A 227,171-nucleotide genomic window follows, 5' to 3' on the forward strand; every position below is an offset into this window, starting at 1 on the left:
ACACCATCCACGGCTCCATCGGCCCTGATTGCTTTGGCTACCGCACCCCGCTGGATGCTTATTCGCTTTCCTACCACAACTACTTTGGCGCGCTCATGGGCGCGCTGCCGAATGGCCGCAAAGCCGGTGTCGCTCTCACAGACGGCAGCGTTTCGGCCACCCCGGGCACAGACCATGAAGGCATCACGGCGCTTATCAAGGCTGGCGCACAGGCTATCGACACCGTGCGGTATGGCGCAAACCACTTCAACGTCAAGCTCACGCCTGCTGCTCTGGCTGGCCCCGCCGGCGAAAGGCTGCTGGTTTCACTTATAAAAACCTATTGCGACTTTGATGGTTCGCACATCCAGTTCAACTGCGTTTCCTCCGAAACGCTTAAAGACGCGCAGAAAAAGCCGGAGGATTACCGCAACCTGGTGGTTCGCGTGGCTGGCTTCAGCGCGTATTTCACCCGGCTGGACAAGGGCGTTCAGAACGAAATCGTCAAGCGCACGGAATATAATAACTTTTAATCTCTCCTCCATACGAGGCCGGGGGGATGTTGCCGCCCCCCGGCCTCCCGCTGTGTGGAAGTTCAGGTACAACCATGAGCCAAGGAATGATTTATAACATCCAGCGTATGTCCATTCAGGACGGGCCGGGGATACGCACCACCGTTTTTCTCAAAGGGTGCCCGCTACGATGTTTATGGTGCAGCAATCCTGAATCTCAGCAGGTTGCCCCGCAGCTTCTGGTTTTCAGCGACCTTTGCACAGGATGCGGCGCCTGCCTGGCCGCCTGCCCCAGTGGTGCGGCAATGCGCCAGGAAGACGGAAAATGCGGAAAAATCGCTGAAAAATGCACATCTTGTGGTGCCTGTGCGGCAGTTTGCCCCAACAGGGCCAGAGAAATCAGCGGCAAGACAATGACCGTTGATGAGGTAATGGAGATTGTCCACAGGGATTCAGCTTTTTATGCAAATTCCGGCGGCGGAGTCACCTTTGGCGGTGGTGAGCCAACAATGGGCGGAGATTTTTTCATTGATCTGTTGCAGACAGCCCACGATGACGCACTGCATACCGCAGTGGACACCTGCGGGTTCTGTCCTGAAGACCGCTTTGAAAAAACCCTGAAGCTTGCCGACCTGCTGCTGTTTGACTGCAAGCACATGGACCCGGTGCAGCACAAAGAACTTACAGGGCAGGACAACGCTCTTATTCTGAAAAATCTGCAATCTGCACTTCTCTCGGGTATTGAGGTGCGAATCCGTATGCCACTTATGCCGGGCTTAAATGACAGCGATGAGAATTTTGCTGCCATGTCCAGCTTTTTGAACAAATTCGGGCAACAAAACATAGAAATCATGCCTTGCCACATGTTTGGTACCAGCAAATACAGGGCGTTAAACAAGCCATTGCCGCCTGTGAGCCAATATACACCAGATTCGCTTGAAAAAACGCTGATCAGGATGAAAAGGCATGGTTTGAAGTATACTATCATATAGGAGGTAAAATGTTCTCAGTGGCGATTGATGAAGCAATGCTGCAAAAACTCAGCGGCATGCTTCAGGACGAAGATGAAGGAACCAGCGTCAGGCTCAGGGAATATAAAGTCGGCGGAGGCTGACATTCAAAAATCGTACTCGGTCTGGGTATGGACGAGCCAGATGAAGATGAAGACGAGCAGATTTCTGTAGGCAATGTGCCGTTTACGGCAGAAAAAGATTTTCTGCTCAAACACGGCAGGGCCTTCACACTTTCTTATGTTGAAGGTCAAGGGGTAGTCGTGGCTCCGGCGTAATAATGCTCTGGGGCATCCTCCCGTGCCGATACGCAACGCTCTCATATACGAAATAAAATCCGACACTGCGGAGGTTTCACATGTTTAAAGTTACAATAGATGATGCAATGCTGCAAAAGCTGCGCACAATGCTGGAAGAAGAAGACGAAGGCACTTGCGTACGGCTTCGTGAATACAAGGTCGGCGGCGGATGCCATTCCCAAATTACTCTTGGTCTTGGGATGGATGCACCAGACGCTGAAGAGGACGAGCAGACCCAGATTCACGGCGTTCCTTTCGTGGCAGAAAAAGACTTTCTGCTGAAGCACGGCAACGCATTTTCCCTTTCATTCAGTGGGGATAAGGGCGTAGTTGTTACGGCAACAGCGGAATAGTGTTTCCGCCATTACGCCGTGTACGCCAAAAGCCCCGCTCCGTTACTGGAGCGGGGCTTTTGGCGTACATTCGCCCGCACATCGATTGCATATTCCTGAAAAGTTGCAACCTCTTGGATGTGCAATCAATCCAATACTGATCGCCTGCCATCACAGGGTGACTTGTGTGACGACGCAATCAAAAAAATCATGCTAATCAAAATACAAGATAATCCCAGCAGAGTTTGTTGAGTGCATGGTTCGTCAAGCACCATAAAACCAAGCACGGCTGCCCCGATAGGTTCGGCAAGCCCCAACGTGGAAGTCACAGCCGCAGAAGTGGTTTTCATGCCGTAGAGCACCAGGGTAAATGAGAGGCTGGTTGTCAAGGTGGCAAGATCTGCGGCGACCAACGCCCCACGCGGCGTCAAGAGCCATCCAAGCGGCTGCGTACAGAGCAGGGGCGCAAGACTCAGCCCCCCGATCAGAAAGATGACCGTCATGATCTGCGATGGGTCATGCCGTTGCAGCATCGGCTTGATGGTCACAAGAAATACAGCGTAGCTGCATGCCGCAAGCACAGCCAGCCCCAGCCCCGGCATACTGAACTGCCCTTGGCTGCCTGCACCCAGCGTCAGCACCGCAAGGCCGCACAAGGCCAAGGCCGTGCCAGCATACCAGACTCTGGCAGGTTTCTCTTTCAAAAAAAACCATCCAAGAATTCCCACGACTATGGGGCAACCGCCAATAGCAACCATTGTGCATACGGCCACCCCAATCTGCTTGCAGGCTTCAAAAAAAAAGAGCTGATAGCCAGTCAGCCCTGCGGCAGAAATAACGATATACAATTTCGGCCAGCCAGCCGGTCGGGGGGTGTTGCGTGAAATCAGCCCCCACAGCAAAAGCACCAGCCCCCCGCCCAGAAGGCGGATGGCGCCGACGGCAAGGGGCGTAACACCTTCCGGCGCAAGGGCCTGTGCCGTGCCGGAAGTGCTTGCGCAAAACGCGCCGCACAAAATAGCCAACGGCGCTTTAAGAGAATATAAAGACATGACGGTGTCTCCATATTGAAAGCAATGTACCCCTTGTCTGATTCGGCAAGGGGTACATTTTACTTTTTTGAAGGGATTATCCGACAGGTTTAATCCTGTGGCAGGTTGCAGGCCTAAGAGGTGAAGTACACAGCAATATCTTTACTGCCCAGAATATTTTCCCTGACTTCAACTTCCGGAAGGGAAACCCAGTTTTTCTTACTGGTACTGTAGAAAATAAATCCGAGCACTATCCAGATGCCAAGGCAGGCAAAGGGTGCACCGCCGATAAGGGCCGGAGAGCCGGGGATAAGCAGGAGCACAATGCACAGTACGGCGGTGATGGTTCCGATAGCGCAGCAAAGCAGCTTGAAGGCCTTGTTGGGAACATTAACACCACCATTGATGACGCGGCGGGCGGCCAGGCAGGTAAAGAGATAGCCGATGCCCGTACCAACGGAGCTCATATCAACCGTCCAGGCGATAGCCGAACGACCAGCGAATGGTGTCAGAAGCGTGATGATGACGATAAAGAGCACCGCGTTGTAAGGCGTGTGGTACTTGGGATGGATTTTGCCAAACCATTCGGGAAGGATCCGGCTGCGGGACATGCTGAGCAGCAAACGGCTGGCCGCGATAAAGAACCCGTTGATGCCTGTAAGGACTGCACCAAATACGGCGCATGCAAGAACAACACTGCCGAACCGGCCAAAGGCCATGGTTGCCACTTCGCCAGCGCCCCAGGCGGCACCGCCGGTTGCGCGCTGCGCATCCAGTTTTGCCAGCATTTCCGGATAGGATATAGCCATACCCACTGCAAGCATTACCATGGCGTACAGGATAACGCCTACGACAATGGCAATTATCATGATGTTTCTTGCCCGGGCGGGGTCAAAGGAAAACTCTTCTGCCGCCTGGGGAACGGTATCAAATCCGACGAAAAGGAAGGGGGAAATGGCAAAAATCAGGAGCACGCAAGACAGAGGCGTACCATTCTCTGAAAAACCGGGAGTAAGATTACTCAATTGACTCGAATCCAGAGCAACCACACCAGCAAACAGCGCGACAATGCCAATTGTCAGCATAAAAGCCAAAACAAGCTGAATTTTGCCTGCTATGCCAATGCCCCGGTAGTTGATCCAGCCAAAAATCAGGGTTCCGGCCGTCATCAACAGCACTTCTCCTGTGTATACCTGCCATCCGGCTATGGCATACAACGGGCCGAATTCAAAAATACCTGGGAACAGAAACCGAAAGATCACCGACAGCGCGGCGATATCAATGGCCACAATGGCTATGTAACCGATTACAAGCGCCCATCCGCAGACAAACGCGGCTGTGGGGCCAAAACCGATATAAGCATAAGCAAATGCGCCGCCTGCCACAGGCGCGTACTTGATCATATAGCTAAGACACACTGCAACAAAACAAATAAGGAACGCACCGATCATGAAGCCGTAAAGCGTTCCAAGCGGCCCGGCCTTGGGCAGAAACATATCCCCCGGCAACACAAAGCAACCCCAGCCGACAATGGAGCCCAGCGCCAATGCGCAAACCTGCATTGGCGATAGTGTTTTTTCAAGCTGAACCTGTTCCGACATAATAGTACTCCCAGCACTAAAGAGTGGGCCAGAGAATCTGCTTCGACAATTGCATCGTGCACCCCGGGGGATGTCGAAACAAAATTCACTGGCTGTTGCACCTGTCCACTGGTTATTCCCTCATGTAGCTGCCGGCTGGGAATAACTGTCTTCGTGACTGTTGAGCAAAGGCTGTGCCAAATAGTGAAAAAAATCTCCAGAACAGTCTGACTACCGCAATATGTAGGCATATTGGTCTATTAGTATGAAAAATCATTAGCTTCCATAAACTATTTTTTATATTTCGATGAATTTTTTCCTTTTTGCAAAAATTTTTTTCTCATTTTGAAATACTACAATTTATTGGCGGCGTTCAACGACTTGCAAAAGCCACTAATCGCTCTGGCACTGTATTTGCTTAACGACATCATGTGAATTTGGTTACAAATTCCGAAGCAACAATTCATTTCAACCTTTTTAAGACATGGAGCAAAAATGACTAACAGCAACGACGCATCCATCATCAGTGAAATAATCGCTTTGGAGCTGAAAATGTTCCAGGCAGTTAATAATCTAGGTGGCAAGGCGGACTGCCAAAATCAGCCTGAAGCTTTCTGCACCATGCGTCAGATTGTATATGAAGTTCTCTCACCACAGGTTCTTGCGGCATGGCTGAGTGATCTGAGAGATGCTGAACGCGCAGGCCGAAACGTAATGACGGAAAAATACGCGTTGATGTGTGGAAGTATTGAAATGCCCGAAATCTCCCAAGCCATAAAGAGCATAATTTCTTGCGAACTGGCATGGCTTCAGACTGCGGTGAAGAAACATCCCGATTATTTTGGCGGCAATGATGCAGATTTTTGTCGGTATCTGCTGTGCGAATTGCTGATGTATTCAGAAACAACTCTGAACGCATATGCGCAATGCATTGACGATGCTCAATCCACAGGGCGGAACCTTGTTCTGGAACGGATTGAAAATATAAAAAAACTTTTATGTTCCAATGCTATACACGCACCATCAGTACACTGACGCAGATTGCTTTGGATCATTTGAAACAAAAGGAATAAAAATGTTATGGAGTTAGAAGTAATTGTGGTCGTCTGCGCATGGTTCATGGGAGGATTTATTTCTGGAGTCAGCGGAATAGGCGGCGCCATGTTTGCAGTTCCGATTGCGGCGATGTTCATTCCCATACAGCAGGTTATTGTCCTCAGCTGTATTCTCAACCTTGCCATGGACGGCACGCTGACGGCTCTGCATTTTCGTTTTTGCCGAGTTGGTGCGTTGGGGCCGCTCCTGGCAGGGACAATACCAGGGTCGGTGGCAGGCCTGTTCATCTTGCAGATGGTTCCAGGACAAATCTTGCAGGGAATTGTTGGTGTACTGCTGCTGGTATTTCTGCTCTGGCAACAAGTTTTTCGTATTCGTGAAAAAGGAACAGAATCATGGCTGGTAGGCGGGCTTGCAGGCTGCGCAGCCGGAGTACTTGGAACGGCAATCTCTTTTGATGGGCCACCTGTTGGCGCTTACGGCTTATACGCAGGCTGGCAGCCGAGGATTTTTCTGGGAACGCTGGGTGTGTTTTTCATACTCAGGGGGACACTCACTTGCGCATTACAGGCATATTCCGGCCTTTATTCACCAGAAGTAATTCAATATGCGCTATACGGCTTTCCAGCCACCATACTGGGAACATTCTGCGCATTTCCTGTTGCCAAATGGATTAACCCTGATGCATTTCGCAACATACTCAAGGTTATTATCGCTACGGCCGCAATTGTTTGCGTTTACCGTGCATTACTTTAACAGGGAAAACTTGCACGGCCAGTCAAAGGCTACCGCATTACTACCGTTGCGGGGTTTGGTGCAAGATGGTGCGGAAAAACCAACGGAAAAAGGGCCTGCATCACTGCAAGCCCTTGATTTAACTTGGTACCGGGAGCGAGTGCCATTTATTAAATATAACACACCTAAATATAAATATAAAAGCAATTCAATAAAAAAAGTTGCCCCTAAAGTTGCCCCCTTTTTTATTCGGCACCCTACTGGCGAAGGTATTGCAGATTGAGTAGGTGAGAGTACAAGAATACCTATGGTTAACCATGCCACTACCTGCTCTTTCTTATATCACCAGCTCAAATTCTGGCAGGTTAACTTCATGCTTGCACCACAAATAAAATACAATTCGACACAAATGATGTTTGCCTAAGGAGAAATCAATGCCGACAATTAAGGATGTGCTTACTCTCGCTAATATCCGTAAAGATTTGAGATTTTTTCTTCATAGATTAGCAATAGGTGTAATTATTTTGGGGTTTGCACCTGATGAAGTTTTGCGTCCAATGCATGACCCTTGGGGATTTCTATCGAAGAATTTGTATTTAGTGTTTTTTTTGCTTGCCCTCATTATAATAATGACCATTTTTTCCTTATGTAAACCTCAAATCGCACATTTTAAAAAAGTACAATATGAGTTTGTTGAATTAAGTAAAACTACATTTTCGATTTTTAGGGGGGTAATGATTGTGTGCATTCCTGCCTATCTAGTGTGGACTATTAAAGATAACAGTTGTTTATATTTATTTAGCATGATTGCATTTATTTTTTTTATAGAATTTTATACATCTTTATCCTTTGGCCTTAAAGATTACAATGACAGTTTTTAACGATTATTATTACGGAGCTAAATTTTTTTAAAAAGGCCATGGAATTCCTCCAGAAGCACTAATCACAAAGTCGCTGTAATTTAGAGCTAGTCCATAAAAAACCCCAAATCCCGGCCCATGTACTGAGTCGGGATTTTTATTTAGGCTGTCAAGCTGTTACTGTGGGGCATCCTCTGGTGCGTCAAGCTCCGCGTGGACTTTCCCGGCTGCGAGGGCAATCAGGCTTAATCCCGCAGACAGAGTGCACCATCTGTCACCATCCACATTAAAAACCGTTTCTTCCAGAACTTTCATCATGCCTTGCGCCTGCCACTGGATAGCTTCCACGGCCTCCTTGATCTCGACCTTATTCATGGCTTGCCCCCTTTGCCGGGCTTCTGTGCTGCCATGGCCCGCTCAAGCTCATCCTGGCACTGTTCCACATAATCGCCCAAGGTGTGCGCCGCGTGGGCCATGAGATTCAACCCGGCAAGCAATGACTGCTCGGCGGTTTCGTCACCGGACTTTAAGCCGTGGTCGAGGTAGGTTTCCCGCAGCCCTCGCGCCATGAGTTCGATGGATTCAGACAGCATGATTGCGTTGCCGTGGTCGCGTATGGTCAGGGGGGTGCTATTCATTGTCCATTCCCCACTTGCAGCAAGAACCACCGGGGATAATATCAATGGCCTTTACTGTCAGGTCTGCGCAATGATCTAAGAGCCTTTCCAGGCCTAATAGCCCATCATTGCTTAACGTGACTTCAATCTCGCTGTCATTTGCTACACCGCAAAAATCTCTAAGCATGGCTTGAATGTAGTAAGCGTCCCACAACATACTGCTTAAAGCGCCCGCATATTCCTTGGGTGTTTTCGCACCGTCGAACATGCCAGTTGAACTTGTCAGTTTACTCATGTTCAGCCGCCCTTTCTTCAAGAGCATTGAGAAAATCAGTGTCACCGTCTGCCGCCATGACAAGCAAGTAGCTCATATGGTCTGCGTGGCGTTCAATGGTTTTTGCCTGCCAGCCGCAAGTGGTTACCATGTCACGGAGCATCGTTGCCGTGTTACTGAAAATATCTTTCCATACACGTTCATTGCTAGCAGCGGGAATATTTTGCATTTCGGTGTCGAGATCGTTTGCAGCCCGCCTCACTTCCTCTAATGCATCATTCAACGCTTTACGCTTTTCGTACAACGGGGCGATGTAGAGCTTGAATGCTGCTGTCCGACGTGCTGTGGCGGCGTAAAAAAAGCTCTGCCGCAGACATTTGTTCCCATATTTTCCGCTAACTGTTTTTCATATCCGCAACAAGCCGACTGAGATTTTTCGCCTGGCTGACCATGTCAGCCACTGCCTTGGCGGCCTCGCCCATGGCTGCGGCTGTTTGCCCTGCCATGGTGTTGACCTCAAGGATTGACTGGTTGATCTCTTCGCTGGCGGCAGACTGCTGCTCACTGGCGGTGGCAATGGCCCGCACCTGATCGGCTGTGGCATCGGCATCGCTAACAATCAGCCGCAGGGCTTCGCCGGACATATTTGCAAAATTCGTGGCAGTTTCCACCTCAGCCAAAGCATTATCCATACTCTTAACGCTCTTGGCTGTGCTGGCCTGAATGGCCGAAATAGCGTCGCCCACATCATGGGTTGAGGCCATGGTTTTTTCCGCCAGTTTGCGCACTTCATCGGCCACAACAGCAAATCCACGTCCGGCATCCCCGGCACGAGCGGCCTCGATGGCGGCATTGAGTGCCAGCAGATTGGTTTGGTCTGCGATATCAGAAATAACGCTCATGATGCGTGAAATGGCATACGCATGATCATTAAGTTGAGTCATGTCGTCTTTAAGCGCCAAAGAAACCGTGTGCAGCGTGCCTATACTCTGCAATGACTGCTGCATAATACGCTGGCCGCTCTGGGCATTGCCCTTGGTCTGGTCAGACATGCCAGAGGCCGAAGAAGCATTGCTGGCAACCTCCTGCACGGTCGCATTCATTTCGTTCATGGCCGTGGCCGCTTCGCTGAGCCGCTGCGAAGAATTGGTTGCTATGCGGTCAGACTGCTCTATTTGCGCAGAAAGCTGGCTGGATGCGGCAGAAATCACCGCCACAACTTCTTCGAGCTGACCAGCGGCGGCAAGCATGCCTTCCTTTTTGGCATTTTCGGCGGCAAGGCGGGCCGATTCGGCCTGCTGGGTTGCGGTATGGGCAAGCCGCGTCTGCTCTTCTGCCTCTGCTGTTTTGCTGGTGGCTGTTTCAATCATGCCCTTGAGCTTTTCCACCATTGCAGACAAAGAATGGCCCAGTTTGCCCAGTTCATCATTGCGGTTAACGTACAGAGTCTGACCAAGGTCACCTGCCGCCACTGTTCCGGCAAAATCCACGCACTTGCGCAGGGCGGCAAGGATGGGATTAACAACAAACAGCATTGCCACGCAGGCCAGCACAAGACCTGCCGCGCCAAATATAAGGCTGGATCTGGTAACGGAATCAGTGGCCCTGTTTATATCGCCATCGTTGACGACAGCGCCAACAACCCAGTCCGCAGCTGCAAGCCTTTTGAAGGTCATGACCTTCTGATGTCCGTCAAACGTGTAGGATACGGTACCGCTGTCCCTCGACAGCATTTCCCGGCCCCAGTCAAACTGGCTCACGTCCAGCTTCATGATGTGCTTTTTTTCAGGATGGCTGATCATCTTGCCCTTGCCATCCATAAGATAGACGTAGCCCTCCCGCCCTATCCTGATCGGCGTGATCATGCTCTCCGAAAACTTGGAAAGATCAAGCCCCACAATCAGAACGCCAAGAATCTTGCCTTCACGCCTGACAGGAGCCGCAATGACTGAAACCGGCTCGTTGTTGGTACGGCTCAAAACAGGCTCGCTGATGCAGACCTCGCCCGTGATGGCTCTTTTGAAGTATGCTCGGTCCTTGATGGAAACGTTGGTCGGCCCCTTGTTGTTGGTAATGCAGGTTCCGGAGAGGTCATACAGCGTCACGGCTTCAATAAAACCGCTGGTGTCCACGATGCGTTGCAGAGCCAGCTTTGCGTCTTCCAACGCTTTGCCTGTCGCGCCGCCGGGAAGCATCAAGGGGTCGAATTTTTCGTTTTCACTTTCCAGCGCCGCAACACCGCGCATGTAGCCAAGAAGATCATCAAGACTCTTGCTCACAGACTGCGTGGCAATTGTACCCATGCCCAGCAGACCACGCCGAACTTCTTCCTTGGCTTCACGGGCAGAAAAATAGCTTGATATCCCAATGCTGAACATAAGCGTCATCATTGTTGGTATCAACAACTTTGCTCTTACGCTGCCGATCATTTTTTTCTCCAGGTATGTTCTATGGCAATAAACCCTTCATTGATAAACATTATCAACCAAAGTGACGCCGTATAAACCACTATCTATCAAATGCCGGTCTCTGCTGTACCGGCTTGCGCGCAATCGTGCGGGCTATACACGCCCGCCCAAAAGCCTCCACGTGGGCAGCAAGGCTGTTTTCCCTCAAGGGAATACGCTGCCTAGGCCACGGAACTGCTGCGCAGTTTTTCCGCTATCCACTGGCGCAACAACGTCTTACGTACCTTGCCGGATGGGGTGCGTGGCATTTCGTCCAGAATCTCCAGGTGCTCGGGGAATTTCTGTTTTGCGATGTCCTGGGTGAGAAAAAAGTCGAAAACTTCCTGAAAGGTCAGCGATTCCACATTGTCGTGCAGCACCACAAAAGCGCATATGCGCTCTTGCAGGCGCTCATCGGGCATGCCCACCACGGCGGCATCCTTGACCTTGGGGTGTTGCAACAGCACGTTTTCCACAGCAAGGCTGCTGATATTTTCGCCGCCCCGCACAATGATGTCCTTGAGACGCCCGGTGATGGAATAGGTTCCATCGGCATTGCGGCGGCACAGGTCGCCGCTGTGGACCCAGCCATCCGCCTGAAGCACCTTTGCGGTCAGTTCCGGCTCCCGCAGGTAGCCCATGAAAACGGCGGGACTGTATGAAACTTCCTCGCCCTCCTCGCCTTCAGGCACATCCCTGCCCTGCCTGTCCACCACACGCACCCGAATGCCGGGCATGGGGCAAAGCGCCAGACTGTGCATATGGTCAGAAACCGGCGTCAACGGCGTACCCATGTGCGGCACGCTTTCTGTTGAGCCATAGACGTTCAACACGCGCAGACCTATTTGCTCCGCAGTCTGACTGAGGGGAACATTGGGCGGACTGCCACCGCACAAAAAAAAGCGCAGGGAGGAGTAGTCGTGCTCACCCCCCAGCTGAATTGTCTGCACAATATCGTACAGAAAGGGCGTGGCGGCCATGGTGACGGTGCACCGATGCGCCTTTATAAGCTCAAGGGCGCTGGCAGCGGTAAACACGTCGAGCAGAACCGAAGTCGCCCCCATGATGAAGGGCATGCTGACGCCGTGGTGAAAACCCGTGGCGTGCGCCACAGGGGCGGGCATAAACATGGTGTCTGCCGCATCTATCTGGAAAAATGAGGCAAAACTTGTTTCGGCAAAAATAATATTGCGGTGCGAAAGCATTACGCCCTTGGGCTGGCCCTCAGAACCGGACGTGAACACCAGTGCCGCCAGGCTGTCGGGGGTTATCTGCCCGGCACGCGCCACTGCGTCCGATTCTGCCTGCGACATCGGCGTGGCCACGTCTTCTTCCACCATGTCCCTGAAGGTGGGCAACACAGACCCCTCGCCCTTCTTGTCCACGGCAATGACCACACGTAACGAATCAACTACCTTGCGCAAACGCACTGCCAATTCGCAATATTGCATTTTGCGGAATCTGCGCGGCACAAAAAACACCTTGGAATTGCAGGCAGACAGAATATGCTTCAGCTCATTATAGCGCAGATTGGGCGGGATGGGATTGATGACTGCCCCAAGCTTGAGGCAGGCCACGTAGATGGGCAAAAATTCGACCCAGCCGGGCAGCTGGCATGAAACCACATCCAGTGTATTGATGCCGCAATCTGCCAGATACCGGGCAATACGGGCTGCCAGCAGGTCTACCTCGGCGTAGCTCAACGCCATGCCCTGAGCATCAATGACCGCTGTTTTTTCCGGGTTTGCCGCCAGGCTCGCATGCCAACAATCCCGCAGCGTCATGTCTGCCATAGGCGCGTAGACCGTATTTTTCTGGCTGTTCCCTTCCGCAACCATAATCCACCATCCCTGTTATGCCCGCGAGGTTGCGCGGGCAGATGTTTGCACTTCGGCGTAGGTCACGCTTCCCGTAGCATCTTCCAAGCGCTGCAACCTGCCGAGCATGGCCAGATGATCAAGGTGGGCCACGGCCTCGCCCACGGCAAAACACTGCTGCTGCACCTTGTAGCTCTCCCATGTGCCCCGCAGGGCCCAGTGCATACGCGCGGCCACGGCAAAGGCCTGTGTGCGGCCCAGCCGCTCAACAATGGCGAGCACCTCGCTCAGCCTTCTTTCGTGGTGGTTGTGCAGTTGCCGCACGCGCACGTGGGTATCGGGGATGATGACGCGGTGACCCGGGTAGGACTGCTGCACGGGCAGGCGCAAAATTTTGTCGAGGCTGCGCAGGTAGTCTCCCAGGGAATCTGCCACACCGTTCCAGGCCGTGATATTGGGAGTGATGGAACCAAGCACGTGGTCACCGCAGATCAAAAAGTGCTGATCCGGCTCAAAAAGCGCCACATGGCCAGGTGTATGGCCGGGTACGGCAATGACCATAAATTTGTAGCCACCATAAGCGACAGCTTGCCCATCGCTCACTGGTGTGAAAGGCAACGGTTCCGGCGAGGCATAGATTTTACCCGGGTGTGAGCGCAGTAGCTCGTCCAGCGCACTATCTGGAAAACCGTGCCTGCCCAGACCGCGCATCATGCTTAACCAAGCGTGCTCGTCTTCAATAAATCTGTTGATGTGATTGCCGTCTTCTTCGCTACAGTAAATGCGCGAGTCAGGCGTGCGCAGCACGGAAGTGAGCCCGTTGTGGTCGCTGTGCAGATGGGTAAGGAAAAAATCCAGTTTTTCCAGTGGGGTATCCATCTCTTGCAGAGCATGGCGCAAGGATTGCTCGCACTCGGCCATGTTGAAGCCGTTATCCACAAGCAGGTGACGATCCTCACCCCGGATCAGGTACGCATTGAGCTGCTTGAGGGGATTGCCGGGCAAGGGCACTTCGATGCGGAACAGATTGGGCAATTCTTCAAAAACCATGTCTCACCGCCTGCGCTATTGGGGAAAATGTCGTTGCTCGCCGTGTGGTTCCAGTTGCGTCCTGCGGCGGCTTTTGGCGAAACCGCCGCAGGACAGTTCCATGGCATTACGCTGACGGCCCTAGCCGTAGCGGAACTCGACCCCCATGGTTCCTTGCGGGTATTCCCACTTGGAAAGCACCGTGTCGCCAGCCACTATGCGGCATGTACCGCATTCAAGGCAGCCAGCGTAGTCAAAACGAAAACCGCCGTTGTCGTCGCGTTTGTACAGGTCCGCAGGACAGGCCTTTTCAAGCTTGGCGAACTCTCTGGGATCGGGATTGTCCACAAGGGTGATGTGGGCATTGCCCTCATCCACAAAGAACTTGTCCACGCCCAGCTTCATATCAACATTGACTGTGCTCATAGCGACCTCATGACGTTGATGCCATCTTTCAGCAGGTTGAGCAGGCCCACATTTTTGGCCCGTGCCCACAATTTGTTGCGTAACGGCGCAGAGGGGCCGTTGACGTTGAACATGTCCGCCATTATTCCGGCCGCCATATCTGGATACGCGGAGAAAATGCGATTGTTGTCTAGGGTATGGGGAAGATTGCGGTAGAGCTTCAACTCCTTGAGCACAAAGCTGTCTTCCAGGGCCTGCTTGTAGCCGCCAAGGCCAGCAGCGCTGAAGTCGTCGTGCTGTTTGGCAGTAATAACGGCCTGAGCCGCAGCCTCGCCCGAAGCAATAGCCAGATCCATGCCGCGCACGGTGTAGCCCACATTCAGGCACAAGCCAGCAGCATCGCCCGCCAGCAGCACGCCATCGCGCACAAGATCGGGCACCATGGCATAACCGCCCTCTGGCACAACATGGGCCGAGTATTCGACCAGCTTGCCGCCCTCAAGCAGCGGAGCCACAGCCGGGTGACTGCGAAAGTCTTCCAGCATCTGCGGTACGGATTTGCCCACCTTGTCCATATTGTGCAGGCCAAACACCACACCAAGCGAAACGGTGGTGGCATTGGTGTACAAAAAGCCGCCGCCCATGTAGCCGTCAGAAGGCATGCCAGCAAAAAGCCACGCTGTGCCCTCGTTACCGGTGCAGGCAAAGCGGTCAGCCATCTGCTGGGGGGTGAACTCCAGCACTTCCTTGACGCCCACCGCGCAGGTATGGGTGTTGACGGCCTTGACCATGCCCAGCTGCGCCCCCAGCAATGAATTGACGCCGTCTGCCAGAATGACAGATCGGGCCTCCAGCGTTTCGTCGCCAGCGCGCACGCCGCAAACCTTGCCGTCACGTACCAGCAGTTCGTCCACGCGTACGCCAGGCACAAGCTGCGCACCGGCTTCTTCGGCCTTGCCGCACAGCCACTGGTCAAATGACGTGCGCAATACCGTATACGAACGCGAGGCGGCGTCCTGCGCCTTGGGGGCCGCATATTCCACCGTAACCGCGTCGGTTTCGTTCAGCATGGAGATGCGCTCGCGGGTAACTACCCTTTCCACGGGCGCTTCTTCTGCAAAACCGGGCAATAGCTTTTCGAGGCTGTGCGCGTACAGCCGCCCACCGGTCATGTTCTTGGCGCCCGCAAAATTACCGCGCTCGATGAGCAGCGTGTCCAATCCGGCACGGGCTGCCACCAGCGCCGCCGTGCTGCCCGCCGGGCCTGCGCCTACTACGATGAGGTCAACTTGATCTTCAGACATATTCTACCTGCTTGTCTTGACCGATGTCTGCGCACAGGCGCAGGGGGGCGAGCCCCGGTCAGTTTTTCAGTGCCTTGGTCAGAGCGGGAAGGACCTTGTACAGGTCGCCAACAATGCCGTAGTCGGCAAACTTGAAGATGGCGGCGTTTTTGTCCTTGTTGACAGCCACGATGGTTTTGCAGTCGCGCGCGCCCACCATGTGCTGAATCTGCCCGGAAATGCCCACGGCAAGGTACACATCGGCCTTGACCATGGCACCAGAAACGCCCACGTAGCGTTCGCGCTCCATCCACAGCTCGCCTTCGGCAATGGGGCGGGAGCAGGCAAGCTCGGCGTCCATGGCGGAAGCCAGGCTTTTTGCCAAAGCCAGATCTTCCTGCCGCGCAAAACCTCGGCCCACGGCAACAATACGGCGGGCCTTGGCGATATCCACGCTGGCGCAGGCCTTGGGCTTCACTTCAACTAGGGTTATGCGGGCAACGGGCTCCACAAAGCCAAGCTCCACAGTTTCGCCCTGTCCGCCGGTGGCTGTGGCAGGCTCAAAAACACCACCGCCCACGGTCATGATAGTCACGTCAGACAGGCTCTGCCGCCTGCCCACGGCCAAACCGCCGTAAACCATGTGGGAGAGGCTGTCGTCTTCTTCCACGCCCATGACATCGTTGACAACGGCAGCTTTGAGCAGGGCTCCAAGCTTGGCGGCCATGGCCTTGCCGCGCCGGTCATTGGGCAGCAGCACAACGCTCTTGCCCGCAGCCTTGATGGCGGCCGCTATGGAAGGCGCATAATCTTCAAATATATAGCCCGGCTTGGCGGGCAGCAGGCAAAGACGGCCCGCGCCCAGGCCAAAAACATCTCCGGCCTCGGCAGCGCTGCCAACAAACACAGCGGAAACCTTGTCGCCAAAACTTGCCGCACCGGGGATAAGGTCTGCAAAACGGGCGGTTTTGGCGCAGATCACAAATGCATTGGGAGCCTTGTTCATGAAATTGCCTCCTAAATGGCTGGCATATTTGCGGGGGATTGCCGCACTGCGGCAACTGAACCCCAACCGGTTTTAGTGCGGCGCGTCGCGGTGCACCGCCTGGCTGCCCCAAAATAAAGCAGACCAGTTTCCGGATACTGTACTTATCGCTGAAGGGCCTTGCGCACGTTTTCCACAAAGGCGGCAACCTGCTCTTCTGCATCACCTTCAATGACATTGTGCAGTCGGTCGGCCTGTTCGGGAGCAAGCACCGACAACATGCTGTCCACACCATGCAGATCAGCGCCAAGGTCTGCGCACGAGACAGCATTGGCGGGCTTTTTGCCAGCGGCCAGAATGGCCTTCATGGTGGGAATTTTGGGCACGTTGATGTCGCTGGTAAGGCTGAGCACAGCAGGCAGGGGCATGCGCAGCACTTCGGTTTCGTCCTCAAGGGCGCGCTCGACCAGCAGGGTTCCGTCTTCACGGGCAATGGACTGCACAACGTTGATATTGGCCACGCCCAGCTTTTCACCCAGCAATATGCCCACCTGCTGTGCGTACAGGTCGCCAGAACCTTCGCCACACAGCACCAGATCAAAACCGATTTTCTGGATAGCGGCGGCCAGGGCCTGAGCGGTTACATCGGGCAGGGCTTTGGCCAGGCTGTCGTCAGACACCAGTTCCAGACGGGCGGGGCCGCGAGAAAGAATGTCCTTGCAGATTTTTGAGTTGGAAAGGTACTTGGTCGGCCCGGCGCTCAGGGCCACAACTTCGTCGCCCTCGCCAGCAAGGCACATGGCGGCTTCGATGGCATTGAGATCATACTGGCTGATCTTTAGCGCGGCCTTACCCGTGTCCACAGACCTGTCGGCGTTGACGACTATATCCTGTTCCTCAGGCACAATTTTGCAGCAAACGATAATTTTCATGGTGTGCTCTCTTGGGTTCGGGGGATACGGCGCAGTACAGCAGATTGCTTTGTCATGCGCGGCTTTTGGGCAACGGCGGGCGGCAGCGCTGGCGACCGCCCTGCGTTTAGTTACAAAACGCCCTAGCCCTCATATTCTTTCAGAATCTGCCGTGCGGCGATGTAGACCATGACCTCGTCCGTGCCGCCAGCCATGCGGGTGATGCGCACATCGCGCCAGAGGCGGGAGATACGCACGTCTTCGGTGTAGCCCACCCCGCCCATGACCTGCATGGCGGCGTCGATAACTTCGCCTGCGGCTTTGGCGCAATAGCGCTTGCACAGGGCAGAGGTAACGCGCAGGGATTCGTTGTTGTCGTTCTGCCAGGCCACCTTGCAGATGAAGTTGTGCATATTTTCAATCTGTATGGCCATATCCACGATCTTTTCCTGAATCATCTGGAACTGGCCGATTGACTGACCAAACTGTTGCCGCTGGTTGGCGTAACGCACGGCGTCTTCATAAGCGCAGCGAGCCATGCCGCAGGCGTAGGCTGCAATGACCAGGCGCTCGATTTCAAAATTCTTCATCAGGTGGATGAAGCCGTAGCCTTCCTTGCCGACCATGGCGCTTTCTTCAAGCTCCACATTGTCAAAATACACTTCGCAGTTGCTGATCTGGTGCCAGCCGATCTTGACCAGATCCTGAATCTTTACGCCCGGGGCCTGGGGATCTACCCACCACATGGTAAAGCAGCGCTTGGGGTCTTTGGGCTCGGCGTCGCGGGCCAGTACCAGCATGTAGGGAAAATCGCGCGCGCCGGTGATAAAGGTCTTTTGCCCGTTGAGGTACACCTTGCCGTTGCTGCGCGTGGCCGTGGTGGCAAGCAGGTTGTTGTCCGAACCGGCCTGAGGTTCGGTAAACAGCAGCGAATAGGCGGGAATACCCTTCTGGGCGCTCTCCACTGTTTTTTCCAGCTGATCCCTGCTGCCCCAGCTCACCATGTTGTGCACGCACAGGGCATTGGTCAGCAGGTAGCCGGTTCCGCCCATGCGGGCCAGCTCTTCAATAATCAGTATCTGGGTCAGCATGTCTGCCGGTACACCGTCAAATTCGTCGGGTACGCCCAGCAGCGAAATGCCGTTTTCGGCCATGGCTGTCATGAATTCCACAGGAAAGCGACGGTCAAGATCACACTTGCGAAAATACTCGTCGGGAAAGTCGCGCTGCATCATTTCGCGCACGCTGGCGAGCAACAGTTCCTGTTCTTCTGTAAGCCTGAAATCCATCTCAAACTCCTTTTCTGACGGGCCGCACGTATTACCGTGCGGCCCTTGTTAACCTGAATTACGCGGTGCGCTTACGGGCAACGGCCTCACCAAAGGGGGCCACCCGCACAAAGACGAGCATCAGTGCGCCAAGAACGGCAGTACCCGCGCCAAAGCTGAGGGCAAAGTCGTAACCGTACTTGTCCACCAGCACACCCGTGACCGTGGGGGCAAGAATGCCACCAACCGAAGCAAAGGTGGCCCAGAGGCCCACAAGTTTGCCCGCATGACGCTTGGAAAACACGATGGGGATGGAATAGAATCCGCCCATGGTCAGGCAGAGAAAACCGTTTGAGGCGGAAACCAGCGCCGTGGCGGCCATGGTGCTGGAAGCAGTGGTGGCCAGGTACAGCAGCACAGCAGAGGCAATGAGGCCCACGCAGGGTAGAATTTTGCGGCCAATGTTGTCGCCAAAGTAAACTGCGCACTTGTCAGCCAGCAGACCGCCAATGGGGTAGGTAAACATGGCGGCCACATAGGGCAGCATGGACGAAACAGCGCTACCCGTAACGGAAAGACCACGCCCGTCGGCAAAGTACGTGGGCAGCCAGGTCATGAAGAGGTAGAACAGAAAGTGCGTGCACAGGAAGGATATGGCGCCAAACCACACGGCGGGCTGGGCATAGGCTTCCTTGGCGGTAAGCATCTGGTCGGGGTCATCGGCAGATACAGAGGCAGCCTGCGCAGCCGAAGCGGCGGCCGCGCCACGGATATAATTAAGCTCGGATGTGGAAATATTGGGGTCTTCAGCCGGGGACTGGTAGCCAAACTTGATCCAGATCAGCACCCAGATGGGGCCAAGAATCGAGAAGGCATAAAAGACCTTCTGCCAGCCCCAGGTATTGATGACCCAGGCTGCCAGAGGCATGGTTACGGCAAGACCCGCCGCCACGCCAATAAGAGAAACGCCCTGGGCAACCCCCGATTCCTTTTTAGGAACCCACTTGGCTATCATGCTGGTCATGGAAGGCAGGGCCACGCCCTGAGCCATACCGCAACCAGCGCGCACCACAATCATCAATACCAGCGGTACGCCAAGCGGCAGCGGCGTGATGAAAACAAACACCGACCACAGCACCGCAGCAACGCACAGCACCCTGCCGCCTCCAAACTTGTCGGCCAGAACCCCACCCAGCACCATGGTGCTGGCATAACCAAGAAAAAAGGCCGTGGAAACAAGGCCAAATTCAGTTTTTGACCAGCCGTAAAAGGAAATCATGGAAGGCCCGGCCATGGAAACGCTGGCTCTGGCCATATAGAGCACGGTGTAACACAGAAAGAACAGGCCCAGTGTCCACCATCTTCTGTTACCGATTGCATCTGGCATATTTTTATCCTTCGGCGTAAGCCGCTGTGGCTGTTTGGATACAGGTCTTTGCCCATGCACCCAACATTCTTGCAAAAAACAGTATCAACCCGACTGGCGAGGAGTTTTACGTTCGCCAGAGCCATCCCTCCGCCATAAAACTAGCCGCAGATAATGGCTTTATCCTGCTGCATCTTGTCGATGGCCGCCTCGGGGTAGCCGCAAGACTTGAGCACAGAGGCGGTATCCGCACCAAGACCACGTGCAATGACGGCATCGGGGTCGCCCATGCTTTCAAAGCGCACGGGCGTGGTGGTGATGACGCGTTCGTTGCCGCTGGGGTAGGTGACCTTGCGCAGGCCGTCGATGGCCCAGGCCTGGGGATCATCAAGAATTTCGCTAGGAAGCGCGCCCTTTTCGCAGGGAACGTCGTTTTCCTTAAAAATTTTCAGCCATTCGGCCAGGGTCTTTTTGCTCATGGATTCGCCAATGATGCCGATGGCCTTGGACTGGGTTTTGCGGGCCAGCACATTGCCGATGGTGCTGATGTCTTCATCGTCAAAAACATCCTCGCGCCCAAAAAGACCCATCATCTTGCGGAAATACACGTCGTAGTCAGGAACGCAGATGATCAGCCAACGGTCGTCGCTGGTGCGGTAGGTATTGTTGAAGGGGTTTGCCACTTCCATGCGCGACTTGGGGTACGTGTTTCCGTACTGCGAGGACATGATGGGCACAGACATGGCCCAGAGCGCCTGATGGAACAGCGAGGTAACCACACGGTCGCCCTTGCCGGTTTTTTCGCGGGCATACAGGGCTGCGCAAATACCAGAAGCCAGGGTAAGGGCCACCTGATAATCGCCAAAGGCATTGGGCTCGTTGATGGGCGAGGTGCCACGTTCGTGAAAAGATCCAAGGATACCGCCACGTGCCACGTAGCAGGTCACGTCATAGCCGGCGGTATCTTTTTCGGGGCCTTTATCGCCATAGCCAAACATCTGGGCCATGACCAGACGGGGGTACTTTTCTTTCAGGGCGTCGTAGCTGAGGCCCAGCTTGTCCAAGGCCTTCTGCCGGAAGCTGGTCACCAGCACATCGGCATTTTCCAGCATGCTGTGCAGGGCTTTCATGCCCTCAGCGTTCTTAAGATTGAGCGCCACAAATTTTTTGTTGAGGCTCGTCATATCAAAGGAAAGGTTTTCGTCTTCCATCAGGGGAATGTTAAAAACCGGGGCCTGACGGCGGTAGGGATCGCCGTCAAACGACTCTACCTTCCACACTTCAGCCCCCCAGTCGGCCAGTACGCGCAGCGCGGCAGGCGCCGCCGCATAGGTAGCCAACTCCACAACCCTGACGCCCTCCAACGGTTTGTGCCTTGTCATTGAATTCTCCATGTCTGCATTTAAATTTATTTCAAAACAAGCAATACACAGTTCAACACCTGTCAAAGATTGCTTACATTAACTGTATTTAAGTAAAAAAAGTCAAATTTATAATCTTCAACAACATAGTAACGAATTTTTTGATATACGATCAGACTTTTTGCCAGAGTAATAAATTTTAATTAATTATTTAGCAATATTATAAAAATACAGCTGGCCAAGAGGCCAGCTGTATATCAATTGGTTTCAACAAATAATCAGTTACTTTGATCAAAAAACAGGACTATGTGATTTTTTTATCAAACAACGCACGAATCAAGCCTTTCCTACGCATATTTTTTTGAAACCTACCCACAATAGCTCATAATAAATCTTATAATAGACTGTAATTTTACACTATATTTTCAAAAATATCCAAAGACCCACAAAAATGGACTTCGCTACCCTTCACCTCAAACCAACGCCACTACATTAATATAGTCCTGGTTCTGAGCACATGACTGAGCGGCTTATAGGTTGTGTAATCAAACAAAAAAGCCCCAAAATGGACCTGCTGAACATTTTTTTCACGAGATGGCGAATCAAAGGCTGCTATTTATCCCCCAAAACTGCCTTTTGTGAAATTTATTTCAATAAAACCACTTTTCGCGGCAATAATTTTGATAATCACCTTTCAAATCGCGCAACAGTAATCCCGCATAAAAACACATAACACACCAAAATATAAGAATAATAACAAAAAAATACCCGTCTTTACCGTGCCTACGACCACACCTCTATAAAAATATTCAATATTAATCTGCCGTCCATAATCAATTTGACCAGAAAAGATATTTTACTGATTATGTATTTCAGAAAAGTAAAGGAAAATATACACGACTGCACACAGCAACAATGTATATTTTATTTCTAATCAACTGCAACATTATGTTAAGGAGAAATGAGATGGGCAAGTTGAGCAAGGCTGAATTTGACGCGTACCTGAAGCAGATTCGCGAGCTGTCAGAAGGCCCCTTTGAAGAATTGCAGAAGGAAATCGAGGTAACCAACGTTTTCCCGAAGGAATTTTACGAACTGGGCATCAAGAATGACCTGTACCGCTGCTCTGTGCCCGTCGAATTTGGCGGATGGGGCCTCTCAGAAGCCGAAATTCTGCGCGTTCAGGAAGAATTCAGCCGTGGCCCCGGCGGCATCCGCATGCACCTGCACTATGCCATGGACCTGAACTGGCGTCCCCTTTACGACTACGGCACTGAAGAGCTGAAGAAAGAACTCATGCCCGGCTTCCAGGACCGCAGCGTGTTCACCAGCTGGGCCGTTACCGAAGAAAAGGGCGGCACGGGCGCCGACATTCAGTCCTTTGCCGTGCGCGATGGAGATGACTACGTCATCAATGGCGAAAAGTACCTTATCTCCCACACCGACTGCTGCAACTACTCCTACGTCACCGTTGTCACCAACCCCGAGGCCGACAAGGATCACCGCCTGTCCACCTTCATGGTGCCTTGCGACACCCCCGGCTACGAACTGACGCCCATGCCCCACATGATGGGCTGCCGTGGCGCTGGCCACACCGGCCAGAAGTTCACCAACATGCGCGTGAACAAAAAATACCTGCTGGGCAAAGAAGGCCAGGGACTTGAAATTGCCATCCACTCGCTTTCGGTTTCGCGCGTGCACATTGCCGCCAGTAACCTTGGCATGGCGCAGCGCATGCTCGAACTGGCCCTGAAGCGCGCCCACGACCGCGTGACCTTTGGCAAGCCCATCATCGAACGTCAGGCTATCCGCATGAAGGTTGCCGACATGGCCACCCATGTGCACGCCCTGCGCACCATGGTGTACGACTTTGCCAAGGATTACGAAAACAATCCCAAGGGCGAATACATCGAAGAAAAGGCCGCCATGTGCAAGCTGTTCAGCATTTGGACCACCAAGGTGGTCTCTGACGAAATGCTCGAAATCTTCGGTGGCATTGGCTACTTCGAAGATTGCGAATACGGCCCCGTGGAACGTCTGTACCGCGACTGCCGCGCCATGTGGCTGGAAGAAGGCACTCCCACCGTACAGCGCATCACCATCTCCCGGCAGGCAATCAAGCACGGCGGCGTTTTGGGCTATTCTGACTTCGACGCCTAGCAAATACTCCTCCAACACGCCCTTGCCAGGCGTGCTTCCACTAAAAGGCCATCGGCTCTGGCCGATGGCCTTTTGCGCAAAACCTGCAAACCCTGGAACCGGAATACAAACCATGTCTCAGCCGCCCTTCAGCCCCCTGCGCTGTAAACTGCCGCGCAAGCCCTGGATAAAGCATGCGGTGCTGCAATTCTGGCACTGCAAAAGCTGCGCACGCCTGCTGCACGAGTACCTGAGCGAGGATCACCCCGCAGATTCGCGCGCCGCGTCATCACTTGCGCCAGTTTGCTGCGGGCAGCCCATGCAGCCTTTGCTGCCCCAAACGCCTCAAGGCGCAGCAAACCTGCTGGACATTGATTATGAAATTGTTGGTGGGCTTAACAACAATGCCGTGAGAGTACGCTGGAACAAAGCCGCCGCTACGCCCCCCATGTGGATAGCTTTGCAAACCTATACAGGCGTTTACCTCAAACACATCAGCCCCCAAAAAATGCCGCCCGTTGTCTTTCCTCTCTCCGACGAAGATGCCTACGCATACTGCGACAAGGATATTTGCGAGCAGTGTCTTTATTGCTGCAAAAAAGGCTGTACGATTTATGTCTACGCAGGTGAAAACGGCATGATCGTTCTCAATATGGACAAAATATCTCAATATTTTTTACAAAAACTGCCAATATAATAAAAATAAATCATTATTACATCTCTTAATGCAATTTAAATAGCTTCTCAATAATTATAACAGGTGACCATACGCCACATATAAACAGGCTGGATTAATTCACAGGCATTATAATGTGGATCACGACTGTGGCAGCAGTACAACCAGTCTTTCGGATTTGAATTTGCCCAAAAAGAGAATGCCGCAAGGTAAACGCTGCGGCATGCAACCCAAACGACAAAGGAGACTGTTCAATGAGGAAGATTCTGGTTTTACTGTGCGCTGCAGGCATGCTTTTGGGGGCCAGCACCGGGGCTCAGGCAATTGACTTCAAGGCCAAGGGCCAGTGGGTTTTTGGCTTTGATTACGGCCAGCACGGCAACTTCACCTCTGGCTCGTCAAAAAATACCGGCTACAACTCGCGCACAGACGAATTCAGCCCTTCACAGCGAGTTCGTCTGCAAATGGATGCCGTGGCTTCCGAATGCCTTTCTGGTACTGTATATTTTGAAATAGGTGACCAGACCTGGGGCAAGGCCTCGCAGGGTGCGGCCCTGGGAGCGGATGGCACAGTGGTGGAACTCAAAAATGCCTACCTCGATTGGGTTGTTCCGCAGACAGACGCAAAAGTCCGCATGGGTATCCAGAACTTTACCCTGCCCAGCTTCACCACCACTTCGCAGATCATTTCCGCAGACGTGGCAGCCATTATCGGCAGCTACCAGTTCAACGACAATGTTGGTCTTACTGCCGTGTGGGCGCGCCCCTATAACGATAACTACAGCGGCTACCCCAATGGTTACAGGGCAAACTACATGGATAATGTAGATCTATTCGCCCTCACGATGCCGCTGAGCTTTGACGGCGTAAAGGTTACCCCCTGGGCAATGTACGGCATGTTCGGCCCCAATGCCTTCCGCACCAGCGCCACAAGCTACATTCCTGCCCAGACCAGCAACTATTACCTGGCTGGCCTTTATCCGCTTTATGGCAGCACCCACAACCAGAAGCTCACAGGCTACGGCAATGCGGTGTGGGCTGGCTTTACCGGCGACATAACGGCCTTTTCGCCCCTGCGCCTGGCGTGGGATTTCAACTACGGTTCAATCACGCGTGACGACCCGTCCTCCAACCGCTCTGGCTGGCTGGCCGATGCCCTTGCAGAATATGCGTTAGATTGGGGTATTCCCGGTATCCATGCATGGTACTCTTCTGGCGACGATGACAATCCCGGCAACGGTTCCGAACGTCTGCCCTATACCGACCTCGATGAAGGCGGCGCTGGCTCCTTCGGCACATACGCCTTTAACGGTGGCCGCCCCAATACCTTCCGCGACAGCACCATTGCCCACAACATGGGCGGCACCTGGGGTGTCGGCCTGTATACCAGAAATATCAGCTTTGTGGACAAGCTCACCCACACAGTGCGTGTTAACTACATTGGCGGCACAAACGATCCGGCCCTGCTGAAAAAGCTTGCGGCTAGAACCGGCGAATGGATGGCCCCCAATGCCACGGCCTTGGGCAAGGAAGGGCTGTACATGACGCGCAACGATGGTGCCATAGAATTTAACCTGAACAACGAATACAAAATGTACGACAACCTCACCGTATGCTTTGACATCGCCTATATCAGGCTGATGATGGACCAGAGCCGCACCGTGTGGGGACAGAGCAAAATGAACAACAAAAGCGATGCCATGTACGACGCATGGAACGTGAACGTGAACTTCATCTATTCCTTCTAGTCTGCCAGGGGCCGTTCCCTCCTTGACGGCTGGCAGTCACAACACGGCAGAGCCAGAGCACACGCTTGCACAAGCATGCGCTCTGGCTCATTTTTTTCGGCATCATTTCAGCATGGCGATTACGATTTGCCGCAGGTCAACGCCACAAAATGCAGCAGGGGCATTGCGCGCAACATGTACGCCCAATGCCCCTGCCCGCATGGCAAGATGAGTTATCCAGCTATCAGTGCAGGGCAACCTCTGCATCTTCAATGGTTTCTATGTTTGAGTCCTGCTTGTCGTCAGCAATTTCAAACTGCTGCTTCATGAAATTCAAAAAAGCCTTAACCTGTGGATACTGGTACGCGCCCGACTGCGACAGCACCATGTAATACTGCCGGGGGCGGAAAAACCGCGAAAGCGACACTGCCTGAATTTTTTGCGCAAAAAGGGCATCTTCGAGAACAAAGCGGTCTAGCATGCTCACACCAAGCCCCTGCGAAACGCAACGCACAAGGCAATCCTGATGCGTGATTATGTGCCGGGGGTTCAGCTTTACACCATAGCGCTGCGCCTGACGAAGAATATTTTGCCACAGGCTCGAATGGACAGAAGGCGCGACGATGGTCATTTGCGCTATATCTGTCAGATCCAGCATATTTTCAGGCGGCAGCTTTGCCTGCGGCGATGCAAAAAGCGTGATGTCTGTTTTGAACAAGGGGATGACCAAAAAATCGTCAGGAATTCTCTCTGAAGCCAAAATGCCAACATCCACCTTGTTGGAAGAAATGTCTTCGAAAAGCTTGCTCTCCAGCATCTCGGGAATAAGCCTGAAGCTCACTTCAGGATACTGCTGCGAAAAAACGTGCACCAGATCCGGCAAGATATGATTGTAAAACGAAAACATGCAACTGATGCTTAGAGGGCCTTTTACTGTTGCTGGCAGATGCTCCAGCTGCCCACGCAGGGCATCAATCTGAGAAAAAAGCAACACTGCCTTGCTGAGCAAAAATTTTCCCTCTTCTGTCAGAACACGGTTTGTCTTGGAACCGCTAAAAAGCTTAACACCAAACTCTTGCTCAAGGCTGCGAATCTGATACGTGAGCGCAGATTGGTTACGGTTCATCTTTTTCATTGCAGCCGTCATGCTGCCACATGTTGCTGTATAATAAAAACCTCGCAACCATTGAATAAAATCGCCGCTGAACTCAGGAAGCATAAAACCCTCCCTTGACGGAAACGAAAGGTGTTGTTCAAAATACCGAAAATAATATGGTCAAACAATGTATGTTGACCAGAACAACACCTCGTTTCAAAATATGCTGCATATTGTGATTTTATTCTCACTCAAAGTACATACATGGTCAAGTATACAAACAACAAAATAATCTTACAAGCCAGCGTCTTTGCACCATGCGCTTCATTGTGTGACGGATAGTTCACATTCAACACTATTTTAAAAAAACCGTGCTTGCCACGGCTAAAATCGCCACACACCTTCCGTCAACGCCCTAACAATCATGCCACACCGTGGGCGCATCATAGGAAGGAGTGGGATCTTCTTCCTATGCTAAAGGGCTATTCGTCCCAATTGTCCTTGATGGCATGTAGCACAGCTATGACAACTGATATCGAGCTCACGTAGTTCATTTGTCTTCCTTGCGTTTAGCAGTGCGGGACGCGCCGCTTTTTGTTAAGCGTAAGGGAACGAAATATTCCCGTTCGGTACCAAGGTCTGAAATTGAGGGGCACCATCATACAGCACCGCCATTGAGCAAGGCGACTGGCAGCAGGGCAAACATGGCAAGGCACCAGATCGGGCAAATCGTTGACCACCCGGCTGGTTTGCGGCAACAGGTGCGTTATGTGTTCATCCCGAATGCCAAGGCCGTAAACTTCAAAGCCGATTTTATGGGGCACCCTAACGGCATTGTTTGCGGCCAGATGGTTGTCTGGCATGCCAATAACCTGAATCATCTTTCGCTGCTCTTTGATCGGCAGCATGGCCTGCAAAAACCACCACAAAGTCCCAGCCAACGGTGTTCCTCCAGAAGCCCGAATGTCGAACAAGTCTGGCACCGCCTGCCCGTGCCGCATGATGGGGAATACGGAATTGGTCGCCGTAGCAGCAGGGAAGGCCGTTACCGCCGGGTCTACTCCACTGAGATGCCTCAGTGCGGCTGCCACTGCAAAGCAGGCTCCTTTGGCGAGGTTAATTGGTGCGCCAGCCATGCCGCCACTTACCTCCAGCAGGACATGGACAGCGGCGTTAAGCCCTTGTAGTTCAGTCTCTTTTGGGGGGAAATGAGCATTGCAAACTTGCAGACTGTGTAGTGAGTTGGCATGCAGTGTCCCTATGCGCAGGGCAAGACGGGCCGCATCAAGCGCGTGTACCCCCCGTCAGCCTATTGGGAAGAGGCCAAGTTGAGCTACCAAGAAGATTCGGCAGCCGGGATACCTTGGGTTTGCCTCAGGCGCGGGCGCAAAGTGTTGGACTACAATACGGCATGGCGCACTGCGGTAAAAGTCGCAGGCATGTAGGGGCGTGGAATCAGGCCGTATGATATACGGCACATCGCGGCCTCAGAAATGTTGGCACGCGGGGCAGACCTTGCCGCCGTGGCTGCACAGCTCGGGCATAGTAATGTTGCCACAACAGGCGGGACATATTCGCACGTCACAGCAGGGAGCCAAGCCGCAGCGGTTGCACTTATGCCCGGCCTAGATGATGGTGATACGGTGGTGATACAAAAAGACGTAAAAAAGGGTTAGGTTTTTACACCTAACCCTTTGATTTAACTTGGTACCGGGAGCGAGACTTGAACTCGCAAGAGGTTGCCCTCGGCGGATTTTGAGTCCGCTGCGTCTACCAATTCCACCATCCCGGCAGACTAGCCAAGGCACATGGGCAATGCCGCATATGCATGGCGTGAGTGGCTTTGTAGCCCAAGGTACGCCGATTCGTCAAGCCCTCAGCAGTGTTGCCTCTCTGATTAGGCCAAAAGCAGCTCGACACCGCACCATGCGGCTCCCACTCCCAGCCTGCCGTCTTTGATTTGGAGCCAATGTAACAGACTGCGCTTCGGTAAATCAGAATCACGGCTTTGTTATGCACGCTCCTGTCAGGCTCACCAATCAGGCTATGTAATTTTACTGAGCGGATTCACGATGAAGTCACCTGTGGATGAAGTCACCTGTGGCGGTATTGCCATGCCGCGCAGGCCAAAAAACTTTCCTTTGAGTTCACAACGTGAAATTTCCCCGCCCAGAGCTGAATTCCACCGATTCTGCCGCATTGACATTTACAGGTAATGGCCTGACTCGAAAAATAATTTTACAAAAAAATTCGCATCTGCTTGACACTTGCCCCCCATTTGCGTAAACACCTCTTCACGCAATGCGGGTCATTAGCTCAATTGGTAGAGCAGCTGACTCTTAATCAGTTGGTTCGGGGTTCGAGTCCCTGATGGCCCACCAGAAAATCCAGGTTCGCGGTTACACCGCGAACCTTTTTTCTTTTGTTCTATCAGCAGTTACAAAAAAACCGGCCAGTGGCCGGTTTTTTTGATCTTCAATGCTCTGATTTCTTATGCTCTGCTTCCGCTGTCATGCACCCAAGCAGCGCACAGGCCGAGCGCTTACAGAATATACTGGCTCAAGTCCTGATCGTCGCGCACATCCTGCAAATGCTCTTCCACATAGGCCTTGTTGACCACCACCTGCGCACCGGGCATTTCAGGCGCGTCAAAGGATATGTCAGCCAGAATTTTTTCCATGATGGTATAGAGCCGCCGCGCGCCGATATTTTCCGTGCGGGTATTGGTGTCCTCGGCAAAGGCCGCGATTTCTTCCAGCCCGTCATCCGTAAAGCTCAGGCGAATCTGCTCCGTACCCAGCAATGCTTCGTACTGCTTGGTCAGGGCATTGTCCGGCTCCTTGAGGATGCGCAAAAACTCTTCCCTGCCCAGAGGCTGCAATTCCACCCGCAAGGGAAAACGTCCCTGCAATTCGGGTATCATGTCCGATGGCTTGCTGAAATGGAAAGCGCCCGCCGCAATAAACAGGATGTGATCCGTGCGGATCATGCCATACTTGGTGTTGACCGCACTGCCTTCCACAATGGGCAGCAGGTCGCGCTGCACGCCCTCGCGCGAAATGTCTGACGTGCGGTTTTGCGAGGAGCTGGCGATCTTGTCGATTTCGTCAATAAAGATGATGCCCGTCTGCTCTACCCTTTCGCGGGCCTTGTCCACCAGGGCTTCCTGATCCACAAGCCTGCCAGATTCTTCCTGCACAAGTACGGCAAAGGCATTGCGCACCTTCATTTTGCGGCGGCTGTGCTTGGGCGGAAAGGCCTTGCTGAACATGTCCTTAACCTGTCCGCCCATCTGCTCCATACCGGGGATGGCAAACAGATCAACACTGCCGCCGCCCTGCTCGGTCACTTCCACTTCCACTTCCCGGTCATCCAGAAAGCCAAGGCGGAATTGCTGCAAAAGCTTTTCGCGCGTGGAGGCGCGCTCTTCCGACCCAAAAGAACTGGGCAACAGCAAATCCATAAGGCGTGATTCAGCAGCAGCCTCGGCAGCCTTGCGCACACGGGCATTTTCCTCATCGCGCACAAGGTTGATGCCTATTTCCATGAGGTCGCGCACCATGGATTCCACATCGCGCCCCACATAGCCCACTTCCGTGAACTTGGTGGCTTCAACCTTTACAAAGGGCGCTCCTGAGAGCTTGGCCAGGCGGCGGGCAATTTCCGTCTTGCCTACGCCCGTGGGGCCCATCATAATGATATTCTTGGGCGAAACCTCATCACGCAACTCCGGCGCAAGGTGCTGCCGCCGCCAGCGGTTGCGCACCGCCACGGCAACCATGCGCTTGGCCTGTTCCTGTCCCACCACAAATTTATCAAGCTCGGCAACTATGCCGCGAGGTGTCAAAGTACTCATCAAATTCTCCTGCTGTAGGCACATTCTTATGTAAATATAGGCATTGCCGCGCACATGGCAATGGAGGCACACAAGGTTTTCTCCACCGCAGCAGCGTACCTGCGCGTACTGCCCTTGCGAACACTTTCCTGCAACGATACACTGAAAAAGTGAGAGCGAGAAATCTGGAAATCCGATCTCGCTAACAATAATCATTGACAATAAAGCCTTGATAGCACAGAATCCAAGAACCCTGAAACAATAAGGAGTTTCCTATGGATACAGTTACGTTCAAAGGCAATGTCATGCATCTTGAAGGCACCCAGCCCGCCGTTGGCGGCAAGGCTCCCGACTTCACGCTGACCGCCAACGATATGAGCCCCCGCAGCCTGAAAGACTACGCTGGCAAGGTGCTTGTGCTTGTATGCGTTCCCTCGCTGGATACTCCCGTATGCGATATGGAAGTTCGCCGCTTCAATACCGAAGCCGCCGCGTTGTCCGACAAGGTGCGTATTGTGGCCGTGAGCCGCGACCTGCCCTTTGCGCAGGCCCGCTGGTGCGGAGCTGCTGGCGTAACCGCTGTTGAAGCCCTCTCCGACTACCGCGCTGGCGCCTTTGGCAAGGCCTATGGCATTCTGATCAAGGAGCTGGATCTGCTGGCCCGCTCGGTCTTTGTGGTCGCCCCCGACGGCACCCTGGCTTACAGCCAGCTTGTGGGCGAAGTTACCCACGAGCCTGACTACGCAGCCGCTCTGGAAGCGGTCAAAAAACTGGCCTAGCTCATACAAGCTACCCAAAAGCCAAAACGCCTTCCCCAACTGAAAGGGGAAGGCGTTTTTTTGTGGTGTCGCGCAGAGAGCGCCAGACCAAACGCAGAGATGTACAGCGGCCTTGCCGTCAGGAACGTCTGCGACCCGTAGCCTGAGCGGCAAACAGACTCACAGCAAACCAGCAGCAGGCCACAAGAATAATGGTGGCCCCGCTGGCCGTAGCAAGCCATTCCTGAGCCGAAAGGGTCAGCCCTGCGAATGCGGATGACGTACCCACCAAAAGCGCCCACCAGAACATGCCCCCGGCAGAACGGGCAAAATTGCGGGCCGTGGCGGCGGGCACAATGAGCATGGCCGTCACGAGCAGTACGCCCACCGCCCATACAGAAAACATCACCACCAGTGCCAGCAGTCCGGCAAAGGCATATTGCCACACGGCCACGCGTACACCGTGAACCCGCGCCATAACCGGATTCAGGGCAATATACATCAGCCTGTTGTAGCCTACGGCCTGAAACAGAAGCAGGGCAACAAAGAGCAGGGCCAGAAAGCCAATTTCACCATCGGTGATGGTAAGGATATCGCCGTACAAAAAGCGCTGCATGTCCCTACCTATGCCCTCGGCACGGCTCACCACGGCAAGACCAAAGGCCACCACGGCAGAAAACACAATGCCGATGACTGTGTCGGACGAAAGGTCGCTCTTGCGCCGCACAGCCATGATGCCAAGCCCCACCAGTATGCCAAACAGGGGCATGGCAAGACGCGGCGGCACAGCCAGTATCAACCCCAGCGCAACCCCGGCAAAGGCCGAGTGCCCGATGGCGTCTGAAAAAAAGGCCATGCGAAAATTGATAACTTCCACCCCGAGCACAGAGGCCATGGGGGCCAGCAGCAGCACTCCGAGCAAGGCCTGCTGCATGAAGCGCATTTGCAGGCAATCAAGCGGAATCATGGAGATAAGCGCATATACGGGGCTGAGATCAGGCACGGGAACCTCCCTGATCCGGCGCTTTTTCACCGCAGGGTTCACTTTGTGAGGCGCTCAGGCGGGCAGACAGGCGCGCGTTCAGGCGGGCGGCCTCGCGCCGCTCAATGGCCGCATAGTTAGGCAGCAGGCCCTCGGCTTCGCTCACCACGCCGCACTGCGGGCAGCCGGGGTCTTCAGGGTCGCACTGGTCCGGATACAGGTGGATAGGTACGCCAAAAAGTTCCATGAGGGTGGAAGATGTCAGCGTGGCGCGTGGCGCGCCTGTGGCGCATACTGTTTTGTTGAGGCAGATCACGTGGGTTGCGTAGTGCGCCACCAGCGGCAGATTGTGGCTGACCATGATCTGCGTAAAGCCGCGCTCGTGCCGGGCGGCATCCAGCAATTCCCAAAAGAGCCTCTCGCCGCGCACGTCTACGCCTGCCGCAGGCTCGTCCAGCACCAGCAGTTCCGGATTGCGGCCAAGAGCCGCAGCCAGCAGCACACGGCGCAGTTCGCCGCCAGAAAGGTCGCCCATGCGGCTCTGCTCCAGATGCTCGGCTTTGACCATCTGCAAAAGCTGCCGCCCCTCGCTGCGCGCCCAAGGGCGCAGGCCCAGCCACAAGGGCTGGCGCTGGCGGCTCAGGGCCAAAAATTCGCACACGCGCAGGGGCAGGCTGCGATCCATAATCAGATGCTGCGGCACATAGGCCATGCGGGGCTGATGCTCTAAACCAGCGAACTGGATACGCCCTGTATAGGCCATTTCGCCAATAAGGCAGAGCAGCAGCGTGGTCTTGCCTGCCCCGTTGGGCCCCACAAGAACCGTGCTGCCGCCAGCGGGCGCAGTGGCGCAGATATTGTTCAGAATACTATTGCCCCCTCGGCTGAGGCATACATTTTCAAAGCAGACCGAGGGGGCAAGCAAGCTGTTATTTGCCAAAATATTTCTCTAATGTGTCCAGATTTTTGGACATGACGGTTTCGTAATAATCAAGGGGCGCGTCAGACGGCCCCGAGGCCAGAGGGTCAAGCTGCACTGCCGGAACACCCGTTTCCGCCGCAAGGGCGAGCACGGGCTTGTCCGAATACTGCGGCTCGCCAATGAGCACAACCGGCTTGGATTCTTTTATTTTTTTCACCAGATCAAGCAGGCGCGCCGCAGAGGGTTGAGCCTCTTCATCTTCCTGAATCACATCCACAAGGTTCAGCCCGGCATCGCGCACAAGGTAGGCCATGCCATCGTGCAGGGCCACCACATTCTTGTTGGCGGCATTGGCCCCTACTGCGGCAAGGCGCTGGCCCAGAGCCTCAAGCCTGGCGGCATAGGCATCCGCCGCCTGCGGGCAATTTTTTGCGGCAACCGGAGCAGCCGCAGCAAGGCCACGGCCAATATTGCGCGCCATCACAGCAGCTTGCAGCGGGCTGGAAAAAGCATGCGGATTCAGGCCGCCGTGGTCGTGCCCATGGTCATGGCCGTGACCATGTTCGTGATCATGCCCTTTTGCCGCTGCCACAGGGTTGTGGTCGTCCTTATGGGCGGCGTCCGCCTTGCCGTGATCGGCATCGTGGTCTTCGTCATGTTCTTCAACAATGGCGTTAATGCCCTTGCTGCTGTCGATGACGGCTATCTTCTTGCCTGCGGCGGCAAGCGGTTTTTCCAGAAAGGACTCCATACCCAGGCCGTTGATGATCACAACATTGGCCCTGGAGAGTTTTTGCATGTCCTTGGGGGTCAGCGCGTAGTCGTGCGGGCAGCCTGTCTGGGCGGGAATGAGCAGATCAACCTGCACATCCGGGCTTGTCTGGGCAACAGCGCGGGTCAACAGATATACGGGATAGGTGGTGGCAAGAACGCGCACCTTGGGCTCGGCGGCAAAAGCGCCAGTAACCGCAAAAGCGGCTACGAGCAGCGTGCATAAAAGCGCCAGGCCGTGATGTTTGCCCTTGCGAAACAAGACAGAAATACAATTGCTCATGGTACTTACTCCTGTTTCCAAAGCAAAATGGTCAGATAAGACCCCGCAGCAGCCGTGTCAAGCCGGATATTTTCAATCCGTCAACGGCTAATTCTGTGCAGACGGAAGCCAGTGTTTGATAAATCTGCCTTCTTCAATTTCAAAATACGCCTGCATCAGCTCTTCATCTGTATTCATGACAATGGGGCCACCCCAGGCGACCGGCTCCCGCAGGGGCGCGCCGGAAACCAGCACAAAGCGGCATTCTTCTTCGCCACCTTCAAAAGCGACGGTATCCCCCTCGCCCAGCAGGTAGGAGTGGCGGGCCAGCATTGGCTCCCTGCCCTCCATCAAGAAGCAGTCGCCAGCATACAGATAGGCAAAAACCGTGTGGGCGGGGTTGGTCTCCACCTGCCAGCGCGCGCCGGGCTTAAGGCGCACGTCAAGAAAACGCACATCCACATAGTCGCCCTTCGCGGCGCCTTCGACGCCCTTGTATTCACCCGCGACCACGGCCACGTAAGCGGCCTCTTCCTCAACGCACGGCACCATATCAATGGTGATGTCGCGGTACTTGGGATCAGTCATCTTGTGGGCGGCCGGCAGATTGATCCAGAGTTGCAGGCCGAGCATGCGCGGCGAGGCAAGGGGCATTTCCTGATGCAGAATACCGCTCCCGGCGGTCATCCACTGGCAGCCGCCATCGCGGATAACGCCAGCATTGCCCAGGCTGTCCTTGTGTTCGATGACGCCATTCACAAGATAGGTGAAGGTTTCAATACCCCGGTGAGGATGCATGGGAAAACCCTTTACGTAATCCTCCGGATTTACGGAATCAAAGGCATCAAGCATAAGAAAGGGATCAAATGTTTTGACTGTGGGCGAACCAAGCACGCGCACAAGGCGCACACCTGCGCCATCAATGGTGGGACGCCCCGTGACGTCTCCGGTGATGGATCGTAACTGCATGTGCTGCCTCCTTGTGCCGGGCTTTCGCCGTATGTGCATAAGCCTGGCTTGCATTTTTTACAGTGCTCCGTATGCTGCCGACCTGTTCGCGCTCAAAACGCAGCTACAGACGGGGAGAATACGTGTCGAAATTTCTAAGCAGACTCGCGCTTGCCGCCCTCTGCATAGCCCTTGGCTGCCCGCCCACGGAACTTGTTGCCGAGGGCGCATCGGTCGCGCCCGTTGCCGACACCGCAAAACCTGCCACGGAACTTGCTGCGGAACCAGAAGCCGGACAAACAGACGCGCAAAAAACATCTGCCAGCAGCCAGTATACAGAGCCTGAATCTTCGCCAGCAATGCCGAAACCCACCCAGTCAAAAACCGCCCAGAATACCGAGACCAACCGCGCCTTGCCGCCATTGCGCGAGCTGATCACATCCCCCTTTGGCAACCGCCGCATGCCCGGTTGGCTCAGCAGGCGCGGCGTGGTCATGCGCGATCATGGGGGTATAGATATCCGCGCGCACATGGGTTGGCCTGTCACGGCCTTCAAGCCCGGCACAGTCATCCGCGCCGGAGAAAACGGCCCACTGGGCATCTCCGTTGATGTCCGGCAAGAAGACGGCATGACGGCGCGCTACGGGCACATGTCAAACACTCTCGTAAAAACCGGGCAGCGCGTCACCTCCGGCGAAGCCCTAGGGCTTGTGGGGTGTACTGGTAGAACCACCGGGGCCCACCTGCACTTTGGCCTGCTGGACGCTTCAGGCAAGGCCGTTGACCCCTTGCCCTACCTGCATTCTGCGGATGAAGTGCTGCGTCCCGACCCGGCGAGCATACCGCCCGTCATTGAAGCGCAGTCTTGCGGGCCAGTGCTGCGCGGCCCCAACGGACGCCCCATTCGCATGGGCAATACGCGCATGGGCACTACGCTGAAAGATCTCGATAACTATACCCCGCCGCCCATCCCCACCTGGGATCAGCGCCAATAGCAGGAACAGCCTGCCTTCGCATTGCACAAAATTCCGGGCTGAGTTCCGGGCAGATTCCACCCCGATCAGGGGAAACACCCGCAAAGCAATGACCTGACTCTAGGCCGAACGACGGTTTCTCGGGCCTTCCGCCCTGCGGGACTTTTTGCGCCCTTTGGGCCACAGGGCCGCCATAAGCACAAGCTGTCCAACCACCAGTACCGGGTCGCGGTCAAACAGCCCCGCGCCGAGCACAAGGCCCGCTCCAAGCAGAGCTGCGCCACGGCTGGCGTAAAACCTGCCCGCAAGCTGCAAGATCACACCAAGCCCGACCACTATGGCAAAGAGCAGTGCCGGGGCAGTTTCCGGCGCAAGAACAATGGGCAAACCGGGCAACGCAGACGAAATATCCGCCTGCGCCGCCGCAGTTGCCAAAGCAAATACCGTCAATGCTAATCCCAGACCAGCGCGCACCACTCGCCGTCAATAACGCGGCGGGGCTTGGGCAGGCACTGGGCCATGTAGGCTTCTTCCACGCTGTCGGCCTGGATTTCAAGCAGGCCGGAGAGCACCAGGCATGCGCCGGGCTTGCAGGCCCACACGATGCGCTGGGCAAGATCAATCAGCGGGCGGGCCAGAATATTTGCCAACACCAGATCATAGGTGCGGCCTTCGAGCGCGTCTATGCTGCCAAGGCCCACTTCAAAACCCTCGATTCCGTTGATTTGCCTGTTTTCAATGGCATTTTCCACGGCCAGCATGTCGATGTCGTAGCCTTCGCCGGTCAGGCCGCTCTTGCAGCAGCCAATACCAAGCACGCCCGAGCCAGTGCCGAGATCCAGAAAATGCTGGCCCGGCTTGACGCGTCCGGCTTCCACAAGCTCGCTCAATACAGTGAGGCACAGGGCCGTAGTGGCATGGTGTCCCGTGCCAAACGCGCTCTTGGGTTCAATAACAATCTTTTCCCGACCGGGAAAATCATTGCTGTCGGCAAGCCAGGGGGGCAGCACCACAAAACGGTTGCCGCACGGCACAGGCGTAAAAAACTGCCGCCATGCTGCCAGCCAATCCTGATCCTCAAGCGTGGTCAGGGTGTATTCCGCTGCGGGAATGCGGGCCTGAAGGTCGCTTTGCAGGTTGTTGATGAATTCGGGGTTTTCGCAATGCACGCGAAAGCGGGTTTCACCCGTGGGCAGGGTTTCTTCTTCCCAGCCAAAGGGCACACCCAAGGTCAGCAAGCCGGTGGCGCGGTCTGCATCTTCTTCGGCCACAACCATTTCCAAACGAAAAATCTGCTTCATAATCCTCTCGCTCAGTGTTTGCGGCGGGGCCACTGGCACACCAGCCGACCGGCCAACAATGCCAGACTTCCCCTGCCGGGTCGAGTCCCTTTGGCGGGCCGAACCTCTTTGGCAGTGTGCTGGCCCTCCGCAATACCTACTTAATTAATAAGGATTGCCATACGCCTCAAATGCGGGTATAGTAGCTGACTTATCAAAGTCTTTGTATTCCCCTTTGCAAGGAACATCCATGTCTGACTCCCAGTGCTCGCCTCTGTCGCCCGAGGAAACATCAACCAGTCTTTCCCCGGCCCATGCCGCCGAACTTGAGACCCTGCTGGAGCGCATCCGCACCGATTTTGATGTGGAATTCGAACCGCTGCATGTGGACGAAAATCCCCTTCAGGTGCTCTCCATACAGAACATGAGCGCCCATCTGGACAAGCTGCTGCAACGCAAGGCCATCCACGATCCGCTCAAGGATCTGCCCCTGTGGGCAAAACTGTGGCCCGGTTCGTTTGTGCTGGGCCGCCTGCTGCGCAAATATGAACCGCAGGGCAAAAGCCTGCTGGAGCTTGGCGCTGGCTGCGGCGCGCTGAGCCTTGTGGCTGCCCGCTACGGATTTGCGCGTGTGGTGCTGAGCGATGTGGTGGAGCAGGCCCTGCGTTTTGCCAGGGCCAACGTACTGTGCAACGGCCTGGGCGACCAGATAGAGGTCACCCATGTGGACGTGACTGCGCCGGGGCGCGACCCGCGCTTTGCCAGCGGCTTTGACATTATCGCCGCCTCGGAAATCCTCTATCTGGACGACCTGCACAGGCCGTTGGTCAAGTTTGTGGATCGCCACCTCGCGCCCGGCGGCAAGGCCTTTTTCTGCACCGACGTGGCCCGCGCCAAACCCCATTTTGGCAAAATCGCGGCCAAGACCTTCAAGATTACCGAAGGCCGCATCGGCGTTAAATCCCATGATGAAAACGGCGAAGAACAGCGCCGTCTGTACAGTATTCTGATTCTGGAGCGGCCATGAACGAGCAGTTGCCCACCATAACCCTGGCCCCCTGCCCCAAGGGCTACACGCGCGATCTGGACAAAACCATGAGTCCCGCGCAGACCATCGCCCGCGTGCGGGAACGGCTGGATTCCTCCCGCCTCGACATTTTGTCAAAAACGCGCCGCGTGGACGTGGGCAGGCTTGGCATCCCCGTGTTTTTGAGCGTGTGCGGGGCTGATGCCCGGCGTATCATGCCTACCCGCAAGCAGATGGGCAAAGGTTCCTCCGCCGAACAGGCCGAGGCTTCGGCCCTCATGGAACTGATGGAGCGTTTTGCCTTTTTCAGCTTTTGGGAAGAGCGCCCCCACATGGTCAGCGCCACATGGAGCGAGGCCGAGGCCCGTTTTGGCAGTGATCTGCTGCCCATTGAGGCCATGCTGCGCTCGGTGGACGACCCCCTTTCGCCGCAGGATGCACGCCGTGTGCTCGACCTCACGCGCTGGCAGTTCTACCCCGCCACCCGCCTGCTGGACGGCAAAACTGTGTGGCTCCCGCTGGACTGGTTCAAGCTGCTTGGCGAATTTAACGGCACCTCGGCTGGCAACAGTCGCGAAGAATCGCTGCTGCAAGGCCTGAGCGAACTGATCGAGCGCCACGTGTGCTGCCGCGTTGACCGCAACCTGCCCACCACGCCCACCATCGACCCGGCGTCCTGCGCCTTTGACCCGGTGCTGGCCGAACTGCTGGCGGCATTTGAGCGCGAAGGCGTGCATATTGTGCTGAAAGATTTTTCGCAGGGAATGCCCCTGCCCACGGTTGCCGCCGTGGCCTGGGATCCCAAAACCTTTCCCGACAGCTCTGAAATCGTCTACACCGCCGGCACAGCGGCTTCCCCTGCCAAGGCGGCCATCCGCGCGGTTACGGAAGTTGCCCAGCTTGCAGGCGATTTCTGCACACGCGCCTGCTACGAGGCCTCAGGCCTTTCCAAGTACACGGCCCTTGAGCAGATCAACTGGCTTATCGAAGGCCCAACCGTCTCCCTTGCCAGCCTGCCCACCGTGGAGGACGCCGATATTCGTGAAGAACTGCTCACAGCTCTGCGCGGCCTTGCCCCGCTGGAGCTTTACGCGGTTGAAACCACGCATCCGCGCCTCGGCATCCCCACCCACTACAGCATTGTGCCTGGCCTGCATTTTCGCGAGCGCGACCGCAACCAGAGCCTTGGCCTCTTTGTGGGCCGCAAGCTCGTGGAAGAAGCCGATGCGGAAACTGTACTGCATGGCCTGAAAGTGCTGAAATCATGCTATCCTGGCGCGCATTTTCTGCCATTCTTTGAAGGCATGCTGGCCCTGCGCGCGGAAGACTTCAACACTGCCCGCAGCGCCTTTGCCGCAGCCGTGCCCCTGCAACCGGACGCCGATTCTCAGGCCCTGGCCTCCTTTTACCTTGGCTATACAGATACCCTTGAATGCCGCTGGCAGGAGGCGCTGCCCGCGCTGGCAGCCGCTGCCAAGCTCTGCCCGGACATGAAGGAATACGGCAATCTGCTTGGTGTGGCCCACTTCAAAACTGGCGACTATGCCAAGGCGGCTGAGGCCTTTAAGGCTGTGCTGCGGGTGGACAAAGGCTCTGCAATGGACCTCGCCAACCTCGGCCTGTGTGAAAAATTCATGGGCAATGCCGAACAGGCCCGCGAATATCTAAGCGCCGCGCTGGAGCTTGACGCCAGCCTGGATTTTGCCCGCAACCATCTGGCGGAGCTGGAAGGATCGGCTAACTGAACTGGCTCCATCCCCCAACCGGGAATTGGCTTGCCTGTCAGGCCTGATGGCGCAAATACGATTTTGCCGCGCTGAATGCGTCAGCGCCGGGGTTTTGATGCTACCGTGCAGGAGTACGGACGCGCAAAATCCCGGCGCTTGTTTTTCAAAAGCAGCAAATCATTTACCAGGACGCTGCCAACACCCCACTGATATTCTTGATAAAATACATATTTTGCCTCAACATGGCTCTGAGGGTATAAGAATACGCGCTTCACGCAGTAGGATTGCGGCTGCCTGCCTGTTGCGTAAAAGCGAGTGCACGGCAACTGTGCGGTGAAACAGGAGAAATATAGTGAGCTTTGCAGTCAAGGAAATTTTTTATACGTTGCAGGGGGAAGGGTTCCACGCAGGCCGCCCCGCAGTTTTCTGCCGTTTTTCCGGCTGCAACCTGTGGTCAGGACGAGAAGAAGATCGCAAATTTGCCAAATGCCCATTTTGCGATACAGACTTTCTCGGGGCCGAGAAATCGGGCGGAGAATTCAAAAACGCCGCTACGCTGGCCCAGGCGATCTGCTCTTTTTTCCCCAGCTATACGCATCCGGGCTATCGGCCTTACGTGGTCTTTACAGGGGGGGAACCTGCCCTGCAACTTACCGAAGAATTGTTGCAGGAATTGGGCCGCTGCGGTGTGGAGACGGGAATAGAAACCAACGGGACGCTCGCCCTGCCCAAAGGCTTGGACTGGGTTACTGTCAGCCCAAAGGCGGGAACAAAACTGGTTGTTACATCCGGGAGCGAGCTAAAGCTTGTCTGGCCTCAAGAGGGCATCTCCGTACAGGATTTTGAGCAACTGGATTTCAAACATTTTTTTCTGCAACCGCGCGACTATGCAGGTCAGTCACAGGCAACAGAAAATGCTGTCAGAATCTGCCAGGATCGCCCGTTGTGGAAGCTCAGCCTTCAGACACACAAGTTTATCGGGATTTCGTAGGAGAACATATGGATATTTACGTTACTTTGACCTTTGACGCAGCGCACCGGTTGCCCGCTGTTCCGGCAGGCCACAAATGCGGCAATCTGCATGGGCATACTTTTGTTGTTGAAGTTTATGTGCAGGGCGAAGTGTCTGAAACCAATGGCTGGGTTGTTGATTTTGGCGACATTAAATCGATTGCGAAGTCGTATGTTGACCATCTGGATCACACGTATCTGAATGATATTGAAGGGCTTGAAAATCCCACCAGCGAAAATATCGCCATCTGGCTCTGGGGCAAGCTGAATTCCCAGATCAAGGGGCTTTCAAAAATCGTGGTTAAGGAGAGCCCCACCTCTGGCGCCGTGTACACCGGGAAGTAAGGAAAGTTGGGGAAAAGATAGCAACGGACACATATGAGGGGTTGGGTGAGCCTGTCAGGCTGATTTACGCAAACCAAGCTTTCACGCACTGAACGCGTCAGCGCCCCACAGGCGTCCTAAACTCCGCCAGAGGACGGAATCCTGTGCCCACAGGGCAGAAAATTTCAGAAATTTCAGTTAGCCGCCCGCCCCGCAAGCCCCCCAACCGTCCCCTCTAATTCCAGAAAACCCTTGTCATAACCTCGCACTTCCCCAGCATGCCGGGTTCAAACTGCTTGCCCTCGCCATCGCTGATGGTTATGCGCACAGGCACGTAAACTTCCGGGCGGGCCGCAGTTTCCCTGGCATCCTTGTTGTCCGCGATGGCATTGGGCGGCAGGGGCTGGGGGTCGAGCCTGTCATAGACGCGCCCTTCAAGCTTGGTGTCGTTTTTCAGGGTTATGGCGCATTTCTGGCCCGGCTTGAGGGCATTGGCGGCATCCTGCGTAAAAAAGGCCAACAGCCAGAAGGATTTTTGCGCTTCCTTGCCCTCGGGCAGCAGCAGGACCACGGGTTCGCCGCGTTGCACAGACTGCCCCGGCATGGCAATACCGCGCAGAATGCGCCCATCTTGCGGGGCGTAGAGATTGCCGTCCACAGCATTTTGCGGCACGGCATTCATGGCAGCGCCCAGGGCGCCTGCCACGTACTTGGGCGTATAGCGGTTGCTTGAGGCCAACTGTTTGTAACGCAGCGCTTCCGCGCGCACTCGGGCAAGCTCCTGATCGATTGCAGCGCGCACAAGGCTGACCTGTTCAAATTCCACAATGGCCCGCTCCTTGGCAAGGCGGGTCTGAGCTTCCGCCTGCTTGACGGCTGCGTAGCGCGCGCTGCCCACGGCGCGTTCACCGCCCTGGCTATCAAGTGTGCGCAAGGCCAGTTGGGCGCGCACATGCTCTGCCACGCGTTCTTCGCGCGCTTTCTGTTTGAGGTCTTCATCGTGCCGCGCCAGTGCGATACGGCGCACCATCTCCTGTTCGGAATCCTGCGCCTGCTTGAGACGCGCTGTCGTTTCTTCAATGCTCGGCGGGCCAGCCATAACGCGCAGAGCGGCAGCTTCGCGCCCGGCCTCGCCCACACGGCCAGCGTATGCTTTGGCGTCCAGCCGGGCCAGCACCTGCCCTTTTTTGACGCGGTCGCCCTCGCGAACAGCTACGGATTCAACTTTGGCGGGGAATTCGGACGAAACCGCGTACACCATGCCATCGAGCATGGCCCAGGTGCTTGTTACGCGGCCAGATTCAATCCACCACCACCCGGCGGCAACCAGACAGCCCATCACCCACAGGGGCAGCAGGCGCAAAAACATACGGCCGTGCTTTTTCAGTCTTGGTTCGGGCATTTGCAAGTATATTGGTTCGGGCATGTCGTGTCCTGTGGGGTTGGAGCATTTTCATGACATTATCATAAAAACATGCAGATACCGTACCACATTGCCTGCAATGCTCTTTACAAGCCGCTCGCAGACGCTTACAAAAGCTGCATTCACGGAGAAGCGGCTTTTTGCCGTCAAATCTCCGCCAGGGGAGTCGACACATATCATGGTCTTATCGCGAATCTGCGCCCTGCTTTGCCTGGGCTGTCTGCTTGCTGGCTGCGGTACCACCCGCCCTGTAGTTGTGGTGGAAAAAGACGAATTCATGAAAATGGCGCATAACATGCCCAAGGAACTCCAGGCCCGTGACCTGCTGGACAAGGACGGCTCCTACACGGCCCCCATGTCTTTCAAGGGCTTGAAAGACTACGGCGACATACTTTTCACCCGCCTTTCGCCCTCATTTATGCTGCAAAATGATACGGCGCACGATGTGTATCTTGGCGAAACATTTTCCGCCACCATCCTGCCCGACAGCCGCGTGCAGCGTTTCCCCAACGGTTTCAGCATCAATCATGCCACGCAGAAGCTTAAAGTCAATATGGTCGGCATTGCGGACTGGAACGGGGACGGACAGGATGAATGGATAGTTTCCTGCTTTGTGGAACCCAAGAGGGGTGGGCGCACCCGCATTTATTATGTGCTGGTCCCGCCGCCGCTCAATGATCAGGAAAAACTCAAAGGCACCGTTGCTGCGGTATACGAGTGCTTTGGCCTTTCCTGCACGCTGTATGTGCGCGACAGCAAGGTTATTCAGCGCGATGCCGCCGATCCGCTCTTGCCGCCTACAGAAGTGCATGACGTGGTGCCCGGCTTGCAGCCTGTCACCACCCCGCCCAACAAGGCCAAGCAAAAGAGCGGCGAAGGTCTGGAAGAGCGCAGCCTGTAGGCCACACACTCGCCAACCACTGTAGTATAAAAAACAAAGGCTGTCGGTTCACACAGAACTGGCAGCCTTTTTTGCGTCCGAGCGCAAGCAGCATCGTCCAGCCCTTCACCTGAATTTGCACAGTAACATGAATGCGCTGGGGTCAACTGCCTGTCCCGAGTCCCCCCCCCCCGAATTTGCCGCGTCTTACGCATTCTTGCCTGACCTCGCGCGAGGATAACGATCTGCAAAAACGGAACTGCGTGCGCAAGGGAGCCACTGTTGGGCAGCCCGCCGCAACCGCACAAATCGCCTGCCTACACGGCACGATTATGACGCTGCCTCACCCAACGAAGGCAGCCTCTGCCGCTCAAAAGAACGCCAAGGGCTGCCGCACAATAAAGAACCCCGCCGGGGCAGGGGTTCGGTTCGCAAGAACCTGCTTCCCTGCCCCGGCGGGGCAAAACATTTCAAGCTAAGCTAAAGCTTATTTGAAAGCCTTTTCAAAGTTGGGCACGACCTGCTTTTTGCGGCTCATCACGCCGGGCAGCCACACGGATTCGCCTTCGGCCTTCACGCCAAAAGCTTTTTCCACCACGGAAGGATCGTCAGAAACGATCAGCATTTCAGAGCCTTCCTTCATGATGTCGGTGAGCAGCAGGAACACGCTGTGACGGCCTTCGCCCTTCACGCGGGCGATTTCGGCCTGAAGGCCAGCCTTGACGGGTTCCAGGATGGAAAGGTCGACCACTTCGAGCTGGCCGATGCCAACTTTCTTACCGCCCATGTCGAAGTCCTTGTAGTCACGGAAGACCAGGTCCTTCATGGAGGTGCCTTCAACGGCGCTCTTGACCTTGAACATTTCCATGCCCAGAGCCATCACGTCGCTCACGCCCGCGATCTTGGCCAGTTCTTCAACGGCCTTCTTGTCGGCGGGGGTGCAGGTGGGGGACTTGAAGATAACGGTATCGGAGAGGATGGCGCACAGCATGCCGCCAGCGATGCCCTTGGAAATTTCCACGCCGTAGAAGTCAAACATGTTCTTCAGCACGGTGCAGGTGCAGCCCACGGGCCAGATCCAGGCTTCCAGGGGCGCGGAGGTGGTCACATCACCAAGCTTGTGGTGATCAGCGATACCGAGCACACAGGCGGAATCCATTCCCTTGGGGGCCTGAGCCAGATCGGAATAGTCCACCAAGTACAGATTCTTGCCAGCCACGTCGGCAACAACCTGGGGAGCGGTGAGACCGAACTTCTTGAGCACGAATTCGGTTTCAGGAGTGGGCGCGCCCTGAGCGGCAGGGGTAACGTCCAGACCGCGCTTGCTGTACAGGTCGGCGGCGGCAATGGCAGAAATGATGCTGTCGGTATCAGGATTCATGTGACCAATAACTAATGCGGACATGACAGTCTCTCCTTCCGGTATTGTTCGGGTATGCGGTTCAGTGCGACCGCTTTGTTCTCTTTAGCACAAAGTCCTGTCCATGCCAAGGTCTTCGCACAAAAAAACCCGAAACAGATTAGTGGACACTCTACCCCACAAAACACATCTATCTGAAAATAAACAATATTTTTAACTTAGTGATTTTTTTATTTTTTCGTCGCCTTGGGATGGGCCTTGTCATAGGCTTCCATCAAATGCTCAAGGCTTACCTGCGTGTAGCGCTGTGTGGTGGTCAATCTGCGGTGCCCCAGCAGCTCCTGCACACTGCGCAGGTCGGCCCCTGCCGAAAGCAGGTGCGTGGCAAACGAATGGCGCAGGCTGTGCGGCGACACTGTAAAGTCCAGCCCGGCCCGGCGGCACAGGCGCTCCACAATGCGCGCGGCCTCCCTGCGGTTCAGGCGCGAACCGCGCGAACCCACAAACAGGGCCTGCTCTTCGGGCAGGGCCAGGAGCGGACGCTCGTCAAGCCATGCCCTGAGGCTCTCGCACGATGTGTCGGAAAGCGGTGCAAGCCGTTCCCGCGAGCCTTTGCCCATAACGCGCAACACGCGCGATGAAAGCTGCACATCATCAATATTGAGGCCAAGCGCCTCTGAAATTCGCAGGCCAGAACCGTAGAGCAGTTCCGCCAAGGCAAGATCGCGACACAGCAGGCGCGCGGATTCGGCGCTCTCTGCTCCGGCCTGCCCATGCTCCGCATCCAGCAAGGCAAAGGTTTCGTCCACATTCAGAGCGCGGGGGTGGCGTTTTTCCTGCCGGGGATTGCGCACCTGCGCGGCCACATTTTCTGTTACCACACCCTTGCGCTGTTGAAAACGAAAGAATGAACGCACAGCCGCCAGTTTTCTGGCCATGGAGCTTTTGGCCTCGCCCTGACGGAACAGCCAGGCCAGATAGGCCTGCACGTGACGCCGGGTGACGGTTTCGGGCCTTCCGAGGTCAGCATCCTGCCCGCGCAGAAATTCGATGAGTTGCGCAAGGTCGCTGCCGTAGGCTTTGAGAGTGGCGGGCGAAGCGCCCTTCTGCACTTCCATCCAGGCCAGAAAGGCATCAACAAAGAGCTTTGTCCGGTCGGGGCCGGGTTTGCGTTGCCCGCCAGCGGCCTGTTCCTGCGTGTTTGGCGTGGCTGCCTCGGTCAACGAGCCTTGCGTTTGCTTGCCCGCAGTTTTTTTGCGCGCTGTCGTTTTGGCAGCAGCACCGCTCCCGGCCTTTGGGCTGGCGGGCGCGCCGACCGGGCCTTTTTGCCCGCCCTGTGCCCTGCTCATGCCGTCACCTCATAGCGCGCGCCGGGCAAACGGCGCACCTTGCCCAGCATCTCAAGCCCCACAAGAGCGGCATTGGCCGCCGCAGCGCTCAGCCCTGCGGCATCAGCCAGAACATCTGCATGGGTGGGGCCGTGCTGGCGCAGATACGCAAGCAGGCCAGCGTTGCCATCAGCGGCAGCGACGTTTTCCGCAGCTGCGCGCTCGCCCGCGTTGAGGGGCTGCACGGTGCCCGCCTTGCTGCTGGCATCATCTATAATGGATACGTTTTCGCTGGCATGCTCCCCGGTTGGGGCATCCTGCCCATTGGCCTTGGCCCTGCCGGGTTTCCCCGCCGTCGCGTCCCGGCCTGCGGCACTGGATTCTGATGCCTTTAGCGCGCCTTCCGCCTTGGATGATTCCGGCGCGGGCACATCCTCCAGCAGGCCTTCCTCTTCACCGGGGACACTGCCCTCGCTGATGCCAAAGGGCCGCAACTGCTCCGCCAGATCGCGCAACACATCCTCGGCGCTGAATACGGCATGCGCGCCCTGACGCACCAAATCCTGACATCCAAGGCAATGGGCATCCAGTGCAGGCCCGGGCACGGCGTACACTTCGCGGTTTTGCTCCAGCGCCAGCTGCGCCGTGATAAGGCTGCCCGAACGCTGGGCGGCCTCCACCACCAGCACGCCCAGCGAAAGCCCGCTGATGATGCGGTTGCGGATGGGGAAATTGCCCGCATGTGGCAACGTACCGGGCGCAAATTCAGAGATCAGCAGGCCCCGGCGCTCCATTTCTTCAAAAACAGTCATGTTGCCAATAGGATAGAGCATATCAATACCCGTTCCCAATACGCCGATGCTGCGCCCAATGCGCGCAAGGGCGGCCTCATGGGCAACCCTGTCTATGCCCAGCGCCATGCCGGAAATAATGGCAATGCCGCAGGCCGAAAGGCAGCGCGCCATGTATTCGGCCACAGACCTGCCATGTTTGGTGGCCTTGCGCGAGCCAACCACCGCAAAGCCCGGCGATTGCAGCAGGGAAAGATCACCCCGGCAATAGAGCAGCAGGGGCGCGTCAATAACCGGGCGCAGCAGCACAGGATATTCAGGGTCTGTCCACAGAACTATGGACGCGGCAAGATCGCGGGCGCGATCCCATTCTTCCCTGGCAGTGACACGCCACGAACCCGTAGCCAGTTCGGCAGCCTGCCCCTTGTTGACGCCCGCCTCATGCCAGAGTTCGCGCGCCTGCACGGCGGCGTAGGCCGAGCCAAAGTGCCGCGCCAGACGTGCGGCAGAACGCGCGCCCAGCCCACGACAATGCCGCAGGGCAAGGCTGGCCCAGTATTCCTTGCGGGCGGCCTCGTCCATTACAGCCAGAGTTTTACACGGCTGGCTCATGCCGCCACCGCTGTATGGCCCAAGGCCGCTGCAAAACCCATTTTACCGGGCCAGACCTCGCGACCGGGCAAGCCCCGCCGCTTCAGAGTTGGGAAACTGCGACAGCAGCTTTTTGTAGGCCTGTGCGGCGCCTTCCTTGTCACCCATACGGCTCAAGGTCATGCCGGTTTTCAGCAGGGCATCGGCGTTTTTATGATGGCGCGGCCACTGGCTGTTGACCTTTTCAAACTGCGCCAGCGCATCCTTGTATTTCCCCTGGGCGTAGTAGCCCTCGCCAATCCAGTATTCCGCATTGGCGGCAAAGCGGCCCTGAGGATATTCCTGCAAAAAGGTCTGAAAGCGGCCAATGCTGTCTGCGGCCCGGCCAGACATGGCAGGCTGCAAGGCAGCCTTGTATGCGGCCTCCTCGCCCTTGCCGCTCTTGGGCAAGGCTGCGGGCTGGGCTTGCGCCGTAACAGCAGGCGTGGCGGCAGCGCTTGCCGCCGGAGCAGGTGTTGGGGCAGGAGCAGATGCAGGTGCGGCAGCGGCTTTGGCAGCCTTGCCCTTTGCGCCGTTCTTGGCGGCGGCATCACCAGGCAGGGGCGGCAGGCCCAACCCCGGATGCTCGGGCGGCAGAGCAAGATCAGAGACCGGCACGGAAGGCACGGGAACATCAGGATTGCCCCCGGCTGCGGCAACGGGCGGCAGCATGGGCTGAACCGCCCCTTTCCCGGCAGCGGATGCCGCAGGAGGAGACGCCGACTCGGGCGGCAGAGCGAAAGACGCAGTGGATGAAGCAGACGCAGAACCCGTCGCGCCCTTGGCGGCGGCTTGCGGCTTTTCTGCTGGGCTTTGCGGAGCAGTAGTCTTTGCCGCAGGAGTTTTGGGCATTGCCTCGGCTTCGACCTTGGCTGCCTCACGCGGGGTGGCAGCGGGAATGGGCCTGATTGTGGCGGCAGGATCAATGGCGCGGGCGTTGGGCGTTGCGGAATTTGTCGATGCCGTATTCGCAGGATTCACTGGGGGCTGGCTTGCGGGATGCTCGGAGCTAGTTGCAACCGGGCCGTGCGCGGTAAGCTGGGCGCTTTCCGGCTGGGCAGACGCAACCACGGCGCTTTTATGGGGCTGCGGCGGAATAATGGGCACCACTGTCATGCCGGTTTTTTGTCCGCCACGGGTGCGCACTTCGTAAACCCTGTTATTGAGCTGGGCAACCTGAGTATCAAGTGTGTTTACGCTATGCTCCAGCGTGCGCAACCGCTGGTCGGTCTCGCGCAGCAGCTTCTGGTTGGTTTCGCTGGTCGATTCCACCTGACGCATTTTGTCAGAAGAAGCGCACCCGGCAACCAGCGCAACGCAGGCCAACGGCACAACAATCAGTGTTTTCATCCCGGTCTCCAGCACAAGAGCATTCTTGCGTTGAAATATCGCTCAATGCATCAAAAGCCCGCAACAGACGCCCATCAAAAAAAATTCGGCCCTGCCTTGCCGCTTGCCCGGCTGCTATAGCTGCCAGAACTGCAAACGCACAAGCCCATCAACCTGCCAACCTTTCTTGTGCCTCAACCCCGGCCATATTTCAAGAACTCTTGCAGCGGCAGCGTTTTTCAGGCAAGAACAGGCTTGCTCACGCTCGTACAGCATAACAGATAAGGACAACCGAAGCGTCGCAACATCCATAGGGCTGTTTCACGGCCTGTTGATGTGCCTTGCTCCCCGGTTGCAAAACGGGATTTTGCCTTCATCCGCACGTACACAGGGGATTACCCGAAACACGGCAGGCGAAGGACGGCAATAATCCGCATGAACAGTTCCTATCCGGCATCAAGCCAGACCGGAGGCGAAGCCAGATGAATTTTTTCCAGGAAATGGCAGCGGCCCTGACAACTTGGATGGACGCGTTGCGGCATCTTGGACAGTCCTTTCCCATGGCGCGCATGGGCCTTGACGCCCTGAGCATTGCCCTGCCGCTCGCGGCCCTGCTGGCCTTTGCGGGCCTGGGTTTCATGTCTGCCGCCGCACGGGCGCTGGCAGTTACGCGCAAGCGCGCTTCTTATGAAAAGTGCGCGCGCCAGCTGGCCTTGCTCTCATTGCTGCTTGGCTGGACGCTGCTCATCTGTGGCAGGGTCTGGCTTTTCTTTACGCAAAGCTCCTATACGCCCGACTCCATCTCCGACTTCATGGTTGAAATGAGCTGGATCATGCTCGGGCTGGCCGTGCTTATCAACAGCATGTATTTCGCCTTGTGGAAATTCTTGCTTAAGCTGCCCATGCTGCATGTGGGCATGGGCGTGGTCAGCGGCATTCAGGGCATCATCGCCACCGTGGCGTCCCTAGCTGCGGCCCGCCTGATCACGGCGCTGGCCCGCCCCGATGCGGACATGCTGACCCTGGGGCATATTTATGTTCCCGGTTTTGGCACACCCTTCTGGTGCGCCCTTTTCTGGTCGCTGCCCCTGATGCTGGCCGTGGCTGGCGGCATGGGCGCTTTCTGGCTTGTGCTGCGCCGCAAATATGACGACTTTGGCCGCGACCACTACAATACCATGCTCCCCTGGTGCGCCACATGGGCGCGCAACGCCTGGGCTGTTTTCTGGGTTGTTCTGCTGGCATCCTCGGTGTTTGACGTTCAGAACGCCTGGCAAAACGACACCTTTACCGCCACTGACGCCATTATGGAAAGCGCAGAGCTGCTGCTCTGGCTTGTTCCGGCCCTGCTCTGGACATTCGTGGCCCGCAGCGCCACCCCCATGCGCCACAAGATCACCTTGCTGGCTGCACTTGTGTTGGCGGTTGCCATCATGCTGCCCTTCTACCTCAACATGACGGAAATCACCTTGCCCCCGTCCATGGCCGATATTGTGCAATAAGGGCAGATTGCCGCATGGATATGACGTAAAAACCCCGCCTCCACGGCGGGGTTTTTCGTATGCGCGCTACTGGCAAAAAAGGGCGTGGTGCGCAAAGGATTTTTCAGCAATATCAGTGTATTATTTTTTGCCGTACTGCCTGCGCCATTCATCCAGAAACAGCAGGGCAGCCTCGGTTTCCGTCAATACGCCGCTACGGGCGCGCAAGGCATTGATGACATCGTCAAATCCGGCATTGGGGCCAAGGCCAAGCCCCTGCAACATCGCCGCCATGTCCCTGCGAATCTCTGGCGAAAGCACGGCCTCAACATCGGGCGGCATACCGCCGGAAGACTCCATTTCCAGCGGCCATGGGCCAAGGCGCTGCTCCACAAAACCAAGCAGGGCGGCCATGCGCTGCTCATACGTATGATCGCGCAGCACCCGCTCCCGTGCGCGGGCCGCAAAGGCATGGCGCTCGTCAGGATGGGCCAGAAAATACTCAATGCCCGCGTAAAATTCTTCCAGCGTGCCAAAGGTTGCCAGTTCATCCTGCGCGAACAGCTCGGGCATGAGCGCCCGCCTGTCCACAAGCTGAAAGGCCCCCATGCATGCCAGTTCAAAAGTGCGCGGATTGACAAAATCACCCTTGCTCACAAGCTCCGCAGTGCCAAGGCTCGAGTGCAGATTCAGGTTGACGCGCGTGGCATTGTAGATTTTGACGCTCTCATCCGCATCAATGCGCGCGCCGCCGCGCTGCACGTGGGGCGCAAGCAGGCTCTCGCCGTCCCAATCCGACCCCCAGATTTTAAAATCACGCCCCACAAGCTGACGAAAAGCCAGCCGACGGTTGGGGTAACCCGCGCCAAGAAAGCCGATATCGGCCCCGTATTCGCGCTTTTCCTGCTCGGTCAGTTCCAGAGGCTTGTGAAAATCCGGCTGGGCCGCCAGCGGCAGATACAGGGCGTTGCTTTGCCCGATGCCCGAGAGCATGGATAAAAAAGGCTCTTTCTGGATAACGGCAAAAACATCGTACAGTGGCGCGTAGGCCTTCCAGTAATCAAAAACCTCGTGGTCTTCCACAAACCACATGGCCGTGCGCACGCCCGACCTGTGCAAACGCTGCAACAGGCTGCGCCCTATGGGAGCCTGCGCCAGGGCCAGCACCAGATGCGGCTCCTGCGCCTGCACCTGCGCCCACACGGCCTGCGAAACCACCTGCAAAAAAGAATTTTCCAGTTGGGCAGTCTGCGTCGGGGCCAGTCCAAGGCCGCGCAGCCCGGTAAAGGCCGGATGCAGCAAGGGAGCCTCAAACACGCGCACGCTGTGCCCCAGCCCGCTGAGAGCGCTGGCACAGTAACGGCCGATGGGCAGCGAACCGCCGTACATGGGCAGCACCACAAGAATTCGCAGAGGAGCGACGGGCATCAGCAGTATCTCCCTGGCGGCAACATCCAGTCCGCATCGTTGTAAAGCCATTCGTCAAGATTCGGCGCTTGCGGGGCAAGGACGGCGCTTTCGTCCGTCATGGACAGATGCAGGCGCGCAGCCAGAAAATCGCGCACATACCCGCGTTCCCGTGCATGCGGGTCACTGCCCGCGAGCAGGTAAGGCAACGTGCCCAAGGCGTCCATGCCCGTGCGCCACAACTGCAAATCCGCTGGCAAGGGCGGCCACGATTCCGCCTGTGCGGCGGCAAAGGGCGCGCCCGATTTTAGGCGGGCAAGTACGGCGGCAACGGAACGCAAAAGTTCCACCTGCGCCAAGGGCCGGCCACAGGCCACATCGTAGGGGCAAGGGGCTGTTTCAAGGCACGGCCCGCAGGTGCGCGCCGTCTGCCACACATGATGGCCCTCGCCGTATGGCCCGGTTTCGTGCAGCCAGGCCGAAGAAAGGAAAAAACCAAGCACAGGCACGCCAAGGTGCGCGCCAAGGTGCATGATGCCCGTATCCGGCGTGATCAGCGCGTCCAGCTCGTCTACGGCGTCCACAAGGGAGGGCCAGTCTGTTTTGCCGCTGCAATCATCCACCCTGTCGAGCATCTTGCCGGGCAACTGCCGCATGAGCTGACGGGCAGCGGGCTGCTCCGCCCTTGAACCCAGCAACAGAATGCGCGGGCCGCCCAATGCCCCAAAGGCCGTGCGCACAACCTCGGCCAGCACGGGCACGGGCAACGAGCGGCGAGATTCCCGCCCTGCCAGCACCACGCCAAGCCCTCGCCCGCCGGGGGTCGCCACAGGGTTGACCCTGCGGGACTCAATAGGATCTGGTGCAAAATGCGCCCAAAAATCCACAAGGTTCATAGTTGCCAGCGCGCGCCGCTCACTGAGGCGGAAGCCAAGCCGCGCCCAGGGCGAGCGCGAAATTCCTCCGGCCTCGGGTCGATACCCCTGAACCTGCTCTGCCTCAAAAACTCGGCACAATGCCGCAGTAGTGCCGGAAAAATTGCAGTTGTACACGGCTTCAAAGGGCAAGCCCAGCCAACGGTCCAGCACAGCGGTGTTGCGCGCCAGCGCCTCTGCCTCGGGCCTGCCGTGCACCGACAGGGCGTGCAGCTCGGCAAAGGGATAGAGCACCCTGGCCAGCGGAACCAGACTGGCATCCACGGCGAGATGAACCTCGCCGCGCAAGGCCAGGCTCAACAACAGGCGCTTGGTCTGCACCAGATCGCCAAAGCGTGCCGCTTGTATGACCAAAAATTTGGGCATGTCGTTCCGTATGGTTGTTGCTGGCAGTAGTCAGTTAATGGCCGAAACATGCGTAAAACTGCCAATTGCCCACAATCTAAGGCAATCTGCCCACCGAGGCAAGCAATGTGGGGCGCAACAATTGAAGCTGCGCAAAGACGGCAACGCGCTGGCCCTTTGCAAAATATTTCGCGCTGCTGTATGCTCACCTTCAAGCTTCTTTCACCATCTGGATCACACATGCGCGCACAACAGCCCTCCGCCCCGCTCTACCCCATATTTATCTCGCTTTCGGGCATCCGCTGCCTGGTGGTCGGCCTTGGTCAGGTGGGGCAACGCAAACTTTCCGGCCTGCTGGCCTGCAATCCGGCATCCGTGCTGGTGCTCGACCTTGCCGGACCTGCACCGGAAGCAGCGGAACTGCTGCGCGACTCAAGGGTACGCTTTGAACGCCGCGCCTGCGAGGCTGCCGACCTCAATGGCTGCGGGCTGGTATTTGCCGCCACGGGCAGCGCTGCGGAAAACAGCCGCATTGCCGCCCTGTGCGCCGCTGCGGGTATTTTGTGCAACAGCGCGAGCAATCCGGATGAAGGCTGTTTTCAGGTGCCTGCCGTGGCCCGAAGCACCCCGCTTGCGGCGGCGCTTTCCACTGGCGGGGCAAGCCCCGCGCTGGCCCGCCGCTGGAAGGGCGAACTTGAGCACTGGCTTGAACCGCGTTCGCGCATGGCAACCCTGATGGGTCGGCTGCGGCCTCTGGTTCTTGCCTTGGGGCACGATACAGGGCAGAATACCGGATTGTTCCGCAAGCTGGCAGAATCACCTCTGCAACAGTGGCTGGAAGAACACGACCATGAAAACTGTACGCGTTATTTGCAGGCGGCGCTTCCGCCCGCACTGCACGCCAATATAGCGGAGTTGCTCCATGATCTCCCCTGAATTTTCCACCGCCGTAACCCTGCTGCTCTATGGCTCCGCCAGTGTTGCAGGGCTTGCGGGCGTTGCCGCGCGCAGCGCCCTGTGGCGCAAGATAGGCTGTAGCGTGGCGCTGGCGGGCTTTGCCTGTCAGACGCTCATGCTCTTTCTGGGCTTTCACAAGGCCCTGCCCGGCGGCCTGAGCGCTGGCGCGTACTTTCAGCTCATGGCCTGGTTTGTGGTGCTCTGCGGCATTGCCGCCTGGGCCAAGCTGCGGCAGGAGATTCCGCTGGTATTCGCCACGCCGCTCGGGCTTATGCTCTTTGCCATGTCGGCCCCGTATCTGGCCTCAGTGGTGCAGGTTCCGCCCTCTCTCAACACCTCGTTTTACGCCCTGCACATCGGTTCGCTCTTTTTGAGCCTTGCCCTGCTGGCGCTGGCCTTTGCCGCCGGGGCGCTGTTTCTGTTCATGGAGGGGCGCATCAAGAGCAAGCTGACCATGAAGGGCTTTTGGCTCGACATGCCCGCCCTCTCCATGCTTGATAAAATCAACGCCATCACGACCATGATCGGCTTTCCCATGTACACTCTGGGCATCGTTTCCGGGCTTATCTGGGCCAAGCCGGTATTTGGCGGCACGGTGACGGGCGACCCCAAGGAAGTTATCAGCATTGTGATCTGGCTGTTCTACTCCGTGCTTTTCCACAACCGCCTCACCAAGGGCTGGAAGGGCCGCAAGCCTGCGCAACTGGCTGTTTTTGTATTTATTCTCTGCCTCTTTTCAATCATTGTGGTGAATACCTTCATGGAAACACACCACGCATTCATCCGGCGCTGACCGGGCTATCATCATGGACTGTGATATCTTTCTTGTCGGCCTGAATCATCGCACTGCCAGCGTGGACGTGCGCGAACGCTTTGCCCTGGTCAACCACTGCGATGAAGAGCATTGGGCCGTGCCGTGTGTTGGCGCGGTGAGCGAAAGTGTGATCCTTTCCACCTGCAACCGCGTGGAGCTGCTGGCCGCCGGCAACGGCGACGTGGCCGGACAGGTGCTTGAAAACTGGGCCGTTGCGCGTGGCGCAAAGCCCGAGGAGCTCAAGCCCTACGTCTACGTGCACAAAAATCTGGAAGCGGTGCGCCATCTGTTTTCTGTGGCGTCCAGCCTTGATTCCATGGTGCTGGGCGAACCGCAGATTCTGGGCCAGCTCAAAACCGCCTACCGCAAGGCCGTCAAATGCCACGCCACGGGCGTCATACTTAACAGGCTGGTGCACAAGGCTTTTTCCGTAGCAAAAAGGGTACGCACAGAAACTGCGGTGGCCTCCAGCGCGGTTTCCATCAGCTATGCCGCCGTGGAACTTGCCAAACGCATTTTTGGCGACATGAAGACCCACAAGGCCATGCTGGTGGGCGCGGGTGAAATGGCCGAACTTGCCGCCATGCACCTTTTGCAGTCGGGCATTGATGAAATTCTGGTTGCCAACCGCACTCTTGAACGCGGGCAGGAGCTGGCAAAGCAGTTCAAAGGCCGGGCTATCCCCTTTGAAGACATGGCAGAGCACCTGACCGAGGTGGACATCATCATCACCTCCACCGGCTCGCAGGAACCCATCATCCGCGCGCGCGACATTCGCGCCGTGCTCAAGGCCCGCAAAAACAGGCCCATGTTCTTTATCGACATTGCCGTGCCGCGCGACATCGACCCGGACGTCAACGGCCTCGACAACGTCTATCTGTACGACATTGACGATCTCAAGGAAGTGGTGGAAGAAAACCTCGCCACCCGCCGTGACGAAGCCGCCAAGGCCGCCGATATCGTCAATGAGGAAGTGCTGCTGTTCTCCCGCTGGCTTTCAAGCCTCGACGTGCAGCCCACCATCGTTGACCTCATCCAGCGCGGCGAACGCATGGGGCAGGAAGAACTGGCCAAGACCCTCAAAAGGCTCGGCCCGGTAAACGATGAAACCCGCGATGCCCTTGAGGCTCTGGTGGGTGCGCTGGTGCGCAAGCTCAACCATGATCCCATCATGTTTCTCAAGCGCGGCAGCATGTCCCAGGAGGGCAACGGCCCGCGCATCAGCATTGCGCGCCGTATTTTCAATCTGGATAAAACTGGCTGCCCTTATTCGGAGGAACACTGATGCGCTGGTACGGAATTGACGACATTACAGAAGAAGATACCGCAAAACTGAGTGCCACCCTCACCGAGATGGAGCTTACCTCGGGTATGGACGGCCTATTCTGGCTGCCCGTTCCCGCCGACATGCTCTCGCCTGTGCAGCAGGAGCATGAAGAAAGCTGCGGCCCCCACGTTATGGGCCTTGAAATTGAAGAAAATTTTGTGCGCCTTGAACTGCTGGTGCGCGCGCGTGGCCGCATGCGCTGCGAATGTGTGCACTATGCCTCGCCCGAACTGCGCGACCGCATGATCGTATGGCTTGAGAACCTGCTGGTTGAACTGGGCATCAATCCGGCCTAGGCGCTGTTTTTCGACATGGCTTTTTGGGGGCGGCGCCTGCTGCTCCCAAAAGTCCTTTCAACGCTAGTTATTCCAGCCTCGCAGGCTCAAATCTCTCAGGGCCGATCTTCTGCCCATACATCCTTGCCGCAGGCATGCCATGATCAAATCTGCGCCTACGCTGCAAAACATCCCGCCCGCTACGGCCCGTCTTTGCCTTGAGGTGGAGCGCTTCTGCCTGACGCAGCTTGGGCTTGCAAAAGGTTCGCGGCTGTTGCTGGCCCTCTCTGGCGGAGCCGATTCCACGGCGCTGGCCTTTGTACTACGCCTGCTGGCCCCACGGCTGGGGCTGAGCGTCCACGCCTTGAGCGTTGACCACGGCTTGCGGAAAGAATCTGCGCAAGACGCTGTATTTACACTCCAGTTATGCAATATTCTGAACATCCCCTGCACAGTGCGGCAAGCCGATGTGCGCAAGCTTGCCGAAAACAGCGGCTTTGGCATTGAAGATGCCGCCCGGCGCTTGCGCTATGCCCTGCTTGAGCAGGAACGCGTTGCCGTGAGGGCCGACTTTATCGCCCTGGGGCACCACGCAGGCGATGTGAGCGAGGACGTATTGCTGCGCCTCACGCGCGGCACAGGCTGGCCCGCCCTTGGCGGCATGGCCGCCCGCGATGACGAGCGCCATCTGCTCCGCCCGCTGCTGGCAACGGACGCGCAATCGCTGAGAGCTTTGCTGGTCGAATGCGGCATTGACTGGCGCGAGGATGCCAGCAACCAGAGCCGCCAATACAAGCGCAACAGGCTGCGGCTGGATGTGCTGCCCCTGCTGCGCGAAGAGAACCCATCCCTTGACCGCACCCTGCACGATCTCTGGCAAATGGCGCGCATGGATGAGGATTACTGGAATACCGCGTTGGATGCGGCTCTGGCTGAGCATCCGTGGATTGTGGGGGGGAGTGAAGCGGAGCTTTCAGCAAAGAAAAATATTGCTGAAGGCCCCAGCCTGACATTGCCCGCAAAGTTGCTGGCAAGTCTGCACCCTGCGGCCCGCTTGCGCCTGTATGTGCGGGCTGTGCGTTTTTTGTGCCGCCCTGCGGTGGGGTGTGGTGGTGAGGATTCTGACAGCTCGGGGCAGATTCACGGTCAGGCAAGGGCACGCACCCTGCTGGCTTTGGATGATGCCCTTGCCAAGGGGCGGGGGAATACGCGGTTTCAGTTGCCCGGCGGGTTGGAAGCGTATTTGAAAGGTGGGAGTGTTGTTTTTCGCCGCTGCGCGGCTGGCAGATAACTGGATTTTGCCGCCTTCGGGCACGGGGTTTCGCCCTCTGGCCACAATGATTTGGTTTGCTGCCCTGCGGGCACTTGGTTTCGCCTTTCGGCGAAGGTTATGCGCCTCCCCGGCGCGGGGCAAAGGGGGCCTGTTAGGGGCTGCGCCCCCTTCATCCTGATGCCAAATCCCGTTTTACGGGCTTTGGGCCGCCATCGGCGTCTACGCCGCCGGGCGGTAAGGCACGAAAATCTGTCGCTTACGGCGCGGCAAAGCCGCGACCTACTCCTGATTTCCGGTCGTGTTGACGTTGCCAACACTCCGTCGGGGCTGCGCCCCTTTTGCCCCCTTGCATCCCCCCCCGAAGCGCCCCCAAGAAAACTTTCAACTTACGCAAAACGGCGAGGGCACGCGGCTTACGCTGCGGGAGCTTCCTTCCCTCGCTCCGCTCGCTCAGGCGATCTCCCTCTGCGCCGCGTAAATGCCAGAGTACGCTTTCGCTTCGAGCGGAAGTCCGCTTCAGCCAAATACCTTTGATACAGTTAGTACTTTAGGTAATTGCTTCGCTGCCATTTCTGTCGCTTCAGGACTTTTCATCATTGCGAGGCGTTCAAAAAACTCCAAATTGCAATACTAGGCATAACCTTTTGCTACTTTGCCTGCACTAATGTTGAATTCAATTCGCTCATAAGTGGGCCGACAACTTCCGTATTAATAAAATTTCGCCATCAGGAGCTGGTCGCGGAGTCGCCTTCCTTATACTCGCCGGAGCGAAAGCGGAGGCGATGGCTGGTGTTGGGCTAATTTGCAAAATACGCGTTTTGCGGGCTGAAAAGAAAGCGCCGGGATTTTGAGCGCAGCGTACTCAAGTACGTGAGCATCAAAATCCCGGCGCTGACGCATTCAAGCCACAAAAGTCGGGTTTGCGTAAATCAGCCTGACAGGCTCACCCCAAACCGCAAGGCAACCATTTGCATGGAGGGGTTCATTCCTGGCGCAAGATGGATTTTGTTCTCAGGCAAGGAAGACAAGGCGGCTTTGAGGGAGTGTGCTTTTGGCACTCGACCGAAAAAGCCGCCGCAGTCTGACGCAGCCTGAGGACAAAAGACGCTTGCGCCCTAGTGGGCGGAGCCCCAATCACGCCCCTGCCCCCAATCCACAACCAGCGGCACAGACAAAGCCACGCCGCCCGGCATAACCCCGCCCATAAGCGCCGCCACCCGTTCACCCGCAGCAGCCGCAGCCTCCGTGGGTACTTCCAGCAAAAGCTCGTCATGCACCTGCAAAAGCAACCGGGCATCCAGACGCTTCAACTCCGCATCATGGGCCACAGCCAGCATGGCAAGCTTGATGATATCCGCCGCTGACCCCTGAATCACGGTATTGATAGCCTGTCGCCGCGCCAGCGCGTAGTTCTGCCCGTTGGCGGAATGGATATCGGGCAACAAGCGCCGCCGACCACCAAGGGTGGTCACATAGCCCTGCCGCTTGGCAACAGCCTCCACCTCTTCATAAAACTGCTTCAGGCCTGTAAGCCGCTCAAAATAGCGGGCAATGAATTCCTTGGCCTCGTTGGTCGTGATTTTCAGTTCCTGAGCCAGCTTTTGCGCGCCCATGCCGTAAATAAGACCAAAGTTGATGGTCTTGGCGTTGCGCCGCTGGTCGGGGCTGACCTCGCTGGACGGCAGATCATACACCAGCGCAGCCGTGCGGGCGTGGATGTCCTCGCCGTTGCGGAAGGCCTCAATCAGGGCAGTATCCTGTGACATGTGGGCCAGTACGCGCAGTTCAACCTGCGAATAGTCGGCGGAAACAAGGGCATGATCGGGCCCGGCGATAAAGCACGAGCGCATGCGCTTGCCCAGCGGCCCGCGCACGGGGATGTTCTGAAGATTGGGATTGCTGGACGAAAGCCGCCCCGTGGCCGTGGCCTTCTGGTTAAAGGTCGTATGGATGCGCCCGCGCGGGTCCACAAGACGCGGCAGGGGGTCCAGATAGGTGGAGCGCATTTTTTCCAGTTTGCGGAACTGGAGGATGCTCTCCACCACGGGATGCTGCCCGGCTAGTTTTTCCAGCGTTTCCTGATTGGTGGATGCCTGCCCGCCACGGGTTTTGCGCGGCGAGGGCAGCTTGAGCGTGTTGAACAATACCTCGCCAAGCTGCTGGGCCGAGCGGATGTTGAACGTGGTTCCCGCTGCGGTAAAAACCTCCTGCGTGAGCCTGTCGATCTCGCCCTGCACATCTGAAAGAAAGGACTGAAAGGCCGCTGCGTCAATGGCGACCCCGCGCGCCTCCATCTGGGCCAGCACGGGCGTGAGCGGCAGTTCAAGCGTGCGATACAGCTCGAGCAGGCCGTCAGCCTCCAGCCGTTGCTCCATGGAAGCGGCCATGCGCTGGGCCATGCTGGCAGGGCCATTGCCGCCCTGCCCTTCGCGCAGGGGTATGCCCCAGCGCACAGCCAGACGGGGCCAGCCATAATCGCTTTCCTCGGGATTAATGAGGTAGGCGGCAAGGCCAAGATCAAAGAAGAACGGAGGATTGGCCTCGGACGGCAGCTTGCGCCAGCACGCGGCGGCAATCAGCTGGGCCTTGAGGTCAGACGTAACCAGCCTTTGCGCCCCGGCAAGCCACGTGCAGAGGTCTTCCACACTGCCGCCCCAGCGAAAATCATCACCGCCAGCCACCGCCACGTGGGGCGGCTTGCCCATACCACCGGGCCAGATGATTGCGGCCTCCAGCCCTGCGCAGGGGGGCAACTGCCCTACTTCGCTCAGCAGCGGAGCCTCGGGTTCATCGGCCACATCCAGCAGGCTCATCTGCGGGCCAGCCCCAGCTGCGGGGCGGGGCTTTGAAGAAGATTTTTCGGCGGCAGCCATCAGCGAACCCTGGGCAGCGGAGCGGGGAGCGCCAGCATCCGCACCAGTATTTGAGCCAGCATTTGATGCTGCCCCCTCAGATGTAATGACAGAAGGGGCCGGGAACGGAGACACTGCCGAACCTGTGGGGGCGCTGCGCTGCAAACGAGCCAGAGTTGCCATGTCGCGGCGCAGGGCGTGCAGTTCAAATTCGTCCGCCATGCTGGCGCACAGGGCTTCATTCAGCGGATTGACGGTCATGTCGTCAATGGTCAGCCCGGTGCACACATCCAGCGAAAGGGACGTGAGCTGCCGCCACAAAAACATATTTTCAAGGTGGTCACGCAGCTTGTCCTGAATCTTGGGCCCAAGCAGAGCAAAATGATCGCGTATGTCTTCAAGCGTCGGGCATATTTCAAAAATTTTCTGCGCCGTCTTGGGGCCAATGCCCGGTACGCCGGGGATATTATCGCTCGTGTCGCCCACAAGGGCCTGCACATCGGCCCACTGGTCGGGCCTGAGGCCGCTTTCTGCCGTAAAATCTGCGGCAGAAAGCAGCTTTTCTTCCTTGGATGCAGGGTCCCACATGTACACGTTGGGGCCGAGGCACTGCTTGAGGTCTTTATCGCCGCTCACAATAATCACGGGCCGCTGGGCGGAGAAACGCGCCGCCAGCGAGGCAATGCAGTCGTCAGCCTCGCAGCCGTCAGAAATCTCGACTGGAATGCCAAGAGCTTTGACCATGCGCACGATGGGATCCATCTGCCGCACCAGATCTTCGGGGGTAGCGTCACGGTTGGCCTTGTACAGCGGGTACAGATCGTGACGGAAGTTCTTGCCCTTGCCATCCTTGACGAAGAGAAAATGGGCGGGCCGCTCATCACGCAGGATGCGCAGCAATACACGCGTTACCACCACCAGCGCGTTGGTGGGAAAGCCGTCGGAGCGCTGCATGTTCTTGTTGGCAAAAAAACCGCGATATATAAAGGCAGAGCCGTCCATAAGAAAGACAGGCTCGGCAGAAAGATTGAGGCGTTGTTTCAGCGACATGACAGCCCGGTGGTTTGGGGTTTCAAAAAGATTTCAAAACGGTTCGCAGGCCAGGACGCTTGCGAAGATGTTGTGCTACGCGTATAGTATAGTGATGGAAACAAGTCCGCAAGTGACCGTATCTGTTCAGGGGCCGCTGCTGCGCGTGAGCGTTGGCGGGCGCTGGAATTTGGACGAACCATGGCCTCTGGAGGCCATGGCCGCCCTGAGCCAGATAGCCGACCAGCGCATCCGCGAGGTGTGCCTTGAAAGCGCCGCCCTTGGACAGTGGGACAGCACCCTGCTGGTTTTTCTGGTGCAGATGGTCAAGGCGGCGCGCGCCCGTGATCTGCCGGTGCATACGGAACTGCCCGAAGGCCTTGAGCGCCTTATCAAACTGGCCTTTGCTGTTCCTGCCAAGGCAGGCTCCGAACGCAGCAAAACCGATGCGGGCTTTGTGACCCGCGTGGGCGAATGCGTGCTGGCTCTGCGGCCCAAGCTCGAGGACTTTCTTAATTTTCTTGGCGAGATTGTACTTTCCATCTGGCGGCTGTTTCTTGGCAGGGCCAAGATGCGCCCTATGGACCTGTTTGCCGCCATGCACGAATGCGGCGTGGCCGCATTGCCCATCATTTCGCTCACGAGCCTGCTGTTTGGCCTGATTCTGGCCTTTGTGGGCGCGGTGCAGCTCACCCAGTTTGGCGCGCAGATTTATGTTGCGGGCCTTGTGGGTATCGGCATGCTGCGGGTCATGGGGGCCATCATGGTGGGTGTGGTCATGGCGGGCCGGGTGGGCGCTGCCTACGCCGCCCTTATCGGCACCATGCAGGTCAACGAAGAGGTGGACGCGCTCTCCACCCTTGGCATTTCTCCCCACGACTTTCTTGTGCTGCCGCGCGTGCTGGCCCTCATGGCCATGATCCCCCTGCTGACCCTGTATGCCGACCTCATGGGCGTTATCGGCGGTTTTCTGGTGGGCACCACCATGTTGCGCCTGAACCCGATGGAATACATCAACGCTACCATACAGATGGTGCCCTTCAAGCATATGATTATCGGCCTTGTGTACGGCACGGTTTTTGGGGCCATTGTGGCCGTGGCAGGGTGCTATCAGGGCATACGTTGCGGACGCAGCGCCCAGGCTGTGGGCCAGGCCACCACCACGGCAGTGGTGCAGGCCATTGTGGGCATTATTGTGGCTACCGCCATCATCACCGTTATCTGCAACGTGCTGGAGGTGTAACATGCCTGACGCCGACCAGCCCTCCATTATCCTGCCAAATACGGACGCGACCAGCGCTGCTCCGTCCTGCCCGGCCTCTGCCGTGCCGGATGAAGACGTGCGCATCAGGGTACGTGATCTTACGGTGGCCTTCGGTTCCTTTGTGCTCATGCGCAATGTGTCGTTTGACGTGCGCGTGGGCGATATTTTCATGGTCATGGGCGGTTCCGGCTGCGGCAAAAGTACACTCTTGCGCGTGCTCATGGGCCTCAAGGAGCCGCAGCAAGGACAGATATGCTATAACGGCGAAGATTTCTGGGCTGGCACGGAAGAAAGCCGCAGCCGCATCATGCGCAACACAGGCGTGCTCTTTCAGGGCGGCGCGCTGTGGAGTTCCATGACGCTGGCGGAAAATGTGGGGCTGCCCCTGCAACAGTATACTGACCTCACCGATGATGAAATCAGGGAACAGGCTTCGCTCAAACTGGCTCTTGCGGGTCTGGCAGGATTTGAGGATTATTATCCCTCGGAGATCAGCGGCGGCATGCGCAAACGCGCGGGGCTTGCCCGGGCGCTGGCGCTTGATCCGCAGATTCTCTTTCTGGACGAGCCTTCCGCAGGGCTTGACCCTGTCAGCTCCCGGCTGCTGGACGACCTGATACTGGAGCTGCGCGACAGCCTGGGTACAACGTTTGTCATTGTTTCTCACGAGTTGCCGAGTATCTTCACCATAGCCAGAAACAGCATCTTTCTGGATGCGCAGAGCAGAACGGTCACTGCCAGCGGTAATCCCAGCGAGTTGGTGAAAGATCCCAATACAGACCAAAGCGCAAAGCTCTTTCTGACCAGAGGCGGCAGGCGCGACCAGAATGAGGACGCAGGCGAAAACGCCCCAGCGGCAACTTCGCGCGCTGCAACTTCGCACAAGGAACAATCCCGATGAACTCGCAGTCATACAAAACAACTGTCGGCGCTTTTGTGCTGGGGGGCCTGGCCCTACTGGTGCTTGGCATCATGCTGCTCGGCGGTGGCCGCCTTTTCAGCAATGATCTTGAATACGTGATGTACTTTGATGGCTCTGTCAGCGGGCTCTCCACGGGCGCGCCGGTTGTGTTCAGGGGCGTGCCCATGGGCAGCGTCACGCGCATCAATCTGGTTGCCAACGCGCGCGATTCCAACGTGACCATCCCCGTCTATATCCGCATTGACGAACGCAGCTTTGTACGCGCCAGCGGCGCTGCCGCGCCCTCCGAATCTTTCCAGCAGGAAATCATACGCCGCATGGTGCAGCGCGGCCTGCGCGGGCGGCTGCAACTGCAAAGCCTTATCACCGGGCAATACCGCGTGGAGCTTGATTTTTATCCCGCAACGGCGGCCAACTTCCGCTCCGCTACGCCGGATATGGAAATCCCCACCATTCCTTCACCCATTGATACGCTGCAAAGCACGCTCTCGCAGATGCCACTGGAGCAGATGGTAAATTCTTTCAGCGCCGTGCTGCAAAACCTTGCCCTCGGCCTCAGCGACGACAAGCTGGGCAAGGCGCTTACGGCATTCACCAACACCTTTCAGGAAGCCCACAGCATTTTGCACGAGGGCGCCATACGCACCAATACGGAACAGGTTCTCAAAAGCCTGAGCACGGCCAGCGTCTCAGTTGAAAAGGAACTGCCAGCCACGCTGGTTTCCTTCCGCGAAGCCATGCAGAGCATGGCGGTTGCGGCAGATCAGTTGCGTGTGGTCACAGCTTCGGCCCAGGGCATTCTGGGGCGTGATTCGCCCACCATGAACGATCTGCGCCGCCTTCTCAAAGAGAGCACCGATACCATGCGCTCCATGCGCGCCCTGGCCGAAATGCTTGAACGTAATCCCGAAGCTCTGCTGCGGGGCAAGCAAGGAACACGCTGATGCAACGCAAAATCCTTCTTCTTTCGCTGGTGCTGCTCACACTTTTGAGCGGCTGCGCGCGCAGCACCCCCACGCGCTATTATCTGCTTGAAAGCGCCCTTGACCCGGTCAAGGCCGACACGCTGCCCACCAAAAACCTGCGTGTGGCGCAGGTTACCGTGCCGGATTATCTTGACCGCAACAGCATTGTCAGCCGTGTGAACGGCGAAACAGAGCTTGTTGTTTCGCAATTTCACGCCTGGGCGGAGCCCGTTGGGCATGGCGTGCGCCGCGTGGTGCAGGAAGTGCTGACCCCGCCCTTGCTGGCCGTGGGGCTGAACGTGCTTGCGCCGGGCGACGACACCCGCGCCGACTATGTGCTGCTTGTGGATTTGCAGAGACTGGACGGCAATTTCGACTCCAAGGCCGTGCTTGAGGCGCGCTGGACACTGAAAAATCGCCACGATGAAGTCATCGCCCGGGGAATTTATGCCGATGCAGAGCCTGTGGCGGGCAAAACCTATGACGTGCTCACAGCGGCAGAAAGCCGCATGGTACGCCGCATGGGCGAACATCTAGCCGCCCGCCTGCCCGTGCTCACACGGGGCAAGTCATGAACTGGGCAGAAGAAACCGCCGATCCATCCCAGGTACACAGGCGCAACATCATCCTGCTTGTGGATGACGCGCCTGAAAACCTGCGCATTCTCAGTGAATGCCTGCGCGACAAATACACAATCATGTTTGCCAAAAACGGTACAGACGCCTTGCGTCTGGCCCTGCGGCAGCCCCCTCCAGACCTGATCCTGCTTGACGTCATCATGCCCGGCATGGACGGGTACGAAGTATGCAAGCGCCTGCGCAGCGATGCGCAGACACGCGACATCCCGGTTATGTTCATTACGGCGCAGAATGAAGAAACCGATGAGGCCAAGGGCCTCTCGCTGGGCGCGCAGGATTACATAACCAAACCTTTCCGCTCCTCGCTGGTGCGCAACCGCGTAGCCAACCAGCTCAAGTTCAAACTCTACCGCGACCATCTGAACGATCTGGTGCTTGCCCGCACACGCCAGCTTGCCCTCACGCAGGAAGCCACCATTCACGCCATGGCAAGCCTTGCGGAATGGCGCGATACGGAAACCGGCGCGCACATCAAACGCACGCAGAACTACGTGAAGGCGCTGGCCGTCTATATTTCGCAACTGCCAGAGTACAGGGACGAACTGGATGCCGATGCCATTTCGTGGCTCTACCTTTCTGCACCGCTGCATGATGTGGGCAAGGTCGCCATTGCAGACACAGTGCTGCACAAGCCCGGCCCCCTCACCGATGAGGAATACGAGGCCATGAAGGAACACACCACGCTCGGGCGCGCAGTGCTGGCCTCGGCGGACAAGTTTCTGGGGGAAAATTCCTTTCTCCGCATCGCAAGCGACATTGCCTACTGCCACCACGAACGCTGGGACGGCAAGGGCTACCCCCGCGGCATTGCAGGCAAGGACATTCCGCTCTCCGCCCGCCTTATGAGCGTGGCCGACGTGTACGACGCCCTGCGCAGCAAGCGCGTCTACAAACCCGCCATGCCGCACGAAACAGCCATGCGCATTATTGTGGAAGGACGCAGCACCCAGTTTGACCCCGAAGTGGTGGACGCCTTTTTGGCCATGCAGGAGCAGTTCCGCAGTATTGCCGCGAAATATTCAGACATGTAGCCCCCTGAACTTTGCCGCGTAATGGCGATCTTCTGCTTCTGCCCGACATTTCTCCCTGTTCTGACGCAGCGGCTGCCAACAGCAACCGCCGCACCAGCCTACACTTTCTGCCCAGCCTGCCCGTCAAAAACATCCCTGGCGGCAAACAGGCCGTTCAGCGCGGCGGGAAACCCAGCGTACACGGCCATCTGCATAATGACTTCCAGTATTTCCTGACGGGTGCAGCCCACATGCAGGGCAGCCGCAATATGTACGCGCAGTTGCGGAACCGCGTTGCCCATTGCTGTCAGGGCCGCCACAACGGCAATCTCCCGCTTTTTCAAATCCAGCCCTGGCCTTGAATAGATATCCCCGAACGGAAATTCCACAAGGTATTGCGCAAAATCTGGGCAAATGGCCCGCACGCTTTCCAGCACTTCTTCCCCGCCGCGTCCGTCAACCTGTTCCAGCATGGCAAGCCCTGTGGCATAACGATCAGTCTGCATGACATTCTCCTGTGTAATGGCCTGGCTCAATGCTGTGGCCCTGATCAGACTTTTATGCCCATGCCCGCGCTTTGCCTCTTGCCTTTTTGGTGATACCTTTAAAGCATGGCTAACGATCTTTTTGACATCCCCGATTGGCGGCTGCTGCGCTATTTTTCTGTAGTTGCAGAAGAAGGCAGCCTTCGCCGCGCAGCTGACAAGCTGTATATGACCCAGCCGCCCCTGAGCCGCCATATGCGGCATCTGGAAGAAATGCTGGGCATCACGCTGTTTGAGCGCCACAGCCGAGGGCTGACACTCACAAAGGCAGGGCTGGAAGTGCTGCGCATTGCCCGCCCGGTACTGGAAGCACAGGACGCCGCAAGGCTGCTTTTGCGGAGGCTCGGACATGGCGGGAATGGATCAGAAGCGCCCTTGTCAATCGGTCTGACAACAGCTTTTGAACAGGGCATTTTTTCAGGCTTCATGAAAAAGCTTGATACTCTCAGAGATAATCCGCTGCGCTATGTACGCCAGCCCTCGCCCCAACTGGCGCGCGGTATTAGCCGGGGCAGACTGAATGCGGCACTGGTGGCCCTGCCGCTTGAGGTTCCGGGAGTGCGCGTAAGCCCGCTGCCGTATGCAGAGCCTCTGCTGGCAGCTTTGCCCGCAGCATGGCTTGCAGGCCTGCATCATGACAGTCAGGAGCCGATACGCCTGCAAAATCTGAACGGCAGACCTCTTTTCTGGTTTCGACGAGAGAACAACCCCGCGTACTTTGACCATATGCGCGGTATTTTCACCCATATGGGCTTTGCACCTGTTTATCTGGAAGAACCAGAAGAGCATGATGTGCTGCTGGCCCGCATTGCCCAAGGGGATGGTATGGGGATGCTGCCTCGTTCATTTTCCGCCATTGGGCGAAGAGGTGTTGTCTTTTGCCCGCTGGCGGAAGGGGAACTGCTGGAACTACGCTTGGGCCTGGCGCTGCAAATGGGTGGTGATTACGGCCCGGAAGACAGTGCCCAGGAGGATGACGAACCCAAAACGGCATCACAATTACGCCAGATCATTGCTGAAGCCGCTCATTTTCTGGGCACGGCATAACCAGCGCAAAAAACAGAAAAGCCCGGCAGCCGAAGCCGCCGGGCCCAAAAGACGCGCACAAAAAATTTACTGCTTTACCATCACCTTGGCGGGGCGGAGCAAGCGTTCGCCCAGTTTGAAACCCCGTTGCAACACACGTGCAACAGAGTTGGGGGCAAAATCGGGGCGGTCTTCAAAACCCACTGCTTCATGCACGTTGGGATCAAATTCCTCGCCTTCCTCGCCCAGGGGCTTGAGGCCGTGTTTTTCCACCGCATCAAGCAACAGCTTGTGGGTCATGGCCACGCCCTGCAACATGTCCTTGCAGGCTTCGCTCTTGCTGCCGTAACGCAGGGCCAGATCAAGGTTGTCGAGCGTAGGCAGCAGATCACCCAAGACCTTTTCAGCAGCGTAGCGCATCTGCTCTTCATGCTCGCGCGTGAGGCGCTTCTTGAAATTGTCCATTTCTGCGGCATTGCGCAGGCGCATTTCTGTCAGCTCCGCCTTGCAACGTTCTTCAAGGCTTTCGGCTGAAGCCGCCTTGTCTGACGGGGCAGTATCAGCCTCCTGCGCGGAATCGGCAGCGGGATTTTTACCCGCATTTTGACCGAACAGAACACCTTCTTCTTCAAGAAAACCATCTTCCGGTCTTTCGGGCTGGCATTCTGCCCGGTTATCCGCCTGGCCGCCCTGCTGACTGCCCTGCTGTCCGAATGAGTGGTTCATTTTATGACGCTGCATGCTTCCTCCTGAATCGACCCCGGCGGGGTCACGATGCTTTCCGTTAAGTAAGTATGCTTGTCCACCCTGTCAAGGCGCTGCCGTCACTGCAAAAAGTTTTGTTCCGCCCTCTACGGCTCCAGCACTTGCACCCGTTGGCAGACATCTGCGCCTCGACATTCTGCGGCGGCTTCTGTATATTGCGCGAACCAGAAGAGGAACAGCACTATGACATGCCGAATTTTGACGCTGCAACATGAACAGGAATGGCCCGCGCTGGCCCAGTGGCTGCAAGGGCGGCACAACCCTGGCAACGGGGTGGAAAGCGCCGTAACCGACATTATCAACGCTGTGCGGCAAAAGGGCGACGACGCCCTTGTGGAGTACACGCGCAATTTTGACTGCCCTGACTTTGCCCCGCCCCTACGCGTGAGCGAGCAGGAAATCGCCAAGGCGGCAGCCTCCGTCACCATTGAAAGCCGCGAAATCATCGGCGAGGCTGCGTCCAATATACGTTCTTTCCACGAAGCGCAGGTTGAGAAATCGTGGTTTCTCACCCGCCCGGACGGCAGCATTCTCGGCCAGCAGGTTACATCTGTTGACGCGGGCGGCCTGTATGTTCCCGGCGGCCAGGGCGGCAATACGCCCCTTGTTTCCAGCCTGCTCATGAGCGCCATACCCGCCCAGGTGGCCGGCGTGCCGCGTCTGGCGGTATTTACGCCGCCCCGCAAGGATGGCACGGTTAATCCCCACATTCTTGCCGCTGCGCATCTACTTGATATTGATGAAGTTTACCGCGTTGGCGGGGCATGGTCCATTGCGGCCATGGCCTACGGCACACAAACCATTAAGCCTGTGGATGTTATTGCCGGGCCGGGCAATATTTTTGTCACCACTGCCAAGCGCTTTGTGCAGGGCACTGTGGGCATTGATATGATCGCCGGGCCAAGCGAAGTGCTCGTGCTGGCCGATTCTTCCGCCAATCCCGCATGGCTTGCAGCGGATATGCTTTCGCAGGCGGAGCACGATGCTTTGGCCTCGGCTATCTGCATCACGGACGATGCCCGCCTGGCCGATGCCCTCCAGCAGGAGCTGAAAAAGCAGTGCGCCGCCCTGCCCAGAGCCACCACCGCCGCCCGCGCGCTGGAAGACTGGAGCGCCATTGTGGTTACGCCCAATCTTTCCGTAGCTGTGGCGGTTGCCAACATGGTAGCCCCGGAGCACCTTGAACTGTGCACCCGCGACCCCTGGGCCGTATTGCCCTTTATTCGCCATGCCGGGGCCGTGTTCATGGGTCAGCACAGCCCTGAACCTGTGGGCGACTATTTTGCCGGGCCCAACCATGTGCTCCCCACACTGGGAACGGCGCGTTTTTCATCGGCCCTTTCGGTGCAGACCTTCTGCAAAAAGACCAGCATCGTGGCCGCTTCTTCAACCTTTTTACAGCAGAACATGCAGTCCATAGCCGCCCTTGCCCGGCTGGAAGGCCTGGAAGCCCACGCCCGCTCCGTTGAAGTGCGCGGGAAGAAATAGCAAGAGCCAGAGGAATCAGGAGCCATCATGAAAGTCGTGGTAAAAACCGAGATCAGCGCCTATCCCCTTCTTTCTCGCGGGAAAGTGCGCGACATCTATGATGTGGACGAAAAAACACTACTCATTGTCACCACTGACCGCATGTCGGCCTTTGACGTGATCATGAACGAACCCATCCCCTACAAAGGCGTGATTCTTAACCAGATCACCCTGTTCTGGATGGAAAAGTTCAAGGACATCATCCCCAATCACTTGATTGAAAGCGATGTGAACCGCTTCCCCGCCGCTCTGGCACCCTGGAAGGACGAACTTGAAGGCCGCGCCGTCATCGTGCGCAAGGCCAAGCCCCTGCCTGTGGAATGCATTGTGCGCGGCTACATCACCGGCTCCGGCTGGAAAGATTACAAGGCCACCGGCACCCTGTGCGGCTACAAGCTGCCCGCCAACCTGCGCGAATCAGACAAGCTGGAACCTGCGCTGTTTACGCCCTCCACCAAGGCCGAACTGGGCCAGCACGATGAAAACATCAGCGTGGCCCAGGCTGCGGAACTGCTCGGCGCGGAAACCGCCGCCCAGGTTGAACGCACCACGCTTGCCATTTACGAGGCCGGGCGTACCTATGCCGCCGGGCGCGGCATCATCGTGGCCGACACCAAGTTTGAATTCGGCTTTATTGACGGCAAGCTGCACCTCATTGACGAAGTGCTCACGCCCGATTCTTCCCGCTTCTGGCCCGCTGACCAGTATCAGCCCGGTCAGGGTCAGCCCAGCTTTGACAAGCAGTACCTGCGCGACTGGCTGGAAAAACAGCCCTGGAACAAGCAGCCCCCGCCGCCCGCCCTGCCGGAAGAAATCATCAAGGCCACGGCGAATCGCTACCAGGAAGCTTACGACATCCTTACAAAGTAAAAAAATTGAGCGCGTCCGGTACAACAGTGCCGGGCGCGCCTTTGGCGTGGCAGCCTAGGCATTTTTTTCACAAAAGCGCCGACGCTGTACCATCGACCTGCCGTCCACTGTCCGACAGCGCCGCGTATATTGTGCGGCTTTTTTCGCCCAGGCGCGCGCTGCCGCTGTTTTGATACACTTTAGTGCTGACTCGTTCGGCTTGCATTGTTTTTTCAGGAGGATCCATGCTGCTGCAAGGAAAGAAAGCTCTTATACTGGGTTTGGCCAATAATAGAAGTATCGCTTATGGCATTGCCAATGCCCTTAAGGAACAAGGCGCCCGACTGGCGTTCAACTATGTGGGCGATGCCATCAAAAAACGAGTTGATCCCCTGAGCGAAGAGCTTGGCGGTGAATTCACCTTCCAGTGTGATGTATGCGATGACGCGCAGATTCAGGCCGCCGCCGACCTTGTCAAAGAGAAGTGGGGCGATCTGGACATTCTTGTGCATTCTGTGGCCTTTGCAAATCGTGAAGATCTGGGTGGCCGCTTTGTGGACACCTCCCGCGAGGGCTTCCGCCTTGCCCTGGACGTTTCTGCCTACTCGCTCACCGGTGTCTGCCGTGCATTTGAACCCCTGCTGCACGAGGGTTCTTCCGTCATGACCATGACCTATCACGGTTCCACCAAGGTCATCCCCGGCTACAACGTCATGGGTGTTGCCAAGGCAGCTCTTGAAGCCTCCGTGCGCTACCTTGCCTGCGACTTCGGCACCAAGGGCATCCGCGTCAACGCCATCAGCGCTGGCCCAATCAAGACCCTTGCCGCTTCTGCTGTTTCCAGCATGAAGGATCTGTGCAACATTGTTGACCGCAACGCCCCGCTGCACCGCAACGTCACCACAGGCGACGTGGGCGGCACGGCCCTGTACCTCGCATCTGATCTTGCCCACGCTGTGACGGGCCAGGTCATCTATGTGGACAGCGGCTTCAGCACCATAGGTGTCATGGGCTAACCCCCTGCGGGCAAGACCACAACTGAACGCGCGCTTGCGCAATGGCGCGGCCTCAGCAGTCTGATGCCGTCAGAAGGATCAGATAATGGACATCCTGACACTCAACGCTGTGGGCATTACCGTTATGGCGATGTTTGGCCTGTGGGCTTTTTATCGCGCCGCGCAGATCACCAAGAAAAAGCGCAAAGATGACGAGACAAAAAACAAGGACCGCAAAGACGATTAGCCAAGGCCAATCGGCAAGCAGCCCTGTTTGATATATCATGCAAGGCCCACCTGGGATTCCGGGTGGGCCTTGCCTCTTTGGGGGGGCTGTGGGACTTTGGTCTGTGGCCTTTGCTCTGGGGCTTGGCTGTGCTGTGGCCTTGTCAGAACAGACGCCGTGTGGCGACATAGGAAGGGGCACCGCATTGGGCCGATTGCTGCCTCACGGCAACTTTTTTTGCAACAAACTGCCCTGATTCAATTTTTTCTCTTGCAATTCCTAAATGCCTGCTATATAGGTATTCGGCTTTGAGCGGTGCACAACACCGAATGGAGAGGTGTCCGAGCTGGTCTAAGGAGCACGATTGGAAATCGTGTGTACGTTAACAGCGTACCGGGAGTTCGAATCTCCCCCTCTCCGCCAGATTTCAAGGGGTTACTGAAAAACAGTAACCCCTTTTTCTTTTGGCGAGCCATAAGTCTCCGCGATTCTATTTGTGACCGATTCGAAAATTGCTCCCCCTGCCCCAGAAGCTCCTCTGTCTGCTCTCTTTCAGCGATGACCGAACAACTCATGTCTAGGGCAAGCTGCACAACCTGCAAGTCCTTGCCAAAGACAGATGCCAGCCACTCAACGAGCGCCAGTAAACAGGCGCGCTCGCATCCGGAATGCCATCCCTGCGCCCCCTCGCACACAAAAAATGGCCGCCACACAGGACGGCCACAGGAAGGGAGGTAGTCATGAAGTAATGTGCTTAAAATGTGTAGCGCAGGCCGAGGCTGAACTCGTTGGCATAAGGAGCCATGCCAAGCTTCTGCTTTTCGCCCAGAATGGTCTTTTCAGTTTCCGAGTACCCCAGGCCCACAAAGCGATAGGCAAGATCAGCAGAAATGTTGTCGGTAAAAGCGTAGGAAACGCCAGCGCCGGCATTCCATGCGAAAACCGTGTTCAGATTGGTGGTGCTTTCGCTTCCCACGCCGGGGATTTCAATCTCGTACTTGCTCTTGAGAAAGCCCATGCCAAGGCCCGCGCCAACATAGGGTGTGAAGGCCGTGCTATTGTGGAAATCCCAATACGCGTTAAGGAAGAGGGTCTGAAGACCCCAGGTGCCTTTGAGGTCAGCAGCATTGCCACCATTTTTGAGTTCCCAGCTGGTGGTCGAGTTGGTGCGAATATCGTATTCAATTTCCGCGCGCAAGGGAACCTGATTGAGGGAATAAAAGTCATAGCCAGCATATATGCCGCCGCCCACAGTGTTTTGCGAGTAGTTCTTGACGTCAAAGGCGTTAACAACTGCACCGCTTCTGGACATGGAACCAGTGCTCTGGATGGAGTCAAGGAACTTCAAGCCCACATAAAATCCAGAATTTTCCGCCAGAGCAGGAACCGAAAGTGCCAGAGTCAGGGCAACAGCAAGAGCAATCCGCTTAAACATATTTCCTCCAAAAATTTATTTCTCATAACCTTCCCTTGCACATAGCATTAAGACATATTCAATTATAGATCAATTAACATTTAGTCTATACTTTTAAATTTCAATCGGCAGTCCCCCAAAGCCATCGTGTGCGCCATACCTCTGTGGCAAGCTCTGCTCAAGACAACTTCAGCACCTGAACGTAAAAAACTGGCTATACCTTAAGAGGCAGGGCCAGTTTTTTACCACAAAAGAAGCGTAATAAAAAATTGAATTACACTATCTGCACCTTGGCAATTTTCAGCAGCAGATCACCTGCGGCGTTGGCCGCAGCCCTCATACAGGGAAAGAATCTTGAATATATCGTCATGATTCTCTGAGGACTCCTCAGACTCACTTTGTGCCCGCTGCTTGAGTATTTTTTCCGCCCTTTTCAAAAAAGCATCGGCACCTTTAGTCTTGTACGTCTCAGCTTCACCCAGGGTGATATTCACTGTCTTACCATCGCCCACGGGTTCGATGGACATTCTCTGCCCATCATGAAATGTAAAAACTTTTTCTTCCTTGCTTGTAAGAACATTTGCGACAAGCCGTAATTTATAATTCATACATACTCCAATTTTTCAATATCAATCAACTATCATATCAACATAAAATCATGGTGTCTAAATGAATAATGAAAAATATTTTTTTCATTGGTATCCCACTGTTCGGCCTGATAATAGTTCTATAAAATTTGTAATTTTCTATCGTCACGGTACTTATTTTAAAATAACATTGATTGACATTTTCTGCACCCCGCCCTATGTTGCCACATCACTGATTGGGTATAGTAAATTTTTCGCCAGAGACTTTACATGGGTAAGGCTTCAAGCAGAAAGTCTACCTCCCCTTAACCCCTTGGAGTCTCACATGGCTACTTCTATTTATGTCGGTAATTTGTCTTGGTCTGCTACCCAGGACGGCGTTGAAGCTCTCTTCAAGCCCTATGGCGATGTTCTTTCCGTCAACCTGATTTCTGATCGCGAAACCGGCCGCGCCCGTGGCTTCGGTTTTGTCGAAATGGACGAAAGCAGCGCCATCAACGCCATTTCCGCTCTTGACGGCAAAGAAGTTGACGGTCGCGCCCTGCGCGTGAACAAGGCTGAGCCCAAAAAGCCCGCCGCCCGCCGCTGGTAAGCCCAGCAAGCATTTAAAATGCAGGAAGGCCGTGATTTTCACGGCCTTCTTTTTTTGCCAACCTGCGACTATCTGCCCAGCAATGCCGCCAGACCTTGCAAAATTTGCAGAACGCTGCCCCCGGCTTCCATTTGCTGGGCAGGCATCCATGGTTAATCCCTTTTGACTACTGGCAATAAGAAGATTATGTTGCCCGCATGAACAAAGAAAACCTTCCTGTCATTCATCCCTGTATCAAATGTGGAAAGGCCCCAAAGGTCGAAGTATCCAGACCCGAAGGCAGAATCAACGACATATATCGGCTTGTCTGCGAATGCGGAAACTGCCCCTTGCAGTGGTCTGTCAGCGAATCTGCTGCTATCAGGCTGTGGAATTCATACGTTGCATCCTGATAATCTGTGGTGCTCCCATTTTGGGGGAGTCTGCAAAAAACAGACAATAAACTGAATCATGCATGACACACTGCATGCCTTGCGTTATTATGTATTTATTGTATTAATGCAGACTTATTAATAAATTGCGAGAGTGTGCAGTAGTTTTTGGCAGATCAGACACATTTTCTGTGGATGCTATCAGTGTTGCGCTGCCAGCAGTTTCAAGATTGATGCCAGGTAAGGCGGTACAGCCAATTAGCCCTAAACAGGCAAGGAGGAGGAACACAACTCCTCCTTTTTTTATGCGCAAAGCTACTAGCAACCACAAATAATCCGCCACACACGCCCCCCCTCACCGCCTCCAACGCAACCTGCCCCTCTTCAACGGGCACCGCCGCATCTCTGCGCCTTCCGAATTTCAAAGGGGACTCCCCTCCTTTTGTTGCCCACAGTAAATATCTTTATAAAAGTTATTTTAATTTAGCTAGTTAGTAAGCAGCACCAAGAAATGCAACCAAGCAGAATTTCTGATATTTTTCATTAATTGTAACGTTTTACAAATAACATCTCATTATAATTGACACTATTTGGATTTCAGACTACTTAGCTAAGTCAAAAGAAATTCAATTTCATTTCCAGATACCAACGTTCATTACTCCAAGCACTCAAACATGGGGATTTGAAGACATGCCCATATTTTTGACCGAATCAATCCTTGCATTGTGCATGATCTTAACAGCTTTAACTTCCACATCATTTGCAAAAAATTCCCTTGCAAGCGGCCCCAAGGAAGCGTTCTGGTATGACGGCAAATGGGCGCACGAGCATTCTGATCTGCCACCAGACCCTGCCATCACCTTTGGGCGGCTGCCCAACGGATTCCGTTATGCGGTCATCCCTAATGCCAAGCCAGATGGTCGCGTTTCCATGTATCTGAATGTTCAGGCCGGTTCGCTGATGGAAACGCCCAGTGAGTTAGGATATGCCCACTACATTGAGCATATGGCGTTTAACGGAACGCGCAATTTTGCGCCCGGCTCGCTCATTCCCTTTTTCCAGCGCCACGGCATGAGTTTTGGCGGCGACACCAATGCCCATACAGCATGGGCAGAAACCGTCTTCAAGCTCAACCTCACATCCTGCGACACCAGCACGCTTGCCATGGGGATGAAAATTCTGCGCGACTTTGCGGATGGCATCCAGTTTGCCCCGCAAGAAGTCGCCAAGGAGCTGGGCGTTATTTTGGCAGAAAAAAATGTGCGCGACAGCGAAGCCATGGCAAGCAAACGCCAGCGCACGGCCCAGCTCTATGCGGGCACAGCCTTTGTGAACCAGCCCATCGGCACGGAAGACTGCATCCGGGGGGCAACCTCCGAGCGCCTGAAGGCCTTTTACCGCAAATGGTACCACCCGGAACGCATGATTCTGGTCATTGCGGGTTCCGTCACTGCCGCTCAAGTCAGCCAGCTTGTGAAAAACAGCTTTGCAGATATGGTGAACCCCGGCCCGGCGCCGCTTCCCCCGTTCTGGGGCGAGGCGCGGCTTGGCGGCATCCAGGCGCAAGGGGAGCAACGAGCAATCAGCGGCGAGGAAATTTCCGTAATTATGCGCTTTCCGCGCATGCACCAACGTGATACGCGCCAGAATCAGCAAAACCAGCTTGTGGATTCTGTGCTTGGCTACTGCATGCAACGTCGCCTGCTGGAGCGCGACCAGCGCGACAATCTCTGGAACAACGCGCGCTTTGCCGCCAACTGGCGGCAGGGCCTTACTCCTTCTGCCGCCATCGGCCTGACAACGCACTCCGGCGGCTGGCAACAGGCGCTGCCTGCCCTGGCGCAAGAGCTGAAGCGGGCGGCAACGCACGGGTTCACCCGGCAGGAAATATCTCAGGCACTTGATTTTGCAGAAAAAAGAATTTCACGCTTCAAGGAACAGCGCCCGGGCATGAGCAATGCCGATGTGGCAGATCAGTTTGTGCGCACCGCCAATGCGGACTACGTCCAAACCGCGCCCGCCTTTGATCTGGACCTCTTCCGCCAGTTGCGGCCCTCCATCACGGAAGATACGGTTAATGCTGCGCTCCGCTCCATGCTGGCAATGGAAGATGTCTTCCTTGCCGTAGGCAGCGCCACGCCACCCGATGCAGCCGTCATCCTCGCCGCATGGCAAGAGGGCCTTGCTGCGCAGCAAGCGCCCACAGCGCCGACAAAATCCATTGCATTCCCCTACCTTGAACTTCCGCCGGCGGCATCGGCAACTGCGGCCCCCACAGTTGCGCCCATAGCCAGCCGCGATCTCTCCCTGCCGGGCAACCCAGCCGTAACCCTCCTCCAGACTCGCCTGAGCGATGCCGTTGAGTGCTACGTACTGCCGCTGAATTTTGAACCCAACAAGGCCTCGGTGCAGCTTCTCTTTGGCAAGGGATACGCCAACTTGCCCGACAGCGTCATCACCCTTGCCCAAACAGCCAACGCAACTCTGGCAGAAAGCGGCCTTGGCGCGCTCTCGCGCCTTGAAACGCAAAAGCTGGCAGAGCGCATGGGCGGCAGGGTCGGCGAGGTGCACGGCCCCAACAACGCAATCATCAGCGTTGAAGGTGACTCCCGGCAGCTTGAGCTGCTGGTGCAGGCGGTATGGACGCAATTCAGTGATCCGCAGCCTGAGACTGACGGCCTCCAGCGCGCCCTGCGCAAGCTTGAGGCTCAAAACCGCAAACAGACTGAAACAGTTGAAGAAGTTTCAAAAATAGCAGGGCAGGCCTTTTTTTACGGCAATGCGCGCAGATATCAGCCCCTCAGGCCCGAGGAAGCGGCCAGCCTTGGCATTGACGATGTGCGCGGTTTTATCGCCGCCAGCCGCAAAAAAGAGCCTGTGCGTGTAATCATCAGCGGTGATATCGACCCCAACACATCTATTTCACTAGCAAAACGCTACTTCAGCCACATCACAACCCAGCCTGCGGCTGTAGAAGAAAACCCCGCCCCGCTGGAATTTCCTGCTGGTAAATCCGCGAGCATTCAGGTTCCGGATTCTGTAGATCAGGCAGTTGTCCGCAAGGCATGGCGTCTTGATTTCGCACCGCAGGGCAACAGGGAGGTTCTGGCTGCCCGGCAGCTTGCGTCAGCGCTGCTGCGCGACAAACTGCGCCGCGATCTGCGGGAGCGCATGGGCGCAAGCTACAGCCCCAGCGCCTTTTACCGCACCATGCCCAATGAGGGCGGCTATTCCCTGCTCCAGATCGATGTACACACCAACCGGGAACAGATGGGGCAGGTTACGGAATATCTTGGAACTCTCGCCCCCTGGAAGGTAAGCCAGCAGGAACTGGACAGACTGCGCCTGCCCATGCTCACCCAGGTTCAGACCAGCCGCAGCAGCACCCAGTACTGGCAACGCATGCTGCTGACGGAACTGGCTACAGGCTACCCCTATCTTGAATGGAGCAAAACAACAGAGAGCAACCTGCAAAACTGCACAAAAGAAGCGGTAGCAGAAGCCCTGAAAGACCTTCTTGCAGCTCCCTCCGCCATGTGGACAGTTGCAGCGCATCCCCAAACCAGCGTCGACCAGAGCAATACCGCCAAGGAGAGCAAGTGATGGATGAACTCATTTCATGCAAGGCTCTTCGCCACAGCTACCACGGCACAGAGGTGTTGCACGGTGTGGACTTCAGCGTGTCACGTGGCGAGATTGTGGGCTTGCTGGGTAAAAACGGCGCGGGAAAAAGCACCAGCATCAACATCCTGATGGGCTTCATGCAGCCGGATTCAGGCCGGTGCATGGTCATGGGGCACCCAAGCCACGCCATACCACCGCAGGTGCGCGCACGTATCGGCCTGCTGCACGAAGGTTTCATCCAGTATAATTTCATGACCATCGGCGAAATTGAACGCTTCTATTCCTGCTTTTATCCACAGTGGGACAAGGGCATCTATTATGATGTGGTAGGCCGCATGGACATCCCCTTTACCCGGCGCATCACAAGGCTTTCCTGCGGGCAGCGCTCGCAGGTCACGCTGGGCCTCATTTTGGCGCAACGGGCCGAACTGATGATTCTTGACGACTATTCCCTTGGCCTTGATGTGGGCTACCGCCGGCTGTTTCTCGACTTTTTGCGGGATCATGTGCGCCGATACGGCACCACGGTCTTACTGACCTCGCACGTGGTGCAGGAACTGGAAAACCTGCTTGATTCGCTGGTGGTTATCCACAAGGGAACAGTTCTGGCCAAAGAACGTCAGGCGGATTTCATGCGTTCATTTTTGCGCTATGACCTGCCGCTTTGCACTGCCGCAGACGAGTTGCGCAATAACGATGGTCCTTTGCTGCGGGTCGAGCGTTGCGCAGACAGGCTGATGCTGTTCAGCCGTGCCCAGCCGGATGAAATGCGCGGTTTTCTTGAAGCACGCGGGGTGGCCTGTCATGATGGCGCGCCCCAGCCTGTTCCCATGACCTTTGAAGACGCTTTTGTGGGTCTTACGGGCAGATACTAGGCATTTCCAACAGCAATCTGCCCTGAACGGCGCAGCAATACGGCATACAGCAAAGCAGGAAGGACATGATCAAGGCACTGTTTTTTAAGGAATGGATCAAACTGCGCTATTTCTGGTGCATCCCCTTTATTTTCGCTGGCGCGGCCCTTGCGGATTACCATCTGACGTTCAAGGGCGTGCTTTCCATGCATGGGGCCGTGGACACTTGGAACGGGCTGATATTCAAGGAGAGCATCTATTTTGGCTCTCTCCAGTGGGCCTTCATTCTTGGCGGCATCTGGCTTGCCTCGGTGCAGATGGCCCCTGAATGCGTGGGTAAAAGACTGCGCCTGCTCTTCCACCTTCCGGTCAACGCCATTCCGGCTCTTGCTGTTCAGGCCGTCACCGGTCTGGGCCTGATGACGCTTGTATTCTGCGCCGCGTCCGCAGGCTTTGCCCTTATAAATAATCACCACGGCCTGCCGCCGGAGCTTTCCGTACCCATGTTCAAAACCCTTTTGCCCTGGGGGCTGGCTGGCCTCACAAGCTGGTGCGCCACTGCCGCCGCCATTGCCGACCCTTCGTTCAAACGCAAGATATGCTTTGCTCTGGCGGGATTCGCCTATGTAACCATGCTGACAGGGGGGCGAGGCTTTGCGCCCATGAGCAACAGCATATGGCTTTACGCCGCCGCCTGTCTGCCCTGGATTCCGGCTGTGGCCGCTGCCGCCCTGCGGGTTAAGGAGGGAGAATAATGCGTATTTACTGGCTTCGCCTTGCCCCAGTGTTTCTGGGTATTTTTGTTCTGGCATGGTTTGTTCCGCAACTGTACCTGCGGGCCACACGGGCGGATTATCTTCAGCTAAGCGCTGTATACAGTTCGGTAAAAAACGACTTTATCATTTTTGAAACCGGGCCTTCGGTGTTCCAGTTCAGGGACGAGGAAGGAAACCGCATCAGCCAGCGCGATGGCCGCATGGCACTGCCCTACATGTTTTCGCGCGATGTGGAAAAATGGGGAGGGTTCCCCATGAGCATCAACGGGCGCGCCATCGCCTTCAGTGATGCGCAGGAAGGCGTGCGCCTGCGGGCGACCCCGCGCGAGGTCATGCTTCCGCAGTCACGCGTTCTTGTGCTTATGGAATCCGCGCCTGAAACCGCGTCCTTTTCCCTGCCGCCAGACATCCTGCTGCTGGACGACACCCGCCTGCGCTTTGTGAACTGCGCCGACGGCAAGGAAAACACCGCCAAGGGAGCCGCCTTTACCGCCGCCGTGCTCGCCGCCGGAGCGCAGTTTCCCCTTCAGGCAGCAGGCAGCAATGCCGACCCCTTCAAAAGTCTGGATGAAGGCCTCTTCCTTGTGGATGCAAAGGGCACGCTCCTTCAATTGCTTATGGTGCGCGGCAAGCCCGAATGTCGCAACACAGGGCACGTCATCCCCGGCAAAACGCTGCGCGTGGATGTGCGCGAAAACAAATACAGCGACCTGCTGGGCACCATCGCCACAGAAACCGGTCTGTACATAAACAGGCGCGGTCAGGCCCCAATGCGTCTGCCCTTGCAGTATCAGCCTGATGTGCAGAATGTTTCGGTGTGGGCCACCCCGCTGGACGCTACCTTTAACGTGAACACTCTTGGCTCGCGCCTGGCGCAGGATGTGCTTGTGATCGCTGCAGACGGCGACCTTAAAATCATCCGCAACCTGCTGCTCAGCCCGCCTGCGACAGTCGTAGAACGGCAGATAAACCAGCAGCGCTGGCTTTCATTCCTCTGCCCGCTGACTATAGTGCAGTTTGAACCGCATATTGCCGGAACCAGTTTGAAGATCGCCCTGCCGGAATATCCGCTCTGGGCTGCGGGCGGAAACCTGCTGGGCCTGCTCCTGTTCCTTGCTGCACGGAGTCGGCAGAGCCACAGACGCATGGAATCCGGCACACTGCTGCGCACCTGCGCCCCCGAAATTCTGCTTGTACTCGTTTTTGGTCTGCCTGCCCTGCTGACGCTTCTGGTTGCAGGCCCTCTGGCACGAATGCTGCCCCAGCGCTGTCATTGCGGCAGCGCCGCTTAACATACACGGGTTGATGCTGCGCTCACGCGCGCGAAAGGCAGTGCGCCAGCATTAAGGGCGCACGGGCTTTCGGTTTGTCTGTCACAGGAAGAAAGGTAGCCTTAAAGATGAAAAGGAAATTGCATTCTTTTTTTAAGAAAAAAGCGCTCTGTGTGCAGCTCATGCTGCTGGCTGCGGCACCGTTGGCGCAACTCCCCTCAGCACGCATGGCGCTTGCTGTTGAATCGGAATCACCAGATGACGCAGCCATTGAGGAGGCTTTGCGCAGCAATGGCGCACCCGCCCAAGCTCAGCAGGGCAAATCGGCAGAAGGCCCAGCTGCGGACGAACCAGCCGGGAAAGTGCACCGGCTGGAAGGGGTACAGGTTCGCGGCCAAACAGAACAGCCCGGCGAAATTTTGATCGACCGCCGCACCATGGACATGACCCCATCGGCGACCAACAGCATCAATGACCTGTTGCGCGGGCAATCCAACGTGCAGTTTGATTCGTCCTCACGTAGCGGCATGCTCGGCGGCGAGATCACACCGCCCAAAATTTCCATTCGTGGCGCAAAACACTACGAAAACAACTTCATCATCAACGGTCTGGGCAACAACAATCTCATTAACCCCGGCGGGTATGAACACACCGCCAATAGCGGCATCCCATCCGGCGATTCGCAGTCCATCATGCTCAGCACCGACATGCTGGACACCGTAAAGGTTTACACGGAAAACGTGCCCGCCAAGTACGGCGACTTTCTTGGCGGCGTGATTGACGCCAAGCTGCGCGACGCCGCTTCGGACAGATGGCGCGGCATGGCGGCCTTTCGCTATACGGACAGCAACCTGACGCAATTTCACTACACCAACAGTGACAGCAACGCTCAACCCCTTGCAGGCAACAATTACCAACCGGAATTTTACAAGTATTATCCTTCGCTGCGGCTGGAAGGTCCCCTGTGGCAAAACGGCCCTGGCGTCATGATGGCCTACACCAACACAACATCCATCATCCCGCTCAAGCTCAAGGCTGGCAATGGCTCCGTGACCGAACGCCGACTGAATGAAAACTACCTCTTCAAGATCAACACGCCGGAGACCAGCCCGCTGTATCTGAGCCTCACCACCATTTACGCGCCCTACAAGGCAACCCTGTTCAACGCCAACTTCAAGGACGGCGGCGAATACAGCGTAAACGGCGGCGGCGTTGATATGATGCTCAACAGCCACTACGACTTCCCCATCGGACGCTGGAGCAACGATATCACCTACAGCAAAAACAATCTCGACCGCAAAAACAGCAAAGATGTCAATTACGTCTGGCTAATAACCCCTTCCACCAAAAGCTGGGCCTATAACAACAATCTGGCAACGGAAGGCGGCTACGGCAACTACACCCAGCAGCAGACTACCCTGAGCTGGGCCAGCAGCATGGACTTCAAGGCCGTTGGCCCCAAGTACTTCACCCATCAGCTGGAAACCGGCTTTGAACTCAAAAAAATCATGCTGGAGAGCGAACGCGGCGGGTACACGGTTTTTACCAGCGCCAAAAAGGACGCCAGAGCATCCGGCTCCTACGACAACGGCGTCATAACGGGCGAGCAGTTTGCCAGGACAAAGCAGGTTTACAACGACCTCGAGCGCCGCGAGAGCGTGTTTGCTCCGGCATTTTATTTACAGGACACCATCAAGGTTGAGCGGCTTACTATCCGCCCTGGTGCGCGCGTTTCCTACGATTCGCTGACCGAAAACACCGATGTGGCTCCGCGCTTTTTTGTCAATATCGACCTGCTTAACGACAACCGGTTTAATGTTTTCGGCGGGTATAACCGTTATTACGGCACTCAGGTCATGGAAAAAGCCTTGCACGGCAGCTCATTCTTGCAGACCTTCACACGTGCGAACTGGAACTCCCCCTGGGTTGCAGGCCCAAAAGCGCCCCCAGGAGCGTTCCGTCTTGGGTCCCTCAAAACGCCGTACAACGATGAATACACTTTGGGCGCCTCGGCTGACGTGTGGGATACCCTGTTCAAGGCCACCTACGTCAAACGCGACTACCGCAATCAGCTCAAGGGTGCACTGGTAACGGAAAACGGCATCGGCTACTCCCAGTATTCCAACGACGGCAAGACCGACTACAAGGGCATCACGCTTTCTGCCGAGCGCACCTTTGATTTTGGCGACTGGGGCAAGCACACGGGCGAGCTTTCCGCCACATGGTCCAAAACAGAAGGCAACTATACGGACTGGACAAACGATTCCTACAATGAAACGGATTCCACTATCCGCGATCCAAACTTTGTGCTGCTCAACGGCGTGGTCACGCCAAAGGGCGACATGCCTGCCAGCAACTTCAACTCTCCCTGGGTTATTGCCTACACCCACAGCGCCCAGTTCTGGGAAGACCGCCTGCGCCTCATGGGCCAGTTGCGCTGGGAACAGGGCGGTAAACGCCTTTACAACGATTCCGGCTCCACCAGTGTGGTCGGGCCTTCCGGCCTTCTCCTCTCGTCCTACAGAACGGCCTATCAGGAAGACAGCCTCAACGTGGACGCCAAGCTGAGCTTTGACGCCATCAAGTACAAGGATCAGACCCTTACGCTGGAAGTGGAAGCGCTCAATCTGCTGGACAGAAAAAACCTGTCCAACCTCAGCACCACCGCCACATCGCAGGGCACCTACGCCCTGGGCCGCCAGTTTTACTTTGGCGTAAAATACACCTTCTAACGCATCTGGAGCCACCACGTCATGCATGCTGAAACGGCAGCGGCAGCCGCCATTCCACGTCACCCAGCCATGAATCGCCCGCCTTACAGGCCGTTGCGCGGCATTCTTGCTGCGCTCAGGGCTGGCGTGCGCGCGGCGCTGCTGGCCGCCGTCACAGTTTCGCCCGCCCTGGGCGCGCCCCATGAGGTTCTGGGTCTGTGGGAGGATGCGCAGCAAAGCGACTCTCTCCCGCCATTTGCCCACGTCACCCCGGACGCGCCCAAGGGCGGGAGGCTCCGCCTGAGCGCCATTGGCACATTCGACAGCTTCAATCCCTTCAGCCCCCGTGGCGTCAGCGCGGCGCAGCTTGGCCTGACTTACGAAACCCTTGGCGTGAGCCAGCGCGGTACGCAGGAATTCATCATGCGCGGGCTGCTGGCCGAAAGCTTTGACCTCTCGCCTGACCGCTCAACCCTGCGTGTGCGCCTGCGTCCGCAAGCCCGGTTTTCTGACGGCGTCCCTGTTACAGCGCAGGATGTGGCCTTTACCTTCACAGCCCTCATCAAGCAGGCCTCGCCCGTCTACCGCTCTTATTACGAACAGGTGCAAGGAGTGGAAATTACGGGTGAACATGAGGTCATCTTCAAGCTTGCCTCCGGCACCAACCGCGAACTGCCGCTCATTGTCTGCCAGATGCCCGTATTGCCCGCCCACTGGTGGCAAGGCCGCAATATGGGCGACCCGCAGACGGACATCATGCCCGGCAGCGGCCCCTACCGCCTCACAGGCAGCGTTATGGGCTCGCGCCTCATTTACGAGCGCCGCAATGACTGGTGGGGGCAAAACCTGCCCGTCAATCAGGGCCGCTACAATTTTGATACGGTTCAGGTGGATTATTACCGTGATGTTTCCGTTGCGCGCGAAGCCTTTTTTGCCGGAGAAGCGGATTTTTACAGCGAAAGCAATATCAAGGACTGGACCAATGCCTACAATGTGCCCGCCGTGCGCGATGGACGCATTACACGACAGCTTCAGGAGTATGCCAGCCCCATGGGCATGGGCGGCATTTTCATGAACACCCGCCGCCCGGCACTGGCGGACAGGCGCGTGCGTCAGGCGCTGAACCTGCTGTTTGATTTTGACTGGATGAACAGCGCCTTCTTTTACAATGCCTACACGCGCTACAGCAATTTTTTCACTGGCTCCCCCTTTGCGGCGCAGCCCCTGCCTTCCGCCGGGGAGCTTGAACTCATGGAGCGCTGGCGCGACAGACTTGATCCCGCAGTTTTCGGCCCGCTGCCCGCGCAGCCCGCTGGCGGGCGCGATACCGAGCGCCAAAGAATGCGCGCCGCCCTGCATCTGCTGGAACAAGCCGGCTGGCACATACAAAACGGCGAGATGCTCAACGCTCAGGGCCAATCCTTCAGCCTGACCATCCTGACCAGTTCGCCCTCCATGCAGCGCGTGTACACGCCCTTTCGCAATACGCTCAAAAGGCTTGGCATCACGCTCAACGTACGGCTGGTGGATCAGACCCAGTACGTCAGCCGCGTGCGGGCATTCGACTTTGACCTTATTCAGGCCACGGTGCGGCAGTCGTCCAATCCCGGCAACGAGCAGCGCAACTACTGGTCTTCAGCGGCTGCCGGGGCGCGGGGTTCGCGCAATTATGCGGGCATACGCGATACTGTGATCGATTCGCTGGTGGACGAACTGGTGGCGGCCCCCACCCGCGAGGATCTGCACACCCGCGCCGCACTGCTGGACAGGCTGCTGCAACACGGCTGCTACGTCATCCCCGCATGGTACAGCGGCAGCATGCGCATTGCATGGTGGAAAGACCGCATCACCCCGCCAGCAGAGCAAGACAATGAAGGCGTGGACATCATGGCGTGGCATGTTCCGGCAACCGGGGCTACGCCGCCCCCGCAGGCTGTGCCCGCCGCCGCTGTGCAAACCTACAGGGAGGCGCGCTGATGCTGCGTTACACTCTTCGCCGTCTGTTGCTGATATTCCCGACTCTGCTGGGCATTCTGACCATCAACTTTTTTATCGTGCAGACTGCGCCCGGCGGGCCCGTGGAGCAGTTCATCGCCATGCTGGAAGGCAGCGGCAGCGCTTATATGGAACGGGTGGGCAGCGCCGGAGCCGACCTGCCCGCAGCAGGCATGGCAGATACTGCTGAAAGTGCCTATTCCGGCGCGCGCGGGCTTAACCCGCAAACGCTGGACGCCATCCGCAAGCTCTATGGCTTCGACAAGCCCATCCTCACCCGCTATGTGGAAATGCTGCGCGACTTTGCCATGTTTGATTTCGGCAAAAGTCTGTTCAAGGCAGACAGCGTAGCTGGGCTGCTTGTAAACGCCTTGCCTGTTTCCATAAGCATCGGCGTGTGGAGCACCCTGTTCATCTACCTTGTGTCCATACCCGTCGGCATAGCCCGGGCCGTGCGCCGGGGCAGCACCTTTGACTTCGCCACCGGGGCCGTCATGGTGGCGGCCAGCGCCATCCCCGGTTTTCTGTTTGCCGTGCTGCTGATCGTGCTGTTTGCGGGCGGCTCCTACTGGCAGATATTCCCGTTGCGGGGCCTGCACACCCTTGGTTACGAGAGCCTGCCCTTCTGGCGGCAGGTGCTGGACTATATGCACCACATGGCCCTGCCCGTGCTTTCCATGACCATCGGCGGTTTTGCCGGGCTCACCATGCTGACCCGCAATTCCTTTCTGGACGAACTGAGCAAGCAGTATGTTGAAACAGCGCGCGCCAAGGGCCTGAGCGAAAGAACCGTGCTGTACGGGCATGTGTTTCGCAACGCCATGCTGATCATCATTGCCGGGCTGCCCGGCGCGTTTGTGCGTATGTTTTTTGCCGGGTCGCTGTTGATAGAGACCATATTCTCGCTCAACGGGCTGGGGCTGCTGGGATTTGAGGCCGCCATGCAGCGGGATTATCCCGTCATGTTCGCCACGCTCTACATTTTCACGCTCATCGGCCTTGTGACGTCCATCATTGGAGATCTGACCATGACAAAGGTTGATCCCCGCATCGATTTCAGCGGGAGGAGCAAGGCATGAACCCCATCACACGCCGCAGATGGCAGACGTTCCGCAGCAACCGCCGGGCATTCGTCAGCCTGTGCCTGTTCTGCCTGTGCTTTACCGCCAGCCTGTGCTCCGAGTTTGTGGCCAATGACCGTCCTCTGGTGGTGAGCTATGAAAACCGGCTCTACTTTCCCATGTTTCACACTCTTGACGAGCGCGTCTTTGGGGGCGACCTGCCCATTGCCGCCGACTTTGCAGACCCATTCATCCAGACCGCCATTGCGGAGCGCGGCTGGGCCTTGTGGCCCCCGGTGCGCTATTCTTTCAACACCATTTCGCGGCAGGAAGGCACGACCTTTCCCGCGCCGCCAGGGCACGGCAACTGGCTGGGCACGGATGATCAGGGGCGGGACATACTGGCGCGGCTGCTTTATGGATTCCGCATTTCCGTACTGTTCGGTCTGTGCCTCTCTTTTTTCGGCTGCGCTGTGGGAATGACCGCAGGGGTTGCCCAGGGCTATTACGGCGGGCTGCCAGACCTGCTGTTTCAGCGCTTCATGGAGGTGTGGGGCGGAATTCCCGTGCTGTACCTCATCATCATCATTTCCAGCGTCATGACCATGGGATTCTGGGCGCTGCTTGCCCTCATGCTGGCCTTCAGCTGGATGCGCGTGGTGGGCGTGGTGCGGGCCGAGAGCCTGCGGGCGCGCAACATGGAATACGTGCGGGCGGCCCGCGCGCTGGGCGTGCCGGATAAAAGCATCATGCTGCACCATGTGTTGCCCAACGCTGTTGTGGCCCTGATCTCCATTCTGCCCTTCCTGGTCAATGCTTCCATCGTCACCCTGACATCACTGGACTTTCTGGGTTTTGGCCTGCCGCCGGAATACCCCTCGCTGGGCGAACTGGTGGTGCAGGGCAAAAACAACCTCTTTGCCCCGTGGATAGGCCTTGCCGCCTTTTTTACCCTTGCGGGCATGCTGACCTGCCTCGTTTTCATTGGCGAGGGCCTGCGCGATGCCTTTGACCCCGGCGTGTTTTTGAGCGGCGGAACGGCAGACGCAAAGAACACGCAAAACACATGGAGGGAGCAGGCATGAGCCTTCTTGACGTTCAAAACCTGCATGTGGCCTTTGCCAGAGCTGATGCAAGAGGCAATGCGCAAAATGGAAATGGCGTATCCGCCCCGGTAGGCCTTAGCGCAGCTAGAGGCACAGCGGTACGCGATGTTTCGTTCAGTGTGGAGAAAGGCCAGTGCGTTGCCCTTGTGGGCGAGAGCGGCGCGGGCAAAACCCTCACCTCCCGTTCCATCGTGCGTCTGCTCCCCGGCGGGGCGCACGTAACCCAGGGGCGCATTCTGTTTAAGGGCGAGGACGTGCTCAGCCTGCCGGACAAGGCCGTCATGGCCCTGCGCGGACGCAAAATCGGCATGGTTTTTCAGGATCCGCTGGCCGCGCTCAATCCCCTGCACCGCGTGGGCGATCAGGTGGCCGAATGCCTGCGCGCGCACGAAAGCCTGAGCGAAGAACAGGTGCGCTCGCGAGTGCTGGATCTCTTTGACCTTGTGCGGCTCGACCATGCTGTGGAACGCTACGGGGCCTACCCGCACCAGCTTTCCGGCGGGCAAAGGCAGCGCATCATGCTTGCCCTGTCTGTGGCCAACAAGCCCGACCTGCTTATTGCGGATGAACCCACAACGGCTCTGGACGCCACCGTGCAACAGGCCATTCTGGAGCTTTTGCGCGACATGCGCGCGGAACTGGGCATGAGCCTGCTGCTTGTGAGCCATGATCTGGGCATGGTGCGGCGCTTTGCGGATACGGTTCACGTGATGCGCCACGGCGAAATTGTGGAGTCGTCCTCCTCGCTCTTTGCAGACCCACAGCACGAATACACCCGCGCCCTGCTCCACACAGGCAGCCGTCAGTGGGCCGAGGACGTCCCCCGGCATGGCGGCAGCCCCATTCTGGAGGCGCAGGGTCTGAGCGTGGATTTTTGCCGCCCGAAAACGCGGCTTTTCCAGCGTGCGCAGCCGCCCTATACAGCGCTGGACAACGTAAGCTTTGCCCTGCATCAGGGCGAATGCCTGGGTATTGTGGGCGAGAGCGGGTCAGGCAAATCAAGTCTGGCCCTGGCAGTGCTGCGGCTTGTGACCAGCCGTGGCGGAATTCTCCTTATGGGCAAAGAAATCCAGAACCTGACCCATGCGCAAATGGCGCCCCTGCGCGCCAGCATCCAGGTGGTCTTTCAAAATCCTTATCTTTCGCTCAATCCGCGTATGTGCGTGCATGACCTCGTTGAGGAAGGTCTGCGTGTGCACGCCCCGCGAGTGCAGGACAGGCCGCAGCGCGTCCTTGAGGCCTTGCGGGATGTGGGGCTTTCCCCGGCATATGCCAGCCGTTTTCCGCACGAACTTTCCGGCGGTGAACGCCAGCGCGTAGCCATTGCGCGCGCCCTTGTGCTGCGCCCCCGCGTACTGCTGCTGGACGAGCCCACCTCATCATTGGACAGGGCGCTGCAATTTCAGATCATTGAACTGCTGCGCGGCTTGCAGCAACGCTTTGGCATGTCGCTGATCTTTATCAGCCATGATCTCACACTGGTGAAAGGCTTTTGCCAGCGGGTGCTCGTGCTGGACAAGGGCAAATGCGTGGAACAGGGGCCAGTGCGTGAGGTCTTTTGCCAGCCGCAGTCGGCCAAATTGCGCGAACTGCTCAAAGCTTCCGCCCAGAGCGAAGACCAGCATCTGCCCCCCGCTGGCCCTGTGGCGGCGCGCCCCACCCTGCGGCGCATCAATCCGCAAAAACTGGGCGCTGCTTCTGCCGCATCCCGGAAAACGCACAAAAGAGGCATGCTGTTCTCGCTGGGCGTACACGCCGCGCTATTTATATGTCTGTGGGGCATTCCCTTGCAGGCCTCTGGCGGCGGAGAATCGTCCATGCGGGTTTCCCTTGTGGGCATGGGCATGGGCACTGCCACGCAAGGTGCAAGCAAAGCCTCGGCCACCAAAGGCACTGATCCCACCGCCACAGCCAGGGAGGAGCGCAACGCCCCGGTTGAGGAAAAAGAACGGCCCAAGGACAAAAAAACGCCGCAGGCCGAGCAGCCAGTTGAACAGCCGGATCTGATACTCAAAAAAAAGTGCGAGCCAAAGCGTCCGCCCAAAAAGGAGCATCAGCAAAAACGGCTCACGGCCAAAACAGAAGACCGCCCCCCCATGGAAACACCGCCGCCCTCACTGGGCAGTGAAGCCCGGCAGGGGCCGGATAGTGAGTCCGGAGGCAGCGCCGCCGAAGCTCAGGGCAGCGGCAGAAACGATGGAGGACAGGGCGGCGGCAGCGGCGGCGGGCTTGGCATGCATCAGGGGCGTGGTCAGGGCGCTGGCTCGGTATACGGCTTCAACCAGTGGGATCAGTCGCCAGTGCCCATCCACCGGGTAAAACCCAACTACCCGCCTGCGGCTAAACGCATTGGCAAGGAAGGCACCGTCATTGTGCGGGCCGTCATTGACGCCCAGGGCAAGGTGGTGCGCGCCGTGGTTCTGCCGGGCAAGGAAACGCAGCACTTCAAGGAAGAAACCCTTGAAGCCGTACAGCGCTGGCGCTTTGCCCCCGGCAAGGTGGGCGGCAAACCTGTGATGTGCGTGGTGGAATTTCCCGTCGATTTCAGCATCAGCAGATAACATGTTAAACATTATACAGTTTTGCTTGAGTTTATCGCTGTCATGTTGACAAAGCTTGCGCAGCGTACTACCACACTATAGCTTTGAATTTCAATTTCATATTCTTTTGGGGGATATAATGGATTCCATGATTCAGGCGGTGTTGCAGGCAACATTTGTTTCCAAGTGCGTGCTGGCGCTGCTCTTGTGCATGTCTGTGGCAAGCTGGGCCTATATGTGCAGCAAATGGATGTTGCTGCGCACCGCCCAGCAACGCACGCAGGCGGGGCTGGCGGCGTTTGACGAGGCCGGGGAACTGAGCCGGGCGCTGCCAGTGCTGGCAAATGACAAACACTCTCCCCTTTTTGGCATTGCGCGCCGCGCCATCCGCGAATTCAACCGTATTTCCCGCACGGGCGACGTTGACCGCCTGTTGAACGACAATGTGCGCAGGGCCTTGCACTTTGCCGTGGCGGAAGAAATCGCCGTTCTCAAATCTTCTCTGGCTCTGCTTGCCACCGCAGCCAACACTGCCCCCTTTATCGGCCTGTTCGGCACGGTGTGGGGCATCATGCATTCCTTCACCGCCATTGCCCAGATGAAGAGCGTTTCGCTGGCAACAGTCGCGCCCGGCATTGCCGAAGCGCTCATCGCCACCGCTGTGGGCCTGTTTGTGGCCATCCCCGCCGTGTGCGGCTACAACGTGTTCCGCGCCAAGCTGGCCCATATTGAGGGCGTATGCATCAACTTTGCAGGCCAGATGCTCAATCGCCTGCAACACGAAGCACCGCAACACGCTGACGGCATAGCCTTTTCAGAGGAGCGCTAATCATGGCCGCATCTTCCGCCGACGACGATTTTGTTGCCGACATCAACGTCACGCCCTTTGTGGACGTGATGCTGGTCTTGCTGATCATCTTTATGGTCACAGCCCCCATGATGACCGAAGGGCTTGATGTTGCCCTACCCAAGGTGGAGACCTCCGAAGTGCTGCCCACGGATGACGACCACGTTATCCTGACGGTCAAAAATGGCGGCGCGCTGTTTCTCAACGAGCAGGAAACAGACATGGACAATCTGCCGGATGCTCTGGGCGCGCGGGTTAAGGACAGCGGGCGGCAGCTCTTTGTTCGGGCCGACAAGGATGTTCCCTACGGCATGGTTATGAGCGTGATGGATAGGGTGCGCGGCGCTGGCATCAAGGATGTGGGCCTTGTGACCACCTCCGTTCCGGATGGTGGAGCTGAAGATAAAGGCAAATGATCAGCGATCAGACCAATCGCAGATCGCAGACCGGATACCCGCACAATTCCCGCAACAACAATTTCCACAGCAATTTTCCACAAGAGTACCCGGGGGCAAGGTCGTTCTGCCCTGCCCCCCGCACACGGTCACTTACTGCCATTTCCAGCATGCCCAGCCATTCTCTGTAATCTCCTGTAACCCCCTTGCCATGTCATAAAAAAATGAAAGGCCTGTTCCTGCCCGGCAATAGGCAAAGAACAGGCCCGGTACTGCCAGATTTACATCCGGCGCGTGTCCGTGGGGGAGGAGCTACTTCCAGCTGGGAATGGGCAGCTGAACCTGCTTCAGGAACTTGTCGGTATTGATCTGGGCGTCCTTGAACTTCTTGATTTCAGCAGGCGAGAAGCGCTTGATGCTGCCAAAGAAGTCGGCCACAGAATTCTGCCACTTGTCGGCCTGCGATTCGCCCTTGGATCTGTCGAGCAGAGCCATGGTTTCTTCATAAGACCAGCGGGGGTGAATCTGGATGTCGAGCTTGGCTTCTTCGTCTGTCATGCGGATACCGGCGAATTCGTTCATGTACTGGCGGTATTCCTTGATGATGCGGGGGCTGGGGCCTTCTTCGCGCAGCATGTTGGAACCGCGCAGGTACACGCGCAGGAACTTGGCAACCAGTTCGGGGTTTTCATCGCACCATTTTTTGTCGCCCACGAGCGAAGACACAGTGATGCAGTCCATATCGGTCATGGAGCCAGCGCGCTGCCACTTGCGGGAATCAGCCACAAAGGTAAAGGGCGCCCACAGGCACACGGCGTCGCCAATGCCCTTTTCAAAAGCAGGCACGGCAGAGGGCTGTTCCATGTTCACTAGGGTCACGTCGGCTTCGGTAAGGCCAAGGATGCTCAGCCACTTGCCGATCATATAGTGAACGGTGGTCTGGGAGGTGTACAGAATCTTCATGCCCTTGACGGTTTCAGGGCTGCCGTACACGTTGGGATACTTGGGGTTGTAGCCCTTGACCTTGGCGGCGGGGCTGTCGGGGCGCAGGTAAAGCACGTGCACTTCGCCTTCGCTGATGATGGGGGCCACGGAGTAGATATTGTAACGGATGCCGCCGATCAGCTGACCGCCAACGCCCGTGGAACCGAGCACCCATTCCTTGGCGGGCAGGGCTTCCATCTGGGCAGGGCCGCTGTTGAACAGCAACATCTTGATGTCCAGGCCTTCTTCCTTGTCCCAACCCATTTTCTTGGCGTACCAGATGTTGAAGCCCGGGGATTCGTCCATCCAGCAGGTGGAAATTTCAACGGGCTTGTCGGCTGCCAGAGTGGCGACGGGGCCGCCGCAGATGACAGCGCCCATGCAAAGCAGAAGCGCGACCAGAAGCAGTTTTCTCATGCATGACTCCTAATTGGTTAGTGGACAGATCCGCTTTTACAAAAAACCTTTCAACTGCTTAAACCTTCAAACAAACCACTTGGGCAACCTCGGCAAGTGCATACAGGTTTGCCGAGAAATCCATGCTCTCGCATGCGCGGCAAGGGCCGTACCGCTGGCAGGCGCACCCATGTACGGCGCGGCCCTTGCTGCTGTGCGCAGTGCTAGAGCGTAAGCTTCTGTTCTTCCGTAATTCTGGCCCGCAGTTCAAGGAACGCGGGATCCATGGTGTCGCGCGGGCGCGGCAGGGGCACATCATACGAAGTGTGCACATGCCCCGGCAGCTTGTCTTCCATGGTGACGATGCGGTCGGCGAGGAACAGGGCTTCATCAATGTTGTTGGTCACAAAAATCATGGTACGCTTGTCCATGTGCCATATGCGCTCGGTCTCCTGCTCCATGAAAAAGCGGGTCTGGGCGTCAAGCTGACCAAAGGGTTCATCAAGCAGCAGCACCTCGGGGTTGAGAGCATAGGCGCGGGCAATGCCCACACGCTGCTTCATGCCGCCCGAAAGCTGGTGAGGATAGTAATCCTCAAAGCCTTGCAGACCCACCATGCCAAGATAGTGATTGGAAATCTCACGGATCTTCGCAGGCTCAAGCCCGCGTACTTCAAGGCCGATTTCCACGTTCTGGCGCACGGTCTTCCACGGAAAGAGCTTGTAGCTCTGAAACACCAGGCCGATCTGCGGGCCTGGGGCCACAATCTGCTTGCCGTCCAGATAAGCCGCGCCGGACGAAGGCGATTCAAGCCCGGCGAGGATGCGCAGCAAGGTTGTTTTGCCGCACTGGCCCGGCCCGAGGATGACCAGAAACTCCTGATCGCGCACCTCAAGGGAGATGTTTTCCAGAACCGGAACCACCTGGGTTCCCTTCTGGATGAAGGTTTTGCTTATATTGTCACAGACAATTTTTGGCTGCGTGTCTTTCACGTTCAGCTCCTTGGCTCTCTAAAGATTCTCGATTTCACGCTGCCAGGGGCACAGCTTGCGGGTCAGCAGATCCATCCCCAGGGTGAACACCAGCGACACGGCGGTAATAATGAGCATGCCGCCGATAATCATGCCGGGGTCGGACAGCTTCATACCCTGCACAATGATGTAGCCAAGGCCGGAACGGGAATTCACAAGCTCCGCAGCCACAACGCATGTCCAGGCGCTGGACATGGCGATCTGCAAACCTGCCGTAATGGCGGGCAGCGCGCCGGGAATGCACACAAGACGGATTTCGTCCCAGCGCTTGCCGCCGATGATGCGCACCACATCGAAAAATTCGGGTTCGATGAGTTGCAGGCAGCTGTAAGAGTTGAGCACCACCGGCACAAAGGAGCCAATGACGATGATGAAAATCTTGGGTGCTTCGCCAATGCCGAACCACAGAATGGCCACAGAAATCCAGGCCAGGGGCGGCATGGGCTTGAACATGTCGAAAATGGGCTTCACAATGGCGCGGAACGTTTCGTTGAAGGCCATGAACAGACCCAGCGGGATGCCAAAGCCAGCGGCGATCAAAAAGCCGATGATAACGCGGCGCGTACTGATCCACAGATGTTCGAGCAGGCCGAGGCCGGAGAGCTTGTTGACGCTCAGGTCGTGCAGGCTTTCCACCACCTGAAAGGGCGTGGCCAGTGCGCTGCTGTAGCCGAACACGTTGGACGTGGCAGCCCACTGCCACAGGCCGAAAAAGCATACCAGCGAAACGATGTACAAGAAGTATTCGCTCTTGAGGGCACGGATCAGCGAAAACTCGTACTTTTTCGTGTTCTTGATGGTTTCATTGCAGACGCTCTGGGTCTGCCCGTTGGACGCCGAGGAAGACTGCATGGCGCTATCTCCTGATGCCGGCCAGCAGCCGGGATTCGATCTTGTCAATGATGAAACCGATGATGGCGCCAGCAATACCCACGCTCACCATACCCACCATCACAAGGTCGGTACGGCCAAGCATGCGGCCAATGGTGATGAGATAGCCAAGGCCCTTGTCTGCGGCCAGCAGTTCAGCGGCAACCAGGGTCACCCAGCAGTAGGCCAGGGCGATCTGCAAGGCGCCAAACACCATGGGCAGCGCGGAGGGAACGCAGATGGAGGTAAATATCTGCCAGTCGGAAGCGCCATAGGTTCTGGCCATCTGGATATGCACGGGGTTGGTCATGCGCACGCCGGTATATGTATTGATGACGCACGGCACGATGCCCGAAAGCCAGATGATAAATACCTTGCCGGGCAGACCGATGCCGAACCAGAAAATGGTCAGCGGAATCCAGGCAACCGGCGGAATGGGCCGGATGATTTCAAATATGGGGCGCACAAGGCCGCGTACCGTGGTGAACCAGCCCATCGCAAGGCCCAGGGGCAGGCCCACAATCAGGGCCAGCACATAGCCCAAAAAGGCTTCCTGCATACTTGTCCAGGCATGCTCCAGCAGCACTGCCCCGTCAGGAGCGGGATTGGTGAGCTTGTCGACCATGAGGCTCAATATGTCGTAGGGCGAGCTGAGCAACGTGCTGGGAATACGCCAGTCGTTACTGTCAGCCGGGCCAACGCACATCTGCCACACGCCAAGAAAAATACAAACGCTCAAAACCGGCAGGATGCGAAGCCTCATGGGCTTGCGGTAGGTTACTTTTTCATTGCATTGCATAAGCTGTCCCTTTTTCCTACCACCAGCGGATGAGGTCTGTGACCTGGCGGCGAAGTTCGACAAAACGCGGATCCCTGAAATCCCTCGGGCGCGGCAGGTCAACAACCACTTCCGCCCTCACCTTGGTGGGCTTGGGGCTCAGCACCAGGATACGGTCAGCCACATACACGGCTTCTTCAATGTTGTGCGTAACAAAAAGCACGGTGCTCTTGAGGGTCTGCCACAGCTTCACAAGCTCGTCTTCAAGATAGAAGCGCAGCTTCACGTCAAGCTGTCCATAGGGTTCATCCATAAGCAGCAGATCGGGGTTCACGGCAAAGGCGCGCGCCACGGCGATACGCTGCATCATGCTGGCCGAAACCTGGTTGGGATACAGCTTGGCCGTATCTTCCAGCCCCACCATCTCCAGAATCATATCAAGACGTTCCCTGAGCTGTTTGGGCGGAACCTTTTTTATGCGCATGCCGTAGGCCACGTTTTCTTCCACTGTGAGCCACGGCAGAGCCGTTGGTTCCTGAAACACAAAGGCCAGGTTATGCTTGCGCGGATTTGCCACTTCACCATCAATGTAGATGTTGCCGGAGGTGGTTTCCGTAAGTTTGGACATGCAGTTGAGAAAGGTTGTCTTGCCGCATCCCGTAGGCCCGACTATGCAAACCAGCTCTCCGCGCTTGATGGTAAAGTTGACCTTGTCCAGAACGGTAAGGTCCCCATACATTTTCGTTAGATCCCTGACTGCTATTTTAGCGTCGGAACAGGCACAGTCATCGGTTTGCTGCACGGCTGCACTCCTTGGTGAGAGTTGTTAAATGTCCCGGTCTGCCGTCCGGGTTCGCAAAAGAAGCCAAACGCCCCTGAAAGCTGCCAATGGGCTGCCGGGATGGTTGCGCGTGCTTCGAAATTCTTTGTGAGTCATTTTGCATAATATATACCATTTTTCACAACTCCTGCAAAAAACCGCTTTTCATCAGCTATTACAGGATATTTTTTACTTAATATGCCTATGTTGCGGCACAGGTTGCGACATGAACGCGCATTTTGCGACACATGTGACGCACCCGCCATTGGCGCGCATATTTTGGGCTTGCGCGGGCCGCTGTACCCGTTTTTTCCAAGCCATGCTAGGGAATAAAAGAACAACACCTGTTGGGATGCCCTCGACTCCCCACCTTTCCACGCAAGGGAGGCGACAATTACGTCGTACTTTCCTCCGCAGGGGATGGTTTGATCTTTCCGGGTTTGCCTGGGCTTGCCGTTTTGCACGGCCTGCCTTGCACTAGAGATTGCGCAGAACCCGCTGCCTGCCGTCCGGGGTGATTCCGTATGCACCGCCCTGATTGGATTCGTTACAAACGGTCACAATACCCACGCCTTTGAGGGCTCGCAGCTGAGCTTCAATATTCGCCACATTGATCTGCCTTTCGCCTGCGTATTCTTGCTCCAGGGCGACGCACACATCACAGGCCGTGCGGGGCGCGCCGTCCAGCAACAATCTGCCCACAGCCAGCCGCAAAGGCAGCCGAACGCGCATCACAGCCCCTCCTGCGATTGACGCAAGGCGGTTCGCCCCTTGCCCTGCATGACAACCAGCACAATGCCCGCCACTATCACCACCGCGCCCGCCACAAGATTACGGGTAACGGTAATGTTGGTAAAAATGGCGCTGAACAATATACCCCAGAGGGCATAGGTCACGTTCAGGGCCATGGCCCGGCATACGCCGGTCATGTTCATGGCCGTGTACCAGCAGCGGTACGAAACGCAGCCCACCAGGCCAGCCGCTATGCAAAAAGGCAAACCGGGGCTGGCAAGAGCCTGCATCAGCAGGTCAGCCGCGTTCAGGCCGGGGTTGCCACGTTCCAGCAGCACAAAGGCCGCAGGCACGATCACCAGCATATACAACAGGCTGGAAACGATCTGATAGACATTCAGGGCCACAACAGGCTCGATAAAGTCCATACCCGCCGTTACGCACACGCCCTCCGATGCCCAGCCAAAGGCGGCCAGAAAGGCAAATCCCAACCCCAGATAAAAGGCCTGACCGCCCACGCCGCCCTGGGGCGCAGACCAGCCCACGGTAAACGCGCCCGCCACGCAAAGCGCAAGGCCGCACATGGCCCTTGCGGAAATGCGCTCTTTCAGAAAAAAGCGCGCCAGCACCGCCGCGATGGCCGGATACAGGGTGGAAATGGGCAAGGCATAGGCTGGCCCTGCCAACGAAACGCCCATCAGATAGCCGCCCATGCCAAGGGGAGCGCCCATAAAAGCGCCCATGATGCAGTACCTGCCGGGCTTGCTGCAAAAGGTGCGGAACACCTCCCGCCCCTTGCCCTGAGCCACATTGAGAACAAGAGAAAGACAGGCCGCGCTGATGTCGTGACAGCCCGCGGCAAACAGGGGGGCCAACAGCCAGAATTCAGGTATGCTGAACGGCTCTTTTACCAGCCCCTGCTTCAGAATAGGGCCATCCAGACTGAAAATTACCCCAGTCAGCGCAGCGAGAAAAAGCCCTTTGCGTACATATGCCGCATCCCGCGCAGAGGTGCTGCACGCGCCCCTTTCGCTTTTCGGGCCGTTGCCGGAAGGGCCTTTCACCGTTTTGCCTCTTAACCCTTGCGCAAAAGGTTGAGGTAGGCGGCGCTGTCGGCCAGCGTTGCGGCCTCGGCGGGGTCGTCCATGCGGATGCGCAGCATCCAGCCTTCGTTGTAGGGCTTGGCATTGACGAGGGTGGGCGTGCTTTCCAGAGTTTCATTCACTTCAAGCACAGACCCGGCAACAGGCATGAACAGGGCGTTGACGGACTTCAGCGACTCAACGGTGCCGAATTCCTGACCGTTTTTGTAGGTTGTACCCACGGCAGGCAGGTCAACAAAGGCGATTTCGCCAAGCTGGTCCTGGGCAAAGTCGCTGATGCCTACGGTGGCGGTTTCGCCTTCCACGCACAGCCACACATGTTCGTCGGTATAGCGCAGATTTTCGGGCAAAGCCAATTGGTCAAGATCTTTCATGATACTACTCCTCTTCCATGCGCAGGGCAGCGTCGCCAATGGCTTCGGCCAGCGTGGGATGGGCGTGAATGGTGGTGGCTATGTCGTTGATGGAAGCGCCCATGCGCAAAGCCAGAGTTGTTTCGGCAATAAGGTCGGTGGCGTGCGCGCCAGCCATGTGCGCGCCCAACAGGGTGCCGTCGCTGGCATCCACCACCAGCTTGCAGAAGCCGGGCAGTGCGCCCATGGCCTGGGCCTTGCCAAGTTCGCGGACCTGCACAACAGAGGTTTTGACCTCATAGCCCGCATCGCGTGCCTGCTGCTCGCTCATGCCCACGCAGCCAATTTCTGGCGAGGTGAAGATGGCCGAAGGCACAAAACGGTAATCCATGGGAGCGCCCTTGCCGCCGGTCAGGCAGTCGTTAACGGCGCAAAGAGCCTCGGCGGCAGCCACATGGGCCAGCATGACGCGCGCGGGGCCAAGGGCATCGCCAATGGCATACACGCCGGGCAGGGATGTACGCATGTATTCATCAGCGCGAATCCAGCCGCGTTCGTCCGTAGCAACACCGGCTTCCTTGAGGCCAAGCCCGGCGGTCATGGAGGCGCGGCCCACAGAGACAAGCACCATCTCGGCGCTGATGGGGCGTTCGGGCCTCGCTGGCGCGCCGCTCACAAAGGGCGACGGCGCAAGCACGCCGCTGACGCCGTTTTCATCCACGCGCACGTGGGTGAGCGTTTGCCCGAGTTCGCAGGCAATGCGGCGCTTTTTCATCTCGCGCTGGAGCAAGGTGCTGATGTCGGCATCCACCGAAGGCAGGGGCAATATCCTGTCCTGCCCTTCAATCACTGTGACAGCGGAGCCAAAAGCCCGATAGATGCAGGCCAGCTCGCAGCCAATGACGCCGCCACCCACAATGATGATGGAGGCAGGCACATGGGTGAGCTTGAGGGCATCGTCGCTGGTGAGAATGCGCTTGTGGTCGGCTGTGAGGCCCGGCAGGTTCACAGGATGCGAACCCGTTGCCAGTATGACGTAATCCGCTGACAGGCTGGAGCTTGCGCCGTTGCCGGTCACCTCCACCGCGCCGCCGCAAAGCAGGCGCCCCTTGCCGCGCACCAGGGTTACGCCCAGGGCGGCACAGGTCTTTTCAAGACCAGAACGCAGGGTGGCGCAAACACGCTCCTTGCGCTCGTAGACGGCCTGCGGGTCAATGCTGACGCCGCCTTCAATCTTGACACCGAACTGCACGGCCTGCTGGGCAATCTCAAGAGCTTCCGCAGACGACTTGATGGTCTTGGTGGGTATGCAGCCGTTGTTGAGGCAGGTGCCGCCAAGTTCGGCGTACTCCACAAGGGTTACGGCCATTCCGGCCTTGGCGGCAGCAAAAGCCGCCGTGTAACCGCCAGGGCCGCCGCCCACAACGATCATGCTTTTTTTCTGGTCGGACATGCGGGCTCCTAATCCTCGTCGTCGGCGAGCCTGAGGTTGTACTTCACGGGGAAGGCGGCCTCCAGCGAACCCGTGACCAGGCAGCCTTGACGCATGATCTTTTCCACACGGTCAAAAATGAATTCGTACTCTTCATCCAGATGCACGGTAACATCGATATCAATGCCCGTTACCCGGCCCCGGCCCAGATCATCGGTGCCTGTGTGCAGCGTGGCCTTGGCCTCGATTTTGTCGTACTTGGCATTGCGCGTATCCAGGGCCTTGTCCAAAGCGGCGCAATAGCAGTACAGGGCAGAGGCGGCCAGGAGCTTTTTGGCCGTGCCGGAACGTTCTTCAGGCGGTATCTTTTCACCGTCTATGGTGAGCACGCCAAACGCGCCGCTCTCCAGATCCAGATCCACCTTGCCGCCACGGCGGCAGAGAGAAACACTGAGTTCATGTGACATTTCAAAGCCTCCAGGCTGAAAAAACGCAAGAGCACCCTGCCCTCGCGCGATTTGGCCTGCCTATTGCACTAATAGTGCCATCAGATTGCCCTTGGCCTTACAACGCCATCCGCGCTTGTGTTTTATGGCACATGCAGCTAGTATCCCGGCCCGGAAGCGACATTTGTGTCGCGACAAACGACATTTTTTGCAAGGTTGCCGCCACATGCTTTCATCGCCCCCAGTTCCCCCCATTAATGTGGAAAAAAGCTATCGCCGCCTGCTCAATCACCTGCCGGGCATGGCCTATCGGTGCCGCGTTCTCAATATCGACGCGCCGGAAAGTGATTATCTTCAGTATGAACTGGAGTTTGTAAGCCGTGGCAGCTACGAGTTGCTGGGGGTGCCAGCCGAAGACATGGTGCTTGACCACCACAACACCATCGAACTGATGACCCACCCCGATGACCTCGGCCCCAGCCGCAAAGCCATACGCGACAGTATTGTCGCCCATGAGCCGTATCAGGTCATGTACAGGCTTTTGCTGCCCTCAGGGCGCGTCAAGTGGCTGTGGGATCAGGGGGAAGGCGTCTACGACGATTCGGGCGTTCTGCGGTATCTCGAAGGCCTGATTATGGACGTGAGCGAGCAAAAATTTCAGGAAATGGCCCTGCGCGAAGAAAATCGCGAGCTGCGAACCTCTGTTATCAATCTTTACGGTCTGGGCAACATTGTGGGCAAAAGCGAACCCATGCGCCGCGTATACAGCCAGATTCTCAAAGCGGCAGAAACCGATTCAAACGTCATCATTTACGGTGAAACAGGCTGCGGCAAAGACCTTGCCGCCAAGAGCATTCATGAATACAGCGGGCGCAAGGGCCGTTATGTGCCGGTAAACTGCGGCGCAATCCCAGAGCAGTTGCTGGAGAGTGAATTTTTCGGGCATGTGAAAGGGGCGTTTTCCGGCGCGCATGCCAATAAAGAGGGCTACATAGGCGCGGCCAATGGCGGCACGCTGTTTCTGGACGAAATAGGCGAGCTGCCGCTGCACCTTCAGGTCAAGCTGCTCAGGGCCATTGAAAACAAGATGTATACCCCCGTGGGCGGCAATACGCCCAAGGAATCATCCTTCCGCCTCATTGCCGCAACCAACCAGGATCTTGCAAAAATGGTGCGCGAAAAAACCATGCGCTCCGATTTTTATTACCGCGTCAACGTGCTTTCCATCACCCTGCCGCCCCTGCGCGAACGTCACGGCGACATTGCCCTGCTGGTGGAGGCCTGGCTTGAAAAACGCGGCCTGAACCTTATTCTGCCGCCCCATGTGCGGCTCGCCGTGGAGCAGTACGACTGGCCCGGCAACGTGCGTGAACTGCACAACTTTCTTGACCGTTACCTCGCCTTTGGTGACGAGGCTCTTCTTTCGCTGGGGGATGCCGGACGGGCCGACCTGCTGCTTAACACGCCCCAGGGCATCAGCCTTGATCAGGCCGTGCTGCAACTTGAAGAACGCATGATCCGGCAGGCGCTTGAAAAGTGCCGTTGGCACAGGGGCAAAGCTGCGGAAGAGCTGGGGCTGAACCTGCGCACCCTGCAACGCAAGATGCGCAGAATGTCCGGTGGGAGTGAAAAACTGCACGGCTAGAAGGCTATTATCTGCAATACCGGAAGCTATTTTTGCTTATCCCGCATGCCTGTCATGAACGGCGTGCGGGATTTTTTATGCATGCTGGCAGGATCAAGACCAAAACAGCGACATAACTCATCAGAAATCATATGTTTTTTATCAAGCAGCATACAATAGTCGTTGTCCACCCAGGACTCAATGTCTGAGATTCCGTCATGGTCGATGGCCTTCCAGCCCACGCCTCCCGCATCTGGATCATCCCATTCCCGCACATATTTCAAGAAAAAGGTCAGTATTTTCAGGCTCGAGCTGAAATGGACTTTGACGCAAGAACATACTGCCCACACTGACAATTCCTTGCGCGAGGTCTTGTACAATACAAGATGCAACACAACTGGTTTGTTTAACTCACTGCGGGGATTTTCATAACCCTTAAGATTATCAAGTTGCACTCTTAATCCGCCTGCGGACATATTAACCACATGCACAGCAGAACAGATATTTTCACCCACAAATCCAGAACGCGTCTCATCCAGATCATTCACAGATTTAGGCAACTGCTTGTTGCAAATCCACAGAGAAATTTTTTTGAGCATCAGAGGCGTGAGACCTACGCGCTCATGTCGTTGAAGATCACGCTGCACATATGTTTTAGGCATGGAAACTTCAACAATGCACTGCTTTGATTCAGTATCTATATGATTTGTGATGATCCGTGTTTTAAAAATAAAACCATGCCTGATAGCAGGATATGAAATTCCAAGATATTTTTCAGCTATTGCATGAGGTACTTTCACATACAGACTACAGCGCTCTCCTTTAAGAACATCAGGCAAAAAACTCTTGTTTGATTTGAGCAATATTTTTTGTGGAGAAATATAAAGAACGTCACAGGCAACGTTTTCAAGCTGGCGTTGTCTGTCTACAAAAAAGAGCCGCAACAACAAAAAGTCCCTTTGTGCGACCACAAATATTTTACCAGGCTGAACAGATCTAAACCGTAGAGATGCCCTCCAGAAAAAGTCAACAATTGTTCTGAGAAATTTCATGTATCCCCCAATTGTCAAACTTAAATGCACAATCGCACACTACTTTGCATTCAGACCTGGCAAACTTTCGCGGTATACTCAGCCTACCGTGACTTTGCATGACACTATCAATGGCACAATTACTTCTTCATTTATTATTTGCAGATACGCTGTTAATAATAAATGCTGACTATTATCAAAAAAAATAACAGCCATAATTTCAAAAGCACTTCTGATTACTTCATTTTAATGATTTCAAATTTATCAGAAAATAACAAGTACACAGGCAACAATGCAGCACAAAATACAAATAGTTACGCTACAACAAGCCGTTATAACAATACAATAATGCGAACCATTGACACATACATATAGCTATATTTTAATTGTCACATAAAAAAAATCACAATCAACAGTTATTGCAAATTTTTATCAGCAGCAAAGCTGCGTTAAACAGGTTTAGGTTGCCCGCATGCCGATAAAACAACAGCCTGCGGAGACTGAACATGAAGCTCAATCCCCGCAGGCGCTTGGAGGAAGGTATTGGTCGGAACCGCAGCACGGCTGCGGTTCCAGATAACCGCGCAAGCCATGCCCCCACACGGCAGGCGCGGTCACAGCGGCAAGAAATTTAGGCGCAGTCGTGCTTGTCCCAGGGTTCGCGGTTATCACGCTGGATAACCGATTCCATACGCACGAGAGCTTCTTTGAGCTTTCTGATTTCATCAAGCTTGAGGTTGGGATTTTTCATTGCCTGATAAATGATACCGCCGGTGCACTGGGCGCTGACGGGCAGATCCGCAATGGTGGCAATGGTAACGGCAATATCCTGCGCGTTAACGGCGCGGGCAACGGCCCCGGCCTTGCTGTCCACAGCCAGACCATAGAAGGCCACGCCGTCAGCGGCGGCAACCACCACCAGGGTGCGGCGGTCGGCGGCTTCCAGAGCGGCTGCAAGAGCGGCTTCATCACCCTGCACCACCAGCAGCGCGTCTTCCGTGCCTTCAAGGGCGGCAGCTTCAACCTTTTTGCCGCCAAGTTCGAGGGCCAGAGCTTCCAGACCAGCGTGTTCGGCATTGGCCAGCAGAACGGCCTTTTTCTTCAGCTTGTCCAGCGCTTCGGATGCGCCGCTGAGCGCAACGGAAGGCAGCATCAGGAGAATCGCTTTCTTTTCAGCCATGATCTTATCCTTGTCGTCTGCCCCGCTGATGCGGGGCTTTGTGTTTTATCGCGCCGGGGCAAAAGCCGCGCACTTGCCCCGGCATGGTGAATTAATCAACCAGATTGGGGTTTTCCATGATCTGGTAAATGGGCGCGCCTTCGGCGTCGGCGGGGACAGGATTGCCCGTGATGTAGCAGAAGGTGGGCACAATGTCGGCCAGCCAGCGCGGGCGGGTATAACGGTAGCCCTTGCGGATGTTGGGGCCACGGAACATGAGCAGGTTTTTGAGGCTGCCGCAGCCGGATTCGCCGGTGGGCAGACCGTAACCGTGCTCGGCCATGTATTCGGGTTTGAGCACGTACACCACATCGCCAGCCTGCGCGCCGCCCATGCCAAACACGTGCGCGTCTTCCTTGCGCACGGCGAGCAGCACGGGCCGGTCGCCTGTGTCGGGATGCTTGTAGTCCAGCAGGGCGTTGATGATGCGGTCGCGCACGTTTTCGTAGTCTTCCTGCTCAACAATACCGCCGGGATAACGGCCCTTCAGGTTTACGTACACGAACATGTAGCGCTGCGGCACGGCAAGCGACTTGCTCACATCAAGCACGTAGTTGAAGCCTTCGGTTTCCTCGTAGATATCCCAGTAGTTTTCAGACTTCTTGGGCTCGTAAGAGCACAGTCCGGCTTCCTTGAGGGCGTGGGCCGTGTTGAGGATGGGGCCGAGGGGCGTTGCGCCGTGGTCGGAGCACACGCACATGACGGTTTCATCGCCCATGATGTCCATGAGGCGGCCAAGCAGACGGTCTTCCACTTCGTATATGTAGCGTTCCATCTTTTCGGCTTTGGTGCGAACAGCATCGTCCGCACTGTCCAGCTCGCTGAGCCAGCCGTGGTAGAACCAGTCAATGGGATGGGAATGCATGTAGAAAAGATCCCAGTCCGCATTGGCCTTGATGAGCGATTCAATGGTGTTCCAGAGCCATGCGCTGTGAAAGTCCACCAGTTCGCACACGGTATCGGTATCAATAATGCCGTGCAGATAGGCAACCAGACCAATATCATTGGCCGTAATGTGCTTGCTGAAGTCAATCTGCGCGGCGGCTTCAGCCGGAGCGATAAAGCCGCAACGGCCAGCAATGCCGGAAATATACAGTTTGAACTCTTCGGCATCGTCAGAAAGCTGCATGAGCTTGGCGCGAAATACGCCCTTTTCGGTGCGGCCATCGCCCTTCACGGTAAAGTCGTGTTGGGCGGGTTCGCTCCACTGACCAAGCTGAATGGTAAAGAAGGCCTTGGCGTAGTCCTTTTCAGGGCAAAGGGCCATGCGGTCATAGCCTTCATCGCCGCTCTGCCACACAAGGCAGTGCCAGGTCTGGTCTTCCAGGGGTTCGATGGCTTCCTTGAAGTGCATACGCACATTCATTTCAAGGGGTTCTTCGCCTTCTGGCAGGTTGGCCCAGCCTTCGGCATCGTCAAAGGTGCCCTGCGAACCCATGGGATAGAAATCTGTGGAAATGACGCTTTCAGAGCACAAATATTCCTTGTGCTCGTTGCCGTGCAGGGGCCAGCGGGTTTCGGCGGGGCTGAGGCCCTCGCCCATGATCATGACGCCGTGCTGCATCTTGGACGGCCACGACATGGGGTAGTTGACCACGAGGCACTTCTTGCCAGCCTTGTCCCACGCGTCCCAGATGGTCTCTGCGGTGAGGATGCTGGAGCCGAAAGCCTGCGAGGTTTCCTTGTAATCAAGGCTGCGGCCTTCATGGTAGTAATAGTAGTCTTCCACGCCGTGGGTGCGGGGCCATGCGCCCGTGCAGATAGTGGCCCAGGACGGCGGAGTGACCGTAGGCAGATTGAAACCTTCGGGAATGTAGCTGCCCTCCTGCATGAACTTTCTGAAGTTATCGAGCCCCCCCTGAGCGAGCATTACTTCAAGCCTTTTAGGAATAAGGCAGTCGTAACCTATAAGGGCGGCGCGCTTTGCTTTTGCAGCCATGATTAAAACTCCTTCGTAGTACCGACGGGCACTGTTGTGATATTAACGCGCCCCTCCTTTCAATTTACATGCCAAATGATTCACAACTCCTCCTGTCCTTTCGCCATGCCCGCCAGACCTCACTTTTTTCCGATCCGTTCTTTACGGAACATACTGGGCCGTTCAAATCAGCGACAAATGTGTCGCGTTTTTCAATCAAAATTGTTATCGTGCTAAAATAATTAAATTTTTATGAAAAATTTTTTTGTCGCAACACACGACAACTCTGCCGCGTATTTACCGAATATGCAGACTATAACATGAAAAAGTAAATTATTTCAGCATGGTGAAATTTGGCACACAGGATGCAATTATGCAACAAACCTGTTTTCGACCAAACACCATGTGAGGCGTCCTTGGCTGCACCCATGCCTGTTGCTGCTTTCCGCAGCTCCTTTTTTGCACAAAAAGCGCCTGCGCGGCATTGCGCCCTGCGGAAACCGCTTTGCGCAAAGCGCCGCATCATCCCCTCGCATCATTTACCCCCCTGCACAAGACCAGCCAGGCCAGGCCTCGCCCGGCTGGATCGAATACGCTTCCCTTGAGCGCGGACAATTTCGCCCGCGCTCTCTTATGGATCAGGCTGTAGCAAATGGATAACGTTTAACTTGGGAGGTACTATGTCTTTAAAACGGAAAACCATTCTTTCCGCAGCAGCTCTTGCGCTTACATTGGGGTTGGCGTTTGGGCAGTCTGCCGAAGCGGTGGATTTCAAGGCAAGGGGCATCTGGTCGATGGGCTTTGGCGTGGGCGATTCCAGCCTGACCAAGGACGTTACGACCACTGGGGCAAAACAGAAGGCCAACAACTCTGACCAGTTTGTTTCGCGTCAGCGCGTTCTGCTATTCCTTGACGCTGTCGCCTCTGAAAACCTGATGGGCAGCGTGCAGTTCAAGCTTGGCCCGATGGACTGGGGCAGATCCGGTCAGGGTTCCGCCCTTGGTGCGGACGGCACCCTGATACGCGTGACCCAGGCCCACATGCAGTGGTCGGTTCCGCAGACCGATCTGAAGTTCAAGATGGGTTTGCAGTATCTGGCCCTGCCTAACGCCGCTGGCGGATCTGCGGTGTTTGACACCCAGGCTGCCGCTGTGGTTGGCAACTATGCCTTCAACAAAAACGTGGGCCTCACCGCCCTGTGGATGCGCCCCTTCAACGACAACTATCAGGGCGGCACCTACAACAACGTGATCAGCAACGACAAGGCCAATTATCTTGATAATATGGACCTGTTTGCCCTGAGCATGCCCCTGACCTTTGACGGCATCAGCATCACCCCCTGGGTCATGCCCGGCATGATGGGCCGCAACACTGGAAAGTTTGGCGCGTTCACCAACTACAACCTGGGAGACGGCTCCCCCGCCACCACCCTGTACCCCTACCTGAACAAGATCGGTGCGGGCCACGGCCTCAACGTGACCGGCGTGACCAATGCCTCCAAGGAATACGGCACCGTGTTCTGGGCTGGCCTGCCTGTTAAGGTTACGGCTCTGGAACCCTGGAACATTGAATTCGACACCAACTACGGCTTTGTCGAGCAGATGGGCAGCTTCAACGTAATGCGCCGCAACAACGCCAATGACGTGGTGCGCGGCAGCACCCAGCGTCAGGGCTGGCTGGCCAAGGCCCTTGTGGAATACAAGCTCGACTGGGGCGTGCCCGGCGTGTTCGGCTGGTACGCCTCCGGCGATGACGGCAACGTCAAGAACGGTTCCGAGCGCCTGCCTTCCGTGTGTGCTTACGGCAACTTCACGTCCTTCATGGGCGATGGCAACCTCGGCTGGAGCCCCAACGTCAACTTCATGGACAAGTCCTTGTCCTACGCGGGCACCTGGGGCTTTGGCGCGCAGATCCGCGATGTCAGCTTCCTCGACAAACTCACCCACACCTTCCGCGTGGCCTATTGGGGCGGCACCAACAGCCCCGCAATGGTCAAGTACATGGACCATGCCAATGCGTGGGATTCCACGTCCAACATGTTTGACGGCCCTTACATGACCACCAACGATGGCCTGCTGGAATTCAACGTGATTTCTTCCTACAAGATTTACGACAATCTTGAGATGAACGTTGAACTGGGCTACGTGGCCAACTACATGGACAGCAGCACCTGGAACAAGAGCTACCAGAACTTCGGCTCCTACTCCAAGCAGGATGCCTGGAAGGGTCAGGTGGTCTTCCAGTACAAGTTCTAAAGATCCGGCGGTTCCTTCCTCCGGTACAGGCCTGCTGCCGACCACGCATACTGGTCTGCGGCAGGCCCATTTTTATGCCCGTGCTGTAAATAGTGCACAAAAAGGCCGTTGCCCGGACTCTCCCAGGCAACGGCCTTCGCTTTTGTTGGGCTGTGCCAAACACCGCCCGGCGGCATGGTGCCGCTTAAACGAATGTGTCGTTGGGGCGGCGCACCCGCACAAGAACCTCGGTCACAAAAAGCGCTTCATTGTTGGTTGTCCAGTAATCGGTGACATACCGTTCAAAGGCATCTGGGGCATGCACATAGCTGTTGGATGCACACCAGCGTTGCAGCTTGCGGTAGGTATCGCTGATGGTTTCGTAAGGGCCAATGTGATAGCAGCTCGCCATGAGCACGCCCCCGAGTGTCTGCATCAGCTCCTGCTTACATGGGCGCATGGGGCGCTGCAAAATCTGTATGGGCTGCTCCACCCTTTTCAGCCTGTCTTCTACCGAAGAAAAATGGACAATGACCGGCCCGGCAATATTGTTGTCCAGCGATTCAACATAATTGGTAAAGCCCATATTGATGATGGTGGACTTGATGTCCAGAGAGAACACCTCGTCATGAAACAGCAGATTCTGCGGCGGAACATATTTGACCGAGACCTGCCGCAGGTCGTTATCCAGCACCATTTCCGCCTCGTGCAGCAGCTCAAGCCAGTCATGAATGGAAGCCGAGCGCAAACGCAGCACGTCTTCCTCCTGCCGCAGGTCTTGCATCTTGGTAGTAAACATCTCGCGCAGAGCCCTCAGCGAAGCGTTGCTGTCCGCATCAAAGGCCGCGCGGATTTCTTCAAGACGGAATCCCATCTGCTTGTAATATTTGAGAGGCGGCACGGAGAGCACATCTTCATGCGTGTAATAGCGGTAATTGTTGGCCCCGCGAAGGCGTGGCGTGATAAGGCCCAGCTTGTCGTAAAAACGCAGGGCTTTTTTTGAAATATTCGAAGTCTCGCTCATTTCGCTTATGGTGTAGCGCTGAGAATTCATGAAGCTCTCCTGAATGTGCGGTGTCCGGCTTGGGGCGTACTCTCCTTGATAGTGCAAAAGTCGTTCCTGCTTCTTCCTCTCATTGCACCCACCCTCAAGGCGCTCATGCAATCTGAACCATCTGTCTGCGCCCGCTTCCCCCAATCTGGCCCAAGGTTCCAGTTTTAGGGAAGGTCGCCGCCTTTTGCCGCAAAAAGCAGACATTTTCGCGACAGGCCCGTAATTAAACGCAAAAATGCCGCCGATCCCTCTGCGCGCCCCACAGCTGCCATGCGCTCGCATAGCCGCGCAGCAGGCGGAAAAATCAAAAAAAAGCCCTGTAAGGGGCCCAAACCCGCGCACCACAAGGGCTGCAACAAATTTCACACACAAGACGAAAAAAATCGGGATATGGCTTGACTTTTCCCTATAGGGGAACGGCTAGAAAGGAACTAGGAGATTTGCTCCGCCCGGCTATGCCCGGACACGAACACGGGTCCCCACGAGGTGAGTTGTATGCAGTATACAGGTGAAGAAGCCCTTGGCCTGATTGAAACTCTTGGCATGGTTCCGTCCATTTACGGCGCGGACAGCATGCTCAAAGCCGCAGATGTTGATCTTGTCGGCTACGAAAACGTTGGCTCCACACTCGTTACCATCATGGTTCGGGGCGATGTGGCCGCAGTTAAGGCATCTGTTGACGCTGGAGCCGCTGCTGCCGCCTCTGTGGGCAAGCTTACGGCCACCAACGTCATGCCCCGCCCCGCGCGCGGTATGAGCGGTATTGTCCGTGCGCATACGCTGGACGAAGTGGCGGAAGACGACCCCGGGCTGCGCGCTCTGGGCATGATTGAAACCTTTGGCATTGTCTTTCTCATGGAAGGCGCGGACGCCATGATCAAGGCCGCCGATGTGGAACTGATCGGCTACGAAAACGTGGCCTCCGGTTACTGCTCCGCCCTTGTGCAGGGCGATGTGGCCGCTGTGCAGGCCGCCGTGGCCGCCGGCATCAAGGCCGTGAACAATATGGGCGCTACCGTTTACAGCTCCGCTGTGATTCCCACGCCCCACCGTCGTCTTGTCAGGCTTGTAAGGCGCTACGCCCTGAGCTGACCGGGTTCATCGGAGGAAACATGATCGGCGACAAGGATCTTATTTCCATCCAGCAGGCTCGCATCCTTGCTGAAAACGCGGCTGACGCTCAGACGCGGCTTTCCGCCATGCCTCAGGAATCGCTGGACACGGTGGTGGAAGCCATGGCTGAAGCCGCCGCCGCTGAGGCCCAGTCGCTTGCCGTCATGAGCCACGAAGAAACCGGATGTGGCGTGTGGCAGGACAAAATGGCCAAAAACCTTTTTGCCTGCCGCCGCGTCATACAGAGCGTGCGGGGCATGCGCTGCGTGGGCAGACTGCCCCAGAGCGCCGATGCCGCGCAAAACGTGTTTGAAGTGGGTGTGCCCGTGGGCGTTATAGCCGCCCTCAGCCCCTGCACCAACCCGGTTTCCACCACCATCTGCAATGTGCTTGCGGCGGTCAAGGCGGGCAATTCCATTGTGGTTTGCCCCCACCAGCACGCCGTGGAATGCACCAGCCGCGTGGTGGCGGCCATGTCTGCCGCCGGTCAGGCCCACGGCCTGCCCGAGGGTTCTGTGACCTGCCTGACCATGGTCGCCGACAGCGGCATTGAAGAACTCATGCGCCACCGCCTTGTGGCTCTGGTTCTTGTAACCGGCAGGGACAGCATGCTTGAAGCGGCGCGCCACAGCGGCAAGCCCTTCATCTACGGCGGCATGGGCAACGGCCCTGCCTTTATTGAAGCCACCGCCGACATTTGCAAGGCCGTGGACGATATCCTTGCCAGCAAGAGCTTTGACAACGGGCTGGCCCCCTCTGCCGAGCAGTGCGTCATCGTGGACGGCAAGATCGAGCCGCAGGCGCGCCGGGCATTTGAGGCGGGCGGAGCCTGTTTTATCAACGAGGCGCAGGCCCAGGCCCTGAGCGAAACCATGTTTCACCCCAATGGCCGCCGCAACCGCGCCATGCTGGGGCAATCGGCAACCGTGCTTGCCGAAAAGGCGGGCGTTGCCGTGCCGCAGGGTACGCGCGTGCTGCTGGTTGAACGCCGCTACGTGGACCCCGCCGATCCCTTTATCAGGGAACTGCTGGCCCCTGTGCTTGCCTATTATGTTGAACCGGACTGGCGGCATGCCTGCGAAAAATGCCTCGAACTTCTGCTGCGCGAGGGTCACGCCCAAACCATGACCATCCACAGCCAGGATGAAGAGATCATCCAGCAGTTCGCGCTCAAAAAGCCCGTGGCCCGCATGCTGGTCAACACCCCCGCCGCTTTTGGCGGCATGGGCCTCACCACCGACCTTTTCCCTTCCATGACGCAGGGCAGCGGTCTTGCCGGGCACGGATTCAGCTCCGACAACATTTCACCAATGAATCTCATTTATCGGCGCAAGGTAGGTTACGGCGTTCGCGGATTCTCGTTCAGGGAACAGCAGAGCGACCAGGCCGACCCCGTTTCAGACGCACTGCGGCGCGTTTTGCGCAAGGCTCTCAATGAATTGAACAGGTGATGCGGAACAAGCCCCGGCCACAGCCGGAGCCGCCATCGCAAACCATGGAGGAATCAACGTGGATCTTCATGATTTTACTCAAAAGATAGCAGAAGTCACCAAAAGCCTGACGCCCGAAGAGCGCGAAACGCTGCGCAAGATATTTGCCACGTCTTCCGGCTCGGCTGTTACCCTCACGCCCACTGCCCCCGCGCAGCATTCCGGCCCCAAGGCTGGCGTGTCTGACGGCGTCAACGTGCCTGACGGCCCCACCGAACGCCATCTCAAGCTCAAGACCAACTATCTTTTGCAGATGCCGCGCATCACCATTCACCGTGCGCGCGCTATTACCAAGATTGACAGCGAAAACCCCGGCATGCCGCGTATTCTGCTGCGCGCCAAGGCTTTCCGCTACTGCTGCGAAACCGCGCCCCTGGTCATTCAGGATAACGAACTCATCGTGGGCGCACCCAACGGCGCGCCGCGCGCAGGCGCGTTCTCGCCCGATATTTCCTGGCGCTGGCTGCGCGACGAGCTGGACACCATAGGCTCCCGCCCGCAGGACCCCTTCTATCTTGCTGAAGAAGACAAGAAAGTTCTGCGCGAAGAAATCTTCCCCTACTGGGAAGGCAAGTCCGTGGACGAATACTGCGAGGCCCAGTACCGCGAAGCTGGCCTGTGGGAACTTTCGGGCGAATCCTACGTGTCCGACTGCTCCTACCACGCCCTCAACGGCGGCGGCGACTCCAACCCCGGCTATGACGTCATCCTGATGAAAAAGGGCATGCTGGACATTCAGCATGAAGCGCAGGAGCACCTGACGCACCTGGATTACGCCAATCCTGAAGATATCGACAAAATCTACTTCTACAAGTCGGTGATCGAAACCACCGAAGGCGTCATGTGCTATGCCAAGCGCATGTCGGAATACGCCGCCCAGCTTGCGGAAAAAGAACATGATCCCAAGCGCAAGGCCGAACTGCTCAAGATTTCCGAGGTCAACGCCCGCGTTCCCGCCCACGCTCCCACCACCTTCTGGGAGGCCATTCAGGCTGTGTGGACCGTGGAATCCCTGCTGGTGGTTGAAGAAAACCAGACCGGCATGTCCATTGGCCGCGTTGACCAGTACATGTACCCCCTCTACAAGGCCGATATCGAAGCTGGCCGCATGACCCCCTGCGAAGCCTTTGACCTTGCGGGCTGCATGCTCATCAAGATGTCTGAAATGATGTGGCTCACCAGCGAAGGCAGCTCCAAGTTCTTTGCCGGATACCAGCCCTTCGTGAACATGTGCGTGGGCGGCGTTACCCGCGAAGGACGCGACGCCACCAACGAGCTGACCTACCTGCTCATGGACGCCGTGCGCCACGTGCGTATTTACCAGCCCTCGCTGGCAACCCGCGTGCACAACTCCTCGCCGCAGGAATACCTCAAGAAGATCGTGGCCGTCATCCGCTCGGGCATGGGCTTCCCCGCCGTGCATTTTGACGACACCCACATCAAGATGATGCTTGCCAAGGGCGTGAGCATTGAAGACGCCCGCGACTACTGCCTCATGGGCTGCGTGGAACCGCAGAAAGCGGGCCGCCTCTACCAGTGGACCTCCACTGCCTACACCCAGTGGCCCATCTGCATCGAACTGGTGCTCAACCACGGCGTGCCGCTGTGGTACGGCAAGCAGGTCTGCCCCGACTCCGGCGACCTGAGCCAGTTTGACACCTACGAAAAGTTCGAGGCTGCGGTGAAGGAGCAGATCCGCTACATCACCAAGTGGTCCAGCGTTGCCACGGTCATTTCCCAGCGCGTGCACCGCGACTTTGCGCCCAAGCCGCTCATGTCCATCATGTACGAAGGCTGCATGGAACACGGCTGCGACGTGGCCTCCGGCGGCGCCATGTACAACTTCGGCCCCGGCGTGGTCTGGAGCGGTCTTGCCACCTACGTGGACTCCATGGCCGCCATCAAGAAGCTTGTGTACGAAGACAAGAAGTACACGCTTGAATACATGAACGAAGCCCTCAAGGCCGACTTCAAGGGCTACGACGCCGTGCTGGCAGACTGCCTCGCCGCGCCCAAGTACGGCAACGACGACGACTACGCCGATGACATCGCCGCCGACCTTGTGTCGTTCACCGAGCAGGAGCACCGCAAGTACCGCACGCTCTACTCCATCCTGAGCCACGGCACCCTGTCCATCTCCAACAACACGCCCTTCGGCCAGCTGCTTGGTGCATCCGCCAACGGCCGCAGCGCATGGCAGCCCCTTTCCGACGGCATCAGCCCCACTCAGGGCGCGGACGTCAAAGGTCCCACCGCCATCATCAAGAGCGTGTCCAAGATGTCCAACGACAACATGAACATCGGCATGGTGCACAACTTCAAGCTCATGTCCGGTCTGCTGGATACCCCCGAAGGCGAACAGGGCGTCATCACCCTCATCCGCACGGCCAGCATCCTGGGCAACGGCGAAATGCAGTTCAACTACCTGGACAACCAGACCCTGCTTGATGCGCAGAAGAACCCCAAGGACTTCCGCGATCTGGTTGTGCGCGTGGCTGGCTACAGCGCCTTCTTCATCGAGCTGTGCAAGGACGTTCAGGACGAAATCATCAGCAGAACCGTGCTGCGCCACTTCTAGGCCGCCCGGTACTTGCGGCAACACAAGCGTAACGGCATACGGCAGGGGAAAAGCACCGTGATCGAAAGAAAAGCCATTGTTTTCAACATACAGAAATACAATATGTATGACGGTCCGGGCATACGCACCATCGTTTTCTTCAAGGGCTGCGCCCTTCGCTGCAAATGGTGCTCAAATCCTGAAAGCCAACGTCGGCGCTGTGATGTGCTGTACAAAAAAGACCTTTGTATCTCCTGCGGCGCGTGCGTGCCCGTCTGCCCCTCAGGCATTCACGCGCTCGCAGGAGAGCAAGGCCAGCATACCGTCAACAGGGAGCTTGACTGCATCGCCTGCGGGCGCTGCGTCAAGGCCTGCCCCCAGGGGGCATTGGCCATCGCGGGCGAATGCAAGGGCATTTCTGAACTGCTGGAAGTGGTGGAACAGGACTGGCCCTTTTACCAGAGCTCCGGCGGGGGAGTTACCGTTGGCGGCGGCGAGCCCATGCTCCAGCCGGAAGCCGTGGCAAACCTGCTCCTGGCCTGTAAGCACAAAGGCATCAACACCGCCATGGAAACGTGCGGCTATGCCCGCCCCGAAGTGGTGCGCCAGCTTGCCGAAGTGGTTGATCTCTTCCTCTTCGACATCAAGCACATGAATCCGGAAAAGCACTATGCCCTCACAGGCGTGCGCAACGAGACCATACTGGCGAACCTGAGCTGGCTGCTTGAAAACGGCTTCAACGTGCGTATCCGCATGCCCCTGCTGAAGGGATACAACGACGATGCGGAAGAACTGCACGCAGTAGGAAAATTTCTGTATAATTACAAAGGTATGAAAAATTTAAAGGGTGTTGATCTGCTCCCCTACCACAAGATGGGCGTCGGCAAGTACGCCCAGCTCGACATGGAATACCCCATCAAGGACAACCCTGTGCTTGATGACCGGGATATGGCGACCATGGAGAGCATTTTGCGTGGCTATGACCTCGATGTGAAGACCATCAGGCATTAACGCAGACAATTACGGACAAACCCGCGCCGCGTACTTGCGCAGTGAAGGAGAAACAGCATGCTGGCATTAGGACTTGTGGAAACGAGGGGCTTGATAGGAGCCATTGAGGCTGCCGACGCCATGCTCAAGGCGGCAGACGTGCGCCTGCTCGAAAAGTCCCTTGCTTCCGGCGGGCTTGTGACCATCACCATTGCGGGCGAGGTGGCTGCCGTACAGTCCTCCGTGGACGCAGCAGTGGCCTCCATTGCGCGCATTGAAGGCGCGGAGTGCGTTTCGCGGCATGTCATCCCCCGCCCCGATGCGGAGCTTGCACATATTTTGCTGTTGCAACCGCGCAGCATTGAGATTGAGGCGGCGGCCCCGGCAGAGGCCGCACAGGAAGGCCAGACAAGCATGACTGACCCCGCCGACAAGGCGAAGCCCGCCACGCAGGCCGCGCCCCCGAGCAAGGAAAAGCTCGCGGGCATGAGCATAAACAAACTTCGGCAGTTGGCCAGAGACCTTCAGGTTCCGCTCACGCGCGGGCAGATTGTCTCCTCCGACAAGAAAACGCTGATAGACGCCATTTGCCGGGCGGCTCTGAAGGAAAAGGAGTAAGAAATGGTCGATAAGGATTTGCTCTCCATTCAGGAGGTGCGCGCACTGGTTCGCGCTGCGCGCAAGGCGCAGCCGGAATTCGCACAGATGAGCCAGGAGCGTGTGGACGCCGTGATCAAGGCCGTTTCCGAAGCCACCGCTGCCCAGGCTGAAACGCTGGGCGCAATGGCTGCGGAAGAAACCGGCTTTGGCAAACCGCAGGACAAAAAGACCAAGAACCTGCTTGCCAGCGAAAAGGTCTATGCCTGCATTCGCGACATGAAGACCGTGGGTATTCTTTCCACCAACAACGAGACCAAGGTTGTGGAAGTGGCCGTGCCCGTGGGTGTGATTGCGGGTATTGTGCCCTCCACCAACCCCACGTCCACCACCATCTACAAGTCGCTCATCTCGCTCAAGTCGGGCAATGCCATTGTGTTTACGCCGCACCCCAGCGCCCGCAAGTGCATTGCCAAGACGGTGGAAATCATTCAGGGCGCGCTGCGCAGCTGCAACGTGTCGCCCGATCTGGTGAGCTGCATCACCATTCCCACCATTGAAGGCACCAACGAACTGATGAAGATCTGCGATCTCATCCTTGCCACGGGCGGCCCCGGCATGGTCAAGGCCGCGTACAGCTCCGGCACGCCCGCACTGGGAGTGGGCGCTGGCAACACGCCCGCCTTCATTGAACGCACCGCTGATATCGAAAGCGCCGTAACCAAGATCATGAGCAGCAAAACTTTCGACAACGGCACCATCTGCGCCTCCGAGCAGTCCATCGTCACCGAATCCTGCATCGCCGCCAAGGTGCGCGCCACGCTGGAAGCCCAGGGAGCCTACTTCCTCCAGGGCGAAAAGCTGGAAAAGGTCAAGAACGTCATGGAACGCGGCAATGGCAGCATGAACCCCGCCATTGTGGGCCGCGACGCCCAGACCATCGCACGCATCGCCGGCATCGACGTACCCCAGGGTACGCGCCTGCTCGTTTCGGACGAAAAGGGCGTTGGCCACAAGTATCCTTTCTCCAAGGAAAAGCTCACGGCCCTGCTCGGCTTTTACGTGGTGGAAGACTGGCATGAAGCCTGCGAACTGTGCACCGCCCTGCTGCACAACTGCGGCGCGGGCCACACCCTTGCCATCCACTCCAACAACGAAGAAATCATCCGCGAATTCGGCCTCAAAAAGCCTGTTTCGCGCATCATGGTCAACACGCCCGCCACGCAGGGCGCGGTGGGCCTCAGCACCGGGCTGTTCCCCTCGTTCACCCTGGGCTGCGGGGCCGTTGGCGGCAGCGCCACTTCCGACAACGTCACGCCCATGAACCTGATCAACATCCGCCGTGTGGCCTATGACCTCAACTCCCAGTGCTGCTGCTCCGGCAACGGGCACGGCGCGGACAGCCATGCTGCCCCTGCCGCCTCCTGCTGCTCCGGCAGCGGGCATGGCACGTCTGCTCCGGCAGCGGGCGCTGGCAACATTGATATCAACGCCGTCACCGAACTGATTGTGGCCGAGCTGAAGAAGGTTCTTTAGCAGCTACACCGGGCTGGCCAGTGCCCGCCCAATGTAACCGTAACAGCCCGTTATTGCGGAATGCCCCCAACGGCATGACCCGCTCAGGGGCACAACAACATACGCAAATAACGCAAGGAGAATAGCTATGACCGCTTCCGCCAACGCTCTGGGCATGATCGAAACCCGTGGTCTTGTGGGCGCCATTGAAGCCGCCGATGCCATGGTGAAAGCCGCCAACGTAACCCTTATTGGCCGCAGCCAGGTGGGTTCCGGCCTTGTCACCGTGATGGTGCGCGGCGATGTGGGCGCTGTTAAGGCCGCCACTGACGCCGGCGCCGCCGCTGCCAAAAAGGTGGGCGAACTCGTGAGCGTGCACGTGATCCCCCGCCCCCACAGCGAAGTGGAAATGATTCTGCCCAAACGCGAAGCCTAGTCTTTGCCGTATCTGGCCCCCCGGCGCACACTGACGGGCAGCGCGCTGCACGCGAGCAGCGCCGGGGGAGCCACAGGCAGAACGCCTCTACGGAAACGGCGTGGCGTTGCCCATGAAAAGACGCCCGCCAAAGGAATTTGAGCCTGCGGCCAGATTCCCGCGTATTTACAAGGCGGTTGCCCAATGCGCAGCCGTTGCATGCTGGAGCCAAGATGAACGAACAAGCGATCAAGGACATTGTGACAGATGTTGTGCGCAAGGTGCTGACAGAGCAGTGCGCCAGCAGCGGCAGGGAAGAAACCATGAACGCCGGACCCATCCCGGTGGAGATTTCCGCCCGTCACGTCCATCTGAGCGTCGAAGATGCGCTGTCGCTGTACGGTGAGGCCCTGCGACCCGAAAGGCCGCTCTCGCAGCCGGGACAATTTTTGTGCGTTGAACGTGTGCGGCTGATCGGCCCCAAGGGCGTCATGGACAAAGTGGCCGTTCTCGGCCCCGCCCGCAGCGTTTCGCAGATCGAGCTTTCCAAGACCGATGCCCGCATTCTGGGCATCAATCCTCCGGTGCGCCAGAGCGGCGACACCAAGGACACCCCTGGCATTGTGCTTGCATCCACCACGGGCATTGTGGGCCTGGAATCGGGCGTGATTGTTGCCGCCCGCCACATCCACATGCACACCGATGATGCCGAACGTTTCGGCCTCAAGGACAAGGACAAGGTCGCCGTGCGTCTTGATACGGAACGGCCCATGATTCTTGAAGACGTGCTGGTGCGCGTGAGCGACTCCTTTAAACTTGCCATGCACATAGATGCGGACGAAGGCAACAGCGCAGGCTGGAAGCCCGGCGTCACCGGCGTCATCGTGCGGCGCTCAAGGGGCTGATATGGACTTTGCCGCAGCGGACAAACTGATCGCCACGCTTGACCAGTGCCGGAAAAATCCCCGCAAGGTCAGCCCCACGGAACCCCTTTATGTGGGCGTAGACCTTGGCACCGCGTACATTGTGGTGGTTGTGGTCAACGCCAAACGCGAGCCTGTGGCCTGTGCCATGCGCTTTGCCCAGGTGGTGCGTGACGGTCTGGTGGTGGACTACGCGGGCGGCGCGCGCATTGTGCGCGAGCTGACCGAAGAGCTGGAGGAACGCCTTGGCCGCAAGCTTGAAAATGCCGCCATCGCCGTTCCGCCCGGCACCAGCGAGCGCGACTGCGCAACCCATCGCCATGTGGCGGAGGCCGCTGGCTACCGCGTTACCGCCCTGCTTGACGAACCCACTGCGGCCAACAGCGTTTTGCAGGTGCGCGACGGCGCCATCGTGGATATCGGCGGCGGCACCACCGGCATTGCCCTGTTGCAGGACGGCAAGGTTGTGTACGTGGCTGACGAACCCACGGGCGGAACGCACGTTTCCCTCGTGCTGGCGGGTAATTACGACATTCCTTTTGACGAAGCTGAAGACCTGAAAAAGGACGCGAGCCGCCACAAGGAACTTTTGCCCGTGGTGCGGCCCGTGATTGAAAAGATGGCGGCCATCGTCAAGAAGCACATTCAGGGGCGCAAGGTTTCGGCCCTGTACCTTGTGGGCGGCACCTGCTGCCTCGCTGATATGGAATCCATCATCCAGAAAGACACCGGCGTGCCCACATTCAAGCCCGCCAATCCTTTTCTGGTGACGCCGCTTGGCATAGCCCTCAACTGCACAGACTAGAGCATTTTGCTTTTACGAATATAATTCAAAGCCTTAAATGATTATAGGAGCGCGGCTTATGCCCGTGGAACTGAACACACTTATTACCGCCGTGGTGCGGGCCGTGCTGGATCAGCTTGATACCAGGCCCGCGTCTGTGGCTCTGGTGCTGGCCCCCAGGGACGAAACCCTCGCCCGCCAGGTGGAAAAGCGCCTCGGCAGCGCCATGCAGGTGTGCTTTCAGGGGCAGAGCGCCGGGCAGGAACCGACCCTCTACATCCTGCCTGAGCTTTCCTGCCCGGATATGGCGGATCTGGCGCTTGGGCGCGGCTCAAGCCTTGCCCAGCGCGAAGTGCTTGACCTGCTCTTGCAGGGCAAACAGGTGCGCACCCTTGGCTTTGCTTACCGCGCACACGCCGCCACTGCCCCGGACGCGCTTTTGCGCCTGTATGAAGAATATGAAGCGCGGCTTGCGGCCTTTGGCCTGACGGAACTCGTCGAGGCCGCGCCGGAGGCGTCGCGCACGCGCGATTGTCTTATAACCGCAAACCATGTGGCCGAGGCCGCCGCAACGGGCGCGCGCACCCTGCGTGCTCCCCAAGGGGCCGTTGTAACACCGCTGGCGCAGGATGCGGCGGCGGAACGCAACATGACCATTTTGAAAGATCTGTAGGTGTCGCATGCTGATAGGCATTGTCGTCGGTAACGTATGGGCCACGCGAAAGGAAGATTCCCTCAACGGGCTCAAGCTCATGGTGGTACAGCGCCTTGACCTCGCCCACAACAGGCTGGCCGAAAGTTTTGTGGCGGTGGACTGCGTGGGAGCCGGTATTGGCGAACGCGTGCTTATCACCACCGGCAGCCCGGCCCGCAAGGCTCTGTACAATCAGGAATCCCCTGTTGATGCAGCCATTGTGGGCATTCTGGATCAGGAAGAAATGATGGGCAAAAGCCCGGAGAGCGAATAGCTCATGGATACGCTGGGCATTGTGGACAGCCGCAGCATAGCCGCTGGGGCGGAGCTGGCCGACATCATGCTCAAGGCCGCTCCGGTCACGCTGGTGCGCGCTTCCGTTGTGTGCGCAGGGCGCTTTCTCATCCTTGTGGGGGGAGACAGAGAGGCGGTAGACGCCTCGGTGCAAGCCGCCAGAGCAACGGAAGCGCGCCTTGCGGGCAGCTATGTTGTTTCCAATGTGTCCAGCCAGGTACTCAATGTTCTGCGACGCATGCCCGCTGAAATCGGCGGCGCGGCCCTGGGCGTTGTTGAATGCCGCAACGCGGCAGACAGCGTCATAGCGGCAGACAAGGCCGTCAAACAGGCGGCGGTATCTTTGATGCGCATGGTTCTTGGCCAGGGCATTGGCGGCAAATCGTACTTTGTGCTGACAGGCGATGTGGCCGCCGTGCGTGAAGCCGCAGCCGCAGCCGCTGACGTGCTGGGCAACAATCTGATGCGTATGGTGGTCATTCCCCAGCCCGACCCGGAAGTGGTCAGCGCGCTGGCGGGCACGGCGCGGCGTAACGCCAATGACGCCCAACAATAACCCGCGCCTGCGGAACGAACGAGGCACATATGGGAAAAACGCTGATAACCATTGATAATCTTGATCAGTTCATCCACGGCAACAAGCTTGTGATGGACTCCGCTAAGATTCTGACCCCCGGCGCGCGCGATGAACTTTGCAAACGCGGCGTCCAGATAAGCTACGACGAGGCCACCGCGCACTGCGCACACGGCGAATGCTCGCAGCACGCGCATGACGGGCACGACGAACACTGCGATGACCTGCTCATCGGCGTGGCCGCCATCATCAAACAGCACTATGGCATCACCGATCCCGATGAACTTCGGAAAGTGACGCTGGAAACCGTGGCAGTGATCGGCAAGAGCCTTCACGCTTAAGCCTCTGCCGCGCATACGCAAACATAAAAGGAGATTACAATGGCTATAATGACTGACGCTCTCGGCATGGTTGAAACCCGTGGTCTTGTTGGCGCTGTGGAAGCTGCCGATGCCATGGTCAAGGCTGCCAACGTGACCCTCATCGGTCGCGAACAGGTGGGTTCCGGTCTGGTGACCGTGATGGTGCGCGGCGATGTGGGCGCGGTTAAGGCCGCCACCGATGCGGGCGCTGCCGCTGCCTCGCGCGTGGGCGAACTTGTGAGCGTGCACGTGATCCCCCGCCCCCATGAAGAAGTGGAAATGATTCTGCCCAAGTGCAAGTAAAGCCTGAAGCCGGGCGATGTGATTGCAGCGGGTGCGGTTAGGGCAGTTTACGAAGGAAATGGGGTAACTGCTCTGCAGGGATTTTTCTGAAAATCCTTGCCACGAAATGCGAGCAGACAGGCTTTGCCTGTCATAAGCGAACATTTCAGGAGTGAAATGCTCTGGCGGCCCGCTTTGCGATAATTCCAGTGAGAGGACATCATGGGAAAACCAATTGTTGACGCCATTCGCGCGGCTGGCGTGGTAGGTGCGGGCGGCGCAGGCCTGCCCACGCACGTCAAGGCCGACGCCGCCGCGCAGACGGTGCTGGTCAACGGGGCTTCGTGCGAACCGCTGCTGATGAGCGATCCGTATCTGATGGAAACACAGGTGGACACTCTGGTGCGCGGCCTCGAGGCCATGATGGATTGCACAGGGGCCGGGCGCGGCATCATCTGCCTCAAGGGCAAACACGCCCATGCCATGCAGAGTGTGCGCGAGGGCGTTGCCCGCCTTGGCAAGGGCCGCATCGAGGCCTTTGAACTGGGCGACTTCTACCCCGCCGGCGACGAGCAGGTGATGGTGTATGAAGTGCTGGGCGGCATTGTGCCCGAGCGCGGCATTCCTTTGCAGATCGGCGCGGTGGTAAGCAATGTGGAATCGCTCTGCAATGTGGCCCACGCGCTGGACGGCAAACCTGTGACCCACCGCTACCTCACCGTGGGATGCGAGGTGCACAAGCCCATGGTGGTGCGCGTGCCGGTGGGTACGCGGGTTGCCGAGGTGCTGCAATTTGCGGGCGGGCCGACCATTGACGAATATCGCGTGGTGGACGGCGGCCCCATGATGGGCCGAGTACTGCCCGATACGGATCAGCCCGTCACCAAAACCACAAGCGGCCTCCTTGTGCTGCCGCCCGACCACAACGTGGTGTGCCGCAAGGTCATGGACCCGCACACGGTCAAACGCCTTACCAACACCATTTGCTGTCAGTGCTCGCAGTGTACCGATCTTTGCCCCCGGCAGTTGCTTGGTCACAGCCTGCACCCGCACCGGCTTATGCGCGTGCTTGACGGGCAGGCCGTGGATTCGCCCATTGCGCGCGAGGCCCTGCTCTGCTCCGAATGCGGCATCTGCGAAAAGTTCGCCTGCCCCATGGGCCTTTCGCCCAGGGAAGTGAACGCGCAGCTCAAAAAGGAACTCATGGCCGCCGGGGTCAAGTGGGAAAACAGGGGCGAACCCCTCGTGGCCTCGCGTTTCCGCGATGACCGCAGGATTCCCACCAGCCGCCTTGTAAGCAGGCTTGGGCTTGCGGGTTATGAAGCGCACCCGCACTTTGCAGGCGATTACACGCCTTCGGAAGTGCGTATTCCCCTGCGCCAGCACATAGGCGCGCCCGCTCTTGCCGTGGTGCATGCGGGCGATCACGTCAAAACAGGCGACCTCATCGGTGAAATTCCCGAAGGGGCCATGGGTGCGCGCGTACACGCCAGCATTGACGGCGTGGTCACTGCCGTTGAAAACGGCATCATAACCATCAAGGCGTGAGGCAACAGGTGAGCGGCATGAAATTACGCACTATTGGCTGTGTGGAACTGAACAGCATCGGCGTGGGCATTCAGACGGCGGACGAAATGGTCAAAGCCGCCAATGTGGAGCTGGTTATCTCCCGCCCCACCTGCCCTGGCCGTTATCTTGTGGTCATCACCGGCGATACCGGAGCCGTGACCAGCTCCGTGCAGACCGGTTTGCACCTGGGCGCGGATCTGGTGGTGGATTCCTTTATCATCCCCAACGTGCACGAAAGCGTCATCCCAGCCATGAACGGCACCGCCATCAGGGAAAAGATCAACGCTCTCGGCATTATTGAAACATATACCGCAGCCTCCTGCGTGCTGGCGGCGGATGCCGCAGCCAAGGCTGGCGATGTGCACCTTGTGGAACTGCGCCTTTCTGCGGGCCTGGGCGGCAAAGCCTTTGTGCTCATGACGGGCGAGGTCAGCGCCGTGCAGTCTTCTGTGGACGCTGGCGCTGCCAACGTGACGGACGGCGGCCCGGTGGTCAGCAAGATTGTGATCCCCTCGCCCAGCGACGATCTCAAAAAGCAGTTGCTCTAGAAGTAGATGCACTTTGAAATGTGAAGCATTTCAAAGTTGAAATGCTCTAACCAGTTTACTCCCGGGCAACCCCTTGCGCGGGGAGCCAGACTCCCCGCGCGAACATCACACCCCCTCAAGCAAACAGGCAGCCGCACCATGGAAGAAGCGAAACAGCGCGTCATACAGGAGTATGTGCCCGGCAGGCAGATCACTCTGGCGCACCTCATCGCCAGCCCCCAGCGCGACATTCCCCTCAAGCTCGGCCTTGACGAAAGCGCAACGGACGCAATCGGCATACTCACCATCACGCCCAGCGAAGGCGTGATCATTGCCGCAGATATAGCCACCAAGGCCGCCGATGTGCAGATCGGCTTTCTGGACAGGTTTGGCGGCTCCCTGCTGCTCACCGGCGATGTGGCCAGCGTGGAAGCCGGGCTGCGTGAAGTGCTGCGCTATTTTGGCGATGTGCTCCACTACGCCCTGACCGATTGCACCCGGTCATAGGCCAGCCGTGCGCCGTATTATGCTTATGGGCGAACGGGGGGTGGGCAGGCGCACCGTTGCCCGCCTGATGGGCTGCACCGTGCCGGATCTGCGGCGTACCATGGCCGTGGAATACGCCGGAGAATTTGTTTTTCCCCCGCCGGAATTTCTTGAAAACCGCCGTTTTTACTGCGCCCTCATCACCCTGGCCACGGAATGCGCGGCCATTCTTTTTGTGCAGGACGCCACCCGCCCAACCTCCGCCTTTCCGCCGGGTTTTGCCCGCATATTCAATCGCACCATCGTTGGCGTCATCAGCAAGACAGACATGGACGCAGCCAACACGGAACGTGCCCGACGCTTTCTGCAGAGCGCTGGGACAGCGCAAATCGTTGCGCTGAGCTCCGTCACCCTCGCTGGCGTGGACGAACTGCGCGCCGCTCTGCCCCTTAAAGCCTGATTCCTTCAAAGATACTGCCACCGTAAGTCCCGCGCTGCCTGCCATTCCCCTGTATTATCCGACCCCGCAATATGTATCAATTCAGTCAATATTCATGCAGAGATTGTTTTCTCTAGCATGATCTTGGCGCAAAGATGCGCACACCCGCACTCTAGAGTTAAGATTTATACCTGCTGCATAAAAAAAGAACAAAACTGACAATCATTTTCCTATTCATCAAGAACAAACAGCAGTGCTCAATGAAAAATGCATCTAATACTTATGTATTGGAGTAAAAAAATCCATTTAACTGCAACTTATAAATATTGCCGCACATGACATGATCTTTCCTGTTTTCGTGAGCGTATTCACTTTAAAAAATTTTTGTGCTAACCATTCAAATCTAGGCCTGTTTTTGGAGAAATTTTCGCAAAAAGGCCAATACGTATAAAAAAGATATGATTAATTGATCCCATATTCCCAACCTATAAACAATCATATTATCGCTTTTTAACGTATTCATTGCTTAATCAGTGAGTGCAATTTCAAAATTTTTATGTATAACAACGTCAGTTCACAGCATTATAGGGTGCGTACTGCATCCCATGACTGGCGCGGCATTGGAAAGATCACCACCCACGAAAATGAGAAAAACCGCACAAATTCCAAACAAGGCATAATCATTTAATAAAATGTGCCGAAAGGCTCTGCGTTACTGCGGCATTGCCCTGCGAAGGATATAGGGTTTCCGCACTGATTCACGATTCCTGGTTTTACGTTTTTTGAAGTGACAAAGTCCCGCTCCTCACTGGCGCTACTGGCTGGCTACAAAAACAACCATCAAAGAGAACGTGATGATGCTGTATTTAGCTAAAAAATGTATTATTTCAGCCTTGTTCATAGTATTTATTCAGCTATTTTTTGTCCAAGCAGGCAATGCAGGCAATTCAAAAACGTACATTGGCTCTAAAAACTGCGCTCCCTGCCATGAAGAGCAGTACAATTCTTTTATCAAGCATTCTAAAAAAGCCCATTCATGGAATTCTGTAGCCATCATGAAGCCCAAACTCAAGGAGCACGAGCTTCAAAAATGCTACGAATGCCACACCACAGGCTACAACAAGGGCGGATTCAAAAGCATAGAAACAACGCCCGAGCTGGCCGATGTTGGTTGCGAGACCTGCCACGGCCCAGGCAGCGAACACGCGGAAAATCAGGACCCTCAATCCATCAGCAGAAAGCCCGCCGTGGAAATCTGCACGGCATGCCATAATTCCGAGCGGATTCAGGATTTCAAATTCAAGCCACTGATCTTTTCCGGCGCGCACTAGTTCGGGGGTAACAATGCTTTTATCCAGATCGCTTAATTTCAAAATCACTGTATCCATTGTCACTATTACGTTTCTCGTCATAAGCTGTATAATGTCTCTGGAATATGCTGGAGTTAAAAAGCTTATGACTGATGAAATCCGCTCCAGCGCGCACATGGAAACAGGGCTGATCTACATGGGCATTGAAAAGCCCATGATCGTGGGCGACAACAAGGGAACAGCAGACGAATTCGGCAAGATCAAAAGCAAATTCGGGCATATTGCCGCCTATATGACTTCATACACGGGCAATATCACCTACAGCACGGACGACACCACCCTGCGCAAGGATTTTGCAGCGGTAGAAACGGACAAGGAGCTGGCGGGCCTGCATATGCGCGGCCTCAAGCAGCCCATCGAGGAAGCCGTTTTTATTGACCAGAACGGGAAAAAACTTCTGGGCAGCGTTTTTTCCATTGCCAACCAGCGCAGGTGCCATCACTGTCACGGCGAATCAGAACCAATCCTTGGCCAGCTAGTGATGAAACTTGACGTCACCAATGCCTGGACCGCTATGGAAAACCAGTTGCTGCGCACGTCCATCATGGGGGCTTTGGGTCTGCTGGCCCTCATTGTCTTTACGGTGCTGGCAATCCGCCATTTTCTCATTCGCCGGATTTCGCGGCTTGTTGCCAATGCCGGACAGGTGGCAGCAGGCAACCTTGCCGTGGAATTTGACCAGCAGGGCAAGGACGAACTTGCCACGCTCTCCACCGACATTGGCAAAATGGTGGCGCAGCTCAAAGACAAGCTTGGCTTTTCAGAAGGCGTGCTCAACGGTATTGCCGCCCCCTGCCTGATCATTGGCGCGGATAAAAAAATTCTCTGGCTTAACCAGCATCTGTGCGATCTGCTGGAAAAAACCGCAAAGCCGCAGAGTTTTCTCGGTCTGACATCTGGCAAATTTCTGTGGAATGACGAAAACCGCGAAACCACCGCCGTACGCGCCGTTTTGCACCGCAAAAAATTTGTGGCCGAGAGGGAGCTCCCAACGGAAAAAGGCAATCTGCGCCACGTCACTGTTACTGCCACGCCTTTTTTTGACATGGATAATACCCTCATGGGTTCGGTAACATTCTGGAACGACATTACCGAGATCAGAAAAAATCAGCGCCAGATTGAAAAGAACGGCGCGATGGTTGCCAGAGTCGCGGAAAACGCTGGCGAAATTGCCACCCACCTTGCCCATATATCCGACCAGTTGCTGGAACGCATCGGCCATACCAGCGAAGGCACGGCCAACCAGCAAAACAGAATACGTGAAACCGCCACCGCCATCGAAGCCATGAACGCCTCCATAGTTGATGTGGCGCGTAACGCTGGCGATGCCTCCGGCAATGCAGATCAGGCCCGGCAGCGCGCCCAGAGCGGTCAGAAGATCACCGACCAGTCCATTGAGGCCATAGCCGATGTGCGCAAACACACCACGACCATGAGCACCGGCCTGCACGATCTTGGCAGCAAGGCGCAGGACGTGGGCAAAATCCTTGGCATCATCAGCGATATTGCAGACCAGACAAACCTGCTGGCCCTTAACGCCGCCATTGAGGCCGCCCGCGCTGGTGATGCCGGGCGCGGATTTGCCGTGGTTGCCGATGAAGTGCGTAAACTGGCGGAAAAAACCATGCAGGCCACCATGGAAGTTTCCTCCGCCGTCAAAGGCATTCAGGACAGCGCTCACAGCAATATTGCGCTGATGGATGAAACAGACGCCAGCGTACAGCAGGGTGTGGAGCTTGTGACGCAGGCCGGGGAAGCCTTGCAGGAAATTGTCACCCAGGTCATGCAGACCGCCGACATGATCGGCATAATCGCCACCACGGCTGAAAAGCAGTCTGCCGCTTCTGAAGAAATCAACGGCAACATTGGCACGGTTGATTCCATCGCGCTGGATATTTCCAACGCCATGACGGAGCTTGGCGTTACCGCCCGTGAGGTGGCCCAGTTGGCCGCCGACCTGCGCGAAACCATTGCCTCCATGAGCAACGGAAACGGCAACGGACACAGCGGTTCCTAGAAAGGCACAACCTCTGCCAATGGCGCGCCGGGCGTGCAACCGGCCCAGATAGATCAATTCATTAAAAGCTGCGGCGAACGTTTGTTTGCCGCAGCTTTTATTTCGCCCTCTTGACACTGATCAATTAATGTTGAAATATCATTTCATGGAAAGCAAAACTGCCGCCAACATCTTTGAAGCCCTGTCGTCCGAGGTACGCCTCGATCTGTTCAGGCTGCTGGTCAAAAATGCTCCGCAGGGGCTGGTGGCTGGAGAAATTGCCCGTCAGCTGGATATCCCCTCCACCAACCTATCTTTTCATCTCAAGGCCGTTGTGCACAGCGGGCTGGTGACGGTTGAAAAGGAAGGACGGTTTATGCGCTACAAGGCCAGCATCCCCCTGATGCTTGAGGTGATCGCCTACCTCACGTCAGAATGCTGCTCCGCCAACCCCGGTGAATGCCAGAGGTTCCGGGCAGCAAGCGGCGTTGCACCAGGTATCTTGCCGAAGTTATAGGGGAAAGTGTCTCTTTTTTTGGCTTCAACATATCAACTGTTCAACAAATATAAAACTATAGGCATCTGCCATGAACGCGCCTCTTCAACAACAATGCTGCTGCAAAAATAGCTCCTTGCAGGCCCCCCAAAAGCCAGTGGCTGGTGGCTGGAACCTCAAATATACTGCGGTCATTACTGTCCTCGCTGCACTGTGGTGGCTGACCTATTCCGTCATCCAGCCTGCGGCGCACTGGCTGACTGTGGGCCTCATAGGCTTTGCCCCTGGTTCGCCCATTGCGGAATCCGTGGAGTTTTTCTTCTATGACACGGCAAAAATCCTGCTCCTGCTGGCAGCGCTTATCTACGCCATTGCCTGGGCGCGGGCGGGACTTAACGTGGAGAGGGTGCGCGACTACCTGAGCGGCAAGGCAAAGGGGGTAGGCTATTTTCTCGGCTCCGCCTTTGGCGCGGTTACGCCATTTTGCTCCTGCTCAAGCATACCGCTGTTTCTTGGCTTCACCACGGCCAGCATCCCCATGGGCATTACCATGTCATTTCTCATCACCTCGCCGCTTATCAACGAGCTGGCCGTGGTTTTGCTGTGGGGGCTGCTGGGCTGGAAGATCACCGTAGCCTACGTGGCTGTGGGCATGATTGCAGGCATCATTGGCGGCTGCCTCATGGATGCCATCAAGGCCGAGCGCTGGCTGCACCCTTTTATTCTTGAGGCCATGGCCAACATGCCCGCGCAGGCAGAAGGGGCCAGCGGGACGGATGCCACCCCGGCCTGCTCCCCGCAGATCACTCTGCGCCATCGGCACGATTTTGCATGGTCGGAGACCTCCACCATCTTTCGGCGCGTGTGGAAGTGGGTGATTATCGGCGTTGGCCTTGGCGCGGCCCTGCATGGCTTTGTACCGGAAAACTGGTTTGCCGAGCATCTTGGCGCCGGGGAGTGGTGGTCTGTGCCGCTTTCCGTCCTGCTGGGCATCCCTCTGTATTCCAGCGTGACGGGCATCATCCCGGTTATGGAAAGCCTGTTGACCAAGGGCTTGCCCATCGGCACCACTCTGGCCTTCTGCATGAGCACGGTTGTGGTCAGCCTGCCGGAAATGCTCATGCTGCGGCAGGTCATGACAGGCAAACTGCTGGCTGTTTTTGTGGGTTATCTTTTGCTTATGTTCACTCTGGTGGGCTGGTTGTTCAATCTGACCGGATCATTTCTGGCGTAACTTTCAGGAGCAAAACAAATGGAAATCAAGGTATTCGGCCCCGGCTGCGCGCGTTGCGTAGAGGCGGAAAACGTGGTGCGTCAGGCTGCGGAACAGGCTGGCGGTGAAATTTCGGTGATCAAGGTATCTGATTTCAGAGAAATCATGGCGGCGCGCATCATTTCCACTCCGGCGGTGATGGTCAACGACCAGATTAAATGCACGGGTAGGGTTCCTACAGTGGATGAGGTCGCTAGCTGGATTGCGGAGGCCAGCGCTTAATCCCTGGCTCCCTCCCCGGCCATTGCCAACACATATTCAGATATTTTCGGCCCGCCACACAGGAGCAATCTGCTTGCCCTGCGCGGCGGGTCAAGTTATTGTTGGTAATGTTCCGGGTGCTATTTCGCATACTTCCACCAAGGCGACCTCCATGCACTATCCCCACATTGCCCTGCTTAAAACCAAGTGCCTTTTTCTGGTTGTGGTCATGCACTGCGTCATGTTTTACGCCACGCCCTTTCCGTTCTGGAAGCTCTATGCGGATACCCCGCAGCCCTGGGCAGATTTGTTCACGGCCATCTCCGGCTCTACCCTTATCCAGTGTTTCATGTTTGCCTCGGGCTTTCTGTTTGCCGCCTCGTGGGATGCCGGCAAGCGCACCCCCCTGCAACACGCGCTGCACAGGGGGCGCAGGCTCCTGCTGCCCTGGTTTGGCGTGGGCATGCTCTGGGTAGCCCCGCTCTACACGCTCTTTTCCATCCCCGCGTTTGGGCATCCGGCGGACGCAACACTGCTTGAAACCTGGAAATCCGTTTCGCTCGGCCTGTTTACAGACCACCTGTGGTTTTTACTGGTGCTGTTCTGGATCACCCTGTTCTGGATTATCGCCCTGAGGGTGCTGCAAAAGCTGGGGCGCGACACGGCACTTACCGGCGGCATGGTGGCCCTGGTGGCCGCACTGTGCCTGCAGAACTATGGCGGCTGGCTCAAGTGGTATTGCCTGTGGGAAGCGCCTTCGTTCATTCTTTGTTACTACATGGGCATTGTGGCTTTCAGAAATCACGAGGCCCTTAATGCCCTGTGCCGCGCCCGCCCGCTGGCCCTGGGGCTTGGGCTCACGGCGCTGATCGTTCTGCTGTGGCCCTATGCGGGCGCGCCGGTGAGCGGCTGGATCGTGTCCCTGCTCTGCGCCCTGCTGGTGTACCATATGTTTTTGCTCACAGCAGGGCTGTACCCTCTGTTGCAGTCTTTTGCTCCCTTTGCCTGGTTTGAGCGCAACGGCTTTCGCTTTTATCTTTTTCATCTGCCAACGCCCCTGCTGGTCTTCATGTGGCTTTACAAGCCCTTGCAGCTGCCACCTGTTGCCTTTGTGCTGCTGAACATTGCCATTACCCTGACCGTAACAACGGTCATTGTTATTGCCAGCCGCAAGCTGGAAGAAAAGCTGGGCATAAGACTGTAGCAGTATTCAGGATCAGGTTTTTCCCCCTGTGCATTGGATCATAATTCCTAACGCGCATGTATTGCGGCACTGCGCCAAAATTTTTCTGGAGGAAATACCATGATGGGGTTCTTGAAGCTGGTGTTGGCCTTTGCACCATGGTTGTCGTTTCTGATCATCGCGCACGGCAGCATGTTTCGGCTGGAGCTTGGCCTTGGCATCGCTCTGGCCCTCAGCATCCTCATGGGTGTGCTCAAGCTGCATCGTGGGGTGATACTGTGGGTGGGGCTGGCCTTTTTCAGCGCGGCATCCATACTTGTGATCGGCTTTCAGAACATCTGGACAGTGCGGTACATGGGCGTGCTGGCCAATGGTGCGCTGGCGCTTGGCACATGGGCAGGAGTCGTCATGAGCAAGCCTTTTACCCTAGATTACGCGAAGGATCACACCGATCCGGCGCTCTGGGATTCCCCAATTTTTCTGCGCACAAACATGATTATTACTTCTGTCTGGGGTGGGGCCTTCACCTGCAATGCCCTGCTGGCGTGGCTGAAAATGAAGGAACTCTTTTTTTCAGAACTTACCTATGAGCTGATCTCCTACACCCTGCTCATAGGTGTGGCCGTATTTACCCAATGGTACCCGGCCTATCTGCGACAGTTGAGGGCCAGTCAGCAAACGACGGCGTAACTCCGCATACGCATTTTACAAATCACGCACAGCCCCCCCAATAATAAGTAAAGGACTGCCCCATGATCAGGCGCAGTCCTTTGTTCTTTTGCAGGTGCCGCTTTCGGCAACAAAAACGGACTGATCAGAGTAAATATCTGCCTTCAATTCTGGTTGTCGCACTACCGCCAAACAGAACTTTCCCCGCTGCTTCCTTCAGCTTGACCACGTTGAACGCCGCCCTTTCTGCATTTTGCTCGACTGAAACAGCGCTGCCGTTCCACAGGGAATTTTTAAGCATATAATAGCCAAAAGCCGAATTCCCCGACCCTGTCGCCGGGTCTTCAAGATAGCCAAAGCGGGGCGCAAAAACCCTTGTGCGCATTATGTTTGGGCTACATGCAACCTCTGAGCTGAAAACAAGAATAATATCCACTTCGCTTTCGATGCAAAACTGCTTCAGCGCTGCTTCATCCGGGTGCATGGCGAGGACTGTTTCCAGCGAGGCAATGGGCACAATCAATGTACGCAAGCCAGCATCAATACATTCCACATGAAGATCATTTCTGATTTCTGATTTGGAAATAGCCAGATGTTGCGCAACTGCGTCCATGTGTGGCATTACAGGCAGTTCAACCTTGTCTGGCGCTGTAATAAACACCGCGTCAGAGGTGGAAATTTCGTTATAAACCTTCAGGCTGCCCTTGCTTGTGGTGATGGTTATTTCCGTTTTTTGCAGCAGCTTTGGGTCGTTGGCGATCAGATCGTACATGCAGGCAATGGTGCCGTGCCCGCAAAACGCAACCTCGCACTCGGAAGAATAATAGCGCAAATGATAGTGCGCATCTTCAACCGGGGTGCAAAATACCATTTCTGATACAAAGCCCTCATGTTCCTTTGCCACAGCCAGCATGTCCTTATCCGCCAGGGGCCGCCCTTTTTCAAGGTATAGACATGCTGCCGGATTTCCAGACGAAAAATGCGAGGTAAAGGCATCTATCTTTTTATACGGATAACTGCTCACTTTTGCTCCTTATGGCAAAAGGACTGGGGGGGCTGACCATTATGGGTCGAGGCACCCGCAAGCTGTTTCGGTGTGAATATTTTTCGCCATGAAAAATACTGCGCGCATTGCGTATTGGCAAGCATTCCGATTGGGTGTATGCGCTTTACCGCGTCATGAACGAGCCCGCCAACGGCCCATATTTTTTTGCAACAGCCGAGGATGTTACGCATGAGAAAAATCGCCCTGATCCTTGCCCTGATGATGAGCACCAGTATGCTCACCGCCTGTGGCTCCAAGTACATTGCCGTTACGAAGGATTACACTATCTACATCGGCACCAAGAAGCCCGTTATCAATCCTGAAAACGATTCCGTGAGCTTTGAGGACGACACAGGCAAAACCCACACCATCCCCCGCGAAGACTTGAAGCAGGTTCGTCCCCTGCCCTAGCATTTTTTGCCTGACCGCCCAGCGCGGCAAGTATGCAAAAGAGCAGCCGCCTTACAGCTCCATCAGGAACCGTAAGGCGGCTGCCTTGATTTACGCAGAGAACGAATCTTAGAACACAGGCACGATGCCGCGTTCAACCAGATTCTTCTGGATGTATTCCTTCACTTCGGGGGACTGCACGGCCTTCATAAGGGCCTTGGCCTTGGGGCTGTCCTTGTCTTCATTGCGCACAACAATGATGTTGGCGTAGGGGGATTCGCTGCCTTCCATCACAAGGGCGTCACGCGAGGGCACCAGACCGGCTTCACCAGCAAAGTTGGTGTTGATGACCGAAGCGGTCACATCGTCCAGGGTGCGGGGCAGCTGGGCTGCGTCAAGCTCGTGGAACTTGAGGCCAAGGGGATTCTTGGTGATGTCGGCCACGGTAACGAGCGCGCCGGGCTTGATGGTGATCACGCCGTTGGCTTCGAGCAGGCGCAGGGCGCGGGCTTCGTTGGTGGGGTCGTTGGGCACGGAGACGCTGTTGCCCTTCTTGAGATCGGCAAGCTTTTTGATCTTCTTGGAATACACGCCCAGAGGTTCAATATGCACCTTGCCGATGGAAACAAGGTCAAGCTTCTTTTCCTTGTTCATGTTGTCAAGGTAGGGTTCGTGCTGGAAGAAGTTGGCAAAGAGCTGCTTGCTGGCCAGCGCCATGTTCGGCTGCACGTAGTCGGTAAATTCCTTGATGACCAGATTGTAGCCTTCCTTTGCAAGAAGGGGCTTGGCCGCCAGCATAATATCCTTATGCGGGAAGGGGGTCACGCCGACAACAATGTCTTCAGCGGCGAACGAAGGGGCGGCCAGCGCCAGAACCATGGCCAGAGACAAAAGCAGACGTTTCATAAGCGCTCCTGCAAGGGTAAAGGGTAAAAAAGTTCACACGCCGCCGCAGGCCTACCGCAAAATCTTGTACAGAAAATTGCAGACGCCCTGAATGAGCAGCACGAGAAGGCAGAGAATAATGACCGAATACACCATGATATCGACCTGAAAGCGGTTGTAGCCGTATTTGACGGCCAGATCGCCCAACCCGCCGCCGCCAACGGTTCCGGCCATGGCCGAATACCCCAGCAGCGTAATGGCGATAACAGCCACGTTCAGCACAATGGAAGGTAAGGCTTCAGGAATCAGCACGCGAAAGATGATCTGCGTGTTGCTGGCCCCAAAAGACCGTGCAGCCTCAATAACGCCCCTGTCCACCTCAAGAAAGCAGGTTTCGATAAGCCGCGCCACAAAGGGGGCGGCTGCGATGGTCAGCGGCACTATGGCCGCCGCGCTGCCAATGGAGGTGCCCACCACAAAACGGGTAAAGGGAATGAGCGCAATGAGCAGAATGATAAAGGGGAACGAACGCAGCAGGTTGACCACAAAATCCACGGCCTGATAGACTGAACGGTTGGGCTTGAGGCCGATGGGATTGGTCACGATCATGAGGATAGCCAGCAAAAAGCCCGAAATGAGCGAAAACAGCGTGGAGAGCAGCACCATGTCCAGCGTTTCCCACGTTGCCGTAATAATTTCCGGCAGCTTGTCCAGAAACCGCTCCCACAGCGGGTAGTAGGCCGCAAGGCCGCTCATGTTCTCAATCATGCTTGTTCACCCGCGTTTTCAGAATAGGCCAGAATCTCCCAGAACAGGTTCTGCGTTTTCAGATACTGCAGCACTGCGTCCAGGTCTTTATCCTGCACGTTGATGATAAGAAAGCCGAAAACATCGTCGAGGTAGCGTTCAAGCTTGCCGCCAACGATGGAAAAATCAATGCCCAGCGTACGCGCCATCTGCGTGATGACGCTCTGCTGCGAAATTTCGCGCGGAAACATGAGGCGGATGTTGGTGCCGCCGGGAATAAGCGTATATTCGTCCTCCACCATGGCCTGCATCTCCTTGGTGGGGGACAGAAAGAGATTTTCCGTCTTGCCCATGGCCACAGTTTTGCCGCCATCCAGCATGAGCAGGCTGTGGCAGAGGCGTTTGACCACTTCCATCTGGTGCGTGACCATGATGATGGTGAGGTTGAGCCGCTTGTTGATGTCTTCCAGCAGATCCAGAATGGACGAGGTGGTTTTGGGGTCAAGGGCGGAGGTGGCCTCGTCGCACAGCAGCACACGCGGGTTGAGCGCCAGGGCACGGGCAATGCCCACGCGCTGCTTTTGCCCGCCGCTCAGGCTCTGCACTCGCTGCTTGGCCCTGTCGGCAAGGCCCACAAGCTCTAGCAGATCCATGACGCGCTCTTCGCGCTTGGCAACGCCCCACAGCGAAAGCGGAAAGGCCACGTTGTCGAACACGTTTTTGCGGGACATGAGATTGAAATTCTGAAAAATCATGCCCATTTTGCTTTGCAGCATACGTAGGGCCGTGCCTTCAAGGGAGGCAACTTCAACGCCCATGACTTTGACACTGCCCATCTGGTAGGGTTCCAGGCCGTTAAGGCAGCGCAACAAGGTGGACTTGCCCGCGCCGGAATGCCCCACTATGCCGAAAATCTCCCCCTCGTGCACGTGCATATTGATCTCTTGCAGCACAAGGTGACTTCCGTAGAGCTTGCCAAGATTGGTTACCTGAATCATGCGATGGTTCCTGAGCCTGTTTTCGGTGTCGCCAGACAATGCGATATTTGTCCGCGAAAGTAAAGAATTCACGCAGGCACAGCATGAATAACCCGGCATTCTACCCCAAGGCGGCGTTCAAAATCAAGCTGCCAGCGGAGGCCCCGCCTGCGGCGGCGCGCAGGGGTAAACAAGCCCGCGATTGGCTCACCTCGTAAGGGTTTATCCTCTATCTCCTTTGCCGCACTTCCCCTTGAACCTCTGCGCAGATGGAAGGCATCCAGCATGTGATGCCGATCATGGACAGCCATGCGCAATGGTGACACAACCAGTGGCGCAATTGTTTACCTGAACAGTCTGAAAGGATATTCCGCCATGAACCAATCTGCCGATTCCGCGCAAAGGGCTGCACAGCCCACAGCACCAGCGTATACCCCCCTCACAAGCAAGCCTCCGAAATGCCGCGCTACTCCCACACTGCTGCGGCGCGGCATACAGGGCGCATTCGCCATTTTTCTTGTTTGGGTGGGCTGGAATTTTTACCTCTACGTGCAGTGGGCCACGGGAAAAAGCCAGACGTTCACGCCCAAACCACCCTCGGTGGAGGGCTTTTTGCCCATCAGTGAACTCATGGCCGCGCGCCGCCTGTTTGAAACCGGCATGTGGGACGTTGTGCACCCTGCCGGGCTGACGCTCTTTTTGGCAATCGCCCTCATGGCTCTGCTGTTCCGCAAAGGATTTTGCGGCTATATCTGCCCTGTGGGCCTTGCCTCCAACCTGTTGGGCCGCCTTGGCGAGCGCCTGGGCCTGAACCGCAACCCGCCACGCAAGCTGGAGCTGGCGCTCCAGGCCATCAAGTATATTCCACTGGTATTGCTGTGTTATTTCAGTTTTTTTGCCATGAGCGTGGACGAAATTGATGCCTTCATGGGCGCGCCATTCAATATGGTTGCAGATTCAAGCATGCTGTTTTTCTTTTTGCGGGCTTCAACCACCACCTTGATTGTAGTTGGCGTCATTGTGGCGGCCTCGCTGGTGGCGCGCAATGCGTGGTGTCGTTTCCTCTGCCCTTACGGGGCGTTTCTGGGCATTCTAGCTCTGGCAAGCCCTGTGGCGGTGCGCCGCAACGCGGCTACCTGTACGAGCTGCCGCCGCTGCCAGCGCGCCTGCCCTTCAGCCATCGCCGTACACGAAAAGAGGCGCGTCAATTCGCCGGAATGCCTTGGCTGCACTGCCTGTATTGAAGCCTGCCCGCAAAAAGACTGCCTCCACCTTTCTGCGGCCCGCAGCCGCGTACCCTTATGGACGGTTGCCGCTGGCTGCCTTGTGCTGCTTTTTGCCGCCTACCTATGGGCCGTGAGCACCGGTCACTGGGTTTCAGAAATTCCCCCGGGCATGCTGCGGCGCTTCCACATGATCCAGTTTGGCGGATAGACGGCCGCTCGCCTCAGGGGTTTATAAAAACAGCATGGCGGCAAAGGTATTCCCTTTGCCGCCATGCTGTCATTTATGATTGGGCCTTGCCCTTTTTACCAGACGGGGGCTTCTGCTGGATCGCGCTTGATATGGCAGGCCTGACAATCCGTTGCACGGGGCTTTTCAAGCTTCATGCGGGTGTGGCAGTCCATGCAGCGCTGGTGATAGGCAGCCTTGAGCAGGGGCCTGCCGTCCGGCATGGTAGTTACGCCAGCGGGCAGGTTTGCGGGATGACACGAAACGCAGCGCGGCGGCGTCATACCCTCTTTAAGGCGCGGGCTGTTGTGGTGGCAGGCCGCGCACTCCAGGCCATCCTTGGCATGCATGCCTTGCAGGCCTGCGGCCTTGCGGCCAATGCCAGCCCGGAGCTTTTGCAGATGCTGCGCATGGGCAAAGTCCACTGGGCGGAATTCCTTGCTCATGAGCTCTATGCGTACTTTTTCGGGCAAACCGTCAGGGACAGGCCCAAGCTTGGGCGCGTCAGACACATCTACGGCTGGCTGATCGCCCTGAGCGGGAGGCGGCGTTACAGCAGGTTGCAAGGCCTTGGTCGCAGCAGCATTGGCTGCCGGGTCGGGCTTTGCGGCGGGATTTTTGTCCGGCGGCGGCAACAGAATGGCAGAAGACGCAAGCGCGGCTTCTGACGCGTCGGCAGACTGCTGCGCAGCCTTCACCGCTGCGTCCACTGGCAACAGAATGGCCGAAGGGGCAAGTTTGGCGTTCTGCTGTGCAGCCTGCTGGGCAGGCAGGCTTTGCGGCAGGGCCGGGGCATCCAGCCCAGCAGTTCCGCTTGCCTTCTCAGCGGCCTGAGGCGAAGGCAGATTGCTGGGCAGCATCAGCCCCATGGTGCCCTTCACGCCGGGGGCGGCGCGGTGGCAGAAGGCGCAGTTGCTGCCGCTCTTGCTCACGGGCCTTGGCGTATGGCAGCCCGCGCATTCCGGCGCGGAGGTGGTCAGGCTGGTGTGGCAGTTCACGCAGGAATTTTTGGACGTAACAGAGTGCATGGCCTGCGCCAGCGGAATATTCTTGCCCTTGGGGTCGCCGCTGGGCGTATGGCAGGTGATGCACGACTGCTTGACGCTGGTGTGGTGACAATCCACGCAGTTGAGCGCCCTTTCGTGGAGGCCGTGGTCAAAAGGCACGGCAGGCATGACCGTAGGCCATTTGGGCCCCTGCGGATACAGGGGAGAAAGCGGCACCTGGGGCGGCGTGACCTTGTCGGTCAGCACCACGCCCGTGGGTCTGTCCATGGTCATGATGGAGGGGCTGGCCTCAAAGCGGGGCAAGGCCTCAAAGCGCGCCTTGTCATGACAGGTGGCGCAGTCCACAGGGCCGTGCGGCAGCTTCTGCTCCGCAAGCGAAGCGTGGCACTTCATGCACACTTCATGCGCGGCGGCGCGCAGGGGCGGCGGCGTATAAGCGGCATCCCTGGTGGCAAGGGCCGAGCCGGGGCCGCTTTCGTGACAGGTGCGGCACGAATCAATGTTTGGCGGCAAGGTGGGTGAAAAATCCTTGGCATGGTGACAGGTCACGCAACGCTGGGGATCGTTCTCCGCCAGGATTGCACCGGGGGCCAGACCGGGCTGCGCCTTTACGGGGAACGCGCCGGAGGTCAGATGCCGCTGGTGCAGGGAGGCGTCCATCTGCGGCTTGTAAGGCTTTTGAACGGGCAGCTTTGCGGCATCGGCAATAGTGTGGCAGTCACGACACTGCGCCAGGGACGGCCCAGCGCCCTTTTGCGCATGGCACGTGGCGCAGGCCGCATGGAAGGCCTCCTTGCGCGCGGCAGGATCACTGGAATTTACTCCAGCAAAGGCGCTGAACACCGGCGTTTGCATAATATTGACCGGCAGACCCGCGCTGTTCTTCTCCACGCCGGGGCCAGCCGCATGGCAGCTCGCACAGGCGTTGGCCTTGGCATGGGCCGCATGGTCAAAGGCCACAACAGGCATTTTAAGCTCCTTGGCGCGCTGAACGCCAAGGTAGATGGTGTTGCCCGCCAGAGGCGCGGAAGCTGCCTGGACACCAACAGCAGAAAAACACAGCGCCACGGCAAACACTGCACTGGCGGCCACAAACCGCATGGCGCAAGCAGAAACGAGGGCTGTACTACATATGGTTCGCATTAACTCCCCCTTGGGGACTTTGATCAGAAAAACCATCAGCGCAGCAACCGTGCAAACTGGCAACGGGGCGCACACCACAAAAAAACATGCCCGGCAACAAGGTGCAGCAAGAGCCAGAGTCCATACCCCGGTATGCCCGAGCGGGCAAGCAGGCCTGTAAACGGCAGCAGCACCAGCAGGGCCATAAGCCGCCAGTCCGCCTTGGTGGCGGCGGCGCGCAGATCGGCCAGCAGCAGGTGACGCAACGGCAGGGCCAGCGCCCCAAGCGTCAACAGCACAGCAAGGCCGTCCGCCCAGCGAAAGGCCATGCCCGGCCAGTCAAAACCAAGGCCGCGCCCGATGAGCACCGCATGGCCGGGGGCAAACAGCAGCACCACCAGAGCCATGAACAGCAGCCAGAAAATGGCGTCGTTGACCAGCACCCGCACGGGCCACTGCCCGCGCAGCAGATCGAGCGGCACAAGGCGCGCGCGCCAGCGGGCCGCGAAATCCGAGGGATTGCAGCCGCTGGCCTTGCACTGGCGCAGGCGCAGCACGCACCCGGCCAGACATCCCAGCAGGGATATGAGCAGCCCCCAGCCAGTGAGAAAGGATATCAGCGTTGTCATAACGTGCTCCAGCCTAATCCTTGCCGTTCAGAAAGAGGTAAAAGCCCAGCAGGCCGAACAGGGCAAAGCAGATGAAAATAAACATCCAGCCCGTGCCGGACATCAGGGATGCGTAAAGCGAATAAAATACCGTCTGCATGGCATCCTCCCTGTCAGGCTTCAGGTTTGTAGTCAGGGTGATCGCGCAATACGGGCATCTTGGCGCACACAAAGCGGTACACCGTCACAAGCCCCACCAGCATGAACAGCGAAAGCGTGATCTCGCCCAGCGAAGGAAAATACTTGAGGTGCGTGGGCAGATTGTAGTTGTAGGCCACAAGGCTCACATCCATGCGGTTGAGCATGACCCCGAATACAGACAACCCCGCCGCAAGGCGGATCATGCCGTAACGCCGCTCGCGCACGCCCACGGCAAACATGAAGGCAGGCACGATGACCAGGGCCATTTCCAGCAGCCACAAAAGACCGTAACCGCTGAACACGTACTTCCAGCCATTGTCGAGGGTGAGGCCGCCGATCTTGATGACAAAATAACCCATCATCACGAGCGAAGCGCCCCGCGCAAGGCTCAGGCTCACGCCGTCAAAGCTCTTGGCGTGGTTCTCATCCATGTACTTGTGCATGCCGGCGTGGGCCAGCGTGCCTTCAAAGATCACCATGGAAAGCCCGGCATAGAGGCTCGACACAAAGAAATACACGGGCAGCCATGACGAGTACCACAGGGGGTGCATCTTGGAGGGAACCATCACATACAGCCCGCCCAGAGAAGACTGGTGCAGGGTGGAAAGGATGATGCCCAGCGCCACCAGCGGCATGATCAGCTTCATGAGCATGGCGCGCAGCTTGTTCCATCCCAGCCACTCGCAGGGGATCACAAACCACAGCACAGCCATGACGCAAAGGTAAAAGAACTCGCACACGCCCACGGTAAACAGGAGCGATGTGGTGCCCTGCGACACAAAGACGGGATACGGCAGCCGCCAGGGCTGGCCCACGTCGTACAGCAGGTCGGCGATGACAAAGGCGTAGCCGAAAAAAGCCGTGGTCAGCGCGGGCCGCCACATGGAACGCAGATTGCTGAAGCCGAAGATGTAATAGCCCGCCGCCAGCGTAAAGCCGCCAGCAGCAAGGGCCACGCCGCACAAGAGGTCAAAGCCGATCCACAGGCCCCAAGGGTAGTAATCATCAAGATTTGTAACCGCACCGATGCCCCAGCCAAAGCGCATGACCGTGGCCACGGCTCCGCAGAATAATATGACGGCGGTGATGATGTTGCCCGGCGTGTTGAGCAGGCCAAGCGTATTTTTCAGCAGTTCCGAAGGCTTCAGCATTGTCCGCCTCCCTGGCCCTTTTCAGGATTATGGTCAGCGGGCTTGCAGCCGCAAGCTTGCGCGCTGTCTTCTGCACGGGCGTCAGCGCAGTTCTGGCCTTTTGCCTGCTGCGCACCCTCGCAACGGGCCTGCTCCACCATTTTTTTGTAATGCTTGCTCATGGAATACGCGCCGCCCAGAATCACCGGCCAGATACCGGCAATAACGGCAATGGAGCCAAGCATGCCGCGCGTAAGTTCCGGCGCGGAAACAGCGGGCACATCCGGCTGCCCCAGATCGGCATGCGGCACGGGCGAGAGGTAGAGCCAGTTGGTGCCGCCCATCTCGTGTTCGCCATAGATGTGATCTTCGTACATGCCTGGATTATCCATGATGCGGCGGCGGGCCAGTTTGACAAGGTCGCTGCGCCGCCCAAAGACCAGAGCCTCCTTGGGGCAGGCTTCCACGCAGCCGGGCAGCAAGCCCTGCTTGAGGCGCGGGGCGCACATGGTGCATTTGTACACCAGCGGATTCCAGGCGTTGTTGTAGTCGTAGGCAGGCACGTAGAAAGGACAGGCCATCATGCAGTAGCGGCACCCCACGCAAAGCTTGGGGTTGTACACTACCGGGCCTTCCTCTGTTTTTACAAAGGCTTTGACAAAACAGGCCGAAGCGCAGGCCGGTTCCTGGCAATGGTTGCACTGCAACTTGCGGAACACGGGGGCATGCCCTTCCGGCTGATATTTGTTGACCACCGTATAGGCCTTGAATGTGGGCCTGCGGGTCTGCTCAAATACCGAACTGTCGTCAACGGGCTTTTCCAGAGGCGGCAGCACGTCGGCATTGACCTTCTGGCAGCCTTCCTCGCACTTGCGGCAGCCGATGCAGCGCACTGAATCGTGCAGCACGCCCACGGCATCGGGGCTGCCGTCATAGGCAAAGGGGGCTGCCCCGGCAGCACTGGGAAGCGCTGCTCCGGCCACACTGCCGAGGCCCAATATTTTCAAAAACTGTCTGCGCCGCATGGCGATCCTCCCCTGCTTGCGCATTGCATCATTTTCATGCCCCATGTCTGCCGTGGGGCAAGCCGCCAAGGCGGCGCCGTAAACACGCCCCTGCGGCCTATGGGCTGGCAATGGCCCCCACGTCCTCTTTTTCCGCCAGAAAGGCGGCGTAATCTTCATCGAGGTAGCGGGTGGAATACAGATACACCGTGCCCACGGAGCTTTCCGTAAAACTGATGTCCGCGTATTCCTCTGTTTCCGCCATATCGCGCAGGCACTGCTGCAAGGCTTCGGCCTCAAAAAGAAAAGGCGGGTATTCAAATATCTCAAGGGGCACAGGCCGGGGGTAGTCGCGCGAGCTGTCCCGCACCACGCTGGCGACCTGCACCATACGGTTGTTGGCTGTAGAAAGAATACCCGCATACAGGCTGCTCATCTGCGGCCTGTAATGATAGTATTCCTTGCTGTCCCAGGCGGTAAAAGCCGCCACGTCTTCATCTTCCGCCAGCAGTTCTGTCAGCAGAGCCGCCGCGTACTCGCGCTCCACCACGCGGGGAGCGGTTGCGGCCTCTGCGGGTTCCGCTGCTGGTGCAGATTCACTTGCCTGCGCCGGGTCAGCTCCTGGCTCCGCCAGCGCCTCAGCGGGATGCAGCAGCGAGCTCAGCAACTGCCTGCGGCTCAGCAGACGGCGGGTTTTGCGCAGGCCCGGCACTTCCGGGTCTGGGGCCGAGCCTGGCTGGGCCTTTTCCATGGCCTTGATGCGGGCCATATCTGCGGTCACGGTCTGGGAATCCGGCCCTTCAAAACGCGGGTCGGGCAAAGCTTCCAGCTCCTGACGCACCTGAGCAACGGTAACGGGCGGCGCAAGCGCCGCGCGCTCCATAAATGCGGCCAGCAATTCATCGGCGGTCACAAGGCGTTCATCACTACTGAAATCAGCCAGTGTTTCCACCAGCAGCACCTTGTCGGCCTTGCGCTGATCCACCAGTCGGCGGCTTTCGGCCTCTTCTACCTGATGGGTGGTACCGATCGGCCCCGTTTCCGGGGCGGCTGCGCCGCCCCCGTCAAAGGGGGCGGCCGCCTGCGCTTGATTCTGCGCCTGATTCTGGGCCTGATTCTGATCGTTCATAGGCTCTCCAAGGTTACGCGCCGGGAACCAGCTTTTCCTTGGTCATGGTATCGGCCACGTCATTGAGGCCAAGCGAACGGTAATGGTTCGCGCTGGGCAGGCCGGATTTCACATCCCAGCCCTGCACTTCGTAGAACAGGTCGAGGCTCTTTTCGATATCGGCCTTGTCCATGCGGATGGTGCCCTTGGTGAAGGGAGCCTTGTTCTTTTTGTCTTCAAACAGCCAGTTGGGATACTGGTCGTGCTTTTTGCGCATGTCCGTGGTCTGCATCTGGCGCGCTGTGTAGGCGCGGTGCAGGTTAAAGGCGCGCTCTGCGCAGCGGTCCAGCTCCTTGACGTCCAGGTTGTGCCCGGTGAGGACGCGGTAGTATTTGCTCTCAAGGCTGTTGTCGCCCATGTAGCCATCCTGCTTGTTGGGGGTGGAAATCCACGGCCCCATCCAGTTGCAGAACGAAAGCATGTCGTGCAGTTCCTTGCGCTCGATGGACCACTTGGCGCGGATCATCTTGTACTTGTTGGTGGGCTTGTAGTCGCCGATGGCGTCCACCGCGTCGGCAGAACCCCAGAAGTGCTCGGCAAGGCGCTTTTGCACATCAATGGGCAGGCCGCTGCGCACAAAGTTGCAGTTGGAGTGGCACATGGGATCGCGGTTGTACTGGGTGTTGATGACGCACCCGGCCTGGCCGTCGTCCTCGTTGGCGTGGTGCTTGGGGTGCCCCATCTTCCAGTAGACGGTACGGTGGTCGTCCTTCCATTTTTCTTCGGGGATGCCCATTTTTTCAAGCATGTAGCCAGTGCCCATGCCCAGAAGCTGACCGAACTCGCCTTCCTTGTAGGCAATGCGGTGTACGGCAGTCTTGATGAATTCGGGATTGCAGGCGTCCACCATATCCCAGGGAATGGACTTGTATTCGTCCGCGCCGAGCTTCTGCTTCCAGATGCCGTCTTCATACATGTTGCTGAAATCGCGGAACAGCTGGCCGTAGTTTTCCCACACGCCAAGGTCGTCCATGAGTTCAATGCCCACAAAACCGGCCTGCCGCGCCAGATCGCTCTTTTTGCGCGAGAGCTTGGGGAACCACTCGCGCCCGCCAAACATGCCAACGCAGGTATTGAACTGAATGGGGCTGACGCCGAACTTGGCCGCCGTGTCTTCGTCCTTCATCACTGTATAGCAGCGGATGGGACAGGAGAAACAGCCGTTGTTGCGCACGGTGTACTGCCACACGTTGTCGCCCAGAAAATAGGCGGCATTGTTGGTGCGGTACGAAATGCGGTTGAGCGAACGCACATCGTTTGTAAGGGTAACGGGGGCTTCAGATGCACCCCAGCGCTTGCCCGGCGCGCCCACCCAGCGGGAACCGGCATCCCAGTACTCAAAAAGCGGGCTGGGGAAATTGGGAACCACGTGCTGGTTGTTGGCGCCAATGATGGTGCGGTGATAGTTGATGAGTTTTTCCCAGTCGGCCTTGTCGCCCGCAATGTGCACGGGCTGGCTGCCCTGAAGGGCAATGGCCTTGAGCATCTTGGAGCCCATGACAGCCCCTATGCCGCAGCCAGCGGTGTGGGCGCGGCTGTTGACAACCACGGAATAGGGAACCAGATTTTCACCAGCAGGCCCGATGGCGGCAACGGTACCGTCAGCCCCCACTTCTTCGCTGATAACGCGGGTGGTGCGGCGAGTGCCCTGACCCCACACGTGGCTGGCATCCTTGAGCCATGCCTTGCCATCGCGCACATGCAACCACACGGGGCGCTCGGCCTTGCCCTCAATAATGAGGAAGTCGTAGCCCGCGTATTTCAGGTGCTCTGCAAAGTTGCCGCCCATGTGACCGGAACCGATGAGGTGCTGCGGCCACGAAACAGGCATGATGGTTGTAACCGCCGTGCGTCCGCTGCACAAAGCGCCCGTACCGGCCAGCGGCCCCACGGCAAAAACTATCTTGTTGGCTTCGTCATAAGCCTTGGTCTTGGGCGCGACTTCGTCCCAAAAGACCTTGTAGCCAAGGCCCGTGCCGCCAATAAGGTCAAGATACTGATAGGTGTCTTCAACAGTGATGCGGCCCGTACTCAGATTGACCCGCAGGCCCTTGCCCTGATAACCGCCAAATTTCCTTGCCATAAATTCCTCCGGCTCGCTGATGGAGCGTACTTCCTGTGAATGCCCGCTGCGCCTCGCTCTGCAAGGTGCAAGGGGTGCGCGCTACTGCTCGTATTTGAGGTTACGCGGCCCGCCGGGCGATTCCACATGGCAGGCGTTGCAGGCGGCGCGGCGGTCATCGGGCACCATAAGCGAAAACGAACCGCGCGTGGTGGCCTCGCGGGTGCGGTCGCTCCACGGCACATAGCGCAGGGCGGCTGCCGGGCAGGCATCCACGCACTTGGGCGCGCCATTGCACAAAAAGCACTTGTCGGCCTTGCCCTGCTCTTCATCAAAGGTCATCACGCCCCAGGGGCAGGCCTTCTGGCAGAGGCGGCAGCCCACGCAGCGGTCTTTGAGCACCATGCGCGTGCCCGTGCCCTTTTGAGCGATGATAGCATTTTGCGGGCAGGCCGTGGCGCAGGGCACCGGGTGCGGACACTGCTTGCAGGTATCCTGAATCACCAGCGAACCGGAGCCGTAGATGCCCTTGGTGGTGTTTTCCAGCCCGCCCTCCGGCCCAAACATGGCATTGCGGCTTATCTTGATGCGCGCAAGTTTGGGGTCGGCCTTGCCATCGTTAAACTCCGTACAGGCAAGCTCGCACCGCTGACAGCACACGCACAAGGTGGGGTCGCCCACGATCATGCCGGCTGCTTTTTCCATAATCACCAGCGGCGAGGCCTTCATGGTGGCCAGAGCCTCGGAAGCTTGCAGCGTGGCCAGCCCAAGGGCCGCGCAGGAAGTTACCTTGATGAATCCACGGCGCGAAAGGTTTTCGAGCAGCATATCTTCATCGGCACGTTTCAGTTTGCTCAGCATATCAGCCATACAGCGCTCCTTGTCATGATCGACAACGGCATCACGGCAGCACAAGCTGCCCGTTTTCATGATATATGTGCATGCTGCCGGACTTAACATTGCCCAGCAGAGTCAACCCGGTTGCGCGCGCCATATCCACGGCACGCGACATGGCACGAGAAAGGGAGGCAAAAACCGGCACGCCGGCGCGCACGGCCTTTTGCGCAATTTCAGAGGCAATGCGCCCGCTGCTGATTATCATATGGTCAGCGGGATTCAGACCTTCCACAAGCATGTAGCCCACAAGGGTATCAATGGCGTTGTGGCGGCCAATATCAAGGCAATAAAAAACCATGCCCTGCCTGTTGAGCAGAGCTGCGTTATGGCAGCCGCCTGTCTGGTGGAATACTTCGGAGCGTTCTTCCAGCTCCTGCGCGGCCCGCAGAATGACGCGCGGCTCCCAGCTGGGAGCTTCCGCGCGCGGCATACAGCGCAGTTTTCGGGCAGCCAGGGGAATGTTCCAGCCCATGGCCGAAGTGATGGTGAGCTTGGGGGCGGCCTGCTCCGTAGAACCGGCCGCCTTGCTACAGCAGGCCTCGCGCAGCAGCACGTCCACCCGCACTTCTTCCGCCCCATCGGGAGGCGTTGCCCCGGAGGCGGCGGCAGGCAGGGGCGTTACGTCCACCCCGGCGAGGTCATGCAGGTTTTCAATGAGGCCGCAGGAATAGAGAAATCCCGGCACAAGGTAGCGCAAATGCTGCCCAGAACAGGCCACGCGCACAAAGGGTACGCCGTTGACATGCATGGTCAGCGTCTGCTCCCGGCACGACAAAAATACGGACGGCGAAACCTTGCCGTTGCTGTAGGTCAGGATATCGTAACTGCGCACCGTGGCCGGGGGAGAAGCCAGCGGCAGAACATCGCCTGCGGTTAAGTTTTTGAACAAAGCCATAGCACCCCTTCCTTTACTATGCGGAGCCGCTGTCGTTACGGAGGCGGCAACTTCCGGCAATCCACAACTATCTGCCCGTGTGCGCCAGAACTCATTGGCGGCCTGGGCCAAGCCGAAGCAATATCTGGGCCAGGCAAAGGCCAAATCTGGGCCAAATATGAGCCAAGACCGGCTCAAAACTTCAGACTGAAAGTTGATACAAATTTGTTCTTTTTTTCACATCATTCCCGCTATGAACAATGTGCCCTTTTCAATTCTGGCTGATATTTTGTACGCTGGTAACAGATGGAGAGGATAACCCTGAGCCAGATGTTGCCCGTAAACGGTGAGGGGGATACCGCGTGGAAAACGTATTAACTCGCGCAACTGGTTGGCTCTGCGCAACAATTACCTGACAACCTTCATGGTTTTTATTGTTTGCGTGAACAAAGCTTAGGTAAATCGCTTTATGCAGTCAAGCTCATGTGTTATTTTTCACCACGTTAAATATTTTTTAACATACTAAAATATAACGATATTTACAATTCCATTGTAAATTACTATAGTTACAAAAATAAAAAATCAACCAGTGGAGTGCAATCCACAAGGAAGGTCACGGCGTGTCCCTGTATTTTTGCTTGCGGGAAACTGCGGATATTACCGCCTTTATTGCCGGAGCAAATCCCTTGCAGGCAGAGCCTGTATCTGTAAGCGCTGCCCTTGGCAGAGTGCTTGCCGCAGATATGCACGCGCCCGTTCCCTGCCCTTCCACCTGCCGCTCCACACGCGATGGGTACGCGCTACGCGCAGCAGACGTCGCCGGGGCATGCCCCACAGCCCCGGTGCTGCTTCACCTAACGGGTGAAAGCCGCATGGGCAGGTCCTGCGGCGGCACGCTGCAAAAAGGCGAGGCATGGCGCGTCTACACGGGCAGCACCTTGCCCGAAGGCGCTGACGCCGTGCTTATGCAGGAATTTGCGACACTGAACGATCCGTTGGCAGACTCAAAGGATGCTCCGCCGATCGTGGCAGCTTCCGCCCCGTGCGCAGCGGGGGAAAATATCCTTGCGCCCGGTGCGGACATGCCTCAGGGCGCGCTGCTGGCACAGGCTGGAACGAAGCTTGGAGCGCACCACATGGCCCTGCTGGCGCAATTTTTCAAAGAGGTGCCGCTGCGCCGCAAGCCAGTGATGGGCATTCTTTCCACTGGCGACGAATTTTGCGGTTCTGACCTGCAGAACGGCTTTGCCGCTTGCCAGAGCAATACCAATGCCCTGCTTCTGGAGGGGCTTGCCGCCTCTCTGGGCGCAAACTGCCTGCACCTTGGCACTGCGCCGGACAATGTGCAGGCTCTGGGCCAGCATCTGCGCGCGGCCTTGCCCGATGGCCCCACGCCTTGCGACGTCATTGCGGTTATTGGCGGTTCTTCCGGCGGCAAACGCGATTTCAGCGCCCAGGCCATAGCAGGCCTGCCGGGCTGCGAGATGTGCGGGCATGACCAGCGGGTAAGCAGTGGCCGCCCTCTCACACTTGCCCGCAGGGGGCAGACAACTATTTGGGGTTTGCCGGGGCATTCCCTCAGCCTTGCGCTGGCTGCGCAGGTTTTTCTGGTGCCCCTGCTGCAAAGGCTTGCCGGGCAGCAGGGCTCGCCGCAGCATATGAACTGGCAACCAGTTGTGCTGGCGCGCCTTGGCATTGCCCTGCCTGTGGAGGGAAACGCCCCCACCCACTACCCCGTGATATTGCAGCGTGAGCATGGTCGCGTGACGGCCTGGCCCGTTGCCGCTGGCACTGGCAAAACCGCCGTGCTGCGCGACATGGACGGCTGGATAACCATGCCCGGCAGCAATGATATGTCCAGAGGCGGTTTACGCCGTGGCGCTGCCGTGCGTGTGCGCCTCTTTGCCTGACCCCCTGTCCGTCTGCCCAGCACGCCACCAGCTTGCCATGCCGCATGGCTGTGGCTACACTTGCAGGCACATCAACTGCAAACGGTGAAAAGCCATGCCTCCCCGCCCTTCTACCCCACAGCAAACCTTCATTTCTCCGGACAAGTATCCGTATCTTGAAGTGCGCACCACGCTGCAAAGCACCCAGCCCTACGCCGAGCATTTCCATTCAGCTTTTTCTTTTGGCCTGATTCTTGAGGGCGGCACCTGTTTTGCGCTCATGGGGCAAAGGCATGAAGCGCTCAAGGGCGACATCGCCCTGATTGCCCCCGGGCTGCCGCATAGTTGCAATCCTCTGCACGGAAAAGCGCGCAGCTACCTTATGGCCTATTTTGACGCGGCATGGTTTGCGCGCAATATCTGCCGCCCCCTGGGTATTGCCGATGCGTATGAAGTAACGCTGCCCGTTGTGCGCGACCCGGCGCTCTTTCAGCAGGGGGTTGCCGCCATGGAGGCTTTTTGCAGTGGTGCGGACGATGCGGAAATACGTTTTGTGACGCTTTTCAGGCAGCTTCAATGGGGATACGGCTGCCTCGCCAACATATCTGAACACGCTGGCAAAAAGACGGACTATCCCCTTACCGCCACAAACATTCTGCTGACCGCCGACAGCGCGCCCATGGCAGGTGAAAACGGCCCACCTGCCACAGACCATGCGCCCGTTACATCTTTGGCCCGCAGGGCTGGCCTGCGGCGCGAGAGCTTTTCGCGCGCATTCCGCCGCACGGCGGGCTTGCCGCCCAAGGCGTGGCTGCACTGCCTGCGGCTGGAAAAGGCCCGCGCCATGCTGCGTCAGGGCAAAAGCATTGCCGATGCGGCCCTTGCGGCAGGCTATGCCGATCAAAGCCACTTTCACCGCATGTTTGTAAAATTTTATTCCGTCACGCCCGGCTGCTATCAGCGGGGGCGGTCACATTCGTACAATACGCGCAAATAAAAAGAGGGTGTGCTGTCCGCAAGGAGGCCACCCATGTCTGTTTCCACACTGATTCCCGCTGCTTTTCCAGCGCTGGCTCTGGCGCATTTTCTGGCCCTGCTCAGCCCCGGCCCGGATTTTTTCCTTATCATTGGCCATGCCGTGCGGCATCGGCTGCGCGGTTCGCTGTTTATCTGCCTTGGCATCGCCCTGGGCAATGCCCTGTATATCTGCCTGGCGGTCTCCGGCTGGTCGGTCATGCGGCAAATGCCCGCCATGTACCGGTTGCTGGAGCTTGCGGGCGCTGCCTATCTTGCATGGCTGGGCTTTTTGCTGCTGCGGGCCAGCCGGAAGGCCGCCACCCGCAAGACTACGCCAAGCCAGCATGCGCCAAGCCAACCTTCGCCTAACCAGACAGGCAGCCTCGCCACAGGCCATGCAAGCCCCCTTTCTCCCGGCAGGCAACTGCTCACGGGGCTAGGCTCTGCCCTGCTCAACCCCAAGAACGCCGTTTTTTACCTCACGCTCATGACAGTAATCCTCGGCCCCACCGCCACCCTGCCGCAGCAGGCCTTTGCCGGACTGTGGATGACCCTGCTGGTCTTTGCCTGGGACGCCGCCCTTGCCGCCGCCATATCCCTGCCCGGCGCGCAGCGGGCGCTGGAAAAGCGCATTCCACTCATTGAAGGGCTGGCAGGGCTGACGCTTGCCAGTATTGCCCTCTGGCTGGTGCTGCGGCCCCTGTTCTACTGAGCATGCCGAAAAAAAAGACAGAAAGCCCGCGTCACTGCAACGCGGGCTTTCTTTGTATCAGGCAGATATATCTCAGGATAATTGTTCAGGGACGCGGACTTTCGGGGAAGGAATCCGCCCCCGTAACGCATCTTACCGCCTCCGAAAACTAGGGCGCATCGGGATTCAGCTCAATCTCCACAGGCGAGGTGATGGTCAACTCATGCTTGACCTCGGCCTTGCCGCCCGCAGGCGCATCCACATTCCAGAACAGCAGATGTTCCTTGGCATCCTGCTGGGCCTGCGGTTTGTCGCGGTAGGTCACGGTAACGCCCTGATCCACCAGCATGGGCATGGGCCGCTCAAGGCGCACGGTCACGGCCCTGTCGCGGGTGTTGCGCACGGTATACGTCCAGCCCCATGTCCAGGTACGGCTCTTGCCGATAAAGCCCTTTTCGCCGCGCTGGCGCAGATCGGCGGCGGCATTGACCTGCACGCGCGGGTCAGCGCCAAAGTAGAGCGTAACCTCGTTGCCCTTGGGGCGGAACTGCCCCATACCCACGCTCTGCCCGTCCACGCTGAACTCCGCATGGCCGTCAGGCCAAGCCTGTCCCTCGGGCAGGGTATGGCGCGCCATGAGCCACACGCGGCTGTCGCCCACGGAGGGACGCGCCAGCCACTGCAAGGGGGCCTTCCATTCATCCGCCAGCACCAGCAGACGCGAACGGCCTTCAGGCAAGCCCTTTTCTCCGGGCGTCCAGGCGGCGTACATACCACTGGTGTCGGCTTCTACAGGCGCGGCAGGGGCAGGAGCAGCTTCGGACATGGCGGCATCGGCTGTCATCAGCATACGCGGGGCCGCCTTGGCAAGGGGCTGGGCCACGGGCTGAGGTTGGGAATCAATCACCCAGTGCGGCAAAGGCATGGGTTCGCGCGGGCCTTGCCCACGGGAAACAAGCGTCAGGCGCGTGTCTGTCCAGTCCATGCCGGAGAACTGCCACACCTCGGCCATAAAGCGCACGCTCACGGCATCGCCCTTGCCCTTGTCGGGCTGTACGTCAAAAACATAGGCAGGCCGCCAGCCGCAATTGCGCAGCGTATAACTGTAACGCACAGGCAGCGTGGTTGCGGATACCTGCTTTTGCAGGGTGATAAGCACTGTCTGCCCAAGCTCTGGGCTTGGCGGCAACTGCTGCAATTCCTGCTTCAACAGTGCCAGACGGCGCTCCAGCTCGGCCTTTTCGTAGCTGAGGGCTGGCACTACCTCGGCCACGCGCTTTTCGCGCTGGGTCATATCCTGAAAGCTGCCCTCGGCGGGCGCGCCTTCCCACAGGGCCAACTGGGCCTTTACGGCCTCAAGCTTGCCCGCGAGGGTCATCAGCGCGTGCTGGCGCTCTTCGCGCAGTTTTGCAAGATTGCCGCCCTGATCGAGAGTCTGGGGCAAAAACGCCCAGCGCACGATGGTATGGCCCGGTATGGAGACCTGAAAATTCTCGGCCCCGGCGGGCAGCACTACGCGCACCTGACTTGCGCCATCGGTGGAAACCACAGGCGCCTGCTGCTCCACCTCAAGCAACCCGCCGGAAGGCGTGAGGCGCGCGGCCTTCGGCACTGCTGGCGTGTTGGGCAAGGGTGCGGCCAGAGCGCTCAAAGAAAACAATCCGCTCAAAAAGCAGAGGGTAAGAGCAAGCAAGGCAGGCCGCCCGCTGGCAGATCTGCGGCAAATGCCAAGACCGGAAAGGAAAAAACGCAGGGGAGAAAGGACGGTGTACGACATTGGCCCTCCGGCGAAAACCGCCGCATACAAAGCCGCCGCGCCGCAAGATGCAGCGCGGCGGCGGGCGGCTAACGCGTCAGTTTGCGGTACTTGATGCGGTGCGGCGTGTCGGCGTCTTTGCCGAGCCGCTTTTTACGGTCTTCTTCGTAGTCCGTATAGTTGCCTTCATAAAACACCACGCTGGAATCGCCTTCAAAGGCCATGATGTGCGTGGCCACGCGGTCCAGGAACCAGCGGTCATGGCTGATAACCAGCACGCAACCGGCAAAGTTGTCCAGCGCGTCTTCAAGGGCGCGCATGGTGTTTACGTCAATATCGTTGGTGGGTTCGTCAAGCAGCAGCACGTTTGCGCCAGACTTGAGCATGCAGGCCAGATGCACGCGGTTGCGTTCACCGCCCGAAAGCACGTCCACCTTCTTCTGCTGGTCAGCGCCGTGGAAGTTGAAACGCGTGCAATAGGCGCGGGCGTTGACTTCACGCCCGCCCAGCTTGATGACTTCAGCGCCATCGCTGATGATCTCATACACCGTCTTGCCGGGCGTGAGCGATTCACGGCCCTGATCCACATAGGCAAACTGCACGGTTTCTCCCACCTTGAGCGTGCCTGTGTCGGGCTTTTCCTGCCCCACAAGCATCTTGAACAGGGTGGTCTTGCCCGCGCCGTTGGGGCCGATAATGCCCACAATGGCACCGGGGGGGATAATGGCGTTGACATTTTCCATCAGTTCCCTTTCGCCCATGCCCTTGCTGACGCCCTCAAGCTCAAAAACGACCTTGCCCAGACGCTGTCCCGGCGGAATGTAGATTTCCAGATCAGGCGCGCGCTTTTCACTTTCGTGGGAAAGCATGGCCTCGTAGGCGTTAAGGCGCGCCTTGCCCTTGGCGTGACGGCCCTTGGCCGACATGCGCACCCATTCCAGCTCGCGTTGCAGGGTCTTCTGACGGTCGGCTTCGGTTCTTTCTTCGTTGGCAAGGCGCTTCTGCTTCTGCTCCAGCCAGGAAGAATAGTTGCCCTTCCACGGAATGCCACGGCCACGGTCAAGCTCCAGAATCCAGCCCGCCACGTTGTCGAGGAAGTAGCGGTCATGGGTAACGGCAATAACTGTGCCGGGGAAGGTGGAGAGGAAGCGCTCCAGCCAGGCCACCGACTCGGCGTCAAGGTGGTTGGTGGGTTCGTCAAGCAGCAGAATGTCGGGCGATTCCAGCAGCAGGCGGCACAGGGCCACGCGGCGGCGCTCGCCGCCCGAAATCTGGGCAACGGGCATGTCGCCGGGGGGGCAACGCAGGGCGTCCATGGCCATTTCAAGGCGCGAATCCAGATCCCAGACGTTCTTGGCGTCCATGAGTTCCTGCACTTCGGCCTGACGGGCGATGAGGGCGTCCATCTCGTCCGCTTCCATTGGCTCGGCGAACTTGGCGTTGATTTCTTCAAATTCGCGGGCAATGGCGGTGAGGTTGCTCACTCCGTCTTCCACCACTTCGCGCACTGTGCGGGTTTCGTCCTTGAGCGGCTCCTGTTCCAGATAGCCGATGGTGTAGCCCGGGGCCAGTACGGTCTTGCCGTCAAAGGCCTGATCCACGCCCGCCAGAATGCGCAGCAGGCTGGATTTACCCGCGCCGTTCAGACCAAGCACGCCGATTTTGGCCCCGTAGAAGTACGAAAGAGAAATGTCTTTCAGCACTTCCTTCTGGCCATGACGCTTGGTGACGCGGATCATGGAATAAATAATCTTGTCCGGTTCGTTACTCATGATGCTCCTCAAAATTTGGTGACGCTTCCGGCCCTGCGCCGTTTGAGATAGCGCGGGGCGAAGCGCGCGCCAAATGGGCGCGCTGGATTGATGACAAACCCGGCCATGCAGGCCAAGGGTTTGCGCCGCCAAAACGGCAGCTCCGTCAGGCGGATAAAACGATTGCCCTGTGCGGGCAGGCCGCAGATTTCTGCGGTTTGCCGCGCACAGCGTACAGAGAAAGCCTTTGGTCAGACAGAGAGGCCCGCAGGCCCGCCAGACTCGCCAATGCACTGGGCGCTCGTGTAATATATGAGCCTATCCGTTAGCGGATTCTTTTTCAAGTGGCCTCGCGCTACAGCAACGGCGCACTCTGAGCAGAACTGGAAGATGCTGCCATCCACCACAAAAGCAACCGCGCCTGTCAGGCCAAAACCGACAGGCGCGGCAAGCGCGCAGCAAACACAGCGCGCCCCAATCAGAAGCAGGCCCAGCCCCGCCGCCTAATCAATCATGATATGCAGCACTTCAATATCCGTTTCGCGCATGCCCTCACGGGCAAGACGGGAAACACTGCGGATGGTTTCTTCCACATCCCCTTTCACAATGCCCTCGCCCGCAGGAAAAACCTTGCCCTGCATGGAGAGATCGTGCGCGGTGATGGCGGCGTCCACTGCCGAGGATATTTTGGCAGCGCACGAGCTTTTGGCGCCATCGCACACAATGCCCGACACATTGACCAGCGTATTGATGATGGTGTCGGCAATCTGCTGATAACTGCCGCCGTGCATCCAGGTAATTGCCGCCCCGCTGCCGCAGGCTGCGCTGACCGCCCCGCAGTAGGCCGAAAGCCTGCCAATGCCCGACTTGTTGTGTATGGCCACAAGATTGCTGATGAGCAGCGCCCGGTAAAGCTTTTCGTCCGGCAGGCCCAGCTCGCGGGCGTATTCAATGACCGGAAGCGAAACCGTAATGCCCTGATTGCCGCTGCCGGAATTGATGATAACCGGCAGATCGCTGCCGCCCATGCGGGCATCGGAGCCAGCGGCTGCCACCGCTGTGGCCCGGGTGCGCACATCGCTGCCGCGCGAATCAAGCAGGGAGCGGCCAACCCCCATGGAATACTGGTGGCTCAGGCCTTCAACGGCAATATTGCAGTTGCACAGAATCTGCTTGTCCAGAATATCGCGCACATCTTCAATATTGCAGTTTTCGGCAAAATCAAGAATCCCGGCTATGCTCATAAAAGCGCGGCTTTCTTCATGGCCCTGCACATCAGGCTTGTATTCCCCGCCCTCAAGAATCTTGCCGTTCTTTTCAATGCGCACCACGTTGGTGTGCTCCTCGGCAATTTCCACCACGGCGCTGCTGTCGCCAGCCACCGCCGTCACCAGAATGTGCAGGTTAACAATGCTCTTGAGCAGCTCCACCGTGCAAAATCCCGCCGCCGTAAGCTGCCGGGCGCGCTCGGCATCCTCAGGGGCAACCGGAGTGAGCACCTGCAACTGCAAATCGGGGTTGCCCCCCACTGCGCCGAGCGTGGCGGCAACGGCAATGCCCTTCTGCCCGCCGGAATTGGGCACAACTACGCTCTTGGCGTTTTTGATCATGTTCCCGCTGCAAGCCACCGTCAGGCGATCGGGAAAGGTTCCAAGAACCTTTGTCACCAGCGCTCCGGCAAAGGCAATGGCGATGGGTTCGGTGCAACCCTGGGCCGGGATCAGCTCTTCGCGCAGGATTTCGAGATATTTTACGTAAGTATCCATAGTATCCATCATGGTCATACGCGCCCAGTAAGCGAACGCAACTATGCCCCATGTCAGTTTGTATTGTCCTTGGTCTGCCTGCGGTCAGGGAGAAAACTCAGCCAGCACCGTCGCGTCGCCCATTAAGGCTATTTCAGCAGGGATTCCGCCTTGGCGCGGATGTTTTCCACGCTCAGATCCTGATTGGCGATGCGGTCAACCAGTTCTCCATTCTTGTAGAACAGAAACACAGGCACGGTCATGATCTTGAGTTCAATGCAGAGCCTGCGGCTTCCGGCAATGGGAATCTTGCAAAACTTGACCCGGCCTTCAAAATTTTTCGCCAGTTCTTCCACTTCCGGCATCATGGCCACGCAAACGGAGCACTGCTCGCCCCAAAATTCCACAACTACCGGCTCGCTGCTTTGCAGCACTTCCTGTTCAAAACTGTCTCTGTCTATTGCAAGCATGGGAATCTCCTTGCCGATCTGCCGTACCGCAGACGGCGTTTATTTTTCTGCACAGCCGCAGGCCACGCGGGCCGCAAAGGCTGAAAACTCGCTACCGGGATTGCAGCCAGTGATAGGCGGAAATGGCAGCCAGCGCACCGTCTGCCGCCGCCGTGACAATCTGGCGCAAAGGGGTGTCGCGCACGTCTCCCGCTGCAAAAACACCCGGAACAGATGTGCGCAGGTGGACATCCGTAGCCAGCCAGCCTCCATCAGCGCGCAGAAAGCGCTCATCAAGAAATGCCGTATTGGGTTCAATGCCCACGCATACAAACACGCCCGCCACTTCAAGCTCGGTGCAGTCACCGCTGACCGTGTTGCGAAGGGTCATGCCTTCGACCATATCACTGCCGTTGACGCTCGCCACTGCGCTGTTCCAGACTGGAATGATTTTGTCATTGGCGAGGGCGCGGCCTGTCAGCACGCTGTCCGCCCTGAAGGCATCCCGCCGATGAACAATGTACACCTTGCTGGCAAAGCGCGTCAGGTAGAGGGCTTCCTCCACCGCTGTATTGCCGCCGCCCACAACAGCCACAGCCTCGCCTTCATAAAAAGGCGCATCGCAAACGGCGCAGTAGCTCACGCCTGCCCCGGTCAGCGTGTCTTCACCGGGGCAGCCAAGCCGCCGGTGGGTAGCGCCGCTGGCGATGATGACAGCCTGCGCCGCGTAGTCGCCCTTGGTGGTGCGGATAATCTGGCGGTCGCCCTGCCCTTCCAGCCCGAGCACGTCGCCTCTGGCAAAAGTGCACCCCAGATGCCCGGCATGCTCGCGAAAGGATTTGTCCAGTTCCGGCCCGCTCACATTGGGCAGACCGGGCCAGTTTTCCACATCAAGCGTATTGCATATCTGGCTGCCGCCATTACCGCTTTCCAGCAGCAGCACGTTGAGGCCCGCCCTACGGGCGTATATGCCTGCGCTGGCTCCGGCAGGGCCAGCACCGATAATGACAAGTTCATGCTCCTGCATGGTATCCGCCAAACTTTGGTTTTTCGGGGCGCGCTCCCCCTGCCGCTGCGGTTTCCCGCAGCGGATATCCGGCAAATCCATTGCGCCGGAAGGGGTGCGCCCCAATTAAATGAAGAGTGTACGCGCCTACAGTTTCGCGCAGGTTACCTGCTGGCCGCTGGCGGGCGCTGGCGAACTGGATGCAGATTTGCCGCCCGAAGTGATGGGCTTTTTGCAATGGGGGCAAAGAACCGTGCCGCGCACCTGCGAGGGGCGCAGAAACCGGTGAGATACCTTGTTGCAGTGTTCGCAGGTAAAGGTAAGAAAAGGCATGATCTTTCTCCAGAAATTTATTGTTCCAGCAGTCCCATGACCACCATCTCAACCTGAACCAGCACCTTGGCGCCATCAGCCATGCCGCCCCCAAAAAGCGTTTCGCCCTCGTGGGTTACAGAGCCGTGCAGGTGAACGCGCACCTGATTGTTCTCGCGCCACATTTCGCCCGTGATGCCGTTGACTTCCAAGAACTTTTCAATGGTTTTGGATTTCACCGGCGGCGGCATGGTTGTACAGGTTACGGGATAGTTGCAGATAATTTTTTCAAGGGAGCCAATGCTTGAAAGAATAAAGGCCCGTTCAAGTTTCTGCTGCTCAAAAAAATCCCGCAAGCCCTGAAACAGGTCAGAGCCTGGGCCAAGGCGCAATTTGTACCACTTGGGCTGGGTCAGTTCTGTTACTTGCATGAAATCCTCGATGCTCACCATGAAGTTATAAGCTGTAACTACAGGGCATCACTTGAGGTTGTAGATTTTCTTGAGCTCAAATTCTTCAATCAGCCACTTCATGCCTTCCTGAATCTCGGGGCTGACATCGCGCATGGGGCGCTTGCAGTGACCGACAGGAAAGCCCAGCAGGCGCACAAAGGTCTTGACCGCCACAGGGTTGGTGGCAGCGTAGCAGGCCTCCATGATGGGCAGCAGCTCGTTGTAAATCCTGCGGGTACGCTGCACGTCTTCAAAATTCTTCCAGGGCCGGGACATTTCAGCCATGGCGCGGGGGTGAATATTGCCCGTCACGTTGGCTGTTCCCGCGCCGCCAAAGGCCAGCACGGGCAGGGTCAGGGCGTAGGCGGGCGAATCGCAGCACAGGATGGGCAGTTCGCCGTGGGTGCCTTCCTGAATGGTGGCAATCTGGCCCACGTTGGGCATGGCTTCCTTGTCGGCCACCAGGTTAGGTACGGAATTGAACAGGGTGATGACTGTTTCCGCATTGACGTTGGCCACGACTCTGGCGGGGTTGTTGTACAGGCCCACGCTGATATCAACAGAAAGGCAGACATCAATGAGGTATTCCAGCACGGATGCCTGATCCGGGCACAGATAGGGCGGCACCACAACAACGATGCCGTCCGCGTCCTGCTCCTGCGCATAGCGCGCAAGTTCGATGGTTTTTTCGGTGTCGCCGTGGGTCACGCCAAAAAACGCATGGATCTTGCCCTTGCAGTAGCTGGCCATGTCCTTGATGACGGTCTTTTTTTCTTCAATGGTCAAAGTTGTGGGTTCGCCGGTGGAACCCAGCACCAGCAGGGTGCTGGTGCCGTTGGCGGCGTGAAAATCCACAAGATCATGCATTACACCGAGGTCAATGGTGTTATTTTCGGTAAAGGGGGTAACAATCGCTACCCAGGAACCTTCAGGATAAATCAATTTTCCCATCTTCAATCTCCTTTAATGCTCTGCCTCAGGCAACAGCACGGGCCTGCACGGCCTTGCTGCTCATTTTACAATATGCGCCGGTAACAAACACAATGCCAAGGCCAATCATATCTGTGATGGTACCGGGAATAATCAGCAGACACGCGCCCACAATCAACAGCAGCGCCACCGGCAACGGTATGGGGCGGAAAAACCAGCGTTCCATGCCGCCAGCCAAGGCAACGGTGCCAATGGTGGCGGTAACAAAAACCTGGAGGATGTTCTGCCACTCGCCCTGCATGAGCAGAGCCGGGTCATACATAAAGAAGAACGGCACAATAAAGGCCACGCTGCACAAGCGCGAGGCGATCAGGCCCGTTCGCATCATGGAGGCGCCCGCCACTTCCGCGCCAGCGTAAGCGGCAACGGCCACCGGAGGAGTAACCATTGAGATCACCCCGAAATAAAACACGAAGAAATGCGAGGAAAGTACGCTGAAACCAAGTTCGCGCAGGGCGGGAACCCCCAGGGTCGCCACAAGCACATAGGCCACGGTGGTAGGCGTGCCCATGCCCATGAGGAGCGAGGCAAGCATGATCAGAATCAGCGCGACTATGGTGCTGCCGCCGGATATGGAAATGACCACCGAGGCGAGGTTAAGCCCCACGCCCGTAAGCGACACAACGCCGATGACAATACCCGCGCCAAGGCAGGCAACTGCAATCAGGATCATGCGCCGCCCGGCGGTGGAAAGTATTTCAACAAAACGGCGCGGCCCGATGGCAAACTTTTTATCGCCCCACGAAACCAGCACGGCAGACGCAGCGGCAGCTATCGCCGCCCTGAAGGGCGTGTAGCCGCTCATCATGATCACAAGCAGCACCACAATGGGCAGCAGAAGATAGAGTCTTTTGACAACATCCTTCATGCGGGGCAGTTCCTCCTTGGGAACCCCCAAAAGGCCCAGCTTGGCAGCCTCAAAATCCACCATCATGAGGATGGAAAAAAAGTACAGAAAGGCCGGGATCACCGCCGCCTTGCATACCTCAAGGTAGGGTATGCCCAGCGTGTCCGCCATCAGGAATGCAGCTGCGCCCATGACAGGGGGCATGATCTGCCCGCCGGTGGAGGCCGCAGCCTCCACCGCGCCGGCAAACACAGGTTTGTACCCGGCCTTTTTCATCATGGGGATGGTGAACGCGCCCGTTGCGTAAACATTGGCGGCAGCCGAACCGGAAATGGTGCCGAAAAAAGCGCTGGTAATAACAGCAATCTTTGCAGGGCCGCCGCGATAATGGCCTGTCAGCGCACGGCCGAGATCCATGAGCACATCGCCCGCGCCGCACCTTTCAAGAAAGGTGCCGAATACAATGAAGGCAGCAATGTAGGTAGCCGAGACACCAATGGCTGAAGAATACAGGCCCTCAAGCCCGAACCCCAGATAATCCACCACTTCGTTCCACGAAAAGCCTTTGTGCGCGAGCATGCCGGGGATATGGTTCCCCCACAACGCATAGGCAAGAAACAGGAGGCAGACCACCAGCAACGACATGCCAACTACGCGCTGGATAAGCACCAGAACCAGCACCAGGGCAGTAATGCCGCTGATGGTCTGGCCAAGGGTCAGGTCGTCAACCATGACCAGACGTTCCGCAATCTGGTCAGCCTGAATGGCTGGCAGCGCAAAAGCCGCCAGAGCCACCAGCGCCAGCACGAGATCAAGGGGCGCTGGCCCGCGCTTCTTGCTGGATGGGTACACCAGAAAGGCCAGTGATGCGGCAAACATGACGTGGATGGGCCGATGCACATAGGCCACCGGCATGCCAAAAATCGTGGTGACGCAATGGTAGCCCGCAAAGAGCAGGCAGCCAAAGAATATGAGGTATTGCACAAGTCTGGCGAAACCCTGCTGGCCCGCAACTTCGCCAAAGTCATTGCTGGCTTCGCCTGCAAGTTCTTTTTCCACAGCACTGCGGGCCAGATTGACCTTGGTTGACGCTCCTGTGGCGTCCTTTTGTTCGGAAGAAGCCATTATTTCACCCAGCCCTTTTCCTTGTAATAACGCAGTGCGCCGGGATGAATGTATTGCACGTCTATATGTTCGGCGCTTTTGCTGGGATCAAAGACAGAATAGGTCTGGTGCACATTACGGATCATCTCTGGCTTTTCGCAAAGCACCTTGGTCAGGGCGTACACGGCATCGTCCGGCAGGTTGGCGCCCACGGGCAAAACAACGGTTTCGGCCATGTGCTGCATATCCTTGTCCACAAAGTAGTACTGCCCGGCCTTGAGGGTAAAGGTCATGTAGCCATCGCTGCTCAGCTTGTCGAGAACCGCCTGATCAATGGGCAGCATCTTCATTTTAACGGTGGTGATCAGCTCGTTGATGGACGAAACGATGGGGCCCACATAGGCGTCCGCGTGACCGTCCTGAATGAGGGAGGAGGCTTCCGCATAGGAAACGTAGCTCACGGAGCCGCCCCATTCCTTGATGTCTTCAAACGAGAGACCGTACTGCTTGAGCATGTTCTCAGAGGCAACAGCGGGCGAGGAGCCCTTTTTGGAGGTCAGCAGGCGGATTTTAGGCTTGCTGCGGGCAATATCCGCAATTGAGGTGTAGGGGGAATCCTCACGCACAAGAAAGAAGCTCATGGGCATTGGCGCCACATACATCATGATTTTTACATTCTGCACGGGCTTACGGTTGGCAAACACGCCTTCGGCCTTGAGGCTTTCCTGATAAAGCTTGATCATACTTGTGCCAAGATCAGCCTTGCCCGCATCAATCTTCAGCAGATTTTCCACCGAGCCGCCAGTATTGACGCTCACGGTAGTGCCAGGCATGACCGAACGTGCCGCCTCGCCGATAACGCCGCCAAGGGCGTAAAAATCGCCGCCAAGCGGGCCAGAGGTAATGGTAAACGTTTTCAGCTCCGCCGCCTGGGGCATCTGGGCCAGCCCAGCCGCCAGCATGACCACGGCAACCAACAGCGAAATCAAACCCTTTTTCATAGCATACTCCTGTATACGGTTTATTCCGGCCTTTAGTAAGGCGCGGCAGCGTCGCTGGTCTTGGCAATACTCTGGGGGGGGGACCAAAATCATTAGCACCCTATCAAAATTCATTCCAAAATCATATACCCCTTCCCAGACCTTGCGGCTCTAGCATTTACTGCACTCCCCCCACACCGGGGCAGAGAGCTGCCAGATGCAAAATTGAAAACATTCAGAACAAATATAGTTAAATTAGTTAGCATTTCAAGGCATTATTGCGTTCTCAAATATAAGAATAGGTTTCTCAAATTCGAGAAACACTTGCCGCAGCTGCATGGAAACGGTCAGAAAAGACGAGCATGGCGGTTGTATTACTTCGCTGGACTAATGCAGCAGATTATATTCCTGCAGTTTACGATACAATGTGGCGCTGCTGATGCCCAGACGCTGAGCCAGAAGTTTTTTCTGCTCCGTGCTGGCAGCTGCGCAGATCAGGCGCTTCAAAAGCTGTTTTTCGTGCGCTGCGAGCATTTCCTTGAGCGTTGTTGCAGACGATGCTCCCGACCGCCTAGCAAAAAAATGCTGCGGCAAATCATTGGCCCGTATCAGCGGGCCTTCAACAACGTTAACAAGATATTCAATGATATTGCGCAATTCACGCACATTCCCCGGCCAGTCATGGCTCATAAACGCGTCAAAAGCCGCAGGGTCAAGCCCGCGTATGTCGCGGCGCAGCTCACGTCGGTAGCGGGCAAGAAAGCTCTCGATAAAAACAGGGATATCCTCGCGGCGCTGACGCAATGGCGGTATATGGATGGGGATGACATTCAGGCGGTAATACAGATCGTTGCGAAAGGTCCCCTGAGCGACCATTTCCTGCAAATTGCGGTTGCTGGCGCAGACAATGCGCACATTCACCGGGATGGACGCGGAGCCGCCCACCCGCTGCACGCATTTATCCTGAAGCACGCGCAGCAGTTTGGCCTGCACGGGCAAGGGCATCTCGCCCACTTCGTCCAGAAACAGCGTACTTTCATGAGCCAATTCAAACTTGCCCATGCTTCCGCCCTTTCTGGCGCCAGTAAATGCGCCTTCTTCGTAGCCAAACAGCTCGCTCTCAACCAGGTTTTCAGGAATGGCCCCGCAGTTTACAGCCGTCATCAGCCGCTTGCCACGCCCGCTCATACTGTGGATGGTGCGGGCCAGAACCTCCTTGCCGGTGCCGCTTTCGCCGCTGATCAGCACGGTGGAATCTGATGCTGCGATCTTCTGCACCAGGGCCAGAATATCGCGTATGGCAGCGCTGTTGCCCAGCAGGGGGGTTTCTTCCAGTTGTTTGCGTTCACCGCTCACGACCGCATCAAGCTGGTGCTCAAGAATGCGCGACCGTTGCTGCGTGACAAGCTTGCTTTCAATCAGCATGCTCATATATTTGAGGAATTCCTGAAGTTTTTTCTGATTCCCCAGCAGCCGCCCTCGCTCGTCCTCGTTAAACGCAACAATGCCAATAACGCCAGCCACCTTGTTGTTCAAAAAGATGGGATAGGCCATGTCGGCGAGTTCATTGCAGTTTTCGCGATTGGCGCACACGCTGCAAGCCTGATCCATCTGCACGTTTTTGACAAAGGCTGGCTTGCCGGTCTTGAATACTTTGTCGAAAAAAGCACTGTGCGCGATCTTCTGGCTGATGAGCGACTCATATTCCGCTGTGCCGCCCACGCGCACCAGATTGCAGTCAACCACGGTAACGGGCGCGTCCAGAATGGAAGCAACCGCAAGCACATAGGCCTGCACAAAAGGCTGGATTTGCATAAGGCTGGAAAGTTCTGCCATTCCTGCTGCTCTTGGGTAAAAAACTATTTGGAGGATGCAGAACGCATGGCGCGCCACGGCGAAGCAGCATCTGAAAGTACCTGAGCGATACATTTTGCCCAAGCCAAGCACAAGTCTTGCCCGCTTGCAACCGGGTACTCTCTCTGCCAGTATGCGCCTCACACCATCGCGGCAGAAAACCGCGCAACAGGAGACAAAGGTGAGTATCTTACAGCGCGCTGGCAATGCACTTACCCGTTATATGGGCGTGCTTATTCTGACTTGCTCGGCTTTGGCTTTGTGGAAGCCGGAGCTGTTCCGCTGGGTGGCCCCGCATGTTACGCCGCTTCTGGGATGCATCATGTTTGGCATGGGCATGACCCTGCGACTCAAGGATTTCAGCCTAGTGTTTTCCCAGCCGCGCGCCCTGCTGCTGGGCCTGCTGGCCCAGTTCGGCTGCATGCCGCTGCTGGCCTTTGCGTTGTGCCATCTGTTCGCCCTGCCGCCCGATCTGGCAATGGGCGTCATCCTTGTGGGCACAGCCCCCGGCGGCACCGCCTCCAATGTGCTGACCTTTATTGCCAGAGGCGACGTGCCGTATTCCGTGGCGCTTACCTCGCTGACAACCGTTGTTGCACTGGCGCTCATGCCGGTGCTCACATGGCTGCTGGGCGGCGTGTGGGTTCCTGTAGATATGGGGGCCCTGTTCGTTTCCATCCTTAAAATCGTGGTGATCCCGGTTATTCTGGGCATTGCGGCGCACCGTTACTGCGGCAGGCTTACAGAGCGGGCCATCCCCTTTTTGCCCCCGATCTCGGCGCTTACCATCACTCTGGTGGTGGCTGGCATCATGGCCATCAATGCTCAAAGCATCCTTCGCGCCAGCGCCAATATTTTTCTGGTGGTCGTGTGCCATAACCTGCTGGGTCTGGCTTTTGGCTATGCCGTGGGCCGCATCTGGAAATTTGATGAACCCCGCTGCCGCGCCCTCTGCTTTGAGGTCGGCACACAGAACTCCGGTCTGGCTACGGCCCTCGCGCTGGCGCATTTTTCCCCGATTTCAGCCATTGCGGGCGCACTGTTCAGCGTATGGCAGAATATTTCCGGCGCGCTGGTCTCAAACTACTTTCACGGTAAAAAACTGAAACCTAACCAGTAACAGAAGCCCTGAGCAGAGTCGCCTCACCAGACCGAACGCCCCTCCACGAGCTGCCGGGCTTTGACTCTGGCGCGGTGCTGTGCCAAGTTGTCCGCAGCCGTCCGCCGCTGGCAGGTCATATACCATTGGCTAACCTCACAGCAGGCCAACGGCCCAGTACCTTGAACCCTTACCAGCAATTTTGAAGAAGGAAGCGCCATGAGCAAGGAAGCCATCAGCACGAGCAAAGCCCCCGGGGCAGTCGGCCCTTACAGCCAGGGCATCAAGACCGGCAACATGTTCTTCTTTTCCGGCCAGATTCCCATTGATCCCGCCATCGGCAAGCTGGTGGAAGGCGATGTGAGCGCTCAGGCGGAACAGGCCTGCAAAAACGTTATGGCATTGCTGGAGTCTCAGGGCCTGACCGCCGCCAATGTGGTCAAAACCACCGTATTCATCACCGATATGGGCAACTTTGCGGCTGTCAACGACGTGTACAAAAAGTATTTCACTGCTCCCTGCCCCGCGCGTTCATGCGTTGAGGTCAGCAAGCTGCCGCTTGGCGCGCAGGTTGAAATTGAGGCCATTGCCACGCTGTAATTTTCAGCGGCAACACGGGCGGCATGCCCCGGCATTCAACCGCAACGAGGCTCTTGCTTGCAAGCCGCCGCGTTGCGGTTTGTTTGTGGCACGCCGCAACACCAACACAGCCGCATCTGAGCGCTTTGTTGATTTACAGATGCTGCAAAATAGTGGAATATGCAGAAGATTAACGGCAAATGCGAGGCGCGGTATGGATGACCGACAGTCGGATATCACTAGGCAGTATGCCCTGCATATGCAGAAGCAGCTTGTGCAGCACTGCCTTGCCCCCTGGCCCCGCCGTGGCCGCACCCTGCTTGAGGTGAACTGCGGGCGCGGCGAGCTGTTGCCCCTGCTGTGGGAATACGGTTTTGACATGACCGCCACGGAGCACACCCCCGAGTTGCGGGCAGAGGCGAGCCGCATGGCTGACCGCGCAGAAGTGCTGGCCGCCGCTGATGATCACCTGCCCTTTGATGATGACGAATTTGACTGGGTTGTGCTGCACCTTGCTTCACCCAGCGCCGAAAGCACACGCAAGGCCATAGCCGAGTCGCTGCGCGTGGCCTCCGCAGGCCTTGCCCTCACATTCTGGAACTCGGCTTCGCTTCCCTTTATGCTCCACCTGCTTGGTGGCCGCAAAACCGCATGGCCCGGCCCGACCTTCTGCTGGTGGCAGATATGGCGGACGCTCAGAAGCCTTTCGGCTGGCCGCATCAGCGGGGCAAGCGTTCTTGCCGCGCCGCAGGGCACCTGGAATGCATCATGCGCCCTTTCCGGTTGTAACAGGGTCTTGCCCTGGCTGCCCATGGGAGCATGGGGCATTATCCGTATCGACATGGCAAAATCCCGCCCGGTCACGCCGCTGCCTTTACGACTCGGACGCAGACGTATGCGCCGCGCAGAGCCTGTTCTGGAATGCGGCCACAAATCTCAGGCCAAGGCTGCCGACACAGAGAGGAAAGCGCCATGAACCTGCCCTTTATTGCCCCCCTTGTGGCATTCATACGCCAGCACCTGCTGGCGCTGGCCGCAGTGCTGCTTGTGATTCTGGCGGCGGTGGGCGGATTCAGCGGCTGGCGGTACTACCAGTACAGGCAGACTGCCGAATTTGCCTTTGCGCAGATAAAGGACGCCCTGCACCCGGCCAAACCCACAGAACTTGCGCAAGGCATAAACTTTGACGCCATTTCCCTGCCCCTGGCCAAGGCCATTGCAGAGCATTACCCCTTTTTAAAAAAGGGGCCGAACCAGTTGCGTGATCTGAGCGACATGATTCAGGTTGGTCTGCTCAAGCAGGCGCGCGTCAAGGAAGAGCCCGTCAAGGAAGAAACTGATGAACTGGTGCGCCTCAGAACCCCCCTGTACGTTCTGCCGCCAAACTTTTTTACCCAGCTTTTTACAACCATGACCTTGCAGAATTCCACGGAGAATACAGCGCTGATAGCAGCGCAGATTCGCCACCCCGTGCTGAACAAACAGTTTTCAGTGCTGCTGCGCATGGACAAAACCCCAGAGGGATGGAAGCTGGACGACATGGTCAATGCCGAGGAGCTTGTTCGCCAGTTCCGCGAGTTCCAGATGGAGCGCATGGTCGCGCAACGGCAACTGCTTCTTGACAAAAATGCCAAGATAAAAAAACGCATGGAAGATACACTTCCTCTCAAAGCCTGCACCGCCAGCGCAGGTTTGATTTCAGACGGAAAGACGCTTCTTGTCGTGGTGGACGTGCAAAGCAAGAATATCAGCACGATCCCCGTCAACAACGTGGATCTTTCGGTCAAGATTTTTGCGCCGGACGGCAAGGAGCTGATGCAGCGTTTTCTTAACGCCGTGCAGCCCACATTCCCTGGTGATACGTTTGAACGCAGATGGACAATTGAAGTTGACGGTACAAGCCCGCTTGGCAAATCCATTGTGGCAGCGCGCAAACTCACCTGCGAAGCTTCGTGGAAAACTCTGGGCCTCGCCAATGGAGAGATGCTGCACTTTACCATAGCGCCTGATCTGCTGGAAGAATTTCAGTAGTTTTCACAGTCACCTGTCCACTATGCCCTTTTCTCGCGCAGGCGAATGTGTCATAGTGATGCGGTTGGCGGGCCGCACAACGCCCGTGCCAGCCTACATAAACTCAAGGAGCCGCAAAATGTCGGGCCTCAGCCGTTCCATACACCTTACGGTGCATATCCATAAAGATCCTGCCGCCATGGCCGAACGCGCCGCCCACATTCTGGCGGCAGCCTGCGAAGAAGCCATTGCCGACAGGGGTGTTTTCAGAATCGCGCTCTCCGGCGGGCAGACCCCCACGCCGCTTTTCCGCCTGCTGGCGGGCAAAGACTGGGCAGATCGCCTCCCTTGGGACAAAATGACCTTTTACTGGGTGGACGAACGCTGCGTTGGCCCTGACCATCCTGACAGCAACTACGGGCTGGCGCGCCGCGAACTGCTGAGCATGGTTCCTGCCATGCACTTTTTCCGCATGCGCGGTGAGGAAGACCCCGTTGAAGCAGCCGTCAAATACGAGCAGCAGATCCGCGCCGAATTCAATCTCGGCCCGCAGGAACTGCCCCGCTTTGACTTCATGCTGCTGGGCATGGGCGAAGACGGTCACACTGGCTCAATTTTTCCCAATTCGCCCGCTCTTGCCGAGCGCAAGCGCCTTGTCATTGACCAGTACGTGCCCGAACGCAAGGCCGACCGCCTCACGCTCACCCTGCCCGTCATCAATAACGCCCGCTGCTGCATGTTCCTCGTGACCGGCAAGGAAAAGCACGATGTGCTTTCGCGCGCGCTCAACCTCCTGGCCGAACCCACCCTGCCCGCACAAAAGGTGCGCCCCGGATTTGGCGAACTGATCTGGGTTGTGGACGAGGCCGCCGCCCGAGGCGAATAAGCCACCCCATTCACGGATATCTCAAACAAAGCCACCCGCCACCGGGTGGCTTTGTTTTGATCCCTGCCAAGCAAATGCAGGCCCTGCACATTCCATCAAATGTGGCAATACTGAAAACGCAAAAGCTCCTTTTTCAAGGAGCTTTTTATTATCAGCCTGCAAGCTGCATGAGCGGAAAAACGTTCTTTCTGCCTGCGTTATGGAGCAACGGCAGCATCGTCACCAGCAGGCTTTGCCTCTACAGCAGGGCTGACGGGCGGCTGCTCTGAAGGCGGCGTTTCGGCCTTGTCCGGTTTCTGCACGGGCTTCCGTACTGTCTTGTGCGCGGGCTTCCGGGCAATATCCGGGGCTGCCTCCTGTACGGGTTCCTGTGAAAGTTCCTGTATGGGCAAGGGTTCCAAGCCCTGCCACACGCGGGCCTTGCAGATGACTTCCGGCCTGTATTCAAAGTGCATCAGATCATATTCGTGCCATTTGCCGCCCCAGATAAAGCCCTCGTTTTCAAAGGCTGCCACGATGGCGGAGGGATAGCTTTGTTGCAAGGGGTGCGGCCGCAGTTTGCTCCAGCGCCAGTAGGTGGCAATGCCGGGGCTGATGTCAAAGGCAATGCCGAACGCGTGAGGGCTCAGGCGGTTCTCGCCCGCAATGCGCCGCCACGCGAACCCGCCGTCCATTTTCAGCAGGGTTTTCAGGCGAGGATCCTGAACGGCTTGCGGGGCAAGATTGGCGTTTGCTCTATTCATGGCATGCGCCGCTGCGGGTGAAAGATGCAGATGTTGCCCCAGCAGGCGGGCTTGAACCAAGTGCCCTCCAACAGCCTTGGGCGTTGAGCCGTAAAGGGCTTGCAGCAGATCGTAGGAACGCCGCCGCCCCGGCGAAACACCCAGAGGGGTATCGGGCCGCTGCGGCTCCAGAGGATAGGGCTCAGCCATGCTCGCCCGCACGCTCACCACCCACTCGGATTCCTGCGAACCAGCCAAGGGGGCCGCACCCGGCGCAACGTTATACAGCACGCGCCGGCCATCGTTAAACACCAGCCACTGGCCCTGCGCGTCCGTCGTCATGTTTGTGATCTGCGGATAGGCCCGCCGCAGGCAATAAAAATCCACCTGCGCGGCATCATCGAGCCCTGCGGGCAGATCTGCGGCGTCAATGAGGCCGTTGCCAGCCCCAGTGGTCCGGCTTGCAGGCGTTGCATTGGCAGACGCCGCTATCGGCGCACTGGAGGGCGCACTGGATGACACAGCCGTCTCGGCCTGCGCGACATGGGCACAGCACAAAAAAATAAAAAGCAGCAATATTGGCATGAAGGCACCCTAGCCGCCCCTGGCTTGTCAAGGCAAGCGCTTTTGCGTACATCTGCGCCATGTCTGCCTGGAAATTTTATCTGGTCACGTTCGGCTGCAAGGTCAATCAGTACGAAACCCAATCACTGCGCGAAGCCTGGCTTGCCCAGGGCGGCGAGGAATGCAGCGCCCCTGCCGAGGCGGATGTGGTGTGCGTCAACAGTTGCGCCATCACCTCCAAGGGCGAGAGGGACGCACGCAATGCCGTGTTCCGCCTGCGCAGAGAGGCTCCCTCCTCGCGCCTGATTCTCACCGGTTGCGCAGCGCGGCTCTTTGCCGATTACAAACCGCGTCCCGGCGCCATTTGGGCCGCCCCGGATCTGCTGGTGCCGCAGGAAGAAAAAAGCCGCCTGCTGCATGGCCCATGGGCCGACCTTGACGGAGAGGGCGTCGCCCCGTCTGCAGGGATGCCGGATGCTACCACACCTCCGCCCACTGTTGCCGCCTCGACGCCCGCACAGGCCGAGGCGCAAGCAAGCAAGCAGGCCTTTCCGCCATTTCAGATTTCCGCCTTCAAGCGCGCTCGCCCGGTACTGAAAGTGCAGGATGGCTGCGCCCACCGCTGCACCTACTGCATTGTTCCCTCGACGCGCGGCAAACCGCGCAGCCGCCCGGTGGACGAAATCGTTTCCGAGGCACGCCGGCTGTTGCAGGCAGGCCATGCGGAAATCATGGTTTCCGGCATCAATCTGGGGCAGTACGGACGCGGCACGGATACGGGCGACTTCTGGAACCTGCTGCGCACGCTTGACGCGGCCCTTGCGCCGGAATTTGCCGGGCAGGCCCGCCTGCGCATCAGTTCGCTGGAACCCGGTCAGCTCGATCAGCATGGGCTGGACGCCCTGCTTGCCTGCCGCATGCTCTGCCCGCACCTGCATATTTCTTTGCAGCACGGCAGTCAGGCGGTGCTCAAACGCATGGGGCGCGGGCATTACACCCCGGCCATGCTGGAGCATGCCGTGAGCGCTCTGGCCTCGCACTGGCCCATCATGGGCCTGGGCGCGGATATCATCGCGGGCTTTCCCGGCGAAACGGAAGACGACATGCGCCAGTTACTGGAACTGATCGACCGCCTGCCCATGAGCTACGCCCACGTGTTCCCCTATTCGCGGCGGCCCGGCACGGCGGCAGACCGCTTTGACGGGCAGATCCCCCACAGCCTCAAACTTGAGCGCGCTGCCCGCCTGCGCGAAGCCGTGGGCCGCAAGCAGCAGGCCTTTCTGGCAGAGCAGCTCAAACTGCCCCGCATGCTGGTGGCGGCTGACAATCCGCAGGCATTTGCGGACTCCGCAACAGATGCGGCACCCATGCCGGAATCTGCGGGCAAGCCCAAGAAAAACTCCGTGAAGGGCGTGAACGAATACTACGCCGCCTGCTCCATCCGCCTGCCCGCACAAGGCAAACGGCCCGATGCGGATGCCGGACTGTTGCCCGCGCGGCCCGTGGCCCTTACCGAAAAGGGGCTGGTGGTGGAGCTGATAGAACAAAAATAAATGCAGTGCCGCAGTGTCTCTGTACACTGCATAAAAGAAAAGGAGAGCATGGCTCTCCTTTTCTTTTATCTGTATAAAACCCGCTGCTCTTTCGGTGAACCCCTTACAGGCCCCCCGCAAGCAGGCTAGATGCTGATCTTCGCGCCCAGCAGCTTCACAAATTCGGCGATCAGGGCGGGATGCGCAGGCCACGCGGGTGCGGAAACAAGGTTGCCGTCCACAGTAGCGCTGGTGAATGTTTCGTTAAAGTCGCACCAGGTGGCCCCGGCGTCCACCACATCGGGCTTCACCGCCGGGTAGGCGGTGCAGCTGCGGTTTTTCAGCACGCCAGCCGTCACAAGGATCTGCGGGCCGTGGCACACAGCGGCGATGGGCTTTTTGGCGTCGTTGAATTCACGCACGATTTCCAAAATGCGAGGGTTCAGGCGCAGGTATTCCGGGGCGCGGCCACCGGGAATAACAAGGCCCGCGTAGTCAGCGGTGTTTACCTTGTCGAAGTCGTAGTTGATGCCAAAGTTGTGTCCGCGTTTTTCAGAATAGGTCTGGTCGCCCTCAAAGTCATGGATGGCCGTACGCACACTTTCTCCGGCCTTCTTCCCGGGGCAGACGGCATGCACTTCATAGCCCAGCATCTGCAACATCTGGAAAGGCACCATGATTTCATAATCTTCAACATAGTCGCCAGCCAGCACCAGAATTTTTTTCATATTTTCCTCCAAACGGGGAGCGGCCCGTTAACGCGGTCGCCAAGACCGGTTGTTGCGCGGCGGCCGGGCGGCAAAACACCGCCCTTGCCTTGACCGTATATATACTTATATATGCACACAAAGCATGTGGGCAAGCCCCTGACGCCCCCTGGCCCGCACAATTGAGCGGCCGGGGAGGCTGGTCACTTTCTGACCGCAGCAGCCTGAGCAAGCTTCAGAACATTTTCAATAGCAAGTATTCTAGCGCCCCCCATGTTGCGGTATGCCGCCGCAAGGGTTTCATTCCGGCAACGAATCAGGAGAATAATCATGCCAATGTACGATTTTGTCTGCACGGCCTGCGGCAATAAGTTTGAAGATCTTGTTTTTGGCGACGAAGTTCCCGCCTGCCCCAAGTGCAACTCCCCCGCCACAGAAAAGCAGATGTGCGTGCCGAGCCCGCTGAAAACCGGGGCTTTCCCCTACAAGCCCGGCCCTGTGCGCCCCATGGGCAAAGGCATGCCGCCCTCCTGCGCCGCTGGTGGCGGCTGCGGCGGCTGCAGCGGAAATTCCGGTGGATCGCAGGCATAATACGCTGATTTTAAAAATAAAAATTGTATACCCACAGCGCCGGGCCAAGGGCATTTGTTGCATTCGCAAGCCCCTTGCTCTACACTGACGCATATCTTTAGCAGGAAGGAAGCTATGCTCCGCAGCATGACCGGCTTTGGCCGCTGCCTGGTGGAAAACGACTACACCACCCAGCAGTGGGAGGTTAAAAGCGTCAACAGTCGCCATCTTGACCTCAAGTGGCGTTTGCCTCTCTCTATACGCAGCCTTGAACCGCGCCTTGAAAAAGTGGTGCGGCGCTTTGCCTCGCGCGGGCGCGTGGATGTGAGCCTGGTCTTGCAGTACGCGCCGGGCAACACCCCCGCCATGCGTTTTGACATGGTGCAGGCCGCTGCCATGCTTGATAATTTGCAGGCACTGGCTGATGCGCGCGGCGAGGCCTATGTTCCCGACTTCAACGCGCTGTTGCAGATTCCTTCGCTTTGGGGCGACAGCGGCGAGGAGCTGGACGAAGACACAGCCCGCTGCCTTGAAGAAGGCCTGGCCCTTGCACTGGAAGACTGGAACGAGGCCCGCTCCGCCGAGGGCCGCGCCCTTGCCACCGACATGCACTCCCGCATTCTGCGCATGGAAGAATGGACAGGCCTTATTGCCGACCGCGCGCCCAATATCAAGGAAGAACGCGCCAATGCCCTGCGCGAGCGCCTGAGTGAAGCCCTGTCCCAGAACGGGCAGGAGCTGGAAGAAGGACGCTTTTTGCAGGAAGCCGTCATTCTGGCTGACCGCCTGGATGTGAGCGAAGAACTCACGCGGCTTAACACGCATCTGGCGCGCCTGCACGACCTGCTGCAAACCGGCGGCGATGCCGGGCGGCGGCTCGACTTTACCTTGCAGGAGTGCTTCCGCGAGATCAACACCTGCGGCAACAAACTGCCTGATGTGCAGCTTTCGCGCATGGTGGTTGATTTTAAAAACGAACTGGAAAAATGCCGCGAGCAGGTTCAGAATCTGGAATAAACATGCCTCGCGAACGTCTTATCAATATTGGTTTTGGCAACTATGTGCTGGCGGGCCGGGTTGTGGGCATTGTCAGCCCTGCTTCTTCGCCCATGAAACGCCTTCGTGAAGACGCGCGGGCAGAGGGAAGACTCATTGACGCCACCCAGGGGCGCAAAACGCGCTCCATCTTGGTGACGGATTCAAACCACGTCATTCTTTCCTCCATCCAGCCGGAAACAATCAGTCAGCGCTTTGCGCAAGAGGAAGGGGACTGATGCCCCGCGAAGGCATAGCACTGGTGCTGAGCGCACCGTCTGGCGCAGGCAAGACCACACTGGTCAAACGCCTGCTGGCGGAATTTCCGCATATTGGCTACTCGGTTTCGTGCACGACGCGGCAACCGCGCCAGGGCGAAGTGGATGGCGAGGATTACATTTTTCTGAGCCACGAAGAATTCGAGCAACGGCGCGTCCAGGGCTATTTTGCGGAATGGGCCGAGGTTCACGGCAATTTTTACGGTACGCCGCTTGCCCCGGTGAAGGAAAAACTTCATCAGGGTCAGGACGTGCTTTTTGACATTGACGTGCAGGGCGCGGCGCAACTCAAGCTTTCCCTTTCGGAAGCCACGTTTGCCTTTATCCTGCCCCCCAGCCTGCACGAACTTGAAAACCGTTTGCGCGGGCGCGGGCTGGATGACGAGCCAACCATTGCGCGCCGCCTTGTCAACGCGAGGTCAGAGATTCTTCAGGCCCGCTGGTATGATTCTGTCATTGTGAACGACAATCTGGATCAGGCCTACGATACCCTGCGGGCGGTGTATGTGGCTGCGGGGCTTGCACCTGCGCGCAATCCGCACTTGCTGGATGAGATTCTCAACCGCTGATACGCGCTGATCTGTACTGACAGATTCTGCTGTGGGCTGCTCCGCAGACCGCCAGCAAGAATGATCCGCTCCCGCCGCAGCACGGCATGCGTGTTGGGGCAAAAGACCTGAAACCGCATAGTTTGTTCGTGCAGCCGGGCTTCTGGCCGCGAGCAGCAGCACAGGAAGCAACATGCCCACGCAGCAGTACAGGCCGCAACTGGCGGTAGCTCTGGATTTGCCCGAAAAACAGCTTGCACTTGAGCTGGCGCGCAAACTGCGTGGCACGGTGCCTTGGTGCAAGGTGGGCATGGAGCTGTTCACCCATGCAGGCCCCGGCCTGCTGGAAGAACTGTCCGCAATGGGCTTCAGCGTTTTTCTTGACCTGAAGTTCTACGATATCCCCAACACTGTGGCGCAGGCTGTCAAAGCTGCGGCTGCGGCTGGGGTAAACATGCTGACCCTGCACTGTCAGGGCGGCGAGCGCATGTGCCGCGCTGCGGCAGAGGCGGCAGCCGGGGTTTCCGGGCAGCGCCCCCTGCTCTTTGGCGTGACCGTGCTTACAAGTTTTGCACCCGGCGAAATGCCCGGCATAGAGGCCTCCCCTGCTGATTTTGCTCTGGCTCTGGCCCGTCAGGCCGGGCCATGGGGGCTTGACGGCGTGGTCTGCTCCGGTCATGAGGCCACAGCCATCAAGGCCAGTTGCCCTGGCCTGCGCTGCCTTTGCCCCGGGATCCGCCCTGCGGGTTCCGCCGCTGGCGACCAGCGCCGCGTTATGACGCCCGCTCTGGCCATTGCGGCAGGAGCTGATTATCTGGTTGTGGGCAGGCCCATCACGGCTGCGCCGGACCCGCTGGCAATGGCCCGGCAGATTACGGAGGAAATGACCTCCGCGCACACATAAAGAAGTATTGAGGATGAGCATGGCCGGTCAAACGCCCAAAAACGCGCAAGGCGATTCCCACAACAACGGCAAAACCGATGTTCGCGGGGTCTTCTCCACCCAGGAAGTCCGCAGGGTGGGTACTGGCACAACCACGCGCAAGACCGTTCAAAAAACCTTCTGGTTCATAGAGCAGCACGGCAAGGAAATTGACTGCCAGCCGCTCAATACCAACTATGTGCCCAGCGGCCCCAAACGCAAAATCACCTTGGACGAGCTTATTGCCAAATTCTCGCCCGAGCCGGAATTTTACCTCAATTCCGTTTTCCCCAAAATGCAGGAGATCCAGCGCAGTATTGATAGCGGCGACGAACATCGCGAAAATGGCGAGAACTTTGCCGCCGAATTTGAATACACGCGTGCCCTCAAGGTGGATGAAGAAAACGTGCGGGCCAACTTTGGCATTGGGCTGACCTATCTTGAGCGGGGCGACAACGCCAAGGCGCAGGACATTTTTCAGCGCCTGGTAAAACTCGAAGCAGCGTTCGAACCAGAGCACAAGCACCTGTTCAATGAATTCGGCATCAATCTTCGCAAAAGCAAGATGCTGCAGGAATCGTTTGAATACTACCAGCGCGCCCTTGAGCTTTCGCCCACTGACGAAAACCTGTACATGAACATGGCCCGCGTGCTGCTTGAGCTCAAGGACATCGGCCAGTGCGTTGATTATCTGCTGAAAGCGCTTGAGCTGGCCCCCCGGCACGAAACCTCTCTCAAATTTCTGGCATGGCTTATTCAAAAACAGCTCGTACCTGCCGACCGCATAGAAGGTGTACGCGCCGCACTTCAGGCCGCACAAAACGGGGCCGCGCAAAAACCTAAAACGGCGGGCTAACGCATTGAAAAACTGGCTGATCCGCGAGCCTGCGCAAAACATCTGCCCCACGCCGCCCCGGCAATGGGCAGATGCTCTCTCCATCTCGCCCCTTCTTCTTGAAATTCTCTGGCGACGTGGCCTTTCCGAAAGGGAGGCCATGGACGCCTTTTTGTCCGCCCGGCTTGATTCCCTCACGCCCCCTGACCGCTGGCCCCAATTGCCCGAGGCATCCAGCCTGCTGGCTTCTGAACTGCTGGCTGGAAAAAAGCTGGCAGTCTGGGGCGATTATGATGTGGACGGCGTGACAGCCGCCACTCTGGTGCTGGATGTGCTTGAAAGCCACGGCATCCATGCGGACTGGCATATCCCCGACAGGCGCAGCGAGGGCTACGGCCTTAACGTGCCGCATATTGAGGCTCTGGCCGCCCAGGGCTGCGGTGTGCTGCTCACGGTGGACTGCGGCATTTCAGACGTGCAGGCCGTGCAACGCGCTCGGGAACTTGGCATGACCGTGGTGGTTTCCGACCACCACCTGCCGCCCGAAGAGCTGCCCCCTGCCCACGCCATCTGCAACCCCCGCATCCTCGCCGCAGAAGATCTGCCCTACCCGCACCTTGCTGGCGTGGGCGTGGCCTTTTATCTTATGGGGGGCGTCAACGCCGCACTTGCCCCGCATACGGGCAAAAAGCACAACATGGGCGATTGCCTTGATTTGGTGGCGCTGGGCACTCTGGCGGACGTCATGCCCCTCACCGGAGAAAACCGCGTGCTCGTGCGCGGCGGGCTTGCCCGCATTGCGCGGGCAGAACGGCCCGGCATGGCGGCCTTGAAAGTTGCCAGCGGCATGAACGCCGCTGCGGCACTGAGCGCCGGACAGGCGGTTTTTCGCCTTGCGCCGCGCATCAACGCCGCCGGGCGCATGGGCAAAGGCGAACTGGCCCTGCGCCTGCTGCGCGAAAAAGATCACGTTGCCGCCGCAGGCATGGCGCAGGAACTGGACGAACTCAATCTGGCCCGCCGTCAGGAAGAAGAACGCATCTACGCAGAGGCCAAGGCGCAGGCATCAGACATACTTTCGCGCGGGCCGCGCGCTGGCCTTGTACTCTATGGCAAGGACTGGCACCCCGGCATCGTGGGCATTGTGGCCTCGCGCATTGTGGAAGACTACTACCGCCCCACCATCATTGTGTGCGACGATCAGGGCAGCCTCAAAGGCTCGGGCCGCTCCGTGCGCGAATTTGATCTGCACGGCGGTCTGACCCGCACGGCAGATTGCCTGCTGAACTTTGGCGGGCACCGTCAGGCGGCAGGGGTGCGCCTTGCGCCAGAAAGGCTGGAGGAATTTCGCGCTCGATTCGATGCCGTGGCAGAAGAAGTGCTTGGCCCCAACCCACTGCTCCCCAGCATCACGCTGGAATGCGAGCTGGGCTTCAATCTGGCGGGTGATCACAACTTTCTCAAGGAACTTGAACTGTTGCAGCCCTTTGGCCCTGGAAATCCCGAGCCGGTATTTCAGTCGCCCCCGCTGCTGGTCAAGGAACGTTCTTTTCTTGGGCGCAGCAGGGAACACGTGCTTTTGCGCCTGACAGACAGCGCCAGCGGTATTACCCTTTCTGCAAAAGCCTGGCGCATGGCTGACGAACTGCCCGCCTCCCTCATCAACAAGCATATTCTTGTGGCCTACACCCCGCGCATAGACACCTACAATGGCATTGCCTCGGTGGATATCGCCATCAAGGACTGGCGGCCAGCCTGATCGTCCAGCCTTCTTGTGATAAAAGCATAGAGGGGCAGCCCGGCAACACTCCGCCGGGCTGCCCCTTTTCACAATATGCCGGGCACGCTATCCCCGCTTCATTTCTGCAATCAGGTCGCTCAAAGCCTTTGCCTGACGCGTAAGATCCGTCACAGCCTGAGCCGCTTCGTCCATGGCTCTGGCGGTCTGCATGGAAATATCGTTGATCTTCACAATGGTCTGGTTGATTTCTTCGCTGGTGGCAGACTGCTGCTCGCTGGCAGTGGCAATGGCGCGTACCTGATCTGCCGCAAGTTCCACACTGTCGACAATGTGGGTGAGCGCTTCGCCAGACTGCCCGGCAAAATCGGAGGCAACCTCCACCTGCCGCAAGGCAACTTCCATAACATCCACGCTCTTGGCCGTGCTGGTCTGGATGGCCTTGATGGCATTGCCCACATCATGCGTCGAGGCCATGGTTTTTTCTGCCAGCTTGCGCACTTCGTCTGCCACCACGGCAAAACCGCGCCCGGCATCGCCTGCACGTGCGGCCTCTATGGCGGCGTTGAGGGCCAGAAGGTTGGTCTGGTCGGCAATATCAGAGATCACGTTCATGATGCGGTTAATGGCCTGAGCGTGGTCGTTCAGTTCCGCCATGTCGCTCTTGAGCCCGTGCGAAATCTCGCGCACCTGTCCTATGCTTTGCAGGGACTGCTGCACAATGGTTGAACCGTTTTCGGCGCTGCTGCGCGTCTCCTCCGAGGTGGACGAAGCAGCCGAAGCATTGCGGGCCACTTCCTGCACCGTGGCGTTCATCTGGTTCATGGCTGTGGCCGCTTCAGTGAGGCGTTGCGCGGATTCGGAGGCAGCCTTCTCTGACTGCCCTATCTGCTCGGAAAGCCGCGCTGAAGCCGAAGCAAGAATATCCGCCACGCCTTCAAGCTGCCCCGCAGCTGCAAGCATGCCCTCTTTGCGCGCGTTTTCCGCCTGGATGGCGGCCTGCTCTGCGCGCTCGGTGGCTTGGCGGGCTTCTTCTGTGGCCTTGTGCGCCGCAGCGGTTTTTTCCTCGCTCTCGCCCAGCAGGCGCTTGATGTTGGCCATCATACGCTCCATGCCAAACGAAAGTACGCTGAACTCATCGCCTCTTTTTTCAGAGGTGCGCAGCAGCCGCTCCTCCTCTGCAGAGCATTCGAGCCTGCCGCCAGCAATGGCCTCGGCAATGCCGGAAAGCCCCCCCAGGAGGTGCACGATACTTCGCACACTTAAAAAGATGACGATGCCTACCACAAGAGCGCAAGCCACTGCCGTCAGCACGTTATTGACCAGCATGTCGCTGATGGGCTCGTAAAGAAGGGTTTTGTCCAGCTCCAGGCACAATATCCAGCCTTCATCGGGCATATCTGTATAGTACAGAATTTTTTCAAGCCCTTCGGCATTCACAAATTCAAGCCGACCCTTTTTGTTTTTGAGAATTTCCGCGACCCAGGCCGAGCCTGTTTCTTTTTGCCCGATGCGCTTCAGATCGGGGTGTTGTACAATCACCCCTTCCGTATTGATAACAAAAGCCAAGCCCACATCACCAAGATTAATCTTGTTTGTGGTGGCGTTGGCCAGCTTGTCGTTGTCTGTGCCCCCGTAAATGACGCCTACGACCTTGCCTTTGTCCTTAACGGGCATGCCAATAATGGTGGTCATTTTTTTGGTGGCCACGCTGACCAGCCCGACAGAGCTGACCACGCCCTTCATGCCGTTGATAAAATAGACGCGCTTTGAAAAATCTTCGCCAATGGTGCTGCTGAACTTCTGTGTGTCACCCCTTTTGCTGTGCATGACAACTTTGCCGTCAGGGGCAATAAGGCCGCATGTGGCAATATTGCTGTTCACATCGGTAAAGTTCTTGAGGGCGTCATGGGCGTGGAGAAAAAGCTCGTCGCTACGGTCAATGGGCGCGCCACTGGCGTAAGCTTCAAGAAAGAGACGAAGGCGGCGATTCTCGGCAATCTGGGCAAGCGCTTCCTTCATGGATACAAAGACGGCGTTCAGGCCCACTTCCTGCCCTTTCAGAATGGCCGCAATGTCCTGCCGGGTCTGCTTTCGCAATGCGTCTTCAGACATATGGTGGCTTATGCCAGCCACCAGGGCCAGGCCAAGCATGGACGGAATAAGGATGTACAGCGACATCTTCGTCAAAAGACCCAGCTTCATAGTGCCTCCCGGTACCTGACGCCCGTTCTGAAAAAAGGAGCAGTTTTCAGTTTTATCGTCATGTTTCGGATATGCAATAGGGCAAAACGCACTCATGCCTGTACAAGCCAAGACTAACGGATACCTCAGCATGAACGATTCCGACCTTCATGGCAATGGGCAGAGTCTGTTCAATGATTGCTTTAAAAAAAACAAGATGCCCCCGGTCAGGATAACTCGGGGGCATCGTCTTGCAATAAAGAAATGTTACCGTTTACGGCATGGTGTATACGCGTTCGGTATTAAAGATATTGCCTTCCTTTTCAAGCCCCTGAGCAGCGGCCTTGCTATACCACGCAGCGGCTTCAGACGGATTTACAGGCACGCCCACGCCAAATTCATAGCATGCGCCCACGTAACGCTGCGCCTGCGCAAAGCCTTGATCGGCGGAACGCTTGGCCCAGGCAAAGGACTGATCCGGATCCTTGGCAAACCCATACCGCCCCTGGCTGTAATAAAGCGCAATGTTGAACTGGGCTTCCGCATTGCCAGCAGTGGCGGCGCGGCTCATAAGATCGGCCACGGCGGTGTCGTTTTTGGGAACCCCGGCCCCCAGTTCATACAGGTAGCCCAACTGCACCTGCGCCTCGGCGTAATTCTGCTCAGCAGCTATGCGAAACCACTTGGCTGCGGTTTCCATATCCTGCGTCACGCCAAGGCCGTTTTCGTAGCAACGGCCCAGCAGCACCTGAGCGCGGGGATTGCCCTCGCTGGCCAGAGGCTGCACCATCTGCACAACCTTGTTGTATTGACCTATATTATAGGCAGTCCATGCCTCATCCAGCGTCTGCTCGGCGCTTTTGGCGGGAGCCGCCTGAACTGTAGCACCCATTCCTGAACCCAGGGCCAGCGCTGCGGCCAAAAGGATTACAGAACCTATTTTTTTCATAAACGTCTCCTTTGATTCCGGCTTTGCCGCCGGAGTTGCACGGCCAGACAGTAGTACCAGCGCGGGCTGTTGGCAAGCCACCCCTTGACGCCTTAGCTGGCAGAAGGCACAAACACAGCAGGCGCAGGGCTTGCCCAACCTTTTTTGCGCTCTGAGGAGATTTTGCATGACTGTTCCCCCAAACGGCCCTCGGCATGACCAACCCGATACTTCTGAACAGGCTGCGCTGCCCGAGGGTGAAGCGGGCAAAACGGGCGCGCCGCGCGTAGTTGACGTGGAAATTCTGCACGACCATGAAGACTCACGCAATGCCGGCCAGCATGCAACAGGGCAAGGCAACGGGTGGAATAGCGCCCCAGGCTTCGGCCCCTATGAGGATGGAGCAGGCACAGGTTCAGGCCAGGCAGAGTCTGAGCGTCAGGAGTACCGCAGCAGATTTTTTTACCAGGGAACCTTCGGCCAGGCCGGAGGCCTCGGCGGCATGAACCTTGGACGCGTGTGGATGGGCGGCAACGATCAGACAGGTTGCCTTGCAGCCAGTGTGACCTTTGCGCTCTTCATGGTCTGCCTTGCCCAGTTTGGTTTTCTTGCGGGCATCGGCTTTGTCTTCTTCCATATAATAGGCACGGTCATGGGCGTTATGCGCGATCTGCGGCAATTCAGCACAGGCCGCCTGCCCAATCCGTGGACATGGCGCATCGGCAACTGGGCTGTTTCCTTTCTGCTGACGGCATGGTTTGCCGGGGCCTTTGACTGAACCGCGCCGAGGTTACGCGCAATGTCTGACAGCCCTTGGCTCGTCTACCTGCTGGAGTGCGCTGACGGTACGCTGTATTGCGGCATCACCACAAATATTGAGCGCCGTCTGGGCCAGCACAATGGTCAGGTTCCCGGCGGGGCGCGCTACACGCAGGGGCGGCGGCCCGTGCGGCTCATTGCCAGCCGGGCCTGCAGCTGCAAAGGTGACGCGCTACGGCTTGAACTGGCCGTCAAATCGCGCCCGCGCGCCCAAAAACAACAATTTCTGCTTGCTGGAGAGTGTGTTTCATGCTGACGCCTGATGCAATGATGGCCTTTTTTGCCGCCGCCCTGCTGCTTGGCATTGCGCCCGGCCCGGACAATATCTTTGTGCTCACCCAGTCTGCTCTTTTTGGCGTAGGCGCTGGCATAATCACCACGCTAGGGCTTGTTACAGGCCTGTGCGTTCATACTACGGCAGTTGCACTGGGTGTTGCCGCCATTTTCCAGACCTCGGCCCTGGCCTTTACCCTGCTCAAAGTCGCGGGCGCGGGCTATCTGCTGTGGCTTGCATGGCTCTCGTTTCGCGCCGGGGCATCCACAGCCGCTGTGGCGGATGGAGCTTCCAGTAGCACTGGCAGCAACTTCCCCGGCTACATGACGCTCTATCGCCGGGGAATAGTGATGAATGTCACCAACCCCAAGGTTTCACTATTTTTTCTGGCATTCTTGCCGCAATTCTGCGACCCCGCTCGCGGTAGTGTGGCCTTGCAGGTGCTGAGCCTCGGCGGTCTTTTCATGCTGGCTACCATCGTGGTTTTCTGGACTGTGGCCGCCCTTGGGGGCCGTCTGGCCGTCTGGTTCAACCGCTCAAAGCGCGGGCAGATCATGATGCAACGTGTGGCGGGCTGCGTGTTTGTGGGGTTGGCTTCCGCCCTGCTGCTCAGCGGGCGCTGATGCGCAACGCGGGCTGCTCGTTTATAAATTTACAGGAGTGCTGATGTATTCACGCCCCCGCTACTCCCGCCGCTCTGTTCTGGCTGGCCTTTGCGCCCTGCCCGTTGCCATGTTTGGGGCCGCTATGGGCGCGCCAGTCATCAGTAGCGCACTGGCCGCTGCCAGCCCCGACATCAGCGCAAAATCCCAGCAAAAAATGCTGGCCGAGCTTGAGGCGTCAAGCGGCGGCAGGCTTGGCGTGGCGGCCAGTGTCAGCAATGGGGGCAACGTGTTGTCGTACCGTGGGAACGAACGCTTCCCCATGTGCAGCACATTCAAAGTGCTGGCGGCGTCAGCTGTTCTGCGGGACAAACCGGGCATTCTTGAACAGAGAATCCATTTTGCCAAAAGCGATATCCAACCATGGTCGCCCGTTACAGAAAAGCACCTTGAAGACGGCATGACGGTATCAGAATTGTGCGCGGCCATGCTCCAGCACAGCGACAATACGGCTGCCAACCTTGTGCTTGCCCAGTTGGGCGGCCCTGCGGGCTTGACCTCCATTGCCCGCAGCTTTGGCGACACCACGTTTCGCCTCGACCGCTGGGAGGTGGAGTTGAACACTGCCGTCCCCGGCGATGCGCGCGATACCACAACGCCCCTTGCCATGTGTCGCACCCTGAACGGTCTGCTTTGCGGCAACCTGCTGAAAGCGCCTGCCAGAAAGCAGCTCACAGACTGGATGCTGGGCTGCGCTACCGGGGCAGGACGCACTCCCGCTGGTGCGCCGCAGGGCTGGCGCTCGGCGCACAAAAGCGGCAGCGGAGAAAACGGCACCGCCAACGATGTGGGCGTACTGTTGCCGCCGAGCAATCCCGAACAGGCCACGACCCGCAGGGGCAAAAACAAGCCGCTGGTTGTGGCCCTCTACCTCACAGGATCAAAACTGACCGGGCCGGAAAACGACAAAATCCTTGCCCAGGCGACTCGCCTGGTCTGCGCCGCAGAAGGGCTTGCGACGCCGCTTGACAATATGTATTGACATGATTGACGAGCAAAGGTATGAAGTCCGACTTTCGAGGTATCACATGCAGAACTATCGCATTTCTCTCAATGACCTTTCCCCCGAGGGCAAGGAATTTACTCTGGACGACCCCGCCGTCTGGCAGGAACCCATGGAGGAATTCCACCTGGAATGCCGCGTGAGCAAACCGCTGTGCGCGCGCATTCTGGTTTTGCCCACGGACGGCGGCTGGCTTGTGCGTGGCACGCTTGAGGGAGAAGTTGTTCTGCCTTGCAGCCGTTGCGCGGAAGATTCCACCGTGACCATTGCCGCGCGCTTTGAAGATTTTGAGAGTCTTCCTGGCGGCAGCGATGATGAAGACCAAGAAGAAAGTTACGCCCCCCTGCCCGATATGGATGGCGTGACCGAAGGCCGCATCGTGTTTGAACGCAACGCCCCCATGCTGGATCTTGCCGCCATTTGCTGGGAAGAACTCATGCTGGCATTGCCCCCGACACCCCTTTGCCGCGATAACTGCAAAGGCCTGTGCGCCGGGTGCGGGGTTAATCTTAATGAAGGCATGTGCGCCTGCACGGAAGAAGAAGGCGACCCCCGCATGGCGGCATTGCGCGGCCTCACTCTGCACAAAAACTAGACAATCACAATTTTTTTTACTAATCTGCTGTGTCTTGCGGGCGGGCAAGTGCGCCAAGCCGCCCAAACCCGCACAAACATTCCGCAAGACAGGAAAAGGAGACTACCATGGCCGTTCAGCAAAATAAGAAATCCCGTTCCCGCAAGGGCATGCGCCGCTCCCATGATCGCGTGGCCGTGCCTGCCGTTATCTACTGCTCCTGCGGCGAACCCACCGTTCCGCACAGCGTGTGCCCCAACTGCGGTACCTACAAAGGCCGCCAGGTGATCGCCAAAAGCGAAAACGAATAATGAACGAGCGCCCCATCATTGCCGTGGACGCCATGGGCGGGGACTTTGGCCCCTCTGTGGTTGTGCCGGGAGCTATAGAAGCTGCAAGGCTTTATGATCTGCATGTCCAGCTTGTGGGCGACACCCCCAAGCTGGAGGCCGAGCTCGAAAAGCTCGATCTCACCAATGTGCATTTCGACATAGTTCATGCCGATGATGTGGTGCATATGAACGAAAAGCCTTCGGACATTCTGCGCCGCAAGAAAAACGCGTCCATCCAGGTGGCCTGCCGTCAGGTCAAGGATGGCGCGGCGGATGCTGTTGTCAGCGCCGGGCATTCCGGCGCTACGGTGGCTTGCGGCATGTTCATCATGGGGCGTTTGCCCGGGGTGGAGCGCCCTGCTCTTGCCACCTTGCTGCCCACGGAAAAAAATCCCGTGGTCGTGCTTGATGTGGGAGCAAATGTGGATTGCCGCCCCTATCATCTGTTCCAGTTCGGCCTCATGGGCGATGCGTTTGCCCGTGACCTGCTGGGCTATGCCTCCCCACGTGTGAGCATCCTCAGCATTGGCGAAGAAGAGGGCAAGGGCAACAGTCAGGTCAAGGAAGCCTACGACCTGCTTAAAATGGCCCAAAACCTCAACTTTGCGGGCAATGCCGAAGGGCGCGACATTTTTATCGGTAATATCGACGTGGTTGTCTGCGATGGTTTTGTCGGTAACGTGGTCGTTAAAATGAGCGAGGGGCTGGCGACCTCTCTGGTGCGCATGCTCAAGAAGGTGTTTACGTCCGGCGTGTTGCCCGCCATTGGCGGCATGCTGGCCAAAGGCGCTTTCAAACGCTTTGCCAGCACCATTGACTATGCAGAATACGGCGGCGCGCCCCTGCTGGGCCTTCAGGGTCTGGCCATTGTCTGCCACGGGCGCTCCAGCGCCAAGGCCATGACAAACGCCATCAAGATGAGCGGAACCTTTGTGCGCAAGGGAACCAGCAGCCGCCTCGGTGAAATAATTCTTGCCAACGAGGAACTCACACGTTTCTCCCGCGCTATATAACCCTACGGTATTTCTATGAATCCACTCTGTCATCTGCTCGCCTTGAGCGCCTATGTGCCGGATACGGTGCTGACCAATAGCGATCTCGCCAAGGTGGTGGACACCAATGACGAATGGATTGTTTCCCGCACCGGCATCAAACAGCGCCACAGGCTGAACGATGCGGAAAATGCCTCGGATCTCGGCCTCAAGGCCGCCCGCAAGGCGCTTGTGGATGCCGGAATGGACGCAGGGGAGCTCACCCATATAGTTGGTGCAACCTGCACCCCTGACGTGCTCTCTCCCTCCGTGGCCTGCATCATTGCCGGGCAGCTTGGCGCGGGCAAGGTCATGGCTTTTGACATCAGCGCGGCCTGCTCGGGCTTTCTGTACGGCCTTTCCATCTGCCGCGCCCTGCTGGCGCAGGATCCTGACGCCAAAATTCTTTTTGTCTGCACAGAGGCGCTTACCCGCCGCGTAAACTGGGCAGACCGTTCCACCTGCGTGCTTTTTGGCGATGCGGCCACGGCCTGCATTGTGAGCAGCGCTTCCAACAATGCCATGTCTTGCGTTGAAGACGTGGTTTGCCACAGCGACGGCGTGCAGCGCGACCTTATCGTGGTCGGCGGCGGCACCCGCTGCCAGTACGGCCTTGGCGAACCTGTTGGTGAAGACTTTTTCATCACCATGCAGGGCCGCGAAACGTACAAGCATGCAGTACGCAACATGGTGCACGTGTGCGAGGAAGTGCTTGCGCGCAACGGCCTTTCTGGCGCAGATGTGGACCTGCTGGTGCCGCATCAGGCAAATATGCGCATCATTGAAGCCGTGGGCAGCCGCCTTGAATTGACGGGCGATCGCGTGTTCACCAATGTGGAAAAATACGGCAACACATCTTCCGCCTCCATTCCCCTGGCACTGAGCGAAGCTCGTGCCCAAGGCCGCATTCGCCCCGGCAGCCGCGTTCTTATGACGGCTTTTGGCGCAGGCCTTACCTGGGGCGCCGCATTGTTACGCTTTTGAGGCAATACGCCTGCGGGATTGCCCCGCAGCACAGCGCCATGTATACTGAATTTCAGTCAGGCCAGGCCGTAAGCCGGGCAGCGCCGCTGCCAAAATAACGCAAAAAGGCGATCCCTGGGATACGGTCTCCTTTTTTACAGGACTCAGACAAAGGCGATATAAGCATGAGCACAGCGCAATCCTCCCCTGCAGCCGGACTGCCGACAGCCCTGGTTACCGGCGGTTCGCGCGGCATTGGCCGGGCCATTGCCCAAACCCTTGCCCGTGACGGCTTTCAGGTATTTCTCACCTACGTCAGCAAACCCGAAGAAGCGGAAAAAGTCGCGGCCGACATCTGCGCAGCTGGCGGCAAGGCCAAGGCCTTTGCCCTTGATGTCAGCAACAGCGAATCCGTGGCCGACTTTTTCGCTACCCAGATCAAAGACAAGGTTGATCTTGCGGTGCTGGTCAATAATGCCGGCATCACCAAGGACTGCGTTCTTATACGCATGAAGGACGAAGACTTCGACCGAGTTATCGCCGTCAACCTTCGCGGCGCGTTCGTCTGCACGCGCGAAGCCGCAAAAATCATGAGCAAGGCCCGCAAGGGGCGCATTGTTAATATTTCTTCCGTGGTGGGGCAGATGGGCAACGCGGGGCAGGCCAACTACGCTTCGGCCAAAGCCGCCCTGCTGGGGCTTACCAAGTCCTGCGCCAAAGAACTGGCCGCCCGCCAGATTACGGTCAACGCCGTAACGCCGGGTTTTATCGAAACGGACATGACCGCGACACTCAATGCCGACGTGCGGGCGAGCTACACAGACAGCATCCCGCTCAGACGCATGGGCAGCGCCGAAGATGTGGCAGAGGCCGTGGCTTTTCTTGCTTCGGACAAGGCGGCCTACATCACCGGGCAGGTGCTGGGAGTGAACGGCGGCATGTACTGCTAGGCATTTACTACGGAAGACACCCGGCCAGGGCCGGGGTTAAGCAGACCACTAATTTATCTGGAGGATACCATGTCTGACGTTACTGAAAAAGTTACAAAAATCATCATTGACCAGCTCGGCGTGACCGCTGAAGAAGTGAAGCCCGCAGCTTCCTTTGTGGAAGACCTCGGCGCCGACTCCCTTGACCTGACCGAACTGATCATGGCCATGGAAGAAGAATTCGACATCGAAATCGCCGACGACGACGCCCAGAAGATCCTGAAAGTTCAGGATGCCATCAGCTACATCGAAAACAAGCAGTAATAGCGCTTGTTATAGTATATGCAGCGCGGGGGGGTCTGCCCCCCGCCTCAAAGGAGCATGCATGACCCGTCCCCGCGTAGTAATCACCGGCATAGGCGGCGTTACGCCCCTCGCCAATGATATTGAGAGCACCTGGAAAAAACTGCTCGCAGGCGAGTCGGGCATCGCGCCCATCACGCTTTTTGACGCCTCCGCCTACGATTCCCGCATTGCCGGTGAAGTGAAAAACTTCGTCGCCGAAGACTATATGCCCATGAAGCAGGCTCGGCGCATGGATCGCTTCACCCAGTTTGCAGTGGCCTCTGCCAAGATGCTGCTTGAAGACGCCAAGTACGAGATCACCGATGCCAACGCTTACGATACGGGCGTGATCCTCGGTATCGGCCTGGGCGGCCTGCATACCATCGAAACCTACCACGCCAAGCTGCTGGAATCCGGGCCTCACAAAATTTCGCCCTTCATGATCCCCATGCTGATTTCCAACATGGGGCCGGGACAGATTTCCATCTTCACCGGCGCCAAGGGTTCTAACATCGTCACCACAACGGCCTGCGCCTCTGCCATCCACGCTCTTGGCACCGCCTACAGCGAAATGGTTCTGGGCCGCGCGACCGCAGTTATTTCCGGCGGTGTTGAAGCCACGGTTACACCTCTTGGCGTGGCCGGTTTTACGGCTCTCAAGGCCCTCTCGACCCAGTTCAATGATGAGCCTTCCCGCGCATCCCGGCCCTTTGCTGCCAATCGCGATGGTTTTGTCATCGGCGAAGGCGCAGGCCTGCTGCTGCTGGAAACGCTGGAATCCGCGCAGGCGCGCGGTGCCAAAATTTATGCGGAAATGGTGGGTTACGGCGCGTCTGGCGATGCCTACCACATGACCGCCCCCCGCGACGACGGCGAGGGCATGGCCCGCGCCATGCAGAACGCACTGCGCGAAGCTGGCATTGACGCTTCGGCCATTGGTCACATTAATGCCCACGCCACGTCCACCATGCTGAACGACAGCACGGAAACCAAGGCCATCAAGACCGTTTTTGGCGCGCATGCCAAGAATGTCAAAATTTCGGCCACCAAATCCATGACCGGGCATCTGCTTGGCGCGGCTGGCGGTATTGAATCCGTCTTCACGGCCCTTGCCCTGCATGACGAAATGCTGCCCGGCACCATTAACCTTGAAAACCCCGATCCCGCATGTGATCTCGATTACATGGCCGACGGCTCCAAGCACATCGCCTGCGAATACGCCATGTGCAACTCCTTCGGCTTTGGCGGCACCAATGCCAGCGTGATCTTCAAGAAGTGGCAACAGTAGCCGACAGTTTTTACTCGGCCTCTGCCCTCTCTGTTTGACAATCATCTGCCCGCCGTTGTGGCGGGCAGAACATTTCAAAAGGATGCGACGTCATGGACGAAATCCTGCTGCAAGACCCGGAACTGGCGCGAGCCATCACGCTTGAATCCGACCGTCAGATGAGCAAGCTTGAGCTCATCGCTTCTGAAAACTTTGTTTCCCGCGCCGTGCGCGAAGCTCAGGGCAGCGTGCTGACCCACAAGTACGCCGAAGGCTATCCCGGCAAGCGCTACTACGGCGGCTGCGAATATGTGGATATAGCCGAGACCCTGGCGCAGGATCGCGCCAAACAGCTTTTCAACTGCGAATACGTGAACGTGCAGCCGCACTCCGGCTCGCAGGCCAACATGGCCGCCTACCTCGCTTTTCTGAAGCCCGGCGACACCATCCTTGGCATGAACCTTTCGCACGGCGGGCACCTTACCCATGGCAGCCCGGTGAACTTCTCTGGCCGCCTGTTCAACATCGTTTCTTACGGCGTGCAGCGCGAGACGGGCCGCATAGATTATGACGAAGTCGCCGCCCTGGCGCGCGAGCACAAGCCCAACGCCATCGTTGCCGGCGCAAGCGCCTACCCCCGCGCCATTGATTTTGCCCGTTTCCGCCAGATCGCTGACGAAGTCGGCGCCAAGCTGGTGGTGGATATGGCGCACATCGCTGGCCTTGTGGCCGCCGGTCTGCACCAGAGCCCGCTTTCTTACGCCCACATCACCACCACGACCACGCACAAAACCCTGCGCGGTCCCCGTGGCGGCATGATTCTTTCTACCGAAGATATGGGCAAGACCCTGAACAGCCAGATTTTCCCCGGCATTCAGGGCGGCCCCCTCATGCACGTCATTGCTGCCAAGGCTGTGGCCTTTGGCGAAGCCCTGCGCCCCGCTTTCAAAACATACCAGCAGCGCGTGGTAACCAACGCCGCCGTACTTGCCAAGTATCTTATGGATGCCGGGTACGACCTTGTTTCCGGCGGTACGGACAACCACCTGATGCTGGTTGACCTGACCAACAAGGACGTCACGGGCAAGGACGCGGAACACGCACTTGATCAGGCGGGCATCACCGTGAACAAGAACACGGTACCCTTTGAAACCCGTTCGCCCTTTGTGACCTCTGGCGTGCGCCTTGGCACTGCCGCCCTGACCACGCGCGGCATGAAGGAAGACGACATGCGCACCGTGGGCGCGTTCATCGTGGAAGCCATTGAAAAGCGCGAGGACGCCGCCGTTCTTGAAAAGATCAGCAAGAACGTTGAAGAATTTGCGCGTCAGTTCCCGCTATTCGCCTGGTAACGGGCTGATTTTCGGGCGGTTTTTCTGACGCTTCGGCCTCGCAGGAACTTCGGGGCTGGTACCGGAAAAACCGCCAGATATAATCATAGAGGGGCTGCGCCCCCTTTGACAAAGCCCCGGTTTTGAGAAAAACAGGGGCTTTGCCTTGCGCAGACAGGCAGTTAAAAACAGCTGTTTCACAGCAGGAATGCACGGCCGATGCAGCGGGGGCGACCGGAACCGCAAGTGCTGCCTGACGCAGCATCACGGCAAAATAGCCTCGACCCTGCCTGTCGCGGATATTTTGACGTCAGGCAAGGAAGGCAAGGGCGCGGTGATGGGAGCGTACTCTTCTGGTACGCGACCGGAACCGCAAGTGCTGCCTGACGCAGCATCACGGCAAAATAGCCCGACAGGCAACTTGGCATTTTCACCAGCCGCCTGTACACTACCACCAATCAACATACGGGTGTGTTATGCAGCGAATGCCGTGGCCGGAATATTTTATGAACATCACGTACCTGGTGAGCGGGCGTTCTACGTGCACGCGGCGCAAGGTGGGCGCGGTGGCGGTTAAGGACAAGCGCATTTTAGCCACGGGATACAACGGGGCTCCGGCGGGGGTTCCGCACTGCCTTGAGGTGGGATGCTTGCGTACGCAGCTGGGCATTCCTTCGGGGCAGAGGCACGAGATATGCCGGGGGCTGCATGCGGAGCAGAATGTCATTATTCAGGCTGCCGTGCATGGCATCAATATCAGTGGCGCAGAGATTTATTGCACGACGCACCCTTGTGTGCTGTGCAGCAAGATGTTGATAAATTGCGGCATACGCCACATTTATTATGCGGAATATTACCCTGACGAGCTTGCGGAGCAGATGCTCAAGGAAGCCGGGGTCATTGCGGAAAAGCTAGATTTTGCACCGCCTGTTATCAGCGCCCAAGCCGGAGTAGACTACCATGTCTGAACTGGATTTTGTTCCCTTTATGCGTGAAGCCATTGACCTTGCAGAAAAAGGTCGGTGGTATGCCTGCCCCAACCCCACGGTGGGGGCGGTACTGGTGCGCGATGGGCAGATTGTGGCTCGGGGCTGGCACCACGCCGCCGGAGAGGATCATGCTGAAGTGGACTGCATCAAGGATGCGGCCTCGCGCGGCGTAAATCCGGCGGAGTGCACCCTGGTTGTCACGCTTGAACCGTGCTGCCATCAGGGCAAAACGCCCCCCTGCACCGAAGCCATCAAGGCTGCGGGCATCAAAAAGGTGGTCGTGGGCCTTGCGGACATCAATCCAGTTGCCTGCGGCGGCGCTTGCCAGCTGCGCGAAAGCGGCGTCGAAGTTATTGAAGGCGTCTGCGAGCAGGAATGCCGCGATCTTGTGGCCGATTTTCTGATCTGGCAGCAGCACAAGCGCCCCTACGTCATGCTGAAAATGGCCGCCACCCTTGACGGACGCATCGCCACCCGCAAGGGCCAGTCCAAGTGGATAAGCTGCGATAAATCCAGAGAAGAAGTGCAGGAACTGCGCGCGGGCATTGGCCTGTGCGGTGGCGCCATCCTTGTGGGCGGCGGCACCTTTCGCACCGACAACCCGCAGCTTACCGTGCGGGGCGAAAATGCCGGGCCGCAGCCTCTGGCCTGCGTGCTTACCTCACGCCTGCCCCAGCCAGATGCCGATTTTCACCTACTGAAAGACCGCCCGGAACAGACCGTTTTTATGGTTTCGCCCGCTGCGGCGGCCTCCACCACGGCCAAGGCCCTGCGCGACATCGGCGTAAGAGTTCTGGCGCTTGGCCCCGGCATGCACGGCGGGCCGGATTTTCCCAATCTGCTGCGCGCCGTATGGGAAGAACTGAACTGCCCCTACATGCTTTGCGAAGGCGGCGGGCATCTGGCCCTGAGCCTGCTGGAAGCGGGCCTTGTGGACGACTTCCGCCTGCACCTTGCGCCCATGATTCTTGGCGACGAAGACGCCCTGCCGCTCTTTTCCGGTCGCGCGCCCCTGAGCCTGGAAGACGCACTGCGCATGCGCGTGAGCAATACGCACCTGTGCGGCGAAGACATACATATTCACCTGCGGCCTCTTGAAGCCGCCAAGGCTTAGGCGGGCTGCATGTTTACCGGCATTATCCAGGGTCAGGGCGAGGTTCTCGCCCTGCGCGACTCCGGCACGGAACGCAGGTTCACCCTGCGCCCCCTGTTCAGTCTGCCCTCCATAGTCGATGGCGAATCCATTGCCGTCAACGGCGCATGCCTTTCTGTGGAAACCCACGGCGAAGGCGTGTTCACAGCCTACGCCTCCACAGAAACACTCTCGCGTACCACGTTGGGCAGGCTCAAGACCGGCGACAGCGTGAACATGGAACGGGCGCTGGCCTTGGGCGACCGACTTGGCGGGCATCTGGTGAGCGGGCATGTGGATTGCCTTGCTACGGTGCGCAGCGTTACGGGCGCGGGCCAGTCGCTGTGCTGCCGTCTTGCCTTTCCCAAGGAATACGGGGTGGAGGTCATTGCCAAGGGCTCTGTGGCCCTTGACGGCATCAGCCTTACCATCAATGATTGCGGGCCTGATTTTCTTGAGGTCAACATCATTCCCGATACGCAGAAGCGTACCACCATGCGCAACTGGCGGCCGGGAACGCTGGTGAATATGGAAACCGACCTCATCGGCAAATATGTACGCAGCCTTTTGGGGGCATGGGCTCCAGGCGGCAAGAGCCCGGCTGAGCAAACTGTCGCCGCGCAGACCAGCGGGTTGAGCCGCGATATGCTCTTGCGCAACGGCTTTATCTGAACATTTCCGCTTACAGAAATATTACAAAAAAACGCGTTAGCGCGCGGGCACTTGCGCAAACGCGCCAAGGAGTTGCCATGAGCACTGTTACCACCATCGCCGGACAGTTGGACGCCAAAGGCCTCAAGATCGCCATTGTGGCCACCCGTTTCAACGATTTTATCGTAGATCGCCTTGTGGGCGGCGCGCAGGACTATCTGGAACGTCACGGCCTTGATACCGCCAACATCACCATTGTGCGTATTCCCGGGGCATTTGAAATGCCGCTGGTCTGCCAGAAGCTGGTCAATTCCGGCAAGTATGACGGCGTGTTGGCGCTTGGCGCGGTTATTCGCGGCGGCACCCCCCACTTCGACTACGTGTGCGCCGAGGCCAGCAAGGGCATTGCCCAGGCCATGATGCATTCCGGCGTTCCCATCGGCTTTGGCCTGCTGACCTGCGACACCATTGAACAGGCCATTGAACGCGCAGGTTCCAAGGGCGGCAACAAGGGCGTGGAAGCAGCGGCAGCCATGCTGGAAACCATCCGCGTTATGGAGCAGTTGTAACCCATGGCAAAAGCCAAATCAGCCACACGCCGCGGCGAACGCGAACTGGCCTTTCAGGTTCTGTACGGCCTTTCCTTCACCCCGGCCCGTGATATTGACGATCTGCGGCGCATCTTTCGCATTTCTCCGGACTATCTTGCCCGCTGGGAAGGTCAGGAACCGCCCAGCCATCCCTCTGGCTTTGCCTGGGAACTGGTGGCAGGCGTGTGGAGCAAGAGCGACGAGCTGGACGCAGCCATCACCAATTTTTCCCGCAACTGGCGCGTTGACCGCATGGGCCGTGTGGAACTGACCCTGCTGCGCCTTGCCGTTTTTGAAATCATGTACCGCAATGATGTGCCGCCCAAGGTTGCCATCAACGAGGCGCTGGAACTCAGCCGCCAGTTTGGCGAAGGCAACGCCAAGAGCTTTATCAACGGCATTCTTGATGCCGTGGCCAAGGCTCTGGAAACCGGCGGAATCTCCCGGCCCGCTGCCGATCCTTCAACCATATCCGAGTAATCCGGTAAAGCCCCATGACGCACGAACGCTATAATCCGCAAGCTATCGAAGAAAAGTGGCAGTCTCGCTGGCAGGCCGAAAACGCTTTTGCCTGCACCCACAAGAGCAACAAGCCCAAGTATTACGTGCTTGAAATGTTCCCCTATCCTTCGGGCAATATCCATATGGGCCATGTGCGCAACTACGCCATTGGCGATGTGGTGGCGCGCAGCAAGCGCATGCAGGGCTTCAACGTGCTGCACCCAATGGGGTGGGACGCCTTTGGCCTGCCTGCGGAAAACGCGGCCATCAAAAACAATACCCATCCCGCCAAGTGGACCTACGCCAACATTGACAACATGCGGGCGCAGCAGAAACGTCTGGGATATTCATACGACTGGGATCGCGAGATCGCCACCTGCCGCCCCGAGTACTACCGCTGGGAGCAGATGTTCTTTCTGCGCCTGCTGGAAAAAGGGCTCGTGTACCGCAAAAAGGCAGCGCAGAACTGGTGCCCCTCGTGCCACACGGTTCTCGCCAACGAGCAGGTAGTCGATGGCCTTTGCTGGCGCTGCGACAGCCGCGTGGAGCAGAAGGATCTGACCCAGTGGTTCCTCAAGATCACTGCCTACGGCGATGAACTGCTGCAAGACCTGCAAAGCCTTGAAGGCGACTGGCCCGACCGAGTTATTGCCATGCAGCGGAACTGGATTGGCAAATCCATAGGCGCGGCCATCACTTTTGGTCTGGAAAACCCGGCTCTCAAGGCAGAAGGCGTCACGGGCATAGACGTGTTCACCACGCGGCCCGACACGCTCTTTGGCGTGACCTTCATGACGCTGGCCCCCGAGCACCCGCTGGTGGAAAAGCTCATTGAAGGCTACGAAAAAGCCGATGAAGTGCGCGCCTTTGTGGAGCGCATCCGCAATATGGACCGCATCGACCGCCAGTCTGATTCGCTGGAAAAAGAAGGCATCTTCACTGGTGCCTACGCCGTGCATCCCTTTACCGGGCAGCGCGTGCCGCTGTGGCTGGGCAACTTTGTTCTGGCTGATTACGGCACGGGCGCGGTCATGGGCGTGCCCGCCCACGACCAACGCGATTTTGAATTTGCCCGCAAATACGGCCTGCCCGTGCGCGTGGTCATCAGCCCCAAGGATGAGCAGATTGCTCCTGAAACCATGACCGAAGCCTACACCGCTGAAGGTTTCATGGTTAATTCCGGCTCATTTGACGGCACCGCCAACGAAGACGGCAAAAAGGCCGTGGCTCAGGCGCTGGAAAAGGAAGGTAAAGGCAAGGCCACCACGCAGTTCCGCCTGCGCGACTGGAACATTTCGCGCCAGCGCTACTGGGGCGCGCCCATCCCCGTTATTTACTGCGACAAGTGCGGCGTGGTGCCTGAAAAGGAAGAAAACCTGCCCGTGCTGCTGCCCATGGACGTAAAAATCCGCGAAGACGGGCGCTCTCCCCTGCCGGAAACGCCGGAATTCGCCTCGTGCACCTGCCCCAAGTGCGGCGGAACAGCCCGGCGTGAAACCGATACCATGGATACCTTTGTGGAATCCTCGTGGTACTTCGCCCGCTACACCAGCGCCCGCAAGGAAGACGGCCCCTTTGACGCGGAGGCCCTCAAGTACTGGCTGCCCGTTGACCAGTACATCGGCGGCGTGGAGCACGCCATTCTGCATCTGCTCTACTCGCGTTTTTTCACCAAGGTGCTTCGCGATCTGGGCTTTTTTCCTGCCGAGCTCAACGAGCCTTTCGCCAACCTGCTCACCCAGGGCATGGTGCTGAAAGACGGCAGCAAGATGTCCAAATCCAAGGGCAACGTGGTTGCGCCTTCTGACATGATCGCCAAGTACGGCGCGGATACGGTGCGCCTGTTCTGCCTCTTTGCCGCGCCCGCTGAACGCGACTTTGACTGGTCGGATTCCGGCATTGAAGGCGCATCGCGCTTTATTGGCCGGGTGTGGCGTCTTTTTGATGAAGAAAAGGATCGTCTGTTGCCCCTCAAGGCCTGCCAGTCCACGGCTGAGGACGCTCAGAGCGAGGAAGCCCGCGACCTGCGCCGCCGCGAACACCTTACGGTCAAGAAATGCAGCGAAGACATGGGCGACCGCTTCCAGTTCAATACGGCCATTGCCGCCGTCATGGAACTGGTCAACGCCATGTATCTTTCGCGCGAAAAGCTCGGCGTCACTGAAGGCGACCGCCGCGTGTTCTCTTCGGCCATGGCTTCCGTGCTCACGTTGCTTTCGCCCATCACGCCCCATGTTTGCGAAGAGCTGTGGCAGCACCTGGGGCATGGCACCCAGCTTGCCAGCGAGCTTCTGCCCAAGTGGGACGATGCCGCTACCGTTCAGGATATGCTCACCGTGGCCCTTCAGGTCAACGGCAAGCTGCGCGGCACAGTGCAGATTCCTGCAGCGGCGGACAAAGTCGCCATGGAACAGGCCGCCCTTGCTGATTCCTCCGTGCAGCGCCACATTGACGGCCTGACAGTCCGCAAGGTGGTGGTGGTTCCCGGAAAACTGGTCAACATCGTTGCCAACTAATTGATTATCATGGCGGAAGGGGCTGTTTTTCGCAGATGAAAAACGCCCCTTCCGCCTGTATACCCCTTCCCCGTTCCCCCTTTTGTACCTATACTGACAGCGTTGGCAGTTTCACCAGATGACGAACCTGGATTTACGGGATTTATTCCAAGGCGGAATTTATTCCGGACGGGTTTTATTCCGAGGCTGCTACGGCAGTCTTTTTTTTATCAATTTTCAGAACCATGGAACATCATGAGCGCGGCACATCCAGGATTCAGTTTTCTTGTATGCCCTGACGGGCAGTTGCTGCGCGCGCGCATGGAGCAGCTGCTTTCTTCCTTTCCGCCCGCCAGCGGGCAATGGGAACGGCACGTCTACTGGGGCGACGAGGAACCCTCGCCGCGCTTCTGGGAGCAGCTCACCCTGCAAGGCCTGTTCGGCGCGCCGCGTGTGCTGGTGGTGCGGCAGGCCAACCTGTGGCCCGCAGCGGTGTGGAAAAAGGTATCGCATGCGCTGGCCCGGCCCTCGGAACAATGCTGGCCTTTTTTTTGTATGGAAGTGGCCTGGGACAAAGGCCAGCCAAAGATTCCCGCGCACATTGCCAAGCTGCGCTGCATGGCCTTTGCCGATCAGCAAGGCTGGATATGGCGGCAGGACGGCCTGAACGAAAGGGCGGTCAAAAAGCACGTGCTGCAACGCTCCCACGAAATGGGGCTGCGCTTTGAACAGGACGCACTGGAGCAGTTCTGCGCATCTGTGCCGCCCGATGCCTTGGCCATTGAAAACGAGTTGATCAAGCTGCAACTGCTGCGCAATACCGCGCAGGATGTTGCCCGGGAAAAATCACAGGCAGATTCTCACGGGGCGGATCACCTTCCCGACCAGGGCACCATTACCCTGGCCATGACTGCCACGGCTTCGTGGAATCCAGAGTGCAATGTCTTTGACTGCATCCGGCACATGGAGGCAGGCAACCTCACCGCCGTGTGGAAGGAACTTTCCCGCAGTCAGGACGGAGACAGCCTGCTGTTTTCTTTGCTGGCCCTGCTGGCGCGCGAACTGCGCCTGCTCTGGCAACTGTGGGCGGGCGAAAAGGTGCGCGTGCATCCCAACGAGGCCTCCTTTAAAAAGCAGTTGGCAACCCGACTCGGCCCCTCGGTGCTTGCGGAGTGCATGTCCACTGTTATGGATGCGGAGTTGCAGGTAAAGAGCGGCCGCCGATCGCCAAGCCAGAGCCTGGACTACCTTGCGGCACGTATGACAGACCTGTTTGCCGCAGGCCGCACCCGCGCCTGACGTAAAGCCGCAGGCAGAACATCGCCGCGCCAGCCATGGACGGAGCAAATGCAACCATTGCGGCCCATATTCCGTTGCGGCCCGCTTTTATCATGTTCGCTCACGTAAAAAACGGCAAAGGATTTGCGGGAATGCATGCGCCTTTATCCGCCCGCCCCCTTGCGCAACCTCCAAGACTGCTTATTTTATGACAGCAAAGCCAACATCCACCCCGCCCACAAGCCTCGGGCATCGTGAGCGGCTGCGGCAAAGACTGGAACTGGAACCCACGGCAGTGGCGGATTATGAAGTGCTGGAGCTGCTTCTGGGATATGGCCTGACGCGCAAGGACACAAAGCCCCTCGCCAAGGAACTGATACAGAAGTTTGGCAGCATTCGAGGTGCGCTGGACGCAAGGCCAGACGAACTCTTGCAGGTGCCCGGTTTCGGGCCGGGATTGCTCGCCTTATGGCGTGTTTTGGGCGAAACGCGGGCGCGCTACGCCGCAGCAGATCTGCGGCAAAAGGAAGTTCTGGCAACCCCGGAGGCCGTGGCCCGCATGGCGCAGGCCCGGCTTGGCACAAGCCCCCACGAGGAATGCTGGCTGGCGCTGGTAGACAGGCGCAACCGCCTCATGGCCTGGGAGCGCCTGCGCAGAGGCGGCATTGCAGAAGTTTCAATCTACCCAAGGGACGTTCTTGAAGCGGCCCTGTTCCGAAAGGCAAGCGGCATAATCTTGGTGCACAACCACCCCGGCGGCAATCCGGGGCCTTCGCAGGAAGACCGCCTGCTGACAGAAGAACTGCAAAGACTGGCGCCCCGTATGGGGCTGCGCTTTCTGGATCACGTCATCGTTACGGATGGAGACTGCTACAGCATAACGCAATCGCAACGCATTTGAATCGAAAGCAGTCGGGGAGAATATATATGGCTGACATCAATGAAAAAGACATTTTGCTGCATCAGGAAGGGCCCGCTGAGGCAGAACCTGCCATCGACAGCGAAACGGACAAATCGGAAATGAACGCGCCAGAAACGCTGGATCACGAGGGCAGCCTCAATACGGCGGCGCAGAGCATTCCTGACACGCTGCCCGTGTTGCCCGTTCGAGACGTGGTTATCTTCAATTATATGATCCTGCCGCTCTTCATCGGGCGCGACAAATCCGTGCAGGCCGTGGACGCTGCCCTGAAGAACGGGCGGCATCTGCTTGTGTGCGCGCAGAAAGAAGAAGCCACCGAAGACCCCAAGCCGGAAGACCTCTACGAGGTCGGCACGGTGGTACAGGTCATGCGCATGCTCAAGATGCCCGATTCGCGGGTGAAAATTCTTGTGCAGGGCGTCAGCCGCGCTCGGGTTACGGGCTACCGCCAGGTGGAGCCCTTCCTTGAAGCGCGTATCGAAACCCTGCCCGAGCAAATCCCCGTGGTGGACGCCACTGTGGAGGCCCTGCTGCGCTCCGTGCGCGAGCAGAGCGAAAAAGTACTGACCTTGCGCGGTCTTTCTTCGCCAGACGTGCTTGCAGTTTTGCAGGGCGTGGACGATCCGGGCCGCCTGGCCGACCTCATCGCCGCCAACATGCGCATGAAAACCGCCGATGCACAGCGTATTCTCGAGGCGGAGAATCCCATTGACCGCCTCATGCTTGTCAACACCCAGTTGCAGCGCGAGGTTGAAGTCGCCACCGTGCAGGCGCGCATCCAGAGTTCGGCCCGCGAGGGCATGGACAAGGCGCAGAAGGATTACTTTCTGCGCGAGCAGCTCAAGGCTATCCGCACAGAACTTGGCGACAAGGACGAAGACGGAGAGGAAGACCTTGATAACCTCAAGCAGGCCCTTGAAAAAGCAGGCCTGCCCAAGGACGTGCGCAAGGAAGCTGACAAGCAGTTGCGCCGCCTATCGGGCATGCACGCTGATTCCTCCGAGGCCAACGTGGTGCGTACCTACCTTGACTGGCTGGTGGAACTGCCGTGGAAAAAACTTTCGCGCGACAGGCTGGATATTGTCCATGCCAAGGAAATTCTTGACGAAGACCACTGCGGGCTCGATAAAATCAAGGACCGTATCCTTGAATTCCTGAGCGTGCGCAAGCTCAATCCACAGTCCAAGGGGCCTATTCTTTGCTTTGCGGGCCCTCCCGGCGTGGGCAAAACCTCGCTTGGGCGCTCCATTGCGCGGGCGCTGGGCCGCAAATTCCAGCGGCTTTCGCTGGGCGGCATGCATGATGAGGCGGAAATTCGCGGGCATCGGCGTACTTACATCGGCGCCATGCCAGGGCGCATCATTCAGGCCCTCAAGCAGGCGGGCACGCGCAACCCCGTTATCGTGCTGGACGAAGTGGACAAGCTGGGCGCGGATTTCAGGGGCGATCCTTCGTCCGCCCTGCTGGAAGTGCTTGACCCGGAACAGAACTACACCTTCAGCGACCACTACCTGAACGTGCCCTTTGATCTTTCAAAGGTGATGTTCCTCTGCACGGCCAACCATCTGGAAACCATCCCGGCGGCCCTGCGCGACCGTATGGAAGTCATTTCCCTGCCCGGCTACACCTTGCAGGAAAAGGCACAGATCGCCCGCAAGCATCTGCTGCCCAAGAAGGTGGAAGACAACGGCCTTGCCCCCAAGGATGTGGAACTGACGGAAGAAGCCCTGGAAAAGATCATTCGCGAATACACGCGCGAGGCCGGGCTGCGCAACCTTGAACGCGAGCTTTCCTCCATTTGCCGCAAACTGGCCCGACGCAAGGCCGAGGGCAAAAAACCGCCCTTTATGGTTGACGTGGCCGATGTGGAAAAGCTGCTGGGCGCGCCCCGCTTTATTGAAGACGAAAAGGAAAAGAAGCTCATGCCCGGCATGGCTCTGGGCCTGGCCTGGACGCCCGCTGGCGGCGAAGTGCTGACAGTTGAAGCCACTGTCATGAAGGGCAAGGGCGGCCTCACCCTCACCGGACAGCTTGGCGATGTGATGAAGGAAAGCGCCCAGGCGGCCTTGAGCTACATCCGCAGCCGTGCGGAAGACCTTGGCGTTGACCCCGGCTTTGTGTCGCAATACGACCTGCACGTACACGTGCCTGCGGGCGCGACGCCCAAGGACGGCCCCTCGGCTGGCGTTACGCTGACCACGGCCCTCATCTCCGCCCTGAGCGGACGGCGTGTGCGTGCAGACCTCTGCATGACCGGCGAGATAACCCTGCAAGGCCGGGTGCTGCCCGTGGGCGGCATCAAGGAAAAAATCCTGGCGGGCGTGGCGCGCGGCCTCAAGCATGTGGTTATCCCGCACCAGAACGTCAAAGACCTAGAGGATGTGCCCAAGGAACTGCTCAAGCGTATCACCGTGCACCCTGTGCACCATTATGACGAGCTGCTGCCCATCGTGTTTGAAACCAAGGGCGGGCGCGGCAGCTCCACAACGGGCAAGGGCGGCAAAAGCAAGGTGGAAGAATCCACGGGCGTTGCTGCCAAGAGTGCGGAAACAGGCAAAAGCGCTGGCGCAAGAAAACCCAAGCGGCCTGCGGAAGCTGGAGCCTGACATTCGTGCGCCTCAAGCAATATATAGATAACGCGACAGAGCAACTGACAAAGGCGGGGGTGGACAGCCCCCGCCTTTGCGCAGAAGTGCTGGCGCGCGAGACGCTCAAGGGCGATCCTTCCGGCTCCGCCCGCCTGTTTTGCATTCTGGAGACAGGGCGGGAGTTGACGGCTAGTGAAGAGAATGTGTTTCAGGCGCTGGTGGCCCGCCGGGCCACAGGGCAACCTCTGGCCCAGATCATCGGGCGCAAAGAATTTTATGGCCGCGACTTTGTTGTTACGCAGCACACCCTCATTCCCAGACCAGAAACGGAACTCATTGTGGACAATGCTCTGGAGCTACTGCCGGAAGAGCGCCTCAGTTTTGCGGATCTGGGCACTGGCACTGGCTGCATCGGCATCACTCTGGCGGCGGAGCGCTCCGACTGGAACGGCATACTGCTGGATATCTGCCCCAATGCCATTGCGGTTGCCACGCAGAATGCGGAGAGGCACAGTGTGGGCAGCAGGATTACGGCGCTGCGGGCAGACATGCGCACCCCGCCGCTCAAGGCGGAATCACTGCGCCTGCTTGTGAGCAACCCTCCATATATAGCGGATGCCGAGCGGCACATGGTCATGGATGAAGTGCTGCACAACGAACCGCACAGCGCCCTGTTCTCTGAAAACAACGGCCTGCTCCACCTAAAAGCAGGAGTGGATGCAGCCGCGCTTGCACTACAAAATGGCGGTTGGGTTTTGCTGGAGCACGGCGCAAATCAGGCGGATGCCGTGCGAGAAATGCTGACGGCCACAGGAATTTTCAAAAAAATTGAAAATAAACGGGATATTGCCCAATTAAACCGTTGCACATTAGCGAGGAAAGGGCTATAAGGCCAAATCGTTTCCGCGCAAAGGCGCGAAAAATGGTAAAAAGCAGCACGGCTCACTATAATTTGAAAAAAATTGAGCCAAAGCGAAAATTTTGCTTGCAAAGCAAATTGAAAATCGCTAATAAGCTGTGTTGCCGCTGGCGTAGCTCAACTGGCAGAGCAGCTGATTTGTAATCAGCAGGTTGCGGGTTCGAGTCCCATCGCCAGCTCCACAAGAAGCTGAACGAAGATCGGACTTTCCGACTTTTCGGCAAGAGTGGAGGGGTTCCCGAGTGGCCAAAGGGAACAGACTGTAAATCTGTCGTCGTAAGACTTCGGTGGTTCAAATCCACCCCCCTCCACCACCACTTTTCCGTCGCCAAATACTGGACGGTTGGTGGCTGGTTTGAATAAACTGCCTTGGCTGTAGGAGACAGGACGCCTGTCGGGGAACTACGGTAGCGTGCGGGAATAGCTCAACGGCTAGAGCATCAGCCTTCCAAGCTGAGGGTTGCGGGTTCGAATCCCGTTTCCCGCTCCAAAATCCTGCCTGATTCCGCCTCCCCCTCAGTCACCTTGTCCGCCAATGCACGTTCCCTGGTGTCCAGGGACTGAATGCGGATAGCGGGCCGCCCAACGGAACTTCCCACTGCCGCAGCCGTTACGCGAGGAGCAGGCGTTACAGCTCTAAGAATTCAAAACGAATTTAGTAACGCAGGTAAAACGCAAACATTTTTTTCTCCAGGGAGACGTACAATGGGCAAGGAAAAATTTGAACGCAAAAAGCCCCATGTAAACATCGGCACCATCGGCCACATCGACCATGGCAAGACCACCCTCACCGCCGCCATCACCAAGATCGCCGGCCTGAAGGGCTCGGGCAAGTTCATTTCGTATGACGAAATCGACAAGGCCCCCGAAGAAAAGGAACGCGGCATCACTATTTCCACCGCACACGTGGAATATGAAACCGCTACCCGTCACTACGCCCACGTTGACTGCCCCGGCCACGCCGACTACATCAAGAACATGATCACCGGCGCTGCCCAGATGGACGGCGGTATCATCGTTGTGGCCGCCACTGACGGCCCCATGCCCCAGACCCGTGAACACATCCTGCTTGCCCGTCAGGTCGGCGTGCCCCAGCTCGTGGTGTTCCTGAACAAGTGCGATCTGGTTGACGACGAAGAACTGCTGGAACTCGTGGAACTCGAAGTTCGCGAACTGCTCTCCAGCTACGACTTCCCCGGCGATGACGTTCCGGTTATCCGCGGTTCCGCCCTCAAGGCTCTGGAATGCGACAACCCCGACGCGCCCGAAGCCAAGTGCATTCTTGACCTTCTGCAGGCTTGCGACGACTTCATTCCCGAACCGGAACGCGACATCGACAAGCCCTTCCTGATGCCCATCGAAGACGTGTTCTCCATCTCCGGCCGTGGTACCGTTGTTACCGGTCGTGTGGAACGCGGTATTCTGAAGGTCAGCGACGAAGTGGAAATCGTGGGTATCAAGCCCACCCAGAAGACCACCTGCACCGGCGTTGAAATGTTCCGCAAGCTGCTTGACCAGGGTCAGGCTGGCGACAACATCGGCGCCCTGCTTCGCGGCACCAAGCGTGACGACGTGGAACGCGGCCAGGTTCTTGCCGCTCCCAAGAGCATCACGCCCCACAAGAAGTTCAAGGCTGAAGTGTACGTTCTCTCCAAGGAAGAAGGTGGCCGTCATACCCCGTTCTTCTCTGGCTATCGTCCTCAGTTCTACTTCCGTACCACTGACATCACCGGCATCATCAACCTGCCCGAAGGCGTGGAAATGGTTATGCCTGGCGATAACTCCCAGTTCATCGTTGAACTCATCGCCCCCATCGCCATGGAATCCGGTCTGCGCTTCGCCATCCGCGAAGGTGGCCGCACCGTTGGCTCCGGTGTGGTGACCGAAATCATCGAGTAGCATATGCGAGTTAATATCATACTGGCCTGCACTGAGTGCAAGCGCCGCAACTACAGCACCCGGAAGAACAAGAAAAACACTACCGGTCGGCTGGAAATGAAAAAGTATTGTCCCTGGGATAAGAAGCACACAGTGCATCGCGAAACCAGGTAAAATAAACTTCCGCCGGGGGGCGATAAGCCCCCCGGACGGTGTGCAGGGCAGTAGCTCTAACGGCTAGAGCGGCGGTCTCCAAAACCGCATGTTGGGGGTTCGAATCCCTCCTGCCCTGCCATTTTTTATCTCCGGATTACACCATGGCAAAAAAACAAGCTCAAGCTGCCGACCTTAAGGCGGACAAAGGCCCGAACCCTGTCGTACGGTTTACTCGCTACGTTGAGGACGCCAAGGCCGAATTGCGCAAGGTCACCTGGCCTACGTTGCAGGAAACGCGCAAAGCCACCTTGGCCGTTTTGGGCTTTGTAGCCGTGATGGCTGTCATCCTGGGGCTGGTGGACTTTGGTCTGTCTTCCCTGATCAAGACCCTATTGTCCTGAAGGCCGATATGAAAGACCCTGTTATCGACGAAACTTCCGAGCTCTGCAAAAAAGCTCGCTGGTACATCGTGCACACCTACTCGGGTTTCGAGCAGCGTGTGCAGAAGACCATTAACGAGTTGCGCCGCACCGGGCAGGATGAAGGGCTTATTGAGGAAGTTGTTGTTCCCACTGAAAAGGTTATTGAACCTACCAAGGGTGGACAGCAGCGCACCTCTACTCGCAAGTTCTATCCCGGGTATGTCATGGTACGTATGACCATGACGGATCTTTCCTGGCATCTGGTACAGTCCATCCCCAAGGTCACCGGCTTTGTGGGCGGCAAAAACCGTCCTACCCCAATGCGTGAGAGTGAAGCACAGCGCATTCTCACCCTGATGGAGTCTCGCCAGGAAACGCCAAGGCCCAAGTTCAACTTTGACCGCGGCGACGAAGTACGCGTTATTGAAGGGCCGTTTGGCGGCTTCAATGGCGTTGTGGAAGACGTCAACTACGACAAGGGGAAACTGCGCGTTTCCGTTTCCATTTTTGGTCGTCAGACCCCTGTGGAACTGGATTTCGTGCAGGTATCCAAAGGTTAATGACTTGCCCCCCGCGCGACAGGGCTTTGCCTTGAACTGCGCGAGCAGCGATGAAGGATAACTCAAATGGCCAAGAAAGAAGTTGCCAAAATCAAACTGCAGATCCCCGCTGGCGCGGCTAACCCCTCGCCGCCGGTTGGTCCTGCCCTCGGTCAGCACGGCCTGAACATCATGGGTTTCTGCAAGGAATTCAATGCCCGCACCATGGAACAGAAGGGCACGATCATTCCTGTGGTCATCACCGTGTACGCCGACCGCTCTTTCACCTTCATCACCAAGACCCCTCCGGCCTCGGTGCTGATCATGAAAGCCGCCAAGATCGAAAAGGGTTCCGGCGAACCCAACCGTAACAAGGTTGGTAGCCTGAGCATGGCGCAGATTGAAGAAATCGCCAAGCTGAAGCTGCCCGATCTGAATGCTGCCAGCATTGAATCTGCGGTGAAGTCCATTGCTGGTACCGCTCGCAGCATGGGCATTGACGTTAAGTAAGGCCCTATCAAAGCCGTGAGCGCCCAAGGGCGCTCGTTGCATATACGGCACATTGGTCTTACGGCTGCGATTGCTTTTAAACGCTATGCAGCCATCGTTGAAATCAATTGTACTGCCGCCTTTGCGCAAGACAAAGTTCGGCAGGAGATGCAAAACGAAAGGATTATCTCATGCCCAGACATGGCAAGAATTTCCGCAAGGCGCTTGAAGGTAGCAACCTTCAGGAACGCTTCAGCATTGAAGACGCCGTCAGCAAATCGCTTGGCGCTTCCTTTGCCAAATTTGACGAAACTGTTGACGTGGCCGTGCGCCTCGGCGTTGACCCCAAATATTCTGACCAGATGGTTCGCGGCGCTGTGACCCTGCCCCACGGGCTTGGCAAGACCGTTCGCGTGGCCGTGTTCTGTAAGGGCGAAAAGCAGGCGGAAGCCCGCGAAGCCGGTGCAGACGTTGTGGGTGCCGAAGACCTGGTCGCCAAGGTCAAGGAAGGCTGGCTCGAATTTGACGCCGCCGTTGCTACCCCCGATGTCATGGCTCTTGTGGGCCAGATCGGTCGCGTGCTTGGACCCCGTGGCCTTATGCCCAACGCCAAGACCGGCTCCGTCACCTTTGATGTGACCAAGGCCGTTACCGAACTTAAGGCCGGTCGCGTGGACTTCAAGGTTGACAAGGCTGGCGTGCTGCATGCCCCCCTTGGCAAGGTTTCCTTTGGCCCCGAAAAAATTCTGGGCAACCTCAAGGCCCTGCTTGACGCCGTGAACCGCCTTAAGCCTTCCGCCGCCAAGGGCAGCTACATGCTCTCCATGGCAGTGTCCACCACCATGGGCCCTGGCTTCAAGGTTGACATGACTCAGGTTAAAAAATTTCTTGAGGGCTAAGCTCTCAAGGCTGTGGGCGCGCTGTATGTCAGTGCGCCCACAATCTGTCTAAGGATACGGAATTCGAGTCGAAGACGACAGGTGGGCGCAAGCTCTTAATACCCTGTCCAGACACTTCTTCTTTGGCTCGGCATTCCACCTGGCAACCCCGAACGTGAGAGGTATCACGTGAACAGGTCTGGAAAAGCCGTAATTATTGAAGCCGTTAAGGCCCGCGCCGACAAGGCTTCTTTTGCGGTTATCACGGACTTCAAGGGCATGACGGTGGAAGAGCTGACGAACCTGCGCGTTTCTCTGCGTAATGCAGGCGGCGAATATCTCGTCGTTAAAAACACGCTTGCCCGTATTGCTCTGACCGACGGTACGCACAATGCTATCAAGGATAACTTCCATGATAACTGCGGCGTAGCCTTTGGGTTCGATGACCCCGTGGCGGTGGCCAAGGCGCTCAGCGATTTTGCCAAGCAAAGCAAGCTCTTTGAGCTTCGCTGCGCCAGCCTGGACGGCAAGGCTATGACTGCCGCCCAGATTGACGCGCTGGCCAAGCTGCCCGGAAGGGAACAGCTCCTCGGTCAGTTGCTCGGCACCATGAACGCCGTGCCCACCAACTTTGTTTCGCTGTTCGCCAACGTGGTGCGTGGTCTGCTTTATGCCCTCAAGGGCATCGAAGATCAGAAATCCAACGCCGCATAGCAAGCAACCATCGAATTATTTGCACTAAAGCCAAAGATCAGGAGACTTATCATGGCCGTTACCAAAGAAGAAGTTGTTGAATTTATCTCCAATATGACCGTTCTCGAACTTTCTGAGTTCATCAAGGAACTCGAAGAAAAGTTCGGCGTTTCCGCCGCTGCACCTGCCGCCGCCATGATGATGGCTGCCCCCGCTGCCGCTGCTGAAGCCGTTGAAGAAAAGACCGAGTTCGACGTTATCCTGAAGGAAGCTGGCGCCAACAAGATCGGCGTCATCAAGGTTGTGCGCGCTCTGACCAGCCTGGGCCTCAAGGAAGCCAAGGAAAAGGTTGACGGCGCCCCCGCTACCCTGAAGGAAGGCGTGTCCAAGGAAGAAGCTGAAGACGCCAAGAAGCAGCTGACCGAAGCCGGCGCCACCGTCGAAGTGAAGTAAGTTCGGTTTATACCGTGCTTTTGAGGCGGAACCTTCGGGTTCCGCCTTTTTTATTGCCTTCTACAGGACGCTGGAGCTGTTTTGCTGATGCCCTGACACCTGCCACGTTCAGTCCCCTTCAGACATCCCCCTCGAACACGCTGGCTCTCTATGCATGGCTATCCCCAGCAAGTCAGGTTCTGCGCCAAAGCCAGACGTTCGCAACGAAGCCGCGTTCCCAGCCGTTATCTGGTCAGTTTCCTGTATTCCTCCAGAGCTAAGGCCCAATGCAATCTCGCCTACGCAGATCTGGCAATTGCGTAAAGGGCGCTGCTGCGTCGGTACACCTGCCATTTTGGCGACAGGCATGCAGCCTATAATCAGTGCATATTGCCCTGTACGCCACGGATCCTGATCTGCCTGCCCTGAAATGAATGAGCATTCTGTGCTCATCGAGCAGACAGTATTTCCCTCCGCGAATCTTACCGCCCCGATGTTATCCGCTTCTCTAGCCTTTTCATCCGTCCTTACAAAGCCTTCTCCAAATTGCGCCCAAATTCACATCATCAACACTCCCTTTACGTGCAGAACCGGAGCAGTTTTCTGCAATTTTCTGGGGAAAACAACTCAAACTCATTTCCAACTCCTCAATTTTACAGAATTTCATACTGATATAGTAGACTTAACCAAGATCGCACCTTTGCTTCGATCTCAATTGTGCGCTTCGACACATTTGCCCAAAATTACGGGTAAAAAATATTGGCATAACTATCTGTAATATATTTGATTTATTTGGCATCTACTTTGCAATATGTGTAAAAATTCCCAAGCTCAACAATTTACCCATGCAAAGGAGAATACTATGGCTGACTCTTCCTCCTTCGAGGCGCTGAATCCCTATCAGATGTGCGACAAGGCGGCTGTTGTCATGGAAGGCAAGGCGCTCAAACCAGCCCGCAAGGCTTTTCTTCTTGCCATAATGGCAGGTGTGTTTATCGGTCTGGGTTTTGTGTATTGCGCCATAGCCAACGCAACCGGCGCGGGCAAAATTGTCGGTGGGCTGGTGTTCAGCCTGGGCCTCATGCTGGTTGTTGTTCTTGGGGCTGATCTGTTCACCTCCACGACCATGACGCTTATTCCCCGTGCCAGCGGCAAGATCAGCTGGGGGCAGATGTTTTCCAACTGGGGCGTGGTTTACGCAGGCAACTTTGTGGGCAGCATCTTTCTTGTGGCGCTTATCCTGCTGAGCGGTCATCCGTGGGAAAACGGCGGCAGCATCGCGATCTTCTACATCAACACCACAGAGCACAAACTCACCCACACCTTTATTGAAGCGGTCTTTCTGGGTGCCATGTGCAACCTGATGGTCTGCCTGGGCGTCTGGATGAGCTACGCCGGGCGCTCGCTGTTCGACAAAATGATCGCCTGTCTGTTCCCTGTGGGTCTTTTCATTGCCTGCGGTTTCGAGCACAGCGTGGCGAACATGTTCATGATTCCCATCGGCATTCTCTGCAACAACATGATGCCTCCCGAAGTGGCCGCCAAGCTGGCCGATCCCGCGCACATCGCCTCTGTGCTCAACTGGCAGAACTTCATCTTCAAGAATCTCATTCCTGTGACGCTTGGCAACATCCTTGGCGGCGGTGTTTTTGTGGGTCTGTTCCACTGGCTCATCTACCTGAAGCACGGGCACGACGACCATCAGGCTGCCACCAAGCCCGCTCCGCAAAAGCAGTCACCGACCATCGGCTAAATTGTCGAAGCTGTCGAAGCCCTTCGTCAAAAGTGTCGAACACGGCTTTATGGAGACCCCGCCGCACGGGCAGCGGGCAGATATATTCCCCAAAATGCGCATGAATACTTGGTTTGTGCATAATGGCACGTATTCTGCTGAACAGGGGCCATTATCACGATCCCTTGCGTAACGAGGAAGGTTATGAACCATTTCATTTTTGCGGATCCGGTCAAGTGCATCGGCTGCAATACCTGCATGGCGGCATGTTCGCTCGCGCATGAGCAGCAAGGGCTGCTCAGCAGGCCCCGGCTGGAGGTCATGCGCTACGGCAACGGCACAGCGCCTGTGAGTTGCCGCCATTGCGAAGACATGCCCTGCGCCAAAGTCTGCCCGGTGAACGCCATCACGGCCACGGGGCATTCGGTGCACATCAACGAAAGCAACTGCATTGGTTGCAAACTGTGCGGCCTTGCCTGTCCTTTTGGGGCCATTGCCCCCGCTGCCGACAGACCAGCCGGGCACCCGGAAGTATACGAGCATTACGTGCCGGAAGAAGAACTGGCCGACGCTCCGGGCAGCAATTACTCCATGCCGCCTTTTCTGGCCTGGAATGTGGGCCGCCGTACCATCGCCGTTAAGTGCGACCAATGTTACTTCCGCTCGCGCCCGGCCTGCGTGGAGGCCTGCCCCACCACAGCCTTGCAGCTTGTGGATGAAAAAACGCTGGCAGAACTGCAAAACAGCAAACGCGTTGCCGCGCTTGAGCAGGAAAAACAAGGCGATGATGCCGCCCCGGCGGCAATAACCATGTCGGGGGTGCAGCATGCATGATCCACTTGAAATCCTGCTCTGGGCTGTTCTGGCCTACATGGCGGGTGGCGTGCTTTCCCTGCTGCTGGGCCGCAACGAGCGGGCCGCCATCACCATCAACGGTCTCTTTGGCGCGCTTGGCGGCGCACTTGGGCTGTACGCCGTTTTGCCCTTTTTGCTGCAACGTGCAGATGCCCTCAACCATGTTTACGCGGGGCCGTTCCCCTTTGCGCATCTGGCCGTGCGGCTGGATATGCTGGGAGCCTTCATGACGGGCGTCATCTCCCTGCTGGCTGTTGCCGCTTCCATCTATTCCATTGCCTATGTGCGGGAATATGAAGGCAAGGGCGCGTCCGCCATGGGCTTTTTCATGAACACCTTCATCGCTTCCATGGTGGCGCTGATGGTCATGGACAACGCCTTTTACTTCATCATCTTTTTTGAAGTCATGTCGCTGTCTTCCTACTTTCTGGTCATTGCCGATCAGGAGAGCGAAGCCGTCAGCGCTGGCTTGCTTTACTTTTTCATCGCCCATGCCGGATCTGTGCTGATCATGGCATCGTTCTTCATCATGTACTGCCACACGTCCAACAACAGTCTTGATTTTGCGGCCTTCCGTCAGGCGCAGATTTCGCCTCTCATGGCCTCAGTCGCCTTTTTGCTGGCATTTTTCGGCTTCGGCGCAAAGGCGGGCATGCTGCCCCTGCACGGCTGGCTGCCCAGAGCGCACCCGGCTGCTCCCTCGCACGCCTCGGCCATGATGTCTGGCGTGATGGTCAAAATTGGCGTGTTCGGCATCATCAAGGTGGGCGCAGACCTGCTGGGCGGCGTGGATATGCCTGTCTGGTGGGGTGTTGTGGTGCTGACCTTCGGCGCTGTTTCGTCCGTGCTGGGCGTTATGTACGCCTTGGCAGAACACGACATCAAACGTCTGCTTGCCTATCACACTGTTGAAAACGTGGGCATCATCCTCATGGGCGTGGGCGTGGGGCTCATGGGTCTGGCCCTCAAAAACCCTCTGCTGGCAGCTCTGGGATTTCTGGGCGCGCTCTATCACCTGCTGAACCATGCCGTGTTCAAGGGCCTGCTGTTCCTCGGCGCTGGCGCCATCATCTATAAGGTGCACACCAAGGACATGGAAAAGATGGGCGGCCTTGGCAAGCGCATGCCGCGCACGGCCCTGGCCTTTCTGGTTGGCTGCATGGCCATTTCGGCCCTGCCGCCCCTCAATGGTTTTGTCAGTGAATGGTACACCTATCAGGGCCTTGTGAGCATCAGCCAGCATTCGTCCGCCATTGCCCGCCTTTCCGGCCCTGTGGCAATCGTGATGCTGGCCATCACCGGCGCTCTCGCCGCCATGTGCTTTGTAAAGGTATACGGCATCAGCTTTTGCGGGCAGGCGCGCAGCGCCAAGGCTGCGGAAGCCACTGAAGTTCCCGCTGCCATGACGCTTTCCATGCTTGGGCTGGCCGCGCTGTGCGTGGTGCTGGGCGTGGGCGCGGCTTGCGTGGCCCCTGTCATCAGCGCCGTGGCCGACTCACTCACCACAAGCCAGCAGCACTTTGAGGCCGTGCGGCAGGGTGTGCTTGTTCCCGGTGCAGATGCCGCCACAGGGCTTTCGCCCACGCTGGTGATGCTCCTGCTGCTCGGCGGCATGCTTTTACCCATACTGCTCTTTATGGCTGGCAAGGCCGACCGCCTGCCCATGCGCCGCAAAAACGATCCCTGGGCCTGCGGTTATGGTTACGAAGAACGCATGGCCCTTTCTGCCGGCAGCTTTACACAGGGTCTGCGCCACGTGTTTGCGGGGCTGTACCGCCTTCGTCAGGCGCTTGATCCGGCCCCGGCCATGTCGCGCGCGCTTGACTCGGTCATCCGTACTGCCCGGCGTGTGGAGCCCATGTGGGACGACGGCATTCTTGCCCGTATCGTCCGCACCGCACAAAAAATCGGCGTATGTGTGCAGCGGCTGCAGCAGGGCGATTTCCGCGTCTACTGCCTGTATATCATCATCGCGCTTATCGCGCTGCTTCTCATCAAAGCCGCCTAGGGGGAATCATGTTCACCATGCAATCCTTGTCCTGGCCGGTATCCTTGCTGCTGGCCGCAGCGCAGACCTTGCTTCTGCTTTTGCTGGCCCCTCTGCTGTCCGGCATTTCGCGTAAAATCCGGGCCAGAATGCACTCGCGCCTTGGCCCTCTGGGTGCCGCTGGCGTGTTGCAGGACTACCGTGACCTGGCCAAACTCATGACCCGGCAGGAAGTGGCCCCTGCGCAGTCGGGCATCATTTTCCGCATCATGCCCTTTGTGCTCATTGCCAGCGCAGCGGCCATTGCCATGACGCTGCCCCTGATCGTGACCGGCTCCCAGATGGCGAGCGCGGCAGATCTGATAACCTTGCTGTATCTTTTCGCCCTCTACCGCTTTTTCTTTGCCCTTTCCGGGCTTGATTCCGGCAGTCCCTTTGCGGGCATGGGCGCAAGCCGTGAGATGCTGCTGGGAGTGCTGGTGGAGCCTGTGCTCATGCTGGCCCTGCTGGTGGCGGCCCTTATTGCGGGTTCGACCAACCTTGGCATCATCAGCGAGATATTCCGCCAGAACTGGGGCGGATCCATGCCCACGGCGGCGGCATTGGCCATGGTGGCCTGCGCCTTTGCCGTGTTTATTGAAATGGGCAAGATCCCCTTTGACTACCCAGAAGCGGAACAGGAACTTCAGGAAGGCCCGCTGACCGAGTATTCCGGCCCCGGTCTTGCCCTGGTCTGCCTTGGCGTGAAGTTCAAGCAGGCAGTTGTGGCCAGCGTGTTCATCAGCGTGTTTCTGCCCTTTGGCAATGTAACGCCCGAGAGCCTGAGCCTTGTATCCGTGCTTACCGCCACAGTCATATTCGTTCTGAAGCTGCTGGTCATCTTTGTCCTGGCCTCGCTGTACGAAAACAGCCTTGCACGCGGGCGCTTTTTGCTGACCCCGCGCGTCACCTGGTCCGGTTTCGGCGTGGCGGCCCTGGCATTCGTCTTTTACTTCAGCAAGCTCTAGGGCGTCGAGGAAGAAGTCATGGATAAAATTGCACTGGCAACAATCCTGATACCGTTCATCGGCGCGTTGCTCGCCGCCTGTTTGCCGTATCGCGCGGCACGGGCGCTGGCGCTGGTGGTTGCCCTTGCCGCTTCGGCAGGCAGCGCGGCCCTTGGCCTGGCATACTTCAACGCAGGTATGCCCGAAAACTGCACATTCAACCTTGTGAGCTACAATTCCGCCATGTTTGGCGGGGCTGGGCACACAGTGGAAATATTCGGCGTACTCGTAGACAGGGTAAGCACGCTCATCTGCTTTGCCGTGGTTTTTCTCGGTTTTCTGGTGGTGCTGTATTCCACAGCCTATCTGACCAAGGGCAACCGCGAGCATCCGCACGAAGGCACTACCCGTTTTTACGCCATCATGCTGGCCTTTATCGGCGCCATGGCCGGGCTTACGCTGTCCTCCACCCTCTTTGGCCAGCTGCTGTTCTTTGAAATCACCGGCGGCTGCTCGTGGGGTCTGATCGGTTACTACCAGACACCCAAGGCGCTGCGCTCTGCCATGAAGGCCCTGCTGGTGACACACCTTGGCGCTCTGGGCCTGTATGTGGCTGCGGCATGGCTGTTCCATGAAACAGGCTCCTTCGCCCTCTCCGGCATTGCCGGGCTTGGCGATACCGCCAAGATCATCGTCGTGGGCGGCGTACTCTTTGCGGCCTGGGGCAAGTCCGCCCAGATTCCCATGCACATGTGGCTGCCCGACGCCATGGAAGCGCCCACCCCGGTGAGCGCCTATCTGCACGCAGCATCCATGGTCAAGGTGGGCGTGTTCATCTTTGCCCGCGCCGTCATGGCTGCCGGGGACATTCCCCCGGTTGTTGGTCAGGTGGGCATGGTCATGGCCGTGATAACCCTTATCTACGGCTTTATCATGTACCTGCCGCAGACAGACATGAAGCGTCTGCTGGCCTATTCCACCATCACCCAGCTTTCGTACATCTTCTTTGCCATTTCTCTGGCAGCCCTTTGCACGGACCCTGTTCTGCGTAATACGGTGCTGTTGTTTGGCGCGATCGCCTACATTTTCAACCACGCTTTTGCCAAGAGTCTGTTTTTCCTTGTTGCTGGCGCGCTCAGCTACACATGCGGCACGCGTACCCTCACCCAGTTGCAAGGAATCCTGTCACGCCTGCCTCTGCTGGGCGTGGGCTTTTGCGTGGCGGCACTTGCCATCACCGGCGTGCCGCCGCTCAATGGCTTTTTCAGCAAGTACCCCATCTTCACCACCGGTTTTGCCCTTGGCTCAACCCACTGGCTGGTGCTGGTGCTGACGGTGCTGGTCATGATCGAATCCGTGGGCAGCTTTGCCTGGTTCCTCTACTGGTTCGGCAAGACTGTTCCCGGCAAACCCTCTGAGGTTGTGGCGCAGGCGCAGCCTGTGCCCGCCGCCATGAAGCTGGTGCTGGCCATCCTTGTTTTCATGTCGTTCTGTTCCAGCATCATGGCCGTTTACTGGTTGAACCACGGAGGCTAAGCATGTTGAGTTCAAGCATAATCATCAACAATCTCGCGGGGCTTTTGGTGGTCACATCCCTGATGGTGGTCACCTGCAAAAAAGCCACAACATCCGCCTTGCTGTACGCTGTGCAGTCTGCCGTGCTGGTGCTCTCGTTCATAGCGCTGGGCGGCCTGATGCAGGCGCACGAGCTGTACACCTGGGCCGGAACCGCCGTTCTGACCAAGGTCATCCTTGTGCCGCTGATAATGTACAAGGCCCTCGGCAAGATGAGCGACCCTGAAGCGCAGGGAATGGTCATTCCCACATCTGTGGTCGTCATACTGTCAGCCGTTCTGCTGCTCTTGTGCCACTTTGTGGTGAGCACGGTTCAGGTGCCCATCATCACCCAGCACGGGCTTGAACCTGTACTGGCCGTATCGCTTGGTCACTTCATGATCGGCGTCATGTGCATTGTGGTGCAGCGCAACATCATCAAGCAGATATTCGGTTATTGCCTGATGGAAAACGGCGCGCACATGACCCTGGCCCTGCTGGCCAACCAGGCCCCGCATCTTGTGGAAATAGGCATTTCCACAGACGCCATCTTCGCGGTTATCATCATGGTATACATGGTGCGCCGCATCTTCACCACCATGAACACGCTGCGCGCGCATGATCTTTCCGCGCTGAAGGGGTGAGCCATGAATGTCATGACCAACAGCAACCCCATGCTTTTTTACCTGCTGCTCGCCGCGCCATTGATCACGTCGCTGCTCTGCTTTGCCTGCGCCTTCTGCGGGCGCGGCATACGCGCCGTGGTCAACATCATCAATACGGCAGGCTGTGCGGCCCTTCTGGTCACGGCCTACGGGCTTGTAAGCAGTGTATATGAGCATGGCGCTCTTTTTGCCGCTGGCAAATGGCTGTACCTCGACAGCCTTTCGGCCATGTTTCTGGCCGTGCTGGCCTTGCTTGGCACCATTACCGGACTGTATTCCTACGGATACATGAAGCAGGAAGTGGATCACGGCGAAGTCTCCGTGCCCACGCTCTGCAACTATTACGGATTCTTCCACCTGTTCATCTTCACCATGGTTTCGGTGATCACCACCAACAACCTGATCCTCATGTGGGCTGGCGTGGAAGCCACCACCCTGGCCTCGGCCTTTCTGGTGGGTATTTACGGGCAAAATTCCTCGCTTGAAGCGGCCTGGAAGTACATTGTCATCTGCACCGTGGGCGTGGCCTTTGGCCTCTACGGCACGGTGCTGGTGTATTCCAACGCCTCTGCGGCCATGACCGCCCAGGGGCTCGACCCCTCGGACGCCATCTTCTGGACCGAAGCCTTGCGCTATGCGGGTGGCCTTGACCACACCCTCATGTATCTGGCCTTTGTGTTCGTGCTGATCGGCTTTGGCACCAAGGCCGGGCTTTTCCCCATGCACGCATGGCTGCCCGATGCCCACAGCGAAGCCCCCAGCCCCACCAGCGCCCTGCTTTCCGCCGTGCTGCTCAAGGCGGCCATGCTGGTCATCCTGCGTTACTACATCCTTATCGGCCGCAGCATCTCAAGCGCTGTGCCGCAAAACATGCTGCTGGTTTTCGGCCTTCTCTCCATACTTGTGGCCGCGTTCAGCATGATCTCGCAAAACGACATCAAACGCCGCTACGCCTATTGCAGTGTTGAAAACATGGGCATCATTGCCGTGGGCCTCGGTTTTGGCGGCCCGCTGGGTATCTTTGCCGCCCTGTTCCACGTTATCAGCCACAGCCTTGCCAAGGGTCTGGTGTTCTGCGTGTCGGGCAACGTGCTGCTCAAGTACGGTACGCGCGACATGGCCACCGTGCGCGGCATGCTCAAGGTCATGCCTGTTTCCGCCGTGTTTCTGGCAGCGGGAACCCTGGCTCTGGGCGGCCTGCCGCCGTTCAGCGTGTTCCTGAGCGAATTCATGGTGGTCGTTTCCGGCATCACCGCCGGTCATATGTATCTGGTTGCGGCTCTGGCCGTGCTGCTCATGGTCGCTCTGGGTGCGCTGGTGCATCTGGTGGCGGTGACGCTCTCCGGTCAAGCGCCGGAATCCATCGCAAAAGGCGAGCAGGGCAGCATGACCCTCATCCCCGCCGCCGTGCTGCTGGGCCTGCTGCTTGTTATGGGCACCTGCACGCCCGCCCCTGTGGTGAACATGCTCAACGCAGCCACCAGCATCGTGCTGGATAAAAATACCGCAACCGCTCAGGTGCAGCCCGCCCTGCGCGACATGGTACGCGCCGCTTCCCACAATACGGCGGATGCGGCGGAAGCCGAAGGCGCAAAGCAAACTTCTTCCAGTCAGGAGATATAACGTGAGCACGACCACGGAACAGACCCAACACCCCGCCAGCGGCAATCGCGGCGCAGGGTATGTGGCAAACGTGCGGCAGCGCTTTCCCTATGCTGTTCTTGATGAAGAACGGCAAACCAGCAACCAGCTCACCATCACGGTCAAGCTGGAGGCTCTGCCCGATGTTGTTTCCTACCTTTATTACGAGCAGGGCGGCTGGCTGCCGGTTGTTTTTGGCAACGACGAACGCACGCTCAATGGCAGTTTTGCCATCTACTACGCCCTTTCCATGGAAGAAGGCGAAAAATGCTGGATAGTTGTGCGCGCCTTTGTGGACGCCGACCGGCAGGAGTTTCCTTCCGTAACGGCCAGGGTGCCCGCCGCTGTGTGGGGCGAGCGCGAAATCCGCGACATGTATGGGCTTACCCCTGTGGGCCTGCCCGATGCGCGCCGTCTGGTGCTGCCCGATGACTGGCCGGACAACCTGCACCCCCTGCGCAAGGACTGCATGGACTACCGCCAGCGCCCTGCGCCCACCACGGACACGGAAACCTACGACTTCATCAACGAGCTGGGCAGCAGTAAAAACCGCATTCTGCCAATTGGCCCCATGCACGTCACTTCTGACGAACCCGGGCACTTCCGCCTGTTTGTTGACGGCGAAAACGTGGTGGATGCCGACTACCGCATGTTCTATGTGCATCGCGGCATGGAAAAAGCCGCAGAAGTACGCATGGGCTACCACGAAATCACCTTTCTGGCCGAGCGCGTGTGCGGCATCTGCGGCTATGCCCACAGCATCGCCTACGCCAACTCGGTGGAAAACGCCCTGGACATCAACGTGCCTATGCGCGCCCGCTGGATACGCACCCTGCTGCTCGAGGCGGAGCGCCTGCACAGCCATCTGCTGAACCTTGGCCTTGTCTGCCACTTTACTGGCTTTGACTCCGGCTTCCAGCAGTTCTTCCGCGTGCGTGAAAAATCCATGACCATTGCCGAGCTGCTCACCGGTTCGCGCAAGACTTACGGCCTCAACCTTATCGGCGGCATCCGCAACGACATTCTGGCCGATGCGCGCAAAACCACCACCGCCCTGCTCAATTCCATTGAAAAGGAAGTGGCCGAGCTGGTGGACATGCTCCTCGGCACCACCAACTTTGAGCAGCGCACCAAGGGCGTGGGCATACTAGACCGCAAGGTGGCCCGCGACTACAGCCCCGTTGGCCCCATGATTCGCGGCAGCGGCTTTGCCCGCGATGTGCGCGCCGACCATCCCTTTGAAGGCTACGCCCATATTCCCGTCAACGTCTTCTCCTTTGACGGCTGCGACATCTTTTCCCGCGCGCTTGTGCGTGTGAAGGAAGTGTTCGACTCCATCGCCCAGTGCCGCTACGTGCTGGACAACATGCCCGGCGGCCCGGTGCTGACCGAAGGCTTCACCTACACGCCCCACAAGTTTGCCCTGGGCTTTACCGAAGCCCCGCGCGGCGAAGACGTGCACTGGAGCATGACCGGCAACAACCAGAAGATCTTCCGCTGGCGCTGCCGCGCGGCCACCTACGCCAACTGGCCGGTGCTGCGCTACGCCCTGCGCGGCAATACGGTTTCGGACGCCGCCCTCATCATCGGCAGCCTTGACCCCTGCTATTCCTGCACAGACCGCGTCACCCTTGTGGATGTGCGCAAAAAGAAGGCCAAGACCGTATCGTATCAAGACTTTGAGCAGTACGGCATTGACCGCAAACATTCACCCCTGCCCTGAAGCATGTGGCAACGCGTATGAAAACCACGAACATTCACCAGAACCGCGCGCGGCAGCGCAGTACGGCCCCCGCCACATGGGCGGCCCGGCATTGCGCCGCCACGGCGGCCATGCACATGCGCAACATGCTTGAGGAGGCGCTGTCATGCTGAAATTACTCAAAATAGTCCGTGATGCAGGCGAGGTAACGATCAAGTATCCCTTCGCGCCTGCCGAATTCACGCCCACATTCCGTGGCAAGCCGGAATATGATCCCAAACGCTGCATTTCGTGTGCAGCCTGCGCCATCGCCTGCCCGCCCAATGCCCTGACCATCGAAACGGATCTGGAAAAGGGCGTGCGCACCTGGCAATTCTGCGCCGGACGCTGCATCTTCTGCGGCCGTTGCGAAGAGGTTTGCCCCACCAGGGCCTTGCACCTCTCGCAGGAGTTTGAACTTGCCGTCATGCGCAAGGACGACCTTTATGAACGCTGCACCTTCAGCCTGTGCCACTGCCGTCAGTGCGGCACCCCCTTTGCCCCGCAAAAAGAGGTGGACTACGCGCTGGCCCTGACCATGCAGGCTGACGGCGTTACAGAAGAAGACCCCGACCAGCGGCGGCAGTTTGAAACCTGCCCCCAGTGCAAGCGCAAGCAGACCCTCGGCCTCAAGCCCCGGCAGGAGGTATAGCCATGTCCATTGTTCCCTATGCCTACGCGCCCGGAATCTCGCACTACAAAACCGAACCCGTCAGCGTTGAGGATTCCATAGCCGCGCTCAAAGGTGCGCTTTTGCAGCGCATTCAGCGCTCCGCCTACGTCTACCGCATCGACTGCGGCGGCTGCAACGGCTGCGAAATTGAAATCTTCGCGTCCATCACGTCCATTTTTGATGCCGAGCGTTTCGGCATCAAGGTGGTTCCCTCGCCCCGCCATGCGGATATTCTGCTGTTCACGGGCGCTGTTACCCGCGCCATGCGCATGCCCGCCCTGCGCGCCTTCCACAACGCGCCTGACCCCAAGATATGCGTCTCTTACGGTGCCTGCGGGTGTAGCGGCGGCATCTTCCACGACATGTATTCCGTGTGGGGCGGCAGCGACAAGATTGTGCCCATTGACGTGTACATTCCCGGCTGCCCGCCAACCCCGCAGGCAACCATCTATGGCTTTGCCATGGCCCTTGGCCTGCTGGATCAGAAACTCAAGGAACGCAATCACGAGGAATCCGGGGCAGCCGCTCCAGCGCCCCTGCTGCCTGATGCCCCGCTCGACATCCGCGTGCGGATTGAACGCGAGGCGCGTCTGCTGGCTGGCTACCGCCAAGGCAGGGAAATCAGCGACAGGTTCTTCCAGTGCCTTGAGGCCGGGAGCACCGCCGCCCTTGAAGCCAACCTGCAAAAATGGATTCGCGATGCCGAAGACCCCCGCCTGACGGAAATTCTTTTCCGCCTGCGCGAAGTGTTTTTCGACAGCCTGAACGTTGGGCAGGATCAGGGGATCTACCATGACTGAAATGGTCAGCTTCCACGCACTGCGGCGAAAGTTTCTGGATACGCAGAAGGATCTTCCCGAGTCTGACGCTACCAAGCAGGTCATGTACTACTCCCTTGCCATTGGGCATCACGTGGGGGTTATCGACTGCCTCGTCAAAGTGCTGGAATGCCCCAGAGACGCCTATGAAACATGGGTGGGCCTGCTGCCCGAGGGCGAGGCCCGCCGCAAGATGAGCGGGCTGCTGACTTTTGGCGAAATCCATATTGACGCCAACCACGCGGGCATGCTGGGCAAGGCTTTTGCCGAAGCCATGCCCGGCATGGACGAGCCATACAAGGGCTGGAGCGCTGTACTCATGGAGCAACTGGCCGCCATTCAGCGCGAGCCTGCGCTCTATCTCATGGTGCAACTGCCCCGGAGGATGGAATGAGTGCCCCCGCCCCCCAAGACTGCAACGTGGTGCTGACCGTGGGCAACAGCCTCATGGGCGATGACGGCGCAGGCCCGCTTTTGTGCGAACGCATGGAGGCAAGCCCTGTGCCGGGCTGGACTGTGGTGGACGGCGGCTCCATGCCCGAAAACGTCACCTACGCGGTCAAAGCCATGAAGCCCCGGCGTCTTCTTATTGTGGACGTTGCCACCTTGGAGCTTGCCCCCGGTGAAATGCGCTTTGTGGACAAGGAACGCATCCGCTCCATGGGCATAGCCAGCACCCACAACATGCCCCTCTCTTTCATTATGGACGAACTGGAGCGGGAGATTGAGCAGGTTGTGTTTCTGGGCATCCAGCCGCAGGAAGTGGGCTTTTGCCTGCCTGTTACCGATGCTGTGCAGCATGCGGTGGAGCGTATCCACGCGGGCTTGGCGGAGGGCCTTGGCGACATTCCCTGGCTGGTCTAAAGCTTCGTCAAAAATGACGAAAAAGAATCAGTCCAGCTAACCGTCTGGAGTAACAGCGATTGTTATAAATTTCACACATGTTTGCCATTCGACAGTTCGACATTTTTGACGAAACAACGCGAACACGGTTTTTACAGCAATCGTAACAATATAGAATGCCAGATCATTTTTGCAACATACTGGCATCCTTGTTGCAATTTAACGAATACAGGCCGGCCCCACGCCGAGCCGTAAAACAAGCAAGGGCTTTCTATGAAAAAACGCATAGCGGCCAATCCAGGGCGCTGCATAGGCTGCCGCACCTGTGAGATAGCCTGCGCCCTGGCGCACAGTGAACTGCGTATTGAAGACATGACCGCCTCTGACTTCAAAGCCAGAGTCGCCATCCTGAAGCACGAAGACATCAGCACTCCGGTTGCCTGCCGCCAGTGCGAAGACGCCCCCTGCGCATCGGCCTGCCCCTGCGGAGCCATTGTTGCCGACAGCGAGAGCGTCACCGTGCTGCGGCACAAGTGCATAGGCTGCAAGGCCTGCATCATGGCCTGTCCTTACGGGGTCATGCGGGTCACAAGCCACAAGGTGCGCCGCACCGTATGTGGCAAACCGATGGGATTCAGCCACAAGGCCCTGGCGCAGAAATGCGATCTGTGCGCCAGCGTGCCCGAAGGCCCATCCTGCGTGCGGGCCTGCCCCACCGATGTGTTGTTCGTGGTGGAGGATGAAACAGTGCAGCCCGAGGGAACAGCAGCATTTCAGTAAGCGGGCACTGGTGCTTACGGCACCTGCCCCCGGTTTGAAATGCGGCGCTACATGCCTGCCAGAGCAGCGGAGTGCTCGCCGCTGTTAAAATGAATACAAGAGGTTATCATGAAAAAAGTAATAGAAGTCTGCCCGTACTGCGCTTCGGGCTGCAAGATCAACCTACTGGTTGAGAATGGCCGCGTGGTTGGCGCAGAAGGCGCCAACGGCCTGACCAACCAGGGGGCCTTGTGCCTCAAGGGTCTGTATGGCTGGGATTTTATCAACGACACCAAAATCCTGACTCCCAGAGTCAAAAACCCCATGATTCGCCGCAAGCGTGGCGGTGAGTTTGAGGCTGTCTCCTGGGATACGGCCATCGACTACACCGCATCGCGTCTTACGGCCATCAAGGAAGAATTTGGCCCAGATTCCATCATGGTGTCCGGTTCTTCCCGCTCCACCGGCAACGAAACCAACTACATAATGCAAAAATTCGCCCGCGCGGCTCTCGGCACCAATAATGTCGACTGCTGCGCGCGGGTCTGACACGGCCCATCAGTTGCAGGTCTGCAACAATCAGTCGGCAATGGCGCAATGAGCAACTCCATTGTGGAGATTGAAGATACTAAATGCTTGTTCATCTTTGGGTGGAATCCGGCAGATTCGCACCCCATTATCGCCCGCCGGGTGGTAAAGGCGAAAGAAAAAGGGGCAACCATCATTGTCTGTGATCCGCGCAAGATTGAAACTGCGCGCATCGCCGACCTGCATGTTCCCCTGAAAAACGGTTCCAACGTGGCCTTCGTCAATGCTTTGATGAACGTCATTATTAACGAGGGACTCGCGGACAAGGAGTTCATAGAAAAGTACACGACTGGCTTTGCAGAACTTAAAGCCATTGTGGACAACTATCCTCCTGAAGCGGTTACGGAAATCACGGGCATTGATGCCGAAACCATCCGCAAGACCGCCCGTATGTACGCCACGGCCCCAGAGGGCGCAGGCATATACTGGGGCATGGGCGTTTGCCAGTTCTATCAGGGTGTGGAGACCGTACGGGCACTGACCTCCATGGCTCTGATTACCGGCAACATAGGCAAACCTCACACCGGCGTTGCTCCGGTGCGTGGGCAGAACAACGTGCAGGGCGCCTGCGACATGGGCGCGTTGCCCAACGTGTTTGTGGGCTACCAGAGCGTGACAGACCCGGCCGTGCGCGAAAAATTCGCCAAGGCCTGGGGTGTCCCTGTTGAAAAAATGTCCCCCAAGGTGGGGCATTTCCTGAGTGAAGTCGCCGCGAGCGCTTCTGCTGGCAGGCTGAAGGCATTCTACTGCATGGGTGAAGACCCCTTGCAGACAGAACCCGACCTTTCTGGCGTGCGTAGCGGCTTCAGCAAGCTTGACCTGCTCATTGTGCAGGACTGCTTTATGACCAAGACCGCAGCCGTGGCCGACGTGATCTTCCCCACCACCACGTGGGGCGAACACGAAGGCGTATACTCGGCTGCCGACCGTGGCTTCCAGCGCTTCTACAAGGCTGTGGAACCGCAGGGCGATGTAAAGGTGGACTGGGACATCATCTGCCGCCTGTCCACAGCCATGGGCTATCCCATGCAGTACAACAACACCAGAGAGATCTGGAACGAGCTGATCTCGCTCTCGCCCAAGTATGCGGAAGCGACCTATGAAAAGCTCGATGCAAACGGCGGGCTTGGCTACATCCAGTGGCCCTGCACCAAGGATGCCCCCAACGGCACCCAGGTTCTTTACGCACAGCCCGACGGCAGCATCAAGTTTGAAACCCCGGACGGCCTGGGCCACCTTTTTACGGTGGAATGGGTCCCGCCTGTGGAAAAAATCAGCTCCGAGTTCCCGCTGGTGCTTTCTACCGTGCGCGAAGTGGGCCACTACTCCTGCCGCTCCATGACAGGCAACTGCAAGGCGCTGGCGGCACTGGCGGACGAACCCGGCTTTGTGCAGATGAACGACAAGGATGCGGAAGCCCTCGGCATCCGCGACCATGAGCTTGTGTGGGTGCAGTCGCACCACTCCAAGGTCATCACCAGGGCGCAGATCAGCCCGCGCACCAACAAGGGCGCGGTGTACATGACCTACCAGTGGTGGATTGGCGCATGCAACGAATTGGTGGGTGAGGTATTGAGCCCCATCACCAAGACGCCGGAATACAAGTATGTGCCTGTTAGGGTTGAAAAAATAGAAGATCAGACATGGGCTGAAAGCCATGTGGTGCAGGTATACAGCGAATTGAAGCAACGCCTGCGCAAGGAAAAGGCCAACGGCACAGCAATGTCCGTAACAGCCTGATAAATAAGCCTTACATCGGGGTTCCCCGCGCAAGACGCGGGGAACCCCTAAAAAGGAAAAACCAAAAGATTTTTTGCAAGCGCGCTGCCAGAGTGCGACTGCCACACGGCGGAACAGGTAGCGCAACTTGAGGGAACAATAAAATTTATCTGTTTTATACCAGCCTGTTGCAGGATGGAGAACAGAGCGTACCCGGCGAACTGAGG

General features: G+C 57.6%; 221 protein-coding genes, 7 tRNA genes and 1 pseudogene. 146 read left to right on the top strand and 83 right to left on the bottom strand.

The features are described from left to right. The 4 genes from JMF94_RS07820 to JMF94_RS07835 all read left to right on the top strand — a co-directional run. A partial coding sequence (locus JMF94_RS07820) for a glycine radical domain-containing protein (RefSeq protein ID WP_276612863.1) occupies window positions 1-512 on the top strand: 512 nt, incomplete at its 5' end. Window positions 513-598: 86 nt separating this feature from the next. Further along, window positions 599-1,483, top strand: a complete 885-nt coding sequence (locus JMF94_RS07825) for a glycyl-radical enzyme activating protein (RefSeq protein WP_276612875.1) — start codon at window positions 599-601, stop codon at window positions 1,481-1,483. A gap of 8 nt (window positions 1,484-1,491) precedes the next feature. Further along, the gene (locus JMF94_RS15140) at window positions 1,492-1,779 is read left to right on the top strand and encodes an ErpA-related iron-sulfur cluster insertion protein (protein WP_346770012.1); all 288 of its coding nucleotides are present in this window, start codon (window positions 1,492-1,494) and stop codon (window positions 1,777-1,779) included. An 80-nt stretch (window positions 1,780-1,859) separates the two neighbouring features. Continuing rightward, window positions 1,860-2,153 carry an ErpA-related iron-sulfur cluster insertion protein gene (locus JMF94_RS07835; RefSeq protein ID WP_240824584.1) on the top strand — a complete coding sequence of 98 codons (294 nt, stop codon included), beginning with the start codon at window positions 1,860-1,862 and terminating at the stop codon, window positions 2,151-2,153. Window positions 2,154-2,278: 125 nt separating this feature from the next. Here JMF94_RS07835 and JMF94_RS07840 read toward each other — a convergent pair whose 3' ends face one another. Both JMF94_RS07840 and JMF94_RS07845 read right to left on the bottom strand, forming a co-directional pair. Beyond that, window positions 2,279-3,184 carry an EamA family transporter gene (locus JMF94_RS07840; protein ID WP_240824585.1) on the bottom strand — a complete coding sequence of 302 codons (906 nt, stop codon included), beginning with the start codon at window positions 3,182-3,184 and terminating at the stop codon, window positions 2,279-2,281. A 113-nt stretch (window positions 3,185-3,297) separates the two neighbouring features. Beyond that, on the bottom strand, window positions 3,298-4,764 hold the full coding sequence (locus tag JMF94_RS07845; protein ID WP_240824586.1) for an APC family permease: 1,467 nt from the start codon (window positions 4,762-4,764) through the stop codon (window positions 3,298-3,300). Between the two features lie 474 nt (window positions 4,765-5,238). On the opposite strand from JMF94_RS07845, the gene JMF94_RS07850 reads away from it, so the two are divergent. The 4 genes from JMF94_RS07850 to JMF94_RS07865 all read left to right on the top strand — a co-directional run bounded on the left by JMF94_RS07850 (window position 5,239) and on the right by JMF94_RS07865 (window position 7,415). Next, window positions 5,239-5,778, top strand: coding sequence for a DUF4125 family protein (locus JMF94_RS07850; RefSeq protein WP_240824587.1), 540 nt, complete (start codon window positions 5,239-5,241; stop codon window positions 5,776-5,778). Window positions 5,779-5,823: 45 nt separating this feature from the next. Next, window positions 5,824-6,555, top strand: a complete 732-nt coding sequence (locus JMF94_RS07855; RefSeq protein WP_240824588.1) for a sulfite exporter TauE/SafE family protein — start codon at window positions 5,824-5,826, stop codon at window positions 6,553-6,555. Further along, entirely contained in the window at window positions 6,542-6,817 is a 276-nt protein-coding gene (locus JMF94_RS07860) for a hypothetical protein (RefSeq protein WP_240824589.1), read from the top strand. Before JMF94_RS07855 ends, JMF94_RS07860 begins: the two co-directional genes overlap by 14 nt. 151 nt (window positions 6,818-6,968) lie before the next feature. Next, entirely contained in the window at window positions 6,969-7,415 is a 447-nt protein-coding gene (locus JMF94_RS07865) for a hypothetical protein (protein WP_240824590.1), read from the top strand. 156 nt (window positions 7,416-7,571) lie between these two features. Here JMF94_RS07865 and JMF94_RS07870 read toward each other — a convergent pair whose 3' ends face one another. The 14 genes from JMF94_RS07870 to JMF94_RS07935 form a co-directional block, all read right to left on the bottom strand. Next, entirely contained in the window at window positions 7,572-7,769 is a 198-nt protein-coding gene (locus JMF94_RS07870; protein WP_240824591.1) for a hypothetical protein, read from the bottom strand. Next, window positions 7,766-8,032 (bottom strand): hypothetical protein, encoded by a 267-nt coding sequence (locus tag JMF94_RS07875; protein WP_240824592.1) that lies wholly within the window; start codon window positions 8,030-8,032, stop codon window positions 7,766-7,768. Before JMF94_RS07875 ends, JMF94_RS07870 begins: the two co-directional genes overlap by 4 nt. Further along, complete coding sequence (locus tag JMF94_RS07880) at window positions 8,025-8,306, bottom strand: hypothetical protein (RefSeq protein ID WP_240824593.1); 282 nt, start codon at window positions 8,304-8,306, stop codon at window positions 8,025-8,027. The genes JMF94_RS07875 and JMF94_RS07880 overlap by 8 nt, the downstream gene beginning before the upstream one ends. Next, window positions 8,299-8,589 carry a hypothetical protein gene (locus tag JMF94_RS07885; protein WP_240824594.1) on the bottom strand — a complete coding sequence of 97 codons (291 nt, stop codon included), beginning with the start codon at window positions 8,587-8,589 and terminating at the stop codon, window positions 8,299-8,301. The genes JMF94_RS07880 and JMF94_RS07885 overlap by 8 nt, the downstream gene beginning before the upstream one ends. Before the next feature lie 91 nt (window positions 8,590-8,680). Further along, the gene (locus JMF94_RS07890; RefSeq protein ID WP_240824595.1) at window positions 8,681-10,675 is read right to left on the bottom strand and encodes a methyl-accepting chemotaxis protein; all 1,995 of its coding nucleotides are present in this window, start codon (window positions 10,673-10,675) and stop codon (window positions 8,681-8,683) included. A 239-nt stretch (window positions 10,676-10,914) separates the two neighbouring features. Further along, window positions 10,915-12,570, bottom strand: coding sequence for an AMP-binding protein (locus JMF94_RS07895; protein WP_240824596.1), 1,656 nt, complete (start codon window positions 12,568-12,570; stop codon window positions 10,915-10,917). A 15-nt stretch (window positions 12,571-12,585) separates the two neighbouring features. After that, window positions 12,586-13,599 carry an MBL fold metallo-hydrolase gene (locus JMF94_RS07900; protein WP_240824597.1) on the bottom strand — a complete coding sequence of 338 codons (1,014 nt, stop codon included), beginning with the start codon at window positions 13,597-13,599 and terminating at the stop codon, window positions 12,586-12,588. A gap of 120 nt (window positions 13,600-13,719) precedes the next feature. Continuing rightward, a complete protein-coding gene (locus JMF94_RS07905) occupies window positions 13,720-14,004 on the bottom strand; it encodes a 4Fe-4S dicluster domain-containing protein (RefSeq protein WP_240824598.1) in 285 nt (94 codons plus the stop codon). After that, entirely contained in the window at window positions 14,001-15,287 is a 1,287-nt protein-coding gene (locus tag JMF94_RS07910) for an FAD-dependent oxidoreductase (protein WP_240824599.1), read from the bottom strand. The genes JMF94_RS07905 and JMF94_RS07910 overlap by 4 nt, the downstream gene beginning before the upstream one ends. Before the next feature lie 58 nt (window positions 15,288-15,345). Then, on the bottom strand, window positions 15,346-16,272 hold the full coding sequence (locus JMF94_RS07915; RefSeq protein ID WP_240824600.1) for an FAD-binding protein: 927 nt from the start codon (window positions 16,270-16,272) through the stop codon (window positions 15,346-15,348). Between the two features lie 143 nt (window positions 16,273-16,415). Further along, window positions 16,416-17,183 (bottom strand): putative electron transfer flavoprotein FixA, encoded by a 768-nt coding sequence (gene fixA / locus JMF94_RS07920; protein ID WP_240824601.1) that lies wholly within the window; start codon window positions 17,181-17,183, stop codon window positions 16,416-16,418. 122 nt (window positions 17,184-17,305) lie between these two features. Next, on the bottom strand, window positions 17,306-18,451 hold the full coding sequence (locus JMF94_RS07925) for an acyl-CoA dehydrogenase (RefSeq protein ID WP_240824602.1): 1,146 nt from the start codon (window positions 18,449-18,451) through the stop codon (window positions 17,306-17,308). Window positions 18,452-18,509: 58 nt separating this feature from the next. After that, on the bottom strand, window positions 18,510-19,817 hold the full coding sequence (locus JMF94_RS07930) for an MFS transporter (RefSeq protein ID WP_240824603.1): 1,308 nt from the start codon (window positions 19,815-19,817) through the stop codon (window positions 18,510-18,512). Window positions 19,818-19,957: 140 nt separating this feature from the next. Continuing rightward, the gene (locus JMF94_RS07935; protein WP_240824604.1) at window positions 19,958-21,178 is read right to left on the bottom strand and encodes a CaiB/BaiF CoA-transferase family protein; all 1,221 of its coding nucleotides are present in this window, start codon (window positions 21,176-21,178) and stop codon (window positions 19,958-19,960) included. Between the two features lie 945 nt (window positions 21,179-22,123). On the opposite strand from JMF94_RS07935, the gene JMF94_RS07940 reads away from it, so the two are divergent. From JMF94_RS07940 to JMF94_RS07950, 3 genes are all read left to right on the top strand, one after another. Further along, a complete protein-coding gene (locus JMF94_RS07940) occupies window positions 22,124-23,317 on the top strand; it encodes an acyl-CoA dehydrogenase family protein (protein ID WP_240824605.1) in 1,194 nt (397 codons plus the stop codon). 298 nt (window positions 23,318-23,615) lie between these two features. Then, window positions 23,616-23,993, top strand: a complete 378-nt coding sequence (locus tag JMF94_RS07945) for a hypothetical protein (RefSeq protein WP_240824606.1) — start codon at window positions 23,616-23,618, stop codon at window positions 23,991-23,993. 233 nt (window positions 23,994-24,226) lie between these two features. Then, window positions 24,227-25,720, top strand: a complete 1,494-nt coding sequence (locus JMF94_RS07950; protein ID WP_240824607.1) for an outer membrane homotrimeric porin — start codon at window positions 24,227-24,229, stop codon at window positions 25,718-25,720. A gap of 223 nt (window positions 25,721-25,943) precedes the next feature. On the opposite strand, the gene JMF94_RS07955 is transcribed toward JMF94_RS07950, so the two are convergent. Further along, complete coding sequence (locus JMF94_RS07955; RefSeq protein ID WP_346770013.1) at window positions 25,944-26,918, bottom strand: LysR family transcriptional regulator; 975 nt, start codon at window positions 26,916-26,918, stop codon at window positions 25,944-25,946. Between the two features lie 581 nt (window positions 26,919-27,499). Here JMF94_RS07955 and JMF94_RS07960 point away from each other — a divergent pair. Genes JMF94_RS07960 through JMF94_RS07970 form a run of 3 tightly spaced genes read left to right on the top strand, consistent with a single transcriptional unit; the run spans window position 27,500 to window position 28,471 of the window. Continuing rightward, on the top strand, window positions 27,500-27,982 hold the full coding sequence (locus tag JMF94_RS07960) for a DUF1466 family protein (protein ID WP_240824609.1): 483 nt from the start codon (window positions 27,500-27,502) through the stop codon (window positions 27,980-27,982). Between the two features lie 60 nt (window positions 27,983-28,042). Continuing rightward, window positions 28,043-28,240 (top strand): hypothetical protein, encoded by a 198-nt coding sequence (locus JMF94_RS07965; RefSeq protein WP_240824610.1) that lies wholly within the window; start codon window positions 28,043-28,045, stop codon window positions 28,238-28,240. Window positions 28,241-28,249: 9 nt separating this feature from the next. Next, entirely contained in the window at window positions 28,250-28,471 is a 222-nt protein-coding gene (locus JMF94_RS07970) for a tyrosine-type recombinase/integrase (RefSeq protein WP_346770016.1), read from the top strand. A 29-nt stretch (window positions 28,472-28,500) separates the two neighbouring features. On the opposite strand, the gene JMF94_RS07975 is transcribed toward JMF94_RS07970, so the two are convergent. Further along, window positions 28,501-28,587, bottom strand: a tRNA-Leu gene (locus JMF94_RS07975). A gap of 513 nt (window positions 28,588-29,100) precedes the next feature. Between JMF94_RS07975 and JMF94_RS07980 the strand changes: the two genes are divergently transcribed. Next, window positions 29,101-29,176 (top strand) — tRNA-Lys (locus tag JMF94_RS07980). Between the two features lie 161 nt (window positions 29,177-29,337). On the opposite strand, the gene hslU is transcribed toward JMF94_RS07980, so the two are convergent. After that, window positions 29,338-30,651: an ATP-dependent protease ATPase subunit HslU gene (gene hslU, locus JMF94_RS07985; protein WP_192111507.1), complete on the bottom strand. Its 1,314-nt coding sequence runs from the start codon at window positions 30,649-30,651 to the stop codon at window positions 29,338-29,340. 254 nt (window positions 30,652-30,905) lie between these two features. Between hslU and tpx the strand changes: the two genes are divergently transcribed. Further along, window positions 30,906-31,409 carry a thiol peroxidase gene (gene tpx, locus JMF94_RS07990; RefSeq protein ID WP_240824612.1) on the top strand — a complete coding sequence of 168 codons (504 nt, stop codon included), beginning with the start codon at window positions 30,906-30,908 and terminating at the stop codon, window positions 31,407-31,409. Window positions 31,410-31,527: 118 nt separating this feature from the next. On the opposite strand, the gene JMF94_RS07995 is transcribed toward tpx, so the two are convergent. The 4 genes from JMF94_RS07995 to JMF94_RS08010 all read right to left on the bottom strand — a co-directional run bounded on the left by JMF94_RS07995 (window position 31,528) and on the right by JMF94_RS08010 (window position 35,294). Next, the gene (locus JMF94_RS07995) at window positions 31,528-32,391 is read right to left on the bottom strand and encodes a metal ABC transporter permease (RefSeq protein WP_240824613.1); all 864 of its coding nucleotides are present in this window, start codon (window positions 32,389-32,391) and stop codon (window positions 31,528-31,530) included. After that, window positions 32,384-33,310, bottom strand: a complete 927-nt coding sequence (locus JMF94_RS08000) for a metal ABC transporter ATP-binding protein (protein ID WP_240824614.1) — start codon at window positions 33,308-33,310, stop codon at window positions 32,384-32,386. The genes JMF94_RS07995 and JMF94_RS08000 overlap by 8 nt, the downstream gene beginning before the upstream one ends. Next, window positions 33,300-34,346, bottom strand: coding sequence for a zinc ABC transporter substrate-binding protein (locus tag JMF94_RS08005; RefSeq protein ID WP_240824615.1), 1,047 nt, complete (start codon window positions 34,344-34,346; stop codon window positions 33,300-33,302). Before JMF94_RS08005 ends, JMF94_RS08000 begins: the two co-directional genes overlap by 11 nt. 87 nt (window positions 34,347-34,433) lie before the next feature. Continuing rightward, entirely contained in the window at window positions 34,434-35,294 is an 861-nt protein-coding gene (locus JMF94_RS08010) for a pirin family protein (protein ID WP_240824616.1), read from the bottom strand. Window positions 35,295-35,416: 122 nt separating this feature from the next. On the opposite strand from JMF94_RS08010, the gene JMF94_RS15145 reads away from it, so the two are divergent. Next, window positions 35,417-36,268 carry a M23 family metallopeptidase gene (locus tag JMF94_RS15145; RefSeq protein ID WP_240824617.1) on the top strand — a complete coding sequence of 284 codons (852 nt, stop codon included), beginning with the start codon at window positions 35,417-35,419 and terminating at the stop codon, window positions 36,266-36,268. A gap of 99 nt (window positions 36,269-36,367) precedes the next feature. On the opposite strand, the gene JMF94_RS08020 is transcribed toward JMF94_RS15145, so the two are convergent. Together JMF94_RS08020 and JMF94_RS08025 are read right to left on the bottom strand one after the other, a co-directional pair. Beyond that, the gene (locus JMF94_RS08020; RefSeq protein WP_240824618.1) at window positions 36,368-36,697 is read right to left on the bottom strand and encodes a hypothetical protein; all 330 of its coding nucleotides are present in this window, start codon (window positions 36,695-36,697) and stop codon (window positions 36,368-36,370) included. A 2-nt stretch (window positions 36,698-36,699) separates the two neighbouring features. Beyond that, entirely contained in the window at window positions 36,700-37,548 is an 849-nt protein-coding gene (locus tag JMF94_RS08025; protein ID WP_240824619.1) for a 50S ribosomal protein L11 methyltransferase, read from the bottom strand. A gap of 229 nt (window positions 37,549-37,777) precedes the next feature. Here JMF94_RS08025 and JMF94_RS08030 point away from each other — a divergent pair, with 229 nt between their 5' ends. The 4 genes from JMF94_RS08030 (at window position 37,778) to queD (ending at window position 41,637) form a co-directional block, all read left to right on the top strand. After that, entirely contained in the window at window positions 37,778-38,554 is a 777-nt protein-coding gene (locus JMF94_RS08030) for a 50S ribosomal protein L11 methyltransferase (protein ID WP_240824620.1), read from the top strand. Then, window positions 38,551-40,299, top strand: coding sequence for a YcaO-like family protein (locus JMF94_RS08035; RefSeq protein WP_240824621.1), 1,749 nt, complete (start codon window positions 38,551-38,553; stop codon window positions 40,297-40,299). The genes JMF94_RS08030 and JMF94_RS08035 overlap by 4 nt, the downstream gene beginning before the upstream one ends. 334 nt (window positions 40,300-40,633) lie before the next feature. Continuing rightward, window positions 40,634-41,272 carry a 7-carboxy-7-deazaguanine synthase gene (queE, locus tag JMF94_RS08040; protein ID WP_240824622.1) on the top strand — a complete coding sequence of 213 codons (639 nt, stop codon included), beginning with the start codon at window positions 40,634-40,636 and terminating at the stop codon, window positions 41,270-41,272. Window positions 41,273-41,280: 8 nt separating this feature from the next. Beyond that, window positions 41,281-41,637, top strand: coding sequence for a 6-carboxytetrahydropterin synthase QueD (gene queD / locus JMF94_RS08045; protein ID WP_240824623.1), 357 nt, complete (start codon window positions 41,281-41,283; stop codon window positions 41,635-41,637). A 214-nt stretch (window positions 41,638-41,851) separates the two neighbouring features. On the opposite strand, the gene JMF94_RS08050 is transcribed toward queD, so the two are convergent. Beyond that, window positions 41,852-43,042 (bottom strand): biotin/lipoyl-binding protein, encoded by a 1,191-nt coding sequence (locus JMF94_RS08050; RefSeq protein ID WP_240824624.1) that lies wholly within the window; start codon window positions 43,040-43,042, stop codon window positions 41,852-41,854. A gap of 175 nt (window positions 43,043-43,217) precedes the next feature. Here JMF94_RS08050 and JMF94_RS08055 point away from each other — a divergent pair, with 175 nt between their 5' ends. Continuing rightward, window positions 43,218-43,940: a hypothetical protein gene (locus JMF94_RS08055; RefSeq protein WP_192111493.1), complete on the top strand. Its 723-nt coding sequence runs from the start codon at window positions 43,218-43,220 to the stop codon at window positions 43,938-43,940. 466 nt (window positions 43,941-44,406) lie between these two features. Here the strand turns inward: JMF94_RS08055 and JMF94_RS08060 are convergent, their stop codons facing one another. From JMF94_RS08060 to ybgF, 4 genes are all read right to left on the bottom strand, one after another. Continuing rightward, window positions 44,407-45,324 (bottom strand): manganese-dependent inorganic pyrophosphatase, encoded by a 918-nt coding sequence (locus tag JMF94_RS08060; RefSeq protein WP_240824625.1) that lies wholly within the window; start codon window positions 45,322-45,324, stop codon window positions 44,407-44,409. A gap of 185 nt (window positions 45,325-45,509) precedes the next feature. Then, a complete protein-coding gene (locus tag JMF94_RS08065; RefSeq protein WP_276612865.1) occupies window positions 45,510-46,628 on the bottom strand; it encodes a tyrosine recombinase XerC in 1,119 nt (372 codons plus the stop codon). Continuing rightward, a complete protein-coding gene (gene dprA / locus JMF94_RS08070) occupies window positions 46,625-48,010 on the bottom strand; it encodes a DNA-processing protein DprA (protein ID WP_240824626.1) in 1,386 nt (461 codons plus the stop codon). Before dprA ends, JMF94_RS08065 begins: the two co-directional genes overlap by 4 nt. A gap of 42 nt (window positions 48,011-48,052) precedes the next feature. Continuing rightward, complete coding sequence (gene ybgF, locus JMF94_RS08075; protein WP_240824627.1) at window positions 48,053-49,378, bottom strand: tol-pal system protein YbgF; 1,326 nt, start codon at window positions 49,376-49,378, stop codon at window positions 48,053-48,055. A gap of 461 nt (window positions 49,379-49,839) precedes the next feature. On the opposite strand from ybgF, the gene JMF94_RS08080 reads away from it, so the two are divergent. Continuing rightward, window positions 49,840-50,859: a hypothetical protein gene (locus tag JMF94_RS08080; protein ID WP_240824628.1), complete on the top strand. Its 1,020-nt coding sequence runs from the start codon at window positions 49,840-49,842 to the stop codon at window positions 50,857-50,859. Window positions 50,860-50,979: 120 nt separating this feature from the next. On the opposite strand, the gene JMF94_RS08085 is transcribed toward JMF94_RS08080, so the two are convergent. Continuing rightward, the gene (locus JMF94_RS08085; RefSeq protein WP_240824817.1) at window positions 50,980-52,266 is read right to left on the bottom strand and encodes a glycosyltransferase; all 1,287 of its coding nucleotides are present in this window, start codon (window positions 52,264-52,266) and stop codon (window positions 50,980-50,982) included. Then, the gene (locus tag JMF94_RS08090; RefSeq protein WP_240824629.1) at window positions 52,266-53,546 is read right to left on the bottom strand and encodes a glycosyltransferase family 9 protein; all 1,281 of its coding nucleotides are present in this window, start codon (window positions 53,544-53,546) and stop codon (window positions 52,266-52,268) included. Before JMF94_RS08090 ends, JMF94_RS08085 begins: the two co-directional genes overlap by 1 nt. A 219-nt stretch (window positions 53,547-53,765) precedes the next feature. Here JMF94_RS08090 and JMF94_RS08095 point away from each other — a divergent pair, with 219 nt between their 5' ends. The 5 genes from JMF94_RS08095 to tilS all read left to right on the top strand — a co-directional run bounded on the left by JMF94_RS08095 (window position 53,766) and on the right by tilS (window position 58,189). Next, window positions 53,766-54,461: a bifunctional precorrin-2 dehydrogenase/sirohydrochlorin ferrochelatase gene (locus JMF94_RS08095; protein ID WP_240824630.1), complete on the top strand. Its 696-nt coding sequence runs from the start codon at window positions 53,766-53,768 to the stop codon at window positions 54,459-54,461. Then, window positions 54,448-55,275 (top strand): cytochrome c biogenesis protein CcsA, encoded by an 828-nt coding sequence (ccsA, locus tag JMF94_RS08100; protein ID WP_192111486.1) that lies wholly within the window; start codon window positions 54,448-54,450, stop codon window positions 55,273-55,275. The genes JMF94_RS08095 and ccsA overlap by 14 nt, the downstream gene beginning before the upstream one ends. 13 nt (window positions 55,276-55,288) lie before the next feature. Continuing rightward, on the top strand, window positions 55,289-56,581 hold the full coding sequence (gene hemA, locus JMF94_RS08105; RefSeq protein ID WP_022658581.1) for a glutamyl-tRNA reductase: 1,293 nt from the start codon (window positions 55,289-55,291) through the stop codon (window positions 56,579-56,581). Then, window positions 56,581-56,919 (top strand): hypothetical protein, encoded by a 339-nt coding sequence (locus JMF94_RS08110; RefSeq protein ID WP_192111485.1) that lies wholly within the window; start codon window positions 56,581-56,583, stop codon window positions 56,917-56,919. Before hemA ends, JMF94_RS08110 begins: the two co-directional genes overlap by 1 nt. Before the next feature lie 139 nt (window positions 56,920-57,058). Beyond that, window positions 57,059-58,189, top strand: a complete 1,131-nt coding sequence (tilS, locus tag JMF94_RS08115; RefSeq protein ID WP_240824631.1) for a tRNA lysidine(34) synthetase TilS — start codon at window positions 57,059-57,061, stop codon at window positions 58,187-58,189. A 1,097-nt stretch (window positions 58,190-59,286) separates the two neighbouring features. Here the strand turns inward: tilS and polA are convergent. Next, window positions 59,287-62,073, bottom strand: coding sequence for a DNA polymerase I (gene polA / locus JMF94_RS08120; protein ID WP_240824632.1), 2,787 nt, complete (start codon window positions 62,071-62,073; stop codon window positions 59,287-59,289). Between the two features lie 94 nt (window positions 62,074-62,167). On the opposite strand from polA, the gene JMF94_RS08125 reads away from it, so the two are divergent. The 5 genes from JMF94_RS08125 (at window position 62,168) to JMF94_RS08145 (ending at window position 66,872) form a co-directional block, all read left to right on the top strand. Beyond that, window positions 62,168-63,295: an ABC transporter permease gene (locus JMF94_RS08125; RefSeq protein ID WP_240824633.1), complete on the top strand. Its 1,128-nt coding sequence runs from the start codon at window positions 62,168-62,170 to the stop codon at window positions 63,293-63,295. Window positions 63,296-63,443: 148 nt separating this feature from the next. Next, a complete protein-coding gene (locus JMF94_RS08130) occupies window positions 63,444-64,217 on the top strand; it encodes an ATP-binding cassette domain-containing protein (protein ID WP_240824818.1) in 774 nt (257 codons plus the stop codon). Continuing rightward, on the top strand, window positions 64,214-65,182 hold the full coding sequence (locus JMF94_RS08135; protein ID WP_240824634.1) for an MlaD family protein: 969 nt from the start codon (window positions 64,214-64,216) through the stop codon (window positions 65,180-65,182). Before JMF94_RS08130 ends, JMF94_RS08135 begins: the two co-directional genes overlap by 4 nt. Then, entirely contained in the window at window positions 65,182-65,778 is a 597-nt protein-coding gene (locus JMF94_RS08140; RefSeq protein ID WP_240824635.1) for a PqiC family protein, read from the top strand. The genes JMF94_RS08135 and JMF94_RS08140 overlap by 1 nt, the downstream gene beginning before the upstream one ends. Further along, window positions 65,775-66,872: an HD domain-containing phosphohydrolase gene (locus JMF94_RS08145; protein WP_240824636.1), complete on the top strand. Its 1,098-nt coding sequence runs from the start codon at window positions 65,775-65,777 to the stop codon at window positions 66,870-66,872. Before JMF94_RS08140 ends, JMF94_RS08145 begins: the two co-directional genes overlap by 4 nt. Before the next feature lie 98 nt (window positions 66,873-66,970). On the opposite strand, the gene JMF94_RS08150 is transcribed toward JMF94_RS08145, so the two are convergent. Then, a complete protein-coding gene (locus JMF94_RS08150) occupies window positions 66,971-67,357 on the bottom strand; it encodes a carboxymuconolactone decarboxylase family protein (protein WP_240824637.1) in 387 nt (128 codons plus the stop codon). 105 nt (window positions 67,358-67,462) lie between these two features. Here JMF94_RS08150 and JMF94_RS08155 point away from each other — a divergent pair, with 105 nt between their 5' ends. Continuing rightward, window positions 67,463-68,443, top strand: a complete 981-nt coding sequence (locus tag JMF94_RS08155; RefSeq protein WP_240824638.1) for a LysR family transcriptional regulator — start codon at window positions 67,463-67,465, stop codon at window positions 68,441-68,443. Between the two features lie 66 nt (window positions 68,444-68,509). On the opposite strand, the gene grpE is transcribed toward JMF94_RS08155, so the two are convergent. After that, window positions 68,510-69,163: a nucleotide exchange factor GrpE gene (gene grpE, locus JMF94_RS08160; protein WP_240824639.1), complete on the bottom strand. Its 654-nt coding sequence runs from the start codon at window positions 69,161-69,163 to the stop codon at window positions 68,510-68,512. A 207-nt stretch (window positions 69,164-69,370) separates the two neighbouring features. On the opposite strand from grpE, the gene hisD reads away from it, so the two are divergent. Together hisD and JMF94_RS08170 are read left to right on the top strand one after the other, a co-directional pair. Beyond that, the gene (gene hisD, locus JMF94_RS08165; RefSeq protein WP_240824640.1) at window positions 69,371-70,675 is read left to right on the top strand and encodes a histidinol dehydrogenase; all 1,305 of its coding nucleotides are present in this window, start codon (window positions 69,371-69,373) and stop codon (window positions 70,673-70,675) included. Window positions 70,676-70,702: 27 nt separating this feature from the next. After that, entirely contained in the window at window positions 70,703-71,584 is an 882-nt protein-coding gene (locus JMF94_RS08170) for a phosphoribosylaminoimidazolesuccinocarboxamide synthase (RefSeq protein WP_192111476.1), read from the top strand. A gap of 67 nt (window positions 71,585-71,651) precedes the next feature. Here JMF94_RS08170 and JMF94_RS08175 read toward each other — a convergent pair whose 3' ends face one another. Next, entirely contained in the window at window positions 71,652-71,810 is a 159-nt protein-coding gene (locus JMF94_RS08175; protein WP_240824641.1) for a hypothetical protein, read from the bottom strand. Here JMF94_RS08175 and JMF94_RS08180 point away from each other — a divergent pair. The 3 genes from JMF94_RS08180 to JMF94_RS08190 all read left to right on the top strand — a co-directional run bounded on the left by JMF94_RS08180 (window position 71,809) and on the right by JMF94_RS08190 (window position 73,207). After that, complete coding sequence (locus tag JMF94_RS08180) at window positions 71,809-72,579, top strand: enoyl-ACP reductase (protein ID WP_240824642.1); 771 nt, start codon at window positions 71,809-71,811, stop codon at window positions 72,577-72,579. The two genes, JMF94_RS08175 and JMF94_RS08180, sit on opposite strands and share 2 nt — an antisense overlap. An 85-nt stretch (window positions 72,580-72,664) precedes the next feature. Then, the gene (locus tag JMF94_RS08185) at window positions 72,665-72,805 is read left to right on the top strand and encodes a hypothetical protein (RefSeq protein WP_240824643.1); all 141 of its coding nucleotides are present in this window, start codon (window positions 72,665-72,667) and stop codon (window positions 72,803-72,805) included. A 310-nt stretch (window positions 72,806-73,115) separates the two neighbouring features. After that, window positions 73,116-73,207 (top strand) — tRNA-Ser (locus JMF94_RS08190). A 331-nt stretch (window positions 73,208-73,538) separates the two neighbouring features. Here the strand turns inward: JMF94_RS08190 and JMF94_RS08195 are convergent. Continuing rightward, window positions 73,539-74,219, bottom strand: coding sequence for an outer membrane beta-barrel protein (locus JMF94_RS08195; RefSeq protein WP_240824644.1), 681 nt, complete (start codon window positions 74,217-74,219; stop codon window positions 73,539-73,541). A gap of 290 nt (window positions 74,220-74,509) precedes the next feature. Further along, window positions 74,510-74,806: a hypothetical protein gene (locus JMF94_RS08200; RefSeq protein ID WP_240824645.1), complete on the bottom strand. Its 297-nt coding sequence runs from the start codon at window positions 74,804-74,806 to the stop codon at window positions 74,510-74,512. Between the two features lie 304 nt (window positions 74,807-75,110). Between JMF94_RS08200 and JMF94_RS08205 the strand changes: the two genes are divergently transcribed. From JMF94_RS08205 to tolR, 12 genes are all read left to right on the top strand, one after another. Beyond that, entirely contained in the window at window positions 75,111-75,377 is a 267-nt protein-coding gene (locus JMF94_RS08205) for an RNA-binding protein (protein WP_022658563.1), read from the top strand. Window positions 75,378-76,477: 1,100 nt separating this feature from the next. Continuing rightward, window positions 76,478-79,351 (top strand): insulinase family protein, encoded by a 2,874-nt coding sequence (locus tag JMF94_RS08210; protein ID WP_240824646.1) that lies wholly within the window; start codon window positions 76,478-76,480, stop codon window positions 79,349-79,351. Further along, entirely contained in the window at window positions 79,351-80,247 is an 897-nt protein-coding gene (locus JMF94_RS08215; RefSeq protein ID WP_240824647.1) for an ABC transporter ATP-binding protein, read from the top strand. The genes JMF94_RS08210 and JMF94_RS08215 overlap by 1 nt, the downstream gene beginning before the upstream one ends. 65 nt (window positions 80,248-80,312) lie before the next feature. Continuing rightward, window positions 80,313-80,981, top strand: a complete 669-nt coding sequence (locus tag JMF94_RS08220; RefSeq protein WP_240824648.1) for a hypothetical protein — start codon at window positions 80,313-80,315, stop codon at window positions 80,979-80,981. Next, entirely contained in the window at window positions 80,981-82,294 is a 1,314-nt protein-coding gene (locus JMF94_RS08225) for a DUF4857 domain-containing protein (protein WP_240824649.1), read from the top strand. Before JMF94_RS08220 ends, JMF94_RS08225 begins: the two co-directional genes overlap by 1 nt. A gap of 206 nt (window positions 82,295-82,500) precedes the next feature. Then, window positions 82,501-85,005, top strand: coding sequence for a TonB-dependent receptor plug domain-containing protein (locus JMF94_RS08230; RefSeq protein ID WP_240824650.1), 2,505 nt, complete (start codon window positions 82,501-82,503; stop codon window positions 85,003-85,005). Window positions 85,006-85,026: 21 nt separating this feature from the next. Further along, complete coding sequence (locus tag JMF94_RS08235) at window positions 85,027-86,961, top strand: extracellular solute-binding protein (protein ID WP_240824651.1); 1,935 nt, start codon at window positions 85,027-85,029, stop codon at window positions 86,959-86,961. Beyond that, window positions 86,961-88,058, top strand: coding sequence for a microcin C ABC transporter permease YejB (yejB, locus tag JMF94_RS08240; RefSeq protein ID WP_240824652.1), 1,098 nt, complete (start codon window positions 86,961-86,963; stop codon window positions 88,056-88,058). The genes JMF94_RS08235 and yejB overlap by 1 nt, the downstream gene beginning before the upstream one ends. Further along, window positions 88,055-89,125, top strand: a complete 1,071-nt coding sequence (locus JMF94_RS08245; protein WP_240824653.1) for an ABC transporter permease — start codon at window positions 88,055-88,057, stop codon at window positions 89,123-89,125. Before yejB ends, JMF94_RS08245 begins: the two co-directional genes overlap by 4 nt. Further along, a complete protein-coding gene (locus JMF94_RS08250; protein WP_240824654.1) occupies window positions 89,122-91,707 on the top strand; it encodes a dipeptide ABC transporter ATP-binding protein in 2,586 nt (861 codons plus the stop codon). The genes JMF94_RS08245 and JMF94_RS08250 overlap by 4 nt, the downstream gene beginning before the upstream one ends. Before the next feature lie 118 nt (window positions 91,708-91,825). Further along, entirely contained in the window at window positions 91,826-92,515 is a 690-nt protein-coding gene (locus JMF94_RS08255; protein WP_240824655.1) for a MotA/TolQ/ExbB proton channel family protein, read from the top strand. 2 nt (window positions 92,516-92,517) lie between these two features. Further along, window positions 92,518-92,949, top strand: a complete 432-nt coding sequence (gene tolR / locus JMF94_RS08260; protein ID WP_240824656.1) for a protein TolR — start codon at window positions 92,518-92,520, stop codon at window positions 92,947-92,949. A gap of 291 nt (window positions 92,950-93,240) precedes the next feature. Here tolR and JMF94_RS08265 read toward each other — a convergent pair whose 3' ends face one another. The 10 genes from JMF94_RS08265 to JMF94_RS08310 all read right to left on the bottom strand — a co-directional run bounded on the left by JMF94_RS08265 (window position 93,241) and on the right by JMF94_RS08310 (window position 101,894). Then, window positions 93,241-94,329: an ABC transporter substrate-binding protein gene (locus JMF94_RS08265; protein WP_192111468.1), complete on the bottom strand. Its 1,089-nt coding sequence runs from the start codon at window positions 94,327-94,329 to the stop codon at window positions 93,241-93,243. 203 nt (window positions 94,330-94,532) lie between these two features. After that, window positions 94,533-95,306 carry an ABC transporter ATP-binding protein gene (locus JMF94_RS08270; protein WP_240824819.1) on the bottom strand — a complete coding sequence of 258 codons (774 nt, stop codon included), beginning with the start codon at window positions 95,304-95,306 and terminating at the stop codon, window positions 94,533-94,535. A 12-nt stretch (window positions 95,307-95,318) separates the two neighbouring features. Beyond that, a complete protein-coding gene (locus JMF94_RS08275; protein ID WP_240824657.1) occupies window positions 95,319-96,191 on the bottom strand; it encodes an ABC transporter permease in 873 nt (290 codons plus the stop codon). Window positions 96,192-96,195: 4 nt separating this feature from the next. Continuing rightward, window positions 96,196-97,008, bottom strand: a complete 813-nt coding sequence (locus JMF94_RS08280; RefSeq protein ID WP_240824658.1) for an ABC transporter permease — start codon at window positions 97,006-97,008, stop codon at window positions 96,196-96,198. 16 nt (window positions 97,009-97,024) lie between these two features. Beyond that, window positions 97,025-97,726, bottom strand: a complete 702-nt coding sequence (locus JMF94_RS08285; protein WP_022658549.1) for an ABC transporter ATP-binding protein — start codon at window positions 97,724-97,726, stop codon at window positions 97,025-97,027. 558 nt (window positions 97,727-98,284) lie between these two features. Further along, window positions 98,285-98,542, bottom strand: a complete 258-nt coding sequence (locus JMF94_RS08290) for a transcriptional regulator (protein WP_240824659.1) — start codon at window positions 98,540-98,542, stop codon at window positions 98,285-98,287. Beyond that, window positions 98,539-99,603 (bottom strand): DMT family transporter, encoded by a 1,065-nt coding sequence (locus JMF94_RS08295; protein WP_240824660.1) that lies wholly within the window; start codon window positions 99,601-99,603, stop codon window positions 98,539-98,541. Before JMF94_RS08295 ends, JMF94_RS08290 begins: the two co-directional genes overlap by 4 nt. 11 nt (window positions 99,604-99,614) lie before the next feature. Next, window positions 99,615-100,016, bottom strand: coding sequence for a glycine cleavage system protein GcvH (gene gcvH, locus JMF94_RS08300; protein ID WP_022658546.1), 402 nt, complete (start codon window positions 100,014-100,016; stop codon window positions 99,615-99,617). A 4-nt stretch (window positions 100,017-100,020) separates the two neighbouring features. Beyond that, entirely contained in the window at window positions 100,021-101,448 is a 1,428-nt protein-coding gene (gene lpdA / locus JMF94_RS08305) for a dihydrolipoyl dehydrogenase (protein ID WP_240824661.1), read from the bottom strand. An 8-nt stretch (window positions 101,449-101,456) separates the two neighbouring features. Then, window positions 101,457-101,894, bottom strand: coding sequence for an OsmC family protein (locus JMF94_RS08310; RefSeq protein ID WP_240824662.1), 438 nt, complete (start codon window positions 101,892-101,894; stop codon window positions 101,457-101,459). 205 nt (window positions 101,895-102,099) lie between these two features. On the opposite strand from JMF94_RS08310, the gene JMF94_RS08315 reads away from it, so the two are divergent. Continuing rightward, window positions 102,100-103,518 (top strand): sigma 54-interacting transcriptional regulator, encoded by a 1,419-nt coding sequence (locus tag JMF94_RS08315; protein ID WP_240824663.1) that lies wholly within the window; start codon window positions 102,100-102,102, stop codon window positions 103,516-103,518. A 26-nt stretch (window positions 103,519-103,544) separates the two neighbouring features. Here the strand turns inward: JMF94_RS08315 and JMF94_RS08320 are convergent, their stop codons facing one another. The 3 genes from JMF94_RS08320 to JMF94_RS08330 all read right to left on the bottom strand — a co-directional run bounded on the left by JMF94_RS08320 (window position 103,545) and on the right by JMF94_RS08330 (window position 107,686). Further along, a complete protein-coding gene (locus JMF94_RS08320; protein ID WP_240824664.1) occupies window positions 103,545-104,549 on the bottom strand; it encodes a hypothetical protein in 1,005 nt (334 codons plus the stop codon). Between the two features lie 610 nt (window positions 104,550-105,159). After that, the gene (locus JMF94_RS08325) at window positions 105,160-105,708 is read right to left on the bottom strand and encodes a hypothetical protein (protein ID WP_240824665.1); all 549 of its coding nucleotides are present in this window, start codon (window positions 105,706-105,708) and stop codon (window positions 105,160-105,162) included. Window positions 105,709-105,799: 91 nt separating this feature from the next. Further along, window positions 105,800-107,686, bottom strand: a complete 1,887-nt coding sequence (locus JMF94_RS08330) for an alkaline phosphatase family protein (protein WP_240824666.1) — start codon at window positions 107,684-107,686, stop codon at window positions 105,800-105,802. A gap of 659 nt (window positions 107,687-108,345) precedes the next feature. Here JMF94_RS08330 and JMF94_RS08335 point away from each other — a divergent pair. After that, window positions 108,346-109,920 (top strand): outer membrane homotrimeric porin, encoded by a 1,575-nt coding sequence (locus JMF94_RS08335; protein WP_240824667.1) that lies wholly within the window; start codon window positions 108,346-108,348, stop codon window positions 109,918-109,920. 184 nt (window positions 109,921-110,104) lie between these two features. Here JMF94_RS08335 and JMF94_RS08340 read toward each other — a convergent pair whose 3' ends face one another. Continuing rightward, window positions 110,105-110,953, bottom strand: coding sequence for a MerR family transcriptional regulator (locus JMF94_RS08340; RefSeq protein WP_240824668.1), 849 nt, complete (start codon window positions 110,951-110,953; stop codon window positions 110,105-110,107). A 495-nt stretch (window positions 110,954-111,448) separates the two neighbouring features. On the opposite strand from JMF94_RS08340, the pseudogene JMF94_RS15150 reads away from it, so the two are divergent. The 19 genes and pseudogenes from JMF94_RS15150 to JMF94_RS08435 form a co-directional block, all read left to right on the top strand. Further along, a pseudogene (locus JMF94_RS15150) lies at window positions 111,449-111,697 on the top strand (BMC domain-containing protein); the annotation flags it as partial. 81 nt (window positions 111,698-111,778) lie between these two features. Further along, window positions 111,779-112,045: a BMC domain-containing protein gene (locus JMF94_RS15155; protein ID WP_227117840.1), complete on the top strand. Its 267-nt coding sequence runs from the start codon at window positions 111,779-111,781 to the stop codon at window positions 112,043-112,045. A 20-nt stretch (window positions 112,046-112,065) separates the two neighbouring features. Next, complete coding sequence (locus JMF94_RS08355) at window positions 112,066-113,517, top strand: aldehyde dehydrogenase family protein (protein ID WP_240824669.1); 1,452 nt, start codon at window positions 112,066-112,068, stop codon at window positions 113,515-113,517. 58 nt (window positions 113,518-113,575) lie between these two features. Next, a complete protein-coding gene (gene cutC, locus JMF94_RS08360) occupies window positions 113,576-116,134 on the top strand; it encodes a choline trimethylamine-lyase (RefSeq protein ID WP_240824670.1) in 2,559 nt (852 codons plus the stop codon). Window positions 116,135-116,191: 57 nt separating this feature from the next. Beyond that, the gene (gene cutD / locus JMF94_RS08365; protein WP_346770014.1) at window positions 116,192-117,124 is read left to right on the top strand and encodes a choline TMA-lyase-activating enzyme; all 933 of its coding nucleotides are present in this window, start codon (window positions 116,192-116,194) and stop codon (window positions 117,122-117,124) included. A 57-nt stretch (window positions 117,125-117,181) separates the two neighbouring features. Further along, the gene (locus tag JMF94_RS15075; RefSeq protein WP_276612867.1) at window positions 117,182-117,721 is read left to right on the top strand and encodes a BMC domain-containing protein; all 540 of its coding nucleotides are present in this window, start codon (window positions 117,182-117,184) and stop codon (window positions 117,719-117,721) included. A 3-nt stretch (window positions 117,722-117,724) separates the two neighbouring features. After that, window positions 117,725-119,236, top strand: coding sequence for an acetaldehyde dehydrogenase (acetylating) (locus tag JMF94_RS08375; RefSeq protein ID WP_240824672.1), 1,512 nt, complete (start codon window positions 117,725-117,727; stop codon window positions 119,234-119,236). Between the two features lie 127 nt (window positions 119,237-119,363). After that, entirely contained in the window at window positions 119,364-119,651 is a 288-nt protein-coding gene (locus tag JMF94_RS08380) for a BMC domain-containing protein (protein ID WP_022658528.1), read from the top strand. Between the two features lie 212 nt (window positions 119,652-119,863). Then, window positions 119,864-120,535 (top strand): phosphate propanoyltransferase, encoded by a 672-nt coding sequence (locus JMF94_RS08385; protein ID WP_022658527.1) that lies wholly within the window; start codon window positions 119,864-119,866, stop codon window positions 120,533-120,535. 1 nt (window position 120,536) lies between these two features. Continuing rightward, complete coding sequence (gene eutJ / locus JMF94_RS08390) at window positions 120,537-121,358, top strand: ethanolamine utilization protein EutJ (RefSeq protein WP_240824673.1); 822 nt, start codon at window positions 120,537-120,539, stop codon at window positions 121,356-121,358. A gap of 58 nt (window positions 121,359-121,416) precedes the next feature. Beyond that, window positions 121,417-122,010: a hypothetical protein gene (locus JMF94_RS08395; RefSeq protein WP_240824674.1), complete on the top strand. Its 594-nt coding sequence runs from the start codon at window positions 121,417-121,419 to the stop codon at window positions 122,008-122,010. Window positions 122,011-122,017: 7 nt separating this feature from the next. After that, window positions 122,018-122,305, top strand: a complete 288-nt coding sequence (locus tag JMF94_RS08400; RefSeq protein ID WP_022658524.1) for a EutN/CcmL family microcompartment protein — start codon at window positions 122,018-122,020, stop codon at window positions 122,303-122,305. A 3-nt stretch (window positions 122,306-122,308) separates the two neighbouring features. After that, complete coding sequence (locus JMF94_RS08405; protein WP_240824675.1) at window positions 122,309-122,881, top strand: BMC domain-containing protein; 573 nt, start codon at window positions 122,309-122,311, stop codon at window positions 122,879-122,881. Between the two features lie 29 nt (window positions 122,882-122,910). Then, on the top strand, window positions 122,911-123,240 hold the full coding sequence (locus JMF94_RS08410; protein ID WP_240824676.1) for a hypothetical protein: 330 nt from the start codon (window positions 122,911-122,913) through the stop codon (window positions 123,238-123,240). A gap of 45 nt (window positions 123,241-123,285) precedes the next feature. Then, complete coding sequence (locus JMF94_RS08415) at window positions 123,286-123,564, top strand: BMC domain-containing protein (protein WP_108702565.1); 279 nt, start codon at window positions 123,286-123,288, stop codon at window positions 123,562-123,564. A gap of 201 nt (window positions 123,565-123,765) precedes the next feature. Next, a complete protein-coding gene (locus tag JMF94_RS08420; protein WP_240824677.1) occupies window positions 123,766-125,091 on the top strand; it encodes a 4Fe-4S dicluster domain-containing protein in 1,326 nt (441 codons plus the stop codon). A 17-nt stretch (window positions 125,092-125,108) separates the two neighbouring features. Further along, window positions 125,109-125,660, top strand: coding sequence for a BMC domain-containing protein (locus JMF94_RS08425; RefSeq protein WP_192111444.1), 552 nt, complete (start codon window positions 125,109-125,111; stop codon window positions 125,658-125,660). Between the two features lie 138 nt (window positions 125,661-125,798). After that, window positions 125,799-126,146 (top strand): BMC domain-containing protein, encoded by a 348-nt coding sequence (locus tag JMF94_RS08430; protein ID WP_192111443.1) that lies wholly within the window; start codon window positions 125,799-125,801, stop codon window positions 126,144-126,146. A 7-nt stretch (window positions 126,147-126,153) separates the two neighbouring features. Continuing rightward, complete coding sequence (locus JMF94_RS08435) at window positions 126,154-126,585, top strand: EutP/PduV family microcompartment system protein (RefSeq protein WP_240824678.1); 432 nt, start codon at window positions 126,154-126,156, stop codon at window positions 126,583-126,585. Between the two features lie 889 nt (window positions 126,586-127,474). Here JMF94_RS08435 and JMF94_RS15160 read toward each other — a convergent pair. Then, the gene (locus tag JMF94_RS15160) at window positions 127,475-127,621 is read right to left on the bottom strand and encodes a hypothetical protein (RefSeq protein WP_240824826.1); all 147 of its coding nucleotides are present in this window, start codon (window positions 127,619-127,621) and stop codon (window positions 127,475-127,477) included. Between JMF94_RS15160 and JMF94_RS08445 the strand changes: the two genes are divergently transcribed. From JMF94_RS08445 to JMF94_RS08475, 7 genes are all read left to right on the top strand, one after another. After that, on the top strand, window positions 127,575-127,895 hold the full coding sequence (locus JMF94_RS08445; protein ID WP_240824821.1) for a cytochrome c family protein: 321 nt from the start codon (window positions 127,575-127,577) through the stop codon (window positions 127,893-127,895). The two genes, JMF94_RS15160 and JMF94_RS08445, sit on opposite strands and share 47 nt — an antisense overlap. Before the next feature lie 124 nt (window positions 127,896-128,019). Next, on the top strand, window positions 128,020-129,951 hold the full coding sequence (locus JMF94_RS08450; RefSeq protein WP_240824679.1) for a methyl-accepting chemotaxis protein: 1,932 nt from the start codon (window positions 128,020-128,022) through the stop codon (window positions 129,949-129,951). Between the two features lie 145 nt (window positions 129,952-130,096). Beyond that, window positions 130,097-130,447, top strand: a complete 351-nt coding sequence (locus JMF94_RS08455) for a helix-turn-helix domain-containing protein (RefSeq protein WP_240824680.1) — start codon at window positions 130,097-130,099, stop codon at window positions 130,445-130,447. 115 nt (window positions 130,448-130,562) lie between these two features. Continuing rightward, window positions 130,563-131,660 (top strand): permease, encoded by a 1,098-nt coding sequence (locus JMF94_RS08460; RefSeq protein WP_240824681.1) that lies wholly within the window; start codon window positions 130,563-130,565, stop codon window positions 131,658-131,660. An 18-nt stretch (window positions 131,661-131,678) separates the two neighbouring features. Continuing rightward, entirely contained in the window at window positions 131,679-131,921 is a 243-nt protein-coding gene (locus JMF94_RS08465) for a thioredoxin family protein (protein WP_240824682.1), read from the top strand. 151 nt (window positions 131,922-132,072) lie between these two features. Continuing rightward, window positions 132,073-133,104 (top strand): acyltransferase, encoded by a 1,032-nt coding sequence (locus JMF94_RS08470; RefSeq protein WP_240824683.1) that lies wholly within the window; start codon window positions 132,073-132,075, stop codon window positions 133,102-133,104. Between the two features lie 99 nt (window positions 133,105-133,203). Further along, window positions 133,204-133,773 carry a hypothetical protein gene (locus tag JMF94_RS08475; RefSeq protein WP_240824684.1) on the top strand — a complete coding sequence of 190 codons (570 nt, stop codon included), beginning with the start codon at window positions 133,204-133,206 and terminating at the stop codon, window positions 133,771-133,773. Between the two features lie 124 nt (window positions 133,774-133,897). Here JMF94_RS08475 and JMF94_RS08480 read toward each other — a convergent pair whose 3' ends face one another. Then, window positions 133,898-134,776 (bottom strand): PhzF family phenazine biosynthesis protein, encoded by an 879-nt coding sequence (locus JMF94_RS08480; RefSeq protein ID WP_240824685.1) that lies wholly within the window; start codon window positions 134,774-134,776, stop codon window positions 133,898-133,900. A gap of 210 nt (window positions 134,777-134,986) precedes the next feature. On the opposite strand from JMF94_RS08480, the gene JMF94_RS08485 reads away from it, so the two are divergent. After that, window positions 134,987-135,208: a YgdI/YgdR family lipoprotein gene (locus JMF94_RS08485; RefSeq protein ID WP_240824686.1), complete on the top strand. Its 222-nt coding sequence runs from the start codon at window positions 134,987-134,989 to the stop codon at window positions 135,206-135,208. A 108-nt stretch (window positions 135,209-135,316) separates the two neighbouring features. On the opposite strand, the gene JMF94_RS08490 is transcribed toward JMF94_RS08485, so the two are convergent. Genes JMF94_RS08490 through JMF94_RS08500 form a run of 3 tightly spaced genes read right to left on the bottom strand, consistent with a single transcriptional unit; the run spans window position 135,317 to window position 137,817 of the window. After that, the gene (locus JMF94_RS08490) at window positions 135,317-136,093 is read right to left on the bottom strand and encodes a MetQ/NlpA family ABC transporter substrate-binding protein (RefSeq protein WP_240824687.1); all 777 of its coding nucleotides are present in this window, start codon (window positions 136,091-136,093) and stop codon (window positions 135,317-135,319) included. A gap of 51 nt (window positions 136,094-136,144) precedes the next feature. Beyond that, the gene (locus JMF94_RS08495; RefSeq protein ID WP_022658505.1) at window positions 136,145-136,840 is read right to left on the bottom strand and encodes a methionine ABC transporter permease; all 696 of its coding nucleotides are present in this window, start codon (window positions 136,838-136,840) and stop codon (window positions 136,145-136,147) included. Further along, window positions 136,837-137,817, bottom strand: coding sequence for a methionine ABC transporter ATP-binding protein (locus JMF94_RS08500; RefSeq protein ID WP_240824688.1), 981 nt, complete (start codon window positions 137,815-137,817; stop codon window positions 136,837-136,839). The genes JMF94_RS08495 and JMF94_RS08500 overlap by 4 nt, the downstream gene beginning before the upstream one ends. Window positions 137,818-138,171: 354 nt before the next feature. Here JMF94_RS08500 and JMF94_RS08505 point away from each other — a divergent pair, with 354 nt between their 5' ends. Next, window positions 138,172-139,230, top strand: a complete 1,059-nt coding sequence (locus tag JMF94_RS08505) for a 4Fe-4S binding protein (protein ID WP_240824689.1) — start codon at window positions 138,172-138,174, stop codon at window positions 139,228-139,230. A 95-nt stretch (window positions 139,231-139,325) separates the two neighbouring features. Here JMF94_RS08505 and JMF94_RS08510 read toward each other — a convergent pair whose 3' ends face one another. The 9 genes from JMF94_RS08510 to JMF94_RS08545 form a co-directional block, all read right to left on the bottom strand. Continuing rightward, the gene (locus tag JMF94_RS08510) at window positions 139,326-141,398 is read right to left on the bottom strand and encodes a cytochrome c family protein (RefSeq protein ID WP_240824690.1); all 2,073 of its coding nucleotides are present in this window, start codon (window positions 141,396-141,398) and stop codon (window positions 139,326-139,328) included. 35 nt (window positions 141,399-141,433) lie between these two features. Further along, window positions 141,434-142,006: a hypothetical protein gene (locus tag JMF94_RS08515; RefSeq protein WP_240824691.1), complete on the bottom strand. Its 573-nt coding sequence runs from the start codon at window positions 142,004-142,006 to the stop codon at window positions 141,434-141,436. A gap of 13 nt (window positions 142,007-142,019) precedes the next feature. Beyond that, window positions 142,020-142,145 (bottom strand): hypothetical protein, encoded by a 126-nt coding sequence (locus JMF94_RS15080; protein WP_022658500.1) that lies wholly within the window; start codon window positions 142,143-142,145, stop codon window positions 142,020-142,022. Window positions 142,146-142,158: 13 nt separating this feature from the next. Continuing rightward, window positions 142,159-143,337, bottom strand: coding sequence for an NrfD/PsrC family molybdoenzyme membrane anchor subunit (nrfD, locus tag JMF94_RS08520; protein WP_240824692.1), 1,179 nt, complete (start codon window positions 143,335-143,337; stop codon window positions 142,159-142,161). Then, window positions 143,331-144,386: a sulfate respiration complex iron-sulfur protein HmcB gene (gene hmcB, locus JMF94_RS08525; RefSeq protein ID WP_240824693.1), complete on the bottom strand. Its 1,056-nt coding sequence runs from the start codon at window positions 144,384-144,386 to the stop codon at window positions 143,331-143,333. The genes nrfD and hmcB overlap by 7 nt, the downstream gene beginning before the upstream one ends. 52 nt (window positions 144,387-144,438) lie before the next feature. Then, window positions 144,439-145,449 carry a hypothetical protein gene (locus tag JMF94_RS08530; RefSeq protein WP_240824694.1) on the bottom strand — a complete coding sequence of 337 codons (1,011 nt, stop codon included), beginning with the start codon at window positions 145,447-145,449 and terminating at the stop codon, window positions 144,439-144,441. 13 nt (window positions 145,450-145,462) lie between these two features. Beyond that, on the bottom strand, window positions 145,463-147,571 hold the full coding sequence (locus tag JMF94_RS08535; RefSeq protein ID WP_240824695.1) for an aldehyde ferredoxin oxidoreductase: 2,109 nt from the start codon (window positions 147,569-147,571) through the stop codon (window positions 145,463-145,465). A gap of 81 nt (window positions 147,572-147,652) precedes the next feature. Further along, complete coding sequence (locus JMF94_RS08540; RefSeq protein WP_240824696.1) at window positions 147,653-148,420, bottom strand: 4Fe-4S dicluster domain-containing protein; 768 nt, start codon at window positions 148,418-148,420, stop codon at window positions 147,653-147,655. A 31-nt stretch (window positions 148,421-148,451) separates the two neighbouring features. After that, window positions 148,452-149,342, bottom strand: a complete 891-nt coding sequence (locus tag JMF94_RS08545; protein WP_240824697.1) for a formate dehydrogenase accessory sulfurtransferase FdhD — start codon at window positions 149,340-149,342, stop codon at window positions 148,452-148,454. Between the two features lie 599 nt (window positions 149,343-149,941). Here JMF94_RS08545 and JMF94_RS08550 point away from each other — a divergent pair. From JMF94_RS08550 to JMF94_RS08560, 3 genes are all read left to right on the top strand, one after another. Next, window positions 149,942-151,231, top strand: a complete 1,290-nt coding sequence (locus JMF94_RS08550; RefSeq protein WP_240824698.1) for a molybdopterin molybdotransferase MoeA — start codon at window positions 149,942-149,944, stop codon at window positions 151,229-151,231. A 94-nt stretch (window positions 151,232-151,325) separates the two neighbouring features. Further along, complete coding sequence (locus tag JMF94_RS08555; protein WP_240824699.1) at window positions 151,326-152,207, top strand: helix-turn-helix transcriptional regulator; 882 nt, start codon at window positions 151,326-151,328, stop codon at window positions 152,205-152,207. Window positions 152,208-152,240: 33 nt separating this feature from the next. Further along, on the top strand, window positions 152,241-152,939 hold the full coding sequence (locus tag JMF94_RS08560) for a LysE family transporter (protein ID WP_240824700.1): 699 nt from the start codon (window positions 152,241-152,243) through the stop codon (window positions 152,937-152,939). A 148-nt stretch (window positions 152,940-153,087) separates the two neighbouring features. On the opposite strand, the gene JMF94_RS08565 is transcribed toward JMF94_RS08560, so the two are convergent. The 11 genes from JMF94_RS08565 to JMF94_RS08615 all read right to left on the bottom strand — a co-directional run bounded on the left by JMF94_RS08565 (window position 153,088) and on the right by JMF94_RS08615 (window position 166,146). Further along, a complete protein-coding gene (locus JMF94_RS08565; protein WP_240824701.1) occupies window positions 153,088-154,695 on the bottom strand; it encodes a DUF4139 domain-containing protein in 1,608 nt (535 codons plus the stop codon). Between the two features lie 68 nt (window positions 154,696-154,763). After that, complete coding sequence (gene ettA, locus JMF94_RS08570; RefSeq protein WP_240824702.1) at window positions 154,764-156,446, bottom strand: energy-dependent translational throttle protein EttA; 1,683 nt, start codon at window positions 156,444-156,446, stop codon at window positions 154,764-154,766. A 482-nt stretch (window positions 156,447-156,928) separates the two neighbouring features. After that, entirely contained in the window at window positions 156,929-158,191 is a 1,263-nt protein-coding gene (locus JMF94_RS08575) for an L-serine ammonia-lyase, iron-sulfur-dependent, subunit alpha (RefSeq protein ID WP_240824703.1), read from the bottom strand. A gap of 128 nt (window positions 158,192-158,319) precedes the next feature. Further along, a complete protein-coding gene (locus JMF94_RS08580; RefSeq protein WP_240824704.1) occupies window positions 158,320-158,640 on the bottom strand; it encodes a thioredoxin family protein in 321 nt (106 codons plus the stop codon). Window positions 158,641-158,731: 91 nt separating this feature from the next. Further along, entirely contained in the window at window positions 158,732-159,646 is a 915-nt protein-coding gene (gene trxB, locus JMF94_RS08585; protein WP_240824705.1) for a thioredoxin-disulfide reductase, read from the bottom strand. 126 nt (window positions 159,647-159,772) lie between these two features. Then, window positions 159,773-159,958 (bottom strand): hypothetical protein, encoded by a 186-nt coding sequence (locus tag JMF94_RS08590; RefSeq protein WP_240824706.1) that lies wholly within the window; start codon window positions 159,956-159,958, stop codon window positions 159,773-159,775. Between the two features lie 17 nt (window positions 159,959-159,975). Further along, on the bottom strand, window positions 159,976-160,368 hold the full coding sequence (locus tag JMF94_RS08595; protein WP_192111415.1) for a PPC domain-containing DNA-binding protein: 393 nt from the start codon (window positions 160,366-160,368) through the stop codon (window positions 159,976-159,978). A gap of 48 nt (window positions 160,369-160,416) precedes the next feature. Next, window positions 160,417-161,340, bottom strand: coding sequence for a dihydrodipicolinate synthase family protein (locus tag JMF94_RS08600; protein WP_240824707.1), 924 nt, complete (start codon window positions 161,338-161,340; stop codon window positions 160,417-160,419). 25 nt (window positions 161,341-161,365) lie between these two features. Then, window positions 161,366-163,351 carry a TRAP transporter permease gene (locus JMF94_RS08605; protein ID WP_240824708.1) on the bottom strand — a complete coding sequence of 662 codons (1,986 nt, stop codon included), beginning with the start codon at window positions 163,349-163,351 and terminating at the stop codon, window positions 161,366-161,368. Next, entirely contained in the window at window positions 163,351-164,331 is a 981-nt protein-coding gene (locus JMF94_RS08610; protein ID WP_240824709.1) for a TAXI family TRAP transporter solute-binding subunit, read from the bottom strand. The genes JMF94_RS08605 and JMF94_RS08610 overlap by 1 nt, the downstream gene beginning before the upstream one ends. A 366-nt stretch (window positions 164,332-164,697) precedes the next feature. Continuing rightward, complete coding sequence (locus JMF94_RS08615; RefSeq protein WP_240824710.1) at window positions 164,698-166,146, bottom strand: sigma 54-interacting transcriptional regulator; 1,449 nt, start codon at window positions 166,144-166,146, stop codon at window positions 164,698-164,700. A 199-nt stretch (window positions 166,147-166,345) separates the two neighbouring features. Here JMF94_RS08615 and JMF94_RS08620 point away from each other — a divergent pair, with 199 nt between their 5' ends. The 5 genes from JMF94_RS08620 to pgl all read left to right on the top strand — a co-directional run bounded on the left by JMF94_RS08620 (window position 166,346) and on the right by pgl (window position 170,738). After that, on the top strand, window positions 166,346-167,284 hold the full coding sequence (locus JMF94_RS08620; RefSeq protein ID WP_240824711.1) for a bile acid:sodium symporter family protein: 939 nt from the start codon (window positions 166,346-166,348) through the stop codon (window positions 167,282-167,284). 198 nt (window positions 167,285-167,482) lie between these two features. Then, complete coding sequence (locus JMF94_RS08625; protein WP_240824712.1) at window positions 167,483-167,863, top strand: RidA family protein; 381 nt, start codon at window positions 167,483-167,485, stop codon at window positions 167,861-167,863. Between the two features lie 193 nt (window positions 167,864-168,056). Further along, a complete protein-coding gene (locus JMF94_RS08630; protein ID WP_240824713.1) occupies window positions 168,057-168,818 on the top strand; it encodes a methyltransferase domain-containing protein in 762 nt (253 codons plus the stop codon). Continuing rightward, complete coding sequence (locus tag JMF94_RS08635; RefSeq protein ID WP_240824714.1) at window positions 168,815-169,873, top strand: translation initiation factor IF-2; 1,059 nt, start codon at window positions 168,815-168,817, stop codon at window positions 169,871-169,873. Before JMF94_RS08630 ends, JMF94_RS08635 begins: the two co-directional genes overlap by 4 nt. 118 nt (window positions 169,874-169,991) lie before the next feature. Beyond that, window positions 169,992-170,738, top strand: a complete 747-nt coding sequence (gene pgl / locus JMF94_RS08640) for a 6-phosphogluconolactonase (protein WP_240824715.1) — start codon at window positions 169,992-169,994, stop codon at window positions 170,736-170,738. Window positions 170,739-170,759: 21 nt separating this feature from the next. Here the strand turns inward: pgl and JMF94_RS08645 are convergent, their stop codons facing one another. Continuing rightward, on the bottom strand, window positions 170,760-170,900 hold the full coding sequence (locus JMF94_RS08645) for a hypothetical protein (RefSeq protein WP_240824716.1): 141 nt from the start codon (window positions 170,898-170,900) through the stop codon (window positions 170,760-170,762). Between the two features lie 35 nt (window positions 170,901-170,935). Then, window positions 170,936-172,045 (bottom strand): M15 family metallopeptidase, encoded by a 1,110-nt coding sequence (locus JMF94_RS08650; protein ID WP_240824717.1) that lies wholly within the window; start codon window positions 172,043-172,045, stop codon window positions 170,936-170,938. Window positions 172,046-172,104: 59 nt separating this feature from the next. Between JMF94_RS08650 and JMF94_RS08655 the strand changes: the two genes are divergently transcribed. Next, complete coding sequence (locus JMF94_RS08655) at window positions 172,105-173,577, top strand: radical SAM protein (protein WP_240824718.1); 1,473 nt, start codon at window positions 172,105-172,107, stop codon at window positions 173,575-173,577. Window positions 173,578-173,702: 125 nt separating this feature from the next. On the opposite strand, the gene JMF94_RS08660 is transcribed toward JMF94_RS08655, so the two are convergent. Together JMF94_RS08660 and JMF94_RS15085 are read right to left on the bottom strand one after the other, a co-directional pair. After that, complete coding sequence (locus JMF94_RS08660; RefSeq protein ID WP_240824719.1) at window positions 173,703-174,284, bottom strand: DJ-1/PfpI family protein; 582 nt, start codon at window positions 174,282-174,284, stop codon at window positions 173,703-173,705. 182 nt (window positions 174,285-174,466) lie between these two features. Continuing rightward, complete coding sequence (locus JMF94_RS15085) at window positions 174,467-174,595, bottom strand: hypothetical protein (protein ID WP_276612868.1); 129 nt, start codon at window positions 174,593-174,595, stop codon at window positions 174,467-174,469. Here JMF94_RS15085 and JMF94_RS08665 point away from each other — a divergent pair. From JMF94_RS08665 to recJ, 7 genes are all read left to right on the top strand, one after another. Further along, on the top strand, window positions 174,594-174,854 hold the full coding sequence (locus tag JMF94_RS08665) for a zinc ribbon domain-containing protein (RefSeq protein WP_192111405.1): 261 nt from the start codon (window positions 174,594-174,596) through the stop codon (window positions 174,852-174,854). The two genes, JMF94_RS15085 and JMF94_RS08665, sit on opposite strands and share 2 nt — an antisense overlap. A 114-nt stretch (window positions 174,855-174,968) precedes the next feature. Further along, a complete protein-coding gene (locus JMF94_RS08670) occupies window positions 174,969-175,850 on the top strand; it encodes a YicC/YloC family endoribonuclease (RefSeq protein ID WP_240824720.1) in 882 nt (293 codons plus the stop codon). Between the two features lie 2 nt (window positions 175,851-175,852). After that, window positions 175,853-176,107 (top strand): DUF370 domain-containing protein, encoded by a 255-nt coding sequence (locus JMF94_RS08675; RefSeq protein ID WP_136400130.1) that lies wholly within the window; start codon window positions 175,853-175,855, stop codon window positions 176,105-176,107. Continuing rightward, entirely contained in the window at window positions 176,107-176,715 is a 609-nt protein-coding gene (gmk, locus tag JMF94_RS08680) for a guanylate kinase (RefSeq protein WP_240824721.1), read from the top strand. The genes JMF94_RS08675 and gmk overlap by 1 nt, the downstream gene beginning before the upstream one ends. Window positions 176,716-176,887: 172 nt before the next feature. Then, window positions 176,888-177,598, top strand: coding sequence for an orotidine-5'-phosphate decarboxylase (gene pyrF / locus JMF94_RS08685; protein WP_240824722.1), 711 nt, complete (start codon window positions 176,888-176,890; stop codon window positions 177,596-177,598). A gap of 19 nt (window positions 177,599-177,617) precedes the next feature. After that, complete coding sequence (locus tag JMF94_RS08690; RefSeq protein ID WP_240824723.1) at window positions 177,618-178,472, top strand: tetratricopeptide repeat protein; 855 nt, start codon at window positions 177,618-177,620, stop codon at window positions 178,470-178,472. Window positions 178,473-178,476: 4 nt separating this feature from the next. Beyond that, window positions 178,477-180,210: a single-stranded-DNA-specific exonuclease RecJ gene (gene recJ / locus JMF94_RS08695; RefSeq protein ID WP_240824724.1), complete on the top strand. Its 1,734-nt coding sequence runs from the start codon at window positions 178,477-178,479 to the stop codon at window positions 180,208-180,210. Window positions 180,211-180,297: 87 nt separating this feature from the next. Here the strand turns inward: recJ and JMF94_RS08700 are convergent, their stop codons facing one another. Together JMF94_RS08700 and JMF94_RS08705 are read right to left on the bottom strand one after the other, a co-directional pair. Next, window positions 180,298-182,394 (bottom strand): methyl-accepting chemotaxis protein, encoded by a 2,097-nt coding sequence (locus JMF94_RS08700; protein WP_240824725.1) that lies wholly within the window; start codon window positions 182,392-182,394, stop codon window positions 180,298-180,300. A 253-nt stretch (window positions 182,395-182,647) separates the two neighbouring features. Further along, window positions 182,648-183,322 (bottom strand): sel1 repeat family protein, encoded by a 675-nt coding sequence (locus JMF94_RS08705; protein WP_240824726.1) that lies wholly within the window; start codon window positions 183,320-183,322, stop codon window positions 182,648-182,650. 166 nt (window positions 183,323-183,488) lie between these two features. Here JMF94_RS08705 and JMF94_RS08710 point away from each other — a divergent pair, with 166 nt between their 5' ends. The 49 genes from JMF94_RS08710 (at window position 183,489) to fdhF (ending at window position 226,965) form a co-directional block, all read left to right on the top strand. Further along, window positions 183,489-184,079 carry a hypothetical protein gene (locus JMF94_RS08710; RefSeq protein WP_240824727.1) on the top strand — a complete coding sequence of 197 codons (591 nt, stop codon included), beginning with the start codon at window positions 183,489-183,491 and terminating at the stop codon, window positions 184,077-184,079. A 21-nt stretch (window positions 184,080-184,100) separates the two neighbouring features. After that, window positions 184,101-184,376, top strand: coding sequence for a GIY-YIG nuclease family protein (locus JMF94_RS08715; RefSeq protein ID WP_240824728.1), 276 nt, complete (start codon window positions 184,101-184,103; stop codon window positions 184,374-184,376). After that, window positions 184,370-185,017 (top strand): LysE family translocator, encoded by a 648-nt coding sequence (locus tag JMF94_RS08720; RefSeq protein ID WP_240824729.1) that lies wholly within the window; start codon window positions 184,370-184,372, stop codon window positions 185,015-185,017. Before JMF94_RS08715 ends, JMF94_RS08720 begins: the two co-directional genes overlap by 7 nt. Before the next feature lie 43 nt (window positions 185,018-185,060). Further along, window positions 185,061-186,038, top strand: a complete 978-nt coding sequence (gene bla, locus JMF94_RS08725) for a class A beta-lactamase (RefSeq protein WP_240824730.1) — start codon at window positions 185,061-185,063, stop codon at window positions 186,036-186,038. Between the two features lie 46 nt (window positions 186,039-186,084). Then, window positions 186,085-186,654, top strand: coding sequence for a DUF177 domain-containing protein (locus JMF94_RS08730; RefSeq protein WP_240824731.1), 570 nt, complete (start codon window positions 186,085-186,087; stop codon window positions 186,652-186,654). A gap of 107 nt (window positions 186,655-186,761) precedes the next feature. Then, window positions 186,762-186,944, top strand: a complete 183-nt coding sequence (rpmF, locus tag JMF94_RS08735) for a 50S ribosomal protein L32 (protein WP_022658456.1) — start codon at window positions 186,762-186,764, stop codon at window positions 186,942-186,944. After that, window positions 186,944-187,978: a phosphate acyltransferase PlsX gene (gene plsX, locus JMF94_RS08740; protein WP_192111392.1), complete on the top strand. Its 1,035-nt coding sequence runs from the start codon at window positions 186,944-186,946 to the stop codon at window positions 187,976-187,978. Before rpmF ends, plsX begins: the two co-directional genes overlap by 1 nt. A 15-nt stretch (window positions 187,979-187,993) precedes the next feature. Further along, window positions 187,994-188,980: a beta-ketoacyl-ACP synthase III gene (locus JMF94_RS08745; protein ID WP_240824732.1), complete on the top strand. Its 987-nt coding sequence runs from the start codon at window positions 187,994-187,996 to the stop codon at window positions 188,978-188,980. Between the two features lie 164 nt (window positions 188,981-189,144). Next, the gene (gene fabG / locus JMF94_RS08750; RefSeq protein WP_240824733.1) at window positions 189,145-189,909 is read left to right on the top strand and encodes a 3-oxoacyl-[acyl-carrier-protein] reductase; all 765 of its coding nucleotides are present in this window, start codon (window positions 189,145-189,147) and stop codon (window positions 189,907-189,909) included. A gap of 69 nt (window positions 189,910-189,978) precedes the next feature. Beyond that, a complete protein-coding gene (acpP, locus tag JMF94_RS08755; RefSeq protein WP_022658452.1) occupies window positions 189,979-190,212 on the top strand; it encodes an acyl carrier protein in 234 nt (77 codons plus the stop codon). Window positions 190,213-190,273: 61 nt separating this feature from the next. Next, window positions 190,274-191,521: a beta-ketoacyl-ACP synthase II gene (fabF, locus tag JMF94_RS08760; RefSeq protein ID WP_240824734.1), complete on the top strand. Its 1,248-nt coding sequence runs from the start codon at window positions 190,274-190,276 to the stop codon at window positions 191,519-191,521. Window positions 191,522-191,613: 92 nt separating this feature from the next. Then, window positions 191,614-192,852, top strand: a complete 1,239-nt coding sequence (glyA, locus tag JMF94_RS08765; RefSeq protein WP_240824735.1) for a serine hydroxymethyltransferase — start codon at window positions 191,614-191,616, stop codon at window positions 192,850-192,852. 455 nt (window positions 192,853-193,307) lie between these two features. After that, window positions 193,308-193,799 carry a cytidine/deoxycytidylate deaminase family protein gene (locus JMF94_RS08770; RefSeq protein ID WP_240824736.1) on the top strand — a complete coding sequence of 164 codons (492 nt, stop codon included), beginning with the start codon at window positions 193,308-193,310 and terminating at the stop codon, window positions 193,797-193,799. Next, the gene (gene ribD / locus JMF94_RS08775; RefSeq protein ID WP_240824737.1) at window positions 193,792-194,934 is read left to right on the top strand and encodes a bifunctional diaminohydroxyphosphoribosylaminopyrimidine deaminase/5-amino-6-(5-phosphoribosylamino)uracil reductase RibD; all 1,143 of its coding nucleotides are present in this window, start codon (window positions 193,792-193,794) and stop codon (window positions 194,932-194,934) included. Before JMF94_RS08770 ends, ribD begins: the two co-directional genes overlap by 8 nt. A 9-nt stretch (window positions 194,935-194,943) precedes the next feature. After that, window positions 194,944-195,624, top strand: a complete 681-nt coding sequence (locus tag JMF94_RS08780) for a riboflavin synthase (RefSeq protein ID WP_240824738.1) — start codon at window positions 194,944-194,946, stop codon at window positions 195,622-195,624. 77 nt (window positions 195,625-195,701) lie between these two features. Then, a complete protein-coding gene (gene ribE / locus JMF94_RS08785) occupies window positions 195,702-196,172 on the top strand; it encodes a 6,7-dimethyl-8-ribityllumazine synthase (protein WP_022658445.1) in 471 nt (156 codons plus the stop codon). A 3-nt stretch (window positions 196,173-196,175) separates the two neighbouring features. Then, a complete protein-coding gene (gene nusB, locus JMF94_RS08790) occupies window positions 196,176-196,673 on the top strand; it encodes a transcription antitermination factor NusB (RefSeq protein WP_240824739.1) in 498 nt (165 codons plus the stop codon). 14 nt (window positions 196,674-196,687) lie between these two features. After that, window positions 196,688-199,210: a leucine--tRNA ligase gene (gene leuS / locus JMF94_RS08795; protein WP_240824740.1), complete on the top strand. Its 2,523-nt coding sequence runs from the start codon at window positions 196,688-196,690 to the stop codon at window positions 199,208-199,210. Window positions 199,211-199,444: 234 nt separating this feature from the next. Further along, window positions 199,445-200,488, top strand: coding sequence for a DNA polymerase III subunit delta (locus JMF94_RS08800; RefSeq protein WP_240824741.1), 1,044 nt, complete (start codon window positions 199,445-199,447; stop codon window positions 200,486-200,488). A gap of 187 nt (window positions 200,489-200,675) precedes the next feature. Next, the gene (gene radC / locus JMF94_RS08805) at window positions 200,676-201,368 is read left to right on the top strand and encodes a DNA repair protein RadC (RefSeq protein WP_240824742.1); all 693 of its coding nucleotides are present in this window, start codon (window positions 200,676-200,678) and stop codon (window positions 201,366-201,368) included. Window positions 201,369-201,487: 119 nt separating this feature from the next. Continuing rightward, complete coding sequence (lon, locus tag JMF94_RS08810; protein WP_240824822.1) at window positions 201,488-203,995, top strand: endopeptidase La; 2,508 nt, start codon at window positions 201,488-201,490, stop codon at window positions 203,993-203,995. Window positions 203,996-204,000: 5 nt separating this feature from the next. Beyond that, window positions 204,001-204,867 (top strand): peptide chain release factor N(5)-glutamine methyltransferase, encoded by an 867-nt coding sequence (gene prmC / locus JMF94_RS08815; RefSeq protein WP_240824743.1) that lies wholly within the window; start codon window positions 204,001-204,003, stop codon window positions 204,865-204,867. Between the two features lie 135 nt (window positions 204,868-205,002). Next, window positions 205,003-205,078, top strand: a tRNA-Thr gene (locus JMF94_RS08820). A gap of 46 nt (window positions 205,079-205,124) precedes the next feature. Continuing rightward, window positions 205,125-205,210 (top strand) — tRNA-Tyr (locus JMF94_RS08825). A 100-nt stretch (window positions 205,211-205,310) separates the two neighbouring features. After that, window positions 205,311-205,386 (top strand) — tRNA-Gly (locus JMF94_RS08830). Between the two features lie 215 nt (window positions 205,387-205,601). Continuing rightward, entirely contained in the window at window positions 205,602-206,795 is a 1,194-nt protein-coding gene (gene tuf / locus JMF94_RS08835; RefSeq protein ID WP_240824744.1) for an elongation factor Tu, read from the top strand. 3 nt (window positions 206,796-206,798) lie between these two features. After that, window positions 206,799-206,948, top strand: coding sequence for a 50S ribosomal protein L33 (gene rpmG / locus JMF94_RS08840; RefSeq protein ID WP_008684737.1), 150 nt, complete (start codon window positions 206,799-206,801; stop codon window positions 206,946-206,948). 44 nt (window positions 206,949-206,992) lie between these two features. Continuing rightward, window positions 206,993-207,069: transfer RNA gene (locus JMF94_RS08845), tRNA-Trp, on the top strand. 22 nt (window positions 207,070-207,091) lie between these two features. Further along, window positions 207,092-207,331, top strand: coding sequence for a preprotein translocase subunit SecE (secE, locus tag JMF94_RS08850; protein WP_022658436.1), 240 nt, complete (start codon window positions 207,092-207,094; stop codon window positions 207,329-207,331). Between the two features lie 8 nt (window positions 207,332-207,339). After that, window positions 207,340-207,912 (top strand): transcription termination/antitermination protein NusG, encoded by a 573-nt coding sequence (nusG, locus tag JMF94_RS08855; RefSeq protein ID WP_240824745.1) that lies wholly within the window; start codon window positions 207,340-207,342, stop codon window positions 207,910-207,912. A 66-nt stretch (window positions 207,913-207,978) separates the two neighbouring features. After that, window positions 207,979-208,401, top strand: coding sequence for a 50S ribosomal protein L11 (rplK, locus tag JMF94_RS08860; protein WP_022658434.1), 423 nt, complete (start codon window positions 207,979-207,981; stop codon window positions 208,399-208,401). A gap of 170 nt (window positions 208,402-208,571) precedes the next feature. Continuing rightward, window positions 208,572-209,279, top strand: a complete 708-nt coding sequence (rplA, locus tag JMF94_RS08865) for a 50S ribosomal protein L1 (protein ID WP_240824746.1) — start codon at window positions 208,572-208,574, stop codon at window positions 209,277-209,279. Window positions 209,280-209,447: 168 nt separating this feature from the next. Further along, complete coding sequence (rplJ, locus tag JMF94_RS08870) at window positions 209,448-209,972, top strand: 50S ribosomal protein L10 (protein WP_022658432.1); 525 nt, start codon at window positions 209,448-209,450, stop codon at window positions 209,970-209,972. Window positions 209,973-210,023: 51 nt separating this feature from the next. After that, a complete protein-coding gene (gene rplL / locus JMF94_RS08875) occupies window positions 210,024-210,404 on the top strand; it encodes a 50S ribosomal protein L7/L12 (protein ID WP_240824747.1) in 381 nt (126 codons plus the stop codon). A gap of 841 nt (window positions 210,405-211,245) precedes the next feature. Beyond that, window positions 211,246-212,136, top strand: a complete 891-nt coding sequence (focA, locus tag JMF94_RS08880) for a formate transporter FocA (protein WP_240824748.1) — start codon at window positions 211,246-211,248, stop codon at window positions 212,134-212,136. A gap of 183 nt (window positions 212,137-212,319) precedes the next feature. Further along, window positions 212,320-212,949 (top strand): 4Fe-4S dicluster domain-containing protein, encoded by a 630-nt coding sequence (locus JMF94_RS08885; RefSeq protein ID WP_240824749.1) that lies wholly within the window; start codon window positions 212,320-212,322, stop codon window positions 212,947-212,949. Then, the gene (gene hyfB, locus JMF94_RS08890) at window positions 212,942-214,978 is read left to right on the top strand and encodes a hydrogenase 4 subunit B (protein WP_240824750.1); all 2,037 of its coding nucleotides are present in this window, start codon (window positions 212,942-212,944) and stop codon (window positions 214,976-214,978) included. Before JMF94_RS08885 ends, hyfB begins: the two co-directional genes overlap by 8 nt. Before the next feature lie 8 nt (window positions 214,979-214,986). Beyond that, window positions 214,987-215,964, top strand: a complete 978-nt coding sequence (locus JMF94_RS08895) for an NADH-quinone oxidoreductase subunit H (RefSeq protein ID WP_276612869.1) — start codon at window positions 214,987-214,989, stop codon at window positions 215,962-215,964. A gap of 18 nt (window positions 215,965-215,982) precedes the next feature. Continuing rightward, window positions 215,983-217,479: a hydrogenase 4 subunit D gene (locus tag JMF94_RS08900; protein ID WP_240824751.1), complete on the top strand. Its 1,497-nt coding sequence runs from the start codon at window positions 215,983-215,985 to the stop codon at window positions 217,477-217,479. A 2-nt stretch (window positions 217,480-217,481) separates the two neighbouring features. After that, window positions 217,482-218,141 carry a hydrogenase 4 membrane subunit gene (gene hyfE / locus JMF94_RS08905; protein ID WP_227117667.1) on the top strand — a complete coding sequence of 220 codons (660 nt, stop codon included), beginning with the start codon at window positions 217,482-217,484 and terminating at the stop codon, window positions 218,139-218,141. 12 nt (window positions 218,142-218,153) lie between these two features. Next, complete coding sequence (locus tag JMF94_RS08910) at window positions 218,154-219,785, top strand: hydrogenase 4 subunit F (RefSeq protein ID WP_240824752.1); 1,632 nt, start codon at window positions 218,154-218,156, stop codon at window positions 219,783-219,785. A gap of 1 nt (window position 219,786) precedes the next feature. Next, entirely contained in the window at window positions 219,787-221,526 is a 1,740-nt protein-coding gene (locus JMF94_RS08915) for a hydrogenase large subunit (RefSeq protein WP_240824753.1), read from the top strand. 17 nt (window positions 221,527-221,543) lie between these two features. Beyond that, entirely contained in the window at window positions 221,544-221,678 is a 135-nt protein-coding gene (locus tag JMF94_RS15090) for a hypothetical protein (RefSeq protein ID WP_276612871.1), read from the top strand. Then, window positions 221,672-222,196, top strand: a complete 525-nt coding sequence (locus JMF94_RS08920) for a formate hydrogenlyase complex iron-sulfur subunit (protein ID WP_240824754.1) — start codon at window positions 221,672-221,674, stop codon at window positions 222,194-222,196. Before JMF94_RS15090 ends, JMF94_RS08920 begins: the two co-directional genes overlap by 7 nt. Window positions 222,197-222,198: 2 nt before the next feature. Then, window positions 222,199-223,017 carry an NADH-quinone oxidoreductase subunit B family protein gene (locus JMF94_RS08925; RefSeq protein WP_240824755.1) on the top strand — a complete coding sequence of 273 codons (819 nt, stop codon included), beginning with the start codon at window positions 222,199-222,201 and terminating at the stop codon, window positions 223,015-223,017. Beyond that, window positions 223,010-223,429, top strand: coding sequence for a formate hydrogenlyase maturation HycH family protein (locus JMF94_RS08930; RefSeq protein WP_240824756.1), 420 nt, complete (start codon window positions 223,010-223,012; stop codon window positions 223,427-223,429). The genes JMF94_RS08925 and JMF94_RS08930 overlap by 8 nt, the downstream gene beginning before the upstream one ends. Further along, the gene (gene hycI, locus JMF94_RS08935) at window positions 223,426-223,899 is read left to right on the top strand and encodes a hydrogenase maturation peptidase HycI (protein ID WP_240824757.1); all 474 of its coding nucleotides are present in this window, start codon (window positions 223,426-223,428) and stop codon (window positions 223,897-223,899) included. The genes JMF94_RS08930 and hycI overlap by 4 nt, the downstream gene beginning before the upstream one ends. 252 nt (window positions 223,900-224,151) lie before the next feature. Continuing rightward, entirely contained in the window at window positions 224,152-224,658 is a 507-nt protein-coding gene (locus JMF94_RS08940; protein WP_240824758.1) for a 4Fe-4S dicluster domain-containing protein, read from the top strand. A gap of 108 nt (window positions 224,659-224,766) precedes the next feature. After that, a complete protein-coding gene (fdhF, locus tag JMF94_RS08945; RefSeq protein ID WP_240824824.1) occupies window positions 224,767-226,965 on the top strand; it encodes a formate dehydrogenase subunit alpha in 2,199 nt (732 codons plus the stop codon). Window positions 226,966-227,171: the final 206 nt, after the last annotated feature.

This window comes from Desulfovibrio sp. UIB00 (assembly GCF_022508225.1).
Taxonomy (GTDB): domain Bacteria; phylum Desulfobacterota; class Desulfovibrionia; order Desulfovibrionales; family Desulfovibrionaceae; genus Desulfovibrio.

Excerpts from the sequence above, each read along its gene's own strand:
- JMF94_RS07825 (WP_276612875.1), top strand. The coding sequence starts at position 599 with ATGATTTATAACATCCAGCGTATGTCCATTCAGGACGGGCCGGGGATA.
- JMF94_RS07835 (WP_240824584.1), top strand. The coding sequence starts at position 1,860 with ATGTTTAAAGTTACAATAGATGATGCAATGCTGCAAAAGCTGCGCACA.
- JMF94_RS07840 (WP_240824585.1), bottom strand. The coding sequence starts at position 3,184 with ATGTCTTTATATTCTCTTAAAGCGCCGTTGGCTATTTTGTGCGGCGCG.
- JMF94_RS07845 (WP_240824586.1), bottom strand. The coding sequence starts at position 4,764 with ATGTCGGAACAGGTTCAGCTTGAAAAAACACTATCGCCAATGCAGGTT.
- JMF94_RS07850 (WP_240824587.1), top strand. The coding sequence starts at position 5,239 with ATGACTAACAGCAACGACGCATCCATCATCAGTGAAATAATCGCTTTG.
- JMF94_RS07855 (WP_240824588.1), top strand. The coding sequence starts at position 5,824 with ATGGAGTTAGAAGTAATTGTGGTCGTCTGCGCATGGTTCATGGGAGGA.
- JMF94_RS07865 (WP_240824590.1), top strand. The coding sequence starts at position 6,969 with ATGCCGACAATTAAGGATGTGCTTACTCTCGCTAATATCCGTAAAGAT.
- JMF94_RS07870 (WP_240824591.1), bottom strand. The coding sequence starts at position 7,769 with ATGAATAAGGTCGAGATCAAGGAGGCCGTGGAAGCTATCCAGTGGCAG.
- JMF94_RS07875 (WP_240824592.1), bottom strand. The coding sequence starts at position 8,032 with ATGAATAGCACCCCCCTGACCATACGCGACCACGGCAACGCAATCATG.
- JMF94_RS07880 (WP_240824593.1), bottom strand. The coding sequence starts at position 8,306 with ATGAGTAAACTGACAAGTTCAACTGGCATGTTCGACGGTGCGAAAACA.
- JMF94_RS07890 (WP_240824595.1), bottom strand. The coding sequence starts at position 10,675 with ATGATGACGCTTATGTTCAGCATTGGGATATCAAGCTATTTTTCTGCC.
- JMF94_RS07895 (WP_240824596.1), bottom strand. The coding sequence starts at position 12,570 with ATGGTTGCGGAAGGGAACAGCCAGAAAAATACGGTCTACGCGCCTATG.
- JMF94_RS07900 (WP_240824597.1), bottom strand. The coding sequence starts at position 13,599 with ATGGTTTTTGAAGAATTGCCCAATCTGTTCCGCATCGAAGTGCCCTTG.
- JMF94_RS07905 (WP_240824598.1), bottom strand. The coding sequence starts at position 14,004 with ATGAGCACAGTCAATGTTGATATGAAGCTGGGCGTGGACAAGTTCTTT.
- JMF94_RS07910 (WP_240824599.1), bottom strand. The coding sequence starts at position 15,287 with ATGTCTGAAGATCAAGTTGACCTCATCGTAGTAGGCGCAGGCCCGGCG.
- JMF94_RS07915 (WP_240824600.1), bottom strand. The coding sequence starts at position 16,272 with ATGAACAAGGCTCCCAATGCATTTGTGATCTGCGCCAAAACCGCCCGT.
- fixA (WP_240824601.1), bottom strand. The coding sequence starts at position 17,183 with ATGAAAATTATCGTTTGCTGCAAAATTGTGCCTGAGGAACAGGATATA.
- JMF94_RS07925 (WP_240824602.1), bottom strand. The coding sequence starts at position 18,451 with ATGGATTTCAGGCTTACAGAAGAACAGGAACTGTTGCTCGCCAGCGTG.
- JMF94_RS07930 (WP_240824603.1), bottom strand. The coding sequence starts at position 19,817 with ATGCCAGATGCAATCGGTAACAGAAGATGGTGGACACTGGGCCTGTTC.
- JMF94_RS07935 (WP_240824604.1), bottom strand. The coding sequence starts at position 21,178 with ATGACAAGGCACAAACCGTTGGAGGGCGTCAGGGTTGTGGAGTTGGCT.
- JMF94_RS07940 (WP_240824605.1), top strand. The coding sequence starts at position 22,124 with ATGGGCAAGTTGAGCAAGGCTGAATTTGACGCGTACCTGAAGCAGATT.
- JMF94_RS07945 (WP_240824606.1), top strand. The coding sequence starts at position 23,616 with ATGCAGCCTTTGCTGCCCCAAACGCCTCAAGGCGCAGCAAACCTGCTG.
- JMF94_RS07950 (WP_240824607.1), top strand. The coding sequence starts at position 24,227 with ATGAGGAAGATTCTGGTTTTACTGTGCGCTGCAGGCATGCTTTTGGGG.
- JMF94_RS07955 (WP_346770013.1), bottom strand. The coding sequence starts at position 26,918 with ATGCTTCCTGAGTTCAGCGGCGATTTTATTCAATGGTTGCGAGGTTTT.
- JMF94_RS07960 (WP_240824609.1), top strand. The coding sequence starts at position 27,500 with ATGGCAAGGCACCAGATCGGGCAAATCGTTGACCACCCGGCTGGTTTG.
- JMF94_RS07965 (WP_240824610.1), top strand. The coding sequence starts at position 28,043 with ATGCAGTGTCCCTATGCGCAGGGCAAGACGGGCCGCATCAAGCGCGTG.
- hslU (WP_192111507.1), bottom strand. The coding sequence starts at position 30,651 with ATGAGTACTTTGACACCTCGCGGCATAGTTGCCGAGCTTGATAAATTT.
- tpx (WP_240824612.1), top strand. The coding sequence starts at position 30,906 with ATGGATACAGTTACGTTCAAAGGCAATGTCATGCATCTTGAAGGCACC.
- JMF94_RS08005 (WP_240824615.1), bottom strand. The coding sequence starts at position 34,346 with ATGAGCAATTGTATTTCTGTCTTGTTTCGCAAGGGCAAACATCACGGC.
- JMF94_RS08010 (WP_240824616.1), bottom strand. The coding sequence starts at position 35,294 with ATGCAGTTACGATCCATCACCGGAGACGTCACGGGGCGTCCCACCATT.
- JMF94_RS08025 (WP_240824619.1), bottom strand. The coding sequence starts at position 37,548 with ATGAAGCAGATTTTTCGTTTGGAAATGGTTGTGGCCGAAGAAGATGCA.
- JMF94_RS08030 (WP_240824620.1), top strand. The coding sequence starts at position 37,778 with ATGTCTGACTCCCAGTGCTCGCCTCTGTCGCCCGAGGAAACATCAACC.
- JMF94_RS08035 (WP_240824621.1), top strand. The coding sequence starts at position 38,551 with ATGAACGAGCAGTTGCCCACCATAACCCTGGCCCCCTGCCCCAAGGGC.
- queD (WP_240824623.1), top strand. The coding sequence starts at position 41,281 with ATGGATATTTACGTTACTTTGACCTTTGACGCAGCGCACCGGTTGCCC.
- JMF94_RS08050 (WP_240824624.1), bottom strand. The coding sequence starts at position 43,042 with ATGCCCGAACCAATATACTTGCAAATGCCCGAACCAAGACTGAAAAAG.
- JMF94_RS08055 (WP_192111493.1), top strand. The coding sequence starts at position 43,218 with ATGGTCTTATCGCGAATCTGCGCCCTGCTTTGCCTGGGCTGTCTGCTT.
- JMF94_RS08060 (WP_240824625.1), bottom strand. The coding sequence starts at position 45,324 with ATGTCCGCATTAGTTATTGGTCACATGAATCCTGATACCGACAGCATC.
- JMF94_RS08065 (WP_276612865.1), bottom strand. The coding sequence starts at position 46,628 with ATGAGCAGGGCACAGGGCGGGCAAAAAGGCCCGGTCGGCGCGCCCGCC.
- dprA (WP_240824626.1), bottom strand. The coding sequence starts at position 48,010 with ATGAGCCAGCCGTGTAAAACTCTGGCTGTAATGGACGAGGCCGCCCGC.
- ybgF (WP_240824627.1), bottom strand. The coding sequence starts at position 49,378 with ATGAAAACACTGATTGTTGTGCCGTTGGCCTGCGTTGCGCTGGTTGCC.
- JMF94_RS08080 (WP_240824628.1), top strand. The coding sequence starts at position 49,840 with ATGAATTTTTTCCAGGAAATGGCAGCGGCCCTGACAACTTGGATGGAC.
- JMF94_RS08085 (WP_240824817.1), bottom strand. The coding sequence starts at position 52,266 with ATGCCCGTCGCTCCTCTGCGAATTCTTGTGGTGCTGCCCATGTACGGC.
- JMF94_RS08090 (WP_240824629.1), bottom strand. The coding sequence starts at position 53,546 with ATGCCCAAATTTTTGGTCATACAAGCGGCACGCTTTGGCGATCTGGTG.
- JMF94_RS08095 (WP_240824630.1), top strand. The coding sequence starts at position 53,766 with ATGCGCGCACAACAGCCCTCCGCCCCGCTCTACCCCATATTTATCTCG.
- ccsA (WP_192111486.1), top strand. The coding sequence starts at position 54,448 with ATGATCTCCCCTGAATTTTCCACCGCCGTAACCCTGCTGCTCTATGGC.
- hemA (WP_022658581.1), top strand. The coding sequence starts at position 55,289 with ATGGACTGTGATATCTTTCTTGTCGGCCTGAATCATCGCACTGCCAGC.
- JMF94_RS08110 (WP_192111485.1), top strand. The coding sequence starts at position 56,581 with ATGCGCTGGTACGGAATTGACGACATTACAGAAGAAGATACCGCAAAA.
- tilS (WP_240824631.1), top strand. The coding sequence starts at position 57,059 with ATGATCAAATCTGCGCCTACGCTGCAAAACATCCCGCCCGCTACGGCC.
- polA (WP_240824632.1), bottom strand. The coding sequence starts at position 62,073 with ATGTCGCTGAAACAACGCCTCAATCTTTCTGCCGAGCCTGTCTTTCTT.
- JMF94_RS08125 (WP_240824633.1), top strand. The coding sequence starts at position 62,168 with ATGGAAACAAGTCCGCAAGTGACCGTATCTGTTCAGGGGCCGCTGCTG.
- JMF94_RS08130 (WP_240824818.1), top strand. The coding sequence starts at position 63,444 with ATGCGCAATGTGTCGTTTGACGTGCGCGTGGGCGATATTTTCATGGTC.
- JMF94_RS08135 (WP_240824634.1), top strand. The coding sequence starts at position 64,214 with ATGAACTCGCAGTCATACAAAACAACTGTCGGCGCTTTTGTGCTGGGG.
- JMF94_RS08140 (WP_240824635.1), top strand. The coding sequence starts at position 65,182 with ATGCAACGCAAAATCCTTCTTCTTTCGCTGGTGCTGCTCACACTTTTG.
- JMF94_RS08145 (WP_240824636.1), top strand. The coding sequence starts at position 65,775 with ATGAACTGGGCAGAAGAAACCGCCGATCCATCCCAGGTACACAGGCGC.
- JMF94_RS08150 (WP_240824637.1), bottom strand. The coding sequence starts at position 67,357 with ATGCAGACTGATCGTTATGCCACAGGGCTTGCCATGCTGGAACAGGTT.
- JMF94_RS08155 (WP_240824638.1), top strand. The coding sequence starts at position 67,463 with ATGGCTAACGATCTTTTTGACATCCCCGATTGGCGGCTGCTGCGCTAT.
- grpE (WP_240824639.1), bottom strand. The coding sequence starts at position 69,163 with ATGCAGCGTCATAAAATGAACCACTCATTCGGACAGCAGGGCAGTCAG.
- hisD (WP_240824640.1), top strand. The coding sequence starts at position 69,371 with ATGACATGCCGAATTTTGACGCTGCAACATGAACAGGAATGGCCCGCG.
- JMF94_RS08170 (WP_192111476.1), top strand. The coding sequence starts at position 70,703 with ATGAAAGTCGTGGTAAAAACCGAGATCAGCGCCTATCCCCTTCTTTCT.
- JMF94_RS08180 (WP_240824642.1), top strand. The coding sequence starts at position 71,809 with ATGCTGCTGCAAGGAAAGAAAGCTCTTATACTGGGTTTGGCCAATAAT.
- JMF94_RS08175 (WP_240824641.1), bottom strand. The coding sequence starts at position 71,810 with ATGGATCCTCCTGAAAAAACAATGCAAGCCGAACGAGTCAGCACTAAA.
- JMF94_RS08185 (WP_240824643.1), top strand. The coding sequence starts at position 72,665 with ATGGACATCCTGACACTCAACGCTGTGGGCATTACCGTTATGGCGATG.
- JMF94_RS08195 (WP_240824644.1), bottom strand. The coding sequence starts at position 74,219 with ATGTTTAAGCGGATTGCTCTTGCTGTTGCCCTGACTCTGGCACTTTCG.
- JMF94_RS08200 (WP_240824645.1), bottom strand. The coding sequence starts at position 74,806 with ATGAATTATAAATTACGGCTTGTCGCAAATGTTCTTACAAGCAAGGAA.
- JMF94_RS08205 (WP_022658563.1), top strand. The coding sequence starts at position 75,111 with ATGGCTACTTCTATTTATGTCGGTAATTTGTCTTGGTCTGCTACCCAG.
- JMF94_RS08210 (WP_240824646.1), top strand. The coding sequence starts at position 76,478 with ATGATCTTAACAGCTTTAACTTCCACATCATTTGCAAAAAATTCCCTT.
- JMF94_RS08215 (WP_240824647.1), top strand. The coding sequence starts at position 79,351 with ATGGATGAACTCATTTCATGCAAGGCTCTTCGCCACAGCTACCACGGC.
- JMF94_RS08220 (WP_240824648.1), top strand. The coding sequence starts at position 80,313 with ATGATCAAGGCACTGTTTTTTAAGGAATGGATCAAACTGCGCTATTTC.
- JMF94_RS08225 (WP_240824649.1), top strand. The coding sequence starts at position 80,981 with ATGCGTATTTACTGGCTTCGCCTTGCCCCAGTGTTTCTGGGTATTTTT.
- JMF94_RS08230 (WP_240824650.1), top strand. The coding sequence starts at position 82,501 with ATGGCGCTTGCTGTTGAATCGGAATCACCAGATGACGCAGCCATTGAG.
- JMF94_RS08235 (WP_240824651.1), top strand. The coding sequence starts at position 85,027 with ATGCATGCTGAAACGGCAGCGGCAGCCGCCATTCCACGTCACCCAGCC.
- yejB (WP_240824652.1), top strand. The coding sequence starts at position 86,961 with ATGCTGCGTTACACTCTTCGCCGTCTGTTGCTGATATTCCCGACTCTG.
- JMF94_RS08245 (WP_240824653.1), top strand. The coding sequence starts at position 88,055 with ATGAACCCCATCACACGCCGCAGATGGCAGACGTTCCGCAGCAACCGC.
- JMF94_RS08250 (WP_240824654.1), top strand. The coding sequence starts at position 89,122 with ATGAGCCTTCTTGACGTTCAAAACCTGCATGTGGCCTTTGCCAGAGCT.
- JMF94_RS08255 (WP_240824655.1), top strand. The coding sequence starts at position 91,826 with ATGGATTCCATGATTCAGGCGGTGTTGCAGGCAACATTTGTTTCCAAG.
- tolR (WP_240824656.1), top strand. The coding sequence starts at position 92,518 with ATGGCCGCATCTTCCGCCGACGACGATTTTGTTGCCGACATCAACGTC.
- JMF94_RS08265 (WP_192111468.1), bottom strand. The coding sequence starts at position 94,329 with ATGAGAAAACTGCTTCTGGTCGCGCTTCTGCTTTGCATGGGCGCTGTC.
- JMF94_RS08275 (WP_240824657.1), bottom strand. The coding sequence starts at position 96,191 with ATGCAGTCTTCCTCGGCGTCCAACGGGCAGACCCAGAGCGTCTGCAAT.
- JMF94_RS08280 (WP_240824658.1), bottom strand. The coding sequence starts at position 97,008 with ATGCAATGCAATGAAAAAGTAACCTACCGCAAGCCCATGAGGCTTCGC.
- JMF94_RS08285 (WP_022658549.1), bottom strand. The coding sequence starts at position 97,726 with ATGTATGGGGACCTTACCGTTCTGGACAAGGTCAACTTTACCATCAAG.
- gcvH (WP_022658546.1), bottom strand. The coding sequence starts at position 100,016 with ATGAAAGATCTTGACCAATTGGCTTTGCCCGAAAATCTGCGCTATACC.
- lpdA (WP_240824661.1), bottom strand. The coding sequence starts at position 101,448 with ATGTCCGACCAGAAAAAAAGCATGATCGTTGTGGGCGGCGGCCCTGGC.
- JMF94_RS08310 (WP_240824662.1), bottom strand. The coding sequence starts at position 101,894 with ATGTCACATGAACTCAGTGTTTCTCTCTGCCGCCGTGGCGGCAAGGTG.
- JMF94_RS08315 (WP_240824663.1), top strand. The coding sequence starts at position 102,100 with ATGCTTTCATCGCCCCCAGTTCCCCCCATTAATGTGGAAAAAAGCTAT.
- JMF94_RS08320 (WP_240824664.1), bottom strand. The coding sequence starts at position 104,549 with ATGAAATTTCTCAGAACAATTGTTGACTTTTTCTGGAGGGCATCTCTA.
- JMF94_RS08325 (WP_240824665.1), bottom strand. The coding sequence starts at position 105,708 with ATGGCTGAAAAGAAAGCGATTCTCCTGATGCTGCCTTCCGTTGCGCTC.
- JMF94_RS08330 (WP_240824666.1), bottom strand. The coding sequence starts at position 107,686 with ATGGCTGCAAAAGCAAAGCGCGCCGCCCTTATAGGTTACGACTGCCTT.
- JMF94_RS08335 (WP_240824667.1), top strand. The coding sequence starts at position 108,346 with ATGTCTTTAAAACGGAAAACCATTCTTTCCGCAGCAGCTCTTGCGCTT.
- JMF94_RS08340 (WP_240824668.1), bottom strand. The coding sequence starts at position 110,953 with ATGAATTCTCAGCGCTACACCATAAGCGAAATGAGCGAGACTTCGAAT.
- JMF94_RS15155 (WP_227117840.1), top strand. The coding sequence starts at position 111,779 with ATGATTGAAACCTTTGGCATTGTCTTTCTCATGGAAGGCGCGGACGCC.
- JMF94_RS08355 (WP_240824669.1), top strand. The coding sequence starts at position 112,066 with ATGATCGGCGACAAGGATCTTATTTCCATCCAGCAGGCTCGCATCCTT.
- JMF94_RS15075 (WP_276612867.1), top strand. The coding sequence starts at position 117,182 with ATGCTGGCATTAGGACTTGTGGAAACGAGGGGCTTGATAGGAGCCATT.
- JMF94_RS08375 (WP_240824672.1), top strand. The coding sequence starts at position 117,725 with ATGGTCGATAAGGATTTGCTCTCCATTCAGGAGGTGCGCGCACTGGTT.
- JMF94_RS08380 (WP_022658528.1), top strand. The coding sequence starts at position 119,364 with ATGACCGCTTCCGCCAACGCTCTGGGCATGATCGAAACCCGTGGTCTT.
- JMF94_RS08385 (WP_022658527.1), top strand. The coding sequence starts at position 119,864 with ATGAACGAACAAGCGATCAAGGACATTGTGACAGATGTTGTGCGCAAG.
- eutJ (WP_240824673.1), top strand. The coding sequence starts at position 120,537 with ATGGACTTTGCCGCAGCGGACAAACTGATCGCCACGCTTGACCAGTGC.
- JMF94_RS08395 (WP_240824674.1), top strand. The coding sequence starts at position 121,417 with ATGCCCGTGGAACTGAACACACTTATTACCGCCGTGGTGCGGGCCGTG.
- JMF94_RS08400 (WP_022658524.1), top strand. The coding sequence starts at position 122,018 with ATGCTGATAGGCATTGTCGTCGGTAACGTATGGGCCACGCGAAAGGAA.
- JMF94_RS08405 (WP_240824675.1), top strand. The coding sequence starts at position 122,309 with ATGGATACGCTGGGCATTGTGGACAGCCGCAGCATAGCCGCTGGGGCG.
- JMF94_RS08410 (WP_240824676.1), top strand. The coding sequence starts at position 122,911 with ATGGGAAAAACGCTGATAACCATTGATAATCTTGATCAGTTCATCCAC.
- JMF94_RS08420 (WP_240824677.1), top strand. The coding sequence starts at position 123,766 with ATGGGAAAACCAATTGTTGACGCCATTCGCGCGGCTGGCGTGGTAGGT.
- JMF94_RS08425 (WP_192111444.1), top strand. The coding sequence starts at position 125,109 with ATGAAATTACGCACTATTGGCTGTGTGGAACTGAACAGCATCGGCGTG.
- JMF94_RS08430 (WP_192111443.1), top strand. The coding sequence starts at position 125,799 with ATGGAAGAAGCGAAACAGCGCGTCATACAGGAGTATGTGCCCGGCAGG.
- JMF94_RS15160 (WP_240824826.1), bottom strand. The coding sequence starts at position 127,621 with ATGATGGCTACAGAATTCCATGAATGGGCTTTTTTAGAATGCTTGATA.
- JMF94_RS08450 (WP_240824679.1), top strand. The coding sequence starts at position 128,020 with ATGACTGATGAAATCCGCTCCAGCGCGCACATGGAAACAGGGCTGATC.
- JMF94_RS08455 (WP_240824680.1), top strand. The coding sequence starts at position 130,097 with ATGGAAAGCAAAACTGCCGCCAACATCTTTGAAGCCCTGTCGTCCGAG.
- JMF94_RS08465 (WP_240824682.1), top strand. The coding sequence starts at position 131,679 with ATGGAAATCAAGGTATTCGGCCCCGGCTGCGCGCGTTGCGTAGAGGCG.
- JMF94_RS08470 (WP_240824683.1), top strand. The coding sequence starts at position 132,073 with ATGCACTATCCCCACATTGCCCTGCTTAAAACCAAGTGCCTTTTTCTG.
- JMF94_RS08475 (WP_240824684.1), top strand. The coding sequence starts at position 133,204 with ATGATGGGGTTCTTGAAGCTGGTGTTGGCCTTTGCACCATGGTTGTCG.
- JMF94_RS08485 (WP_240824686.1), top strand. The coding sequence starts at position 134,987 with ATGAGAAAAATCGCCCTGATCCTTGCCCTGATGATGAGCACCAGTATG.
- JMF94_RS08490 (WP_240824687.1), bottom strand. The coding sequence starts at position 136,093 with ATGAAACGTCTGCTTTTGTCTCTGGCCATGGTTCTGGCGCTGGCCGCC.
- JMF94_RS08495 (WP_022658505.1), bottom strand. The coding sequence starts at position 136,840 with ATGATTGAGAACATGAGCGGCCTTGCGGCCTACTACCCGCTGTGGGAG.
- JMF94_RS08500 (WP_240824688.1), bottom strand. The coding sequence starts at position 137,817 with ATGATTCAGGTAACCAATCTTGGCAAGCTCTACGGAAGTCACCTTGTG.
- JMF94_RS08505 (WP_240824689.1), top strand. The coding sequence starts at position 138,172 with ATGAACCAATCTGCCGATTCCGCGCAAAGGGCTGCACAGCCCACAGCA.
- JMF94_RS08510 (WP_240824690.1), bottom strand. The coding sequence starts at position 141,398 with ATGCGAACCATATGTAGTACAGCCCTCGTTTCTGCTTGCGCCATGCGG.
- JMF94_RS08515 (WP_240824691.1), bottom strand. The coding sequence starts at position 142,006 with ATGACAACGCTGATATCCTTTCTCACTGGCTGGGGGCTGCTCATATCC.
- JMF94_RS15080 (WP_022658500.1), bottom strand. The coding sequence starts at position 142,145 with ATGCAGACGGTATTTTATTCGCTTTACGCATCCCTGATGTCCGGCACG.
- nrfD (WP_240824692.1), bottom strand. The coding sequence starts at position 143,337 with ATGCTGAAGCCTTCGGAACTGCTGAAAAATACGCTTGGCCTGCTCAAC.
- hmcB (WP_240824693.1), bottom strand. The coding sequence starts at position 144,386 with ATGGGGCATGAAAATGATGCAATGCGCAAGCAGGGGAGGATCGCCATG.
- JMF94_RS08530 (WP_240824694.1), bottom strand. The coding sequence starts at position 145,449 with ATGAACGATCAGAATCAGGCCCAGAATCAGGCGCAGAATCAAGCGCAG.
- JMF94_RS08535 (WP_240824695.1), bottom strand. The coding sequence starts at position 147,571 with ATGGCAAGGAAATTTGGCGGTTATCAGGGCAAGGGCCTGCGGGTCAAT.
- JMF94_RS08540 (WP_240824696.1), bottom strand. The coding sequence starts at position 148,420 with ATGGCTGATATGCTGAGCAAACTGAAACGTGCCGATGAAGATATGCTG.
- JMF94_RS08545 (WP_240824697.1), bottom strand. The coding sequence starts at position 149,342 with ATGGCTTTGTTCAAAAACTTAACCGCAGGCGATGTTCTGCCGCTGGCT.
- JMF94_RS08555 (WP_240824699.1), top strand. The coding sequence starts at position 151,326 with ATGCCTCCCCGCCCTTCTACCCCACAGCAAACCTTCATTTCTCCGGAC.
- JMF94_RS08560 (WP_240824700.1), top strand. The coding sequence starts at position 152,241 with ATGTCTGTTTCCACACTGATTCCCGCTGCTTTTCCAGCGCTGGCTCTG.
- JMF94_RS08565 (WP_240824701.1), bottom strand. The coding sequence starts at position 154,695 with ATGTCGTACACCGTCCTTTCTCCCCTGCGTTTTTTCCTTTCCGGTCTT.
- ettA (WP_240824702.1), bottom strand. The coding sequence starts at position 156,446 with ATGAGTAACGAACCGGACAAGATTATTTATTCCATGATCCGCGTCACC.
- JMF94_RS08575 (WP_240824703.1), bottom strand. The coding sequence starts at position 158,191 with ATGGATACTTACGTAAAATATCTCGAAATCCTGCGCGAAGAGCTGATC.
- JMF94_RS08580 (WP_240824704.1), bottom strand. The coding sequence starts at position 158,640 with ATGCTTGCAATAGACAGAGACAGTTTTGAACAGGAAGTGCTGCAAAGC.
- trxB (WP_240824705.1), bottom strand. The coding sequence starts at position 159,646 with ATGCAGGAGCATGAACTTGTCATTATCGGTGCTGGCCCTGCCGGAGCC.
- JMF94_RS08590 (WP_240824706.1), bottom strand. The coding sequence starts at position 159,958 with ATGCCTTTTCTTACCTTTACCTGCGAACACTGCAACAAGGTATCTCAC.
- JMF94_RS08595 (WP_192111415.1), bottom strand. The coding sequence starts at position 160,368 with ATGCAAGTAACAGAACTGACCCAGCCCAAGTGGTACAAATTGCGCCTT.
- JMF94_RS08600 (WP_240824707.1), bottom strand. The coding sequence starts at position 161,340 with ATGGGAAAATTGATTTATCCTGAAGGTTCCTGGGTAGCGATTGTTACC.
- JMF94_RS08605 (WP_240824708.1), bottom strand. The coding sequence starts at position 163,351 with ATGGCTTCTTCCGAACAAAAGGACGCCACAGGAGCGTCAACCAAGGTC.
- JMF94_RS08610 (WP_240824709.1), bottom strand. The coding sequence starts at position 164,331 with ATGAAAAAGGGTTTGATTTCGCTGTTGGTTGCCGTGGTCATGCTGGCG.
- JMF94_RS08615 (WP_240824710.1), bottom strand. The coding sequence starts at position 166,146 with ATGGCAGAACTTTCCAGCCTTATGCAAATCCAGCCTTTTGTGCAGGCC.
- JMF94_RS08625 (WP_240824712.1), top strand. The coding sequence starts at position 167,483 with ATGAGCAAGGAAGCCATCAGCACGAGCAAAGCCCCCGGGGCAGTCGGC.
- JMF94_RS08630 (WP_240824713.1), top strand. The coding sequence starts at position 168,057 with ATGGATGACCGACAGTCGGATATCACTAGGCAGTATGCCCTGCATATG.
- JMF94_RS08635 (WP_240824714.1), top strand. The coding sequence starts at position 168,815 with ATGAACCTGCCCTTTATTGCCCCCCTTGTGGCATTCATACGCCAGCAC.
- pgl (WP_240824715.1), top strand. The coding sequence starts at position 169,992 with ATGTCGGGCCTCAGCCGTTCCATACACCTTACGGTGCATATCCATAAA.
- JMF94_RS08650 (WP_240824717.1), bottom strand. The coding sequence starts at position 172,045 with ATGCCAATATTGCTGCTTTTTATTTTTTTGTGCTGTGCCCATGTCGCG.
- JMF94_RS08655 (WP_240824718.1), top strand. The coding sequence starts at position 172,105 with ATGTCTGCCTGGAAATTTTATCTGGTCACGTTCGGCTGCAAGGTCAAT.
- JMF94_RS08660 (WP_240824719.1), bottom strand. The coding sequence starts at position 174,284 with ATGAAAAAAATTCTGGTGCTGGCTGGCGACTATGTTGAAGATTATGAA.
- JMF94_RS08665 (WP_192111405.1), top strand. The coding sequence starts at position 174,594 with ATGCCAATGTACGATTTTGTCTGCACGGCCTGCGGCAATAAGTTTGAA.
- JMF94_RS15085 (WP_276612868.1), bottom strand. The coding sequence starts at position 174,595 with ATGATTATTCTCCTGATTCGTTGCCGGAATGAAACCCTTGCGGCGGCA.
- JMF94_RS08670 (WP_240824720.1), top strand. The coding sequence starts at position 174,969 with ATGCTCCGCAGCATGACCGGCTTTGGCCGCTGCCTGGTGGAAAACGAC.
- JMF94_RS08675 (WP_136400130.1), top strand. The coding sequence starts at position 175,853 with ATGCCTCGCGAACGTCTTATCAATATTGGTTTTGGCAACTATGTGCTG.
- gmk (WP_240824721.1), top strand. The coding sequence starts at position 176,107 with ATGCCCCGCGAAGGCATAGCACTGGTGCTGAGCGCACCGTCTGGCGCA.
- pyrF (WP_240824722.1), top strand. The coding sequence starts at position 176,888 with ATGCCCACGCAGCAGTACAGGCCGCAACTGGCGGTAGCTCTGGATTTG.
- JMF94_RS08690 (WP_240824723.1), top strand. The coding sequence starts at position 177,618 with ATGGCCGGTCAAACGCCCAAAAACGCGCAAGGCGATTCCCACAACAAC.
- JMF94_RS08700 (WP_240824725.1), bottom strand. The coding sequence starts at position 182,394 with ATGAAGCTGGGTCTTTTGACGAAGATGTCGCTGTACATCCTTATTCCG.
- JMF94_RS08705 (WP_240824726.1), bottom strand. The coding sequence starts at position 183,322 with ATGAAAAAAATAGGTTCTGTAATCCTTTTGGCCGCAGCGCTGGCCCTG.
- JMF94_RS08710 (WP_240824727.1), top strand. The coding sequence starts at position 183,489 with ATGACTGTTCCCCCAAACGGCCCTCGGCATGACCAACCCGATACTTCT.
- JMF94_RS08715 (WP_240824728.1), top strand. The coding sequence starts at position 184,101 with ATGTCTGACAGCCCTTGGCTCGTCTACCTGCTGGAGTGCGCTGACGGT.
- JMF94_RS08720 (WP_240824729.1), top strand. The coding sequence starts at position 184,370 with ATGCTGACGCCTGATGCAATGATGGCCTTTTTTGCCGCCGCCCTGCTG.
- bla (WP_240824730.1), top strand. The coding sequence starts at position 185,061 with ATGTATTCACGCCCCCGCTACTCCCGCCGCTCTGTTCTGGCTGGCCTT.
- JMF94_RS08730 (WP_240824731.1), top strand. The coding sequence starts at position 186,085 with ATGCAGAACTATCGCATTTCTCTCAATGACCTTTCCCCCGAGGGCAAG.
- rpmF (WP_022658456.1), top strand. The coding sequence starts at position 186,762 with ATGGCCGTTCAGCAAAATAAGAAATCCCGTTCCCGCAAGGGCATGCGC.
- plsX (WP_192111392.1), top strand. The coding sequence starts at position 186,944 with ATGAACGAGCGCCCCATCATTGCCGTGGACGCCATGGGCGGGGACTTT.
- JMF94_RS08745 (WP_240824732.1), top strand. The coding sequence starts at position 187,994 with ATGAATCCACTCTGTCATCTGCTCGCCTTGAGCGCCTATGTGCCGGAT.
- fabG (WP_240824733.1), top strand. The coding sequence starts at position 189,145 with ATGAGCACAGCGCAATCCTCCCCTGCAGCCGGACTGCCGACAGCCCTG.
- acpP (WP_022658452.1), top strand. The coding sequence starts at position 189,979 with ATGTCTGACGTTACTGAAAAAGTTACAAAAATCATCATTGACCAGCTC.
- fabF (WP_240824734.1), top strand. The coding sequence starts at position 190,274 with ATGACCCGTCCCCGCGTAGTAATCACCGGCATAGGCGGCGTTACGCCC.
- glyA (WP_240824735.1), top strand. The coding sequence starts at position 191,614 with ATGGACGAAATCCTGCTGCAAGACCCGGAACTGGCGCGAGCCATCACG.
- JMF94_RS08770 (WP_240824736.1), top strand. The coding sequence starts at position 193,308 with ATGCAGCGAATGCCGTGGCCGGAATATTTTATGAACATCACGTACCTG.
- ribD (WP_240824737.1), top strand. The coding sequence starts at position 193,792 with ATGTCTGAACTGGATTTTGTTCCCTTTATGCGTGAAGCCATTGACCTT.
- JMF94_RS08780 (WP_240824738.1), top strand. The coding sequence starts at position 194,944 with ATGTTTACCGGCATTATCCAGGGTCAGGGCGAGGTTCTCGCCCTGCGC.
- ribE (WP_022658445.1), top strand. The coding sequence starts at position 195,702 with ATGAGCACTGTTACCACCATCGCCGGACAGTTGGACGCCAAAGGCCTC.
- nusB (WP_240824739.1), top strand. The coding sequence starts at position 196,176 with ATGGCAAAAGCCAAATCAGCCACACGCCGCGGCGAACGCGAACTGGCC.
- leuS (WP_240824740.1), top strand. The coding sequence starts at position 196,688 with ATGACGCACGAACGCTATAATCCGCAAGCTATCGAAGAAAAGTGGCAG.
- JMF94_RS08800 (WP_240824741.1), top strand. The coding sequence starts at position 199,445 with ATGAGCGCGGCACATCCAGGATTCAGTTTTCTTGTATGCCCTGACGGG.
- radC (WP_240824742.1), top strand. The coding sequence starts at position 200,676 with ATGACAGCAAAGCCAACATCCACCCCGCCCACAAGCCTCGGGCATCGT.
- lon (WP_240824822.1), top strand. The coding sequence starts at position 201,488 with ATGAACGCGCCAGAAACGCTGGATCACGAGGGCAGCCTCAATACGGCG.
- tuf (WP_240824744.1), top strand. The coding sequence starts at position 205,602 with ATGGGCAAGGAAAAATTTGAACGCAAAAAGCCCCATGTAAACATCGGC.
- rpmG (WP_008684737.1), top strand. The coding sequence starts at position 206,799 with ATGCGAGTTAATATCATACTGGCCTGCACTGAGTGCAAGCGCCGCAAC.
- secE (WP_022658436.1), top strand. The coding sequence starts at position 207,092 with ATGGCAAAAAAACAAGCTCAAGCTGCCGACCTTAAGGCGGACAAAGGC.
- nusG (WP_240824745.1), top strand. The coding sequence starts at position 207,340 with ATGAAAGACCCTGTTATCGACGAAACTTCCGAGCTCTGCAAAAAAGCT.
- rplK (WP_022658434.1), top strand. The coding sequence starts at position 207,979 with ATGGCCAAGAAAGAAGTTGCCAAAATCAAACTGCAGATCCCCGCTGGC.
- rplA (WP_240824746.1), top strand. The coding sequence starts at position 208,572 with ATGCCCAGACATGGCAAGAATTTCCGCAAGGCGCTTGAAGGTAGCAAC.
- rplL (WP_240824747.1), top strand. The coding sequence starts at position 210,024 with ATGGCCGTTACCAAAGAAGAAGTTGTTGAATTTATCTCCAATATGACC.
- focA (WP_240824748.1), top strand. The coding sequence starts at position 211,246 with ATGGCTGACTCTTCCTCCTTCGAGGCGCTGAATCCCTATCAGATGTGC.
- JMF94_RS08885 (WP_240824749.1), top strand. The coding sequence starts at position 212,320 with ATGAACCATTTCATTTTTGCGGATCCGGTCAAGTGCATCGGCTGCAAT.
- hyfB (WP_240824750.1), top strand. The coding sequence starts at position 212,942 with ATGCATGATCCACTTGAAATCCTGCTCTGGGCTGTTCTGGCCTACATG.
- JMF94_RS08895 (WP_276612869.1), top strand. The coding sequence starts at position 214,987 with ATGTTCACCATGCAATCCTTGTCCTGGCCGGTATCCTTGCTGCTGGCC.
- JMF94_RS08900 (WP_240824751.1), top strand. The coding sequence starts at position 215,983 with ATGGATAAAATTGCACTGGCAACAATCCTGATACCGTTCATCGGCGCG.
- hyfE (WP_227117667.1), top strand. The coding sequence starts at position 217,482 with ATGTTGAGTTCAAGCATAATCATCAACAATCTCGCGGGGCTTTTGGTG.
- JMF94_RS08910 (WP_240824752.1), top strand. The coding sequence starts at position 218,154 with ATGACCAACAGCAACCCCATGCTTTTTTACCTGCTGCTCGCCGCGCCA.
- JMF94_RS15090 (WP_276612871.1), top strand. The coding sequence starts at position 221,544 with ATGAAAACCACGAACATTCACCAGAACCGCGCGCGGCAGCGCAGTACG.
- JMF94_RS08920 (WP_240824754.1), top strand. The coding sequence starts at position 221,672 with ATGCTGAAATTACTCAAAATAGTCCGTGATGCAGGCGAGGTAACGATC.
- JMF94_RS08925 (WP_240824755.1), top strand. The coding sequence starts at position 222,199 with ATGTCCATTGTTCCCTATGCCTACGCGCCCGGAATCTCGCACTACAAA.
- JMF94_RS08930 (WP_240824756.1), top strand. The coding sequence starts at position 223,010 with ATGACTGAAATGGTCAGCTTCCACGCACTGCGGCGAAAGTTTCTGGAT.
- hycI (WP_240824757.1), top strand. The coding sequence starts at position 223,426 with ATGAGTGCCCCCGCCCCCCAAGACTGCAACGTGGTGCTGACCGTGGGC.
- JMF94_RS08940 (WP_240824758.1), top strand. The coding sequence starts at position 224,152 with ATGAAAAAACGCATAGCGGCCAATCCAGGGCGCTGCATAGGCTGCCGC.